Source organism: Pseudomonas fluorescens Q2-87, from assembly GCF_000281895.1.
GTDB lineage: Bacteria > Pseudomonadota > Gammaproteobacteria > Pseudomonadales > Pseudomonadaceae > Aquipseudomonas > Aquipseudomonas fluorescens_S.
Genome location: NZ_CM001558.1, coordinates 4,168,788 through 4,398,760 on the forward strand (window position 1 = coordinate 4,168,788; position 229,973 = coordinate 4,398,760).

Genomic DNA, 229,973 nt, shown 5'->3' on the forward strand with positions numbered 1-229,973 from the left:
GTTGGATGCAGGCTGTTTGATAGACCGCGGCGCCTGGCTTTAGGGCTGCTGCGCAGCCCAGCGGGAGCAAGCTCCCTCGCCACGGAGGGCTCGGCCTTATGTTTCAGAGGGTGGCGGCCTGCTCGTCCATTTTCTTGCGCAGGCTCAAGGGGCGCATGTCGGTCCAGACTTCTTCTATATAGGCCAGGCATTCCTGCTTGAAGCCGCTTTTGCCGACGGTACGCCAGCCTTCGGGGATCGCTTTGTAGTCCGGCCAGATCGAATACTGCTCTTCGTGGTTGACCACGACCTGGAAGAGGATGTCCTCACGGTCGAATACTGAAGTCATGGGTATCTCTCCATCTTTGCTCGAGGTTCGCTGCGGCGCATGCGCAGCAAGGCTATGAAAGGAACGTATGACGCCGGCGGAAAATTAGGCCTCGGCTACGGCGGCCTCCAAGGCTCGTCCGAAAATCTCGGCGACCCGGTCGATTTCGGCCTTTGTGATGATCAACGGCGGCAGGAAACGCACCACACTGCCCTGCCGGCCGCCCAATTCCAGGATCAGCCCCCGCTTGAGGCACTCACGCTGCAGCCGAGGCGCCAGCCATGGATGCACCGGAGGATGGCCCTGGACATCGGGCTGGCCTGCCGGGTCCACCAGTTCAACGCCGAGCATCAGCCCGCGCCCGCGAATATCGCCCAACTGCGGGAAGTCGCGCTGCAAAATATGCAGGTGCTCGCTCAGGCGTTCGCCCATGGCGGCTGCGTGGGCCGGCAGGTCGTGCTCCACCAGGTAACACATCACGGCGGAACCGGCGGCCATGGCCATTTGATTGCCGCGGAAGGTCCCGGCATGGGCACCCGGCAGCCAGGTGTCGAGCCAATCGCGATACACCACCACCGCCAGCGGCAGGCTGCCGCCGATGGCCTTCGATAGCACCACCACGTCCGGAATGATTCCGGCATGCTCGAACGCGAACATTTTGCCGGTACGGCCGAAGCCGCTCTGGATTTCGTCAACGATCAGCGCCACGCCAGCCTTCGCGGTGATGCGGCGCAAGCCACGCACCCAGTCAAGGTCGGCGGGTATGACCCCGCCCTCGCCTTGCACCACCTCGACGATCACCGCCGCCGGCAGCTGCACGCCGGCCTCGGGGTCGTTCAGCAGGTTTTCCAGGTAATGCAGGTTGGCTTTCACGCCTGCGGCGCCGCCCAGCCCGAACGGGCAGCGATAGTCGTAGGGATATGGCATGAATTGCACGCCATTGCTGAGCAAGGCCCCCAAGGGTTTTTTCGGCCCCAGGCTGCCCATCAGGCTCAACGCGCCCTGGCTCATGCCGTGATAACCGCCCTGGAACGACAACACGGTGCTGCGTCCGGTGGCGGTGCGCACCAGCTTGAGCGCAGCTTCTACCGCATCAGTGCCGGTGGGGCCGCAGAACTGAATCCTGGCCTCGGCGGCCAGTTGCGCCGGCAGCAGGCCGAACAGATCCTGGACGAAGCGATCCTTGACCGGCGTGGTCAGGTCCAGGGTGTGCAACGGCAGCTCATCGGCCAGCACCTGCTGGATCGCCTCGATCACCACCGGGTGGTTGTGCCCCAGCGCCAACGTACCGGCCCCGGCCAGGCAGTCAATGAAAGTCCGCCCTTCGACATCTTCGACATACAACCCCCGCGCGCGCTTGAGGGCCAGGGGAATGCGCCGTGGATAGCTGCGGGCGTTGGATTCCTGGAGATTCTGGCGGGCCAGCAATGGCGACTCACTGAACTGGTAGAGCGTCTCGGCCGGCGCGACGCTGCCCCGTGCCGGCTGTGCTTCGATAAGGCTATTGGCGACTGACATTTTGCGACCCCGAAATCCACTGTAAGTAGCGACCCAAATGCACACCAGGCAGGTGCGCATCCAGTCGGGCGCACGTGCAGGCTTTCCTATTGTGGAAACGCATCAGCGAGGCAAGGATTTACTCTCGGGCTGTGCAATGTGGCGAGGGAGCTTGCTCCCGCTGGGCTGCGCAGCAGCCCCAAAGCCAGCGAAGGCGACGGATCGGGTAGCCCGGGGCGGCGGATTTGGGCCCGCTCCGCGGTCCAGCGGGAGCAAGCTCCCTCGCCACTTATTCAGGGGTTGCCTGGACTGGCATGGTCAATTCGACTCGCAGCCCGTCGGGACGGCTGTCGAAATGCAGGCCGCAGCCACAACGCTGGACGATGGCCTGGACGATCGCCAGCCCGAGCCCGCAGCCGGTGCTCTGACCGTTGCGCCAGAAGCGCTGGGTCAGGTGCTGGATATCGTCGGCGGCGATGCCGGGGCCGTGATCGCGGACTTGGAAACGCACGCGCTGGCCGATCATTTCCAGGCTCAGTTCCACCTCGGTATCGTCCGGGGTGTGGCGCAGGGCGTTATCCAGCAGGTTGCGCAAGGCCGCGATGGAAAGCACCGCCGGCATCTGCACCGGTGCATCGGACAGCCCGGGCGCTATGTGCAAGTTGATTCGCCGGGAGTCGCTGCTGGCCGCATCATGGATCGCCAGCCGCGCGACCTGCTCGGCGTTGCACTGCACACCATCGTCGAAGGACAGGCTGCCCTCGACCCTCGCCAGCAGCAATAACTGTTCAAGCGTGCGATGCAAGCGGTCGGCGCCCTCCTCGGCCCGGGCCAGGGATTGGTCACGGGCCGCGCCTTCGGTCATGCGCGCCACTTGCAAATGGGTCTTGATGGCCGTCAGCGGGCTGCGCAATTCGTGGGCAGCATCGCCGGTCAGCCGGCGCTCGCGCTCGATGGTCTTGCCGATGCGCTGGAACAACTGGTTCTGGGTTTCCAGCAACGGCCGCAACTCGCTGGGCAGCGGATGGATCTGCAAGGGTTCCAGGGAGTCGGCATTGCGCCGCATCAGGGCATCGCGCATGCGATTGAGCGGCGCCAGGCCCTGGCCGATGCCCAGCCACAACAGGCACAAGCAACCGAGCAACGCCACGCCTACCGGCACCGAGGCCGCCAGCAACACCGACAGGTTCAGGGCTTCGCGTTCGATCTGGCGGTCAGCGGTGGTGATGCGCAAATCGCCCCGAGCCAGGGTGAAGCTGCGCCACGGCGCGCCATCGATCATTTGGTCATGGAAGCCGACCTTCTCGGCTTCCAGGGTTTGCTCCGGGGTGGAGTGGCTGCGGGCGAGGATCTCGCCGCGCAAGGAGCTGACCTGGCAGGCCATGCCCCCTGGAATACTCAATTGCTCGGCGCTTAGATGCGTGCCTTCGCCCTTGGTGGGCAATGGCATCTGTTCCAGTAGGCCGGCGACCATTCGCGCCGACGCCACCAGGCGCTGGTCGAGCGAGAACATCATCTGGTTGCGCAGGTCGCTGAGCATCCACGCCGCGGCCAGGGCCCAGATCAGGGCGAAGGCAGCGCCGAGGGTCAGGCTCAGGCGCAGTCGCAGGCTCATCACTTGGAAGTTTCTCCACCTTCAGCCGGCCCCAGGCGATAACCGAGCCCACGCACGGTCTCGACAATGCCATTGCCCAGCTTGCGCCGCAGGTGGTGGATATGAACATTGAGGGCGTTGCTTTCCAGTTCGTCGTTGAAGCCGTAGACGCTGTCCTTGAGTTGCTCGGTGGACAGCACCCGGCCGCGACTGTGCAACAAGGCCTGCAACAACGACTGCTCGCGCCGGGACAGATCCACCGGCTGGCCGTCCAAGGTAGTTTCGCGGCTGCTGGGGTCGTAGGTCAGGCGACCGTGCTCAATCAGATTGACACTGCGCCCCGCCACGCGCCGCAGCAAGGTGTGCAGGCGCGCCGCGAGCTCGCGCAGATCGAAGGGCTTGAGCAAATAGTCATCGGCGCCGGCCTGCAAGCCGTCGACCCGGTCGGTCACCGAATCCCGGGCGGTGAGGATCAGCACCGGAATCTCCAGGCCTTGCTGGCGCAGTTGCCTGAGCAGCTTGAGGCCGTCCTCGTCGGGCAGCCCCAGGTCCAGCACCATGACGTCGAACTCGGCCACGCCGACCATCGCCCGCGCCGCCGATGCCGTGGCGACGTGCTCGACGGTCAGGCCCTGGGCGGTGAGCCCGGCAACGATCCCGCTGGCAATCAACTCATCGTCTTCGCAGACCAGTACGTGCATGGTAAGCCCTGTGGAAAAAGGTACATTAGGCCGCTGGCCGATTAAGCCGACATTATGCGACGAGTCCGGCGAACATGGGCGATCATTGCAGCCTGACGGTCGCCGCCGGGTTAATCGACGGTTAATCGCCAGCCGCCATTGTGCCTCCCACTTGCTCTGTTCTAAGGCTTTACCCATGCGTCGATTGTTTTTGCTGTGGCTGCTGCTGATTTCGAGCCTGGCCCAGGCCGCCAACCCCTTCGAGACCAAACCCGACTTCCTGCCGGTGGAAAAGGCGTTCGTGTTCACCTCCGAACGCCTGGACTCCGGTGAAACCCAGCTGTTCTGGCAGATCGCCGATGGCTACTACCTGTATCAGCAGCGGCTCAAGTTCGATGGCCTGGCCGAGGCACAGAAGCCGGCGCTGCCCGAGGGGGAAGCCCATAGCGACGAGTTTTTCGGCGACCAGCAGGTCTATCGCCAGGCCCTGGAATTGAAGATTCCGGCCGGCGCCACGGGCAAGATCAAGGTCGGCTTCCAGGGCTGCGCCGATGCGGGCCTGTGCTATCCACCCCAGACCCAAGTGGTGGATCTGGGTGGCGGTGCAGCCGCGACAGCCCCTGGCGAGGCACCAGACCAGGCCCTGGCCAGCGGCCTGCAACAACGGGCCCTGGGCTGGAGCCTGCTGGTGTTCTTCGGCCTCGGGCTGCTGCTGGCGTTCACGCCGTGTTCCCTGCCAATGCTACCGATCCTCGCCGGGTTGGTCGTGGGCAGCGGCGCCGGGCCAAGGCGTGGCCTGGCCTTGGCCGGCAGCTACGTGATCAGCATGGCATTGGTGTACGCCGCCATGGGCGTGCTCGCCGCGCTGCTGGGCGCCAATCTCCAGGCGCTGTTGCAGCAACCCTGGCTGCTGGGCACCTTCGCGGCGATATTCGTTTTGCTGGCGCTGCCGATGTTCGGTTTCTTCGAATTGCAATTGCCGGCCGCCCTGCGCGATCGCCTGGAAAAAGCCGGGAGCCAGCGGCGCGGCGGCAGCCTGGTGGGCGCCGGTGTGCTCGGCGCGCTGTCCGGCCTGCTGGTAGGCCCCTGCATGACCGCCCCGCTGGCCGGCGCGCTGCTGTACATCGCCCAGAGCGGCAATGCGCTGCACGGTGGCCTGATCCTGTTCACCATGGGTATCGGCATGGGCCTGCCATTGTTGCTGCTGGTGACGGTGGGCAACCGCTTCCTGCCCAAGCCGGGCGCATGGATGAACCTGGTCAAGGGCGTGTTCGGCTTCCTGTTCCTGGGTACCGCGTTGCTGCTGGTTCGGCCAGTCATCGATGGTTCGCTATGGATCGGCCTGTGGGGTGCGTTGCTGCTGATCGCCGCCTACAGCGCCTGGCGCCAGACCGAAGGGTTCGGACGCATCGCCTATGTCTGCGGCAGTGCCTCGCTGTTGTTCGGCCTGTGGGGCAGCTTGCTGGTGATTGGCGCAGCGGGCGGCGGCGACGACTTCTTCCAGCCTTTGAAGGTCTACGCCGGCAGCGAAGGCCGCACGACCGCAAGCGCCCACGATGCTTTCATCACCGTCAGCGAACCTGCCGTCCTGCAACGGGAGCTGGACGCCGCCAAGGCCCAGGGTCAATGGGTACTGTTGGACTACTACGCCGACTGGTGCGTGTCCTGCAAAATCATGGAAAAACAAGTATTCGGCCGCGCCGAGGTGCTGGACGCCCTGAAGGATGTGCGCCTGTTGCGCCTGGACGTGACCGCCGATAATGCCGCCAGCCGCGAACTGCTGAGCCGTTACCAAGTGCCAGGGCCGCCGAGCCTGCTGTGGATCGGTGCCGACGGTAAAGAACGTCGCAGCCAGCGGATTACCGGGGAAGTCGACGCCAAGGCATTCCTGGAGCGCTGGACCGTCACCCGGGACGCGCGCTGATGCTGACGTTGACCCTGGGCACCTTTGCCATCGCCCTCAATCATTTGTTGCTGATCAGCGCCCTGGCACTGGCGACATTCGTAGGCTGGCGGGTGGCCAAGCGCGGTGGCGAGAACCCCGAGTCGGTGCTGTTCGTACTGTTCCTGCTGGGGCTGTTGGCTTCGCGGATCGGCTTCGTCATCGCCTACTGGCAGCATTACCAGGACGCCCCGTGGCAGATCATTGACCTGCGCGACGGAGGTTTCCTGGCCTGGCCGGGCATCCTCGCGCTGGTGATTGGCGCTTTGTCGTGGGCCCGACGTCGCCCGCCCCTGCGCCGTCCGCTGGGCTTCGGTGTCGGCAGCGGTTTGCTGTTCTGGCTGGTAGCGACCCTGTCGCTGACGATTTACGAGCAAGGCACCCGGTTGCCGGACATCAACCTGCGCACCGCCGACGGCGAGACCGTGAAACTCACCGATTATCAGGGCGGCCCCCTGGTGATCAACCTCTGGGCCACCTGGTGCCCGCCCTGCCGCCGTGAAATGCCGGTGCTGGAAGAAGCCCAGCAGCAGCGTCCGGACCTGACCTTCTTGTTCGTCAACCAGGCCGAAAGCATGCAAAGCGTCAGCACCTACCTCGCCACCCAGGGTTTGAGCCTGACCAACGTGTTGTTCGATGGCAGCGGTCGCCTCGGCCAGGCCGTCGGTTCAATGGCCTTGCCTACGACGCTGTTCTACAGCGCCGACGGCCGTCTGCTGGGCAGCCACTTGGGTGAGTTGTCCGAAGCGAGCCTGGCCCGCGCCCTGGAAAACTTCGAAACGCCGGGCTCGACCACGGCGCCCCACCCCGCCATAAGGAAATCGCCATGCCCCGCCTCCGCCACCTGCTGACCCTGGCCGTTGCCGCCGCCCTGTCGCAGGCGCCCTTGCTACAGGCCGAAGAGTTGCCCGCGGCCATCAAGAAGCTCGAAGCCAAGGGTGCGAAAATCGTCGGCACGTTCGACGCCCCGGACGGGTTGCGCGGGTATGCCGCGCAATACCAGAACCGTGGCATGACGCTGTACCTGACACCGGACGGACAACATGTCCTGCTGGGCAACCTGTACGACGCCGATGGCAAGGACCTCAGCGCAGAACCACTGCAAAAGATGGTCTATGCGCCCATGGCCAAGGCGATCTGGGCCAAGATGGAAGGCAGCAACTGGATCCCCGACGGCAGCAAGGACGCACCACGCACGGTGTATCTGTTCAGCGATCCGAACTGCCCGTACTGCAACATGTTCTGGGAGCAGGCACGGCCATGGGTCAAGGCCGGCAAGGTGCAACTGCGCCATATCATGGTCGGCATCATCCGCGAAGACAGCCCGGGTAAATCAGCCGCGCTGTTGGCGGCCAAGGACCCGGAGAAAGCCCTGGAATCCCATGAAAAAGCCGGCAAGGGCAGCGCACTCAAACCCCTGAAGGACATCCCCCCGGCCATCCAGGCAAAACTGGACGCCAACCAGCAATTGATGGACGAACTGGAACTGTCCGCCACCCCGGCGATTTTCTATATGGACGACAACGGCGAACTGCAGCAGCAACAAGGCGCGCCCTCGCCGGACAAACTGGTGAAGATCCTCGGGCCGAAGTGATATCGACTCCGAAGACCCCATCGCGAGCAGGCTCGCTCCCACAGTTTTAACTGTGTTTGCCAATTCTGCGTCGTTGCAATCCCCTGTGGGAGCGGGCTTGCTCGCGAAAGCGGTGGGTCAGCGGCGCAGGAATTCGAGCAATGCAGCGGTCACGAATTCCGGGTTCTCCAGGTTGGAGATATGCCCTGCTTCCGGGATCAGGACAGAGCGACAACCGATCAGCTCGGCCATTTCCTTGGCCTCCGACGGTGGGCGCGGTTTGTCCTGGTCACCGCACATCACCAAGGTGTTTTTGGCATCGAGTCCGGGCAGGCGCGAGAGGATATCGTCCCGTCCGAAAATGATCCGCCCCAGCGGCACGATGCTGTCGCGCAAGCGATCAGCCGGCAGCGCAGCCAACGCAGCGCGAAATTGCTGGTAGAGCGGCGACTGCGGATCGATACCCGGCCGGAAAAAGATCGGCACGACGATGTCCAGCAAGGGTTCGGGAATGCTGCCGCTGGCTTCGATCTTGTCGAACAGCGAGAAGTAATACTGGCGAGTCTGCTCCGGCTCCACACCCGCGTAGGTGTCCATCAGCACCAGCGACTCGAGCCGCTTCGGCGCCGCCAACGCCAGCCGCGTGCCCCACATTCCGCCCACCGAGAGCCCCACCAGGTGGAAGCAATCAATATTCAGGGTATCCATCAACAGCAATGCCTGGCGAGCCAGGTCGTTCAGCGAAGCCATGCCCTCGGGCATTGGCCCGGATTGACCGTGGCCCCAAAGATCCGGGGCGATCACCCGGTACTGCCGGGACAACGCGTCGATCTGCGGCGCCCACATCGTGTGGTCCCACAAATAACTGCTGCCTAGCAGCACCACCGGGCCATGGCCTTGGTCAAGGTAATGAAGGGGTTGTCCGTCAATGGTTGCAAAGGGCATCGATGACCTCCTTGTTTGAGTATGAAAAAGCCTTGGGGAGACTGAGCTGTGCCGGGCGAGGCGTCAACCCTGGGCTTTACGGTGCCAGGACTGACGTATCGCCGCGGGACTACAGCCCCTCCAGCTCCGCCATCAAGTCATTCAGCCGATCCACTTTCTCCACGGTCATTTCGCTGGCCGCCAACCCTTCGATGTAGTCGGCCAGTTCCTGCACCGTGCTGCACTCGAACATGGCCCGTAGCGGCACGTTGCGTTGCAGGGCCTTTTGCACCCGCGAGGCGATTTGCGTGGCCAGCAACGAATGGCCGCCCAGTTCAAAGAAGTTGTCTCGCACGCCGACTTTTTCAACCTTCAGCACCGAAGACCAGATGTCCACCAGGGTCTGCTCCAATTCATTGGCAGGTGCCAGGTAATCCTGACTCTGCAACTGCCCGATTTCCAGGTCCGGCAAGGCCTTGCGGTCGAGTTTGCCGTTGGCATTGAGGGGCAGGCGATCGAGCCATAGCCAGTGCAGCGGCACCATGTATTCCGGCAGCTCGCTGCGCAGGCGTTGTTTGATGCGCTCCAGGCGTTCGTTCGGGCTCAGCGCCGAATCGGCGGCCACGAGATAACCCACCAGATGCTTGCCATTGGCGCCCTCTTGCACGCCCACCGCGCCATCACGCACCTCGGGCTGTTCATGCAGCCGCGCTTCGATTTCCCCCAACTCGATGCGGTAGCCGCGAATCTTCACCTGATGGTCGATGCGCCCGACATATTCCAGCACGCCATCGCGGCGCCGCCGGGCTAGATCGCCGGTGCGGTAGAGCCGCTCTCCAGGCGCGCCGAACGGATTCGGCACAAACACCGGGGCAGTGCGCAGGGGATCGCTGACATAACCGCGGCCAACCCCGATGCCGGCCACGCACAACTCACCGACGGCCCCCAGCGGCACCAGCTCCAGCGCGCCGTCGAGCAAGTACAGGCGGTTGTTATCGGTGGGCGTGCCGATCGGCAGGTAAGTGCCACGGGTCGACGCCTGATCGACGCGGAAGAACGCCACGTCATCGGAGCATTCCGCCGGTCCGTAGGCATTTACCAGGCCGATTTCCGGGTAACGCAGCAACCATTGATGGGCCAGTTCCGGCGGCATCGCTTCGCCGGTGGGTAGCATCCAGCGCAAGCCGTCGAGGCCAATGCGTTCCTGGGCGAGCATGCCCTGGATCAGCGACGGCACGCTCTCCAGCACCGTGATGCCCTGGTGTTGCACATGTTCCAGCAGCCCTTGCGGGTCGTGGGCGATGGCGTTGGGCACGATGTCCACCCGGCCACCGAACAATGGCGCGGCGAGGAACTGCCAGACTGAAATATCGAAACTCTGGGACGCGGTCTGCGCGATCACGTCAGCTTCGCCCAGCGCCAGGTAGGGCACCTTGCTCAGTTGGTTATTGAGCATGCCGCGCTGTTCCACCATCACGCCTTTGGGCAAACCGGTGGAACCGGAGGTGTAGATCACATAGGCCAGGTTGTCCGGCCGACTGTAGACCCCTGGGTTTTCCAGCGAAACATCGCTGGCCTGGACGTCTTCCCATACCAGCAGCCTCGGCCGCCCGGAACAGGCGAACGCCTCCAGCAAGGCCAGTGCCTGGGCGTGACAGGCCCGGGTGCAGACCAGCAGCGGTGTGCGACTCAGCTCAATGATGCGGCTCAGGCGCTGGCTCGGCAGGCCCGGGTCCAGCGGCAGGTAACCTGCACCGGCCTTGAAGCTGCCAATGATCATGCCCAGCAGCTGCGCATCCCGCTCGGCCAGCAGCGCGACCGGTTGGTCAGGCCCGACCCCGGAGGCGATCAAGGCGTGGCCGAGGCGGTTGCTGCGTGCATTCAGCTCGGCGTAGCTGTACCGCGTGCCGAGGCAACTGACGGCGATGCATTGCGGATGGGCCGCGACCCGGGCCTCGAACAGCTCGGCGTAGCTCTGCTCCAGCGGATAGGCGTGCTCGCTCTGGTTGCAGCCGTCGATCAGGAACGCCTGCTCCTCGGTGGCAATCAATGGCAACTCGGCCATATCACCGTGGAAACCTTCCATCAGGGCCAGCAGCAAGCGCTTGAACTCGCCCAGCAACCCCTCGACAGTGGACTCGTCGAAGTAGCGCTGGTCATAGGAAAGGTGCAACCCCAGGTCATCTCCCGGATAGCAGACTGCCGTCAGCGGGAAGTTGGTGTGGGTGCGGCCCGAGTCGGAAGTGGCGTTGAGGCTTTGGGCGCGGTCCAGCACCGAGACTTCCACCGGCGCGTTCTCGAACACAAACAAGCTGTCGAACAGTGGCTGGCCCTTGGGCAGCTCGCTGACCTCCTGGATGCTCACCAGCGGCAGGTATTCGTACTCGCGCAGTTGCATGTTGCTGTCCAGCAAGCCACTGAGCCACTGACGGACACTGCAGCGCTGATCGTCCTCGGGCACCTGCACCCGCAACGCGACGCTGTTGATGAACAGCCCGACCGTGCGCTGCATTTGCGGCAGTTGCACCGGACGCCCGGCGACCGTGACGCCGAACAGCACGTCCCGGTCGCCACTGACCCGCCGCAGCACCAAGGCCCACGCTGCCTGGGCGAAGGTATTCACGGTCAGTTGGTGGGCCTGGGCCAGCTCCCGCAGCCGCGCACCGTCACGCTCGTCGAGGCGGGTGTAGCAGTCGCCGACAATCATCCCGCCGCTGTCACCGGCATGTTCGCGCAGGAACGGCCGGTCGCCAGGGATCGGCGTGGTCCGCTCGAAACCTTGCAGGTTGCGCTTCCACCACTGCCGGGCTTCGGCCAGGCTCTGGCGTTGCAGCCAGCCGATGTAGTCGCGATAGCGCGGTGGCACGGCCAGGTGCGCCTCGCGATGTTCGCCGAGGGCGGTGTAGATCTCGAAGAAATCGTCCATCAACAGCGAACGGCACCAGGCGTCGATCAGGACGTGGTGGTTGCTCATCATGAACCAGTAGCGCGCTGCGCCGACCCGGATCAGCCGCAGGTGGAACGGTGCCTGGTTCAACAGATCGAAACCGGCCTCGCGCTCGTCTTTGAGCATCGCCTGGAGCTTGGCTTCCTGGGCGTCTTCGGGCACGTCAGACCAATCGAGGTATTGCACCGGTGTGCTGCCGGGCTTGTGGATGATTTGCAGCATGTCTTCGCCGACGTTCCAGCAGAACGAGGCACGCAAGGCCTCATGGCGAGCAATGACCGCCTGCCAGGCCTGGGCGAAACGCTGCGGGTCCAGTTCGCTGTTGATGCGGTAGCGATCCTGCATGTAATACAGGCCGGTGCCCGGTTCCAGCAGGGTATGCAACAGCATGCCTTCCTGCATCGGCGTCAGCGGATAGACATCCTCGATCTGTGCGGCCGGCACCGGCAGGCTGTCGAGCTGGCCCTGGGTGAGTTTGGCCAAGGGAAAATCCGACGGCGTCAGGCCGCCCGCCTCGTCCGTCAGGCAATGCTCGATCAAGCGTTGCAGCTCATCGAGGTAGGTATCGGCCAGGGCGGCAATGGTTTGTCTGTCGTGGCGTTCGCGGCTGAATGTCCAACGCAGCACCAGCTCGCCGCCGCTGACCTGGCTGTCGATGCTCAGCTCGTTGGGCAGCGGCGCGTCAGGGTCATGGATGGCCCCCAGTGGTGCGTCCAGCGGCCGGAACAGCGCGTCCTGGCCGAGGGTCTGATCGAGTTGGCCAAGGTAGTTGAAGGTGATCGCTGCGTGCGGCAGGTCGGCCATTGCCTCGCGAGTCGCCTTGTCAGCCAGATAGCGCAGCACGCCATGGCCCAGGCCCTTGTGAGGTACTGCGCGCAATTGCTCCTTGATGGCCTTGATGGACGCGGCGAAATCTCCGTCCGACGGGCTCAGGCGCACCGGATAAACACTGGTGAACCAGCCCACGGTGCGGGTCAGGTCGATGTCGTTGAACAACGCTTCGCGACCGTGGCCTTCGAGCTGGACCAGGACCGACGCATGGCCGCTTGAACGGCACAGTACCCGGACCAGGGCCGTGAGCAACAGGTCGTTGACCTGGGTGCGGTAGGCACTCGGCGCCTGTTGCAGCAGTTGGCGGGTGCGCTCGGCGTCAAGGCGCACATTGACCGTATCTGCGTGGCGCTCCAGGTTCGCGCCATCAGGATCCGCGCACGGCAACGTCACTTGCGGACCGCTCAACTGCGCTTGCCACCAACCCAGTTCTTCGCGCAGGGATTCGCTGCCGACATAGACCTGCAAGCGTGCGGCCCAATCACGGAACGGGCTGGTCTTGGCCGGCAACCGGGTCGTTTGCCCCTCCGCCAGCTGGCGGTAGACGGTTTGCAGATCGTCCATCAACACTCGCCACGACACACCGTCCACGACCAGGTGATGAATGACGATCAACAGCCGTTGCCGGCCATCGGGCAACTGCGCCAGGACCGCGCGCAACAAAGGTCCGGTTGTCAGGTCCAGACTGCGCTGCGTCCCGGCAAACAAGCTTTCACACTCTTCTTCGGCTTGCACCGACACGTGCCGCAACAGCGACGCATCGGATAGCGGCCGGTGCTCCGCGTGCCAGTGCCCGGCAGATTCGTCGAAGCCCAGGCGCAAGGCATCGTGCTGTTCGAAGACACTGCGCAACGCCTGCTCCACAAGCTGCGGCTCCAGGCGTGTAGCCGGCTCCAGCAGCAACGCCTGGTTCCAATGCTGACGGTTGGCAATCGCACTGTCGAAAAACCAATGCTGGATCGGCGTCAGCCCGGACTTCCCCATCAACAGGCCTTGCTCGGCAATCACCTGCTCACTGTGGGTGGCGATGGCGGCCAGCGCCTGCACGGTCTGGTGCTGGAACAAGTCCCGAGGGGTGAAATGAATGCCTTGCTGCCGAGCGCGGCTGACCACTTGGATGGACAGGATCGAATCACCGCCCAGCTCGAAGAAGTTGTCCTCAAGTCCCACCTCGCCCACGTTCAGCACGTCGCACCAGATCGCCGCCAGGGTTTGCTCCAGAGCATTGCTTGGCGCCACGTAGCGCTGGCGGTTGAGCTCCGGGTCCGGCATCGGCAAAGCCCGACGATCGAGCTTGCCGTTCGCAGTCAGTGACATGCTCGCCAACAGGATCAGGTGCGTGGGCACCATGTAGTCCGGCAGTTGGACCTTGAGATGGTGTTTCAACGCGTCGCGCAGGGCCGCCTGCTGTGCGGCGTCCTGTTCGGCGACATCGGTCACCAGGTAACCGGCCAGCTGCTTGCCTCCCGGCATGTCGAGGGCCAGCACCACCGCCTCGCGCACCGCGGGATGTTCCAGCAGGCGGGTTTCGATTTCCCCCAGTTCGATGCGGAACCCACGGATTTTCACTTGATGGTCGATCCGTCCCAGGTACTCCACCAAACCATCGGCTCGCTGGCGCACCAGGTCGCCGGTGCGATAGAGCCGCCCGCCGTCGGCAGCAAACGGATCGGCGACAAACCGCTCGGCGGTCATGCCCGGCCGTTGGTGATAACCCTGGGCCAGACCGGCGCCGCCAACGTACAGCTCACCCGTCGCACCTTGCGGCACCAGGGCCAGGTCGGCGTCGAGAATGTAGGCCACCCGGGCGCCGATCACGCTGCCGATCGGCACACTCGCCGCGCCCTCCTCCAGATGCTCCGGCGCCAGGCTCGCCAGCGGCATGACCACGGTTTCGGTCGGGCCATAGGCGTTGAAGAACAGGCTCGGCTTGAACGCGCCACGGATGCGTTGCAGGTGCTCGCCGGTCAGGGCTTCGCCACCGGTGATGCACATGCGCACCGGCAGGGTCTGCCCCCGGGTCGCCAGCCATTGCGCCAATTGGCTGCCGTAGCTGGGGGTGAAGCCGAGGATGTTGATGCGGTGCTGGCGAATCAGCCCGCAGATTTCCTCGGCGTCCCACTGTCCCTGGGCCCGCAGCACCACGTGGGCACCGCTGAGCAACGGCACCAGCAGGCGCTCGGTGGCGGCGTCGAAGTTGATGGAGTAGAAATGCAGTTCGCAATCGTCCGCACGCATGCCGAAGCGCTTGATCACCGCTTGGCAGTGCATGGCGATTTCGCCATGGGACACCACCACGCCCTTGGGCTTGCCGGTGGAGCCGGAGGTGTAGATCAGATAGGCCTGGTGTTGCGGCAGGTTGATCAGCGGCGGCGCGTGTTCGGGGTATTGCACCAGAGCCGTCGAATCCTCTTCGAGGCACCCATGGCCGACGCCGTTCGGTAAGGAGCCCAAGGCTGTGAGCATCGCCCGATCACTGAGCAGCAAGGCGACGCCGCTGTCCTCGATCATGTAGTGCAGGCGGTCCAGCGGATATTCCGGGTCCAGCGGCACGTAGGCGCCACCGGCCTTGAGGATAGCCAGCAGGCCGATGACCATTTCCAGCGAGCGCTCCAGGGCCAGGCCGACCCGCACCTGCGGCCCGACACCGCGCTCGCGCAGCCTCCAGGCCAGGCGATTGGCGCGGCGGTCGAGTTCGCTGTAAGTCAGGGTCTGCCCGGCGAAGGTCAAGGCCGGCGCGTCGGGATGCATGCGGGCCTGTTCGTCGAACAGCTCATGGAGGCATTGATCCAGGCGATGCTCACCGGGCTCAACGCCCAGGCTGTCGAGCATCCGCTGCTGCTCATCGGTTCCCATCAACGGCAGCTCGCTCAAGCGTCGCGCCGGATCGACCAGCAGCGCTTCCAACAGATTGCGCCAATGCGCGGCCATGCGCGCGATACGCGGCTCATCGAATAGATCGGTGCTGTAGGTCAGGCAGCAACCCAGGCGCTGGTCCAGGTCGGTGACCTCAAGGTTCAGGTCGAACTTGGTGGCCCGGGCATCGTTGACCAAGTACTCGACGCTCATGCCCGCCAGCGTGCGGCTTTGCTGGAATTCCCAGCGCTGCACGTTGCACATCACTTGGAACAGCGGGTTGTAGGCAGCGCTGCGCGGCGGTTGCAGGGCTTCCACCAGATGATCGAACGGCAGGTCCTGATGGGATTGGCCTTCGATGACCGTGTGGCGAACCTGCTCGAACAGTTCACTGACTGACATGTGCCCATCGAGCTGGCAACGCAGCACCTGGGTATTGAGGAAGGCGCCGATCAGCCCTTCGCTTTCCGGGCGGATGCGGTTGGCCACTGGCGCGCCGATGCGCAGGTCACCCTGGCCGCTGTAGCGATAGAGCAGCACGGCCAGGGCGGCGGTCATGGTCATGAACAGGGTCAAGCCGTGCTCGGCGTTGAAGGCACGAACCCGGGCGGCCAAGTCGTCGCTGAGGTCGAAGCGGAACAGCTCGCCGCGATGGCTTTGCACCGGCGGACGCGGACGGTCGCCCGGCAGTTCCAACAGCGGATATTCATGGCCCAGCTGTGCGGTCCAGTAATCCAATTGCCGTTGGCGCTCGCCAGACTCCAGCCATTGACGCTGCCAGACGCTGTAATCCAGGTATTGCACCGGCAACGGTTCCAGAGGCGATTCGCGGTCGTCGATAAAGGCTTCGTACAGCGCGCTCAGTTCTCGAGCGAAAATGTCCATCGCCCAGCCTTCGGTGACGATGTGGTGCAGGGTCAGCACCAGGTAATGTTCCTGCTCGCTGGTCTTGACCAGGCAGGCCCGCAGCAGCGGCCCGGTTTCCAAGTCGAAGGGCTTGTGGGCCTCGCTGTCCGCCAGCTGCTGCACCCGCTGCTCGCGGGCATCGGCAGTCAATGCCGAGAAGTCCTTCCAGTCCATGCGCAGGCCCGTTTCGGCGTGTACCTGCTGCCAGGCCACGCCATCAATGCTCGGGAAGGTGGTGCGCAGGGTTTCGTGACGCAGGATCAACGCCTGCAAAGCCGCCTCGAAACGCCCGACATCCAGCACCCCGCGCAAGCGCGCCATGCCCCCAACGTTGTAGGCCGGGCTGTCCGGTTCCATCTGCCAGAGGAACCACATACGCTGTTGGGAATACGACAGCGGCACCGGTTGGCTGCGATCGACTTTATCGATGGGCGGCTGGCGGTTGATCTGGCCGCTGGCCTGGATCAACCGCACTTGTTCGGCAAAGGCGCCCAACTCGCTGGCATCGAACAGCACCCGCAACGGCAGCTCGACGTTACAGGCCTGGCGAGTGCGGGAAATGATCTGGGTCGCCAGCAGCGAATGGCCACCCAGGGCAAAAAAATCGTCACGCAGGCCGATGCGCACCAGCCCCAACACGTCGCGCCAGATGGCCGCGATCTGTTGCTCAAGGGCGCTGGCCGGCTCGACGTGCTCGCGCACCAGCCATTGCGGCTCGGGCAAGGCCGCGCGGTCGAGCTTGCCGCTTGGGCCCAAGGGCATGACGTCCAGGCGCAGCATTTGCGCGGGCACCATGTAATCCGGCAGCTCGGCGGCCAGGGCGGTTTTGAGGCGGGCGTTCAGCGTGTCCTGATCGTCAGCCACGTCCGGGGCGGTGTAGTAGCCGATCAACTGTGGACCGGCCGCGGTGTCGCGCACCAACACCGCCACTTGGGCGACGCCAGCCTGGGCCAGCAGGCGCGCTTCGATTTCCTGGGGTTCGACCCGGAAGCCACGCAGCTTGACCTGTTGGTCGAGACGACCGAGGTATTGGAGCACGCCGTCGGCGCTCCAACGCGCCCGGTCGCCGGTGCGGTACAACCGCGCACCGGTCGGCCCGAGCGGGTCTGCAACAAAACGCTCGGCGCTCAGGCCCGGACGCCCGAGGTAACCCCGGGCCAGGCCCAAGCCGCCGATGCACAATTCGCCCGACACGCCGGTCGGGACAGGGTTGAGGTCGCTGTCGAGCACACGGCACAGCACGTTGCCCAGGGGACGGCCGATTGGCGAGCGCTCGCCGTCGGCCTCGGTGCAATGCCAATGGGTGACGTTGATCGCGGTTTCGGTCGGGCCATAGCGGTTGTGCAGTTGCGCCGCTGGCAGTTGCGCCAGCACGCGGTTGCGCAACTCGGCCGGCAACGCCTCGCCGCCGGAAAACACTCGGCGCAGGCTGATGCAGCGGGCGCTCAGGGGCTCGTCGATAAACAGGCTGAGCAGCGGCGGCACAAAGTGCAGCGTGGTCACGCCAAACTGTTCGACCAACTGGGCGATGCGGTGCGGATCACGGTGCTCGCCCGGGCCGGCGAGCAGCAACTGGCTACCGGTGATCAGCGGCCAGAAGCACTCCCATACCGATACGTCGAAACTGATGGGCGCCTTTTGCATCAGCACATCGGTTTCATCCAGCCGGTAGGTGGCCTGCATCCATTGCAGGCGTTCGGCCAAGGCGGCGTGGGTGTTGCCGACGCCCTTGGGCTGGCCGGTGGAACCGGAGGTGTAGATCACGTAGGCCAGGTGCTCGCCATGCAGGTGCAAGCCCGGCGGGTTGCTCGGCCATTGCTCCAGATGCAGGGCGTCCATGGCGATGACGCTGACGCCCGCGCAGGCCGGCAAGCGTTCGAGCAGCCCGGTTTGGGTCAGCAACAGATCGACGCCGCTGTCCTGAAGCATGTACGCCAGGCGTTCGGCCGGATAGTCCGCATCCAGCGGTACGTAGGCGCCGCCAGCCTTGATGATTGCCAGCACGCCAATAAGCAGCTGCGGCGAGCGCTCGGCGGCAATCGCCACGCACACGTCGGGGCCGACGCCCTTATCCCGCAGATAATGGGCCAGGCGATTGGCCTGGGTGTGCAGCTCGGCGAAGTCCATGCGCCCACCGTCCCACAGCAGCGCGGTACGTTGCGGCGTGCATCGGGCTTGTTCATTCAACAAATCCGGCAGCCATTGTGCGGCCGGGTCGCAGGGCGCCGCGCTCCACTGCTGCTGGGCGGTGTATTCATCGGCAGTCAACAGTGGCACATCACCGACGGCGAGTTGCGGGTCGGCACAAACGGCCCGCAGCAGGTTGCAGTAATGCTCCGCCAGCCGGGCGATGGTCGCCGCTTCGAACAGCTCGTCGGCGTAATCGAACGACAGCGTCAGGCGACCGTTGCGATCTTCCTCGCTGTGCAGTTGCAGGTCGAACTTGGCTTCGCGGCTGTGCCACGGCAGCTCATTGGCCAACAGGCCCGGCAGGCGCCGCAAGGCACTCAGGTCACGTTGCTGGTGATTGAACATCACTTGGAACAGGCCGTGCTCCCGAGCCTGCGGGAAGGCTTCGAGCAATTGTTCGAACGGCAAGTCCTGGTGGGCCTGGGCGCCGAGCGTGGCTTCGCGGGCCTGGGCCAGCAGCGCGGCGAAGGGTTGGCGTGTTTCGACCAACCCGCGCAGCACTTGGGTGTTGATAAAGAAGCCGATCAGGCCCTGGGTTTCCAGGCGCGGACGGTTGGCGTTGGGTACGCCGATGCGCAGGTCGGACTGCCCGGTGTAGCGCTGCAACAAGGCCTGGAAGGCCGCCAGCAACAGCATGAAGGGCGTGGCGTCATGGGCCTGGGCTACGCGACGCAGGGCATCACTCAGGACTTTGTCCAGCCGCAAACTATGCCGCGCCGCGCTGCGACAATGTTGAGCACTGCGCGGATGGTCCGTGTTGAGGGCCAAGATGGGTTGCTCGTCGCCCAATTGCTGTTTCCAGTAGGCCAGCTGGCGTTCAGCCTCCCCTTGCTCCAGCCATTGGCGTTGCCAGTTGCCGTAGTCGGCGTACTGCAACGGCAGCGGCGCCAGTTCGGCGACTTGCCCCTGGCTGGCGGCGGCGTACAGCCGCGAGAATTCTTCGATCAGGACCTTCATCGACCAACCGTCGGCGATGATGTGGTGAATCGTCACCAGCAGTTGATGCTCGTCCTCTTCGAGGCGCAGCAAGGTGACCCGCAGCAGCGGGCCCTTTTCCAGGTCGAACGGCGTAGCCGCTTCCTCGTCTCGAACCTGCCGCGCCCGGGCCTGGCGTTGATCGGCAGGCAAGTCGCCGAGGTCGAGTATTTGCAGGTCGAACTCACCGGCCGGATCGACCCGTTGCAGCGCCACGCCATCACGCTCCAAAAACCGCGTGCGCAGGGATTCGTGGCGCTCGATCAACTGCTGGAAGCTGGTGCGCAGTGCGCTCTCGTCCAACTCGCCGCGCAAGTGCAGGGCGCCCGGAATGTTGTAGGCGTGGCTCGCCGGATCGAGCTGCCAGGTGATCCACAAACGGTTCTGGGCTAACGACTGCGGCAGTGCTTGATTGCGCGGCAAGGCTTCGATCAACGTTGGGCCGCCGTCCAGTGGCTGGCTCGCCACCGCTGCGGTGAAAGCGGCCAGGGTCGGGGCTTCGAACAGCAGGCGCAGATTGATCGCCTGGCCCAATTGGTCGCGCAGACGGGCGACCACCTGGGTGGCGGCGATGGAGTTGCCGCCCAGCAGGAAAAAATGATCGTCGGCCTGGACCTGCGCCACCGGCAAGTGCTCGCACCAGACTTGGCCGATCAGGGTTTGCAGGGCCGATGCCGGGCTCGTTGCAGGGCTGTCTGCATCCGCAGCCGATGGGAACAGTGCATAACTGTCGAGGCTGCCTTCGGCCCAGCGGGAGCGGCAGGCCGTGCGCTGCAACTTACCGCTGGAGGTCTTGGGCAACGCACCGGGATTGAGCAGCACCACCACGCTCGGCGCTTGCTGGCAGGCTTCGGCCACGGCTTGGCGGATGGCGTTGATCAAGGCGTCGGGCGGCAGGATTTTCTGCACGCTGCGGCTGATTTCCGCTGCGATGCCGATACCTTCCGCACCGTTCTCATCGACCGCGAACGCCGCGACCCGGCCCTTGCGCACCACCTCCACTTCACGCTCGATGGCTTGCTCGATGTCCTGGGGATACAGGTTCTGCCCGCGCACGATCAGCAAGTCTTTCAAGCGACCGGTGATAAACAGCTCGCCGTCGCGCAGGAAACCCAAGTCGCCAGTGCGCAGCCAGGTACGGCCTTCGTGCTGGACAAAGGTCTTGGCGCTGGCCTCGGGATTGCGCCAGTAGCCATGGGCGATGCTCGGGCCGGTGGCCCAGACCTCACCGACCTGATTGTCCGCCAACGGTTGCAATGTGCCGGGTTCGACGATCAATACCCCATGCCCGGGCTGGCTGACACCGCAGCTCATCACCGCACCGCCCTGCCCCGGTTCGACGCGGTTTTGCGCCAACGCCGCGTCATCCACCCGCAACGCAGCAATGCCTTGTCGGCGCGGCGTGCCGGCGACAAACAGCGTCGCCTCGGCCAGGCCATAGGAGGCCATGAAATTGTCCGGGGTGAAGCCGCACGGGGCGAATTTCTCGGCGAAACCTTCCAGGGTGTCGAGGCGGATCGGCTCGGAACCCGAATAAGCCACGCGCCAACCGCTCAGGTCGAGCGCCGCGAGGGCCGAATCGCTGACCCGCTCGCTGCACAACCGATAAGCGAAATCCGGACCGCCGCTGATGGTCCCACCGTACTCGCTGATCGCTTCCAGCCAGCGCAATGGGCGGGCCAAAAAATACGCGGGGGACATCAACACGCAGGGAACGCCGCTGAACACCGGCTGCAACAGGCCGCCGATCAGGCCCATGTCGTGGTAGAGCGGCAGCCAACTGACGATGACGTCGTCGGGGTTCAGGTCGATGCCGAAGCCGTGGCGAATCAATGATTCGTTGGCCACCAGATTGCCGTGGCTGACCTGTACGCCCTTGGGCAAAGCAGTGGAGCCGGAGGTGTATTGCAGGAAAGCGATGTCGTCGTCCCGCAGCGTCGGCATGACCCATTGCGTGGCGATAGCCGGGTCGAGCACATCGACGCACATCACCGGCGGTGCCGATTCGATGGCTTGCAACGGGTCGCGCAATGGGCTGCTGGTAAGCAACAGGCGCGGTTCGGCGTCGGCGATGATCGATAACAGGCGTTCCTGGTGATGCCGACGGGCGGACTCCGGTGGATAAGCCGGCACGGCAATCACCCCGGCGTACAGGCAGCCAAAAAACGCCGCGACGTAATCCGGGCCACTGGGGAACAGCAACACGACGCGATCCCCAAGGGCTGCGTCAACCTGCAAGGCGGCGGCGATGGTCCGTGCGCGCAAATCCAGGTCGCGATAACTCAGCACCGCACTCTGCTCCGGGGTGTCGGCAAGGAAGCGCAAGGCCACCCGGTCCGGCGTCAACGCGGCGCGGCGTTGGAGGGCATGGGCCAAGGTGCTGGGGAGTTCGAACGCGTCGGTCATGGGGTTTCCTGCCTGAATTCGGCTTACAAGTGGTCACCCATGGAAACGGATAACGCCGTCAGATAATTAGTCGGCGTCCCGGCGCACCGGACCGCTCAGCCGCTATCCGCCGCGACAAAGGGTCGCGGGACTGACGCTGGACTTTCCCGCATCAATAATTCTCCTTCTCAATTGACAATCATTATCATTCAGCCTAATTTGGCGCTCGATGTGCAGGACGGGGCCGGCATCCGGCCGTCCTGCTAACTTTTTGCAGCAAGGTGAATTCCATGACGGAACAAGTATCCACAAGCAGGTGCGACTCACCGTTACTCCAGGCGTTCGTCGACAACCGATTGATCCTGGTTAAGATCGCCGCGCGCATCACCGGCTGTCGGTCCCGGGCCGAAGACGTGGTGCAGGACGCGTTTTTCCGACTGCAATCGGCGCCGCAGATCACCTCTTCGTTCAAGGCCCAGCTCAGTTATCTGTTCCAGATCGTGCGCAACCTGGCGATCGATCACTACCGCAAGCAAGCGCTGGAGCAGAAATATTCGGGACCGGAAGAGGAAGGGCTAAACGTGGTCATCCAGGGGGCTTCGCCGGAAACTTCCCACATCAATTTTTCCACACTGGAACACATCGCTGACGCACTGACCCAACTGCCCAGCCGCACGCGTTATGCCTTCGAGATGTACCGTTTGCACGGTGTGCCGCAGAAAGACATCGCCAAGGAATTGGGCGTTTCGCCGACCCTGGTGAACTTCATGATTCGCGACGCCCTGGTGCATTGCCGCAAGGTGTCAGGGGTTCGGGGGGATACGTTCGCCCGGCGGTGATTATGGGTGGTCTTGCCGGCCCCATCGCGAGCAAGTTCGCCCACAGGGGATATGTGGTGTACCACTTACATCCAATCACATCGAAACAGTGTGGGAGCGAGCTTGCTCGCGATATCGGTGGGTCAGTTTGCATTGGTGCTGGATGTTAGTGCTCATTCGCGAGCAAGCCCGCTCCCACAGGGTTTCATTCGCGGCGCAATTCACACCAACGCACACCGATCAAAAAACCGCTCGCGTCCCAGGATCATCAGCGCGGCGCGCTTGTGGGGGAAATCGAATTCCTTCTCACAGTGGAAGCACTGGTTGTGCAAATGCCCGATCATCCGCGCATTGTCGGCCCGGGGCTCGGCCACGACGCGCTGGGTGCGTGGGTCGTCCAGAAACAGGTAGTGCACCAGTGCCGATAGCCAGCTCGCGACCTTGTGCGGTCCGCGGTGCTGCTCTTCGCCCACCAGCATGTGGATGCCGCGATCATAGTTTCCAGCCTGATAGAACGGCGCGATGCGATCTTCCTTCGCCCAATAGGCTTCGAAATAGGCAAACGGCTGGTCATCGAAGCAACCGATCAAGGTCAAGACCCGCGGATCGTCCTGCAGCTTGTCCAGGTATTCGCGATGCTGTTCCAGGCTGCCCTCCTCCTGCCAAAAACTCGCCACCCGTGGATTGTTCTGCCAGCGGTTGAAACGCATCAGGTCCTGCTCGATCTCCACGGTCCGCAAGGACACCCAGGCCCCGAGTCGCGCATCGAAACGCCGGTACACTTCGCCACGTGGTTTCACGGGCCGGCGTGGATGGCGCCGGCCATCGGTGATGGTCATCTGTTGTGGATAACTGCCATTGAACGATTCCCCCAGCCAAGGCTGCGGCAATTGCCAGAACATCGCGCGCTCGCACACGTATTCACCCTTACGCGACGTGCCCGTCAGCAAGCCGCTGAGCAAGGCTTCGCCGGGGCGCTCATCGAGATGCCAGGCCAGGCGTTGGCAGTCCGGATTGCGGGCAAACAGCCAATAGCAGGCCGCCCATAGCGCCGGCCCCATCGGTCGATCATTGATTTCCTGCAAATGCACGTGCAGCTCGGGGCCACGCTCCAGGCGCAGCCGGATCAGCGGCGCGCCTTCAAGCATCAGGCTCAGGTGGCGTTCGGTTTCATCGGCGCCGAGGCGGCGACCGCCGGGCATGGGCAGCGCCGCCGGATGATTGAGAGAGGACATGAAAGGAGCTCGCGTATTCGTCGGTAGTCAACGTGGGACGTGAGCCGGGAGGGGAAATTTAGGCCAGCTTCAATGGGAGTGCGTCGTCACCAGATCGATCTGGTAAGGCTTGAAGATTCTCAGCAACTGGCCATTGTCCCGTAGCGTTTGCAGCAATTGCCCGAACGCATCGCTGGAAATGGGCGCCTGCGGCCGGATCAGCGCGTAATGGTGGTAAAGCTGGTCGATGCGTTGGGACACCAGCAACTGCGGGCCGACTTCGGGATTGCGCAGCACGTAGTCGTTGAGATACGAACGGGTCACCAGGGCAATATCTGCTCGCCCCCGCAGCACCATCAACAGATTGCTGTCGTGGGAATAGGTCAACGTGGCGTTGTATTGGCCAGCGAGGAACTTGGGGTCGGCGTTGAATTCGGCAAAGGCGTAGTGGTAACCGCTGAACAGCGCCAGGCGCTTGCCCCTCAGGTCCGCGAAGTAGTTTTGCTGGCGATCCGGTTCGCGCTGGGCGACGAAGACCTCCGCATCTTCCAGTCCCATGTCCACTGAGGTATGCGGCACATCCTGCCAGCCCCACTCCGGGTTCTCGAAGATCGCCATGTCCACCCGCCCTTGCTTGAAATCGTTGAAGCGGCGTGGAATCGAAGTGGGGACCAATACGAACTGGTAGTCGGTCTGCGACTGATTCAGGGCTTCCACCAGTTGCGGCAATAACCCGGTATCGGCGCCATTTTCGGGGCGAACGGTATAGGGCGGAAAGTGTGCGGCGCCGATCCGCACCAGTTGCGCCGCCTCGACTGGCAGCGTCAACAAGATGGCAAGAGCAGCCAGCAGCACACGCGAGGTGATCCCCATCGGCAAAAACGTCAAGATAACCACTCCCCAAAGTACCCATCGATACAGTCAAGCTAGGCGGTTTCAGCCGCTTAGCCAGCTTTACGGCCAGATTAAAAGCGCCGCGTGATTATTATTTTTCTTCAAGCACCAGGATCAGGGCCTGTTCGGCCAGCTCGTCGAGGCTCAGGCTGCCTTCGACGCGAAACCACGTGGTGGTCCAGGACAACGCGCCGGTGAGAAAACGCCGGGTGATGAATACGTCCCCTCGAATATACCCGGCCTCCTTGGCCTGGCCCAATACTTCAAGCCACAAGTCTTCATAAATATCGCGCAGGGCCAGCACTTGCCGTTGCCCTTGCTCGGATAATGAGCGCCACTCATAGACCAGCACCGCCATCGCCTCGCCGCTTCCGCCCATGATCGACTGCAATTCGCACCGAATCAGCGCCAGCACCCGCTCACGAACACTGCCCGCCTCGGCCAGGGCAGCGCGCATCAATGCGGTGTTGTAGCGGATGGTTTCTTCCATCACCGCCCGCAGGATCTCGTCCTTGCTCTTGAAATGGTGAAAAATGCTGCCCGACTGAATGCCCACCGCGCTCGCCAGGTCGCGTACCGTGGTGCGTTCGAAGCCTTTGTTGCGAAACAGGTGGGCGGCGGTCTGGAGCAATTTGCCCCGCGCACTGTCCGGGTCGGTCAGTTGCCCGTTATCGACCAGTTCACGCATGACACCCAGGGCTTTTTGCTCGTCCACCCAATCTCTCCTACAGTCGATGATCAACGCGCGGACACTCCCACCCCACCAAGGTGGCGCGGGCAATTTAAGCCCAGCGGGACAACCTAGCAAGCGCTCGGTAACGGAACCTGCGCCCATTTACAGACCAAGCGCTTGCTTGGTAGGCTCGATTCACCTGTGCAGGAGGGAGTCCCATGCCAGAAACGATCCGTATCGGTTGCGCCAGCGCCTTCTGGGGCGATACCTGTACCGCTGCGGCGCAGTTGGTCGAGCAAGGGGCGCTGGATTACCTGGTGTTCGATTACCTGGCCGAAGTGACGATGTCGATCATGGCCGCCAAGCGCATGAAGGATCCGCTGGCCGGTTATGCCACAGACTTTATCGAAGTCCTTTCACCGTTGTTGCAGCATTTGCATGAGCGCAGGATTCGCGTCATCGCCAACGCCGGCGGGGTCAATCCCCAGGCCTGCGCCGCCGCCCTGCAAGCGGCGTGTGACCAGGCCGGCGTGCCGCTGAAGATCGCCGTGCTGTTGGGCGATGACCTGCAACCGCAACGGGCGCGGCTCGCCGACCAGGATATCCGCGAGATGTCCGACGGCGCCTCTCTGCCGCCGACGTGCTTATCCATCAACGCTTACCTCGGCGCACCCGGCATTGTCGAGGCGCTGGGACAGGGAGCCGACGTAGTGATCACCGGTCGGGTGGTGGACAGCGCCGTGGTCAGCGCCGCCCTGGTGCATGAATTCGGTTGGGCCTGGCACGATTACGACAAGCTGGCCCAGGCCGCGCTGGCCGGGCATCTGATCGAATGCGGCGCCCAATGCACCGGCGGCAATTTCACCGATTGGCAGGACGTGCCGGATTACGAGCGCATCGGGTTTCCCATCGTCGAAGTCAGCGCCGACGGTCAGTTCATCGTCACCAAGGCCGAAGGCACCGGCGGCCTGGTCACGCCGCTGACGGTCGGCGAGCAATTGCTTTACGAAATCGGCGACCCGCAAGGCTACCTGCTGCCGGACGTGATCTGTGATTTCAGCCAGGTCAGGTTGATCCAGCAAGGCAAGCACGCCGTGCGCGTGCAGGGTGCCAAAGGCCTACCGCCAACCGATCAATACAAGGTTTGCGCCACCTGGCCGGACGGTTTTCGCTGCACGGCCACGTGCCTGATTGCCGGCATCGATGCAGTGGCCAAGGCCGAAAGGGTCAGCCAGGCGATCATTGCCAAGACGTCTGAATTGTTTCTGCAGCGCGGCTGGGCGCCCTATAGCGAAGTGAACGTCGAGCTGCTGGGCAGCGAAGCCACCTATGGCCAGCATGGCCAGCGCCGAGACAGCCGGGAGGTGGTGATCAAGTTGGCGGTACGGCACCCGGACAAGCAAGCGCTGGACTTGTTTGCCAGGGAGATTGCCCAGGCCGCCACCGGCATGGCGCCGGGGCTGACGGGCATGGTCGGTGGCCGGCCGACGGTGTCGCCATTGATCCGCCTGTTCTCGTTTCTGATCGACAAAGCCGCCTGCCAGCTCGAAATCGAGTTCGCCGGCCAGCGTCTCCCCTGTCCCCTGCCCGTCCTCGAACCGCTGGAAACCAGCGATTTGCCGGTGACCCCGGACCTGCCCAAACCCCAGGGCCGCGCCGACGCCAGCGTGCCGCTGATCAAGCTGGCGGTGGCGCGCTCGGGGGACAAAGGCAACCACAGCAACATCGGCGTGATCGCCCGCGAGCCTGAATACCTGCCGTGGATCGCCGAGGCGCTGACGCCGGAAGTCATCGTCGACTGGATGAGCCACGTGATCGATCCGCTGCTGGGCCGTGTCGAGCGCTGGTATTTGCCGGGCACCCACAGTTTGAATTACCTCTTGGAGAACGCCCTCGGTGGCGGCGGTGTCGCCAGCCTGCGCATCGACCCGCAAGGCAAGGCGTTCGCCCAGCAGTTGCTGGAGATCCAGATACCGGTGCCGCAACACATTGCCGATCAAGTCAACTGAGGGAGCTTGCTCCCTGGCCAAGGGTTCGACTCAAGCACGAGGGAAATTCATGCCAGTCATCGAATCGCAGCTTGACCCGCACAGCGCCGAGTTCGCCCGCAATCACGCGGCGATGCTGACCGGCGTGAAGCAACTGCGCCAACTCGAACAGGCCGTGCTGGAGAAAGCCGCCCAGGCCCAGGCCAAGTTCGACCAGCGCGGCCAACTGCTGCCGCGCCAGCGCCTGAACCTGCTGTTGGACCCAGGCGCGCCGTTTCTCGAACTGGCGAGCCTGGCCGGCTACAAGCTCCATGATGATAAAGACGGCAGCCAGGCCGGCGGCGGGCTGATTGCGGGGATCGGCTACGTCTGCGCGGTGCGCGTGCTGGTGGTGGTCAACAACAGCGCAATCAAGGGCGGGACCATTTCTCCCAGCGGTCTGCACAAGACCCTGCGCCTGCAACAGATCGCCATGGAAAACAGACTGCCGGTCATCACGCTCGCCGAAAGCGGCGGTGCCAATCTCAATTATGCCACGCAGATTTTCGTCGAAGGCGCGCGCAGCTTTGCCAACCAGGCGCGGATGTCGGCCATGGGCTTGCCCCAGATCACCGTGGTGCATGGTTCGGCCACGGCGGGCGGCGCGTATCAGCCGGGGCTTTCGGACTATGTCGTGGTGGTGCGCGACAAGGCGCGGCTGTTCCTGGCCGGGCCGCCGCTGCTCAAGGCCGCCACCGGCGAGGTCGCCACCGAGGAAGAACTGGGCGGTGCACAGATGCATGCGCAGGTAGCGGGCACCGCCGAATACCTGGCCGAAAACGATGCCGATGGCGTGCGCCTGGCCCGGGAAATACTCAGCGCGCTGCCTTGGAACGCGCAGTTGCCAGCACAGCCCGAGCGGAGTTGGGTGGAGCCGCTGTACCCGGCCGAACAACTGCTGGGATTGATTCCCGACGACCCGAAAAAGCCCTACGACGTGCGGGAAATCGTCGCCCGCATCGCCGACGCCTCGAATTTCCTCGAGTTCAAAAGCGAGTTCGACACCCAGACGATTTGCGGCCACTTGCACATTCGCGGCCATGCCTGCGGCCTGATCGGCAACAACGGACCGATCACGCCCAAGGGTGCAAGCAAAGCCGCGCAGTTTATCCAGCTGTGCGACCAGAGCCGCACACCGTTGCTGTTCCTGCACAACACCACCGGATTCATGGTCGGCACCGAGTCGGAGCGACAAGGGGTGATCAAGCACGGCGCCAAGATGATCCAGGCCGTGGCCAATGCCCGGGTGCCCAAATTGACCGTGGTAGTAGGCGGTTCCTATGGCGCCGGCAATTACGCCATGTGCGGCCGTGGGCTGGACCCACGCTTTATCTTCGCCTGGCCCAACAGCCACACCGCGGTGATGGGCGGCGCCCAAGCCGGAAAGGTCCTGCGCATTGTCACCGAGGCCACGCAACTCAAGAACGGCACGCCTCCCGATCCGAAGATGCTCGATCTGCTCGAACAATCCACCGCTCAGACACTCGACAGCCAATCCACCGCCCTCTATGGCAGCGCCAATCTATGGGACGACGGGCTCATCGACCCCCGGGACACCCGCACGCTGCTCGGCTACCTGCTGGACATCTGCCACGAAGCCGAGCTCCGGCCGCTGCAAGCCAACAGCTTCGGCGTGGCCCGTTTCTGACCGCATGAAGGAATGCTGAGCGCCGCCCCAGGAGAACAATAAAAATGATTTTCACCCAGGAACATGAAGCATTGCGGCGTACCGTTTGCCAGTTCGTCGAGCACGACATCAACCCCTACGTCGACGAGTGGGAAAAGGCTGGGCACTTTCCCATCCACGAGGTGTTCCGCAAGGCCGGCGAACTCGGCCTGCTGGGCATTTCCAAGCCGCAAGCGTTCGGCGGCATGGGCCTGGACTACAGCTATTCGATCGTCGCCGCCGAGGCGTTCGGCACCATCCATTGCGGCGGCGTACCGATGTCCATCGGCGTTCAGACCGACATGTGCACACCGGCCTTGGCGCGGTTCGGCTCCGATGAACTGCGCGAAGCATTCCTGCGCCCGGCCATCCGCGGCGAACAGGTGGGGTGCATCGGTGTCTCGGAGGTCGGTGCCGGCTCCGACGTCGCCGGGCTCAAGACCACCGCACGCAAGGATGGCGACGACTACATCATCAACGGCAGCAAAATGTGGATCACCAACGCCCCGAGCGCCGACTTCATTTGCCTGCTGGCCAACACCTCCGACGACAAGCCTCACGTCAACAAATCGCTGATCATCGTGCCGATGCGCAGCCCCGGCGTCAGCCTCGGCCCGCACCTGGACAAACTCGGCATGCGCAGTTCGGAAACGGCCCAGGTGTTTTTCGATGATGTTCGCGTGCCGCAACGCAACCGCATCGGTCAGGAAGGCGCCGGATTCATGATGCAGATGCTGCAATTCCAGGAGGAACGACTGTTCGGCGCGGCGAATATGATCAGGGGCCTGGAGCATTGCATCGACAGCACCATCGAGTATTGCAAGGAGCGCAAGACCTTCGGCACGGCCCTGATCGATAACCAAGTCATCCACTTTCGCCTGGCGGAACTGGCCAGCGAGATCGAGAGCCTGCGGGCGCTGGTCTATCAGGCCACCGAGCAATACATCGGCGGCCAGGACGTTACGCGGCTGGCGTCGATGGCCAAGCTCAAGGCCGGGCGGCTGGCCCGGGAAGTCACCGACAGTTGCCTGCAATATTGGGGCGGCATGGGTTTCATGTGGGATAACCCGGTGGCCCGGGCCTATCGTGACGTACGCCTGGTGTCCATCGGCGCCGGAGCGGACGAGATCATGCTGGGCATCATCTGCAAGTTCATGGGCACTTTGCCGGGGAAGAACAAGTGAATGGCTGGCCACCGATGTTGTGAGGTTCAGAGAAGCTTCGCGAGCAAGCCCGCTCCCACAGGAGTGCTGTGTTTTATGTGGATCTGCTGTTCGCTGAAGATCAACTGTGGGAGCGGGCTTGCTCGCGAAGGCGCCCGCCCAGATACCGCAAAAAAACCAGGAATGAAGCCATGCCCGCCTTCAGCAAAATCCTCATTGCCAACCGCGGCGAAATCGCCTGCCGGATCCAGCGCACCGCCCAGTCACAGGGCTACCGCACGGTCGCGGTGTACAGCGAGGCCGACGCCGACGCGCTGCATGTGCGCATGGCCGACGAAGCGCTGCTGATCGGCCCGGCCCCGGTGCAACAGTCCTACCTCAACCCGTCGGCCATTCTCGCCGCGGCCCGGCGCAGCGGTGCCGATGCGATCCATCCCGGCTACGGTTTTCTCTCGGAAAATGCCGGCTTCGCCCGGGCCTGCGAAGAGGCCGGTATCGTCTTTATCGGCCCCAGCGCCGACGCCATCGAGCTGATGGGCAGCAAACGACGTTCGAAAATCGCCCTGCTCGCCGCCGGCGTCCCGTGTATCGCCGGCTATCAAGGCGCCGCCCAGGACGACGACACGCTGTGCCGGGAAGCCGGGCGCATCGGCTTCCCGCTGATGATCAAGGCCAGTGCCGGTGGCGGCGGGCGAGGCATGCGCCTGGTCGAGCGCGCCGAGGACCTGCCGGAACAATTGCACAGCGCGCGCTCCGAAGCCCTGCATGGCTTCGGCAATGACGAGTTGATCCTTGAACAGGCCCTGATCGACCCGCGACACGTGGAAGTGCAGATTTTTGGCGACCAGCACGGTCATCTGATTCACCTGGGGGAACGGGACTGTTCGATCCAGCGGCGCCATCAGAAAATCATCGAAGAAGCGCCCTGCCCGGTCATGACCGCCGAGCTGCGCCAGGCCATGGGCGAAGCGGCGCTCAAGGCGGGGCGCGCAGTCAATTATGTCGGTGCCGGGACCGTGGAGTTTTTGCTCGCGGCGCACGGCCGTTTTTATTTCCTGGAGATGAATACCCGCCTGCAAGTCGAACATCCGGTCACCGAGTTGATCACCGGCCTGGACTTGGTGGCTTGGCAACTGGACGTCGCCGCAGGCTTGCCGCTGCCTCTGACCCAGGACCAGGTACAACTGCGCGGCCATGCGATGGAAGTACGGCTTTATGCAGAGGACCCGGCGGCGAATTTCGTGCCTCAGACCGGCCGTCTGATCGGCTGGACGCCGCCCTCCAGGGAGGGCCTGCGCATCGATCATGGCCTGTTGGAAGGCCAGCTCATCACCCCATTCTACGACCCGATGCTCGGCAAACTCATCGCTCACGGGGCCTCTCGGGAGGAAGCTCGACGCAGGTTGTTGCGGGCGGTGCAAGACTGCCTGCTGCTCGGCGTGCAGAGCAATTTGCGATTGCTCGCCGGCTTGCTGGCCCATCCGCAGTTCATCGATGGCGACTTCGGCACCGGTTTCATCGGGCAGCATTTCGCCGGGCTCCCCGAGGGGCAAGAGCCAGAGCCCTCAACCGAACAGCTCGCGATTGCCACGGCGGTGTTTTATCAAGCCTCCCAGGCGCGGCATGCACCCGATCTGGCTGGATGGAGCAACAATGCCGGCACGGCGCGCCACTACCGGATTGGCGCGGGAGAGCGCGACTGGACGCTAACCCTCGCCGCTGCAACAGATGGAACGTTGAGCATCCACGTTGCCGAGCATTTGATCGAGCTGAAGCTGCTTGAGGTCGATCGATGTGGCGCCACGCTGATGATCAATGGCATTCGCCAACACCATGCCTGGCGCCTCGAGGGCACTGAGCTGTGGCTGTCCACTCGCCCCGGCGGCCTGCACTTTCAGGACCGGACCCTCGCTGCCGTCGTGCCCAGGGCCAGCCTGCAAGACGGTACGCTGAAGGCGCCCATGGACGGCGCCATTGTCGAGGTGCTGGTCAGCGAAGGCTGCGCGGTACGCCAGGGCCAACTGTTGGTGGTGCTCGAAGCGATGAAAATGGAGCATCCGCTCAAGGCGAGCGTCGACGGCATAATCAGACAATTGCGGGTCAAACCGGGCGAACAAGTGAAGAGCCGCCAGGTTTTGTTGGTCGTGGAAACGGGTGACTAGGCGGATGCGCCGGGTTTGACTACGCTCAAACCTATCGACACGCCGATACCGGGAACCTTGCAATGCCTCACTGGCTGGTGATTGATCTGGAGGCCACCACCGATGAAGGTGGCTGGCCGGTAACCGAAATGGAAATTATTGAAATCGGCGCCACGTTGGTGAATCGTGACGGTCGCGAAGTGGACCACTTCCAGCGCTTCGTGCGGCCCTTGAGACGGCCGCTGCTCACACCTTTCTGCCGCGAGCTGACCCACATCACCCAAGCCAGCATCGACAGCGCCGCGCCTTTGACCGAGGTCTGGCCGGCGTTCGAGCGTTGGCTGGCGCCCTACCACGCGAACCTGGAGGGCTGGGTGAGCTGGGGCGACTACGATCGCAAGCAATTGCTCCAGGAATGGCAGCATCAACAGTTGCACAGCGTTCTCGTCCAGCTCCCGCACATGAACCTCAAGCAGCGCTTCGCCAAAGCGCGCCGACTGGAACGGCCAACGGGGCTCAACGGCGCGTTGCAACTGGCTGGCCTGCAATTCAACGGTCAACAACACCGCGCGCTGGAAGATGCGCGCAATACGGCACGGTTGTTACCCCTGGTGCTGCCCGGTTGAGCGCCGGGCACGCGTCGGTGCGGCAGATGACGAACGCTGAAGGCTTGTGCATACTGGCCGGCCTTTTTCAGCCCCTTTTTCGAGGAATCGCCCATGTTTAAAGTCAACGAGTACTTCGACGGCACCGTCAAGTCGATCGCTTTCGGCACTGCCGAAGGCCCCGCGACCATCGGCGTCATGGCTCCGGGCGAATACGAATTCGGCACGGCCCAGCGTGAAATCATGCACGTCGTCTCCGGTGCCCTGACCGTAAAACTGCCCGACAGCACCGACTGGGAAACCTTTGCTGCCGGCAGCCAGTTCAATGTACCGGCCAACAGCAAGTTCCAGCTCAAAGTGGCCGTCGACACTGCCTATCTGTGTGAATATCGCGGCTGAGTCTGCACCTCGATAAAAAAAATGCCCGTGTCCAACGACACGGGCATTTTTTTATCAAGCACAGTGCTTATTCGAGCACTTCGACCGCCATGCCGACTTCCAGCCGACCGTTGCTGTCGTTGACCAGGTTCTGGCCGAACATCGCCCCGTCCGGTGTCGAACGGTAGTGCTGCAACGTGGCGAAGGGTTCGCGATTCGGATCGCGTTCGCCGGTTTGAGGATCGACCGTGGTCATGATGCAGCGCGAGCATGGCTTGACCAGCCGGAACTCCACCTCGCCGATGCGAATGCGCTTCCAGCCGTCTTCGGCGAACGCCTCGCTGCCCTCGATTACCAGGTTGGGCCGAAAGCGCAGCATTTCCAGCGGGCGACCGACCCGATTCGACAGGTCGTGCAAAGAAGCCTGGCCAATCAGCAGCAAAGGGAAGCCGTCCGCGAAAGCGACCTTGTCGTCGTCCTTGCCATACCCGACTGCGGTGGTGCGCGCCAATTCCACCGGCACATGCACCAGCCGAGTCGGATTGCCGATGAATTCGCTGACCCAGGCCGCCGCCTCATCACCGGCATCCGGCACACGCAAGGTGTCGCGCCAAATGATCACGCCGCGCAGTTGCTCCTCGAGGCTGGGAGGCAGCGGCACGTCAAGGGTGCCGTGGCCCGGCGCGCTGAGCGTCAACCCGCCCGCCTCGTTCCACAAGGCTGAGAGCTGGCTCATTTTCGCCACGGCGCGCTGGGTCAGGAAACGACCGGTGCCTTCATCCACCAGCATCCAGCGCCGGTCACCGTCCAGCCCCAGCTTGTCCAGGCCAATCCCTTGCAGGGACTGGCCCTTGCCGGACTTCAACGGATACCGATACAGCGCGCTCAACCGCAACATGGTCAACTTCCCTGGAGGCGAAAAAACGCCACCTTATACGAGCCCGCCATCGAAGCAAACCAACATCGGTTTCAGTCGAGCATCAGCCGTTGGCGAACCACGTCGACCAGCTTGTCCGGCTGGAATTTGGAGAGGAAGTTGTCGCAACCGACCTTCTTGACCATCGAATCGTTGAAGCTGCCGGACAGAGAGGTGTGCAGCACCACGTAGAGCCCGCGCAGACGCGGATCGTTGCGGATTTCGGTGGTCAGGCGGTAGCCGTCCATTTCCGGCATTTCCGCGTCGGTGAAGATCATCAGCAATTTGTCAGTCATGACCTCGCCGGTATCGGCCCAGGCCTTGAGCATGTTCAGGGCTTTCAGGCCATCGCTGGCGATGTGCATTTTCACGCCCAACTGACCCAAGGTGTCGCGCAGTTGCGAGAGCGCGACGTTGGAATCGTCCACCAGCAGCACTTCGCGACCGCGGGCGCGCTCCAGCACCGGGTCTTCGAGTTTGTCCCGCGAGACCTTGGCGTTGTACGGCACAATTTCGGCAAGGACTTTCTCCACGTCGATGATTTCCACCAACTGATCGTCCACTTTGCTGATCGCCGTCAGGTAATGCTCGCGGCCAGCGCTGGTCGGCGGTGGCAGGATGGCTTCCCAGTTCATGTTGACGATACGGTCGACGCCGCCCACCAGGAACGCCTGGACCGAGCGGTTGTATTCAGTGACGATGATGGTGCTGTTGGGGCCCGGCACCAGCGGACGCATGCCGATGGCCTGGGACAAGTCAATCACCGGCAACGTCTGGCCCCGCAAATTGACCACGCCGCAGACGAACGGGTGGCGCTGGGGCATCAGCGTCAACTTGGGCAGTTGCAACACTTCCTGGACCTTGAACACGTTGATGGCAAACAATTGCCGACCCGCCAGGCGGAACATGAGAATTTCCAGGCGATTCTCACCCACCAATTGGGTTCGTTGATCTACTGTGTCGAGAATGCCGGCCATCGATGACTCCTGGGCTTGTTCGGATGAATCCAATAAACGAGATATCGGCCACGTCAGCCGAATCTTGACCCGCATAAAATAAGCACGGGAAGCATTGATGTCACATTAACATCATGCTTTACTGGCTTCCTGCTTTCACCCGCTGTTTTCTTCGCTGCGCGACTCCGGTTTGCGCACAAAGTTCCGCTGCCTAAGGGATTCCCCTAGGCACAATCAGGTCCAACCTGATATTCCCGCTATGCAATAGCCATTAATGTGACGCCATTCTCATTGCTGAACGGAGTCAGGCTTTTGTGCGCGACCACGGGACATCGGACCTACTGTCTTTCGGCCGATCTTGCCAGTGCATTAATCAGCGAGTTCGCCTTCGCTGAATCGCACGCACGTGCCGCCGTGTATCCGCCTGTTGCAGACCTTGAGACCCGGCCGTTCTCCGTACGCGGTTTTCTTTCGCCTGACATGATGTTGTGGAGATAAGCATGCCGAACGACCGTAGGAACTGGAACCAGCGCCTGCCCGAATTGCTGATCGAGGCCGAAACGCTTCTGGCCAAATCGGAGGAATGCCTGAGTCATTTGCAATTGATCAATAATGACAAGGATGCCATCGACTGCATGCTCAGCACCTTGTTGAAACTGGCAAACAAAACCAACACCCTGGCGCTGGAAGCCGTTTCGGAATTCTCGTTGCATATCCATGGCCTGCTTACTCATGCGCAGAACCACATGGAGCTGCACGACCAGGCCCTGGATGCGCTGAAGGATTGCTTCACGCTGATGGCCTGGCAACTGGAACTGGTCGATCAAACCACTGGCCAACTCGGCCTGGACAGCAGCGAACAGGTGTCTTTGATCGAAGCGTTTGCCTTCCAGATCGGCCAGAGCCCCAGCCAAGTACTGGCAGCGTCACGTCCGCTGGGACTGGTAGCGTACCCCCAGAAACAGGCCTGATGCCGATGTTGCAAAACCCGGCGCGTCGAGCCTGCCCTGCTTGTCTTCACCCTGGCATACCGAGCGCGACCAACGATATATGAAGTGATACTATCTCCCGCGTCACTCGCTTCGAGACAGCGCCAAAGCGCCGCCAACCGAAGCCGCGTTCGACCTTAAACGTTTACCCGACCCGGCCTGTCAGATGCGCTGACGGGCCTGCCCGCAGCGAACATTCATTGGCTCCATCCGCTATGCACGCCAGCCTCAAGTCTTTCCTCACCTGGCCTCCCTCCCGAGAAAATGCCCGTCGTTTCACATTGCTGTTGTGCATCTGCTCGGCAGTCGGCTGCCTGCTGAGTTACTTGTTCGCCCATACGGTGCCATTGAGCCTGCTGGTCGTGAATGTCGCAGCCATGACCTGTGTCTGGATCCACCACCGTTTGTCGCGCAAGTCCATCAAGTTCCAGCCCCAGGAACTGGCCGACCGGCTGCTGGAAGTCCAGGAAAACGAGCGCCATCGCCTCAGCCGGGAATTGCACGACGACATTGGCCAATTGCTGACGGCGGCGAAACTGCAAAGCGAATGGCTCAAGCGCCGGATGCCCGAGGAGTTGCAGGGCCAATGCACGATTCTTTGCCAGACCCTGGATGAAACCCTCGACAAGGTCCGCGACGTCTCGGCAATCCTCAACCCCAGGCAACTGGCCAGCTTGGGCCTTGAAGCCAGCCTGCGGGCGCACCTGCTAAAAACCCTGGCCAACGCCCCGGTGAACTGGAGCCTCGATTGCCAGCAGCGCATGACGGGCATTCCTGAGCAAATATCGATGGCGGTCTTCCGAATTACCCAGGAAGCGGTCACCAACATTTTGCGCCATGCCCAGGCGACAAACCTGCTGGTGTGCCTGCAACGCCAACCCGATGGCCTGACCCTGCTGATCAGCGACGATGGCCAGGGGTTCGTACCGGCCAGCCATCCTGCCCGCGAAGGTCAACGCGGCATGGCCGGCATGTCCGAGCGCGTCGAACAGCTGGGCGGCACCCTCAAGGTCGTCAGCGAAACCGGCAAGGGCACCCACATCGAAGCACGCTTCCCCTGGGCCCCTCGTTCCCTGGAACGAGCCAGCAAGAATAAGGTTCTCCATTGATTTGTAATTTGCTTCTGGTCGACGACCATTCCCTGATCAGGGCCGGCGTCCGCGCCCTCGTCATGGATATCCCCGGCTATGCCGTCATCGGCGAAGCCAATGACGGCACGCAATTGGTGGAGATAGTGGAACGGCTCGCACCCGATATCGTGCTGCTGGACATTTCCATGAAGGACACCAGCGGCCTGGATGCCTTGCAGCAACTCAAGCGCGTGCGTCCCCACAGCAAAGTATTGATCCTGTCCATGCACACGGATCCCGCGTTGATCATGCAGGCGCTGGAGTACGGAGCCCATGGCTACCTGCTCAAGGACACCACCCCCAACGAGCTGAAACACGCCCTGGAAGCGCTGCGCAACAACGAACGCTACCTGAGCCCCGCCATCGCCCACACTGTGATCAACCAAGCCCTGACCCGCGTTCAGAAACATCAGCCCGATCCTTCCCAGACCCATAATCTGACGGCGCGCCAACTGGAGATCCTGCGGCTGATCGTGCGCGGCAAGTCCACCCGGGAAATCGCCAACGGCCTGAGCCTGAGCATCAAGACCGTGGAAACCCACCGGGCACAAATCATGAAGCGCTTGCAGATCCATGATGTGGCCGGCCTCGTGCTGTTCGCCGTGCGCGAACAGATCATCAGCCTGGACGATTGAGCGCCGCCGAGCTCCCCAACAGAGGCGAACCGGCTGGCAGGTGCACACGCAAAGCCTTCGGGCGTACCGTGAAACGCAAGGTGTCGACCTGCAACGGCTCGCCATCCAGATTGATGTCCAGGCCTTGCGCGACCTTGATTTCTATCCAGGGCAAGCGGGCCCGGACAAACATATTGTCGATGCCCAGCCCGCCCGCCAGCAGATCCTTCAACGTACTGACCACTTCCTGGGGCGCCGGCAAAATGCTGACGTCGAGCAGCCCATCATCGGCTACCGCTTCCGGGCACAGTACATGGCCGCCCCCCGCTTGCTGGCCATTGCCAATGCCCAGCGCCAGCAAATCGCCCTGCCAGTGAAAACCCGGGCCCTGCAGTTCGCCATAGGCGGCGCTCAGCTCGCTGAACCGTGACAAACCGGTGAACAGGTAGGCGGCGCCTCCCAAGACTTTTTTCAGGTCTTCCGACGTGTTCGCGGTCACTTGGCTGCCGAAGCCACCCGTGGCCATGTTCAGGAAGATCCGACCGCCAACTTCGCCCACGTCGATGGGCTGCGGCGCGACGTCCAGTAAATCCAGGGCCTGTTCCGGTTCCAGCGGGACGCCGGCCGCCCGGGCAAAATCATTGGCAGTGCCCAGCGGCAGCAGGACGAGGCTGGCGCCACCGGACTGCTGGACAATCGCTTCGGCGATATCACGCAAGGTCCCGTCGCCGCCGCCGGCGATCAGATGCGTATGACCGGCATCGAGGGCCTCGTTAACGCATCGCTGGGCGTCACCGGCTTCCCAGGTCAACCGTACCGCCAGGTCCCAACCCTGCTTGCGCTTGAGCATTACCGCTGCGCGAACCTCTTCGTTGAGCGCTTGCTTGCCATGCAAAATCAACAGCGCCTTGCCTTTGCTCATGCGTTTTCTCCGTCATTGGAAGGTTCAGGAAATGGGACCGCTCGATGCGCCGAAAAAGCCCGAAGCATTCGATCTAAATAAAAAATAGTCACGCCGGCCACCGAAGAAACCTACGGAACCGCTCATTCGATCGGGATTTCTGCATTCGAAGAGTTTTCTTACAAGATCTGGCGAATCAGCTCAATTGACCCTCCGTCGGTATTGAGACACCTTGGCATTCTGTTTTGCCGGACCGGTAAAAATCTAACCAGCACAAGGAAGTACTCACCCATGGATGGATACATCGCGCCCCGCTGGGGCCGGATCAGTGGTTCGAACAATCATGGCCAAGGGGATGAACCGTCCCATGCGTAACCATGAATACAAGCTCTCTCCCCCGCAAATCCCGTCCTTGGGAAACAAGCGGGCCGATACTCGAAACGAATGCAGTTGCAGTAGTCCCATTGGAGGAATCGATTTGGAACCGCGCGTCGTTGAACTGGAAACCCACCTTAAATACATCCGTAAAGACATGGATGAAATTCGTACCGACGTGAAGATAATCCGTCACAGGCTGGCCTATTCGGCCGGCGCGGCGGCGATGGTACTCGGCCTGCTGGGGTGGGTTGCGAACAACCGTTTCGATCAGTTGGTGATGCTGCTCACGCGATAAGCGTGGCGAGGGAACAGGCCCGGGCATCCAGCTCGGGCCATGAACATCTGCCAACGTGCTAGCCCAGGAGCTCGCTCAAGGGAATGAAGCCTACTTCATCGCCCTCCATCAGCGTCCGCTCTTCGAGTACTTCGACCAAGCCGTCGGCCCAGGCCGCGCTGCGCAGCACACCGGAGCTTTGATTGCAGTAGATGATCGCTCGACCGTTTTCCATACGGCCTCGCAGGTATTCCCGCCGACTGCCCGCCTTCGGCCAGGCGAAACCGGCCGGCACCTTGAACGTGAGCGGCGCCACCGACTGAACGCCCTGACGTCTCAGCAGGTAAGGCCTTGCCAGCAGCGCGAAGGTCACCAGGGTCGAAGCCGGGTTTCCAGGCAGGCCTATCACCGGCACGCCTCGGTAATGCCCGAACGTCAGCGGCTTGCCAGGCTTGATAGCGAGTTTCCACAGCGCCAGCTCACCGTCCTCGCGCAGGGCTATGCCGAGAAAGTCCGCCTCTCCCACCGATACCCCGCCAGTGGACAGGATCAGGTCGACCTCCGACAGTTGCGCCAGGCGTGCGCGGGTAGCCGGCAAATCGTCAGGCAGGATGCCCGCATCAACCACCTCGCAGCCCATGCCTTGCAGCCAGCCACACAGCACCACGCGGTTGCTGTTGTAGATCTGGCCGGGGCCCAGTGCCTGCCCGGGCTCGACCAGCTCATCACCGGTGGACAGGACCGCGACACGGACCTTGCGCACCACCTCCACCGATGCACAACCCAGGGATGCCGCCAGCCCCAGCTCGATCGGCCCCAGGCGCGTACCGGCAGCGAGAACTTGCTCACCCACGGTCGTTTCCTGTCCTTGCGGACGAATGTTTTGCCCACTGCGCATCGGCTCGGTAAACCTTACCCGCTCGTCGCTATCGACCACGGCGTTTTCCTGCATCTCGACACAGTCGGCGCCGTCTGGAACCGGGGCCCCAGTGAAGATCCGCGCACAGGTACCGAGGGCCAGCGGCTCCGGGGCCTGTCCGGCGAAAATCCGCTGACTGACCGCCAACGGCTCGCCCTTCCAGTCTGCCAGTCGCAAGGCATAACCGTCCATGGCACTGTTGGGCCAGGGGGGCAGGTCCAGGGTCGATACCAGATCCTCGGCAAGCACCCGCCCCTGTGCCAAGGCCAACGGCAAGCGCTCGCGCTGCAGGATCGGCGTGGCGTTCGCCATCTCCAGCAATCGCTCCAACGCAACCTCGACGGCCATCAAGGCGCCCGCCTTGCCCGGTTTACCCACGGGATTCACAAGGTGCAGCCTGTTTCAAATGAGCCACGAAATTACAGGGACGGTGGCGCACGTCCAACTGCTCGGCCAGGATCCCGTCCCACCCGGTACGCACCGCGTTGGTCGACCCTGGCAGGCAGCACACCAGCGTGCCATTGGCCAGGCCCGCCAGCGCCCGGGACTGCACGGTGGAAGTACCGATGTCTGCCACCGAAATCTGCCGGAACAGTTCGCCAAAGCCATCCACCTGCTTGTCCAGCAGGCACGTGACGGCTTCCGGCGTGCTGTCACGCCCGGTGAAACCGGTGCCACCGGTGATCAGCACCACTTGCACGACGTCCTCGGCAATCCAGGTCGCGACTTGCGCCCGGATCTTGTACAAATCATCCTTGAGCAGGACCCGCTCTGCCAGGTTGTGGCCGGCCGCCGTGAGCCGATCGACGAAGACCTGCCCCGAGGTGTCGGTTTCCAGCGTACGGGTATCACTGACTGTCAGCACCGCGATATTGAGCGGCACGAAAGGTACATCAGCCTTGGCTTTCATAGGCTCTTCCAGTTGTAGGGAAAACAGCCTGGTGTTATATCACAGCGCTTCATTTTTTCGCCCCTGCGGAGACACGCCATGAGCCCGAACACACCCCTGTCGCCCTGCTCCATCCTGCTCCTGGCGGGCGGGCGCGGGCAACGCATGGGCGGCCAGGACAAAGGCCTGGTGGAGTGGCAAGGCGAACCGCTGATCGCGCATTTGCATCGCAAGACCCGGGCCATGAGCGATGACTTGATTATTTCCTGCAACCGTAACCGGGAACGCTACGCGTTGTACGCCGATCAGTTGGTGCATGACGATGAGGGAGATTTTCCCGGGCCATTGGCAGGCATTCGGGCGGGCCTGAAGACTGCCCGGCATCCGTATCTGCTGGTGCTGCCGTGCGATGTACCGCAAATCGACGCAAGCCTGCTCGACAGCATGCGCATAACGGCCAGCCAACACCCGTATACACCGCTGATGGTGCGACAAGGCGAGCATTGGGAGCCTCTGCTGTGCGTCATTCCTGTAACCCTGGCCGCGACCTTCGAACAGGCTTGGAACGAAGGCGAACGCAGCCCCGGCCGTATCATGCGCACCCTTCGTGCCGTTGCGCTGCAATGCCCTGCCGACGATCCGCGGCTGGCAAATCTGAATACGCCGCAATTGCTGGCGCAGCATAAAGGCGTGTCAGATTGACACTAGCCAGGAACTTGCGCGCGTTGTATACGTCTGAAGGTCAGTAACTTGAAGAATCCATTTCGGAGAAACACCATGACTCAACGGACCCTCGCCACTTTCATGCTCGCTCTGGGCCTCGCCACTCTCGCCGGGTGCGCATCGCCTACAGTGATTACCTTGAATGACGGTCGCGAAATCCAGGCCGTCGACACCCCCAAGTACGACGAAGAAAGCGGCTTCTACGAATTCGAACAGCTGGATGGCAAGCAGACCCGCGTGAACAAGGATCAGGTTCGTACTGTTAAGGATTTGTAATTTGTAACGCTGCTGCCCCGATGTAGCTAAAAAAAACGGTGCTTCCTGAAGAGGAAAGCACCGTTTTTTTTGGCTTCGTTTTGGGCAACTACCACTGCAACACAATACTGCTCTCGAACACGCGCTCTTCACCCGAAACCGGATCGACAAAACGCAACCCCTGAGCCAGCAGTTTCAATGGGTTGGCATAGTCATCCTCAACGTCCCGAAGCACATCAGGATAAAACGGATCATTGCAGATCCCAGCCCCAAGGGCGCTCATGTGAACCCGCAACTGATGCTTCTTGCCCGTGACGGGGTACAAGCCATAACGCCACAGCCCACCGTTGCGTTCCAGCACTTCGATGGCCGTTTCGGTATTGGGCTCGCCCGGCCCTTCCTGCATTCGGAAGAACGGTTCACCATCGATCATCCGGCTTCTATGCACCCGGGGGAAGGTCAACCCAGGCAACGCTCGGGCAATGGCCTGGTAGCGCTTTTCGATCTGCCGTGTCGGGAACAGCGATTGATACGCCGAACGGGTGTGGGGGTTGGCCGAAAACAACACCAGCCCGGCGGTATGCCGGTCGATACGATGCAAAGGCACCAGATGAGGATTGTCCAGCCGACGGATCAGGCGTCGCAGCAAGGTTTGCTCGACATATTCGCCCGCCGGCGTGACCGGCAGGAAATGTGGTTTGTCCGCCACCACCAGATGCTCGTCCGCGTACAGGATCGACTCCACCACCGGGATTGGCTTCTCGTCGGGCACTTCACGGAAATAATGAATGCGCAGGCCTTCACGGTAAGGCAAGTCGGCGCGAATGGCCCTGCCCTCTCCGTCCAAAACCCGGCCCCGGGCGATCCGGTCCAGCCATTGCTCGCGGCTGATGGCGCTGAAATGTTCGCACAGGCACTCCAGCACCGTCGGCCATGAGCCGGGCGGCAAATACAAAGTGCTGGCCTGATGGTGAGCGGCGGAAAACGATGAACCTGACATTGAAGACTCTTGACGTTTTTTGCAGGACGGCATTATCCGCCAGTCACGCAAGCCCGCCCAGCGCTATTGCTTCATGCCGGGAGTGAAGCAGGCTTTGCCGCCGCCTCGGTGAATTCCTTCAGCCAGCGCAGCACGTCCACCGCCTCCCAGCGACCCGGATCGTACAACGCGTACAACAAGCCCTGGTAACCCACCACGTCCAGCTGCTTGTGATAGCCGGCACGCTGGAACAGTGCCTCGATCTCGGCGAAACAGGTATTGAAATGCAGTTTATTGAAGGGCGTCTTGCCTTCGGTAACCAATCCATCCAGGCGCAATTCCAGGACCGCCTCGTGCACAACGTCCGCGGACATCCTGTTTACGCTGCTTTTTAGTTGTTCGACATTGACCAAGGGGGCACACTCCGGATAGCTGTATAGGCATACAGTAACCGAAACACCCGGTTATCGCCAATCGTCGTATCAGGAACCGACGGACGCACGCTCAACGCAGGAAATTGGCGATCTGTTCGGTCTCGAAGGGCCACTCCAGCTCGGCCCCGGTATCCAGCCTGCGCAGCACCGGGATACGCAACGCATAATCGTCCACCCAGGCTTCGTTTTCTGAAATGTCCACCAGTTCCACCAGTAAGTGTTCTTCAACAACGAAAGGCATCAGCATGGCTTCGGCGACTTCGCAGAGATGACAACCCAGGGTGCCGAACAACTGGCATTCAGGAAGCATGGCAGGTAGACCCAAAAAAGAGAGACGGTCATTCTAGGCCTGCCCCTGGAAACCGTCGAGTTGCGAGCCCGCGTCAAGGTGTTTCGGTAAAACGCTGATGCAAATCACCGGACGCCAACGCCTTTGCGGCGACCCTTGTCGCAATTTCCCCTCTACGCTGTGCGTTGCAGCCTTGAAATGGAGTTCCCCTTGTTTGCCAACCTGCTGATCATCCTCGCCTCGTCCCTGGTGGTCATCGCCCTGTTCAGGCGGCTACGCCTTCCCCCGGTGCTGGGCTACCTCTGCGTCGGGCTGGCGGTCGGACCGACCGCGCTGGACTGGATCAACGACAGTGAAGAACTGCCGGACCTGGCCGAACTCGGGGTGGTGTTCCTGCTGTTCTCGCTGGGGCTGGAATTTTCCCTGTCGAAGATGCTGGAGCTGCGCCGAGTGGTGTTCGGCCTCGGCAGCCTGCAGGTGTTGTGCTCCGCAGCGCTCCTGGCCGCGCTGCTGGCATTGGCCGGTGCCCCGGTAGTCGTCGCACTGTTGCTCGGCGCGGGACTGGCCTTGTCTTCCACCGCCATTGTCAGCAAGGAACTGACCAGCCTCGGAGAAATTTTCAGCAGCCATGGCCAGAACGCCATTGGCGTCCTGCTATTCCAGGATGTTGTCGCAGTGCTGCTGCTGACCCTCGTGCCGGTGTTCGCCGGCAGCAGCGAACACCCGTGGTATTGGGCACTGCCTGTGACCCTGGGCAAGACCCTGGTCATGTTCGGTGGCCTGCTGCTGGCCAGCCGCTGGGTATTGCCCCGACTGTTTCACGAGGTGGCCGCGTCCCGGTCCGCGGAACTGTTCGTACTGCTGGCCCTGGTGATTGTACTGCTGACGGCGTGGCTGACCCACCTGCTGGGATTGTCACCGGCATTGGGGGCTTTCCTGGCGGGCATGCTGCTTGGGGAAAGTCATTACCGACACCAGATCGAGGCCGATATACGCCCATTCCGCGACATCCTGCTCGGGCTGTTTTTCGTCAGTATCGGCATGCTCATCGACCTGCAACTGTTCATCGCCGATGGCCTGCTGATCCTCGGGCTTTGCCTCGGCCTGATGCTGATCAAGGGCTGCGTGGTCGCCGCCCTGGTCAAATGGCGCGGCAGCGATGGTGAAACGGCCTGGCGCAGCGGTCTGGCCCTGGCCCAAGGTGGCGAATTCTGTTTTGCGTTGATGGCATCAATGCAGCAGAACCGCCTCATGCCCGCCGAGATCAGCGGCCTGCTGCTGGCGGCAACGTTCTGCTCGATGCTGTTGACCCCACTGTTACTGCGCGCCGCGCCGCGCATTGCCGCCCGCCTGCATCGCAAGCCCAACGAAGAGGCGCAACTGGATCAGATCAGTGCACTCAATGCCGGCTTGTCGGGGCATGTGGTGATCTGCGGCTACGGGCGCGTCGGCCAGTCAATCGGCCGGTTCCTGCGCCGGGAAAACCAGGCGTTCGTCGCCCTGGACGACGACCCGGTCATTATTCAGGAGGCCACCGTCGGGGAAAAATGCGTGCATTACGGGGATTCGCGACGAGGCGACCTGCTCGCTGCCGTTGGCTTGAGCCGCGCCAGGCTGTTGGTGATCGCGGTGGACAAAACTGACATCGCCATCACCGTACTCAAGGCGGCCAGAGGGGTCAGCACGCAGGTGCCGATCCTGGTGCGCACCCGTGATGACAGCCAACTGGCCGAGTTGCAGGCTGCCGGAGCCACCGAAGTGGTTCCGGAGCTGCTGGAGTCGAGCCTGATGCTGGCTTCCCATGCCCTGATCATGCTCGGGCTGCCCGAACAGCAGGTCCAACATCACGTGGACCAGGTCCGTCACGATCGCTATCGCCTGCTGCACGGCTTTTATCCTGGCAACCAGGACAAGGAGCCTTGATGCGACGGTCAGTCCTGGCTGACCGCGCCGATCTTGTGGATCGACAGGTCGGCACCGTAATACTCCTCTTCCTGGGTCAGGCGCAGGCCCAGCAAGGCCTTGATCACGCCATAGACCGCGAATCCGCCAGCCAGGGCAACGACGACACCCAGCGCCGTGCCGATCAACTGGCTGGCCAGGCTGACCCCACCCAGGCCACCCAACGCATCCTGGCCAAAGATGCCACAGGCGATCCCGCCCCAGACGCCACACAGGCCATGCAGGGGCCAGACGCCGAGCACATCGTCGATCTTCCACTTGCCCTGGGCCGCGGTGAAGCACCAGACAAACAAGGCCCCGGCAATCGCACCGGTCGCCAGCGCGCCCACCGGATGCATCAAGTCGGAACCGGCACAGACCGCGACCAAACCGGCCAATGGGCCGTTGTGCAGGAAGCCCGGGTCATTGCGCCCGACAACCAACGCCGCCACGGTGCCGCCCACCATGGCCATCAAGGAATTGACCGCCACCAGGCCACTCACCCCTGGCAATGTCTGGGCACTCATCACGTTGAAACCGAACCAACCGACAATCAGGATCCACGAACCCAGGGCCAGGAACGGAATGCTCGAGGGCGCGAACGCCACCAGGCGACCGTCCCGGTAGCGACCGTTACGCGGCCCGAGCAACAGCACGGCGGCCAGCGCCAGCCAGCCGCCCATGGCGTGTACCACCACGGAACCGGCAAAATCATGGAAACTGGCACCGAACCGGGCCTGCAACCAGGCCTGCACACCAAAATTGCCGTTCCACACCACGCCTTCGAAGAAGGGATAGACAAACGCCACGATCAGCACCGTGGCGCACAACTGTGGCGCGAAACGCGCACGCTCGGCGATACCGCCAGAAATGATGGCCGGGATCGCGGCGGCAAAGGTCAGCAGGAAGAAAAACTTCACTAGGCTATAGCCATGATCGGTACTAAGGGCCGCCGCCGGTTGCAGGAAGGTCACGCCATAGGACACCCAATAGCCTATAAAGAAATACGCCAAGGTCGAGACAGCGAAATCGCTGAGAATTTTAGACAGTGCGTTGACTTGGTTCTTCAACCGGACCGTTCCCACTTCAAGGAAGGCAAAACCGGCATGCATGGCCAGAACCATGACCGCACCGAGCAGGATGAACAGCGTGTTGGAGCTGTGGACGAGACTGTCCACGGCACTTTGCATATTTTCCATGAGGTTGGCAGACCTGAAAAAGTTGAAAAAAGCACCAAACCGGTTCGCTCGCCCTTGAGGCGCACCAAGTTGAAACGGCTCGTTTGACCCGGCGCAGGTCCATGAACCGCTTTGGTGCAACGAAAAGGGAAAACGCTAGCCCCGCTTCGAGGTGCTTCGCGGGTTTTGATTATTTGGGTTAAGGTTTTGCCGGCTTGCGCCCAGCTTCAGCGCACCGGCACGCGCTCACGCACCAGTACATGGCAGAATCCTGAGCAAAAGTTGTACCAGCCACTTTCACTGAACCTTCCGGCAAGGCTCATACTCGAACGCTTCAGACGTCACTTACGGAGATTCACCGATGGCCAGAACCCAGGCAAAGACTGCTCAAGAAACCCTGATGGAAGATTTCCAGACGCTGGTCAGCGACACGGAAAGGCTGCTGGACCATACCGCGACACTGGCAGGCGATCAGGCCGACGTGCTGCGCAGCCAGATCCACGAAACCCTGCTGCGCGCCCGCGAAACGCTGAAACTGACCGAGGATTCGGTGCGCGAGCGTGGCCAGGCGGCGGTAGTCGCCACAGAGGAGTACGTACAGGCCAACCCTTGGCAATCCGTCGGTATTGCCGCTGGCGTGGGCTTTCTTATCGGTCTGCTGGCGACACGGCGCTGATGATGGGCATCGACGAATCCGGCTCGCCCGAATCGGGCACGCAACCTACAGCGCGACGCCTGGGCGCGGCGTTTCTTGGCTTGCTGCACAGTCATGTCGAGTTGTTCGGCATGGAGCTGCAGGAACAGAAGGCCCGCACCGTCAGCCTGCTGCTGTTCGCCGGCCTTGCGCTGGTGTTCGGTTTGCTGCTGCTGGTCGGGCTCTCGGCACTGGTCCTGATCCTGGTGTGGGACACCTATCGCCTGGCGGGCATCATCGGTTTGTGCCTGTTCTATCTGTTGGCGGCGCTGTTCTGCGGGCTGCGGCTCAAGGCAGCGATCTACGACGAGTCCTCGCCTTTCCATGCCACCCTTGAAGAACTCGCCAATGACCGGGAGCGCCTGCTGCCATGAGCCTGCCAGATATTCCTCAAGCACGGACACGACAGGAAATGCGCAAGGCGCTGGTACGCCTGCGCATGGAGATGCACCGCCAGGAAATTCGCCAGGAAACGCGCCAGTTGTTGCATCCCCTGCAACGGGTGCGCGGCCTGACGCAAAGCTGGCATGAGGGTTTCGGCATCAAGCATGCGCCACTCTGGGGCGTGGCGGCGGTGTCCCTGCTGGGCTTCATCACCGGTAAACGGACCCGCCATGGCGGTGGTGGCGGCGTAACAGGCCTGATCCGCCTGGCAACGACCTTGCTGCCATTGATCAAGCTGGCCAAGACGCTGCGCAAACCCTGAAACCCTGTGGCCAGGCACCTTGCTCCCTGGCCACAAGGTTTGCGTATCCCGTTCTTGTGCAGGGCCATAGCCCTTGCACGGCAACCCACTAACCGGGAAGCTAGGGCACTCGACCTTATCAGACGGAGCACCCGGCCTTGGATTGGCACACCCTGCTGACTCGCGAACGCCTCGGAAAACCGCTGCACAGCCCGCAAGAGCTGGGCCGTAGCCCCTTCCACAAGGACCACGACCGCATCATTTTCTCCGGCGCCTTCCGCCGCCTCGGACGCAAGACGCAGGTGCATCCGGTTTCCAGCAACGATCACATCCACACACGCCTGACCCATTCCCTGGAAGTCAGTTGCGTCGGGCGGTCGCTGGGCATGCGCGTCGGGGAGACTATCCGCAACGCCCTGCCGGACTGGTGCGAACCCAGCGACCTGGGCATGGTGGTGCAATCGGCCTGCCTGGCCCACGACATCGGCAACCCGCCGTTTGGGCATTCCGGGGAAGACGCCATCCGCTACTGGTTCCAGCAGGCCGCCGGACGCGGTTGGCTCGATGCCATGAGCGAAGTCGAGCGCAACGACTTCCTGAACTTCGAAGGCAACGCCCAAGGCTTCCGAGTGCTCACACAGCTTGAATACCATCAATTCGACGGCGGAACACGGCTGACTTACGCCACCCTCGGCACCTACCTGAAGTACCCTTGGACTGCCCGTCACGCTGACTCCCTGGGCTACAAGAAGCACAAGTTCGGTTGCTACCAGAGTGAACTGCCGCTGCTGGAGCAGATCGCCCATAAGCTTGGCCTCCCGCAGATCGAGGACCAACGCTGGGCACGCCATCCGTTGGTGTACCTGATGGAGGCCGCCGACGACATCTGCTATGCGCTGATCGACCTGGAAGACGGCGTAGAGATGGAATTGCTCGAATACTCGCAGGTCGAGTCGCTGCTCCTGGACCTGGTGGGCGACGATCTCCCGGACACCTACCGTCAACTGGGGCCGCTGGACTCACGGCGGCGCAAACTGGCGATACTGCGGGGCAAGGCCATCGAACACCTCACCAATGCCGCTGCCCGGGCGTTCGTCGAACAGCAGGAAGCATTGCTGGCCGGCACGCTGCCAGGTGACCTGGTGGAACACATGCATGGCCCGGCCAAGCGCTGCGTATTGAACGCCAAGGACATGGCCCGCAAGAAGATTTTCCAGGACAAGCGCAAGACCCTGCACGAAATCGGCGCATACACGACGCTGGAAATCCTCCTCAACGGATTTTGCGGAGCCGCGCTCGAACAGCATGGCGGCCGTACGCCGTCCTTCAAGAATCGCCGCATCCTCGACCTCTTGGGCAACAACGCGCCCGACCCCAATGGCCCGCTGCATGGTGCCTTCCTGCGAATGATCGATTTCATCGCCGGGATGACGGACAGCTACGCCAGCGAAATGGCCCAGGAGATGACGGGCCGTACGCGCCAATAAAGATATGGCCGCGCAAGCGAGCTTGTACGCGATGAGCATGGCACTTCTATATCCAGATCAACTGGCCCGCCGCTATCGCGAGCAAGCTCACTGCCACAGGGGAGTGGTGATGGCGGTGGTTCTCGCAGCCATCGGGCCAGGGATTGGGTGGATAAAAAATCTGCGCCTGCGGGCAAACATTGAATAAAGCCTTCTCCCGTCTGTTTGAATAAACAACGCGCTCAAGGAAATATCCTTTCACATAGTTCCAACATTCCTTCTTTTAATTGTCATCCACCTACTAAAAAACCGATAACTTCGTAATATCTTGCCTCTTTTCTTGTAGGAAACTTCTGAAATTGAAGTTGCGCACCTGTCTCTTCGTACGGCCTCGGCTGTAACTGGGCTAAGGTGCGCCCTTTATTAAGCTCGCAGGATATTTATTCATGAACTCCGTTTTCATTGTCGACGATCATCCGGTCATCCGCCTCGCCGTCCGCATGCTGCTGGAGCATGAAGGCTATAAGGTCGTCGGGGAAACTGATAACGGCGTCGACGCGATGCAAATGGTGCGCGAATGCATGCCGGACCTGGTCATTCTTGACATCAGCATCCCCAAACTCGACGGGCTGGAAATTCTCTCGCGCTTCAACGCCATGACCATGCCGCTCAAGACGCTGGTGCTGACTGCGCAGTCGCCCACGCTCTTCGGTATCCGATGCATGCAGTCCGGTGCTTCTGGTTACGTTTGCAAACAGGAAGACCTCAGTGAACTGGTCAGCGCAATCAAGGCCGTGCTGTCCGGCTATAACTATTTTCCCAGCCAGGCATTGAACCCGGTGCGCCAGGATGACCCTCGCAGCCTGGAGTTGGACCTGTTCAAAAGCGTCAATGACCGGGAATTGATGGTGCTGCAATTATTTGCCCAAGGGCGCACTAACAAGGAAATAGCCAAGGGCATGTTCCTGAGTAACAAGACCGTCAGTACCTATAAGAAACGGCTGATGCAAAAACTCAAGGTGAAGTCATTGGTGGATCTGATTGAAATGGCGAAGCGCAACGCGCTGGTGTGAGAAACAGCATGCTCAAGTGCATAATTCAATGTCTGCTAATGCTGGGTGCGGGGTTGTATGCCGCAGTCCTCGCGGCGGCATCGAGTGCGCCGCAACCGTACACATTGCTCGGTCGTTCGCCTGCGGCTCATCTCGGCGTCCAACTGAATGAGGTTCAACGCGCCTGGCTCAAGGATCGCCACGAACTGGTCCTGGGCACCTCCGCACCGGATTACCCGCCGTTCGACCTGTCCACCAGCGGACGCGACTACGAGGGGCTGACCGCCGATTATGCCCACATCATCGCCCAGGCGACCCGCCTGCCCATGAGGGTCCTGCGCTTCGATTCCCGTGAGGCGGCCATCGCTGCGCTCCAGAACGGACAAATCGACATGCTGGGCACCGCCAACGGGTTTGAAGCCGGTCATTCCGGCATCGCCCTATCGGCGCCGTACGCAGTGGACCAGCCGGTCCTTGTCACCCGAACGAATGAAAGCCGATCCTTGACGGAGGATCTCAAGGGCTTGCGCTTGAGCATGGTCTATCACTACCTGCCGCTGCGCGACATTGAAAAGCTGTACCCCGAGGCGCAGATCACCACCTACCCTTCCAACCAGAACGCCATGAACGCCGTCGCCTTCGGCCAGGCCGATGTATTCCTCGGCGATACCCTTTCTACCCACTACATGATCAGCAAGGGCTACCTGGGCAATATCCGCATGGCGAGCTTCGGCAAGCATGAAACCCACGGGTTCGGTTTCGCGGTGCGACGCAACGATCCCGGTTTGCTGGAGATCATCAACGCCACGCTGGAGCAGGTTTCCGTCGCCGAGCAGGCAGCCATCTCCAAGCGCTGGAGCGCCGGCAGCGACCTCTACCTCGACGCCCCGAAAATCCAACTGACCGACCGGGAGCAACGCTGGCTGGCAGCGCACCCTGTGGTTCGGGTAGTGGTGAACGAAACGTCCGCCCCCTTCACTTTCTTCGACCAGGACGGCGATTTGCGCGGGATCAGCGCCGACTTGCTGGAGCTGATCCGACTGCGTACCGGCCTGCGCCTGGACATCCAGCGCCGCCAGAATGACAGCGATATGATTGCCTCGGTCCTCAATGGCCAGGCCGACATGATCGCGGCGCTTTTGCCCAGCAATGAACGGCAAATGCAGTTGAAATTCAGCCGCCCCTACGTCGACAGTTCATTTGTACTGCTGACCCGAAAGCAATCCGATACACCCGCCACGATCGAGCAGTTCGCAAACGCAAGCCTGGCGATCGCCCAGGGCAATCCCGTCATCGAATGGCTACGCCGCCAGCATCCGGGCATCAGGATAATCGAGACGGACGGCCCGTTGCGTGCCGTGGAAATGCTCGCCCAGGGTCAGGTCGACGGCGCAGTGAACTCGCTGGTCATGGCCAATTATTTCCTGTCCTCCCCGGCGCTGCGGGATACGTTGCAAATCAGCAGCACGGTCGGCACCCAACAGGCCATGTTCGCCCTGGCCACCGCCAAACACGCGTCGGAGTTGAGCGCCATTCTCGACAAGGCCCTGACCAGCATCGATCCCGATGAGCTGGGTGTGATCAACAACCGCTGGCGCGGGTACGTCTCGCCCTTCGAACACACTTGGCGCACTTATAATCGTCTGTTTTTCCAGATTGTCGCGGGTGTCGGTCTGTTACTGGCGCTTTCCCTGGCCTGGAATGCCTATATGCAGCGACAGATCAGGCAACGCCAACGGGCAGAGCTGGCGCTCAACGACCAGCTCGAATTCATGCATTCGCTGCTCAATGGCACGCCTTATCCCATTTATGTGAGAGATCGCGACGGCGTCCTGCAAAGCTGCAACGACAGTTACCTGGAAGCATTCGACGCAAACCGTGAAGACGTCATCGGCAGGAGCGTGATGCCCGGTTCCATGAGCAATGCCTTCGAGGCGCAGGAGTACCAGGCGGACTACCAGCGCGTGATGGCCGAAGGCACCGCGCTGATCATGGATCGCCCCCTGCACATCGGGGACCGGAAACTGACGATCTACCACTGGATCCTCCCCTACCGCAACGCTGCCGCACAGGTGCAAGGCATCATCGGCGGGTGGATCGACATCAGCGAGCGACGGCAACTGTTCGAGGAACTGCGAGCGTCGAAGAAGCGTGCCGATGACGCGAATCGGGCCAAAAGCACATTCCTGGCAACCATGAGCCACGAGATCCGCACCCCAATGAACGCAGTGATTGGCATGCTCGAACTGGCCCTGAAGCAGGCCGACAAGGGCCTGGTGGACCGTCCGGCCATAGAAGTCGCATACGAATCGGCCTCCGGCATGCTCGAGCTGATAGGCGACATCCTGGACATCGCCCGTATCGAATCAGGCCATCTGAGCCTGGCGCCCGAGCGGGTCAACCTCAGGGCGCTGCTGCAATCGGTCATACGGGTCTTCGAGGGTGTGGCCCGGCAGAAAAACCTGGAGCTGGCGCTGCAATTCGACGCGGCCCAGGATTGCCCGGACGTGCTGATCGACCCCTTGCGATTCAAGCAGGTGCTGTCGAACCTGATCAGCAACGCTTTGAAATTCACCGAACAGGGCCGGGTGCTGGTCAAGGCGAGGCTGACCGGGGCCGCCCAGGCCGACTGCGTGCACCTGCGCCTGGAAGTCAGCGACAGCGGTATCGGCATCAGCCCGGCTGACCTGCGGCGCCTGTTCGAGCCGTTTGCTCAGGTCGACAACACCGGGCGGATGGCTCGCAAAGGCGCAGGGCTTGGGCTGGTGATCAGTCGCAACCTGTGCCAGATGATGGGCGGCAGTCTGTGCATGAACAGCCAACCCGGCGTCGGGACCCAGGCCCACGTCAGCCTGCAATTGAGCGCGTTGCCGCCGGCACCCGCGTGCGTGCCGGTCGAGCCGGTGCTCGAAACGGCGGTAGACGTCCTCAACGTACTGGTCGTGGATGATCACCCCGCCAACCGCCTGCTGATGTCGCAGCAACTGGAATACCTCGGGCATCGCTACCAGGTTGCCCATGATGGCGCGCACGGGCTCGAGGTCTGGCATGCAGGGGACTTCGACCTGGTCATCGCCGATTGCAACATGCCGATCATGAGCGGTTATGAGCTGGCCAGATCGATCCGTCGCAGTGAATCCGAACAACAACGGCCGCCCTGCACCGTGCTGGGTTTCACCGCCAATGCACAGCCCGAGGAAAAGCAACGCTGCCAGGATGCGGGGATGGACGACTGCCTGTTCAAACCGATCAGCTTGAGCGCGCTGAGCCAATGGATCAAGACGGTCAAAACGGTGTCCCGCCCCAGTGTCTTCAGCGTGCAAAGCCTGCAAGCGCTGACCGGCGGCGACCCGTCATCCGCCCGGCGCCTGCTGGCCGAATTGCTCAACAGCAGCCGCTCGGACCGCCAGGAGTTGCTTGATGTCGCCCGCGACGGGAACCGGCAGGCCCTGACCGAAACAGCGCATAAGATAAAAGGCGTCGCCCGGATCGTGCAGGCGAACACCTTGATCCAACGGTGCGAGGCACTCGAACAGGTCTGCCAGCAAGCACATGCGCCTGGCCTTATCAGTCACATCGAAGCCCTCGACCAAGCCATGGCCGAGCTGGAGCGAGCTTTGCAACGAGCCTTGCAAAGAGACATCGCCAAGGCGCAATGACCCAGCGTTTACTATGCTATCCCCTTAGCAGTGCGTACCTGGGGTGTTCTCAAACGGTTTCCCCTGCGCGCGAAAAGCCCGTCGAGAACGCCCCTGACCCATGGAGAGACTGCAATGCCCAACGCACCGCGACCGCAACCGCGCCGGTTTCCCCTGCATGTGCATATCAGCGTGATGTTTACCCTGCTCCTGTTGCTGACTGGAGTGGTGCTGGGCATTTTCAATTATCAACAAACGACGCAAATCATCCTGTCCAGCAGTGAAAAACTGTTCAATCGCATTGAACAGGAGGTGCGCCTGGACTTGTATGACACCTACGAGCCGATTCGCCACCTGCTGGACCTGCTGGCTGAATACCCGGCGACGCGCGAGTCGCGGATGGAACAACGCCTGGCCCTGCTAGGACCATTCAGCCAGGCGCTGCGGGACAACCCGAACCTGGCGTCGTTGTACCTGGGCGACAGCAATGGCAACTTCCTGATGGTCCGGCCGTTGCGCACCGCCGACTTGAAAGCCGCCCTGAAGGCTCCGGACCAAGCGGCTTATCAGGTCTGGACCGTGGAGCGAGCAAACGACGGAGGCCCGCTACACTCCCAGTCGCTGTTCTATGACGAGAACCTCGCGCTCGTAGGACGCGCCGACATCGCCGACGAAAGCTACGATCCCCGCAGCCGCGGCTGGTTTCGCAGCGCCCTGGACAGCGCCGGCCAGATCACGACCGAGCCCTACGTGTTCTTCTCTACCCGCAACATCGGCACCACCCTCGCCCGGCGCAGTGGCGGGCAGGCGGTCATCGGGGCCGACCTGACCCTGGCGGCCCTGTCCCAGACCCTGGCCAAGCACAAGGTGACTGCAGGTACCGAAATCGTCTTGCTCGACCCCGAAGGCAACGCCGTGGGTTATCCCGACAGCGGCCGGCTGGTCACCGATGCCCGGTCGTCGCGCCTGATCAAGGCCCGCGACCTCAGCCCGGCCATCGACGCCGCCCTGGACGAAAGCCTTGACACTTCACGCCTGGAGGCGGCCGGGCGTCACTGGATCGTTTCACGCAGCCACATGCAGGAAGGTGGGCCGCAGGGCCTGGAATTGGCGTTGCTGGTGCCTGAAGACGAGTTGCTGGACGATGCCTATCGCCTGCGCTGGCAAGGTGCACTCATCACCCTCGCCACGTTGCTGCTATGCCTGCCCCTCGGCTGGCTGACGTCGAGAATCCTGGTCAAGCCGTTACGCGAACTGGTGCAGGAAGCCGACGCCATTCGCAGCTTCGATTTCAATTATCCGGTGTCCCGCCGCTCGCCCGTGCTGGAGGTCGATCAGTTGAGCGTGTCGATGGCCCGCATGAAAGAAACCCTGGCCAGCTTCTTTGAAATCACTGCCAGCCTGCGCGCAGAAACCCGCTTCGCCCCGTTGCTGGAACGGGTGCTGTTCGAGACCGTGAAAATCGGCCAGGCCCAGGCCGGGCTGATCTACCTGCGCGAGAACGACGATAATCGGGTCAAGCCATGTGGCTTGATCATCAATGGGACCCCTCGGGATCTGGCGGTCTTCAAACTGCAAGACCATGAGCTACAGGCGCAAGACACCCCGCAATGGCTCAAGCAATTGGCCGTTTCAGACAACGTGGTGACATCCCTGGGCTTCGAACAGGCGGCCGATCTCCAAGGCGTCCTGCAGGCGCTGGACTCTCCTCGGGTTCACCTGATCGGTATTCGCCTACGCAATCGCCACCAGGAAACCATTGGCGCATTGGTCTTGCTGATCAGCGACAGCGGCACCGAAGCCGACCTTGAAAAGTTACAGCCGGACCGCATCGCCTTCCTGCAGGCCGTATCCGGCGCCGCCACCGTCAGCATCGAAAGCCAGCGCCTGCAAGCCAGGCAAAAACAGTTGTTGGATGCATTCATCCAGTTGCTGGCCGGCGCAATCGATGCCAAGAGCCCCTACACAGGGGGCCATTGCCAGAGGGTGCCGGTCCTGACATTGATGCTTGCCCAAGCTGCCGCCGCCAGCCAGGCGCCGGCATTCGACGCCTACCGACCGACGGAGGATGAATGGGAGGCCCTGCACATCGCCGCCTGGCTGCATGATTGCGGCAAGGTCACCACCCCGGAATACGTCGTGGACAAAGCCACCAAGCTCGAGACCCTGAACGACAGGATCCACGAAATTCGTACACGCTTCGAAGTGCTCAAGCGCGACGCCTGGGTCGATTATTGGCAGGCCGTGGCAACGGGTGGCGAGTTGTCCTCGCTGGCGCAGCAACGCGACGCGACATTGACCGCTCTCGATGATGATTTCGCCTTTGTCGCCCGTTGCAACCTGGGCTCCGAAGCCATGGCCGACGCCGATCTGCAACGCCTGCAAAGCATCGCCCGACGCTCGTGGACCCGTACCCTCGATGATCGCCTGGGGGTTTCCTGGGAAGAGAACCGGCGCCAGGCACGTACCCCCAAGCCCCCCTTACCGGTAACCGAGCCATTGTTGGCGGACAAGCCTGAGCACCTGTTCGAGCGGCACCCGGCCGAACTGATCCCGGCGGACAATCCGTGGGGCTTCCAGCTCGACGTACCGCAGTGGAAATACAACCGCGGCGAGCTCTACAACCTGAGTATCACGCGGGGCACGCTGACGCGTGAGGAGCGCTACGTCACCAATCATCACATGGTGCAGACGATCCTGATGCTTAGCCAACTGCCCTTTCCGACCCACTTGGGCAATGTGGCGGAAATCGCCGGCGGCCATCACGAAAAAATGGACGGCAGCGGCTATCCCAAGCGGCTCAAACGCGAGCAGATGAGCTTGCCCGCCCGGATGATGGCCATTGCCGACATTTTCGAAGCACTGACAGCGGCCGACCGCCCGTACAAGAAAGCCAAGAAACTCAGCGAGGCCCTGGGCATCATGGCCACCATGTGCCGTGACGCCCACATCGACCCAGAGTTGTTCGGGCTGTTCATCGGCGAAAAAATCTACCTGGGCTACGCCGAGCAGTTTCTCGACCCGCGGCAGATCGACGAAGTCGACCCGGACAGCCTGCTGGTCAAAGCGGGGTTGAAGGCATGATCAGCATTCGGTCAGGCGCAGGAATATCGCGGCCAACGTTTCAATACCGGCCTGGTCATGTTCGCTGAAGCGCGCCAGCTTCGGGCTGTCCAGGTCGAGGACGCCGATCAGTCGTCCGTCCTTGACCAGCGGCACCACCAGCTCGCTGTTCGAGGCACTGTCGCAGGCGATGTGTCCGGCGAAGGCATGGACATCCTCGACACGCTGGGTCTGGCGGGTCGCTGCCGCCGTGCCGCACACGCCACGGCCGAACGCAATCCGCACGCAGGCGATCTGGCCCTGGAACGGCCCCAGGATCAGCTCATCATTGCGATTGAGGTAGAAACCAGCCCAGTTCAGGTCATCCAGCTGGCTGAACAGGAAGGCCGAGAACTGCGCCGCGTTGGCGATGAAGTCACGCTCGTCCGCCAGCAAGGACTCCAACTGTGCCGATAACAAACCGTAGCCGTCGAGGCCAGTGCCGGTGCCTTTCAAATCGATCATGCTTTGTGCTCCAGCAATTTCAGGCCGACCCAATAGCGGGCAAACTGATAAGCGCAACGTCCGTTGCGGTTGCCACGCCCCGTGGCCCAGCGCACTGCCTGCACATCCAGCGCTTCGTCGCGCTGCCAGGCCAGCCCCGCCTTGGCCGCCAACTCGCCGATCCAGTGTTCCACCACGTTGAGGAAATGCTCCTGGGTAAACGGGTAGAACGACAGCCACAGGCCGAACCGATCGGACAAGGCGATCTTGTCCTCCACGGCTTCGCTGGGGTGGAGTTCGCCGTCGACCCGCTTCCAGTTCTCGTTGTCGCTTTCCTTTTCCGGCACCAGGTGACGGCGGTTGGAAGTGGCATACAACAGCACGTTGTCCGGGGCCTGTTCGAGGGAACCGTCCAACACACTTTTAAGCACGCGGTAGTCGCCGTCTCCGGACTCGAACGACAAGTCATCGCAGAACACCACGAAACGCTGGGGCAGTTTCGCAATCTGCTCGACCACCCGCGGCAGGTCGGCGAGGTGATCGCGCTCGATCTCGATCAGGCGCAGGCCATGCTGGGCATGCTCAGCCAACAGGGCACGCACCAGGGACGACTTGCCGGTGCCACGCGAGCCCCAGAGCAGCGCATGGTTGGCCGGCATGCCGTCGAGGAACTGACGGGTATTGCGGCCCAGCTGCTCGACCTGGCGATCCACGCCGATCAGGTCCGACAAGCGCATGTCGAGGCTGACCTGCAAGGGCAACAGGTAGCCGCTGCGCCCGTCACGCTGCCAGCGGGCGGCCAGGGTCTGGGTCCAATCGATGTCAAGCCGGGGCGCCGGCAGCAAAGGCTCGATCCGGGCCAGCACGGCATCGGCGCGCTCAAGAAAAGCATTCAATCGGGAGTCCACGACTTCTCCTCGGGCAGGTTCACAGTAATGATGGCGTTCACACAACGAAACGCCATATCCAATCGTGGGTCTACCCCACACAATACACACCGGTTATCCCGGTATTCAGAGACGATCAGCTATGCTTGACCGGCGAAGGGAAACGTAAGTGGTTCATCATTCCATGGACATCAGATTCACCCAGCGGCTGTCGTACAAGCAAGCACGCCTGACCGTCCTGGTGGGCTTCGTGCTGGGCACGTTGCTGAGCCTGATGCAGATCGGCATCGATTATGCCAGCGAAGACGCTTCGATCAACCGGGAAATCCTGTCGTTGCTGGAAATCAGCCACAACCCGGCCTCGCGCATCGCCTATAACATCGATGCCGAACTGGCCCAGGAATTGTCCATGGGCCTGTTGCGCTCTCCGGCGATCATCGGCGCCGAGCTGATCGACAACAACAATACCGTGCTGGCCAGCGTCAAGCGGCCCGAATTGCAGAGCAACTACCGTTTCATCAGCGATTCCCTGTTCGGCGCCCAGCGTCAGTTCGAAGACCGACTCTACCTGGACCATTTGCCTGGCGAATCCCTGGGCATACTGCGCCTGGACGTCGATACCTACGCGTTCGGCACCCGTTTCCTGCGCCGGGCCGAGATCACGCTGCTCAACGGGTTCGCCCGCAGCCTGATCCTGACCGGCCTGCTGCTGGCGCTGTTCTACGTGATGCTGACCAAGCCCCTGGTCCGGGTCATTCGCGAGCTGAGCAGCCGCGACCCCAGCAGCACCGAACAGAATCGCCTGGAATGCCCCGCCGGCCACCAGCGGGATGAAATCGGCGTATTGGTGTCGGTCGCCAACCAGCAGTTCGAAAATATTTCCACCGAAATCCAGCAACGGCGCACGGCTGAAAATCGCCTCACCGAATACCTGGCGCAACTGGAAAATATCGTCTCGGCGCGCACCGCCGAACTCAAGGCGATCAATGCCCGCCTCAGCCAGTCCAACGAGGAGCTGGAAGTAGCGCGGCGCACGGCCCTGGACATGGCCGAAGCCCGCTCGGCCTTCCTGGCCAACATGAGCCATGAGATCCGCACGCCGCTCAATGGCTTGCTGGGGATGATCGCCCTCTCCCTGGATGGCCCGCTGACGGCAGAACAACAGCAACAGCTGTCGATTGCCCATGACTCGGGCAAGGTCCTGGTCGAATTGCTCAACGACATCCTCGACCTGTCGAAATTCGACGCCGGCCAACTGGAGCTCGAACGCATCCCCTTCGACCTCGGCTCCCTGGTCGAAGATACCGCCAACCTGCTTTCCCAGAACGCCGCACCCAGTGTCGAACTGGCCTGCCTGATCGATCCGCAATTCCCCGCGCAAGTCCTCGGCGACCCGACCCGGGTACGGCAGATCGTCAGCAACCTGTTATCCAACGCATTGAAATTCACCCGCTTCGGCCGGGTCGACGTGAAAGTGAGTGCCTATGAAGGTGGCGTGCGAATCGAGGTCTGCGACACGGGCATCGGCATCCCCCTGGAGGCCCAGGCGCGGATTCTGCAACCGTTCACCCAGGCCGGCGCCGGCATTACCCGCCAGTTCGGAGGCACCGGGCTGGGCCTGGCGTTGACCTACAACCTCTGCGAAGCCATGCAGGGTCGCTTGACGATCAGTTCCGAGGCCGGTTTCGGCAGTCAGTTCTGCGCTGAACTGCCGCTGCCCTGCCATACCCCGGCAGCACCCGTCGATCGGCTGCACGGCAATGTCGTCGCGATCACCGCCAGCAGCAGCGGGCTGGCCGAGCTGCTGGGCATGCTGTTGCCGGGATGGGGCCTGGATTATGTGCAGCGCTCCATCGACGATGGGTTGCTGGGACTCAAGCCTGACATCGTGATCACCGACTGCCCGGAATGCCTGTTCAATCTGCGACCGACCATTGATGCGCCGATCCTGCTGGTGACCGCCTATGGCAGCTTCATGCCCGGCGAAGAAGCCGCAGCCCTCGCACCGCTGATACAACAGGCCCGACCGCTGGCACGCCAAGCGCTGTATCAGATTCTGCGGCGCGCCATGCAAAGCGAGGCGACCACCATCAACGACGCACGGATCGAAAGCCTGGCACCCTCCAGGCGCGGCCAGGTATTGCTGGTGGAAGACAATCCGGTCAACCAACTGGTCGCCAAGGGCATGCTGGTGAAGCTTGGGTGCGAAGTCACCGTCGCGGCCCACGGCGCTGAAGCCCTGGATCAGCTTGAACGGCGAGCATTCGACCTGGTGCTGATGGACTGCAACATGCCGGTAATGGACGGCTACGAAGCCAGCCGTCAGATCCGTCGCAGCGGACGCTGGTCGGATCTGCCGATTGTTGCGCTGACGGCCAACGCCATGCCTGAGGAACGGGAACGCTGCCGCGCAGCCGGCATGAACGACTACTTGTCCAAGCCGTTCCGCCGTGAAGAACTGGCGGCGGTCCTGGACCAGTGGGTGCCGACTACGTCAGCGCTTTGATCTGCCCCAGCAGATGATCCAGACCGTCGCGCAATGCTCCCAGACGGTCCAGGTCGACGCCGCTGTCGCACAGCAGGCGTGCCTTGAGCGGGCCCACTTGCTCACGCAAGGCTCGCCCTGCGTCCGACAGGCTCAAGTGCACTTCCCGCTCGTCCCGCGGCGAACGCTGGCGCTGGACAAGGTCCAGTTGTTCAAGGCGCTTGAGCAGCGGCGTCAGCGTGCCGGAGTCCAACAGCAACCGCTCGCCCAGGGCCTTGACCGTCGGCTGTTGCGGGGCGGTCTCCTGCCATTCCCACAGCACCAGCATCGCCAGGTATTGCGGATAGGTCAGGCCAAGCTGATCAAGCATCGGCTTGTAGCCACGGATCACTGCGCGCGAAGCGGCATACAGTTTGAAGCACAACTGGCTGTCGAGCTTCAACGAATCGGCCGACAGATCATTCATTTGAGCAGCGCTTCGATCTCACCGGTCAGGTCCTGGGGCTTGGTGGTCGGGGCAAAACGCTTGACCACCTGACCGTCCTTGCCAATCAGGAATTTGGTGAAGTTCCACTTGATGCCCTTGGACCCTAGCACGCCAGGTGCTCGTTGCTTGAGCTGGACGAACAGCGGATGGGCGTTGGCACCGTTGACCTCGATTTTCTTGAACAGCGGGAAACTCACGCCGAAGTTCAGCTCGCAGAACTCAGTGATCGCCCCCTCGTTGCCCGGTTCCTGCTTGCCGAACTGGTTGCATGGAAAGCCCAGCACCACCAACCCCTGGTCCTTGTAGGTCTGCCATAACGCCTCAAGCCCCTTGTATTGCGGGGTAAAGCCGCACTGGCTGGCGGTGTTGACGACCAGCACCGCCTTGCCGGCGAAATCGGCGAGGGTCTTTTGCTCACCCTTGATGGTGGTGCACGGGATATCCAGCAGGTTTTCGCTCATGGCAAGGCTCCGAATGGGTTGGACAGGCGGTGAAGATAGCGAGCGATTCAATTGCGTGCAATTTAATTAGCCAAACCGTCAGTTTGTCACCGATGAGCTGCCGCCGAGCACAAAACCGTGGCGAGGGGATTTATCCCCGATGGGCTGCGCAGCAGCCCCAGAAAACTATAGCTTCGGTGTCCCAGGCTGATCGTATTCAACCCTTAGAGGTTGCTGCGCAACCTGCGGGGATAAATCCCCTCGCCACAAAGCTCAGTCGCGAGGCACCAGATCCAGGCACACCGAGTTGATGCAGTAGCGCAAACCCGTTGGCGGCGGGCCGTCAGGGAAGACATGGCCCAAGTGGGCGTCGCACTTGGCGCAGACCACTTCGGTGCGGATCATGCCGTGACTGACGTCCCGCACTTCCACCACCGCACTGCCTTCGATCGGTGCATAGAAACTCGGCCAGCCACAGCCGGAGTCAAATTTGGTCTGCGAGTCGAACAGCGGCTCGTTGCAGCAGATGCAGTGGTATACACCGTCGGTCTTGGTGTCGTTATATTTGCCGGAAAACGGCCGCTCGGTGCCCTTGAGCCGGCAGACGTTGTACTGTTCCGGATCAAGCATGGCGCGCCATTCTTCAAGGGTTTTTTCCAACTTTTCCATCGTCCTACCTCGGCAATTGAAAAAGCCCGATCCGACGCTTTTAAGCAGATCGGGCGGCACGTATGATTGCGCCTCGTCAGGCGCCAGTCTGGCAGTCACGTCATGCGCATTCAAACGGATTGTCACGCATGTACCGCGTCGGGCCTGGGCACAGACGCAGGATCCCCAGTACGGTAGTTCATACGCCGCCTGGATCGTTCATTTTCGGGAACACATCGCCATGCAGGTCAGCAAATCGAACAAGCTCGCCAACGTCTGCTACGACATTCGCGGCCCGGTGCTCAAGCACGCCAAACGCCTGGAAGAGGAAGGCCATCGCATCCTCAAGCTGAACATCGGCAACCCGGCGCCCTTTGGTTTCGAAGCGCCCGACGAAATCCTCCAGGACGTCATCCGCAACCTGCCGACCGCACAGGGCTACAGCGACTCCAAGGGCCTGTTCAGCGCCCGCAAGGCTGTCATGCAGTACTACCAGCAGAAGCAAGTCGAAGGCATCGGCATCGAGGACATCTACCTGGGCAACGGTGTATCCGAGCTGATCGTAATGTCGATGCAAGCGTTGCTCAACAATGGCGACGAAGTGCTGGTGCCGGCGCCAGACTACCCGCTCTGGACCGCCGCCGTCAGCCTGTCCGGCGGCAACCCGGTGCATTACCTGTGCGACGAGCAGGCCAATTGGTTCCCTGACCTGGCGGATATCAAGGCCAAGATCACGCCCAATACCAAGGCATTGGTGATCATCAACCCGAACAACCCTACCGGCGCCGTGTACTCCAGGGAAGTGCTGCTGGGCATGCTGGAACTGGCCCGCCAGCACAACCTGGTGGTGTTTTCCGACGAGATCTACGACAAGATCCTCTACGACGACGCGGTGCACATCTGCACCGCCTCCTTGGCGCCGGACCTGCTGTGCCTGACCTTCAACGGCTTGTCCAAGTCCTATCGGGTCGCCGGTTTCCGTTCCGGCTGGATCGCCATCTCCGGGCCCAAGCACCACGCCCAGAGCTACATTGAAGGCATCGACATGCTGGCCAACATGCGCCTGTGTGCCAACGTGCCGAGCCAGCATGCGATCCAGACGGCGCTGGGCGGTTACCAGAGCATCAACGACCTGGTCCTGCCCCAGGGACGGCTGCTGGAGCAGCGCAATCGTACCTGGGAACTGCTCAACGACATTCCAGGCGTCAGCTGCGTCAAGCCGATGGGCGCGCTGTATGCCTTCCCACGGATCGACCCGAAGGTCTGCCCGATCCACAACGATGAAAAGTTCGTGCTCGACCTGCTGCTGTCCGAAAAGCTGCTGGTGGTCCAGGGCACCGCGTTCAACTGGCCATGGCCGGATCACTTCCGCGTCGTGACCCTGCCGCGGGTCGATGACCTGGACCAGGCGATCGGCCGTATCGGCAATTTCCTCAAGTCCTACCGCCAATAAGCCAGACAGCGTGCGAGGAGTCCTCGCCTCGCACGCTGTCTGATTCAGCAACATATCCGTTCCGGCCAGCTCCGACAGGCCTTCTACACTTGGGCCTGAGCGGACGATGAGCATCCAGGCTCAACGTTCATGGGACAGGGGCACCAAATTCCTTTTTCCACATGCACTTTCAGAAAAGTCTTTCAATCATTTGGGACGCCTGTAGGACACAGTTTGAAATAGTCGCTGAGTTGAATAGCCTGCGGCAGCACCTTATATACCCCGCATAACGCTACATCTTTAGCATGAGGAGATTTCCACAACCATGATGCGCATCCTGCTGTTCTTGGCCACTAACCTGGCGGTCGTGCTGATTGCCAGCATCACCCTGAGCCTCTTCGGCTTCAACGGGTTCATGGCGGCCAATGGGGTTGATCTCAACCTCAATCAGCTGCTGATCTTCTGTGCGGTGTTCGGTTTCGCCGGTTCCCTGTTCTCGCTGTTCATCTCCAAGTGGATGGCGAAGATGAGCACCGGCACCCAGATCATCAGCCAGCCGCGCACTCGCCATGAACAATGGCTGCTGCAAACCGTCGAGCAGCTGTCCCGCGAAGCCGGTATCAAGATGCCGGAGGTCGGGATTTTCCCGGCCTACGAGGCCAACGCCTTCGCCACCGGCTGGAACAAGAACGACGCGCTGGTCGCCGTCAGCCAGGGCTTGCTCGAGCGGTTCTCGCCGGATGAAGTCAAGGCTGTGCTGGCCCACGAGATCGGCCACGTCGCCAACGGCGACATGGTGACCCTGGCGCTGATCCAGGGCGTGGTGAACACCTTCGTGATGTTCTTTGCGCGGATCATCGGCAACTTCGTCGACAAGGTGATCTTCAAGAACGAAGAAGGCCAGGGTATCGCCTATTACGTGGCGACCATTTTCGCCGAACTGGTACTGGGCATCCTCGCCAGCGCCATCGTCATGTGGTTCTCGCGCAAACGCGAATTCCGCGCCGACGATGCCGGTGCACGCCTCGCAGGCACCAGCGCCATGATCGGCGCCCTGCAACGCCTGCGGGCCGAGCAAGGTTTGCCAGTCCATATGCCCGACACCTTGAATGCCTTTGGTATCAACGGTGGCATCAAGCAGGGCCTGGCACGCATGTTCATGAGCCACCCGCCGCTGGAAGAGCGCATTGACGCATTGCGACGTCGCGGCTGATCCAAGCCTTATAAAAAAAGCCCGCAGCGATGCGGGCTTTTTTATCCGGGTCTCATGAGGCCAGCATGGGGCAGCACTTCAACCCTTGGAGATCCGATACACCCGTTCATCCAGCCGCGTCACTCCAGCCTGCAAGAACTTCCAGCTTTCACCCAGCACATCCTGCTCCTGCAAGACCTTTAGTTGCCAGACATCACCCAGCAACCGCCGCACTTCGTCATCCGCTACGGAGAATGGTGGTCCGGGCATTTGTGCCTGATCGTAATCCAAGGTAATCAATAGCCCCATGCATTGCGGCATGATCTTCTGCAAATGGGCCGCATAGCGTTCCCGCATCGGCACCGGCAAGGCGATCAGCGCCGCGCGGTCGTACAACGCTGTGCAACCAGCCAGGTCCTCCTGATCCAGGGCAAAAAAATCACCGCAGCGAATTTCGATTTCAGCGGCACGAAAAACTTTGAATGCGCCCTCCTCGCTCACGCTCGGTTCAAGCTGATGCTCAATAAAGAAATCAGTGACAGCCTTTTCCGACAACTCCACGCCCAGCACCGGATATCCCTGCTGAGCAAGCCACAACAGATCCAGGCTTTTGCCACACAACGGCACCAGCACCCGCGTGCCTTGGGCCAACCTCAGTTGCGGCCAGAAGCGCTGAAGATAGGGGTTCACGTCCGGCAAATGGAAACCGATCTGATTCGATGACCAACGCTTGTGCCAAAACTCGGATTCCATGTTTTGCTCCTGATAATTCGATCAAAACGGGCTAAAACTTATATTAGATTTAGATGATTGACCTGGCGGAAGATGACAACATCTTAACGCTCAGGAGTCCGTCCATGCTGCCCAGCCTGTTTATCTCCCATGGTTCACCCATGCTTGCCCTGGAACCGGGTGACAGTGGTCCGGCGCTGGCCCGCCTGGCCGGGCAATTGCCCAAGCCCAAGGCCATTGTCATTGTGTCCGCTCACTGGGAAAGCGATGAACTGTTGGTCAGCGCCAACCCCCAGCCGCGTACATGGCATGACTTCGGCGGTTTTCCACAAGCCTTGCACGAGGTGCAGTACCCCGCGCCGGGTAATCCGGACCTGGCAACGCGGGTCGCTGACCTGCTCACTGCTGCGCAGTTGCCTGCACGCCTCGATGCGCAACGCCCCTTCGACCATGGCGTCTGGGTGCCATTGTCGTTGATGTATCCCGAAGCCGACGTCCCTGTGGTACAAGTCTCGCTGCCCAGCCGCCAGGGGCCTGCATTGCAGACCCAGGTCGGCCAAGCCCTTGCCAGCCTGCGCCAGGAAGACATCCTGCTGATCGGTTCCGGCAGCATCACCCACAACCTGCGCGACCTGGACTGGAACGCCGGCCCTGAAAGCATCGAGCCCTGGGCGAAATCCTTTCGCGACTGGATCGTAGAAAAGCTGGCGGCCAACGACGAAGCCGCGCTGCATGACTATCGTCGCCTGGCGCCTAATGCCGTGCGCAGCCACCCCAGCGACGAGCACCTGTTGCCGCTGTATTTTGCCCGGGGCGCGGGTGGGGAATTCAGCGTTGCTCACCAAGGGTTCACAATGGGCACGTTGGGGATGGACATTTATCGGTTTGCCTGAGAGATAGACCGAGTCGCTCCATTCGCGAGCAAACCCGCTCCCACAGGGGGATTGCGGTGAACGCAGCACTTGTGGGCACCGTGGTCCCGTGTGGGAGCGGGCTTGCTCGCGAATGGGACAACACCGCTCACCTGACGGAACACCAAACAACAGGCAAAAAAATCCCCGAACCAGTCGGGGATTTTTTTGTTCGATCAATCAGCCCGCAAGCCGATCAATCTTCGCGATAGCGACGCAGCTTGAGCTGCTTGCCAGCCACGCGAGTGTCCTTCAGCTTGGTCAGCAACTTCTCCAGACCATCTTCCGGCAGCTCTACCAGGCTGAAGCTGTCACGCACCTGAATGCGACCGATCGCTTCACGCGCCAGGCCGCCTTCGTTGAGGATGGCACCCAGCAGGTTTTTGGCAGCGATGCCGTCACGGGCACCCAGAGCGGTACGGCAGCGAGCACGACCTTCAGCCAGCGGGACCGGCGCACGACGCTCACGGTCGCCACGGTCGGGACGGTCACCGGTACGCTCGGGACGATCGCCACGCGGTGCGTTGTTCGGCACCAGTGGACGTTCCTTCTCGATCGCAACCAGGGTCAGCGCCTGGCCATTGGTGGCCTTGCGCAGCAGCGCGGCAGCCAGGGCACGCGGGGTGCAACCGATGTCGGCGGTCAGGCGATCGAGCAGATCACCGTGGGTCGACTCGGCATCAGCCACCAGCGGCGACAGGCTGTTGGTCAGTTTCTTGATGCGAGCATCGAGGACAGCCTGGGCGTCCGGCAGGCGAACTTCAGCCACCTTCTGGCCCGTCACGCGCTCGATCACTTGCAGCATGCGACGCTCACGCGGGGTGACCAGCAGCAGTGCGCGACCTTCGCGACCGGCACGGCCAGTACGGCCGATACGGTGAACGTAGGATTCCGGATCGTACGGCATGTCCACGTTGAACACGTGGGTGATGCGCGGAACGTCCAGGCCACGGGCCGCGACGTCGGTCGCCACCACGATGTCCAGACGGCCATCCTTGAGGGAGTCGATCACGCGCTCACGCTGGTTCTGGGCAATGTCACCGTTCAGCGCAGCGGCTTTGTAGCCTTTGGCTTCCAGGGCGCTGGCCAGGTCCAGGGTCGCTTGCTTGGTGCGCACGAACATGATCAGCGCGTCGAAATCCTCGACTTCCAGCAGGCTCAGCACGGCCGAGGTCTTCTGGTCGGCGTGAACCAGCAGGTGAGCCTGCTCGATCGCGGTGACGGTCTGGGTCTTGGTCTGGATCTTCACGTGTTGCGGATCGCGCAGGTGGCGTTCGGCAATGGCGCGGATCGATTGCGGCAGGGTCGCCGAGAACAATACGGTCTGACGGGTCGCTGGCAGGGCCTTGAAGATGACTTCCAGGTCATCCATGAAACCCAGCTTGAGCATTTCGTCGGCTTCGTCGAGAACCAGGTGGTTCACGGTAGCCAGGACTTTCTCGTCGCGACGCAGGTGGTCACACAGGCGACCCGGAGTGGCGACAACAATCTGTGCGCCGTTACGGATGGCTTTCAGTTGTGGGCCCATCGGGGCACCGCCGTAGACGGCCACAACGGTAACGCCCGGCATTTGCTTGGCGTAGGTTTCAAAAGCGGTTGCTACTTGCAGCGCCAACTCTCGGGTTGGCGCCAGGATCAGGGCTTGCGGCTCGCGCTTGGCAGGATCGATGCAATGCAGGATCGGCAGGGCGAACGCAGCGGTTTTACCCGTACCGGTTTGCGCCTGGCCAATCATGTCGTGGCCGGCCATGATGATCGGGATCGATTGCTGCTGAATAGCCGAAGGTTCTTCGTAGCCGGTCGCAGCGACAGCGGCAAGAATATTCGGATTGAGATTAAAAGCGGCGAAGCCGCCGGTTTCCTGGGTCATGGGTCTGCCTCTAAGTGCATCCGCAAAGACCCATGCTCCAAAGCTGCGCATGCCGTGTTGAGACTCAAGAGTCGCCCTGGCTGCTTTGTCGGCGGGGATTTGCGAAAACGAATGAATGAAAAAAGAACGTCCTGGAAGCATCCGTTGTGCGGACATGCAACCGAAGCTGACTTCGGGGAATTGCGCTACCTTGACGCGGCCCGGCTAAAGGCCGGCGCGCACTATACCGGAATTCGCCCAAAAAGGGAGCTTTTTTTATCGCCAGACCTCGTTATGGGGCTCGTTGTCCTGGGCCTTGGGACAGTTGGCTAAAACGGTTCACCTTGCGGCGGCTTCCCCTGTGGTCATCAGGTTTCTTGGCTTCCCTGATCAAGTCGCCGGGCGAATGGCCTTGATCAATGACTGCAACGAATAGCCCAGTCGTGGCGCCAACGCCTCGGCCCTGGCGACCAGCCCTTGCAGATCAAGCATCTGATCCAGATCCGCCGGCACGATCAGGATCACGTTGCCCTCCTTCACCGGCAGTTCCCAATAGTGCCGGTGGTACAAGCCACGCAGCAACGCGGCCCCCAACGGTTTGCCATCATCGGTGGCCCATTGGTTGATCACCAGCCAGCCGCCTGGATTTAGGCGTTTCTGACAGTTTTCCAGGAAGCCCCAGGCCAGGTGCCCGACGCCCGGGCCGACATCGGTATATAGGTCAACGAAGATCAAATCCGCGGATTCGGCGGTTTCGAGCAGTTCCAGCGCATCGCCGACGCGGATATACAGCCTCGGGTCGTCATCCAGCCCCAGGTATTCAATGGCCAGGCGCGGCACGTCTGGACGCAGCTCGATGGCTTCGACATCTTCCAGCGGCAGGAACTTCAGGCAGGCCTGAGTCAGCGTCCCCGCGCCCAAGCCAAGGAACAAGGCACTCTCAGGCTGTTCATGACACAACGCACCGATGAGCATGGCGCGGGTGTAATCGTATTCGAGCCAGCTCGGATCCGCCGTGAACACGCAGCTTTGCTCGATGGCATCGCCGAACTCGAGAAACCGGTAATCGGCCACTTCGAAGACTCGGATCATGCCGAACTCGTCGTGCACCTCGGCGAGCAGACGCTCGTCGCGCTCCTCTGTCATTTCGTCTCCTGATAACTGCCGGACGGGTTGCGGCACCGCGCTGGACCCGCACGCCAACCGGGCAAAGGTGCGATTGTCCGCGAAGCGACGCAAACAGGTCACGCACTAATTGCTGATAACATGGCCCTCCGAGCGTAAATCACCTAGAGATCATGATGAGCCAACCCTGGAGCCCTGACAGCTGGCGTGCCCTGCCGATCCAGCAACAACCCCGCTACCCTGATGCCGCGCACCTGCTGCAGGTGGAGCAGACCCTGGCCAGTTATCCGCCGTTGGTGTTCGCCGGTGAGGCCCGGGAGTTGCGCCGTCAGTTCGCCGAGGTAACCCAGGGCCGGGCCTTCCTGCTTCAGGGCGGCGATTGTGCCGAAAGCTTTGCCGAGTTCTCGGCGGCGAAGATTCGCGACACCTTCAAGGTCTTGCTGCAAATGGCGATCGTCATGACCTTTGCCGCCGGCTGCCCGGTGGTCAAGGTCGGGCGCATGGCCGGACAGTTCGCCAAGCCGCGCTCGGCCAACGACGAAACCATCGACGGTGTGACATTGCCGGCCTACCGGGGCGACATCGTCAACGGTATCGGTTTCGACGAAAAAAGCCGCGTACCGGACCCTGAGCGGTTGTTGCAGTCCTACCACCAGTCCACCGCCACGCTGAACCTGTTGCGCGCTTTCGCCCAAGGCGGGTTCGCCGATCTGCACCAGGTGCACAAGTGGAACCTGGATTTCATCGCCAATTCAGCCCTGGCGGAAAAATACAGCCACCTGGCCGACCGCATCGATGAAACCCTGGCCTTCATGCGTGCCTGCGGCATGGACAGCTCGCCGCAATTGCGCGAAACCAGTTTTTTTACCGCCCACGAAGCGCTGCTGCTCAATTACGAAGAAGCCTTTGTGCGCCGTGACAGCCTGACCAACGATTATTACGACTGCTCGGCCCACATGCTGTGGATTGGCGACCGCACCCGTCAACTGGACGGCGCCCATGTCGAATTCCTGCGCGGGGTGAACAACCCGATCGGGGTCAAGGTCGGCCCGAGCATGGACCCTGACGACCTGATCCGCCTGATCGATGTGCTCAACCCGGACAACGACCCGGGCCGACTGAACCTCATCGCGCGGATGGGCGCCAACAAGGTCGGCGACCATCTGCCGCCGCTGTTGCGGGCCGTGCAGCGTGAAGGCCGGCAGGTGCTGTGGAGCTCCGACCCGATGCACGGCAATACGATCAAGGCCAGCAGCGGCTACAAGACCCGGGACTTCGCGCAGATCCTTGGCGAAGTGAAGCAGTTCTTCCAGGTCCACGAAGCCGAAGGCACCTATGCCGGCGGGATTCACATCGAAATGACAGGGCAGAACGTCACCGAGTGCATCGGCGGTGCCCGGCCGATCACCGAGGACGGGCTGTCGGACCGCTACCACACCCACTGCGACCCGCGGATGAATGCCGATCAGTCGCTGGAGTTGGCGTTCCTGATTGCCGAGACGTTGAAGCAGGTTCGACGGTAAATCGTTCAGTTTGCAGCGACTGAACCACCGCCTTCGCGAGCAAGCCCGCTCCCACAGTTGATCGGCGATGAATATGATTTGTGTGTTCGACCCGGTCTACTGTGGGAGCGGGCTTGCTCGCGAAGAGGCCCGCTCAGTCACCACCGATCTGGGCCAACGCCAACGCCAACCGAACCCCACCCACCCGCTGGCAATTGAGCTGAACCCGCTCCAGCCCCAGCCAATCGGCCATGCGCCGCAGATTGATCGCCAAGGCCTGCACCCCCTCCTCGTCCAGCCCCGGCTCTTCCTCGTGCACCGCATGCACCGCCAACCGACCCAAGGCCCGCTCCGCCCGCAGGTCCACCCGTGCCGCGATGCGTTCATTGTGCAGGAACGGCAACACGTAATAGCCGTAAACCCGCTTGTGAGCGGGGGTGTAGATCTCCAGCCGATAGCGGAAATCAAACAGCCGCTCGGTGCGGCTGCGCTCCCAGACCAGCGAGTCGAAGGGTGACAACAAGGCACTGGCCGCCACTTTGCGGGGGATTTTCGCAGCGGGTCGACACCAGGCGGGTTGCTTCCAGCCCTGCACCTCGCAGCGCAGCAGTTCACCGGCCTCCTCCAACTCGGCCAGCCGCCCACGGCTGTCGGCAGGATCCAGGCGAAAGTAATCGCGCAAATCTTTCTCGGTGCCCACGCCCAGGGCCTCAGCGGCGTGCAGCAACAAGGCGCGCTGAGCCTGGGCTTCGTCCGGCTGCGATTGTTGCAGGACCGAGGCCGGAAACACCCGCTCCGGCAAATCGTAAAGCCGCTCGAACCCGCGTCGTCCCGCCACCGTGACCTCGCCTGCGGCAAACAGCCATTCCAACGCATGTTTTTCAGCGCTCCAGTCCCACCAGGGCCCGGCCTTTTCTCGACGCGTGGAAAGGCTGCCCGCACCGATGGCGCCCTGCTCCCGGACCGAATCCAGCACGCGGCGAATGATGTCCTGGCGTTCACGACCGAAACGCGCCAATTGTTGGTAGATACCTTCGCCACGGGACGCACGGGCCATGCGCCAGCGCATCAGCGGGTACATCGACATCGGCAGCAGCGACGCTTCATGGCCCCAATATTCGAACAGCGTGCGGCGGCGTCCCCGGCTCCAGGCCGCTTGATCGAGCAAATCGGGGTTGTATTGACCTAGACGAGAGAACAGCGGGAGATAGTGCGAGCGCACCAATGCATTGACGGAATCGATCTGCAGGACGCCGAGGCGTTCGATCAGGCGATTGAGACGAGAGGGTTGGATCGAAGCCGACGCTGACCGCCCATCGAATCCTTGGGCGGACAACGCCAGACGCCGGGCCTGTTTGAGGGTAAAGGACAGAGTCGCGGGCATGGAGATCTCCTTGTCTGCTCGCAACCTACCTCACCGATAAGGGGTTTGTGTAGGGAAGGATGGCTCATTTGTGCATTGGGTCATCCCAAAATGGCCGAACCACTTCCTGTTCCACGTCGGCACGACTGACGCCGATGTCCTTGAGCGCCTCGTCGCTCATACCGGCAAGTAATTCGCGTTCATGGTGCAATTCGTACCAGCGACTAAACTTGTGCAACAGGGCGCTGACCGAGAAGCCGTGGGAGAGTTTTTCTATCAGTAGATAACCTTTCTGACCTTTCATCGTGATGTCCTCCGTTGGGGATGGCTCAAGTCTCGCGCTAACGCTAAGATCAATCCAACGAATGTTTCTTATGCAATACATCTCGGAGATTGATCAATTGTCGAGTTACCCGAGCATCGATACCGAAGTGCTGCGCACCTTTGTCGCCATCGCGGACCAGGGCGGCTTCACCCGTGCCGGTGAATTGGTCAATCGCACGCAATCGGCCGTCAGCATGCAGATGAAGCGGCTGGAAGAAGATGTATTGCAGCGGCGCTTGTTCGAGCGTGACGGACGCCAAGTCAAGCTCACCGCCGAAGGCCAGGTGTTGCTGGGTTACGCCCGACGGATCCTCAAGCTGCACAGCGAGGTGTTCAACACCCTGCGCGAGCCGCACATGGTTGGCACGGTGCGCATCGGTACGCCGGACGACTATGTGATGCGGTTCCTGCCGGGGATCCTGCAGCGCTTCGCCCAGTTCTATCCGTTGATCGAAATCGAAGTGCACTGCGAATCGTCCAAGCAGTTATTACTGCGCCAGGACCTGGACCTGTCCATTGTCACCCGCAAACCGGGGGACGAAATCGGCCAGTTGCTGCGCAAGGAACGTTTTGTCTGGGCCGAAGCGGCCTGCTTCAACGTTCATGAACAAACGCCGCTACCGCTGGCGATGTTCAACAGTGACTGTTTCTGTCGGCAATGGGCCTGCAACGCGCTGGATGCCATGGGCCGCGATTATCGAGTGGCCTACAACAGTTCGAGCCTGTCGGCACTCATGGCGGTAGTGGGCGCGGGCCTGGCGATCACCGCGCAACTTGAAAGCCTGCTGACCCCGGACATGCGTGTACTGGGCGAGGCCGAGGACCTGCCGGAACTGCCCGAGGCCAGCATCATGCTGATCCGCAACTTGCACAATCCGTCGCCGATCACCGAGTGCCTGGCCGAGCACATCGTCGAAGGCTTCAAACTTTAAGGGCGAGCAGCACCGCGCAGAGCACCAGGAACCCGCAGAACAGCCCGCGCAACAGACGCTCCGGCAAGGCGTGGGCGACCTTCACTCCCCAACTGATACTCAGCAGACCACCAACGGCCAGCGGCAGGCCGATGCTCCAGTCCACCTCATGGTGATAAGCGTAAGTGGCAAGGGTCACGCCGGTACTGGGCAAGGCCAGCGCCAGGGACAACCCTTGGGCAACCACCTGGGTGGTGCCGAACAGGCTGGTCAGGATTGGCGTCGCGACGACAGCTCCGCCGACACCGAACAGGCCCCCCATGGTGCCCGAGGCTGCCCCCAGCACACCGAGCCACGGCCAGCCATGACGCATCTCTGCCGAAGCCGGCGCGGTGGCGGCGAACATTCGGATGAAATTATAGGCAGTCAGGGCGATCAGGAACGCCACGAAACCGATGCGCATGTTTTGCGCATCAATGCCTACGGCCCAGATCGAGCCCAGCCAGGCAAAGCAAAACCCCATCGACGCGAGCGGCAGCACATGGCGCAACTCGATGCGATTGCGCTGGTGATATCGCCACAGCGCGAGCATCACGTTGGGGACCACCATCACCAGGGCCGTGCCTTGGGCCTGTTGCTGGTCAAGGCCGAACCAGACGCCCAGCACCGGAATGGCAATCAGCCCGCCACCAATCCCGAACAATCCCCCCAAGGTGCCCAAAGCGGCACCGAACAATATAAAAATCGCAAACTCGAACACAGACCACTCCCCCTTTATCAGGGTGCTTATCCTACGCAGTCAGCACCGGCGGGGAAACGGAGCATCGGGTCAGATCGTGCGAATTATCTAGCGCATTAAACATTCGTCCGCTAGATTTGTACCAATCATCGATTGAAGGTTCTGCCATGAGTACCCAGCGCAACACCCCCGAAGCTTGCGAAGCCCTGTTGCTCGACAACCAGGTCTGTTTTGCCTTGCACTCAACATCATTGCTGATGACCAAGGTCTACAAACCGCTGCTCCAGGCCCTGGGCCTGACATATCCGCAATACCTGGCGATGATGGTGTTGTGGGAAAAGGACGGCTTGACGGTTGGAGAAATCAGCACGCGCCTGCTCACCGACCCCGGCTCGCTGACGCCGTTACTCAAGCGCCTGGAGGCCGAAGGCCTGTTGAGCCGCACCCGCAGCCGTGAAGACGAGCGCGTGGTGATTGTCGAATTGACCGAACAAGGCCGCGCCCTGCAAGAAAAGGCCCTGGACATTCCTCAATGCATCCTCGCCGCCAGCGGCCAGACCCTGGAGCAGTTGAAGAAGCTGCAACTTGACCTGCAAGCGCTGCGTGGGCATTTGCAGGACAGCCTCTGACTGGCCCGTGTTCTAGCGCACTTGTTCGCGAACACAGCGGTACATCCAATATCCCCGCCAACTGCCCCTCCGTTATCGCGAGCAAGCTCGCTCCCGCAGGGTTGCTGGATGACGCGACCCTGCAAATACCCGTCAGCCAATGTAGGAGCGAGCTTGCTCGCGATAGCGGCTGCCCTTGCCTGCCTATCCTCGGTACAAACTTCGTTAGCATCATGAAACCCCTCTAGCCAGGGGCCTACACGCCTCTTCAGCTTATATATCAGCAATTTCTCGAAAATTTAGCTTGCGCGCAAAACATTAGCGCTATACATTCGCCTCACACCTACTTAGCGCGCAAACATTTAGCGCGAAACACCCACCCTGAAGCGAGGCTCTCATCATGCAAACTCTCAACACCGCAATCTCAACCTCCACCGGCGACCGTGATGGTCGTGCCATCTCCAGCGACAACATCCTCGACGTCAAGCTGACCACCCCAACTGTTTGACCAACCCGCACCTGACCCCGAACAAGGAGATATACATGAACACGCTCAGCAAAGCTTTGACCGGTACTCTTCTCGCCCTCAGCGTCGGCAGCGCTTTCGCCGACGACCTCGTGGAGCACAACACCCAGGCGTTTCTCGATGCCCTGAATGCCGGCACCGGCAAGCCTCTGGAACAGCTGTCGCCCAAGGATGCCCGCGCCGTACTGGTCGGGGCCCAGGCCGGGGTAAAACTGTCCTTGCCCAAGGCGGATGTCAGCGAGAAAACCATCCAGGTCGATGGCCAGCCGATCAACTTGACCATCGTGCGTCCGGCCGGGGTCAAGGGCGAATTGCCCGTGTTCATGTTCTTCCACGGCGGTGGCTGGGTGTTGGGGGACTTCCCGACCCACGAACGGCTGGTTCGGGATCTGGTGGCAGGCTCGGGGGCTGTCGCGGTATTCGTCAACTACACGCCTTCACCCGAGGCGCACTACCCGGTGGCGATCAACCAGGCTTACGCCGCAACGAAGTGGGTCGCCGAACATGGCAAACAGATCAACGTCGACGGCAAGCGCCTGGCCGTTGCGGGCAACAGCGTCGGCGGCAACATGGCGGCGGTCGTGGCACTGATGGCCAAGGACAAAGGTACGCCGGCGATCCGCTTCCAGGCGCTGTTGTGGCCGGTGACTGATGCGAGCTTCGAGACCGCGTCCTACAACCAGTTCGCCGAAGGGCACTTCCTCAGCAAGAACATGATGAAGTGGTTCTGGGACAACTACACCACCGACGCCGGACAGCGCAACGAGATCTATGCGTCTCCGCTGCGGGCCACCACTGCGCAGCTCAAGGGCCTGCCGCCCGCGCTGGTACAGACCGCCGAGGCCGATGTGCTGCGTGATGAAGGCGAAGCCTACGCCCGCAAACTCGACGCAGCCGGTGTGCCTGTCACAGCCGTGCGCTACAACGGCATGATCCATGACTATGGTCTGCTCAATGTGGTGAGCCAGGTGCCAGCGGTGCGTTCGGCCATGTTGCAGGCGTCCGAAGAGCTCAAGCAACATTTGAAATGATGGTGTCAGGCACAGCCTTTGCGGTGAGAAAGCTGCTGGGCAAGCCCTGAAATAAAAAAGCCCGACTCAAAGGTCGGGCTTTTTTCATACACAAGACTTCGCTTATTTAGCGCGGCCTTTGTAGGAGCCGCCTTCGCGGGTATCGATCTCGATCATGTCGCCGATTTCGATGAAGTCAGCTACCGACAGCTCGGTACCGTTCTTCAGTTTGGCAGGCTTCATCACCTTGCCGGAAGTGTCGCCGCGAGCCGAACCTTCGGTGTAGTCAACCTGACGCACGATGGTGGTCGGCAGTTCTACGGAAACCAGGCGCTCCTCGAAGAACACCGCTTCGCAGACGTCGGTCATGCCTTCTTCGATGAACGGCAGAACGGCCTCGATGTCTTCGGCGTTCAGCTCGTACATGGTGTAGTCAGTGGTGTCCATGAACGTGTAGGTGTCGCCGCTGATGAAGGACAGGGTCACTTCCTTGCGGTCGAGGATCACGTCATCCAGTTTGTCGTCGGCGCTGTAGACGATCTCGGTCTTGTAACCGGTCAGCAGGTTCTTCAGCTTGGTCTTCATGATCGCGCTGTTACGACCCGACTTGGTGAACTCAGCTTTCTGAACCAGCCAAGGATCGTTTTCGAGACGGATCACGGTCCCGGGTTTCAGTTCTTTACCAGTTTTCATTGCGAATATCCGAATTTGGATGGGATTTACAAAAATCTAGGCCGCGTATCATATCCAATTTACATAAAACTTCACCAGCGCCGCGGCAAGATCGGGTCGCGAGGCCTGTTCCAGACACCACGCCTGGGCATGTTCGGCCAGTTCCCGGTGCTGTTCGCGGGCGGCTTTCCAGTGCTCGGTCATGTCCTGGCCGGCATTCCAGGCGCGCCAGAGACCGTTGATCGCCTTTTGCGTCGCCTCCGGCAGTCCGTGGGTATACAGCCTGAGGAACGCCTCGAGTTTTTCCAGGTGGACGTCTTCCTCCTGCTGGTAGATGTGCCAGAGCAGTGGTCGGCCAGCCCACTGGGCGCGGACGAAGGAGTCTTCGCCACGCACGGCATTGAAATCGCAGCACCACAGAAGCTGATCGTATTGATCCTGCCGGACGAATGGCAGCACCTGAACGGTCAGGCGGCCACGTCGATGCACCGCTCCCGCTTTCAGGCCATCCACACCAAGCCAACGCCCAACATCGCCCAGCACCCGCCCTTCGGGAACCAGCACATGAAAGGCCTGGACATCGGCGGCCATGGCGTCGAACCAGCTGGCAAGCCCGGCGTTCTCGTAGGCAAAAAGCGAGATCAGGCAAGTATCCGGCGCCCGAACGACGCCCAATCCTTGCAGGAACATGCGTTGCGCCTCGGCATCCTGCTGGAATCGCTGACGACGTTCCAGCAGCCCCGCCTCGCGCAACAGGCCCCCTGTCCCCGGCTGGAAGCCTGGAAAAAAGAAATACTTCTGCACGTGTTTGTATTTGACCGACGGTAAGCCGTGGCAACCGATGACCCAGTCCTCAGCACTCAGATAGTCGAGGTTCATCCACAATGGCGCGGGTTGCCGTTCAGTCATCGCGTCCATGTAGGCACTCGGCAACTGGCAGGCGAATGCGGCGATCACCACATCGGCGGCCTCGGTGGACGGCCAGACTTGGGGCCAGTGACGCACGTTTACGCCCTGCTGCCACTGCTCGGAAAGGGTGATGTCGATTTCCGGGCACAGCCGTTCGAAGGCTCGCAAGTCGTCGACCCATAGCCGCACGGCGCATCCATGCTCGGCCACCAACTGACGCGCCAGGCGCCAGGTAACGCCAATGTCGCCAAAGTTATCGACGACGGTGCAAAAAATATCCCAGCGCACGGTCATTTCCGACTCCTTGTGGCAAAGGCCTGATTGTCCCGAATAACATGATCATGCAGAAGAGCCGACGGCGATTATTCTTCATGCGACAATCATCGCCATCCCATGACTCTGCCAGGAAGCAGCCATGCCTGATCACCCGCCAGCCCCGCGCCTCTCAGCCTTGCAACTGACATTCAGCATTGCCCTGGGCCTGTGGCTGGGGTTCCTCGCCATCGTCCTCACCGGCTGGCTGCTATCGAGATGGTTCCTCGCTGACCAACTGGCTCCGGTGGCTGCGGCCGTCCATCAGCTGGCACAACCGTCGGCGGTGCAACCGGCACCGGAGCCGCCGGCGCCAATGTTCGAGCAGTACCAGCAGAACCTGCAAAGGAACGAGCAGCGCCAGGCGCTGGAACAGGTGCGCAGTAATCCGCGCAACCTGTCCAACCCCAAGTGCCAGTTCTGGCTGCAACAGGACCAGAACGCGCCCAGCGACAAGAGCCGGGCCAATGTCCTGCAATTCTGCGAATAAACCATGAACAAACAGACCGTCCACCAATTGATTCTCGACAAGCTCAAGATTGATCTCGACATTGCCGAGCGCGCGGCGCAAACCGCGTACGAAACCGCGACCCACGAAGAAAACATCGCCGAGAACAAGTACGACACCCTTGGCCTGGAGGCGTCATACCTCGCCGCCGGGCAAGCCAGGCGCGTGGAAGAGATCCGTCAGGCGCTCGCCCTGTGCCAAGCCCTGCCGCTCAGGCCCTACGACGCGCAGCGCGGCATTACGGTCGGCACGCTGATAGGCCTGGAAGATGAGGATAGCCGCCAGCAATGGCTGTTCCTGGCTCCGGATGCGGCGGGGTTGAAAGTTTCGCTGGTAGGGCAACCGATCACGGTCATCACCCCTCGCTCGCCGCTGGGCCGGGGCCTGCTGGGCAAGTTCGAAGGGGATGAGGTGGAGATCGTGGTGGCGGGCGCCCGGCAACAGTTCGCTGTCACCGAGGCGATCTAGCAGGCTGGGACTTAGTGCACCGGAAGTTCGACACCGTCGAACAACTCTTCGAGTTCCTGCTTGTTGTGGCACTGGATGGCCTTGGCCATGACTTCGCGGGTCAGGTGCGGCGCGAATTTCTCGATGAAATCGCACATGAAACCACGCAGGAAGGTGCCGCGGCGGAAGCCGATCTTGGTCACGCTGGATTCGAACAGTTCGCTGGCATCCAGCACCACCAGGTCATTGTCGAGCTTGGTATCGACCGCCATTTTCGCCACGATGCCTACCCCCAGGCCGAGACGCACGTAAGTCTTGATCACGTCTGCGTCGGCGGCGGTGAACACCACTTTCGGGGTCAGGCCACGGTGGCTGAAGGCCTCGTCGAGCTTCGATCGGCCGGTGAAACCGAAGACGTAGGTCACGATCGGGTATTCGGCCAGGGCTTCGAGGGTCAGCTTCGGCAGCTTGGTCAACGGATGGCCCTGGGGCACGACGACGCAGCGGTTCCAGCGATAGCACGGCATCATCACCAGGTCCCCGAACAACTCCAGGGCCTCGGTGGCGATGGCGAAATCCACGGTACCGTCAGCGGCCATCTCGGCGATCTGCATCGGCGAGCCCTGGTGCATGTGCAGCGCCACGTCCGGGTATTGCTTGATGAAATTGCTGATCACCGGAGGCAGCGCATACCGTGCCTGGGTGTGGGTGGTGGCGATCGACAGGGTGCCCTTTTTCTCGTTGGAGAACTCCTGGGCGATCTGCTTGATGCTTTCGACTTTGCGCAGGATCTCGCCAGCCGTGGTGATGATCCGCTCCCCGGCCGGAGTCACGCGAGTCAGGTGCTTGCCGCTGCGGGCGAAGACTTCCACGCCCAGTTCGTCTTCCAATAGACGGATCTGCTTGCTGATGCCGGGTTGCGACGTATAAAGGCTTTGGGCAGTAGCGGAAACGTTGAGGTCGTGGTGCGCCACTTCCCAGATGTAGCGCAGTTGTTGAAGCTTCATATGTATCCCTCAAAGCAGTTGGACGCCACGGGCATCAGCGACGGTATATAACTATATGGAAGGTTATGACAATAAATCTAGAACTTTTTATAAAAAGCCATCATTTAGCCTCACGCCTCTCCCTGGCGTCGACGTTGCATCAGCGGCACCAGATAGACTGGCACACGGGATAACTGCAATACCCGTGCAGCGGTCCGACCCAAGGGGGTCTCGCCGCTTGCCCCTTGGCAATGACTGCCTACGATCAGCAAATCGACGGAGAGTTTCGCCGCCTGCTCCAGAATGACCTGGGAAGGATCACCCTGGTAAACCCTGACCGATTTGATCAGCTTCAAGTCCTGCTGCCCCTCTCCCAGCTCCTCACGAAAGCTGTCGAGCACTCGCTGCTCGATATTGGCCATTACCGTATTCAGACCCTGGCGATGAAATTCGTTCAGCGCCTGCTCGTCGAGATAACTCTGCAACACCGATTCGGCGAACAGCCCCATCGGTTCTACCGCATGCACCACATACAACTCGGCTTCAAACGTCCGTGCCAACGCCAAGGCATGCTGCATCACATAAGGGGCGTAAAGTCCCAGGTCTGTGGCGTACAGCATCGAACGAATCATGTGACCTCCTCGCGTGCCAAGATGGCGGAGATTGATTCAGCTTAGCAGTGCCTTGGAGAGTGCGGCGTGCGGTGTAACGTCCCGAACCACGGGCACTAAGGCTTGACTTCGTTACTGATGCCATGGGGCACATGACCGGTGGCGACCACCTCGCGAGCCAGTTCGCAATGACCGGTCTGGTCGTCGAAAAAAACGTCGGCGGCGAACGCTTCAAGGAAGGCTGATTTGGTCAGGCCGCCGAGAAACAAAGACTCGTCCAGACGGATATCCCATTCACGCAGCGTCCGGATCACCCGCTCATGGGCCGGAGCCGAACGGGCCGTGACCAGCGCCGTGCGAATGGGGCAGGCGTCCTCGGGAAACTCGCGCTGCAACGCATTGAGCGCCGCAAGGAAGCCCTTGAATGGCCCGCCTCGCAGCGGTTCGCGAGCCGCCTGACGCTCGCTGGCCTGGAACGCTTCCAGGCCGCCGGCCTGATAGACACGCTCCGATTCATCGGAAAACAGCACCGCATCGCCATCGAAGGCAATGCGCAGTTCCTCGCTGGCGGCGCGGCTGGCCCCACCCGACAAGATAGTCGCCGCGGCAAACCCCGCGTCCAAGGCACTGCGCACGTCTTCAGCATGGGTGGACAAAAACAGGTCGCAGCCGAACGCCTTGAGGTAGGGATAAGGACTGCGACCGCCGACGAACGCTGCCCGCGAGATCGCCAGGCCGTAATGGTGAATCGAGTTGAAAACGCGAAGGCCGGTGTCGGCGCTGTTGCGCGAAACCAGGATCACCTCGACCCGGGCACGCCCCAGGTGCTCGTTGAGGTTCAACAGTTTTTGCACCAGGGCGAACGCATCCCCGGGCGCCAGGACTTCGTCTTCGTGCTCGATCTGGTACTGCCGATAGGCTTCGACACCACTCGACAGATACACCTTGTGGCTTTCACTCAGGTCGAACAAAGCCCGCGACGAAATCGCCAGCACCAGTTTGTCGTCGATGTTATTTGCCATGTCGCTCCCCCTTCGTCGGCTCAGCGGTTACGCCGATCCATGAACGCCAGCGTCTGATACAAGGCTTCGATCTTAGGCAGTTCGCACCCCGCCGCTTTCGCTGCCGCCAACGGCCGACCGTAAATTGCCTCCAGTTCCAATGGGCGTCGGTGGGCGTAGTCGTGATGCATGCTCGGCCAGTAGTCGGGCATCTTCTCGGTCATGCTGAACAGGTACTCGGCGTAGCCCGGCGCGATGTGATGGCCGCAGGCTTGCGCACCGCATACCACCTCGCCCATCAGCGCCTGGATCAAGCCGCGACTGTCGACATCAGCCATCAACGGCGTGGTACTGGCGCCCAGCAGGACTGACAGACCGTTGTACGGCACGTTCCACACCAGTTTCTGCCAGCGGGCCTGTTGCAGGTCAGGCATCGCCTGGGAATCGATACCGGCGGTACGAAACAATGTCGTCGCCTCTTCGACAATCGCCATGCGTTCCGCCTGGTCGCTACCAGGTCCACTGTGATAACCGATATTGACCGCGCCGAGAGCCTGGTGGGCGACGACCCCAGGGCCGACGCGGTGCACGCAGACCAGGCACAGGCCGCCGAGCAGATGCAGCGAATCGGGGAGCAAAGGTCGCAGATCGTCTTCGACATCGAGGCCATTTTGCAGCAGCAGGACTCTCGCCCCCTCGGCACCGGCCTGGATGATGGCCGGGGCCAGGTCGGCGTTGCTGGTGGTCTTGGCACCGACCAGCAACCAGTCACAGGGCGGCATATCGGCCGCCGAGCGATATGCCTGGACCGGGTTGAGGGTCAGCGCGCCGTGCACCGCGCTGTCGACCTGCAAGCCGTGTTCGGCCACCGCACCGAACTCGCTGCGCAGCAAAAAGTGCACGTCATAACCGGCACGTGCCAGCATCACCCCATAGAATCCGCCGATCGCACCGGTGCCGATCATTCCGATCCGCGGTTTAGCGCCTGCCTGCATCTTTGCAACTCCTCTGGTAAACGGCCCTGCACACTATCAGCGTGAGCGGCATGGCATGCAATCTCCATTACATCCGCTAACGAATCTGTTGCAGGCCCGCCTCGAAGGCTTCTTACCCAGCCAATAGGGCATTAAACCCGACCTTGCCCATTGTCGAGCGGCCTCGTAACGCGATAAGGTTCGGCTCCCCGGCGCGCTTAATATCCGCTGTGCACCGCCGCGCGGGGATCGCTGGCGGCCGGCACCCGTGACCTGACGAGTAACACGATGGCTGATTTACCGATCAATGACCTTAACGTCGCCTCCAACGAGACCCTCATCACGCCTGACCAACTCAAGCGTGATATCCCCCTGAGCGACGCTGCCCTGCGCACCGTGACCAAAGGCCGGGAAGTCATCCGCAACATTCTCGACGGCACCGATCATCGCCTGTTCGTGGTCATCGGGCCCTGCTCGATCCATGACATCAAGGCCGCCCACGAATACGCCGAGCGCCTGAAAGTCCTGGCTGCGGAAGTGTCCGACACCTTGTACCTGGTGATGCGGGTGTATTTCGAGAAGCCTCGGACCACAGTCGGCTGGAAAGGCCTGATCAACGACCCGTACCTGGATGACTCCTTCAAGATCCAGGATGGCCTGCACATCGGTCGGCAGTTGCTGCTGGACCTGGCGGAAATGGGGCTGCCCACCGCCACCGAAGCCCTGGACCCGATCTCCCCGCAATACTTGCAGGACCTGATCAGTTGGTCGGCCATCGGTGCGCGCACCACCGAATCCCAGACCCACCGCGAGATGGCTTCCGGCCTGTCCTCGGCCGTAGGCTTCAAGAACGGCACCGATGGCGGCCTTACCGTGGCGATCAACGCCCTGCAATCGGTTTCCAGCCCCCACCGCTTCCTGGGGATCAACCAGGAAGGCGGCGTGTCGATCGTGACCACCAAGGGCAACGCCTACGGCCACGTGGTACTGCGCGGTGGCAACGGCAAGCCGAACTACGATTCGGTCAGCGTCGCGCTGTGTGAACAGGCACTGAACAAAGCGAAGATCAAGCCGAACATCATGGTCGACTGCAGCCACGCCAACTCCAACAAGGACCCAGCGCTGCAGCCGCTGGTGATGGAAAACGTCGCCAACCAGATCCTGGAAGGCAACCAGTCGATCATCGGCCTGATGGTCGAAAGCCACTTGAACTGGGGCTGCCAGGCGATCCCGAAAGACCTCGCCGATTTGCAGTACGGCGTTTCCATCACCGATGCCTGCATCGACTGGAGCGCTACCGAGAACACCCTGCGCAGCATGCACGCCAAGCTCAAGGATGTACTGCCGAAGCGCCAGCGCAGCTGATCGACCCGCTTTAGCTCATAAAAAGCACCGCATAAAAAAACGCCGGACTCTTCAGCCCGGCGTTTTTTTATGGGGATTCGTTTTTTCAGAGCTTCGCCGCATGCCTCTGGTGACGCTCCATGTAGCGCTCCACGTAGGAACAGGACGGGATCACCGTGTAGCCCATTTCCTCGGCGTATTGCAGCGCCCGTTCTGTCAGCGCCGCCGCAATGCCCCTGCCGCGCAAGGCGTTGGGCACGAAGGTGCGATAGATATCCAGGGTCTGCTTGCCCAGGTCCATATAGGTCAGATACGCACGATGACCGTCCACATTGGTCTCGAACTGATGACCAGCCTGGTCATGGTGGATGGACAACGCCTCGCTCATCACTACTCCTCGCGGGTCTGAATGCTGACCCCTACCTTACCGATGTTTTTCCGGCGAAGGAACAACTACGCCACCCCGTGCCTTCCTGGTCACCGAGCGCCAAAACCGAACCGCTCAAACCCGAGCACGTCGTGAATAGTAGGCACCAATGACGCAAATGCTCAAGGCACGCCTGTCATCGAAGGGGTAAACCTCGTCGGGTTTATCGATTGAGCGCCATCGTCGCGCTGTAATCGGTCACGGTGCAATAGCTGAACATCGCCAGTTGTTGAGTCTTGAGACGAGCGTGCGCAGTTAAAGTCACCGCCCAATACCAATAAAGATGCTTGGGCGCCTGCGCAAAAAATGAACAAAAGTATAGGTTAATCAATAAGCAACGACGTTAGCGCAAGCCGAAAGAGTTCAACCGCTAACGGAACTTTTTTTCAGCCGCGCGCTCCAGTCAGGGGCTTGACGCTGTGTTTTTTTTCAACGACCCAACAGAAAAGTTGCTCGAAAAAGAATCACCGCCTACAATTTTTTTGCTTCTTGCGCTACGTCAGTTTACTTACTACAAGTAATGGGTAGTATGTACGCCGGCTAACTCCCCAGTCTGGGGAGCAGTCCACAATAGAAAGTCCTTGAAGGGGAACACGATGAACAACGTTCTGAAATTCTCTGCTCTGGCCCTGGCCGCAGTTCTGGCTACCGGTTGCAGCAGCGCATCCAAAGAAACCGAAGCACGTCTGACTGCTACCGAAGACGCAGCAGCTCGCTCCCAGGCTCGTGCAGACGAAGCCTACCGTAAAGCTGATGAAGCTCTGGCTGCTGCTCAAAAAGCACAACAGACTGCTGACGAAGCTAACGAGCGTGCTCTGCGCATGCTGGAAAAAGCTAGCCGCAAGTAATAGTCCCTCGGGATTGTTATCGAGCCGACCCATCGTTGGGTCGGCTTTTTATTGCCCGGTGTTTTCCAGGCAATAAAAAACCCGCCGGCATTGTGAAACGCCGGCGGGTTGCTTCAGGTTCTCTTATTGCTGCAGGTCGATCGGTGCACTCGACACCATCGGTGCCGACGTATTCGGCACGGCGACTTCTACCGGCAGGCCATCTTCGGCAGCCACGACGTCCCGCACCACATCCCAGTTCATGCGCTGATTGCTGGTGATGTCCTCACGCTTGAGCATCGCATTGATCACAGCGGTGTGCTTGTCCACCACCGACGGGTTGCCCTTGTCGTCCAGCGGCGTATGAGCTTCCAGATACACCTTGCCGCCGCTCACGCCCAGCTTGTACGGGTCGTTGATAATCCGCACCGACGTCCCCACCGGCACCATGCCGGCCATTTCCAGGACGTTGTTGTTGAACATCCGGAAGCAACCGTGGCTGGTACGCATGCCGATGCCGAACTTCTTGTTCGAACCATGGATCAGATAGCCCGGCGTACCCAGGGTGAACTTGAACGGCCCCAGCGGGTTATCGGGACCGGCCGGCACCACATTTGGCAGCGGGTCACCGTCGGCAGCATGTTCGGCCTTGATCGAGGCTGGTGGGGTCCAGGTCGGGTTTGGCGTCTTGGCGATGATGCTGGTATGGGCGATTGGCGAACCCCAGCCCTCACGACCAATCCCCAGCGGGAAGGTGTAGACCACGTTCCGGCCTTTGGGGAAGTAGTAGAGGCGGTATTCGGCAAGGTTGATCACGATGCCCTCCCGCGGACCTGGCGGCAGGATGAAGCGGGTCGGCAGCACGATTTCAGTACCTGCGCCCGGCAACCAGGGATCGACCCCCGGGTTGGCGGCGACCATCTCGCTGTAACCCAGGTCATAGGTGGTGCCCAGGTCAGCGAAGGTGTCTTCGTATTTGGCCTTGATCACCTGCACCTGGCCGACAATGTCTTCACCCGGCGGTGGCAAAGGCAGCTCCAATGCGGCAACGGGCCCCGCCATACACAGGGCGGCAAGTGACAGGCAGCGGGCGACGGCAGGCAAGCGCGGCAACATCCGGGAAATCCTTCGCAGATCGAACAAGGGTATGAAAACGGCGATTGTACACTGCCGCCCATTAATTCGGGGAGGTTGGCAATGAGCGTCCGATATGCAGCATTACTTCTGGCGCCCACAAGATTGGCTCCCACCACAGAAGTCGTCCTTCGGAGTTGGGCAATTACAACTCGAACCGCAGCTCAGGCCAGATCGGCGACGTGCCACGCTTCTGGGATTCCAGGATCGCCCGGCACAATGAGCACAGGCGATGGTCCTGGAAAATCTTGCGATCAACCCCTGACCAGCGCGGCTGTGCCGGGAGCAGGCTGCCACAGAGGGTCCGATCGGCCGAGCCGCCAAGCTCCAGTTGGCGTGTCACCAGATGCACCCGCACTTCCTGGCAGGCGAATAGGTCCAACTGCTCGTCAGGCTCGATCAGTTGGTAGGCAAACAAAGACCAGGCGGGACGCGGCATCGGGGGCTCCAAATCGGGGGCGCCACATTAGCCGAAAGCCCGCCTGTAGAAAAGCGTCAAAGCAGCGGTTTCAGCGTCGGCCAGACATTTTCCAGCAACTTGCCCTGGGCGGCGACGGACGGGTGCAATCCGTCGCCCTGCATCATCCCCTCTACGCCACCGATATCCTTGAGAAAAAACGGTACCAACGGCACTTTCTTCTCCTCGGCCAGGGTGCTGTAGACCCGGGCAAAGGCATCGGTGTAGCGCCGTCCGTAATTGGGCGGCAGTTGCATGCCCAGCAGCAGCACCTTCGCACCGCTGGCGCGGGAGCTGTCGATCATCGCTGCAAGGTTTTGTTGCAATTGCGTTGGCGGCTGTCCGCGCAAGCCATCGTTGCCGCCAAGCTCGAGGATCACCAGGTCCGGCTTATGGGCCGCAAGCAGCGCTGGCAGCCGCGCCTGGCCTCCTGCGCTGGTATCGCCACTGATGGAGGCATTGACCACTTTATCGTCAAAACCCTCGGCCTTGAGCCGTTGTTCGAGCAAAGACACCCAGCCTTGCCGGGTATCCAGGCCGAAAGCCGCGCTGATACTATCGCCAACGATCAGGACTGTACCCGCCGCTGCGCTCTGGGCCATGCACATCAAGGCCAGGCCAGCACTCAAAAACCACACACGCATCGGATTCTCCATGGGCTCAAGCATTCTCACCGCGACGGACCTTAGCAAAGTGGTTACCAGCGCGGAAGGTGAACTGACCATCCTGCACGAACTCAGCCTGGAACTGAGCAAAGGCGAAAGCCTGGCCATCGTCGGCGCGTCCGGCTCAGGGAAATCCACCTTGCTGGGCCTGTTGGCCGGCCTCGACCTGCCCAGCAGCGGTGAAGTGACCCTCGCCGGGCAGGCCCTCAGCCCCCTGGACGAAGACCAGCGGGCCCGAATCCGTGCCGAACATGTCGGTTTTGTCTTCCAGTCGTTCCAGTTGCTCGACAGCCTCAACGCGTTGGAAAACGTCATGCTGCCGCTGGAGCTGGACGGTCGCAAGGATGCCCGCGAACGCGCCACGCAACTGCTCCAGCGCGTCGGCCTGGGCCAGCGCCTGGCCCACTCGCCCCGCCAGCTCTCGGGCGGCGAACAGCAACGCGTGGCCATCGCCCGCGCCTTTGCCGCCGAACCCGACGTGCTGTTTGCCGACGAACCCACCGGCAACCTCGACAGCCACACTGGCGAACGCATCAGCGACCTTCTGTTCGAGTTGAACAAGGAACGCGGCACGACCCTGGTGCTGGTCACCCATGATGAACGCCTGGCCCATCGCTGCCGGCGCCTGATCCGCCTTGAAGCCGGCCAGATGGTCGCCCCCCTGGAGCCTTGATGGCACGCTTGCCGCTGTTGCGCCTGTTCAGTCTCGCTGTCCGCCAATTGCTGCGCGATGCCCGCGCCGGCGAATTGCGGGTATTGTTTTTTGCCTTGCTGGTGGCCGTGGCGGCGAGTACCGCCATCGGTTATTTCGGCGCCCGTCTCAATGGCGCCATGATGATGCGCGCCACCGAATTCCTCGGCGCCGACCTGCTGCTCGAAGGCAGCGCGCCCGCCCGTCCGGAGCAGATCCGCAGCGGCACCGAATTGGGCCTGGAGCATGCCCGGGTAGTGGAGTTCTCCAGCGTCGTCGCCACCGATAACGGTATCCAGCTGTCCAGCGTCAAGGCTGCCGATGATCCCTACCCACTGCGCGGCGAACTGAAAAGCGCCTCGGCCCCGTTCGCTCCGGAAGAACCCGGCGGACGTCCGAACCCTGGCGAGGCCTGGGTCGAAGCCCGGCTGTTGACGGCACTGGACCTGAAGATCGGAGACAGCATCGATGTCGGCAACAAGACTTTGCGCCTGGCCCGGGTACTGACCTATGAGCCCGATCGCGCCGGCAACTTCTACAGCCTCACCCCACGGGTGCTGATCAATCTCAAGGACCTGGACGCCACCGGCGTGGTGCAACCCGGCAGCCGCGTCAGTTATCGCGATCTGTGGCGCGGCCCGGCGCCGGCGCTGCAAACCTATCGCGACCTGATCAAGCCGGGCCTCGAGGCCCATCAGCGCTTGCAGGACGCCCGCGACGGCAACCGGCAGATCGGTGGCGCCCTGGGCAAGGCCGAACGCTACCTGAACATGGCCAGCCTGGTAGCGGTGTTGCTGTCCGGCGTCGCCGTTGCACTTTCGGCCAACCGCTTTGCCACCCGACGCTTCGACGCCAGCGCCCTGCTGCGCTGCCTGGGTCTGTCGCGACGGGAAACCATGGTGTTGTTCAGCCTGCAACTGGCGACTCTGGGCCTGCTGGCCAGCATCAGTGGTGCGCTGCTGGGCTGGGTCGCGCAGTTAGGCCTTTTCGCCTTGCTGCACGACCTGTTGCCCACCACCGTACCGGCGGGGGGCCTGTTGCCGGCATTCGCCGGAGTCGGTACCGGGCTGGTGGCGCTGGCGGGGTTCGCCCTGCCACCGCTGGCCGCGCTGGGCCGGGTGCCACCGCTGCGCGTGCTGCGCCGGGACATGCTGCCGATCCCGTCCAGCACGTGGATGGTCTACGGTGCCGCGCTGGCGGCCCTCGGCCTGATCATGTGGCGACTGAGCCTGGACCTGGTCCTCACCTTCGCGCTGCTGGGGGGCGGTGTCATCGCCGCACTGGTGCTCGGCGGCCTCTTGCTGCTGTTGCTCCAGAGCCTGCGCCGGCTGCTGGCCCGTTCTGCCCTGCCCTGGCGGCTGGGCCTCGGGCAACTGCTGCGCCACCCCCTTGCGGCGACCGGCCAGGCCCTGGCGTTCGGCCTGATCCTGCTGTCCATGGCGTTGATCGCGCTGTTGCGCGGCGAGTTACTGGACACCTGGCAGAACCAGTTGCCCAAAAATGCCCCGAACTATTTCGCCCTGAACATCCTGCCCAACGACAAGCAGGCCTTCACTGACAAGCTGCTGGCGCTGTCGGCACAATCGGCACCGCTGTACCCCGTAGTGCCAGGGCGGCTCATCAGCATCAACGGCGAACCCGCCACGGAATTTGTCACCAAGGACTCAGCGGGTGACCGGGCCCTCCAACGCGACCTGAGCCTGACCTGGGCGGCCGATCTGCCGGCGGGCAACGTCGTCACCGCCGGGACTTGGTGGCAGCAACAACCGGCGGATGATATTCCCGGGGTTTCGGTGGAAGGCAAAGTGGCTGAAAACCTCAAGATCAAACTTGGCGACCGTCTGATGTTCAGCGTTGGCGGCGTCAACCGGGAAGCGAAGGTCACCAGCCTGCGGGAGATCAACTGGGATAACTTCCAACCCAACTTCTTCATGATTTTCCAGCCGGGCACGCTGAAGGACCTGCCGGCTACCTACCTCACCAGCTTCTACCTGGCGGCGGGCCACGACCAGCAGATTGTCGACCTGTCCCGGGCCTTCCCGGCAGTGACGATCCTGCAGGTCGAAGCCCTGCTTGAACAACTGCGCAGCATCCTCGCCCAGGTGACCCTGGCCGTTGAATATGTGTTGCTGTTTGTATTGGCGGCAGGAATGGCGGTGCTGTTTTCCGGCCTGCAGGCAACCCTCGACGAGCGGATTCGCCAAGGTGCGCTGCTGCGGGCACTCGGCGCCGGGCGAGCATTGCTGGTGAAGGCGCGGCGTATCGAGTTTGGCCTGCTGGGGGCAGTCAGCGGCTTGCTCGCAGCCCTGGGTTCGGAACTGGTCAGCCTGGTGCTCTACCGCTATGCCTTCGACCTGCCTTGGCATCCGCATCCGTGGCTATTGGCATTACCGTTGGTGGGCGCGCTGCTGATCGGCGCGGCCGGAGTGTTTGGCACTCGTCGAGCGCTCAATGCCAGCCCGCTGACAGTATTGCGCGAGGGTTGATAGACTCCCGGCTTCGCTATCACAAGAAGTTGCCATGAGCCGTTATCGCCCACCCCGCACCGCCGGCACCGCGCTGATCACCCCTGAGGGTGAGGCGCGGATGCGTGCTGAATTCCATGAGCTGTGGCATGTGCGCCGTCCTCAAGTGACCCAGGCGGTCAGCGAGGCAGCGGCCCAGGGCGACCGGTCGGAAAATGCCGAGTACACCTACGGCAAGAAAATGCTGCGGGAAATCGACAGCCGCGTGCGCTTCCTCACCAAGCGCCTCGAGGCGCTCAAGGTGGTCAGCGAAAAACCCAGCGATCCGAACAAGGTTTACTTCGGCGCCTGGGTCACTGTCGAAGACGAAGATGGCAAGGAGTCACGCTACCGCATTGTCGGCCCGGACGAACTGGATTTGAAGCAGAACCTGATCAGTATCGATTCACCATTGGCACGGGCGCTGATCGGCAAGGCCTTGGACGCGGAAGTCAGCGTCCAGACGCCTACCGGAGAAAAGCGGGTCTACATCGTGGATATCACTTACCCGTAATCGGCAGCTTCAGCGGCGAGTAATCAAACCCTGGCGTGCGACACGGGTCAGTTGCCGAATCATCTCGGGAGCGTCCGCCGCACTGGGAGACTGGATAACAGCCAAGTCAAAACTGTCATTGGCAAAACGGGCCAGGGACTCGCCGTCGTCTACGAACTGGATCAGGAAAGCAGCGGGCCCGTGGTTGCGTCGCGGCCAGCCGTCGAGATATCGCAAGAGCGTGGGCTGGTGGGTGCCGCCCAGGAGAATTTTCGGGTTGCGTTGCACAAGGTCCGCCGTGATCGGCGCAAGACGTACGAGGGGGTTGGGTGCATTCATAGTGTCGTGTCTCTGCCTCAAAAGTCTGCATGGCAGGTGAGAGGCAACACCGAACCAGCGCTTTAGCGGTATTTCGAAGCCCTGTTGTTCCGGCTTCTATCGGCAACTGAGATGAGTCACCTGGCGCCCCGCAAGTAGCTGTTTAAATCGGCGCATGGGCGGCATCCTAGAGAAGCTGACCGGCCGGTGTCAAGAATCGCCACACACGAAAAAGGCCCGTACCAGACGGGCCTTCAGCTGAAAATCTGCGATCAGTTGGCGATGGCGCGATCGACCGACAGCTTGCCAGCCCCTTCGATCAGCACGGCAATGCTGCCTGCCAGCAGTGCCAGGGCAAATTCATAACCGTTGTTGGCCATGAACAGGCCGTTGCCGATGTGCACGGAGAAGATCGCCACCAGTGACAGGAAGGCCAGGCCCAGCGCCGCCGGACGGGCCAGCAGGCCGATGATCAGTGCCACCCCGGCGAAGAACTCGGTACCGCCCGCCAGTGTTGCCATCACGTATCCTGGCGTCAGCCCGATGCTTTCCATCCACTGTGCCGTCCCCGCCAGGCCGTAGCCACCGAACAGGCCGAAGAGTTTCTGCGAGCCGTGGGCAGCGAAAATGATCCCGACGACGATGCGCAGGACAGTCAGGCCATAGCCAGCACGGGTAAACAATACTTTGTTGATCAAGGCGCTCATGCAAGGTCATCCAAGTGTGTGGTTGTTGCGGCCATACTAATCGAAATTTTTTGTGCTGACAGCGCAATTATTGCGACATACCAATCAACTTAATCGATCACTTACGCAGCGCAACCTTTTGCTCCGTGGGCTCCAGCGACTCACGCTCTCGATCAAATGCCAGATAATACTTATTCACACTATTAACGTAGCTGACCGCGCCCATTCCCACCTGCTCCATGGCAATGCGTTCAACCTGGAAGAACCACTGGTTAGGGTTCAAGCCGCGTCGCCGGGCTTCGGCACGCATGCCTTGGACGCGCTCGGGCCCCATGTTGTAGGCCGCCAGGACGAACGCCATGCGTTCGCGCTCGTTGAGCTTGGGGCTGGCGAAGAATTTGCGACGGATCATGGCCAGGTACTTGGCGCCGGCCTGCACGTTGGCATCCAGGTTCTGGATGTTATCCACCCCGACCCGCTGGGCCGCCGAAGGGGTGATCTGCATCAGGCCGGTGGGGCCTGAGCCACTGCGGGCGCCGGGTTGCAGGGCCGATTCCTTGAAGGCCAGGGCCGCCAGGTTAAGCCAGTCCATGCCTTGGGCATCGGCATGCTTTTGCAGCACCGGACGCAGTTTCTCCAGGCGCTGGCGATCGGCTCGGGCCAAGGGATAATGGACCTGATACAAGCGGCGGTAGATGCGCAGGAACGCTGCGTCCTGGTTGGACGGTGCCTTGTAGGTCGCCAGGAAGCGGTCGATGCTTGCCCGCAGCATGCCTGCGTCGCGACGCACGAACCAAGATTCGTCGCCTGGTTCGCCGATCGGCACCTGACGGTCCAGGCGCAGCTTGGAAAGGATCTTGCCCCAGCGCTCGGCAATCGGTTGTTCGACGATCGTCAGGTGGAAGATCCCGCCCTGGACCATCTCCAGTACGTCCTCCACCGCCAGGGTGGGATCGACCCACTCGACCTTCACCGGTGGCAATTTGAGCAGCGCCAATTTCTGATTGATCTGGCTCACCGCGTCTCCCGCCGCGCTGCCGTTGGGCAGCGCCAGGGTCTTGCCGGAAAGCTGCTCCAGGCGGGTGTAGCGTTTTTCCCCCTTGATGCCCACCAGCAACAACGGCACGTTGGTACGGATCGGATCGCTGGCACTGACCGCCTGCCCGGCCTGGGGCTGGAGCAACTCACCGGGCGCGACGAGGTCGCCCTCCCCGCGCTGCAAGGCACCGAGCAACTGGTCCTTGGCCATGGGAATGATCTTGAGCGTAATTTGCTGGCCGTCTTGGGCATGGCCATTGAGGTATTGCTCGAAGGCACGCAGCCGGTGGTATTCGACGCCAATGGGCTCACCCTGGACTTCACCGGAGCTGTTGCGGCTCTGATTGACCAGCACTTTCAATACCCGGCTGCTGCGGATCTGCGCCAGGTCGCGCGTAGCGCCGGGCGCAACGGTCTGCAGCGGTCCGGGCAGGCGTGCTTCGGCCAGCATTGGCAGCAGCAGCGAACAACACAGCAGTAGCAACACCTGGGGACGTGTCATCCACTCTCCGGAAGGAATACTGCCGACCGCCTCGTTGAAAATTGAGACTGAGTCGACAGAAACAGAGCGCTTTAGGCGCTGAAAAAGTGCGGAAGACTGGCACAGTGATGGCTTTTATACCAATCCAATGTGTCTCGCGGCCTTAACAGACAGCCTCAACTCGTTGTAGTTCTTGGCTTTTCTTATAAATCTACAGCTCTGATATGCTTTCCAGCCTTTGGGCCGAGGTAGCACCATGCAACTCATCGATATCGGCGTCAACCTGACCAATCCCAGTTTTGCCGATAAACACCAGGCGGTGCTTGAGCGCGCCCATGAAGCCGGGGTCTGTCAACTGGTCCTGACGGGCACCAGCATCGAGGGCAGCGAGCAGGCCCTGGCGCTGTGCGAACGCCTCGACGACAGCACCGAGCGGCTTTTTTCCACTGCCGGTATCCATCCCCACAGCGCCAGTGAATGGACAGCTGACAGCGCCAGGCACCTCAAGGACTTGCTCAGGCAAAGCCGAGTCCGCGCGGTGGGGGAATGCGGACTGGATTTCAACCGGGACTTCTCTCCCAGGCCGCAACAGGAGAAAGTCCTGGAGCAACATCTGTCCCTGGCGGTGGAATTGCAGCTGCCGGTTTTCCTCCATGAACGAGACGCCGACCAGCGCCTGTTGGAAATCCTCCGGGAGTTTCGCGACCAATTGCCAGCGGCGGTGGTGCACTGTTTTACCGGCGAAAAAAAGGCGCTTTTCAACTATCTCGACCTGGACTTGCACATCGGCATCACGGGCTGGATCTGCGACGAGCGCCGGGGCACGCATCTGCACCCATTGGTGCGCGAAATTCCCCGTGGCCGGCTGATGCTCGAAAGCGACGCTCCATACCTGCTACCCCGCACACTGCGGCCCAAACCCAAGAATGGTCGCAACGAGCCGGCCTATCTGCCGGAGGTTTTGCGCGAGGTGGCCTTGCACCGGGGCGAAACCCAGGAAGACCTGGCGGCTCACAGCACCGCCTGCGCCCGGGCATTTTTCGGCTTGCCCACTCTTTCCGAATAAACACATGCTCCGGTGGAAGCGGGCTTTCTCGCTCCCACAGGGGTACTACTGCGTCTGTTGACCCGCATCAACATTCAGGTCCTCAGGTAGCGGCACAATACTGGCACCTTGCCAATGCTGTTTCCGCTATCAGAGAAGACCTTCCATGGGTGCCTGGCTTAGCAATATCTCGCTGAAGTACAAATTCTGGGCGGTCAATGCGGTCGCCTTTGTTACCACGTTATTGCTGGTGCTGTATGCCGTGCACCTGGAGCAACAAGCGCGCAACCACGCGGCCCAGGCGAACGCCCAGGCCCAGGCACACTTGCTCGCAGCCTGGCCTGTCGGGCAGGCGCTACCCAAGTCTGGCTATCTCTTGCCACTCCAACACGATCAAGTCCCCGTGTTCAACGGACAGCCGCTGCCTTCGCTGGCACAGGCCCAGGGCTGGGTCGAACTCAATGCCAGCCTGCTGTTCGGCGATGATCCGCTGCTGGGCGCCGAAGTGATCCGTCGAGGCGACGGCCAACAGCTTGCGGTGCTGGCCCAAGGCGCCAGCCTGAGCCAGGTGTTTGCCGAGCGCTTCAGCCGATACGCCGTGGCCGTGTTCGTTTTGATGCTGGCAATGCTGGGGGCCTCGCAATTGCTCATCCGCTTTTTGCTCAGCCAACTCAACACGCTGAAAGACGTCATGCTGCATGTGGAAAAAACCGGTGACTTGTCTGCCCGCGTGCCCCTGGCCTGCAAGGACGAAGTGGGGCAGATGGCGGCGGCGTTCAACGCCATGCAAGCTGGCTACCAACGTGTGGTCGATACCGTCGCCAGCACGGCCCGGCAACTGGACAGTGGCGCGGCGCGCCTGGCGTCGAGCATGAATGACGTGCGTCACGGCATGCTCGGCCAACAGAGCGAAACCGATCAGGCGGCCACGGCGATCAACGAAATGTCCGCCACGGTTCATCACATCGCCCAGCATGCCGGTGCCACCCGCGACCTGTCGAAAACTGCTGACACCCTGGCCGGCAATGGCCGCGAGGTGGTCAGTCGCGTGCAACAGTCGATCACGGGGCTGTCCTGCGGCGTGCAGCAGACCGCCGAAATGATCCAGCGCCTGGCCGAAGACAGCCAGAAGATCAACGGCGTGGTCAATGTAATCCACAGCATCGCTGAACAAACCAATCTGCTGGCCCTTAACGCCGCCATCGAAGCGGCGCGGGCTGGGGAAATGGGCCGGGGCTTTGCCGTGGTCGCCGACGAGGTGCGCAACCTGGCCAAGCGGGTGCAGTCGTCCACGGATGAAATCACCACCATGATCGCGGCGCTGCAAGCCGGAACCCGGGATGCGGTGGATTTCATGCAGGAAAGCTCATTCAAGGCCGACGATTGCGTGCAACAAGCCCATGAGGCCGGCGAGGCACTGGAGCAAATTACCAGTGCGGTGGCGCAGATGCGTGAAAGCAATACACAGATCGCTGTCGCCGCCGAGCAGCAAAGCCATGTCGCCGAGGAGATGAACCGGGCGGTGGTGAGTATTCGCGACGTGACCGAAAACACCGTGCGCCAAACGGTGGACTCGGCCACCACCAGCCATGAATTGGCCACGTTGGCCGGTGAGTTGAGCAAGGCGATCGGGCAGCTGAAGCTTTAGGACCTTGGCCTGCTCACGTTCACTGTGGAGAGGGAAAAATGGCTATGACCCCCTATCGCGTCAATAGCCAACCGCGATTCGCCGCCCTGCCCGGGCAGGCCTATTCTTGGGTTATTCGGTTTCATGAACTCAAGGAACAGCATCATGGGCAAACGTCACCCCAACCTTGCGGCCTGGCAATGGCGCGCCTACCCTGACAATCATCGCCACCCCACCAACCTGGTGTTGCACCTGATTGCCGTGCCGCTGTTCATCATCGCGTTTCTGCTGATTGTGTCCGGGGTGTTCAGCCTGAGCCTGGCCGATGTCGCCATCGGCATCATCGGCCTGGTCGCGGCACTTGGCTTGCAGCGCCACGGACATAGCCTCGAGGCCCAGGCCAGCGAACCATTCAGTGACCGCAAAGACGCGGTGTCACGGCTGATGGTGGAACAGTTCCTGACCTTTCCCCGATTCTTGCTCAGCGGTCGCTGGTGGCGCGCCTGGCGGGATCGCCACCGTCACTGATCAGTGGGATACAAGCTTTAGCCGAAGATCGTGACTGTCTGCCGACTCATGGCAATCAAGCGGTCATCGGCACTCCAGAACTTCGCGGCAACGTGGCCGTAGCCGTCCTGGGCGTGCTCGATTTCGGCCAGGTATTTGCACCAGTCCAGAGTGGTGAGCTCCAGCAATGGCTGGACAAACTCGATGGTCCAGGTGAGCGTACTGCCCGGGGCCATTTGCGTGAGGTGCGGCAGCAACGCCGGTGGCCAGGCGTCCACCAACGCGAGGATATGGCTTTCGTTCAACGGCTCCTCTTTCACGTCGCCGCGCAAGCGCACCCAGCCGCCCATGCTGCGGGACTTGTTGCCGGTGAACGGCAGGCCACCGACGCTCCAGCGCATCGCCAGATGGCGCATGAACTCCGGCGTGCCCCCTTTGATGTAGGGCAGCTCCTGGCATTGCTCCACGCTTTTGAATTCCGGTGCGGGGTCGGCCTGCACCGCCACCACCGAGCCACGCGATGCGCCAAAGCTGCCTTGCACCACGGTCACTACCTGGCCGTTCTGCACCGCGCGCCCTAGTACCTGGCTCACCGCCTTGCCTTCTCGCAACACGTCGACTTCGAAACTGACCGGCACATCGGGCGCCACCGGGCCGACAAACGTGATCGCCAGCGAACGCACCGGGCGATCCGCCGGTACCCGGGCCCGCATCGCTTCATATTGCAGCGCCGCCACCAAGCCACCAAAACTGGCGCGGCCCTGGCCCCATTCGGGCGCGATAACCACGGCATCTGGCTGCCGACGCACGGCATCGATCAAATCGGAAAAGCGCATGGCGACCTCGAAGGCAACAGAAAAAAGGATGAAGGAATCTTAACCAGCCCCGGCCAGCGGCACAGCGCTCATTCCGGCCAAAGAGGCTGACAGATAAGCCGCAGTTTTAAATCCACCCCTAATCGACTGTGGGAGCGGGCTTGCTCGCGAATACGGTGGGTCAGTCAGAACTGTATGAACTGATCTATCCCATTCGCGAGCAAGCCCGCTCCCACATGAATCTGTGCAGGATTCAGGATCTGAAGCAACTCGCAATCAGCTTGTCGAGGACCTTATCGGATTTGTCCTCGGCTTTTTCCATGGTGCGCTGCCAGATTGGCACACACGATTGCAGATCAGTTTCTTCCTCGGCCTTGGCGAGCCATTGCCAGCAATCGTGCCAGTCACCCAGCGCGGCCTGGGCAGACTTGAGCCGTGGCAAGGCAGCTTCGGGCAGGCGGTCGAGTTCGGGATAGGCTTCGATGGCGTAGCGCACGCGCTTGATCAACAAGCGCAACCGGTGACGGTCGTGGGCCGGATCATGCAGGGCTTCGCCGAGTTGTTTCCATTGTTTGCCCAGGCGCTTCTCGATGCGCTTGCGCAACCCCTTGAGCAATCCTTCGCGCTGGGCGGCGCGGATGAAGCGTGGGAACGCGTCCAGGATCATCAACAACTGCGCCAGTTGCGCACTGGCGGCCACGCGGGGATAAGCGTCGGCCATCTGCACTCGACGGCGTTGTGCTGCGTCGTTCTTGCCATGCTGCTCAAGGTAGGCCGCGAGCACCTCCCGATCGCGCAGAGGCGTGGTCAGGGCGCCGACCGCCGCAGCGGCGGCTTCCAGTTGCTCGACGCCGGGCAGTCCGCGCAACGGACGAAGCAGGCTGCGCAAACGGCGAACCGTGGTGCGCAGGTCATGCAACGCTTCGCTGTCGGTGTGGGCATTCAAACGGGCCTGACAGGCGAGCAGGCGAACTTCCAGGCCCAATATCCGGGCCACCAGCCGATCGATCATGGGACGCACTCCGTGTGCAGCTCCAAGCTGCGAGGTTCAAGCTGCAAGTGGAAGCAGCTTATGCCGCCTTCTTGAAGCTCGAAGCTCGAAGCTTGCGGCTGTCGTTAACGTCCGGCGCGGGATTCGCGAATGTAGAAACGCGCCTTCTCGGCTTTCTTGGAGCAGCCTTCGAAGGCTTCGAATTGCTGCTGGGTCTTGGCACCAGTCAGCAGCGACAGGGCCTTGGAATAACTGACAGTGCCGGCAAAACCCTCGGCCTTGGCCAGGTCAAGTTCATGCCAGGCGGCGTCGAGCTGGGTACCGCAGCTGTCACGGTAAGCGGTTTTGCCTGCGCAACCGGCCAGGGCCAGAACCATCAGGGACGCCACTAGGGGCAGGCAGATCCGGGCTTTCATCGATTACACCTCAAGTCAGGTAAACAGTCGTGCTGGTAAGACGGTCGCGCCGGTAAAAAGTGCCTGGCCCGCCCGTCTATATTCATGTGTGGCCGAGAATACGCAAATGCCGCGCCGGCGTGTCAAAAAACGACGCCTGCGCCACAACGATTGAGCCAAGTCGTCGATCAGTGCATTGTTGAAGTCTGTTCGACAAGAGGCCAGGTCATGACAAAACGTGTCGCATTGGTATTGGGCTCCGGTGGGGCCCGGGGCTATGCCCATATCGGGGTGATCGAAGAAATCGAACGGCGTGGCTACGACATCGCCTGCATCGCCGGTTGTTCCATGGGCGCTGTCGTGGGCGGGATCTATGCCGCAGGCAAGCTCAAGGATTATCGCAACTGGATCGAAAGCCTGGATTACCTGGATGTGCTGAGACTGGTGGACGTCAGCTTTCGCCTGGGGGCGATCCGTGGCGAAAAAGTCTTCGGGCAGATCCGCAAGATCGTCGGCGAACTGAACATTGAAGACCTGCGCATTCCCTACACCGCCGTCGCGACCGACCTGACCAACCAGCAGGAAATCTGGTTCCAGGAAGGTTGCCTGCACCAGGCGATGCGCGCCTCGGCGGCGATTCCCAGCCTGTTCACCCCGGTGATGCAAGGTAACCGCATGCTGGTGGATGGCGGCCTGCTGAATCCGTTGCCGATCGTGCCGGTGGTGTCGAGCCATTGCGACCTGATCATCGCCGTCAACCTCAACGCCACCAACCAGAAACAGTACCGATTGCCGGTCATCCAGCGCCCCGCCGCGTTCAGGCGGCGCTTCGATACCCTGGTCAGTTCCCTGGGGTCGCGCCTGCCGTTTCGCCGCAAGCAAGCCGAGCAATTGCTGCTGCTGGAACAGGAAGCGTTAAAGGCCGAAGCTGCCGATATCAATCCTTGGCTGGAGTCCGCCGAACCCGAAGGCCAGCAACCGGCCGCCGCACCAGAGACCGAAGGCGCGCCGAAATCCGCCACCGGCTCGTTCATCATCGACAACGTCGGGCCTGCGTCGTTGCTGGATCTGATCAACCAGAGCTTCGAGGTGATGCAGACATCGCTGGCCCAGTACAAGATCGCCGGTTATCCGCCGGATGTGCTGATCAACGTGCCGAAACGGGTGTGCCGGTTTTTCGAGTTCTACAAGGCGCCTGAATTGATCGCCTTGGGGCGAGAGATTGCCAGTGATACGTTGGATCGGTATGAGAGTGAGCAGAATTAAGCATGATTGCTGACCCCATGCGGAGAGGGAGCACGGCTAGAAACCTATTCGTGACTAGATTCCTCATTCACCCAACAACCGATACCCCACCCCCGCCTCAGTCACAATGAACCGGGGCCGGGTCGGGTCGTCGGCGAGTTTCTGGCGCAGGTGCCCGACCACGATCCGCAGGTAGTGGCTGTCTTCGACGTGAGTCGGCCCCCAGATATCCTTGAGCAGTTGCTGCTGGGTGATGACCCGCCCAGGGTGTCGCGCCAGTTGCGCCAGGACCGCGTATTCCTTGCGGGTCAGGGCCACTTCGGCGCCGTCCAGCAGCACCCGTCGATACGCCAGGTCCACCGTCAGCGGGCCGAACTTCAGCGCCGCTTCCTGCGGCTCGCCTGGCGGGGCCTGGCGCAACAGGGCGCGGATTCGGGCGAGGAACTCCTGGATGCCGAACGGTTTGGTCACGTAATCATTCGCACCGTTGTCCAGCGCCTCGACCTTCTGTGCTTCGCTGGCCCGCACCGAGAGCACCAGCACTGGCGCCGTCGACCACTGGCGAAACTCGCGCAATACTTGCTGGCCGTCCATGTCCGGCAACCCCAGGTCGAGCACCAGCAGGTCCGGCTTGTTCAATGCCGCCTGCGCGAGTCCTTCCGTGCCGGTGCCGGCCTCGAGCACTTTATAGCCTTGGGAAACCAGGCTGATGCGCAGGAATTTACGGATCTGCGGTTCGTCATCGATAACCAAAAGGGTTGCGGTCTGGCTCATGGGGTCCGTTCAATGCGGTCAGGTGAAAAGGCAAGCCGGTGGGAAAAGAGTAACCCAGCGCCGCTCAAGCTTCATCGTCCATCCCCGGCTGTGCTTGCAACGGCAGGTGCAAAGTGATGCAGGTGCCACGCCCGTCGAGGCCATCGGTCACGCTGATGCGCCCGCCATGGGCACCGACCATGCCCTGACAGATCGCCAGGCCCAGCCCCGTACCCTGCCCGCCCCGATCACCTCGCGCCGCGGTGTAGAACATGTCGAAGATCTTTTCCCGCTCTTCCTGCGGGATGCCCGGCCCTTCATCGGCGACGGCAAAAAATACTTCGGCGTCCGTCGTCCCCGCGCTCAGCAACAGTCGTCCGTGGGCCGGCGAGAACCGCGCAGCATTCTCCAAAACATTCACCAAGGCTTGTTCGATCAGCGCGGCATGGACATACAGCAGGGGTAATTCGACGGGCACCTCGACGCCGACCGCCAGCGGCGCCAGCACCGCACGCAGGCGGTTCAGCGCGCTGCCGACGATATCTGCCGGCGACACCCAGTCCCGCGCCAGCTTCAGGGCACCGTGGCCAAGGCGGGTCATGTCCAGCAGGTTCTGGATGTAGCGGTCCAGGCGCTCGGCTTCATCGCGGGTGCCCTCGAGCAGCTCGCGACGATCCGCCAGCGGGATCGCCTCCCCCAGCGCCAGCAGGCTGTCGATGCTGCCGCGCATGGCAGTCAGCGGCGTGCGCAGGTCGTGGGACACCGAAGCCAGCAAGGCGCTGCGCAACTGCTCGGTCTCGCCATGCAGGCGCGCCGCTTCCAGATCCTGGGCCAGTTGCGCCCGCGCCAATGCCTGGGCCAACGGCTGACTGAGGGCCGCCAGCAGACGACGACGCTGACCGCTCAGGGGCTTGCCTTCTTTCGGACACACGCCCAATAACGCCAACGGCCCGCCCTCCGCTGACAGTGGCCACCACCACCAACGCCCGGATGGCAGTGTCCCAGTGCCGGCGCCAGCCGGTTGGTCGTGTTGCCAGGACCAGTCGGCTGCCGCGCGCTCGGGTTCGGTGAACGTCAGCGGTTCTCCGCTCTCGATCTTCCAACTGCCTTGGTTGTCGCGGTTGAGCAGGCACAATTGCAAGTCTTGCCAGCCGTTGAGGTGCTGGGCGGCAGCACTGATGACGGCCTGGCGGTCGGTGGCAGCGGTGAGTTTGCGCGACAGGTCGAGCAACTCGCCGGTTTCCTGCTGGGTGTCGCGCAGGGCCTGCAGCTGACGACGCTGGCGGGCCGCCAAGTTGCCGGTCAGGGCCGCCATCAGCAGGAAAAACACCAGTGTCAGCACGTCTTCTTCGCGCTGGATGGTCAGGGAGAAATTCGGCGGGATGAAAAGAAAATCATAGGCCAGGAACGACAGCGCCGCGCAGGCGAGCGCCGGGCCGAGGCTGCTGCGCACGGCCACCAGCAACACCGCCATCAGGAACACCAGGGAAATATTGGGCAATGCCAACACTCCCGAAATCCCCCAGGCCAAGGCGCTGGCCGCCACGGTCGCCAGCAGCGCCAGTACATAATCGAACCCGGTCTGGACGACGCTTGAGCGCACGCGGGCGGGACGGGGTTGCTCGTCGCTGTCCAGCACGTTGATTTCCAGGCCGCGGGCATCACGCAACAGGCGCGAAGCGAGGCCGCCGCCAAACAGCCGCCTGCGCAGGCGCGGCCTGGATTGTCCCACCAACACCAGCGTGGCACGACGCTCGCAGGCATGCTGGATCAAGGTCTTGGCCACCTCGCCGGCTCGCAGCAGCACCACTTCCCCGCCCAGGCGCTCGGCCAATTGCTGGGCATTTTGCAGGCGCTGGCGTGAAGGCTCGTCGCGAACGCTGCCATTGTCCACATGCACCAGGCTCCACGGCAGATGTCGACGCTGGGCAACGCGGCTGGCATGGCGCACCAGGCGTTCAGCCTGGACGTCACCGTCTACGCCCACCAGCAAACGTCCGCGCACCGCCGGTGCGGCCTGGCCCATCTGCCGATAGCCTTGGGCCAAGTCGTTATCGACCTGGGCGGCGGCCGTCTGCATGGCCAATTCGCGCAATGCAGTCAGGTTGGTCTGGGTGAAGAACGCATCGATGGCCGCCCGGGCCTGTTCCGGTACGTAGACCTTGCCGTCGCGCAGGCGCTCCAGGAGCTCGCGCGGTGGCAGGTCGATCAGCAGCAATTCATCGGCTTCCTGCAGGACCCAGTCCGGCAACGTCTCGCGGACCTGCACACCGGTGATGCCGCGCACCTGGTCGTTGAGGCTTTCCAGATGCTGGACGTTGACGGTGGTGTAGACATCGATGCCAGCGCCGAGCAGTTCCTGGATGTCTTGCCAGCGCTTGGCATGGCGGCTGCCGGGCGCGTTGCTGTGGGCCAGTTCATCCACCAGGACCAGGGCTGGCCGGGCCGCCAGCAAACCGTCGAGGTCCATTTCCTCGAGCATGACGCCGCGATATTCCGAGCGCACCAATGGCTGTTGCACCAGGCCGCCAAGCAGCGCTTCGGTTTCGGTTCGGCCATGGGTTTCCACCACACCGGCAATCACCTTTACCCCTTGGCGCAACCGCGTGTGGGCTGCTTGCAGCATGGCGTAGGTCTTGCCGACACCCGGGGCCGCGCCAAGGAAAACCTTGAGTCGGCCTCGGTCGTTGCGGGGCAGATTGGCTAACAGTGCATCGGCGCGGCCGGCGTCGCTCATGCTGGTGGCTCTCGTTTCAGATGTTGATGTAGCGGATGTTCAGCCGCTTTCGCGAGCAAGCCCGCTCCCACCGGATCTACGTAGTACGCTATTTCTACGTCCGCCAAGATTCAATGTGGGAGCGGGCTTGCTCGCGAAGGCGGCTTCACTGGTCTACAGCTTTTCCAACGCCAGGTTCAGCGCCAGCACATTCACTACCGGCGGGCCCACCAAGGGTTGCTCGATGTTGTCGTCGAGCAATCGCTGCAAGGTCGAAACCGGCAGATTGCGCGTCGCGGCGACACGGGCCAGTTGATAGGCAATCGCGGCCGGTGGCAAGTGCGGATCCAGCCCGCTCGCGGAGGTGGTCAGCAGCGCCAGTGGTACCGGCCCCTGCCCGGGCACTTGCAGTTTTTCGGCCTCATCTAGCACCCTTGCGGCCAAGGCCGGGTTGCTCGGGGATAAATTGCTGGCACCGCTGGCGACCGTGGCAAAGGCACCGGCCGATGGCCGTGGATGGAACCAGGCGTCACCGGTGAAATCCTGGGCAATCAGCATCGAGCCACGGACCTTGCCGGTTGCATCCTGTATGAGGCTGCCATTGGCCTGGACGGGAAAGGCGACCTGCGCCACGCCGGTGACCAGCAGTGGGTAGGCGACGCCGGTGATCAGGGTCATCAGAAGCAACAGGCTCAGGGCCGGGCGAACGAGTGTGGACATCCAAATATCCTCAATATGAAAACACATGTGTGGCGAGGGGATTTATCCCCGCTGGGCTGCGCAGCAGCCCCAAAAACAGTCGCCATCGTTTTGCCTGACACACTGAGGTATCAGGCTTGGGGGCCGCTACGCAGCCCAACGGGGATAAATCCCCTCGCCACAATGTCAGTGGTCATCCCATTACTGGCTCAAACCAGACCCATCGCCGTCAGCAACATATCGATCGCCTTGATCCCCACGAACGGCACGACAATCCCGCCCAGGCCATAAATCAACAGGTTGCGCCGCAACAGCGCCGCCGCGCTCGCCGCCTGCACCCGCACGCCACGCAAGGCCAGGGGAATCAGCACGACGATGATCAATGCGTTGAACACGATGGCCGACAGGATCGCGCTCTGCGGGCTGCTCAGGTGCATGACGTTCAACACGCCGAGCTGTGGATAAATCGAAGCGAACAGCGCCGGCAGAATCGCGAAATACTTGGCGATGTCATTGGCGATGGAAAACGTGGTCAGCGCGCCACGGGTCACCAGCAGTTCCTTACCGATCTGCACCACGTCCAGCAACTTGGTCGGGTCGCTGTCGAGGTCGACCATGTTCGCGGCCTCCCGCGCCGCCTGGGTGCCGTCGTTCATCGCCATGCCGACGTCGGCCTGGGCCAGGGCCGGCGCATCGTTGGCACCGTCGCCGCACATCGCCACCAGCCGACCGTCGTTCTGCTCATGGCGGATTCTCGCGAGTTTTTTCTCTGGCGTAGCCTCGGCCAGCACGTCATCAACCCCGGCTTCAGCGGCAATCGCGGCGGCGGTCAATGGGTTGTCACCGGTAACCATCACCGTGCGGATTCCCAGCTTGCGCAGTTCGGCAAAACGCTCACGGATACCCGGCTTGACCACATCCTTGAGATGGATCGCGCCCAGCAGCCGGCCATCCATGCACACCAGCAGCGGCGTGCCACCGCTCTGGGCGATCTTGTCGACCTCCCGGGCCAGGGCCGACGGCAGCTCATTGCGCGGTAGACCGATGAAATCCAACAACGAATCCACAGCGCCTTTGCGGTAGATGCGTCCTTGATAATCGACGCCGGACAACCGCGTCTCGGCGCTGAATGGCACAACCGTCAACGCTTCGAGGCCGGGCTCGGATTGCGGATTCAAGCCCCGCAGGTATTCGACGATGGACTTGCCCTCGGCCGTATCGTCGCCCAGCGAGGCGAACAGCGCACCTTCGGCCAGCGTCTGGGCGCTCACGCCGGGGGCGGCATGGACTGCCGCGCAACGGCGGTTGCCGAAGGTGATGGTGCCGGTCTTGTCCAGCATCAGCACATGCACGTCCCCCGCTGCCTCCACCGCACGGCCGGACTTGGCGATCACGTTCAGGCGCACCAGACGATCCATCCCGGCGATGCCGATGGCCGAGAGCAACCCGCCGATGGTGGTCGGGATCAACGTCACCAACAGCGCCACCAGGAACACCAGGGGCAGGCTGCCATTGGCGAAGTGAGCGAACGGCTGGAGCGTCACCACCACCAGCAGGAAAATCAGCGTCAGGCCGATCAGCAGAATATCGAGCGCCACTTCGTTGGGTGTCTTCTGGCGCTTGGCGCCTTCGACCAGGGCGATCATGCGGTCCAGGGTGGATTCGCCAGGGTTGCTGGTAATCCGTACCAGCAACCAGTCGGACACCAGCCGCGTGTTGCCGGTGACGGCCGAGCGATCACCACCGGACTCACGAATGACCGGCGCCGATTCACCCGTGATGGCAGCCTCGTTGACGGCGGCAATGCCTTCGATCACTTCACCGTCGCCGGGAATCATCTCCCCCGCTGCGACGCGCACCACATCGCCTTTGCGCAAGCGGGTGGCGGGGATCACCTCAAAACCGCTGGCGGTTTGGCGACGTGCGCTCAGGCCCTCACTGCCGGCCTTGAGACTGTCGGCCCGGGCCTTGCCGCGACCTTCGGCCAACGCTTCGGCAAAATTGGCGAACAGCACGGTGAACCAGAGCCACAGGGCAATTTGCGCTGCCACAAACGTCGGCACTGCGCTGTCGGGAATGAAACAGAGGACGGTGGTCAGGATCGCAGTCAGTTCCACCACCAGCATTACCGGGGCGCGTTGCAGCTGGCGCGGGTCGAGCTTGACGAAGGCTTGCACCAGCGCGGGCCGCCACAGGGCCAACAGGCTGGCTTTCGGTTGTTCCGGTGCCTTGGCGGCAACGGTTTTGCTCATCGGCATATTCATCATCAGTTCCTCAGAAGCCCATGCTCAAGTGTTCGGCAATCGGCCCCAGCGCCAGGGTCGGCAGGAAGGTCAGTCCACCCACCAGCAGGATGGTCACGGTCAACAAGGTCACGAACAGCGGGCCGTGGGTGGGGAAGCTGTTCTGGCCGATCGGCGCGGTTTTCTTCAGCGCCAGACTGCCAGCCAACGCCAGCACCGGCAGGATGTAGCCGAAACGGCCGATCAACATGCCCAGGCCCAGCATCAGGTTGTGGAAAGACGTGTTGGCGCTGAACCCTCCGAATGCCGAACCGTTGTTTGCTCCCGCCGAGGTGTAGGCGTACAGCAACTGGCTGAAACCATGGGCCCCCGGATTACTCACCGCCGCGGCCGGCCCGGGCAAACTCGCGGCGATGGCGCCCAGCACCAGCACGCTCACGGGCATGACCAGCAGGGTAACCACCAGCAACTGCACCTCCCTGGCACCCAGCTTCTTGCCCAGGTATTCCGGGGTACGACCGATCATCAATCCAGCCAGAAACACCGCGATCAGCACGTTCAGCAACATGCCGTAGAGCCCGGCCCCAACGCCGCCGAAGATCACTTCGCCGACCATCATGTTCACCAGCGCCACCATGCCGCTCAACGGATTCAGGCTGTCATGCATGGCGTTGACCGAGCCGTTGGACGCCGCTGTGGTGGTCACCGACCACAACACCGTAGCGGTGGTGCCGAAGCGCGCTTCCTTGCCTTCGAGGGGCGCGGTCTGTTCCACGGCAGGGCTGTTCAGGGCTGGGTTGGGCTGGTACTCGGCCCACAGCGACGTGGCGCCGCCGATCAAGAACAGCACCAGCATGCAAGCGATGATCGCCCGGCTCTGACGCAGGTCCTTGACGTAATGGCCAAAGGTAAACACCAGCGCGGCGGGAATCAGGATGATCGAAGCAACCTCGAACAGATTGCTCAGGGCCGTCGGGTTCTCGAAGGGGTGTGCCGAGTTGACGCCGAAAAAACCGCCGCCGTTGGTGCCCAATTGCTTGATGGCGATCTGGCTCGCGGCCGGCCCCAATGGAATCACCTGGTCGACGCCCTGCATCGTCACCCCGTGCACATAATGCGCAAAAGTCTGCGGCACGCCCTGCCACACCAGGAACAGCGCCAACAACAGGCACAGCGGCAACAGCCCATAAAGGGTGGCGCGGGTCATGTCGACCCAGAAGTTGCCCAGCGTCGCGGTGGACTTGCGCCCGATCCCGCGGCAGAGCGCCACCAGCACGGCCAGCCCGGTGGCGGCGCTGACGAAGTTCTGCACGGTCAGGCCGATCATCTGGCTCAGGTAGCTCAGGGATGCCTCGCCGCTGTAGGACTGCCAGTTGGTGTTGGTCACGAAACTCACGGCCGTGTTGAAGGCCTGGGTCCATTCCATGCCCGGCAATTGCTCGGTGTTGAGGGGCAGATATCCCTGGAACAACAAGACCGCGAACAGTACGAAAAAACCGGCCAGGTTGAAGGCGAGCAAGGCCAGGGTGTATTTCTGCCAGCTCTGCTCAAGGTCGGGATCGACGCCGGCCAGGCGATAGCAACCGCGCTCCACCGGGCCGAGGATCGGGGACAGCCAAGTGCGCTGGCCCTCCATCACCCGATAGTAAAAACGCCCCAGAAACGGTGCCGGGATCAGCACCAGGGCAAAAAGGCGAGGACCAGCCCATAGTCATAACCGTGCATAGCCGCTCCTAGTTCCGATCCGCGCGCAACAGCGCAACCAGCAGATAAATGAACAGCGCCACTGCCAGCAGCAGCGACACCCCGTCCAGAACACTCATGGGATTTCTCCGTGGTACGGCGTCGTGCCGTGTGTGAGGTAATTGTCGGCAAGGGGGCTGTAAAGGAACGAGATCGAAGGGAGGCTTGGGGGGTAAAGAATCTGTAAAAAATGGGGCAAGGCATCGTTATGCCAGTGCCTGGACTGCCGTCTTCGCGAGCAAGCCCGCTCCCACATGGATAGGTTGTGTACGTGAAATCAGTGGATCACCACAGATCTACTGTGGGAGCGGGCTTGCTCGCGAAGACGGCATCACAGACTCTGATGCCCTTAACTGGCGCACAACAGGAGCCCAACGAGCAAGGAACATCCCCGATACGACACCATTTGACCCGTTACGACTGCCCCCGCCACCCTGGCACGCCCACTGCACTGCCCTTCCCCAGCGCTTTTGCTAACGATCGAGGGGAGCCACGATGAACACACAACTCAAACCCACGCTAGGCACCTTGCACTTGTGGGGCATTGCCGTCGGGCTGGTGATTTCGGGCGAGTATTTCGGTTGGAGTTATGGCTGGGGCGTGGCCGGGACGCTGGGTTTTCTGGTGACATCCTTCATGGTCGCGGCCATGTACACCTGTTTCATCTTCAGCTTCACCGAGCTGACCACCGCGATTCCCCACGCCGGCGGGCCGTTTGCCTATAGCCGTCGAGCCTTCGGTGAAAAAGGTGGCTTGATTGCAGGCCTGGCGACGCTGATCGAGTTCGTCTTCGCTCCGCCCGCCATTGCCCTGGCCATCGGTGCCTACCTGAATGTGCAATTTCCCGCCCTGGACCCGAAACACGCGGCGGTCGGCGCCTATATCGTCTTCATGGGCCTGAACATCCTCGGGGTCAAATTGGCTGCGACGTTCGAGCTGATTGTTTGCGTACTGGCCGTGGCCGAACTGTTGGTGTTCATGGGCGTCGTCGCCCCGGCGTTCAGCTTCAGCCATTTTGCCTTGAACGGCTGGGCCGGTTCCGACGTATTCGGCGCACCGGCCATTGCCGGCATGTTCGCCGCGATTCCCTTCGCCATCTGGTTCTTCCTCGCTATTGAAGGCGCAGCGATGGCGGCCGAAGAAGCCAAGGACCCGAAACGTACGATTCCCAAGGCCTACATCAGTGGCATCCTGACCTTGGTGGTGCTGGCGATGGGCGTGATGTTCTTCGCTGGGGGCGTGGGCGATTGGCGGACCCTGTCGAATATCAACGATCCGTTGCCCCAAGCCATGAAAAGCGTGGTCGGCGAAAGCTCCGGGTGGTTGCACATGCTGGTATGGATCGGCCTGTTCGGCCTGGTGGCGAGTTTCCATGGCATCATCCTTGGCTATTCGCGCCAGTTCTTCGCCCTGGCCCGCGCCGGCTACCTGCCTGTCTCCCTGGCCAAACTGTCACGCTTCCAGACCCCGCACCGGGCCATCGTCGCCGGTGGCGTGATCGGCATCGCCGCGATCTACAGCGACGGCCTGATCAACCTCGGCGGCATGACCCTGACCGCCGCGATGATCACCATGGCCGTGTTCGGCGCCATCGTCATGTACATCATGAGCATGCTCAGCCTGTTCAAGTTGCGTAAAACCGAACCCAACCTGGAACGTACTTTTCGCGCACCGGGTTATCCGATCGTGCCGGGGATCGCCCTGGTTCTGGCGGTGGTGTGCCTGGTGGCGATGGCCTGGTTCAATGCGCTGATCGGGCTAATCTTCCTCGGCTTCATGGCGGCGGGCTTCCTGTACTTCCTGCTCACCGCACAACTGCGTGCCGATGCGCCGGCTGATGCGATGCTGACCGGGCTCTGAGGTGAAAGCGGCAGAACGGGCGTAGTATTGAACCACTGCGAGCGACTTTCGCTCATAAGCGATAGGTGCGATGGAACAGCGAAATGCTCGTTCGTCCATCGCCCCCTCAAGGAGAGCCCTATGCCCTGGTATGCCTGGTTGATTCTGATTGTTGCAATCGGCTCGATCGTTGGCGGTCTGATGATGCTGCGCGACACCGCCAACAAGGTTGAATTGACGGATGAACAGCGCAAGCGTGTGGCCGAGCGCAATGCCGAGATGGATGCGAAGGAGGCCAAGGATCGTTAAGCTGCACACCGCTTCCGTGGCGAGGGAGCTTGCTCCCGCTGGGGCGCGAAGCGGCCCTAAACCTGCTGGCGCGGAGTGTCAGGCTAAGCGGGTTTGGGCTGTTGGGGCTGCTACGCAGCCCAGCGGGAGCAAGCTCCCTCGCCACAAAAAGCCAGCGCTTGCTACCTCACTGCTCCCAATCCGCCTTGGCAATGTGCAAGCCATGCAAGCCCTTGTATGCCGCCCGCTCAGGCTGGCTCCAGCCTGCCAGCAATGAATCCTCGAGCCTGTAGATCTCCACTCCCAGGGGACGACAGACGCTAAGCGGATCTTGCGCATCCGGCCCCCACATCGCCAGCGACAGGTCACCACCAGGACAGGTGGACAACGCGCACAGCAGATCGATCTCGGCAAAAAACTCCAGGTAGTCGCCCTTCTGCGCCGGACAGGCCTTCATGAAATACATGTCGTCATGATTGAGCCCCGTGCACTGGAAAATATTCAACACGTCGTGCACATCGAACTCCGTCAGGCCGTGGGGCAGCACCGCACGGGTCAGGTTCGAATGGCAGTGATGGTGAAAGTCCTCGCCAGTCAGCATTTTGTTCACATAGGGGTCGCAGCGCGTACCCAGCAAGTCGTGCAGCCGTCCACCGTGCTCATCGATGCCATAACCGGCCAGGCTGTCATCGGTGATGGTCACCAGTGGCCGCAGGAATGGCAGGTTCGACCACAACCGATCATGAGTGCTGACATGTGCGCCTTGGAGCTGGCGAGTACGCGCCGCCCAGAGGCGTTCACGGGGATCGTGGGCGTTCCAGACGTTGAAATCGCCCACCTGCGGGCCCACAGGGGTAGTGACGCGAAACACATGACCGGCCGGTACGTGCCAGGCTCGGCCGGTGCGGATCGGGACTTCGAATTGCTCGATCAGCGTGCGCTTGTCCTGCTGGGTGCGGATGCGGTCGTAAAAGGGCTTGTCCACCTGCAGGGCTGAGCCTTTGCTGACCTGGTAGGCGGCTGGGTAGTCTTTGTACATGGCGAGAATCCTTGATCAGGTGTGATTGGCAAGAGTCAGTAGTTGCAAAAGCAGTTGCTCGGAATCGTCGAGATAAAGGCTCAGTGACGTTTCATGCCGGGTTCAATCACGCCGATGTTTTACAGAGCTTGCTGGCCTTCACTCTGCCGAAGTCAAACCCACCGGAAAGCGCGGACCGGTCATTGCGACCGGCCTCTTTTCCCATCAGCGCTTTCCGTGCGACGTAATCAGGAGCAGTGCCTGTCAGAGCTTACCGAAATTGACACAGCAATAACCTTTATCATCTTTTTCCTGCGCCTCCCTGAATGGATAGGGTACCCATTCGCACCGGGTGATCAGCCCCGGACTGTTTAGTCCTTTTAGAAACGGCAACAACTTGCCGTTACTCAAGTCGCCGCCATATCCAATTTCGGACACATAGAGAACGTGGATCGGTTGCTTATCGCGCAGATAGGCAAAGTATGTCATATGATCAACGACAACGTTCTCTGCTGACTGCGTGGGAATATTGCATGACGTCCCCAACTTTGTAATTGACTCCAAATGAGGTTGTACACCAAAAACCGGAATTGACAATGGTTGCCCAGGCAAGCTTGACTGGGTAAAAGCTGCATTACCAACGAGGCCTGGCGTAACGAATACCGACAATGTCACCAGCGATGCCGTCGCAAGGATCAATAGAAGTGAATAAGCGGCCAATACCGATGCGTTGTTCAGCTTCGCTGCGCGCCGGGTATGCATCAATAAGGCCGCGATGATGATGGAAACAGGCACGAATTGAACGCCTGCGTAGAAATTCTGGATATTGTAGAAGAATGCGTTAATCACATTTGCCCCGGTCAACAATAGCGCCAACACCACCGGGACAGTGATTCGTCGGCGAAGCACTTGCAACAAAAACACCAGAATGCTTAGAATGTGAGTCGCGACTATAAATGCGTATAGGGCGTATTCAATGGTCAAGTTAAGATATGGCAACGCTCCAAAGCTGTCCGTCATCGGAGGCAGCCAACCGGATTGGTAAGTAGCATTAAAGTTCAGGTGCGGCAACATCCGCTCAGGAAAGCTTATTAAATTGTTATAGGCGGCGCTGATGAACTCAAAGGGGGCACTGAACAACATTCCCGGCAATAGGGTGTTGGTCGCTAACAGCTGTTGAATTTGGGGAGCGTCTTGGCAGGCCCCCAGTGCGCTGAAATACAGGAAGACTTGAACGCACAAGGCCAATACGAATAGCAGCAGGCCATAGCGAACCACTTTATGGTAGGTAGCTGTCGCCGACCAGACGGCCGCCAGCGCGAACGGCATGTAAAACAGGCTTTTGGGATGAGCATAGAAGAACAAAGACAGCAAAAATGCTAACCCTACCCCGATTGCCGCTTGTGCTCGTGGAGACTTTCCTTCCTTCAAAAACAGAGCAGACAGGCAGAGCACCAGAATCGCCAGTATCAGAAGATGCTCCGGACGCGACATAACCCACAAAAAAGGCAGGACACCCAGCGACGCCACTGCGACTAATCCGGCAAAACGCTGGAGCCCTGCTCCCGAGTCGTGCGCTTGGCGCAAACACCAATAAGCCAGCAAACCGAACCAGATCAGCGCTAAAACAATACCACTGACCCTCAGGCCAAGCGGCCCCAGATGACCATATACGGCCGACAGTGACATCGCAGCCGGATAAAATATCCAAACGACCGCTCGCCCGGCGGTGGCCGTGCATTGTGGATATAACGTAACCGCATTGCCTTCCTCAAGAAAAAGCCGCGCAATTCTGAATTTTGTCACCACCTCATCAGAATAGATTGGGAGAAATATCCCACTCAGCAATACTGCAAAAAACAATATCAGGTGCAGGATCTGGATTTTTCTTATTACCGCTTCTCTCATCAATCAAACATCCGGTCGAATCAAGATGGACTGTCCATCTTGTCAATAGAGGCTCACTCGCCAGCGCCGATGATAGCCGAATCCCGACACCGAACCTATCATGCGTCCGTCGCGCCCACTGTTCGGCGTGATATCCATTTAGGGTAACGCTTCGAACACCAACCTAGCCCCCGCCTATTGAAGAAGCATCAAGCTCCCGGTGCCGTGACACCTTCTCTTCCATGGCTTAAAATCCTTCACTTTTTAACGAAGATCCGCTGAGGTTTCACAATGCCTGCTTGAAGTCGAGCGACGCTGGTGACTGGTAAAGCCTGATGCTCACCCCATCGGCTGCGACATGCCGTGCACGACCAAGCGGAAGCAACGAATCTACAAGCCCGTAACATCCATACAGGACGCATCGGCAGCCTGTGTCATCGTTTAATCCAATGGTCAGGATGAAGCTCAAGGTGATCGATAGAACCGTTTCAGTTAGCTTGGTTGTACCCGTTTTTAGGAGCATGAATACGCTCCCGGAGTTTTACGCACGTGCACAAGCAGCCCTCGGGCTGATTTGCGACGACTGGGAGATTATCCTGGTGGACGATGCGAGCCCGGATCAGACGTGGTTTGCCGCACTGGCGCTTCACGAACAGGACCCGCGGGTCAAAGCCATTCGCTTCGCAAGGAACAAAGGGCAACAACATGCCACCCTGTGCGGCATCAGCTACGCCTGCAAACGCTATGTCGTGACGATTGACGACGATCTGCAGTGTTTTCCTGAGGACTTGTCGCTTTTCATCGACCAGCTCCAGGCGGGCAAGCATGTCGTAATCGGCAAGATACCGATGGCCGAGAAACAACACAGTACCTGGCGCAACCTGGCCTCTTGGCTTAATCAGAAACTAGTCAGCAAGGTGTTGGGCAAACCGACTGATTTCGGTCTTTCTAGCTACAGGGCGATGAGCCAGCAAGTGGCGAAACAGCTGGCCAGGTATCAAGGATCACATCCTCACATTGCCGCGATGCTGTTCAATTCGGTGCCCATCAGCATGATGGCGAATGTGACCATACGTCACGCACCGCGCGCCGACGGCGGTCCAAGCACCTACACCTTGGGCAAGATGTTCAAAACGCTATCGTTCCTCATTATCAACTACTCGCTCCTGCCATTGCGCTATGTGGTGATTTGGGGATTCATGGTCAGTGCGTCGAGTATTCTCTTCGCAGTGTTCGTGCTGCTGCGCACCCTCCTGACTGACCATATTGTGCCCGGCTGGGCGTCACTTGCTATCCTCGTGTCCTTTCTTGCCGGCAACATACTTTTGGCTTTGGGCGTACAGGGTGAGTACCTAGGGAGGCTGGTAGAAAACGCAACTCACCTTAGCCAGTTCCCAATTATCGAAGAGCATGTGGATTAATAATGACCTCCACCTACCGAGTCATGGATTATTTTCCGCCCGAAGATACTTTAAATAGCGGTTTCTTTACGCACCTCGACGAAATTGAAGCACAAGCACCCGGCGCCTTGGTGTACTGTCAGAACATTCACTACCTGCATAAAGCGCTGGCCATCGTGAACGTGGCCTGTATTCTGTGCCCCGAAAATCTGATGGATGAAGTACGGGCGACGGAAAAAACAATTGTATTCTGCGTCGACCCTCGAACCGCCTTTTTCCGTCTCTACAATAGTTTCAACCAAGAGGCGGGATGCGCAACTTTGCCTCCCCCCATCATCGGAGACAACTGCAAACTACACCCCAGCGCCGTTATCTCGCCATTGGCTAAACTGGGCAACAACGTCGAAGTTTCAGCGAATGTTGTCATTGAAGGCCCTGTCGAGATCGGAGACAACGTTTTCATCGGTTCGAATGCCGTAGTGGGCGCCGAGGGCCTCATCACCCTGCGCAACGGCGACGGCACGCTGACGATGGTCAAGCATCAGGGCGGCGTACGCATCGGATCAGGCTGTCAAGTGCTCGCTGGCGCGGTGATTGCGCGCTCTTTATTCCAGCAACCGACCACTATCCACGATAATTGCCAGATTGGCATCATGACGAATATTGGTCACGGCGCGGTGATTGGCAAAAATTGCGTTGTATCCGGCAACACCGTGGTCGCCGGGCGCTCTCGCTTGGGAGCAGGCGTATGGGTCGGTGCCTCCTGCTCCATCGCCCAGGGTCTGGTGATCGGGGACGCTGTACAAATAAGAATGGGCTCGGTAGTCATCAGCGATATCGCACCACATAGCGTTGTGTCCGGAAACTTCGCGATCAATCATAGGGCGAACATGACGGCCCACCTGGGGAAATTGAAATGATGCACTCCACCGAGCTTTCACTGGGTTTCAAGGGCGAAAGGACTTATATACAGGGAGCCGACATCCTCTGTGCCACGATGCAATCCATTATGGATCGTGCGCCGGACGCAAGGATCGAAAAGCTCGACTTCAAAATTGGCAGAATGACCAGCCATCTCCTCAGTTGTCACTGGTGGCCAAGGTCCGCTCCTCAAACGCCAGGGGGTAACGACATTGCCAGCTTCACTTTTCACCTAGATGGCGTTGAACATGAAGGCAGATTGATTCAAGCCGAAGGACTTGCCGAAACTCGACGCGCCTATGACGAGTCGCTGGTCAACAGCAACAGCCATTACTCTCCCGCCAAGCATTCGATTAGCCTGACGAACATGCCAGCAAACTTTTCTTCGATAGAAGTGCTGATATCACTGAACAAGGCGTTGCATCTCAAAGAACTGTGCCTACCCAGTGCTCACCAATGGGTTTTCTGCCGCTGGGAAAGCCCCGAGTGGCCGCTGAGCCATGAGTTGGGCGGAGTAGAGCTGACGATCGAACAAACCCTGGGCACCCGACTGACCCGTACTCGCATTGAACTCGGTTCGGAACAGATCGGCACCATTTACTTCAGCGCCCTGAACGTCGATTGACGGCCGCGCGGGAAAAGGTCGTGAACTGCATGCAGGACAGCCCCGCTACTGCCTGGATTGTGGCAAAATTCTCGGCCTTGAGCTTCGCGCCCGCCGCGAAATCGCCTTCCAACCGTCGCATCATTTAATCCGAGTAGAAAAATTTCTGACCGGGATAACAGCAACACCAGAACGAGGAAACACCGACCGTGCCAACTACAAAAGAAACGATCATTGAGCTCATCAAGAAAGCTAATGTTGTGGCGGACGCTTCGTCATTACGTGACAACCTGAAGTTGATCGACCAGGGAATCGACTCGATGGATATTTTCGCCATCATGATTGCTATCCAGGACCATTACCAGATTCAGATACCCGACGACGACATTGAACGCCTTCAAACAGTGAACGACTTGGTCGGTTATATAGACTCTAAACAGTCATAAGCAATATTTTGTCACTCAAGGTGAAACATGGTGCAAACGACCATCCCGCACGCCCCCCCCACTGCACAGGCAATTTCCTCTGTGTTTAGCGAAGTATTCGCCTTCCTCGAGCATTGAGCAGCCCGCATGCCCGCAACGCTTTTAAGACTGATTTTTGCCATTTTAATTTTTGTCTTCCTGGCAAAAACACTAGATATCCAGCTAGCGTCATTAATTGATGGCATTAAAGCATGGCAATATCTTGCGTTGGCTGCGGGCATTCCCTTGACGCTAAGCTCGTTTTTCTCCATCAGTCGCTGGCAAGTATTTTTACGACTCAACTCAATTGATGAAGCGTTACCCAGTCTATGGAAGGTGAGCTTGGTCTCTCAGTTTCAAGGCTTGGTTTTTCCATCGTCACAAGGCGGAGACGCTTTTCGTATGCTCCATATCGAGCGACGTCACCCGGATAAGCGAGGAACGGCCGGCAGTACCGTCATTATAGATAGGATGATGGGCCTATTGGTGCTGTGTGCTCTTACCCTTTGCGCTCTGCCTTTTCTACCGAAATCAGACAATTACACTTCGCTCAACATTACCGTTCTCGTTATCAGTTGCATCGCAGTCGGCGCGCAACTTTCATTCAGCAGTAGAAAAATCCATACACTCTATAGCCATCTCATTTTTCAGAACTCGCTGCTGTCTCGCCTATTAGGATATATAGAAAAACTTCACGCCAGCACGGTCAGCTTTCCTTATCAACGGGCGCTTAAAAGTTCCTTGCTCTATATTTTCTGCCATCAAATATCGCTAATATTGGTGGTATATCTGGTATTTCGAGCGTATGGCTACGACATCCCCTTCGTTCAACATTTAGCACTATATCCTGTCATTGCTATCCTGACCATGGTTCCATTAACCATTGGCGGGCTCGGCGTGCGAGAAGGTTTTTTTGTATATTTTTATGGTTTGTTGGACGTACCGGCCAACGTAGCTGTAGGTGCCTCCCTGGCAAATTACACGTTGATGGTACTAATCCCCGCCACTTGTGGCGCAATTATTTATTTGTGGGATACCCTTCGAGACAGCCGCCTGAAGCGCATTAACTAACAGAGAGCTTAGGCAATGAACTTAGATCGCACCCCGTTCCCCAAGTCGGCCTTCGAAGTCCTTGCTCCGCCTGAGGCACGGCATTGGTGGTTTCGGGCCCGTAACCGAGTAATTATGTGGGTATTGAGATCTCGTATCGGCGACATTCGCAATTTTTTGGAAATTGGTTGCGGTATTGGTTTTGTGCTGGATGGCACCCACCAAGATTACCCCGACGACGAATCGGATCCTGGAATTCGTCATGAAGATAGAGCATAGCTTGTTGAAGGCAGGTATCACGCTCCCCTTCGGGAGTTCGCTCCTGTTGTTAGCTAGAAAACAATAATCCGGAGACATGCAGTGAGCGACCTTAAAATTCCCTTCAATCGCCCTTATATGACGGGTAAAGAGCTTTATTATATCGCCGAAGCAAAATTCCTCAATAAACTCTCCGGTGACGGCCCCTTCACCCGACGTTGCCACCAGTGGCTGGAACAGTATAGCCACAGTGAAAAAGCGTTATTGACACACTCATGTACTGCGGCCTTGGAAATGTCAGCTCTACTGCTGGATATTCAACCCGGGGACGAAGTCATCATGCCGTCTTACACATTCGTCTCCACCGCTAACGCATTTGTATTGCGCGGCGGGATACCAGTGTTTGTGGATATCAGAGAAGATACCTTGAATTTAGACGAAAGGTTAATTGAAGCCGCAATTACACCTCGCACCAAGGCAATCGTTCCGGTTCACTACGCAGGCGTTGCCTGCGAAATGGACACGATAATGGAGATCGCCCGCCGACACGGCCTCTACGTCGTAGAGGATGCTGCACAGGGTGTCATGGCGTCTTATAAAGGAAGAGCTTTAGGTAGTATTGGTGATTTAGGTGCGTATAGCTTCCATGAAACCAAGAATGTGATCTCCGGCGAAGGTGGCGCTCTATTGGTTAACGACCCGGCAATGTCGTTACGCGCCGAAATCATCCGCGAGAAAGGTACGGACCGAAGCCGCTTCTTCAGGGGCGAAGTCGACAAATACACATGGCAGGAAGTTGGATCATCTTATCTCCCAGGAGAATTGACCGCCGCGTTTCTTTGGGCACAGCTGGAAGAGGCACAGTCAATCACACAGAATCGCCTGAATAGCTGGAGCCGCTATCACCAGGCGCTCAAGGAGCTTGAATTGAAAGGCGCGGTGCGCCGTCCGATCATCCCGGAAAACTGTACGCATAATGCCCATATGTACTATGTATTACTTGCTCCCGGCATTGACCGCCAGCGCACGCTAGATAAACTCAAGCTCGACCATATTTATTCGGTGTTCCACTACGTACCGCTGCACTCCTCTCCAGCTGGGCTACGTTACGGTCGTACCCATGGCACGATGACAAATACAGATACCTTGTCGGAACGCTTGATCCGCCTGCCACTCTGGATGGGGCTGAGTGAAGACCAACTCACCCATATCGTCGACTCGCTACAGCGCGCCGTTTCCTGAAAAGAGGATGCGTGGCGATTTCGAATATGTTGGTGCAACGCTAGAACTATCGGATGGAATGCAAAAAGGCCGGCCATCGAAGCCGGCCTTTTTCGCTAGCTACTTAGCCCTTATCTCACTTCCAGTTTGTCACGATTCCGATCCACTATAGCCTTGCCAATTCCCTTGACCTCCAATAGCTCTTCAACCGACGAAAATGCCCCATTGCTCTCACGATAAGCCACAATCGCCTTGGCCTTGGCCTCTCCAACTCCCAACAACTCACGTTGCAAGGTCGTGGCATCTGCACCATTAAGATCAATTTTAACGCGTTGAGATGCTCCCACGTCAACGGCTTGCTGCGAGGCTACGGTTTCCAGTTTCGCGGCAGGTGCGGCGACAGCACCTATTGAGGCGCTGGTCAGAAGGGCAAAAACCAAGGAGTAGAAATAACGTGTACGCATCAGTGAAGCTCCATGACATCGTTAAGAAGAAACAGCTTTTTTCCCAAGCTGCCTCTCAAACTTAGGCGATGATGCACCGCTGTCAAAAATGTGTACGTTACCGGTTGTGTAACAATCAGGGCTCAAGACGCCGCTGCTGATAGATCCAGTCGACAATCTCTCCATCCGGGGCGTAACCACTGACAGTTTCCCGAAGCAGTTGGCGGACCCTGGCATAGTCATCCCGCTCAATCGCGACCAGCAATTCAGCCAGCTTGCTCTTGAGGACGTCCCAAGGCAGGTAGTCTTCGTTGGCACTCATGATCATTGGGTGCTGGGTCGCGACGACGTCGTGACCAATTAGCAACTCTTCGAAAAGCTTCTCGCCCGGGCGCAGGCCGGTGAACTGGATTGCAATGTCGCCGTGGGGGTTCTTTTCTGATCGAACGCTCAGGCCGGACAGATGAATCATTTTTTCCGCCAGCTCGACAATCTTCACGGGATCCCCCATGTCCAGCACAAACACATCTCCGCCCAACCCCATGGAGCCTGCCTGGATAACCAACTGTGCGGCCTCGGGAATGGTCATGAAATAGCGGGTGATCTTGGGGTGGGTAACCGTCAACGGCCCGCCGGATTTAATCTGTTTGTGGAACAAGGGTATAACCGAACCGGACGAGCCCAATACATTGCCGAACCGGACCATGGTGAAACGCGTTTTGTTAACCCGCGAGACGTTGCCCTTGTCGCCAAACAACACGGGGGCCAACTCACGGCTGAGGGCTTGCAATGTCAGCTCCGCAAGCCGTTTGGTGCTGCCCATTACATTGGTCGGGCGCACCGCTTTATCCGTGGAGATCAGGACGAAATTCGACACCCCCGCCTGTAACGAAGCCTGTGCTGTGTTCAATGTGCCGATTACGTTGTTCAGGATGCCTTCGGCGATGTTGTGCTCGACCATCGGGACGTGTTTATAAGCGGCGGCGTGATAAACCGTATCGACACTCCAGGTCTTCATCACGTCGAGCAGTTTGTCCTGGTCTCGTACCGATCCCAGAATAGGCAATAGCCGAACCGACAACGATTCCCGAATGACTCGAGGTTCAAGTTCGGACAGGATGCTATAGAGATTGAATTCGCTGTGCTCATACAGCAGCAAGGTAGTCGGCTTCAATGCCAGGATTTGGCGACAAAGCTCGGAACCAATCGAACCACCGGCCCCAGTGACCAAGACAGATTGTCCAGCGATACAATGTTCAAGCAGGTCAGCTTGTGCGGGTACCGAATCGCGCCCGAGAAGGTCCGCGATGTCTACTTCCTGAATATCATCGACCTTGACCCGACCACTGGCCAGGTCCATGAAGCCCGGAACGCTGCGCACATGCAGCGGGAAACCTTCAAGCAGCGCCAATATCTCCCGACGACGCCCACGTGAGGAGGAAGGCACCGCCAGCAGGATTTCTTCTGCGCCGGTTGTATCAATCATCTTTTGAATATTTCTGGGTGCGTAGACCTGCAACCCGGCGATCACGCGGTCTGCGATATTACTGTCATCATCGATAAATGCGACCGGTCGCATCACCCGCCCCATGCGTAGCGCGGCCACTAATTGATTACCAGCGGCTCCGGCCCCGTAGATAGCAACCTTGGGCAGACCATCGTCTCGATTGGCGAATGGAACATGTTGAGCTGCGGTGAACCAGTCCCCCAGGAAATACTGCCGCATCATCAGGCGTAAACCGCCAATCATGATCAGGCTCAACCACCAATAATTGAAAATAATGGAGCGTGGCACTACGGTTTTATGATTGCTATACCAATACACCACAAGGGCCAGCAGCAAGGCCGAAAGGCTGACCGCCTTGCAAATCGTGATCAGCGCATCGTTACCGAAATAACGCATGACAGCGCGATACATGCCAAATCGGATGAAGATCGGGATGGCAACCAACGGGGCAGAGCCGAAAAGCCATAAATGCGTAGCAATCGGGCTGGCCAATGCCTCAACACCCAGACGAACGACGAACGCCAGCCAGAGGGCGATCCAGACGAGAATAATGTCCGTTGCCAGTTGTAGCGCCCGCTTGTGGCGTCGTGGCAACCCTAGCAGGGCGACTCTTAATTTATCCATAAATCCTTTACGCATCTTGACCTGCCTCTGGTGCAACTCCGTTTTTATTGAACCGGGCGACGTCACGCATGACTGATAAAACGCTCATCAAAAAGAGTGCCTGTGTCAGCTTCGAGGGTTAGACCTTCTCTGGCCATCCCAGCGTGAACTGAATGACATGGCACCGGCGGCACGTTAATACCTGCCGCGCCGCGCCAGGCTCCTGAAATTTCACGCATCAGCAGCAATGCCTGAGAACGCAGTGGTATTGCGCAATCAGTTGAATCCGCGTAATGCTTGATTAATCAAACTGCCTGGACGAATGCTCAGCGCTGTCTCCTCTTCTCTGCCTTTTTGATTGGATTGTAGCAATAAGCTATTGCGCATCAGCAGGGCCCGTCATGAAATGGAGCATGCCCGCAATGACGTTCCCAGGCCAACAGGAAATTAATGAAAGTTTTTTACCCCTGGCAACACGATATCCACAGCCCATCCGAAAGCTGGATCTCGGCCCAGACGCCCAGTTTTGCGGACTGCCGTTGTCCCCTAAACTTAAACGGCAAGCCTATCCTCCTGGCAACCACCAACGTGCTCCATTAACGATCCCTGTGTTGCGGAATCAAGCGTTGTTGCTGGAATATCCAATCGACGATTTCACCTTCGGGCGCGTAACCGCTTACGGTTTCGCGTAGCAGCATTCGGACCCGTGAGTAATCATCCATGGTAACGGCGGCCATCAGATCATCCAGTTTGGCCTTGAGTTGTTCCCATGGCAGATGGTCTTCGTTGGCGCTCATGATCATCGGGTGCTGTGTCGCGACCACGTTGTCACCTATCAGCAATTCTTCATAAAGCTTTTCACCAGGCCGCAAACCGGTGAATTCAATCGCAATATCACCGTGCACGTTCTTCTCGGAGCATACATTCAAGCCAGACAAGTGAACCATTCTTTCGGCAAGCTCGGCGATTTTTACAGGCTCCCCCATGTCTAGCACAAACACATCTCCGCCTCGCCCCATCGATCCCGCCTGGATCACCAACTGGGCCGCCTCTGGAATTGTCATGAAATAACGGGTGATATTGGGATGCGTAACGGTGATGGGACCGCCGGATTTAATCTGCTGGCGGAAACGCGGAATAACCGAGCCGGAGGACCCCAGCACATTGCCGAAGCGCACCATGACGAAACGAGTCTTATTGACCCGGGCAACATTACCGCTGTCAGCGAAGAGCACCGGCGCAAGTTCTTGACTCAGCGCCTGCAAGACCATTTCTGCCAGGCGCTTGGTGCTGCCCATGATATTAGTAGGGCGCACGGCCTTGTCCGTGGAAATGAGCACGAAGTTCTCGACCTGGGCCTTCAACGCCGCTTGCGCGGTATTCAACGTACCGATGACGTTGTTAAGCATACCTTCAGCAATATTGTGCTCCACCAACGGCACATGCTTATAGGCTGCGGCGTGATACACCGTCTCGACGTTCCAGGAAGTCATGACGTCAAACATTTTAGCCGCATTACGCACTGAGCCCAGAATTGGCAACAAATTCACCGGGATCGATTGTCGGGCGATGACCTCCTCCAGTTCGCTCAAAATACTGTAGAGGTTGAACTCACTGTGATCGAACAACAGTAAAGTCGCCGGTTGCAGGGCGAGAATCTGTCGACAGAGTTCAGAACCGATCGACCCGCCCGCTCCCGTGACCAGAACGACCTTTGCGCTGATACAACGGGACAGAAGCTCGGGTTGCGCAGGCACCGCATCGCGCCCCAACAAGTCGGCAATATCGACCTCTTGGATGTCGTCAACTTTCACACGGCCACTGGCCAGATCCATAAAACCCGGCACGCTGCGTACGTGCAGTGGATATCCTTCCAAATACTCGAGGATTTCACGGCGTCGCGCACGACTCGCCGACGGAACGGCCAAGAGCACTTCCTGAGCGCCGGTGAGCTCAATCATCTTCTGGATATGCTTGGGTTTGAACACCTGCAAACCAGAGATCATGCGATTCGCGATACTGGTGTCGTCATCGATGAAAGCTACCGGCTGCATATCTCGACCAATACGCAAAGCCGCCACAAGCTGATTACCGGCAGCCCCGGCTCCGTAGATCGCCACTTTGGTAAGACCGGCCCCCCGGTTGACGAAGGGCACTTGGCCGGAGGGAATGAACCAATCGCCCATGAAATACTGACGCATAAGCAATCTCAAGCCGCCAATCATCACCAGGCTGAGCCACCAATAATTGAAGATAACCGAACGCGGCACAGGCGCCATATAAGAGGCGCCCCAGTACACCACGAGCGCCAAAACCAACGCGCTCAGGCTGACGGCCTTGACGATCGCGATCAAGGCATCGTTACCCAAGTAACGCATGACGGCACGGTACATACCAAAACGCACGAACAATGGGATAGCAATTAAAGAAGCACTGACAAGGAGCCACGGATGACTGCTAAACGGATTGATCATCTCGTCGAAGCCAAGGCGCACTGCGAACGCCAACCACAGGGCGGTCCAGACCAGCAGCACATCGGTCATGACCTGAAGCAGGCGTTTCTGCCGACGTGGCAGGCCCAGCAATGCAATGCGAAGTCTATCCATGAATATTTCCAGCACCTTGTTGTTCGTACCCATTCTTGTTATGTCCAGCTGCTCGATGACAGCCGTCCATGACCCGTTTCACATCTTTACCTGGGACATTCAGGCGTCCTCCAACTGGCCGGCCTTGAACTTGAAAGCCAATAACACCAGCGGCACGTAGGCCAGCAAAACACCCATCAGCCCATCCAGCTTCAGGACCACGACGCACCACGCGAGGGGAAACAACCACAGCACGTTGATCGCCGCCACTGCCAACGTGACAGGGCGATGGCGCCCATAATGACGCGAGGCAAACTGATAGGCATGGCTACGATGGGCCTCGTAGACTTTATCACCCCGCAAAAACCGCCGGATCAGGGTGACGGTCGCATCGACAATGAACACTCCCAGCAGAATCAGCCACGCCCAGAAGAAGGCCGGGGAAACCCAGGCGGCTTGCAGAGACATGATCCCAAGTGCGATGCCCAGGAAGCCACTGCCCGCGTCTCCCATGAAGATTTTCGCGGGCGGAAAATTCCAGAAAAAAAAGCCCAGCACGGCAGCGGCCAAGACCAGCGGAGGCCAGATCAGGCCGGTGAAACCCGACAGTACGTAGAGAGCACTCGCCCCCAGGCAGGCCAGCACAGCCTCTATACTGGCGATACCGTCAATACCGTCCATGAAGTTATACAGGTTGAGAATCCAGACAAGATAAAAAGCAGCCAGAGCATGACCTATCCAGGATAGATCAACGCTGACACCAAACAGGTCCAGGGGCGCTAAGCCTTGAAGCCATATCAACGCCCAGACAGCTGCACTGAAATGCCCAAGCAATCGCCACCGTGCGGCAATATGTCCATGGTCATCCATGAAACCCACGATGGCGACCAATGCACCTGCCCCACCCAACGCAACCATGTAGTGAAGCTGTACCAAACCCAGCTGGCCGAGCAAAGGCAAGGTCATCAGGAACGCCACGACGATGGCGACGCCCCCGCCCCGGGGCGTCGGGATACTGTGAGAGCTGCGTGCATTCGGAATATCGATGATGCTACGCGCCAAGGCATACCGGCGCAGCCCGGCAGTCATGAGTAGCGACGCCATCGTGACAGAGGCAAATATCCAGAAATACGTCATTTATCTTGATTCGTCCTGAAATGCCGTGCGGTCTTGGCCAGTGCATCATCGACACTCACGGGAGGGTTCCAATTCAAAAGTGTACGGGTCTTCTCGATACTGACCTGCAGCGAACCACAAAGGCGCTGGGACAATGCTTTCCTGCCCAGCATGCTGGCGCCGCGCTCGAGTATCCAACTAGGGACCGGAATCAACCGCGCTGGTTTACCCAGCGCGTGGGCCATCCGGCTTAGCAACATCGTGGTCGACAGATCTTCTCCATCGTTGACCAGGAAGGTCTGGTTCGCCGCCGCTGGATGGTCGATACACGTTACGATGAGATCGACCAGATTATCGATGCTCACTAGGCTTCGCCGGTTATCGATGGCGCCGAATGGCAAAGGCACGCCTTTGTCCAACCAACGCATCATATTCAAGAAATTAGCCTTCACGCCGGGCCCATAAACCAGGACAGGCCGGATGACGACCACTTCCATCCCTGTCGCCAGCGCAACTTCCCGCAGCCCCTGCTCAGCCTCCTGCTTGGACACGCCATACGGGTCCGTTGGAGCAGGCATATCGTCCGCAGTATAAGGTTGGCCGGTCGAGGTACCTTCCCCGTTCACTTTGATGGAGCTGATAAAGATAAATCGACGGACGCCGGCTTCAGCTGCTTGCCTTGCAAAATTCAGCGTTCCTTCAACGTTCACCTGCCGAAAAGCAGCCAGCGGATCAGCTTCTGTATCATTCATTACGTGCACGCGAGCGGCGCAATGAATGATCGCATCCACATTCGCCAAGTGCGTGTGCCATTGGGTTTGTGCAGAGAACGAGTCAATTCGCACAGTATTGATAGGCGCCGATAAATTCCGATCACCGCGAACCACCGCGAATACCGATTTTCCTGAGTCTGCCTGCAACCGCACGGATACCGCTCCACCTACAAATCCGCTCGCGCCGGTCACGAGAATACTTTTCTGCATCAGTGATTGACCTTTCGTAGCGTGGCTTTTCTGAAGATATCTTCCAAACGCGTCAGCAGCCGTTGCTTGGAGTAGTGCTGAAGATAATACTCACGGCCGCTCTCTCCCATGACCTTACGTAAGGGAGGAGTGATAGCCGCCAATGCCTGAGTGATACGTGCCAAGCCATCCGCGTCGCCGGATGCACATGTAAACCCTGCACCGGACTCATCAATTACACGTGCTGCTTCCCCATTGATCATTCCCAGCAGAGGCTTCCCGGAGGCTAGGTAAGCCTGGACTTTGCCGGGAATGGTTTTTTCAAACACATCATTGGTCTTCAGTGACACCAACAGTGCATCGGCGTTGGCAAACAAGGCAGGCATGGCATCCAATGGATGCCTGCCCAAGAGCAGAACGTTGTCCAAGCCTCGCTTACTCACCTGTTGGCTCAGCCATTGACTCATCCGGCCATCACCGACGATGGCCCAACGCACAGCGACTTTCCCACGCAGTTGCTCAGCAGCGTCCAGCACCGCAGGGAAATCCTGGGCCTCCCCCAGATTCCCAGCAAATACCACCGTAAAAACCGACTCGTCACGTGCAAGTATCGAGGTCAAGTGATTCGGAGCTGCAGAGAAGTCGTCTTCAGCCCAACTGGGAAAGTAAATCAAGCGTCGCGGGTCCATGGGACGTGTACAGTAGCCTCGGACGTTATCAAAAAAACCATTGGACTGTAGCAAAAGGTAGTCAGCACGGTTATAGATCCAAGACACCATTCGACCAACCATGGACAACAACGCCGGTTGTTTCAAAACGCCGACGGCCTTTAAAGTGTCCGGCCACAAATCCAATACCCAGATAAACACGGGGGCTTTCTTTAAACGGCCGATCACCAACGCAGGGATCGCCGCCATGATCGGGGAAACTGCGTAGACGAATACGGCATCGAAACTGCGTCCTCGCAACGCATACGCACCTAGGGTCGAAGCACTGGAAAAAAACTCAGGTAGTTGAAAATCAACTGTATGCTGCGTTTGCCGCGCGGGAGCATAGGCACCCGCACAACGCGGGCACCCTGATATTCGGTGAACTGTGCAGGTGCCGCCTTGTAGGCTTCAAACACCACCCCTTCCGGATAATTGGGCACTCCGGTAAGCACTGTTACCGCGTGCCCTTTTTCGGTGAAGTCACGTACCAAGTCGTTGATGCGCATGTTCTCTGGCCAGAAATACTGCGTCACCACCAAAATATTCAGCTTGCTCTCTGGCATTTTCACAACTCGACTCAATACCGCTTCCAAACAACACGGTTTACGTAGTCAGTATAACTGTGCAGGATCCTAGCAACTTTTTCAGAAACGTTAGGCATGCTGTAGTCCGCCACCAAGCGAAGGCTGCGCTCACTACCTGATTTTTGTGTCTGAAGGATACTCAGCCCTTGCAGCACTCGCTCGACTTCCAGCCCGACCATCATTACAGCCGCTTCTTCCATACCCTCTGGTCGCTCATGAGCTTCACGCAAGTTCAAGGCGGGAAAATTGAGAATCGAAGACTCTTCATTGATGGTGCCGCTGTCAGAGAGAGCCGCACGTGACTCCAGTTGCAGCTTGTTGTAATCCATGAATCCCAAGGGCTTGAGCAATCGGACATTTTCATGAAACACGATGCCCATCGCATCAACACGCTTTTGGGTGCGCGGATGGGTAGAGACGATAACAGGCTGGCCGAACGTACTGGCCACGGTATTGAGCACCTCGACCAATTTGAGAAAGTTCTTATCCGAGTCGACGTTTTCTTCACGGTGAGCACTGACAACAAAGAACTTACCCGCCTCCAACCCAAGTCGCTCCAAGACGTTTGAAGCCTCGATGCTATCGCGATAATGGTTGAGCACTTCAAACATGGGACTGCCCGTCTTGATCACACGATCTGCAGGCAAACCTTCGCTTAGCAAATAATCCCGGGCGATAGTGCTATAGGTCAGGTTGATGTCCGCTGTGTGGTCAACGATACGTCGGTTGATCTCCTCAGGGACGCGCATATCAAAGCAACGGTTTCCGGCTTCCATATGGAATGTCGGAATCTTGCGCCGTTTGGCGGGGATAACGGCCATGCAACTGTTTGTATCGCCCAGTACCAGCACGGCTTCAGGCTCGATGGTAGCCAGCACCCGGTCCACCGCGATGATTACATTGCCGATGGTTTCCGCGCCGGTGGTCCCGGCAGCATTCAAGAAGTGATCAGGCTTTCGGATGCCTAAGTCTTGAAAGAAAATCTCGTTCAGCTCGTAGTCGTAATTCTGCCCAGTATGGACAAGGATATGCTCACAATACTGGTCAAGCGCGGCCATGACCCGTGATAAACGGATGATTTCCGGGCGAGTTCCGACGACAGTCACGACTTTCAGTTTTTTCATTTTCTCAGGCCATTTTTGAATAAATTAAATGTGCTTAACATATCAGCCACCACGCCACCGCGCATTAAGTCAACGACAGCCACTCAAGCTCTTTACAGGAGATGAAATATTCGGAGATTTCATTTCGCACGCCTACTGACACGCAATCTCTGAACATCTGATGTTAAGCCTCTGTGCCAACTGGCAGTGCGTAAGTATCCGGCGCAGAACGATCGAAAATTTCGTTAGCCCAAAGCAACACGATCATTTCATCGGTGCCAATATTCGTGATGTCGTGCGTCCACCCTGGCACGGTTTCAACTATTTCCGAACGCTCGCCTGTTGTGGTCAGCTCATAGAACTCACCCGACACTATATGGCGGAATCGAAAGCAAGCAGTACCTTTGATAACAAGAAACTTTTCAGTTTTCGAGTGGTGATAGTGTCCGCCGCGAGTAATGCCCGGGTGTGCGGTGAAATAAGAAAACTGGCCAGAATCCTTAGTCTTTAACATCTCAACAAAAGCACCTCGAGGATCAACGTGCCTTGGAACTTCGTAAGTAAATTGATCTGGGGACAGATAGCTGAGGTACGTAGAATACAACGCCCGACACAACCCTGCTCCAACACGCTCGGATATCATCGTATAGCGACTGTCGCGAAAAGATTCCAGCTGCTCAGCAAGCGCGCCTACAGTGGTATCGTACTGAGGCACAACTTCTACAAAAGGGGTTCCTTCCCTTCTCCCCTCTAGAACATCCATAAAGCATTGTACGACATCATCAACATACGTAAGCTTTAGAGCCGCACTGGGATCATTTATTGAGATCGGCAATCCGTGTGCAATGTTATGGCAAAATGTAGCTACGGCTGAATTGTAGTTAGGTCGCGCCCATTTTCCGAAGACATTCGGCAAACGAAATATATGTACCGGCGATCCGGTATCATTTTGTAAATCGCGTAATAACTGCTCAGCCCCAAGCTTACTGCTTCCATAGGGATTATCCAAGGGCGCTTGAATAGACGATGTATAGACCACAGGTACCGGCCGACCACGCTTTCGGATCGCATCACAAAGGACACCAGTAAGATCAGTGTTACCCTTTTGGAAATCCAAAGGATCTTGAGGGCGATTGATCCCCGCCAAATGGAAAATAAAATCCACTTGATCAATTAAACTTGGGAGGCTCGCGATAGAATCATTACGCGTAAATGATAATACCTCAACATCGGATTTTACACTAAAATGCGATATGAGATTGCGACCAATAAAGCCGTTAGCACCTGTGATCAAAATTTTCATTAATTACTCCTCGGGCACCGCGTGCTCACCACGCTGAATCGCACGCATGAAGTCCAACTTGAGCAACAGTTCGCGCATACCTTCTACATCGAGACGCTCAGTGTTATGAGAATTATAATCTTCGGTACGAGAAATTTTTGTTTCACCTTGCTCTACAAACTTAGCATAGTTCAGATCGCGTAAGTCAGGAGGCACACGAAAATAATCGCCACGGTCCTCAGCACATGCCATTTCTTCGCGACTTAGTAAAGCTTCAAAGAGTTTCTCGCCGTGCCGTGTACCAATTACCTGAATAGGGTGATCTGGCACATCAAGCATACTAGTCAATGCTTGCGCTAAGACTTCCACCGTAGCTGCCGGAGCTTTCTGAACGAACATGTCGCCATTCGAGCCATGCTCAAACGCATACAATACCAGATCAACGGCATCCGCGAGAGTCATCATGAATCGAGTCATGTTAGGATCAGTCAGACTCAGAGGGGTACCTGATCTAATTTGATCAATAAATAAAGGAATCACCGACCCTCTTGAGGCCATTACGTTCCCATATCGCGTACCACAAATCACAGTGTTGTTATCATTACGCGACTTGGCAACCATTACCTTTTCCATCATCGCTTTGGAGATCCCCATTGCGTTGATTGGATAAACGGCTTTATCCGTGCTGAGGCAAACGACGCGCTTAACATTATTTTGTATTGCTGCTTCAAGCACGTTATCGGTGCCCAGTACGTTCGTCTTAACGGCTTCCATAGGATGGAATTCGCAGGAAGGTACTTGTTTCAAGGCAGCCGCATGAAATATGTAGTCCACCCCGCGTGTAGCGTTAAGGACGCTTTGAAAATCCCTAACATCACCAATGTAAAACTTCAATTTACTATTGGCATATTTTTTGCGCATATCATCTTGCTTTTTCTCATCTCGGCTGAATACGCGTATTTCTTTGATATCGGTATCCAGGAACCGCTTGAGCACTGCGTTTCCGAAGGAACCTGTTCCCCCGGTAATTAAAAGCGTAGAATCCTTGAATGAAATAGCCATAAAAACCCCTTATAGTAATGAAATAATGATACTTCTCGCGTTTTCTACGCTCAAGTTTTTTTCATAATAATGTCGGCCGTTCCTGCCCAGCTCAGCGCAGAGCGCTGAATCCTCAATCAGCAGGTCCAGCTTCGCCTTCAGCGCCGCCGCGTCACCAGCCACTACAGCATAGCCACCGCGAACGTCGTTTTCCAAAATATCGCCAAAATCCGTAACCGAATCCAGCGACGCCAGAATCGGCAATGAAACTTTAAAGTAATCAAGCGATTTCGATGGGAAACTGGGCACTGTTAACTTCCTAGACAGCGATATGAGACCGACATCGCACGACTGCACAACGTGCTCATATTCTTCCCGCGGAATATAATCAATAAAGATAATATTCTGCAGCCCACGCACCGCAACCGCTTTTTGCAGGCTTTCTTTTTCAGTGCCTTTACCAATAAAAACGAAGGTCACTTCATCTTTTGAATACATCGCGGCCAAGTCAAGTATATTTTCCAATTCTTGCACGATTGACATCGCACCACCGTATATCGCAATGAACCCTTGAGGTGGCAAATTATACTTTTTTCTCACCTCAACTTTATCGACTGGTTCAATTTTCTTGATCTTCGCCCAGATCGGCAAAAGTTTAACTTTTTCTTTTGAGACGGAAGGAAAATTATCGAAAAGAAATCGAGCATTACCTTCAGTCATACAACCGATTCGATCAAAACTGGCATACATCAATTCCTCCAGATATCGAAAAAAACCGAAGAACAGCTTGTTCCTGATCGCACCGAGATCCTTTAAATAGAAAGGAAAAAAATCCCACAACACGAGGAAACTTTTAGAATTATATCGCTTCTTAAAGAAGTGGGACATTCCTAGAATTGTGACGCAAGGCGTATTCGCTATGAGCAAATCACAAAATTTAATCTCTTTGGCAATTTTGTATCTTGCAAGAAAGGGAAATATGAATATTTTCAACGCCGTCCCTATGACTCCGGAGTTATAAAATATCGACGGAAGCTTGATTCGTATTACTTTAATCCCATCTATAACTTTCGTAACCGATTCTGGCTCGTTTTTTAGCCAAGAGAAAACGACGACCGTAACGTCGCTTCCTTGTTCGTTCATAGAATAGGCCAACTCATTAGTGAGCCAAGCGTCTTTTTTGTCGTCAGCATACTTGGTGGTAAGCAGTACAATATCTTTACGCAAGCTCATCATTTGGACCACAGCTCGTCAAGTTGATTGAGTAGGTTATCTGTTCGCTCCTGCCCCGTCGAATTGTGCATATCATAAAACAGCTGACTCTGGTAGGGGATATAAACGATGGAAAGCGGACTCGAGAGAAATCGATAAAACGGCAAATACCCGACTAATGCAATTACAAAAACCGTAACCAGCCGGCTTGTATAGTTTAAGCGCAACAATGTATTCAATGCCGCACCGATTAAAAACACCGCAAAAAATACTGGTATCTAGTAGACAGTGTTGGAAATCCAAATATTATCAGAGGGATAAGCAAGCCCACAAATGCCAGACGATAGAGGATGGGAGGTGCTGATTGTTTGGTATCGTTTTGAGCGCCACCGTTACCCCATGCTAGATAGATGCTTGAAAAAATCACAACAGACACAAGGACATAGGCTGCACGGTAGGCAAAAGAAGCATTAAACACATCCCTATCCAGATAAATCATGTACTTGGGGTCCACATAAATTATAAGCACTTCTACGGCAGCACGAATAACATCCAACGAAGATAAATACAGCGCAACCGAGACCAGAAAGACGATTAGAAACGTCGTTCGACTCAAGGGAAACCAATAAATTAACAGTAACAACAACACTCCACCCAATACCGAGTAGTGTATAGAGGTAGCGATGGCGAACAGCGTAAATGCAAGAATCCGCCTTCCCGATAAAAATTTATGTGCTCCAAGTAAGAAGATACTAACCGCCAACCCCTGCCTAAGTAAGGAAAACGCGGGAATCAAATAAAAGTCCGGGACAGAGTACATTACAGCCAATACCAGCAGACAATGCTTGGGAAAAAAACTCCTCACTACGATGGATATGAATACAATCTCAGCAATAGAAACCAAAGCGGAAAAATGCTCAAACGCCAGATCAAGGAACGATGAAACATGAACCAGCCATTCATATCCAAATTCAAAATCCAGATAAAACTCTTCACCACTTCGTATTGCATTGTAATGTGATTCGTAGATTGGCCAGTCGTAGCCTGTCTGAAATTTCAGTCCAACAAACAAGGAGAGAAGCGCCACTTGAAATGTATATATCGCCACGGACGGTGAAGTTGCCTTTTTTAATGACAACAGGGCCAACACCCAAATCAGCGCATATATGACATTATATTGCATCATGACGCGGCCGCCCCAACAGACCTTGTTTTATTTCTGCTGACAAAAAACCATAACAGCACTAGAAATAGCGAAATCATGCCCTGCAGAACATAGCCGTAAGCCATACTTTCAAGCCCATAGAGCCTGTAGAAAAAAATACATAATGCCAGATATAAGAATGCCGTAATCATCTCATAAATCAGATAGGCTCTAACGCGCTGTTTGGCGAGCATTACATAAAGAAATATCCAGCCCAGGCATTTCAGCCCGTCCCCTATGACATATGCCTTCAGCACTTCTGAGGAGACTACGAAAGCCTCACCATAAATCAGCCAGACAATAAAATTTGCCAGCTGGCCAACCACGAGGACCAAGACAACGCCAAAAACCAACGCTACTACCGCCATCCGCCAAACAAAGCTGTCCAGAATTCGTCCTTCCATTGCACTATACTTTGGCAATAAAAGAGTAGAAAACAGTACACTACAGATACCCATATAAATATCTGACAGACGTGTTGCTGCGTACCAAAGACCAGACTCAGCCATTGTGCCATTCGTAGCAATATAGTTTCTTAGGAATATCTGCCCTCCATACACAACCACGGCGGACCCCAACGCCATGAAGGAATATGAAACTAATACTTTTAGTATCTCACCATCAATTTTTTTAAAAACACCTCGCATTCGCGGCAGATAAAAACGTTTAGGCAAAAACAGCATGCAGACACCCGCAACAACGGGCGCTAATACCACAGAATAAACCGCCCCTTTTTTCCCAAAAAAGAATGAAATGACGCAAACTGAAAGCGCCGTTATAAAAGCAGTGGCCATAGAGTACCAAAAATACTCATTGTATTTTTGCATCCCATTAAAATAGGATACAAACAAATTATTCAGCCCTAAAAAAAAACCTCCCAACGGCAGAAGCAACAGCACTACCACCCAATCTCCTTGTAAGAAATAACTTGAAATTTCTCTACTTGAAAGAAGAAAAACGACAAAACAAATCAAACTTAAAAAAGCCAACAAAAACGCAGAAGTCCGCACTATACTCTCTTTAGTGTGTTTATCTTCTGCGATCAACTTTACTACACCAGTTGTAGTTACTGATGAAACACCGGCACTTAATATTTGAAGAAAGGATTGGACCTGCCCAACTACAGCCATTCCACTGGGCCCCACGTAAAACGCAACTACCTTTAGCGAGGCGACAGAAAACATCAATTTAAATACAGCCTGAACGGCAATATTTATGATCGGCCGAAGCATTCCCTTTCTTGTTGCCGTACTGCCAACCATAGCGTAACACCTAACACGAGCGGCGCAAAAAACTATAACGACATCGATTTCGAAACCGGAAGTAACTATTTATGTCGTTAGAATCGATCAGACCTACAGCCTGGGGATTCCATGTCCAAAAATGCCACTTTATAAATCAAGGACCAGCATACTTATGACTTAACACTAACGCTGTCAAAATCGAGGTCTGCTGCCGGAACAAACTCACCAGTTTCGATTCAGCCAAGAGATACGAATCGCTGGCATATGCACTACCAACCTGCCTGAAACCTGTCGATCCAGACCTGACGCCATGATATGGATTATTCTTCAACACGAGCTTGAAATACCTGCCTCAACAGCGCGGCCCCAACCCCCAAAACAAGGCCGAGGATCATTCCTTTCAATAAAATAGCCAGCTTATTTGGCTTAATTGGGGTTTGTGGTACCTCCACGTTACCATCCTGCCTATATACCGACACCTGATCAGGTTCGACTTTAAGCATTCGATAGAAATTGTAACGCATCTGCAGCGTGCGCAGATCTGGAATGAATGCATCGTCAGAAACTCTTGCCTCCAACGCGGATACCTCCGCCGCCAAAGCTAAACTTCCTCGCTGATAATCCATCTTACTGCCTGTATCGACAGTGATATCAACCGCAGCAGAGGAATTTATCACAGGCGTTTTCAAACCAATTATTTCAGCAACTTTTAGAGCTTCACGAAGCTGCTGGATACGGTCCTCACGAACCCGTTGAGCATTCTCTCGCAAGCTAGTAATCCGCTGTTCCAGATTCCTTGCCCGAACCGCTGCCTCAGTTGTAACGTTTTTGATCAGCTCTGCCTTGGAGGCCTCACTGGCCCGTTGCACGTAAGCTCTGACCCACTCGGTTGCCTCTGCCGCGTCATCACTCTGGACAACGACCGAGAATCTTTCGGGAGTATCCTTACCCGGTCCTCCTACTATCAGCACACGAGAAAAATTCTCATATAAACGGTCAAGCGGCCCCTTACGCTGAGACTCTTCAAGTGAAGGCAAATAGATGTCACGGAAAAAGGTTTGGCGAAGGGTTTCACTCTGAAGATTGCGAGCAAACAGATCGTACACTTGCTTTATTGAATAGGGTTCCAGCTCAGTGCTCGTGCCACGGCCGTAATTTAACTCAGCAATGCCATTTTGAGTTGGTGGGCTAATATAAAATCTAGCCTCATAGATTGGTTTGGTAAGATAGGCAACCGCCCCAGCCCCAACCGTCACTGCGAACGTAACACCTATAACAAGCCACTTTTGAACCCAAAGATTGCGTAGCAGCGCAATTAAATCAATTTCCTGAGCGTCATTTGCATCAACACGATTATTACGCATACGGTTTCTCAAATGCGGCGGCGGAAAATTTGCCCTTCAATGTGCTGCTTGCACTAAAGGTTAACGCTGAGGAGGTCTCGAAAAAAATTTCGGTAGACCCTGAGAATTCTGACATTGAAAAACACACCCAAATATAAACAATTGCTAACGGCGATCCCTTCACCAGGGTGACAAATCATGTAGCTTTATTTTAACCACAAACGTATCTTCGCGAACCAAGCGAGTGACGGACTGATAACCATCCCCGCCAGAAGCGCAAGGAGTATCAAGGCCGAAACAGGAAGCTGAGGGGCTGACCAACCGGCGAACGCCAAGGATACAGGTTGTGTATTTTCAATTACAAATAGAATAATCGTCAAAGCTACGAGCAGCGCGGCTACGAACAAAGCCACCCGTTTAAAACCCCTCATAGCCCCCCCCTCTGCGGCCTTTTCGTCAGAACTCATCCCCCTCCTCCTCATTCACCCGATCTCTAAGCTCTTTACCCGGCTTGAAATGAGGAACGAACTTCCCGTCCAGGCTGACGGACTGACCGGTCTTTGGGTTTCGACCTACCCGCGGAGCGCGGTAGTGCAGGGAAAAGCTGCCGAAACCACGAATCTCGATACGATCTCCGGTAGCCAGGCACTGGGACATCTGTTCAAGCATGGTCTTGATGGCCAGCTCCACATCCTTGGATGAGAGCAGCCCTTGATGGGTGACAATTCGTTCGATCAACTCCGACTTCGTCATATTTTTCCCTTCTTTTTCAAGCAGCTAGGAAAATCGCTTGAAAAGGTTTTAGCATGACCGGAGGGATTTGAACAGCCCAAGTATTGACATTCTTCCTGACTCCCTTGTCACCTCTTTCCGAGCTGGCAGGGAGACTTTCCTAAAGCTACCGACAGATGACGAGCATCGTACGCGTCAGATAGCCAGCCGGATTAAAACCAAAAGGGTACCGATCTTCATCCTTCGCATCGTCGGATCGGGTAATTACCTTGTAACCCGCCCCCTTGCACTCTCTTGCCGCTCTCTTGTGGCACTTCTCCCAGCCGGAACCCAACCCCGAGCAGTCGACCTCGATACCACTGACACCACGCACTGCGTGGGTCTTGGCGCTTGTAGAGCAACCTGCCAGCACTAAGACACTCAACACCAGAAAGAGCTTGTTCATTCAGTTCCTTTAGACGAGGGTCCGGATCAATCACTTATACAAGTCGGAGCCCCACCTTGAGTAAATTTTTATCTGCTTCATAAAAGAGACAGCCTGGTTAAAGGGTTGGTTTCGCAACGTCTCGAATGAACACCGTCATGGGTAGCAGCTTACGGAGCGCAGAGCACCTTGAAAAATCGCAGGCACAAAAAGGGCGACCGAAGTCGCCCTTTTTAATGATCAAGCAGAACTCAGTTCTGTTTGGCCATTGCTTGACGCAGCAGTGCAGCCATGGTGGTGTCAGCTGCTTCGCCTTCCGGAGCTGCTTTCAGGCTCTGGATGGCTTCTTTCTCTTCAGCATCGTCTTTCGACTTGATGGAGAGCTGGATTACGCGGCTCTTGCGGTCAACGCTGATGATCTTGGCTTCTACTTCTTCGCCTTCTTTCAGAACGTTGCGCGCGTCTTCAACGCGGTCACGGCTGATTTCGGAGGCTTTCAGAGTCGCTTCGATATCGTCGGCCAGGGTGATGATGGCGCCTTTAGCGTCAACTTCTTTCACGATGCCCTTAACGATTGCGCCTTTGTCGTTCTCTTGAACGTACTCGGAGAACGGATCGCTTTCCAGCTGCTTGATACCCAGGGAGATGCGCTCGCGCTCTGGGTCAACCGACAGGATAACGGTGTCCAGCTCGTCGCCCTTCTTGAAACGGCGTACGGCTTCTTCGCCCACTTCGTTCCAGGAGATGTCGGACAGGTGAACCAGGCCGTCGATGCCGCCGTCCAGACCAATGAAGATACCGAAATCGGTGATCGACTTGATGGTGCCGGAGATTTTATCGCCCTTGTTGAACTGGCCAGAGAAGTCTTCCCATGGGTTGGACTTGCACTGCTTGATGCCGAGGGAGATACGACGACGCTCTTCGTCGATGTCCAGAACCATGACTTCCACTTCGTCGCCGACTTGTACGACTTTCGAAGGGTGGATGTTCTTGTTGGTCCAGTCCATTTCGGAAACGTGTACCAGGCCTTCAACGCCTTCTTCCAGCTCAGCGAAGCAGCCGTAGTCGGTCAGGTTGGTAACACGAGCGGTGACGCGGGTGCCTTCTGGGTAACGGGCTTTGATAGCGACCCATGGATCTTCACCCAGTTGCTTGAGGCCCAGGGAAACACGATTGCGCTCGCGATCGTACTTCAGAACCTTGACATCGATCTCGTCGCCAACGTTGACGATTTCCGAAGGATGCTTGATACGCTTCCAGGCCATGTCGGTGATGTGCAGCAGGCCATCGACGCCACCCAGATCGACGAATGCGCCGTAATCGGTGAGGTTCTTGACGATACCCTTGACCTGCTGGCCTTCCTGCAGCGATTCCAGCAGAGCTTCACGCTCGGCGGAGTTCTCGGCTTCCAGGACACTGCGACGGGAAACGACAACGTTGTTGCGCTTCTGGTCCAGCTTGATGACCTTGAATTCCAGCTCTTTGCCTTCCAGGTGCGTGGTATCGCGCACTGGACGGACGTCAACCAGGGAACCTGGCAGGAACGCACGGATGCCGTTAACGTCGACAGTGAAGCCGCCTTTAACCTTACCGTTGATAACGCCCTTGACCACTTCCTCAGCTGCGAAGGCCGCTTCCAGAACGATCCAGCATTCAGCACGCTTGGCTTTCTCACGGGACAGCTTGGTTTCACCAAAGCCATCTTCAACCGAGTCCAGCGCCACGTGAACTTCGTCACCGACGTTGATGTTCAGTTCGCCAGCGTCGTTGTAGAACTGCTCAAGCGGGATAAGCGCTTCAGACTTCAGACCAGCGTGGACGGTTACCCAGCGAGCTTGGTAATCGATATCAACGATAACGCCGGTGATGATGGAGCCTGCCTGAAGGTTCAGGGTTTTCAAGCTTTCTTCAAAGAGTTCCGCAAAGCTTTCGCTCATTTTAATTCCTGTTGATTAGGGCGAAGTAAACGCCCATCTCCACACCCCAGACGGTGTGGGTTAGTTTCATATATAAGAAGCGCCGCAGGACTATGACTGGTCCCCTGCGGAGCTTCCTGATCACCCGGCGATATCGCGAAGCGCGATCTCGCTCATGATGCGTTGCAACACCTGGTCAATGGACAACTCCGTGGAATCCAGCTGAATCGCATCGGCCGCCGGCTTAAGCGGGGCTACTGCGCGCTGGGTATCACGCTCGTCGCGTGCACGGATCTCATCTAGCAGACTCGACAGACTAACATCCTCGCCTTTGCCCTTCAACTGCAAATATCGGCGGCGAGCCCGCTCCTCGGCGCTGGCGGTCAGGAAAATCTTCAGCGGCGCATCGGGAAAGACCACGGTGCCCATGTCCCGACCGTCGGCCACGAGCCCTGGCGGCTCCTGGAAGGCGCGCTGGCGCTGCAGCAACGCCTCGCGCACCGCCGGCAGCGCAGCGACTTGGGAAGCGCCGGCGCCCACGCTTTCGGTACGGATGACATCGCTGACTTCGTCGCCCTCCAGAATGATGCGCTGGAGCTGACCGTCGGTCGCCGCGATGAACTGCACGTCCAGATGTGCGGCCAGCGCCTTGAGCAATTCTTCGTTGGTCAGGTCGACCCCATGATTGGCGGCGGCGAACGCCAGCAAACGGTACAAGGCACCTGAATCGAGCAGGTTCCAGCCCAGTTGCCTGGCCAGGATCCCGGCGACAGTGCCCTTGCCCGAGCCGCTTGGGCCATCGATGGTGATGACCGGTGCCTTGATGTTCACGACTGTGCCTCTTGTGCTACTCGAATACCGACCTGCGCGCACAGCGCCAGGAAGTTCGGGAACGACGTGGCGACGTTGGCGCAATCATGGATGCGAATCGGCGCGCTGGCGCGCAACGACGCAACACTGAAGGCCATGGCGATACGGTGATCACCGTGGCCATGGACTTCGCCGCCGCCAATCTGGCCGCCATCGATGATAATACCGTCCGGTGTCGGCTGGCATTTGACACCCAGTGCCAGCAGGCCGTCGGCCATCACCTGGATGCGATCGGACTCCTTGACCCGCAGCTCTTCAGCGCCGGTCAACACGGTGCGCCCTTCGGCACAGGCAGCCGCCACGAACAGCACCGGGAATTCATCGATGGCCAGTGGAACCAGGGCCTCTGGAATCTCGATACCCTTGAGTTTAGCTGCTCGTACACGCAAGTCAGCCACTGGCTCGCCGCCCACTTCACGCTGGTTTTCCAGGGTGATGTCAGCGCCCATCAGGCGCAGGATGTCGATCACCCCGGTACGGGTCGGGTTGATGCCGACGTGCTCGAGTACCAGGTCGGAGCCTTCGGCAATCGACGCCGCCACGAGGAAAAACGCCGACGACGAGATGTCGCCCGGGACTTCGATGTGGGTGGCTGTCAGTTTGCTGCCGGACTCCACCGAGGCCGTGGCGCCATCGACCGTGACCGGGTAGCCAAAGCCACGCAGCATGCGCTCGGTGTGATCGCGGGTCGGGGCCGGCTCGGTAACGGTGGTCTTGCCTTCGGCATAGAGGCCGGCCAGCAACAGGCAGGACTTCACCTGGGCGCTGGCCATCGGCATGGTGTAGGTCAGGCCCTTGAGCTTGTTGCCGCCGCGAATGACCATTGGCGGACGACCCTCGGCCGCCGTCTCGATGACCGCACCCATTTCCCGCAGCGGATTGGCCACGCGGTTCATCGGGCGCTTGGACAGCGAGGCGTCACCGGTCAGCGTGCTATCAAAGTCTTGCGCGGCCAGCAGGCCGGACAACAGGCGCATCGAAGTGCCGGAGTTGCCCAGGTAGATTGGCCCCGGAGCCGGCTTGAGGCCATGCAGGCCAACACCATGGATGGTCACGCGACCGTGATGCGGGCCTTCGATGACCACGCCCATGTCGCGAAACGCTTGCAGCGTCGCCAGGGCGTCTTCGCCCTCGAGGAAACCTTCCACCTCGGTCACGCCTTCGGCGAGGGAGCCGAGCATGATCGAACGATGGGAAATCGATTTATCGCCCGGTACACGAATACGCCCACTCAGGGAGCCACCAGGTTGTGCCAGGAAAATCAGATCGTTGGAGTTCATAGCGTCCACATAGGCCCGACGGGCCAGGATTTTACTGAAATGCTCGCGGGCCACCCTGGCGCGCGTGAAAACGCCCAGCAATTGGTGCCCGTCCCCTGCATCGACCGCGTCGCGCAAGGCGTCGAGGTCGCTGCGAAATGTATCGAGTGTGCGCAGGACAGCTTCACGGTTGGCGAGGAAGATGTCGTGCCACATGACCGGGTCACTACCGGCGATTCTCGTGAAATCGCGGAAACCGCCGGCAGCGTAACGGAAGATCTCGAGATTTTCATTGCGTTTGGCTAATGAATCCACCAGGCCGAACGCCAACAGGTGCGGCAAATGGCTAGTGGCAGCCAGCACTTCGTCGTGACGCTCGACTTGCATGTGCTCGACATCGGCGCCCAGCTCACGCCACAAACGGTCCACCACCGCCAACGCCGCCGGATCGGTCTGCTCCAGCGGTGTCAGGATCACTTTGTGCCGACGAAACAGCTCGGCATTGGAAGCCTCCACCCCGCTCTGCTCGGAGCCGGCGATCGGATGGCCAGGCACGAAGCGCACCGGCATGCCGCCGAAGGCCTCGGTGGCCGCGCGCACGACGTTGCCCTTGGCGCTGCCGACGTCGGTGAGAATGGCTTGCCCCAGATCCATGGTCGCCAGGCGCGCCAGCAGTTTTTCCATGGCCAGGATCGGCACCGCCAGCTGGATCACATCCGCGCCCTGACAGGCGATCGCCAGGTCGTCCTCACAGCGATCCACCACACCCAACTCCACCGCCAGCTTGCGCGATTGCGGATCCAGATCGACACCAACCACTTCACGGCACAGGCCACTTTCACGCAGGCCCTTGGCAAACGAACCGCCGATCAACCCCAGCCCGACCACCACCAGGCGACCGATCATAGGGGCAACAGGTTGCAGTGAAGTGACATCAACCACGAGCCAGGACCTTGCTCAAAGCTTCAAGGAAACGGCTGTTTTCCCCAGGTAAGCCAATGGTGATGCGCAAGTGGTTCGGCATGCCGTAGTTGGCCACCGGACGCACGATCACGCCTTCACGCAGCAAGCCCTGGAACACCGGCGCAGCAACACGCCCGATGTCGACACAAATGAAATTGCCCTTGGATGGAATCCAGCTCAACCCCAACTCACGGAACCCGGCTTCCAGTTGCTGCATGCCAGCCCCGTTCAGGCGACGACTTTCAGCCAGGTAAGCCTCATCCTGCAAGGCGGCGCAGGCGGCGGCGAGGGCAAAGCTGTTGACGTTGAATGGCTGGCGCACGCGATTCAGCACATCGGCCACCACGGCGGTGGACAGGCCGTAGCCAACCCGCAGCGACGCCAGGCCATAAGCCTTGGAGAACGTGCGCGAAACCAGCAGGTTCGGATAAGCCGCGAGGAAATCCAGGCCATCGGGCAAGTCACTGCCTTCGGCGTATTCGATATAGGCCTCGTCCAGCACCACCAGCACGTGCTCGGGCACGTCCTGCAGGAAATCGTCCAAGGCCTGGGCGTCGAACCAAGTGCCGGTCGGGTTGTTCGGGTTGGCGATGAAGACCACCCGGGTGTTGGCGTCGATGGCGGCCAGCATGGCCGGCAGATCGTGCCCCCATTCCTTGGCCGGAACCACATGGGCGTCTGCGCCGACAGCCTGGGTGGCGATCGGGTAGACCGCAAACGCGTGCTCGCTGAACACGGCGTTGAGGCCCGGCGCCAGATAGGCACGCGCCACGAGTTCGAGAATATCGTTGGAGCCATTGCCCAGCGTCACCTGGCTCAGCTCGACGCCGCAGCGCTCGGCCAGCAGGCTTTTGAGCGCAAACCCATTGCCATCGGGGTAACGGGTCAGGTCAGCCAGTTCGTCGCGGATCGCCGCCAGCGCCTTGGGACTGGCGCCTAGCGGATTTTCGTTACTGGCCAACTTGACGATGCTGGCCGGGTCCAGATCCAGCTCGCGAGCCAGTTCGTCCACAGGTTTGCCCGGAACGTAAGGCGAAAGTTGTTGCACGCCTGGCTGAGCCAGGGCGAGGAAGTTGCCACTCATTTGCTATCCGCCCTTAAAGAACTGCCTTGGGGTAGGAACCCAGCACCTTGAGTGCCACTGCTTCCTGACTGATTTTCTCAAGCACACCTTTTACCAGCGGATCGCGGTGGTGGCCGACAAAATCGATGAAGAACACGTAGGTCCATTTACCGCTGCGCGACGGACGAGTCTCGATCCGGGTCAGGTCGATACCGTTGTCGTGGAATGGCACCAGCAGTTCATGGAGCGCGCCGGGCTTGTTGCTCATGGAGACGATGATCGAAGTCTTGTCGTCGCCGGTCGGCGGTACTTCCTGGCTGCCGATCATCAGGAAGCGCGTGGAGTTATCCGGACGATCCTCGATTTTCTCGGCCAGGCGCGTCAGGCCATAGAGGCCGGCCGCCATATCGCCAGCAATCGCCGCCGAGTTCCACTCACCCTTGACCCGCTTGGCCGCTTCGGCGTTGCTCGATACCGCCACGCGCTCGACGTTCGGGTAATGGGCGTCCAGCCATTTGCGGCACTGGGCCAGGGACTGGGCGTGGGAATAGATCCGGCTGATGCTGTCAGTCTTGGTGCTCTCGCCCACCAGCAGGTGATGGTGGATGCGCAGCTCGACTTCGCCGCAGATCACCATGTCGTGTTCGAGGAAGCTGTCCAGCGTGTGATTGACCGCGCCTTCGGTGGAGTTTTCCACCGGCACCACGCCGAAATTCACCGCACCGGCAGCCACTTCACGGAAGACTTCGTCGATGGCCGCCATCGGCTTGCTGATCACGGCATGGCCGAAGTGCTTCATGGCGGCGGCCTGGGTGAAGGTACCTTCCGGGCCCAGGTAGGCGACTTTCAGCGGCTGTTCGAGGGCCAGGCAAGAAGACATGATCTCGCGGAACAACCGCGCCATCTCTTCGTTGCCCAACGGCCCCTTGTTGCGCTCCATGACGCGCTTGAGCACCTGGGCCTCACGCTCGGGGCGATAAAAGACCGGCATTTCGCCCTCGGCCAGGGAAGCCATCTTCACCCGGGCGACTTCCTGGGCGCAGCGCGCGCGCTCGCTGATCAGCTCCAGGACTTTCTCGTCCAGGGCATCGATGCGCAGGCGCAGCGCCTTGAGTTCTTGCTCGGACATCAGCCGTGTTCCTTCTCGAACTCTGCCATGTAGGAAATCAACGCATTGACCGCATTGATATCGACGGCGTTATAGATGGAGGCGCGCATGCCGCCGACCGAACGGTGGCCCTTGAGGTTCAGCAGGCCGCGCTCGTCGGCACCCGCCAGGAACGGCTTGTCGAGACGATCATCGGCCAGGCGGAACGGCACGTTCATCCACGAACGATCGGTCTTGTTGATCGGGTTGCTGTACAAGCCACTGGCGTCGATGAAGTCATACAGCGTGCGCTGCTTCACTTCGTTGAGCTTGCCGATGGCTTCGACACCGCCCTGCTCTTTCAGCCACTCGAACACCAGGCCGGACAGGTACCAGGCCAGGGTCGGCGGGGTGTTGTACATCGAGCCGTTGTCGGCCGCGACCTTGTAGTTGAGCATGGTCGGGCACAGGGAACGGGCATGCCCCAGCAGGTCTTCACGAATGATGTTGACCAGGATGCCGCTCGGGCCGATGTTCTTCTGGGCGCCGGCGTAGATCATGCCGAAACGGGAGATATCCACCGGGCGCGAGAGAATGTCCGAGGACATGTCGGCCACCAATGGCACGTCACCGGTTTCCGGGATCCAGTTGAATTCCAGGCCACCGATGGTTTCGTTCGGTGCGTAATGAACGTAGGCCGCGTCCTTGGACAGGTTCCACTCGTTCTGGCCGGGAATGGCGAAATAGTCGTAAGGCTTGGCAGTGGAGGCAACATTGACGTGGCCGTAGCGCGACGCCTCTTCGATGGCTTTCTGCGACCAGATGCCGGTATCGATGTAGTCGGCCTTGCCGTTTTCCGGCAACAGGTTCAGCGGAATCTGGGCGAATTGCTGGCTCGCGCCGCCTTGCAGGAACAGCACCTTGTAGTTGGACGGGATGTTCAGCAGATCACGCAGGTCCTGCTCGGCCTTGGTGGCGATGGACACGAACTCATCGCTGCGATGGCTCATTTCCATGACGGACAGGCCCTTGCCGTGCCAGTCGAGGAGTTCGCCCTGGGCGCGCTTCAGGACCGCTTCAGGAAGCGCCGCCGGGCCGGCACAGAAGTTATAGGCTCTCTTGCTCACATCCAATCTCGCTCTGATCTGGTGGTCACTAAATCTTTTGGTCTACATCTTCACCCCTGTGGGAGCGGGCTTGGTCGCGAATACGGTGTACCAGTCAACATTCAATAGGCTGACACACCGCATTCGCGAGCAAGCCCGCTCCCACAAGGGAAAGATGCGCAGTGTCGCAAATTTTCAAAAGGGACAAACAACAAGGGGGCGAATCTTCATCCGCCCCCTGCGTGTCCGCTTAGTCCTGCGGTTCTTCTTCGTCTGCGGCAGCGTCGAGCGGTTGGTCGCCGGCCGCTTCGTCGATATCGGCCCCGAGGGTGCCATCGAACGCCACGCCGTCCTCGCCTTCCAACGCCTCGCCTTCGACTTCCGACGGCTCCTGGACCCGCTCGAGCCCGACCAGCGTTTCGTCGCTGGCCAGCTTGATCAGCGTCACGCCCTGGGTGTTACGGCCCAGGCTCGACACTTCATCGACCCGCGTGCGGACCAGCGTGCCCTGGTCGGAGATCAGCATGATCTCCTCGCCATCGAGCACCTGGACCGCACCGACCAGACGGCCGTTACGTTCGTTGCTGACCATGGCGATTACGCCTTGGCCGCCACGCTTGTACTCAGGGAACTCACCGATGGCCGTGCGCTTGCCATAACCGCGCGCCGAAGCGGTGAGGATCTGGCTGCCTTCTTCAGGGATCAGCATGGAAATCAGCTTCTGGCCTTCTGGCAGGCGCATGCCGCGCACACCGCGGGCGGTACGGCCCATGGCGCGAACATCGGACTCCTTGAAGCGCGTCACCTTGCCGCCGTCGGAGAACAGCATGACTTCACGCTCGCCGTCGGTGATGGCAGCGGAAATCAGCACGTCGCCTTCGTCCAGCTCCAGGGCGATCAGGCCAACGCTGCGCTGACGGCTGAAGGATTCCAGCGGGGTCTTCTTCACGGTGCCTTTGGCGGTGGCCATGAAGATGAAGTGGCCTTCGGTGTATTCCTCTACCGGCAGCATGGTGGTGATGTATTCATCACTGTCCAGTGGCAGCAGGTTGACCAGCGGACGACCGCGAGCGGCACGGGACGCTTCAGGGATCTCGTAGGTCTTGAGCCAGTACACCTTGCCCTTGCTGGAGAACAGCAACAGCGTGGTGTGGCTGTTGGCGACCAGCAGGTGAGCGATGTAGTCCTCATCCTTGACGCCAGTCGCCGACTTGCCTTTGCCACCGCGACGCTGGGCCTGGTAGGCGGCCAGCGGCTGGGTCTTGGCGTAGCCGCCGTGGGAAATGGTCACCACGCGCTCTTCTTCCGGGATCATGTCACCCAGGGTCAGGTCGAGACGCGCATCGAGAATCTCGGTGCGGCGCACATCGCCGTACTCGGCGCGGATCACTTCCAGCTCTTCGCGGATCACTTCCATCAGGCGCGTAGCGCTGTTGAGGATGCGGATCAGCTCGCCGATCTGGTTGAGGATCTCCTGGTACTCGGCCAGCAGTTTCTCGTGTTCCAGGCCGGTCAGGCGGTGCAGGCGCAGTTCCAGGATGGCCTGGGCCTGTTCCGGGGACAGGAAATACTTGCCCTCGCGCAGACCGTATTGCGGGTCGAGGTTTTCCGGACGGCACGAATCGGCGCCGGCACGTTCCACCATCGCCACGACCGCCGAGGACTCCCAAGGGGTGCTGACCAGCGCTTCCTTGGCTTCCGACGGGGTTGGCGAGGCCTTGATCAGGGCGATGACCGGGTCGATGTTCGACAGCGCAACGGCCTGGCCTTCGAGAATGTGTCCACGCTCGCGTGCCTTGCGCAGTTCGAACACGGTACGGCGGGTGACCACTTCGCGGCGGTGACGCACGAAGGCTTCCAGCAGGTCCTTGAGGTTCAGGATCCGCGGGCGACCGTCGATCAGCGCAACGATGTTGATACCGAACACGGCTTGCAGCTGGGTCTGGGCGTAGAGGTTGTTGAGGATCACCTCAGGCACTTCGCCACGACGCAGCTCGATCACGACGCGCATGCCGTCCTTGTCGGACTCGTCACGCAGCTCGGTGATGCCTTCGAGTTTCTTCTCTTTTACCAGCTCGGCGATCTTCTCGATCAGGCGGGCCTTATTCAGCTGGTAAGGGAGTTCGGTAATGACGATCTGCTGGCGGCCGCCGACCTTGTCGATGTCTTCGATGGTCGAGCGGGCGCGCATGTAAATGCGGCCACGGCCGGTGCGGTAGGCTTCGATGATGCCGGCGCGACCGTTGATGATCGCGGCGGTCGGGAAGTCCGGACCGGGGATGTATTGCATCAGCTCATCGACCGTCAGCTCTGGATTGTCGATGAGGGCCAGGCAACCGTCGATGACTTCACCGAGGTTGTGCGGCGGGATGTTGGTCGCCATGCCCACGGCGATACCGCTGGAGCCGTTGACCAGCAGGTTCGGGATACGGGTCGGCATGACCGCCGGGATCATTTCGGTGCCGTCGTAGTTCGGCACCCAGTCCACGGTTTCCTTGTGCAGGTCGGCCAGCAGCTCGTGGGCCAGCTTGGTCATGCGCACTTCGGTGTATCGCATGGCCGCGGCGTTGTCGCCGTCTACCGAACCGAAGTTTCCCTGGCCATCTACCAGCAGGTAGCGCAGGGAAAATGGCTGGGCCATCCGCACGATGGTGTCGTACACGGCGGTGTCGCCGTGGGGGTGATACTTACCGATCACGTCGCCGACGACACGGGCGGATTTCTTGTACGGCTTGTTGAAGTCGTTGCCCAACTCGCTCATCGCGAACAGCACGCGGCGGTGCACGGGCTTCAAGCCATCGCGCGCATCCGGCAGCGCCCGCCCGACGATCACGCTCATTGCGTAGTCGAGGTAGGACTGTTTCAGCTCGTCTTCGATATTGACCGGGAGGATTTCTTTGGCCAGTTCGCCCATGAGAAGCCTGATTCCTTTTTCTGGTGAAACCTCGCCACATCCAGATGGGATGAACGAAGCTCGCCGCTGCAGAACAAGTGCCATGCAGCGACTTACGACAAATCAACGAGTTATGCCATGGATCTGCGCAGTAAAGGCCACCTCGCGAGGCAGCCTTGGAAACCGCCGGATGTTATCACAAGAGCCGCCACGCACCTATCCCCCAGATGCGCATGGAGCATAGTTAGTTGACCGATGACAGGCTGATATGGGATCAGAGGGGCTTAGAGGCGTTGCGGATGAAGAAAAGAGGTCAAATGTGAGGTGTTTAGTGCCTTCTATGACCTCTTCGCGAGCAAGCCCGCTCCCACATGGGATTTGTGTCGTACATTAATAACGGCAACGACTCGATCTAACTGTGGGAGCGGGCTTGCTCGCGAAGGCAATGTATCAGGCCACAAAATGGTTAATGCAACCGCTTGCGGCACATCAATTGCGCGATCTTGGCGGTGTCGGGCCGCTCGATGATGCCCTTTTCCGTCACGATGACGTCGATCAGGTCCGCTGGGGTGACATCAAACCCGGGATCGAATACATCCACAGCCGCATCGAGTCGCTTGCCGCCGACATCCAGCAACGCCTCACCGCCCTGCTCTTCTATCGGAAAGTCGTCACCGTTGGCCAGGCTCAGGTCGATGGCTGAGCTCGGCGCCACCACCATGAAGCGAACGCCATGGTGCATGGCGCAGACCGCCAACTGATAGGTGCCGATCTTGTTCGCCACATCACCGTTGGCGGCGATGCGTTCGGCACCAACAACCACCCAGGTCACGCCCTTGGTCTTCATGATGTGCGCCGCTGCGGAATCGGCGTTGAGGGTCACCGGAATACCTTCCTTGGCCAGCTCCCACGCGGTCAGCCGCGAGCCTTGCAGCCATGGACGGGTTTCGTCGGCATAGACTCGCTCGACCATGCCTTCGATATAGGCACCACGAATGACGCCCAGGGCCGTACCGAAGCCACCGGTGGCCAGGGCGCCGGTATTGCAATGAGTGAGGATCGCCTGGGCATTGCCTTGATGCTTGCGGATCAGATCGACGCCCAACTGCGCCATGGTCAGGTTGGCTTCGCGGTCACTTTCATGGATCGCCAAGGCTTCGGCCTCAAGAACTGCCAGCGGCTCGGCATGGCCTTTCAGGCGCCCCAGCCGGTCGCGCATGCGTTCCAGCGCCCAGGCCAGGTCCACCACCGCCGGCCCGGCGTCGCCCAGCAAGGCAAAATCGGCCTCCAATGCCCCATGCCAGTCACCGCCTTCGGCCTCCCGGTCGCGGGCGGCCAGCACGATGCCGTACGCCGCACTGATACCGATGGCCGGCGCGCCACGCACCGCACCCGAGCGAATGGCCTCGGCCACGGCGGCCACGTGGGTGCAAGCGATCCAGTTCTCTTCGAACGGCAAATCACGCTGATCCAGCAAGTACAGGGCGCCATCACGCCAATCGATGGCCTTCACCTTCTCCGCAGCCAACAGTCGATCGCGCATCCTTCACCCCGTACTCATGAACAAAAGCCGCCGATTATAGCGATCCCTCTGCGAAGACGCTCGGGTATACTTCGCCCTCCTTTATACCCCATGGAACCGTTCCACGATGCCCAAGCCTGCCGTTGCGCTCGACTTATTATTGCTGCCGACCTGGTTGGTGCCTGTCGAACCCGCCGGTGTCGTGCTCAAGGATCATGGCCTGGGCATCCGCGAAGGTTGCATCGTGTTCATCGGGCCACGGGCAGAAGCCCTGAAGTGTGACGCCGCCCAGGTTCGTGAGTTGCCCGGCATGCTGCTCAGCCCCGGCCTGGTGAACGCCCACGGCCATGCGGCAATGACCTTGTTTCGTGGTTTGGCCGATGACCTGCCCCTGATGACTTGGCTGGAACAGCACATTTGGCCGGCCGAGGCCAAATGGGTCGATGAAGATTTTGTGCGCGATGGAACCGAGCTGGCGATTGCCGAACAGATCAAGGGCGGTATCACCTGCTTCTCGGATATGTATTTCTATCCCAAGATCGCCAGCGAATGCGTCCATGACAGCGGCATCCGCGCGCAAATCGCGATTCCCATCCTCGATTTCCCGATTCCTGGCGCCGCCAGCGCCGACGAAGCCATTCGTCAGGGCATCGAGTTGTTTGGCGACCTCAAGCATCATCCACGGATCAAAGTCGCATTCGGCCCGCATGCGCCCTACACCGTGGGCGACGAGAACCTGGAGAAAATTCGCGTGATCGCCGAGGAACTGGACGCGGCCATCCACATGCACGTTCACGAAACCGCCTTCGAAGTGCAGCAGGCTGTGGATAACAGCGGGGAACGCCCGCTGGCGCGCCTGGGGCGACTTGGCCTGTTGGGGCCGCGCTTTCAGGCTGTGCACATGACCCAGATCAGCGATGAAGACCAGGCCTTGCTGGTAGAAAGCAATTGCAGCGTGATCCATTGCCCGGAATCGAACCTGAAGCTGGCCAGTGGTTTCTGTCCGGTCGAGCGCCTGTGGCAAGCGGGGGTCAACGTAGCGCTCGGCACCGACGGCGCCGCGAGCAACAACGACCTGGACCTGTTGGGCGAAACCCGCACCGCCGCCCTGTTGGCCAAGGCCGTTGCCGGTTCGGCCACGGCGCTGGATGCCCATCGCGCACTGCGCATGGCCACGCTCAACGGCGCCCGGGCGCTGGGCATCGACGCGACGGTCGGTTCGCTGGAAGTCGGCAAGGCCGCCGACCTGGTGGCCTTCGACCTGTCGGGCCTGGCCCAGCAGCCAATCTATGACCCGGTGTCGCAATTGATCTACGCCACGGGCCGCGACTGTGTCAAACACCTGTGGGTGGCCGGCAAGCCATTGCTGGAGGACGGCCGGCTCACCCGCCAGGACGAATCGCAATTGATCGCCACCGCCCAAGCCTGGGGTCGTCGCATCAGCGGCCACAACGAATAACCACGCCCCTTGAGCTGCGGCTCGGGGCACCTGAATTTTTCAAGCTTTTCGAGGATCTGCACATGAGCAACGTCGACCACGCCGAAATCGCCAAATTCGAAGCCCTGGCCCATCGCTGGTGGGACCGTGAAAGCGAATTCAAACCGCTGCACGACATCAACCCGCTGCGGGTCAACTGGATTGACGAACGGGTCAACCTCGCGGGCAAGAAGGTCCTCGACGTAGGCTGTGGCGGTGGCATCCTCAGCGAAGCCATGGCCCAGCGCGGCGCAACGGTGATGGGCATCGACATGGGTGAAGCGCCGTTGGCGGTCGCGCAACTGCATCAGCTGGAATCCGGTGTCAGCGTGGAATACCGCCAGATCACCGCCGAAGCCCTGGCCGAAGAAATGCCCGCCCAATTCGACGTTGTCACCTGCCTGGAAATGCTCGAACACGTGCCGGACCCATCCTCGGTCATCCGCGCGTGCTTTCGCATGGTCAAGCCCGGCGGCCAGGTGTTTTTCTCCACCATCAACCGCAACCCGAAGGCGTACCTGTTCGCGATCATCGGCGCTGAATACATCATGAAGCTGTTGCCGCGCGGCACCCACGACTTCAAGAAATTCATCCGGCCTTCCGAGCTGGGCGCCTGGAGCCGCATGGCCGGGCTGACCGTCAAGGACATCATCGGCCTGACCTACAATCCGCTGACCAAGCACTACAAACTGGCGGCCGACGTTGACGTCAACTACATGATCCAGACCTTGCGCGAGGAGTAAGTCGATGCGTCTCAAAGCGGTTCTCTTCGACATGGACGGCACGCTGCTCGACACCGCGCCGGACTTTATCGCCATCTGCCAGGCCATGCGCGCCGACCGTGGCTTGCCACCGATGAATACCCAGCACATTCGCGACGAGATTTCCGGCGGCGCCCGGGCAATGGTTGCAGTGACTTTTTCCATGGACCCGGAATCACCGGGTTTCGAGCAATTGCGCCAGGAATTTCTCGATCGCTATCTCAAGGGGTGCGCGGTCCATAGCCATCTGTTCGACGGCATGGCCGAGGTGCTGGCTGATATTGAAGCGGCCAACCTGATCTGGGGCGTGGTCACCAATAAACCGGTGCGTTTCGCCGAGCCGATCATGCAGCAGCTGGGCCTGGCCGAGCGCTCGAAGGTGCTGATCTGCCCCGACCATGTGAAAAACAGCAAGCCTGACCCGGAACCGCTGACCCTGGCGTGCAAGATGCTCGACCTGGACCCGGCCAGCGTGCTGTTCGTGGGCGACGACTTGCGCGACATCGAGTCTGGCCGCAGCGCCGGCACCCGGACCTGCGCGGTGACCTACGGCTATATCCACCCGGACGACAACCCCCGGCACTGGGGCGCGGACGTGGTGATCGATCACCCGTCGGCACTGCGCGAAGTGCTGGATAACGCGTTGTGCAGTTGCTGAGCTGAGCCGTTGTGGCGAGGGGATTTATCCCCGCTGGGCTGCAGAGCAGCCTCTGTTTTTCATACCATCGGCATCCAGGTTTTCTGAACTGGCGATGGGGGGCGCTTCGCGCCCCAGCGGGGATAAATCCCCTCGCCACAACACCGCACCACCACGCATCGTTATGTTTCGTGAGGTTTTATATGTTTGACTACTCCGCCCGTCCCGACCTGCTCAATGGCCGGGTGATCCTGGTCACCGGTGCCGGTCGCGGGATCGGTGCCGCCGCGGCAAAGACCTATGCCGCCCATGGCGCCACCGTGCTGTTGTTGGGCAAGACCGAAGCCAATCTGACCCAGGTCTATGACGAAATCGAAGCGGCCGGCCATCCGCAGCCGGCGGTGATTCCATTCAACCTGGAAACCGCCCTGCCTCATCAATACGATGAGCTCGCGGCCATGATCGAAAGCGAATTCGGTCATCTGGACGGCCTGCTGCACAACGCCTCGATCATCGGCCCGCGTACACCATTGGAGCAGCTGTCTGGCGAGAATTTCATGCGCGTGATGCACGTCAACGTCAACGCCATGTTCATGCTCACCAGCACTTTGCTGCCCCTGCTCAAGTTGTCCAAGGACGCCTCCGTGGTGTTTACCTCCAGCAGCGTCGGACGCAAGGGCCGGGCGTACTGGGGCGCCTATGGCGTGTCCAAGTTCGCCACCGAAGGGCTGATGCAGACCCTGGCCGACGAAGTCGACACCGTCGCCCCCGTGCGCGCCAACAGCATCAACCCCGGCGCCACCCGCACCAGCATGCGTGCCCAGGCCTACCCGGGTGAGAACCCGCTCAACAACCCGACACCCGAAGAGATCATGCCGGTCTACCTGTACCTCATGGGCCCGGACAGCACTGGCGTCAATGGCCAGGCACTCAACGCACAATAAGCGCCTTGCCCTGCGTCGCGACACTTTCCCGTCGCGACGCAAGCTCTCCTGCCCTCCAGCCAGGCGAACCGCCAAGCACGTGTCGCCCCTTGGCGCTGCGCCTCTTATCTAACCAGCTGATTTTTCAGGATTTTTTGCTGAGTTGAACCGAATGGCACGACTTTCGCTCTAAATTCCTCAAACACGCCATGTCTGGCGGGTAACGGACGCTGAGACGAGACTTATGCCTGCCAGGGAAAGCGGACTAGACTCAAATCAGTGTCCTACGGGACTGAGGGACCAGTACGACGCGCAGCCCAAAGCCGCCACACCCAGCCCGCCAGGACAGATCCAGCTTAGGGGCTCACGCCATATGAAAACGCCCACCCAGAACAACGCGATTGACTTCGACAGCGCCAAATTGCAGCGCCTGGGCTTCGGTCAACCTTCGCCATTGGTAGCCCGCCCCGTCAGTCTTTCGCAACTGCGTCAGCAACTGGGTCAACAACTGCAGACCAGCCTGGAACCTCAACGCATCCTGGGCCTGTTTTTCCGGGAAGTTCAACGATTGGTGCCCCTGGATACGCTGGCCTATCAGCACAAACCCAGCGATCTGCGCCTGGAATTCGGTCAGCGCGGGCATCACACCCTCAGCTACAACCTCACCCATGAGGGCGAGCATTTGGGTGAGTTGGTGTTTCGTCGCAATCAACGCTTCAGCGAGTCGGAGCAGAGCGACCTCGAATCCGTGATGTCGACGCTGCTGTATCCGCTGCGCAATGCCCTGCTTTACCGCGCCGCCACGCAAAACGCCCTGCGCGATCCGCTGACCAATACCGGCAACCGCATCGCCATGGACCAGACCCTGATGCGTGAAATCGACATGGCCCGATGTCATTCGCAACCCTTGTCACTGTTGATGCTCGATATCGACCATTTCAAGCGCATCAATGACAGCCATGGACACGGCGTGGGCGACGATGTCCTCAAGGCCGTGGCTGAGTCGATCAAGAGTCAGCTGCGTAACGTGGATATGGTGTTCAGGTTTGGTGGAGAGGAGTTTTTGATCCTGCTGGCCAACACCAGCCGGGACGCTGCGGCCATGGTCGGTGAACGACTGCGTTTTGCCGCCCAGGCTCAGGATTATTTCGCAGCAGGCACCCGGATCGAACTGACGGTCAGCCTGGGTTGCGCGACCCTGCTACCGGGCGAATCCGCCGAGAGTTTGCTGCGCCGGGCCGACGGCGCTCTGTACGTGGCCAAGCGCGAAGGACGCAACCGGCTGGCAATGGCGGGCTGAACAACAGCCTGTGCTTGCTCCCACAGGGATCAGGGTGTGGCTGAATCCGGCGGTCACCCAAAACAACTGTGGGAGCGAGCTTGCTCGCGATGAAGATCCGACAGCCAACCTCCCCGTTGACTGTCCAGACCTCTTCGCAAGCAGACTCACTCCCACATTGGGTCGCTTATCCGCAACAGTGTAAATCAGCTCCCAGCCAGGGCCAGGCGCTCACGGGTGGATGAAGGCTTGCCCACCGACTCCGACTGTTCCAGCTGCATGCAGCGTTCCAGGAACAGGTACATGTAGTCGTAGCTCTTGCACACGGCCTGGCGCAGCTCTGTTTGCAGGGCCTTGGTCGGGTTCATTCCCGCCAGCGTACAGATGATTTCCAGGGCTTCCCAGGGATGGGCATCGTCGTACTGGGCGTGCATCTTCAGCCACTTCATGGCCCGCTTGCGATCTTCCTCGGCGAAAGCCGCCGCATAGACGCCGCTGGAACATACCACCGCCGACCACTCCCCGGTCGCACCCTCGATGGCATAGTTGGTTGCGGCGATGGCCACGATCAACGAGTCCGAAGAGCTGGTATGCCAGCACCAATGGCTCAATGCATGGAGCTCAGGCGGTACTTGCTGGGCCTGGAGGTCTTCCAGACTGATGCCATGGGCGGCGCTCCAGTTCACCCAGTAGTCGGCATGGTTGAGTTCGACACGGATGTTGCGCATCAGCCAGCGACGCGCCATGTCCTCGCCAGGATGGCGGGCAAAGCGGGTCTTGGTGAGGTTCTGTGCCATGTATAAGGCGAACTGTTCGACGACCGGCCAACCACCGATGAGGTAGTGGCGCATGGTCTTGGCGCTGAGCTTGTTATCGCGCATGCGTTGATACAGTTCGTGTTCGACAACCCGGCGCTTGCTCTCGCTGCAATCGTTAATGAGCTGCTGTGCCCATTTCGGATAGCTTGTAGCGTCCATGAGCGGGCCTGTTCGGTTGAATGTTTCGATCACTGTCGGGCTCCTTTTGATTGTGATTTTACGGATCAACAAGAGGTTCAGCGGAACGTGCCGGGGGCCTTGAATAACAACGGCTGGGGCCGGGCCGGCCGACATTGCAACGTGTCGCAGGTAAACAACTGCGGTCGTTCGATCACATACCCTTGGGCATAGTCCACCCCGATCTCCAGTAAAGCCTGTTCGATCTGGGCTGTCTCGACAAACTCGGCAATCGTGCGCTTACCCATGACGTGGCCGATGTGATTGATCACTTCAACCATTGCACGGTTAATCGGGTCGTCCAGCATATCCTTTACGAAACTCCCGTCGATCTTCAGGAAGTCTACAGGTAAATGTTTCAGGTAAGCGAATGAAGACATTCCGGCGCAAAAGTCATCCAGCGAAAAATAACAACCCAAGCTCTTGAGTTCATTAATAAAACGGATCGCACTGCCTAAATTCGAAATAGCGCTGGTTTCGGTAATTTCAAAACAAATCATTTCTGGGGGGATCGAATAGGCAGCGAACTGTTTACGCAGGAAGTCGAGAAATGCCTGATCTCCTATAGTCGTGCCTGACAGATTAATCGCACACATCGCCATCGGTCCTTGCCGTGAATCATTCAGGCACTGGCGGATGATCTTGAAGACGTTTTCCACCACCCAACGGTCCAGGGAGGTCATCAAGCCATAGCGCTCAGCGGCAGGAATGAAGCTGTCCGGCAGGATCATCCGCCCGGCTTCGTCATGCAGGCGCAGGAGGATTTCAATATGCCCGCCGCCATGATCGCCAGGCCCCAACGCGGCGATTTCCTGGGCGTAGAGACAAAAGCGGTTCTCTTCCAGGGCCATGTGCAAGCGCTGGACCCACGCCATCTCGCCAAAGCGCAGGGACAACTCCGAGTCGTCGGCGTGGTAGACCTGGACTCGGTTGCGACCCTTCTCCTTGGCCATGTAGCAGGCCATGTCGGCGGCGCGCAGGGATGCCTCAAGGGTCGTCGGCGTCTGGGCGATGTGCACCAGGCCAATGCTCACGGTGGTCACGAACGGCCGGCCTTTCCAGACAAAATGCAGGTTCTGCACGGTCTGGCGCAGCCCTTCGGCGATCTTTTCCGCCGCCTCGGGCGAACAGTTCTCCAGCAAGATGCCGAACTCATCGCCGCCCAGCCGGGCGAGGGTGTCGTTTTCCCGCAGTCCCGATTGCAGCAGGGCGCAGATATGCCGCAGCAGCTCGTCACCCGCCGCATGGCCGCAGGTGTCATTGACCAGCTTGAACTGGTCCAGGTCGAGAAACATCAAGGCATGGCGCCCGACCTGGCGGGTCAGGTTGTGCAGCGCCTGCTCAAGGCGATATTCGAACTCCCGGCGGTTGGCCAGGCCGGTCAGGGCGTCATGCGTGGCCTGCCACGACAGGTTGGCGATGTATTGGCGTTCCTGGGTCATGTCATGCAGCACCAGCACCGCGCCACTGACCTTGCCGGCGTGACGGATCGGCGCGCCCACCAGAGTGACCGATACGGTACTGCCGTCCAGACGCTGGATCAGCTTGGAATGCTCACTGGCGCCGCTGAGCCGACCGCTGAGGATGTGCTCGATCAGGGTCAGGCCTTCGGTCTGGGCATTGTCGTCGAGCAGATTGAACAGCGCAGCCAAAGGCAGCCCCGTCGCATGTTCGGCTTTCCAGTGGGTCATCGCTTCGGCGGCGGGGTTCATGTAGGCAATGGCGCCTTCAACGTCGGTGGTGATCACCCCGTCACCGATGGATTGAAGGGTGATCTGCGCCCGCTCCTTCTCCAGTTGCAGCGCATTGGCGAACACTTGCCGCTGGGCCAACAGCTTATGGGTGCGTAACAGTGCCAGGACGATCAGGCCCAGGGCGGTGGCGAAGTTGGTGACCAGTAACAGCCGCAGGATGAAACGCGAACCCTCGCCCAACGCATCGCTGAACGCCTTGGCCGCCGGGGTGACGGAATCATTGATCGCAAAGATCCGCGCCTTCCAGCCGCGGATATCAGTCTCCGAAGCCTCGCCGGCGATAACGCTGCGGTGCATTTGCCGGGCGACGTTATCCAGCTCGATCAGATAACCGTCGCCCACGGTCCACAGGTCGATGGCCTCCTCCAGGTAACTGAAATGGCGAAAATTCAGATACAACCAGATCAGGCTGGACACATCGTCCGGGTGGTTACCGCCCTTGAGGATACCGGCCTTTGCCGCCTCCAGATCTGGCGGCTCCCTGTCAAGCGCCACCCGCAGCTCATGCCCGCCCTCGGGTACGGCGATGGCTTGCTCATATTTGCGGAAAATCACCTCGTCGCGGCTGTCCGCATAGAGGTTGAGGTAGTAGATGGCGTCTTTCTGGCCCTTGGACCAGAGGCTTTCCCCCGCCACGTAGCCGCGAACGGCGGACAACACGTAAAGGCTGACGCCTCCCAGAAGGGCTTGAAACAAGACGACGGCAATAAAAGGCCAGACGATGCCCAACAACCGAGGGGTTCCGAGAGTCCGCGCTTGATTCATGAGGTCCCTTGCATAGGCGTCGGCGACCAGCATCCAGATCGCACATTCCATTAAGACTAGGAGGCGCAGCAGCTCCTAGCAAGAGCCCGCACATCATTTGACGTTTCCGTGCCCCCCGCACCCGCAGACCCACAGGCAAAAGAACGCTAGCGAGAGCCAAGGACAGTTACAACTTCGCTGGGCGCCATACATATCTACCGCACCTGATTTTCCCTGGATTGATTGGATACGGACCCTTCTCCAGCCGGCATTTTTTCAAATGAGCTGGAGAACCGTTTGTTAATCATCAGGAATTATTTATGCACCCTTTAGCCTCTTTCGACATGTCAATGACTCCTTCGCAAAATCGATGGCCATCCCATGCCCAGGCGCATCAGGGGCTGCTGGAGGAGTACGACGCACTATTGGCATTGATTCGAGACAATGAAACGCCCTCGGTCACGTTTATCAATAGGCTGATAACGCCCAAGACTCACTCTCCCATGGCCATGGAAAACGAAATCGGCCAGCAGGCGCTGCGGGCGCTGATCGAAGACAAGGACTACCAAATACTGTGCGACACGCTGAATGCGTCATACAAGGAGCTGACCGTCACGCTGAAGGACGGCCAGGCCAGTTGCTTTGCACGCAAGAAAAACGACACAACCGTTGTCCGGCTTGAACTTGGCGAAAAGCCAGGCTGGAAAGCGCTACTGGCCGACATTGAGAAATCAGCACGAAGACTGGGCGGGAAGATTCGCTTCGACAGCCAGTTTTCACTCGCCAGAATGACCCGATTCTACGGCCTCGCTGCCTGGGATCCGCAAAATGCTCAACAACGCGAAGCCACGATCGATGCACTGGAAGAGAAACGCGCTCGCCATTCACTAGGGCTCTGGCAAGGCGTCAACCTCGACGAACCGAACCAGGATCCGATACCCGCGCAGGCGAAGATCGATAATCTGATCATCGAAACAGTGCGCCGATTCCTTCCCTTGCCGCAGACCTCCCCGCTGGTCTATCTCGGCACCCGCGATATCACTAGCCTGGCCACAGAAAAAATCCGCGCAAAACCGTCGATGTACCTGGAAGAAATCCTGGTATCGACAAGAGCCCAGGCGTTGGCTACCAAGCTGGTGCAGGCCTTGGGCTGGTTCGGTAGCAAGGCCGGCGAGGAAACCGCTCCGGGAATACGTACCAAACTGCTGATCAAAGCCCTTCGCCTGTGGATCGCCTCGACACCAACCGAAAACCCGACGGGCGTTGCCGGCTACCTCTGGCAAAAATCATCCCATTGGGGAAAGAGCTACAAGGAGATCCAGGCGGAATTCGAGGCGCATCTGCTCGCATCAAGACGCGCCACGTCGGTGAATGAATCCATCCTGACAGCGGGTCTTTTCCTACCGCTGTTCCCCCTGGAAATGCAGGTTAGCGATATCCCCACGGAACTGCCCTACCGGAGTTCCATTGTCTGGGTGAATTTTATCCATGGGGTCTATCTCGCCAATGCGATTGACCCATTGTTGCTGCTCCGACTGAACTTTCAGCAGTTGGTCGAGCTCCCCATCAGCCAGGCCATCGGAGCGACAGTCGAGGAACTGAAGCTGATCACCCTGACCCGATTGAAACCGATGCTGGAGTGGGCCCTGACAAACGGTCTGATTCCCTACAGGGCAGATTCAAACTACACGGCGCAGGACCTGCAGGAAGCTGCGGAGAAGCTCGACTCCGAGGTCGAAAGCGTAAATCGCGCTATTCGCTCGCTCGACAGTCCGCCTCCCGAACGCCTGAACATTGCCAGGCTCAAGATGGTCAGGCTTTTTGGTGAAAGCTTATTCCTGTCGGATGGCAGGAAGCTGGTCAAAGAGGCAAACGTTCTTTACACCGCGCCACAGTTCCGGCTGATGGCGCCGATCGGCAGGCCGGCATCTGACGCCTATTCATTTGTGGACGTCTATGCCTCCGGACAGCTCCATGAAAAGAAATGGTTTATCACCGGGCCGGATGGAAAATACTCAACAGGCGACTGGTTGAAAATCGACGGCGATGGAACCGTGCAGACCAACTTGCCCTGGCCGAATCCACTGGCCATTCCTTCCGACCTTGGAACGCTGCCAGACATCGAGCAGATATTTGCCACGCACTTCAAGATCTATCTCAATTTGGTCAAAAACGCCTACAGAACGCTGATCATCCATCAACTTGCCTCGCTCCCCCTGGCCGACCGTCACAGGCTGGAATATGGATCGGTCCAGATCTACAGCTTGAGGCAAGCGACCACCGGAATCGAAGCGGCGAATGAATCGGAAGACAAGAAACATCCTCTTCGGGCGCGTAATGGCTTCGTCCTGGCAGCGACCCGGGACGGCAAGACGTCCTACTACGAAGTTTTGCCTCGCGCCGGGGTTATCCGCCGCCGAACAGATGTCACCGCGCAACACCTGGGTGGAGAGTTAAAGGCTGAGAAATGGCGAGTCAGCCGTGGTTCTCCTGTAAGCGTAGACGTGGTACGCCCCAAAACCCTTCCTTTCGATTGGGACGCCCATGCAAAAGGCACCGTCCCCAATGCGAATGCCCAATGCCAGGCCATTCTGGATCAGCTTGGCGACACGCTGGAACCGGCGAAAAGGGCTGATGAGCGCGCTTTGCCGCACACATTGGAATCGAAAGTCAGTCAACGAATCACCCAACACATCGCTCAGCGCCTGCTGTTCGTGGATGAAAAGGAACTGCACGACAGTTGCTATGGGGTAACCGAATTCGATCATGAGAAAGCCAAGCGCCAGAAAGCCACCGAACTGACAAAAATGCTTGTACCTTTCTGGAGCAGTATCGAAGACCTCAGTTCGGGGGACAGCGACCGCCTGGCCAGTGGTGCGTTTGGTCTATTCATTGATTTCGCGTCGTTTGTCCTTCCCATCGGGAAATTCGCCTCGGGCTCACTGAAGCTGGTCAGGACGGTGGGCAAATGGAGTTTGAGCGAAACACTTCCCGCCTTTGCGAAGCTCACGGGCGCCTTGCTTAACGAAACGCTGAACCCCCTCGATGGAATTCCATCCCTGCTCCAGGCAGGCAGCCAAAGCGCATACCGACTCGGCAAACAAGGTTATTTCAACCTGAAGATACTGGGCGGGAGAGCCGGACAGTATGATTTTGTAAAGGGCATGTCCCAGGTCCCGGATCCGGGAAGATGGCGCCCCTTGTCAACAGATGACCAACTTGGTGCGGTACGAGGCATTGAAGACGTCCCGATACGCAACGTCAGCCCTTCTGGCAAGGCCGACTACCGCTTGGTTGACCCGGTATCAGCCAAGCCTTATGGCCCACGCCTGGCTGACGACTTATCCGAATTGTCGCTGGGGCGCTCCCACTACAACACGCTGGGCCGGACCGACACTCACGTCATTGTCGAGGTCCCGGAAAAAAGCCGTGTTCGGGAGCTGCTCGAAGTCGATGGCAGCCATACCCTGTATCTGGATGATGTTCCCTATCGAATGGTGGACGACACCTTGCGTCGCGCCAGCCAGCTGGATGCCAGTGAAACACTCAGAAAGCTCCCGTGTCGTGTCCGTCGGGCCCCCGACGAAATCTGCAAAACCAGATATGTCCTGCAAGACAAGCCTGCCGAGCGTCCGCCGACGGGAGAGTTCAGCACGCAATTGAGCTGGGCGCCGTGGTTTGGCGATACGACGCTCTATCCATCCATACCGAAGACGCCCAATGACCGTGCCCTGCTGGCGTTTGAGGGAAAAATCTATGAGCTCAAGGGCGCCAAGCTCAACACCTACAAGGGACGACCGGAATGGATCGGTCTGAACAGTAGAACCCCGATCCCCAGGCAAACCATTAGCGCGACGATAGAGTTCCAGACAGGTCTGTATGGAGGGATCAGGGTCACCGGTACGGCAGAAGGCATAGATGACATACATGTGACGGGGGCTCTGATCATTCGCTCCATCGACCAGAAATTCAACTACGTATTCACCCGACTGAATTTCGACGATTACTACATGACGAGACTGCTATCCACCGACAGCATCGAGGCACCGTTGGTCCTGAAAAAACTGGGCGCGCAAGACCTGCTGCCAGGCACCCCCGGCGAGGAACTCCAAAGGGTCTACATTGGCTCGTTGAACGCGAACAACGCTGCAAGGATCTACGGAAGAGAGCAGGTCGAATTGGCGCTGGACAAGATCGATGAGATTTCGATTCCGATCGGAGCCCCCGCCCATCCGCCTTCCAATATGAAGTGGGTGAAAGTCGATACGTACCCGGCCGAGGCTGTGCTGTTCGACCGTCGGACAAGAATGATCGTGGCTGATCTACCTAACGGAGCGGCCGTCTGGAAGCCTTCCAGGCAGGCACCCGAAGCCTTACAAAAATCAACGGCGGATATCTTCAATGCACTGTTTACTGACGCCTCCATCGCCGTGTCCCCGGCGCGGGCAACCCGGCCTGTCACGATCGACGACGCCATGCGGGAGTTGCAAAAAATCCTTCCAACCCAGAATCCGAAAAACATAGCCTTTGCCAGCGTTACCACCGCTTCGGGAAAAAACGAAGTCTATGTCAGTGTTTCCGGTATTGAGGACTACACCCGGCACCTGCCGCTGTTCAAGTCCAGCAGCGGCTTGAGCGAAATAGACGTGGATGACATCACTTATTTCAACGTCGATGGGCTCAGGCCTCCCATCGATCCCGCCGCCCTTAGCCTCAGCCCCGACGGAAAGCTGTTGGCGATCCCTCATCTAATGGACGCTGCGGGCAGTTCGAGTTCGGGCAGGCTGAGTCGAGTAACCTCCGGCGACAGTGAAAGCAAACTGATCGGTTATATCAGCGAAAAATATCCCAGTCCCGAAGATATCAAATCGATCACGGTTGCTACCACGCTGCCTCCTTGCGAATCCTGCTCGATTGTCATAAAGGAGTTCGGTCATGAACGCGGCGCCGATGCCCTCAACGTCATCTGGGGGCAACGCCGCAAGCGACCGGCCGCCGAGATGAATTCTTCAACGGATACCGACTGAACCGACGCCGATCAATGCTGCTGCAAATGCCCATAGAGCTTGGCGTACAGTCCACCCTCGGCAATCAGTTGTTGATGGTCGCCATCCTCGGCAATTTGCCCGCCATCGAACACCAGCACCCGGTCGGCCTGTTTCACGGCCGACAAGCGGTGCGCGATGATCAGGGTGGTTCGGTTGTTCAAGAACCGCGCCAGAGCCTGGTGCAGATTGTATTCGGTGGCAGCGTCCAGCGCGGAGGTAGCCTCGTCGAGTATCACCACCTTGGGCTCGGCCAACACCATGCGAGCGATCGCCAGGCGTTGCCGCTGGCCTCCCGATAGGCGCACGCCGGACCGCCCGACGATGCTGTCCAGGCCGTTGGGCAAGTCCCGGATCGTACCGTGCAGCTGCGCGATTTCGAGCGCCCGCCAACAGGCTTCGTCACTGCGCTCACGGCCCATGGTCAGGTTGGCCCGTACCGTGTCGTTGAACAGCGCAGGATGTTGCAGGACCACCGCGACATTCTCCCGCACGGTTTCAAGGCCGATCTCTTGTTGAGTCGAACCGCCAAAGCGGATGGTCCCGGCCCGCGGTGTGTACAACCCCAGAAGCAGTTGCACCAGGGTGCTTTTTCCACCGCCACTGGCTCCGACAATCGCGACTTTCTCACCCGGGGCAATCGACAGGTTCATCTCGTTCAGGACCAACTCGTCGCCGTAGCCGAAACTCAACCCCTGAACCTCGATACCCAAGGTGTCACGCCCCAGGAAAGGATCGATACCGCCGGCGTATTGCGGTTCGTCGGCGCGGGCCAGCAGTTCGTTGATCCGCGACAGCGCTCCGTCGGCGGCATAGAAGGCATATTGCAGGTTGAGCAGTTGCTCCACCGGCCCGATCATGAACCAGAGGTAGCTGAACACCGCCAGCATCTGGCCAATGGACAAGTCGGAGAACACCACCGTGAGCATGGCCGCGGCGCGAAAAATATCGATGCCAAACTGAAACAGCAAACCACTGGCGCGGTTCGAGGCGTCGGTTTTCCACTGGGAGTTGACTGCGTAATCGCGCACTTCCTTGGCCCGCATGCCCAGACGGCCGAGAAAATATCCCTGACGGTTACCCGCGCGCACTTCCTGGATGGCGTCCAGGGTTTCAGTCAGGGCCTGGGTGAAACGCGACGTGCTGTCGTTCTCCAATTTCTTCAGGTGCTTGACCCGCTTGCCCAACTGCACCGTGGCGTAGATCACCAAGGGGTTGAACAACAGGATCAGCAGCGCCAGCTCCCAATGCATCCACACCAGGATGCCGGCGGTGCCCACCAGGGTCAGCATCGCCACCAGAAAACGGCTGAGGGTTTCGCCGATGAATTTGTCCAGGGTGTCCAGGTCGGTGACCAGGTGGGCCGCCACGGTGCCGCTGCCCAGGCTTTCGTATTCGCCAAGGGAAATGCGCTTGAGGCGTTCGATCAGGCGGATGCGAATGCGATAGACGATGTCCTTGGCCAGCCTGGCGAACAAGCGCGCCTGCAGCACGTTGAACAGCAACGCTCCACAGCGCAGGGCCAGGGTCACCATCAGCATGAGCCCGATGTAGCCGGCAGCGAGTTGCCAGCCCGTCGGCAGCGCATGGTTCATGACCTTCAAGGCTGCATCACCGTGACCCAGCAGGACTTCATCGACCAGCAACGGCAACAGCAGCGGGATCGGCACACTGCACAGCGTCGCCAGCACGGCCACGGCGTTGGCGATCCACAGGGCTTTCTTATGCTTGAAGGCCAGGCGACGGATTTGCGCCCAACTCAACCGGTCGCTGCGCAGCGGAGGCGATAGATCATCGGGCCGGTCAGGCACAGGCGGCGCGCTCCAGCCAGCGCCCCAGCAATGGCGATAACTGGCTCAAGGGCTGGTAACCATTGGTCAGCAGCGCCAGTTGGCCGGCGCGTTCGGCCAGCAGTGTGGGAAACCCGGCAATACCCAGGTCCTGCACCCAGGTGAAATCCGCAGCGGTGGCCGCATGCTGGTCGGCGCGGTCGAATGCCGCGGCGAACTCGATACGTGGCAATCCAGCCTGCTCGGCCAATTCCACCAGAACGCTGGCGTGGGTGACATCCCGGCCCTGCACATAAAATGCCTGCTGGATCAGCTTCACCAGCTTCCAGGCCAAGTCCGGCGCAAGGTTGCGGGCAGTCACCACGGCACGGCAGGCCGGTTCGGTGTCATAGACGAAACCGTCCGGCAACGCCCCCTCGAACTTGAAAGGCTGGCCGGTGGCCTCGGTGACGGCCTGCCAGTGCTCAAGGATATAGCGCCGGGTGGTCGGCTCCAGGGCCGAACCATTGCCGGTGCGCAGGCCGCCCACTACCAGGTGCAGCTCCACACCCGCAGCCTGCGCCTGCTCGACCAATGCTTCGGCCACCGGCGCAAAGCCCCAGCACCAGGAACACATCGGGTCCATCACGTAGAGCAGGCGTGGCGTCATGGGTTCAAGCCTCGGAAGGTGACTGCTTGTAGTTGTAGCCGATCGGGTGCGGCATGTTGCGGGCCTTGGCCAGTTCGATCTGCTTTTGCCGGTCGATCGCGCTGCGACGGGTTTTCTCGCTCAGCTTATCCCAGCAATGCGGACAACTGATTCCCGGCACATAGTGCTCCGAGGCGCGGTCTTCGACACTGACCGGTGTACGACAGGCATGGCACTGATCGTAGTCCCCTTCGCTGAGGTCGTGGCGAACCGTTACCCGGTTATCGAACACGAAGCAGTCGCCGCGCCATTTGGTTTCTTCCTGGGGCACCTCCTCCAGGTATTTGAGGATGCCGCCCTTGAGGTGATAGACCTCGTCGAAACCCTGGCCAAGCATGTAGCTGGAGGCTTTTTCACAGCGAATGCCACCGGTGCAGAACATCGCGACTTTCTTGTGGCGCGTCGGGTCGAAGTTCGCCTTGATGTACTCGGGAAATTCGCGAAAGCTGGTGGTCTTGGGGTCGATGGCGCCTTCAAAGGTGCCGATGGACACTTCGTAGTCATTGCGGGTGTCGATCAACAGCACTTCCGGATCGCTGATCAGGGCGTTCCAGTCCTGCGGCTCGACATAGGTGCCGACCTGCTTGTTCGGGTCCACGCCTTCAACGCCCAGGGTGACGATTTCTTTCTTGAGCTTGACCTTGGTGCGATAGAACGGCTGCTCGTCGCAGTACGACTCTTTATGGTCGATGTCGATCATGCGCGGATCGTTCTTGAGCCAGGCCAGCAGGCCATCGATACCTTCACGGGTGCCGGAAACCGTACCGTTGATGCCTTCCTGGGCCAGCAGCAGCGTGCCTTTGACGCCGTTATCGACCATGGCCTTGAGCAACGGCTCACGCAGCTCGACGTAATCTTCAAGGGTGACGAACTTATACAGTGCCGCCACGACAATAGGTTGTGTCATGGGTGTTTCTCCAGGTGGCTACCCTCGTAAAGGGTGAACCGGATGCGAAAAAAAACGCGCCGGATGAGCGGCGCGTTGCGGATTCTAGCAAAAAAGCAGCTTCAAGCTCCAAGCTCCAAGCTCCAAGCTTCGAGCTGCAAGCCACGGCAGCTTGTAGCTTATAGCTTGAAACTTGTAGCTCTTTACCCCTTGCTACCCCCGGCGCAGGTCGGCGAAGCCGGGGCTGTGTCGACCTGTGCCCATTCTCCGGGGGTGTAGGTATGCAGCGCCAACGCATGGAATTCACCCATCAGCTCGCCCAGCGTGCCGTAGACCTTCTGGTGGCGCTTGACGCGATTGAGCCCTTCGAATTGCTGGCTGACCACCACCGCCTTGAAGTGGGTCTGCAGACCACGGCTGTGCATGTGGCTTTCATCCAGCACTTGCAGGTACTCGGGCTGCAGGAGCCCGAGCGTCGATTCGATGCGTTGTTGCATGCTCATACCCGGCTCCGCTTACGGCTTTTTCTTGGCTGGGGCAGGCGCGGCGCCTTTCGGCTCGAGCTCGGCCGTCATGTCAGACAGCAGCTTGTTGACCACCGGCACTGCGGACTCCAGCTTGGCCTGGGTCAGTTGGGCCGATTGCTGGGTCAGCTGCGGCATTTTTTCCAAGACTTTCTTGCCCAATGGCGACTGGTAGAAGGACACCAGGTCCTTGAGCTCCGACTCGCTGAAGTTGCTGGTGTAGAGCTTGACCATGTCCGGCTTGAGCTTGTTCCAGCCGATGGCCTGGTCCAGTGCGGCATTGGCCTTGGCCTGGTAGCTTTCCAGGGTGGCTTTTTTCGACTCGGGGGCCTTGGTCTGTTCAAAGCGCTGGGCGAACATCTGCTGCACTTGCATGTACACCGGAGTGCCCAGTTTGTCAGCGTGTGCCAGGGTCAGAAACGCTTCGGCGCTGGCGTTGTGGCTGGCGGTATCGGCAAGAACAGGGCCGCTGGCACACACCAGAGCAACTGCGGTACAGATGGCACGAAGACGGGTCATCGAGTTTCCTTTACTAACAGGCGAGGTAAAACCCCAAGGGCGACCATTCTGCGCCTAATAAACGCCGGGCCTCAACCCCGAAGCTTGCCGGACCCGATTGACGGGGCGGACCGGACGCCCCTAGATTGAGGGAACCGGTGCCGCCCGCCAGGGCCTAAACTGCGCATTCAGCCCAATAGGAGTTTGACCCGATGAGCCGTATCGAAACCGACAGCCTTGGCCAGGTTGAAGTCCCGGAAGAGGCCTACTGGGGCGCCCAGACACAGCGTTCCATGATCAATTTTGCCATCGGTAACGAACGCATGCCGCTGTCGGTGCTGCATGCCCTGGCGCTGATCAAGAAGGCCGCCGCGCGGGTCAATGACCGCAACGGCGACTTGCCCGCCGACATCGCTCGCCTGATCGAGCAAGCCGCCGACGAAGTGCTGGACGGCCAGCATGACGACCAGTTCCCGCTGGTGGTCTGGCAGACGGGCAGCGGCACCCAGAGCAACATGAACGTCAACGAAGTCATCGCCGGGCGAGCCAACGAGCTGGCCGGCAACCCGCGCGGCGGCAAGAGCCCGGTGCACCCCAACGATCACGTCAATCGCTCCCAGAGCTCCAACGACTGCTTCCCAACCGCCATGCACATCGCCGCCGTCCAGGCCGTCCAGCAGCAATTGCTGCCGGCCATCGGCGAGTTGTCCGGCGGGTTGGCGGAACTGGCGGCGCGCCACATGAAGCTGGTCAAGACCGGCCGCACCCACATGATGGATGCCACGCCCATCACGTTTGGCCAGGAACTGTCGGCCTTCATAGCCCAGCTCGATTATGCCGAACGTGCCATCCGCGCCGCACTGCCAGCGGTCTGCGAACTGGCCCAAGGCGGTACGGCGGTGGGCACCGGCCTCAATTCGCCCCATGGTTTTGGTGAAGCCATTGCCGCTGAATTGGCGGCGCTTTCCGGGCTGCCGTTCGTGACCGCGCCGAACAAGTTCGCCGCGCTGGCCGGCCATGAACCCCTGACCGCCCTGTCCGGCGCGCTGAAAACCCTGGCCGTGACCCTGATGAAGATCGCCAACGACCTGCGCCTGCTGGGTTCCGGGCCACGGGCCGGGTTCGCCGAGGTGAAGTTGCCGGCCAACGAACCGGGCAGTTCCATCATGCCCGGCAAGGTCAACCCGACCCAGTGCGAAGCCTTGTCGATGCTGGCCTGCCAAGTCCTGGGCAACGACGTGACCATCGGTTTCGCCGCCAGCCAGGGCCATTTGCAACTGAACGTGTTCAAACCGGTGATCATCCACAACCTGCTGCAATCGATCCGCCTGCTGGCCGATGGCTGCAGCAACTTCCAACAGCATTGCATCGCGGGGCTCGAACCGGATGCCGAGCAAATGGCCGCGCACTTGGAACGCGGGCTGATGCTGGTGACCGCGCTGAACCCGCACATCGGCTACGACAAGTCCGCCGAGATCGCCAAGAAAGCCTATGGCGAAGGGCTGACGTTGCGCGAGGCCGCGTTGCAACTGGGGTATCTCACTGATGAAGAGTTCGATGCCTGGGTAAGGCCGGAGAATATGCTGGAGGCCGGTAGCCAGGGCTGAGTTCTGTTCTGGCAGTTGGTACGTCTTCGCGAGCAAGCCCGCTCCCACAGTGGATGTGTCGGGCACAATATTTGTGCTCAGCGCAATCACTGTGGGAGCGGGCTTGCTCGCGAAGAACGGTAACGCAGTCTATTGCCCAACAGCCAAACGCTCGCGCCGGGCCCTCAGCCCGGCGATCAACGACGGCCCCAGCGCCACCAACGCCGACCCCAATACCACCAGCACCGCCCCGCCATATCCCAGCAGATTGATCTGTTCGGCATGGACATAATCGGGCCACCACCAGGCCGCCATCGCCACCGCGGCGAACGTCACCAGCGGCGTGATCGCCAGGGTCGCGCTGACCCGGGAAGCCTCCCAATGGGCCAAGGCCTCGGCAAATGCGCCATAGGCGATCAGCGTATTGAGACAGCAGGCGAGCAACAGCCAACCTTGCAGCGGGCTCAGTTGCAACGCTTCCAGCGGATGCACCCAAGGTGTGAGCAACAGCGCGCAGAACAGGTAGATCACCATCATCACCTGCAACGAATTCCACACCGTCAACAATTGCTTCTGGCCCAGGGCATAGAACGTCCAGACGGTCGAGGCGAGCAATACCATCAGCACCCCGGCGGTGTAGTCGCTCAAGGACGTCAGCAATTCAATGAGGCGCTGATTGAAAAACAGTGCAAATCCGATCAACAACACCAGCAGGCCAATGCCCTGCCCGACGCTGAAACGTTCCTTGAACACAAACAGACTGGCGACCAGCAACATGATCGGCCCCATCTGCACTACCAGTTGCGCGGTGCCGGGGCTCAAGCGGTTCAAGCCCATCAGGTAGAGCACATAGTTGCCCACCAGCCCGAGCACCGCCATCGCCACCAGCCAGCCGCCACGACGGCCAAGCACTTGGCGAGTAGGCAAGCGCCGGGTAGCGCCAAGGTAGATGAACAGCAAGCCACCGGACACGAGCAAGCGAAACCAGGTCACGGTGACCGGGTCCATCACCTGCAGCACTTGCTTGAGCTTGATCGGCAGGATTCCCCACAGCAAAGCGGTCAGCAAGGCGAGGAACAGACCATAGACCCAGCGACCGGACGATACGTGCATGCAACCCTCGAAACCAAGACATGAGCGCTCATTCTAGGCCCTGATCCATCCGCGACACAGGGACAGTTGGGCATGCGACGTTGCCAGGATTGTATGGGTCGTAGCCGTCGATCGGCTCGCCAGGCGCAAATCAACCACACCACATATGCTCAAGTTAAAACCGCCAAGCAGCCCTATGGAGACCCGAAATGCCTGGTACGCGCGCGCAGGACACAGACGCACCCAAGACAATTTTTCGCAGTGATCGGATTTGCCGGATAAATGGCGAATTTTATTTCAGTACGCGCGAAGGCACGCAGGAAGGACCGTACGACAGTCGTGAGACTGCCGAACGGGAAGTCGCGGCTTATATTCAACGGATGATGCAACTGAACAAAGTGGCCAGCTGACTCAAAAGGCCGTGTGGCAAAGGAGCTTGCTCCTTTGCCACACAAAGCCCTGCACGCCTGCGGTTATCGAACCGCCTCGAACAACCCCGTCGCTCCCATCCCGCCACCCACGCACATCGTCACGATGCCGTAGCGCAGGTTGCGCCGTTGCAGCTCGCGCACCAGATGGCCCACTTGCCGTGAGCCGGTCATGCCGAAGGGATGGCCGATGGAGATCGAGCCCCCGTTGACGTTGTATTTCTCGTTATCGATTTCCAACCGGTTGCGGCTGTACAGGCACTGGGACGCGAAAGCCTCGTTGAGTTCCCACAAGTCGATGTCGGCGATCTGCAAGCCCTTGGCCTTGAGCAGCTTCGGCACCGAAAATACCGGACCGATGCCCATCTCGTCCGGTTCGCAACCGGCCACGGTAAAACCGCGAAAAAACGCCTTGGGCTTGAGCCCCAGGGCCAAGGCTTTCTCCAGACTCATCACCAAGGTCATCGACGCCCCGTCGGACAACTGCGACGAGTTGCCTGCTGTCACCGAACCGTCTTCGGCGAACACGGGCTTGAGTCCGGCCAGGCTTTCGTAAGTGGTGTCGGGGCGATTGCAGTCGTCGCGGTCAACCAGGCCATCGAGGATCTGCACCGCACCGGTGTTCTTGTCCTCGACCCGGTACTTGACCGCCATCGGGATGATTTCATCGTCGAACAACCCGGCCGCCTGAGCCTGGGCGGTTCGTTGCTGGCTCTGCAAGGCGTAGCGGTCCTGTTCTTCACGGCTGACCTGATAACGACGGGCAACGATCTCGGCCGTCTGGCCCATGGGAAAGTAGATCCCGGGCACCTGCTCCTTGAGCAGTGGGTTGATCAGGTTATCGGTGTTGACGCTTTTCATCGTCAGGCTGATGGATTCCACCCCACCGGCGACGATGATGTCGCTGCAACCGGAGGCGATCTGGTTGGCGGCGATGGCAATGGCTTGCAGGCCCGAGGAACAGAAACGGTTGAGGGTCATGCCGGCGGTACCGGTCCCCAGTTGCGAGAGCACCGCCACGTTGCGGCCGATGTTGTAGCCCTGGGCGCCCTCGTTGGACCCGGCGCCGACGATGCAATCCTCGACGCTGGCCGGGTTGATGTCGTTGCGTGCCAACAGAGCGTTGACGCAGTGCGCCGCCATGTCGTCCGGGCGGGTCATGTTGAACTTGCCGCGAAAAGATTTCGCCAGGCCGGTCCGTACGCTGTCGACGATCACCACTTCACGCATGGCTGCACCTCATTGTTATGGTCGGTTAGTGGGCCCAGCATAGGTCCACCGTATAACCGACCGCGACAATCATTCACCCCGCGTATGCGCCCTCATTGGCTACTTCCTGCTTTTTTTCGCCTGGCGAGCCTGTTTCCCCGAGCGCTCGAACGCGTCCTCCAGCGCCTGGTTTAGCGTGCGCAACACTTTGACCCGCGCCCAGCGCTTGTCGTTGGCTTCCACCAATGTCCAAGGGGAAATCTCGGTGCTGGTGCGATCGACCATGTCGCACACGGCCGCCCGGTAAGCGTTCCACTTGTCCCGGTTGCGCCAGTCGTCCTCGGTGATCTTGAAGCGTTTGAAGGGGATTTCCTCACGCTCCTGGAAGCGCTCCAGCTGGGTTTCCTTGTCAATGGCCAGCCAGAACTTGACCACCACCACGCCGGCATCGGCGATCTGTTCTTCGAAATCGTTGATCTCGCCATAGGCCCGTAGCCAGTCGGCCCGGCTGCAGAACCCTTCGACCCGTTCCACCAGCACCCGGCCATACCAGGAACGGTCGAACATGGTGAACTTGCCCCGCGCCGGGATGTGCCGCCAGAACCGCCACATGTACGGGTGGGCGCGCTCTTCCTCCGTGGGCGCGGCGATCGGCACGATGCTGTATTGGCGCGGATCGAGGGCCGCCGCCACCCGACGAATCGCCCCGCCCTTGCCGGCCGCATCGTTACCTTCGAACACGGCCACCAGGGCATGGCGGCGCATGCGTTTGTCGCGCAGCAAGCCGGCGAACCGTGCCTGCTCGGTAATCAATTGCTCCTCGTAATCGTCCTTGTCCAGGCGCAGGGTCATGTCCAGGCTGTCGAGCAGGGTGACTTGATCCTCCAGGGCCGGCAGCGGCATCACGCTGGCCTTTTCCGGCTTCGCCTTAGGTCGGTCGAGGGCTTGGCGCAAGCCTTCGAGCAGGACCCGCCCGACCGTGAGGCTGCGATAATAGGTGTCCACGCCTTCGACGACGTGCCATGGCGCGTATTCGCGACTGGTGCGGCGCAGGACCCGTTCGCCGTATTTGACGAACTTGTCGTAGGTCTGGGACTGCTGCCAGTCCAGCGGGCTGATGCGCCAGCTGTGCAGCGGATCATCCTTGAGCCCCTTGAGCCGAGCCTTCATCTGTTTCTTGGACAGGTGGAACCAGAACTTGAAGATCAGTGCGCCTTCGTCACAGAGCATCTTTTCCAGGCGTTCGGCGGCGTTGATCGCCTGGTCCAGCCGGGGATCCTTGAACTCGCCATGGACGCGTCCTTGCAGCATCTGGCTGTACCAGTTGCCGAAGAAAATCCCCATGCGCCCCTTGGCTGGCAGCATCCGCCAATAACGCCAGGCCGGCGGCCGCGCCAGTTCTTCGTCGGTCTGCTGGTCGAATGTACGCACTTCGATCAGCCGCGGGTCCATCCACTCGTTGAGCAGCTTCACCGTCTCGCCCTTGCCCGCGCCCTCGATGCCGTTGATCAGTACGATGACCGGAAACCGGCCTTGTTGCTGCAATTCGAATTGAGCTTCGAGCAGCGCTTCACGCAAGGCCGGCACTTCGGCCTCAAAGGTTTCTTTATCGATGACGTGACCGATTTCAGCGGATTCGAACATGAACAGCTCCTTCCGGGGATGGGGCAAGACTAGCGGATTGGATGCGGTGGGGTGCAGCAGATTCCACCCAGATGCGCGGTCTGTTGCGATGGGTCAAGCAAGCCGGTAGCGATCGGCTAGAATGGCCTCCCCGTTTTCACCGAGCCCGCCATGACGCCCATCCAGCACCACGCCCAACTCGACTGGGACGACCAGGGGCGCCCGCGCTCGCGGGTGTTCGACGACGTGTATTTTTCCGACCAGTCGGGCCTGGATGAAACCCGCTACGTGTTCCTTGAGCAGAACAACCTGGCCGAGCGCTTTGCCGCGTTGCCCCAGGACGGAAGACTGGTGATCGGCGAAACCGGGTTCGGCACCGGCCTGAACTTCCTCTGCGCCTGGCAGTTGTTCGAACAATGCGCGCCGACCGGGGCGCGGTTGCATTTTGTCAGCGTCGAGAAGTTTCCCTTGAGCCCGCAGGACTTGCGCCGGGCCTTGGCTTTGTGGCCGCAGCTGGCACGCCAGGCTGATCAGTTGCTCGCGCAATATGTCGCGATCCACCAGGGTTTCCAGCGCCTGACGCTGGCGGATGGACGGGTGACGCTGACCTTGCTGATCGGCGATGCCCTCGAACAGTTGCCGCAACTGGATGGGCAAATCGACGCCTGGTTCCTGGACGGTTTCGCGCCGGCGAGAAACCCAGACATGTGGACCGCCGAGCTGTTCGCCGAACTGGCCCGGCTGGCGGCCCCCGGCGCCACGCTCAGCACCTTCACCAGTACCGGTTGGGTACGACGGTTGTTGAACGCGGCGGGCTTCAAGATGAAGCGCACGCCGGGCATTGGCCATAAATGGGAAATCCTGCGTGGGGTGTTTCTCGGTTGGCCGGAGCAGGCACCGCTGCCCACCCCGGCGAAGCCCTGGTACGCCCGCCCCGCTCCGCTCACAGGCGAGCGTCGGGCCCTGGTGATCGGCGGCGGCCTCGCCGGTTGCGCCAGCGCTGCCAGCCTCGCGGCCCGTGGCTGGCAGGTAACCCTGCTGGAGCGTCACGCCGGGCTGGCCGAAGAGGCTTCCGGCAACCCGCAAGGCGTGCTGTACCTCAAGCTGTCGGCCCATGGCACGGCGTTGTCACAGATGATCCTCAGCGGCTTCGGCTACACGCGGCGCGTGCTGGAGCAACTGCAACGCGGCGTGGACTGGGATGGGTGTGGGGTTTTGCAGCTGGCTTTCAACAGCAAGGAAGCCGAGCGCCAGGCGCAACTGGCCGAAGCGTTCCCACAGGATTTGCTCCACAGCCTGGATCAGGCGCAGGCCCAAGCGCGGTCTGGCATCGGCCTGGCTTGTGGCGGCTTGTTCTACCCCGAAGGCGGCTGGGTGCATCCGCCGGCGCTGTGCCGCTGGCAGGCCGCAGGCGCGACAATCGACGTGCAGCCTCACCATGAAGTGCTGGAGTTGCGCCGCGTGGAAGACCAGTGGCAGGCCTGGGACGGCGAACACTGCCTGGCCAGCGCCCCCGTGGTAATCCTCGCCAGCGCCGCCGAGATCAAGCGTTTCGAACCGGCCGCCGAGCTGCCCCTCAAGCGCATTCGCGGGCAAATCACCCGGTTGCCGCAAACCGCCCGCAGCCAGGACTTGGCCACAGTGGTCTGCGCCGAAGGCTACGTGGCCCCGCCGCGCTTGGGCGAACACACCCTGGGCGCCAGCTTCGACTTCAAGAGCGACGACCTGACCCCCACCGCCGCCGAGCACGCCGGCAACCTGCTGATGCTCGAAGAAATTTCCCTGGACCTGGCGGACCGCCTCAACGCCAGCGCCCTGGAGGCCGAACACCTTGAAGGGCGCGCGGCGTTCCGTTGCACCAGCCCGGATTACCTGCCGATTGTCGGCCCGTTAGCGCACAGCCCGGCCTTCACCGAAGCGTATTCGGCCCTGGCCAAGGACGCCCGCCAGGTGCCGGATATCCCCTGCCCTTGGCTCGATGGCCTGTATATCAACAGCGGCCACGGTTCCCGAGGCCTGATCACCGCGCCGCTGTCGGGCGAACTGATCGCCGCGTGGCTGGACAACGAACCCCTGCCGCTGCCACGAAGCGTGGCCGAGGCCTGCCATCCGAACCGGTTTGCACTGCGGGCGCTGGTTCGAGGCAAGGCCAAGGACTAACGCCTACCGAATGACCTGTGGGAGCGGGCTTGCTCGCGAAGGCGGTGTGTCAGTTACTCAAACGTCACAGGTACGCCGCCTTCGCGAGCAAGCTCGCTCCCACAAGGGTTGCGGGACATTCACCAGACCCCGCCCGTCGGCTTATAACGCATCGATATAAAACTCACAGCTATCCCCTCGGTCAGTTTCAGAGTACCCGCCATTTCGGCGCGCGTTGCTTGACCCCTCCCCAACGGAAAAACCGGTAAGGACTTATGTGCGGATTAGCTGGAGAGTTACGTTTCGATCAACAACCTGCGGACCTTGCGGCCGTAGAGCGAATCACCCATCACCTGGCCCCTCGCGGCCCCGACGCATGGGGTTTCCATAGCCAGGGGCCGATTGCCCTTGGCCACCGTCGTCTGAAAATCATGGACCTGTCCGACGGCTCGGCCCAGCCCATGATCGACAATCAACTGGGCTTGTCCCTGGCCTTCAACGGCGCGATCTACAACTACCCGGAACTGCGAGCCGAGCTCGAAGCCTTGGGCTACGCCTTTTATTCCGGTGGCGACACCGAAGTGCTGCTCAAGGGCTACCACGCCTGGGGCGAAGCGCTGCTGCCCAAACTCAATGGCATGTTCGCCTTTGCGATCTGGGAGCGCGATGCCAAGCGGCTGTTCATTGCCCGCGACCGCCTCGGCGTCAAGCCGCTGTACCTGTCGCGCACCGGCCAACGCCTGCGTTTCGCCTCCGCGCTGCCGGCGTTGCTCAAGGGCGGTGACATCAACCCGATGCTCGATCCGGTGGCGCTCAACCATTACTTGAATTTCCATGCGGTGGTCCCGGCACCCCGTACCCTGCTGGCCGGTGTGGAAAAACTGCCGCCCGCCACTTGGATGCGCATCGAAGCCGACGGCACCACCGAGCAGAAAACCTGGTGGACCCTGCCCTACGGCCCCCGGGACGATGAGAAGAACCTGAAGCTGGAAGACTGGATCGACCGTGTGCTCGACAGTACCCGCGAAGCGGTTGCCATCCGCCAGCGCGCCGCCGTGGATGTCGGCGTGCTGCTGTCCGGCGGCGTGGATTCGAGCATGCTCGTTGGCCTGCTGCGGGAAGTCGGCGTGCAAGACTTGTCGACGTTCTCCATCGGCTTCCAGGATGCCGGCGGCGAGCGTGGCGACGAGTTTCAGTATTCGGACCTGATCGCCAAGCATTACGGCACCCGTCACCACCAATTGCGCATCGATGAGAAAGAGATCATCGAACAACTGCCTGCAGCGTTCCGCGCCATGAGCGAACCGATGGTCAGCCATGACTGCATCGCGTTCTACCTGCTGTCGCGAGAAGTCGCCAAGCATTGCAAAGTGGTGCAGAGCGGCCAGGGCGCCGACGAATTGTTCGCCGGTTACCACTGGTACCCGCAGGTGGACGGCGCCAGCGATCCGTACGCGGCCTATCGCGCCGCGTTCTTCGACCGCAGCTACGAGGAATACGCCGCCACTGTGCAGCCCAAATGGCTGACCGACCACGATGCGGCCGGCGATTTCGTCAAGGAACATTTCGCCCAGCCGGGCGCCGACGCGGCGGTGGACAAGGCCCTGCGCCTGGACAGCACCGTGATGCTGGTGGACGACCCGGTCAAGCGAGTCGACAACATGACTATGGCTTGGGGCCTGGAGGCGCGGACGCCGTTCCTGGACTACCGGCTGGTGGAACTTTCGGCCCGGGTGCCGGCACAATTCAAGCTGCCCGACGGCGGCAAGCAGGTGCTCAAGGAAGCCGCCCGGCGGGTGATCCCCAGCGAAGTGATCGACCGCAAGAAAGGTTATTTCCCGGTGCCCGGCCTCAAGCACCTGGATGGCGACACGCTGGCCTGGGTCCGCGAATTGCTGCTGGATCCGAGCCAGGACCGTGGCTTGTTCAACCCCACCATGCTCGACCGCCTGCTGACCGATCCCAACGGCCAGCTCACCCCGTTGCGCGGCTCGAGGCTGTGGCAATTGGCGGCGCTGAACCTATGGCTCAGCGAGCAAGGAATCTGATTGATGAAACCCCACCCGACCGTTCACAACCAACGCCTGCTGCGCGGCCAGGCGCCTTCCTACGAGCGCTTGCAAGCACGCCTGGCCGAAGACGGCAGCGAATTGAACGCTGCCCCGATTGCCGTGCATTGCGGCTGGGGCCGCCTGCTGATCGGCCACACGTTTGCCGACCCAGCGAGCCTGGCCCAAGAACTCCTTAACGAGCAACCCGGCGAGCGTGACATAGCCTTGTACGTCGCCGCGCCGCAGCAGGTGCTGGGGCTGGAACCGGCGCAACTGTTCCTCGATCCGTCCGACACCTTGCGCCTGTGGTTCAGCGATTATCGCCAGGCCACGCGAGTCTTCCGTGGCTTCCGTATTCGCCGGGCCCAGAGCGAGGCCGACTGGCAAGCCATCAACCAGCTTTATCAAGCCCGGGGCATGCTGCCCATCGACCCACAGCGACTGACCCCGCGACACCAGGGCGGGCCGGTCTATTGGCTGGCCGAGGACGACGACACCGGTGCGGTGATCGGCAGCGTCATGGGCCTGAACCACCAGAAGGCCTTCAACGACCCGGAAAACGGCAGCAGCCTGTGGTGCCTGGCCGTAGACCCGCATTGCTCGCGGCCCGGGGTCGGGGAAGTATTGGTGCGTCACCTGATCGAGCACTTCATGAGCCGTGGCTTGAGCTACCTGGACCTGTCGGTGCTGCACGACAATCGCCTGGCGAAAAACCTCTACGCCAAACTCGGCTTCCGCAACCTTTCGACCTTTGCCATCAAACGCAAGAATGGCATCAACCAGCCGTTGTTCCTCGGGCCGGGCCCCGAAGCGCAGTTCAATCCTTATGCGCGGATCATTGTCGAAGAGGCGCACCGTCGCGGCATCGACGTGCAGGTGGATGACGCCGAGGCCGGGTTGTTCACCCTGGTCCACGGCAGTCGCCGGGTCCGTTGCCGCGAATCCCTGAGCGACCTGACCAGCGCCATTAGCATGACCCTGTGCCAGAACAAAAGCCTGACCCACAAAGTGCTGAAGAATGCCGGTTTGAACCTGCCGGCCCAACAGTTGGCGGGTAATGCCGATGACAATCTGGCCTTTCTCGACGAACACGAGCGAATCGTGGTCAAGCCGTTGGACGGTGAGCAGGGCCAGGGCGTGGCGGTGGATCTGAGTACGATCGAGCAGGTGCAGAGCGCTATCGAAGCGGCTCGGCAATTCGACAGCCGTGTGTTGCTGGAAAGCTTCCACGAAGGGCTGGACTTACGGATCCTGGTCATCGGTTTTGAAGTGGTGGCCGCGGCGATCCGGCGGCCGGCCGAGGTGATCGGCGATGGCCAGCACACCATCGGTGCATTGATCGAAGCCCAGAGCCGTCGACGGCAAGCGGCCACGGGAGGTGAAAGCAAGATCCCGATGGACGCCGAGACCCTGCGCACCCTGAGCGCGGCGGGTTACGACTATGACAGCGTGCTGTCCGCCGGGGAGCATCTGTTCGTACGGCGCACGGCGAACCTGCACACCGGTGGGGTACTGGAGGACGTCACCGGCATCCTTCATCCAACCCTCGCCGAGGCGGCGGTGCGCGCCGCGCGGGCATTGGACATCCCAGTGGTCGGCCTCGACCTGCTGGTACCGGCGGCCGATCGACCCGAGTACGTGTTCATCGAAGCCAACGAACGCGCCGGCCTGGCCAACCACGAACCACAACCCACCGCCGAACGTTTTGTGGATTTGTTGTTTCCCCATAGCCAAGCGGTGGCCTGAGCTTTTTCTACCGTGGCGAGGGAGCTTGCTCCCGCTGGGCTGCGAGGCAGCGCCTCCATGGGTGTCCAGGTTTTCTGGATAGACCCGGACACTATGATGGCAACCGCTTCGCGGTCGAGCGGGAGCAAGCTCCCTCGCCACAGGTTTCCCCCTACTTAATATTCCGAGGAATTTCCATGATCAGCAAAATTCCCGAACCGGATCTCGAATACCTGCAAAAAGTCTTGCTGGAGATGCTCGCCATTCCCAGCCCCACCGGCTTCACCGACACCATCGTGCGCTATGTCGCCGAACGGCTTGAGGAGCTGGGCATTCCTTTTGAAATGACTCGCCGTGGCACGATCCGCGCCACCCTCAAGGGCCGCAAGAGCAGCCCCGACCGCGCCGTGTCGGCGCACCTGGACACCATCGGGGCCTCGGTGCGCGCCATCAAGGACAACGGTCGCCTGACCCTGGCCCCGGTGGGCTGCTGGTCCAGCCGGTTTGCCGAAGGCAGTCGGGTCAGCCTGTTTACCGACACTGGCGTGATTCGTGGCAGCGTGCTGCCCTTGATGGCGTCCGGGCACGCCTTCAACACCGCCGTGGATGAAATGCCCATCAGTTGGGACCACATCGAGCTGCGCCTGGATGCCTACTGCACCACCCGTGCCGACTGCGAAACCCTGGGCGTGGGCATCGGCGACTATGTCGCCTTCGATCCCCTGCCGGAGTTCACCGAAAGCGGCCACATCAGTGCCCGCCACCTGGACGACAAGGCCGGTGTCGCCGCGCTGCTGGCGGCGCTCAAGGCGATTGTCGACAGCGGCGAAGAGCTGCTGATCGACTGCCACCCCCTGTTCACCATCACCGAGGAAACCGGCAGCGGCGCGGCGGCGGCACTGCCCTGGGACGTCAGTGAGTTCGTCGGTATCGACATCGCCCCGGTCGCGCCAGGGCAGCACTCCAGCGAGCATGCGGTCAGTGTGGCCATGCAGGATTCCGGAGGGCCTTACGACTATCACCTGTCACGGCACTTGCTGAAACTGGCCAAGGAGAACGAGCTACCGGCGCGCCGCGACCTGTTTCGCTATTACTTCAGCGATGCCCATTCGGCCATCACTGCCGGCCATGACATCCGCACCGCCCTGCTCGCCTTCGGCTGCGACGCCACCCATGGCTACGAACGCACCCACATCGACAGCCTGGCCGCCCTCAGCCGCCTGCTCGGCGCCTACATCCTCAGCCCGCCGGTGTTCGCCAGCGACGCGCAACCGGCCCAGGGCTCGCTGGACCGCTTCAGCCACCAGATCGAGCATGATGCGCAGATGGAAAGTGATACCCGGGTGCCGTCCGTGGACAGCTTGATTGGGCAGCGGTCAGAGAACTGATCCAGCTAACGACATGGTTCGCGGGTGTATCGAAATCCTACTGTGGGAGCGGGCTTGCTCGCGAAGACGGCGGCACAGGCAGCATTGGCGCAAACTGACCCACCACTTTCGCGAGCAAGCCCGCTCCCACAAGGATATGCAGTGACCGAAAAACCACAGGCTAGCCGCAAAAGCCCATTGGCCGTAGCATCGCCCTATTGTCTAGCCGAGGTACCCCATGCTCATCCCCTACGACCAACTCGAAGTCGACACGCTCACTCGCCTGATCGAGGATTTCGTCACCCGCGACGGCACCGACAACGGTGACGACACGCCCCTGGAGACTCGGGTGCTACGGGTCAGGCAGGCCTTGACCAAAGGCCAGGCGATGATCGTCTTCGACCCCGACAGCGAACAGTGCCAACTGATGCTCAAGCACGACGTGCCCAAGCACCTATTCGACTGAACAGGCCCTGCGAGCGGCGTGGGCCTTTTTCTTCTGGATCTTTTCGTAGATTTCCGAGCGATGGACATCGACGTGCCGGGGCGCTTCCACGCCAAAACGCACGGTGCCGCCGTTGATCGACAGCACTCGGACCGAAATATCGTCGCCAATGGAAATCAACTCACCCACGGCGCGGCTTAATACGAGCATGGTTCTTGTCCTTAAGAATGTCTGGACCTAGACCATGCCCGGCCCGCTTCATGTTCTCAAGGCACCCGCGAGAATTCAGTAAAGCCCTACAAGCAAAGCTCTCGCGACTGAAGGAAACGTCCTGCAAAACTCTGTCAGACCGCGCCTCGCTTCACGGAGCAGAGAACCGCGGGCCGAACAGAATCACGCTTGCCCCCAGCACACAGAGCGCCACGCCCACCCAGTCGGAACCCAGCGGTCGCACCCGCTCCACCACCGCCAGCCAGCCGATCGAGGCGATGATATAGATGCCGCCATAGGCAGCGTATGCGCGGCCGGCGTAGGTCGCTTCGATGCGGGTCAGCAACAGGGCGAACAAAGTGAGACTGAGCAGCGCCGGCGCGATCCACCAGGCGCTCTTGCCCTGGCGCAGCCACATCCAGAAGGCATAGCAGCCGGCGATCTCAAATAACGCCGCAAGTAGGAACCACAGGTAATTGAGCATGCAGGTGTCCATCAGAAGGCGAATGGCGCCATCCTGAGGACACCGGGCCCGGCGGTCAACCTGGGGTGTGACGGGCCTTGGCGCGCATCTTGTCTGCCATGACGGTCATTTCGTCGTACAGCAACTGGGGATTTTTCTGCTTCATCGCCCATGCCATTCGGCCCTGTTCATGGGGCAGGATCATGAATTGGCCTTGGGCGACCTGCTCGAAGATGTAATCCGCGATATCGGCAGCGCTGATCGGTGAGCTTTCCAGCAATTTACCCACCTGGGCTTTCATCGCCGGGGTCGGGCCACGGAACGAGTCCAACAAGTTGGTCTGGAAGAAGGACGGGCAGACAACGTGTACGCCAATTTCCTGCTGGGCCAGCTCGACCAGCAAACTCTCCGACAATGCCACCACGCCGGCCTTGGCCACGTTGTAGTTGCTCATGGCCGGCCCCTGCATCAAGGCCGCCATGGAGGCGATATTGATGATCTTGCCGCGGCTTTTCTCCAGCAGCGGCAGGAACGCCTTGCATCCCTTGACCACGCCCATCAGGTTGATTGCGATCTGCCAGTCCCAATCCTCCAGGGAGAGCTCGCTGAAAAATCCACCCGAGGCCACGCCGGCGTTATTGACGATGATGTCGATGCCACCGAACTTTTCTTCACAAGCCTGGGCGAACGCCGTCAATTGGCTGTAGTCGCGCACATCGCAGCGCTGGATGAAACCGTCACCGCCGGCGCTGCGGACTTGCTTCAGGGTTTCCTGAAGGCCTGGTTCACTGACATCCGACAAGGCCAGGCGCCAACCTTCACGGGCCCAGCGCAGCGCGATTTCGCGACCCAGGCCAGAGCCGGCACCAGTGATCATCATGCGATTTTGCATAGCAAACAGCCTTGTCGTTCCGGGAGAGATAGGCCGAGTGTAGCGAAGGACCCTGCCCGACCCACGCTCCATCAGATTGGTGAATGGCCGCGGCAAACCGTAATAGGTCTTGAAGACTCTATTGGGGCCCCGTGGCAAGGAAGCTGGCTCCCTTGGCACGGGGTTGGCTTCCATCAAGTTCAAGCATCAAAAAACATTGAATTTTTTACAGGACGTTACGGTCGGACTTATTAAGCCGCCCGGATTCATTGCATGCGCGCTGGCAGTTGAAAGTTGCAATCACTCCAGAACCGACCAAATAAGGAAATCTACAATGGGCACGATTCTTATCATTATCCTGATCCTCCTGCTGATCGGTGGCCTGCCGGTCTTCCCGCACTCCAGAAGTTGGGGTTACGGCCCGTCCGGCATCATTGGTGTCGTATTGGTGGTGCTGTTGGTCCTGCTATTGCTTGGCAAGATATGACGCACTAAGCAGCATAAAAAAAGAGGCCTTGAAGGCCTCTTTTTTTATGCGCGTCGGTGTTCAGTCCGGTTTACCGTCAACGACACCCGCGGTGTTATCCAGCAAGCTCTTCGTCGCGGTTTGCAGGAACGATTCAAGTTGCTGCTTCATCTTCGCAGTGTCCGGTGCATCCGGGATGATTTCAGCGTGGGGATTGGCGCCCAATTCATAGCGGTACATCTTCGGCGGCATTTCCTTTTCCTTGGGCAGGACCAGGATCTGATCGTCGCGGATGATCGCCGTGGTCTGTTCGCTGCCCGAAGGCTTGATCACGCCAAAACCGGTATCGCCTTGCGGCAGGTTCAACAAGTCACGGCCCCAGCACTGGTTGCGCACTTGCCCGCCGAGGCGGCCCATGATGGTCGGCACGATATCGACCTGAGTGCCCACGGTGTGGTTACGCTGGCCGAATTTTTCCTGGATGCCCGGGCCGATCATCAGCATCGGCACGTTGAAACGCCCCAGGTCCATTTCGGTGATCTGCCGTTCGTTGCCAAAGCCATGGTCGCCGACCACGATGAACAGGGTTTCCTTGAAGTAAGGCTCCTTGCGGGCCTTCTCGAAGAACTGGCCCAGCGCCCAATCGGCATAACGCATGGCGGTCAGGTGTTCGTTCAGGCTGCCACGGTCGGTGACCCGTTCCACCGGCAACGGCGTCGGCAGGGCGTATGGCGTGTGGTTGGAGAGCGTTTGCAGCAAGGCATAGAACGGCTTGCCATTTTCCCGCGCCTTGAGTTCCACCAGGCCCCGGTCGAACATGTCCTGGTCGGACACGCCCCAGGTTGGATCGGAAAACACCGGATTCACGAAGTCGTTACGCCCGATGAAGGTGGTCATGCCCTGGCTGCTGAAGAAGCCCGATTGGTTGTCCCAGGCAAAGTCGCCGTTGTAGACATACACGTCGTCGTAGTCACGGGCGCTGAGCAACTGCGGCAGGCCCGACAGCTTGTGGCTGCCTTCCGGCGTCTGCATCAGGTATTCGAAACCCGGCAGGTTCGGGAAGCAGGCCATGGTGGCGAACATGCCTTGGTGGGTATGGGTGCCGTTGGAGAAGAAGCGGTCGAACAGCAGGCCTTCCTTGGACAGTTTGTCCAGGTAAGGCGTGATGTTGCCCGGCGCGCCCAGGGCGCCCACCGAGTGACCGGCCATGCTTTCCATCAGGATCACGACCACGTTCTTGATCGGCAGGGTCTTGTCCGCCAGCGGCGTATAGTCACGGCGTACGGCGGCGGTGCCGGCATCCACCAGCTTGTCGTCGGGCATCACCAGCATGTCGCGCACGGTCTGCTGTGCCTGCGACTGGTCAAGGGTGGCTTTCCAGATATTGTCGCGGTCTTCGGACATCCGGCTCTTGGCTGCGGCTACCAATGACAGCGTACCGTTGAGGCCCAACTGGTTGGCGAAGTTCGAATCGGTGGTGTAGACATCCCCCCAACGCAGGGGCGGCCCTTGGCGCAGGGTGCCACGGGCGGCAATCACAGCGACCAGCAAACAGACGACAAACACCGCGACACGCCCGTACCACGGGGCGATCTGCCGGGTGCCGATGCTGCCACCGCTGAAAGGCCCACGTGGACGGGTCGCACGGTCGGCGCCCTTGAATGCCAGGCTCAGGATAATGGTGCCGCCGGCCCAGGCCAGCAGGTAGCGCACCACCGGAAAACCGTACCAGAGCATGCTCATCACGGTTTTCGGGTCTTCCTTCACATACTGGAAGACCAGGCCGTTGAGGCGCTGGTGGAATTCACGGTAGAAGTCCATCTCCATCAGGCCCAGGAACAGCGCGATGCTGGAGGTGACGGTCAGCCAGAAACGGAAGAACCCGCGTGCGGCCATGGCCCGTGCGCTGAACAATGCCAGCAGCAGCGGAACGCTGAGGTACACCACCAGGCGCAGGTCGAAACGCAGGCCATTGACGAACGCCTCCACGAAAGTAGCGGCCGGGGTATCGAGGATCATCTCGCGGTTATAGACCAGCAGCGCAACGCGCAGCAGGCTGAACATGACCATCATCACCAAGGCACAGAGCAACGTGTAGGCCAGGTGCGATTTGACGGTCGGTTGCAGCAGGCGTTGCGTGGTGCGCTGCTGACTCAGGGCGTCCGGGATTGCCATGTCGTTTAAGGACCTATTGGAGTTGAAGTGACAAAAAGAACAACGGCGCGCCCTCTGTTGGCCAATGCATGGCCCCGGGGCTTGCGCGAGTGCGCAAATGTTGCACGAACAGCTACTTCATTGCCATTAAATAACCGACGGCGATAAGGCGCGGGGATTGTCCGCAAGATTTTGTGAAAATTTCGTTCAATGAATATTCAGAAACACAAAAAGCCCCGATCACCGTTGATCCGAGCTTTCGTGGCGAGGGAGCTTGCTCCCGCTCGACTGCGAAGCAGTCGTAAAACCCCTGCAAACAAACCTTATAACTGGCGGAGTGCATTGGGCTGCTGCGCAGCCCAGCGGGAGCAAGCTCCCTCGCCACCGGGGTTATCGGTGTCAGTGGAACTGGCGCCCAAGGCCCGCCGGCACGCCTTCGATGGTGGTGTCTTCCCAAGGGCCATTGGGGCTGACGGAGCGGCTCCAGCCGTTGTTCCAGCGGTAATAGGTGCGCTGGCGATAGAAGGTATTGGTCTGGTTATCCAGCACGTACACCCCAAGCTTGGCGTCCCAATGACTGTTGCCGCCCGGTGGCGGAGCGAAACTGGCGGAGGTGCGCGGCACCGGCTTGGCCGGCTTGTTCGGAGTGACGGGCTTGCCTGGCGGGGTGGACGGGCCAGGCTTGGTGGTCGGCGTCGAAGGCGGGATAGGTGGCAGCGGCGTCGAAGGCTCCGGCGGACGCTGGACCGCACAAGCGCTCAGGCCCAAGACGAGCGTGAGCAGGGTGATACGAGCGATGGCGGTCATGGTGCGAATTCCTGTTATTGGTCCGGGCTATCGATGGTCAGTTGTTGCTGCGCGGTGGTGCTGCTCGCCAAGGGCTGGCTGCGGCCGATCCACTCACCGGCGGTCGGTTGACCGGCCCGGGAAATGCGCGCCACCAGTTGGACTTCAGGGAAGTTCGACAGTTTCAGCTGCGGCATCATCGCGTCTGCGTCGCCCAGTTCTACGGTCGCGGGCAGATCGCCAACGGTCAGGCGCTTGGCGGCCAACGGCGCAGGCGGACCGGAAACCGCACGGGCGAAGATGAACACGCTGTCACCCGGCTGCACCTTGGCCTTGAGGGCCGGCGCCAGGTCGACGCGGACCTTGAGCAATGCCGCAGCCTTGGTCGCTGGGGCCTGGGCGACCTTGCCACCGCTGGCCTGGAGCTTCTCGGTGGCACGGGCGATACCCCCCTGCAACGCTTCGCGGGATTTGTCGCCTTCGGGCAGTTCAGCGAGCAGACGCCCCCAATAATCGACCGCCTCCTGGTAGCGCTCGCCTTCGAACGCGGCGATGCCCAACAGGCCAAGACTGGTGACTTCCTTGGGATCGAGCTTCAGCGCTTCGTCGGTCAGGGCCTGGACCTTGTCCGACCATTTCTTGCCATCGGCGAAATATTGCGCCTGGGCCCATTGGCCCAGCAGCTCCGGTTGTTTACCCGCCACCGCCACGGTGCGCTCGAAGATCTTTGCCGCATCCGCGGGACGATCCTGGGCCATGTAGGTGCGCCCGAGGAAATACAAGCCCTCGGCGTTCTCCGGCTGCGCCGCCACCGCACGTTCCAGGCGCAGGGTCATTTCTTCCATCGATTGTGGCGCCTGGGCGAATTCGCGGGTCAGCTCGACCTTGTCGCTGGCGCCAAAATGCAGATACAGCCCCAGGCCCAACAAGGGCACTAATACTGCGGCGAGCAGTGGCAAGGGTTTGCCCATGCGCGACTCCCGTGGCGCATCGGCGCCCTCGGTGTCGGCGAGCAGTTCACGGGCAGCCTCGGCGCGACCGGTGTCCAGTTGCGCCGCATTGAGCACACCCTCCTCTCGCTCGGCCTGTAGCTCGGCGACCCGCTCTTGATACAGCGCCACGTTGAGCGCGGTACGGTCCTCTTCGAGTTGGGCGCGACGACCGCGCAGTACAGGGATCAACAGGAAACTCAGGGCAATAAGCAGCAGTAGACCTGCGGCGAGCCAGAAATCAATCATGCTTGGTCTTATCCAACAGTTGGTCGAGGCGCTGGCGCTCTTCGACGGAAAGCGTGTCCGGAGCGGCACTGCGCTGGACCCGGCGGCGGCGCACGATCACGGCAATGACGACGAAACCGCCGAGCAACAGCCCGGCAGGGCCGAACCAGAGCAGCGCGGTCTTGGAGGACAGGGCCGGGTTGTAACGCACGAACTCACCGTAGCGATCCACCATGAAATCGATGATCTGCTGGTTGTCCTTGCCCTCGCCGAGCATGCGGAAGATTTCCTTGCGCAGGTCAGCGGCAATCGGGGCGTTGGAGTCGGCGATGTCCTGGTTCTGGCATTTGGGGCAGCGCAGTTCCTTGGTCAGCTCACGAAACCGATCACGCTCGCCCTCGTTGGCGAATTCATAGGTGTCGATGGCGGCGTGAGCCACACCGACCAGGCTCAACCCGAGGATGGCGGCGGCTAACCAACGCTTCATGGCTTGGCCTCGTCCACCAGTGCCTGATATTTGGCGGCCAGTTTCTCGCGCCAGGCCTGCTCATCGATCACGCCGACATACTTGTCGCGGATCACACCCTTGGCATCGATGAAAAAGGTTTCCGGCGCCCCGTAGACGCCCAGGTTCAGGCCCAGGGAGCCCTCTTCGTCGCGGATGTCCAATTGATAGGGGTTATGGAATTCGGTGAGCCACTTCAAGGCATCGGCATTGACGTCCTTATAGTTCACGCCGTAGATCACCACGCCGTTCTGGGCCAGCTTATTCAGCACCGGATGCTCGACCCGGCAGGAAATGCACCAGGTGCCCCATACGTTGACCAGCGCCGGCTTGCCCAGCAGGTCGGCGCGGGTCAGGGTCTTGTCGCCCTGCACCGACGGCAGGGAAAACTCGGGGAACGGCTTGCCGATCATCGCCGAGGGCAACTCGCTCGGGTTCAGGTAAAGCCCCCGATACAAAACACCGCCATCAACAGAAACAGTGCCAGCGGCACCAGCATCAACCAACGTTTCATGCAGCGGCTCCCGTCATGCCCAGGGTCTCACGCACCCGGGCCTTCACTTTGACTCGATAACGACGATCCAGCGCCGCCAACACCCCGCCCAGGCCGGTGAGCAAGCCACCGAACCAGATCCAGCGCACGAACGGCTTGACGTGAACCCGCACCGCCCACGCGCCATCACCGAGGGATTCCCCCAGGGCCACGTAGAGGTCGCGGGTGAAACCGGCATCGATCCCGGCTTCGGTCATTACCGAGTTTTGCACGGTGTAGAGGCGTTTCTCCGGGTGCAGCACAGTGATCTCCTGGCCGTCGCGAATGACCCGAACGGTGCCTTTGTCGGAGGTGAAGTTCGGGCCCTCGAAATGCTTGGCGCCCTCGAACATGAACTGATAGCCCCCCAAGTCCATGGACTCGCCCGGTGCCAGGCGCAGGTCGCGTTCGGCGCTGTTCTGGCTGGACAGGACCACGCCCAGGGCGCAGACGGCGATGCCCAGGTGGGCGACCTGCATGCCCCAGTAGCTACGGGTCAGGGTCGGCAGGCCCTTGATCAGACCTTTGTGACGGGTCTTGTCGAAGATGTCCCGTACCCCGGCCAGCAACACCCAGGCCGCCAGCACGAATGTCGCCAGCACCGCCCAGTTGAAATCGCCATAGGCGATGCCGGCCACCACGGCCAGTGCGGCAGTACCCAGCAATACCGGGGTCAACATGCCCAACAGCCATTTGACTGGCGTGTCTTTCCAGCGCACCAGCACGCCGATCGCCATCACCACCATCAGGATCGCCATCAGCGGAATGAACAGCGCATTGAAGTACGGCGGGCCGACCGACAGCTTGGCGCCGGACAACGCATCGAGCACCAGCGGGTACAGCGTGCCCAGCAGGATCATCGACGCGGCCACCACCAGCACCAGGTTGTTGCCCAGCAGCAGGGTTTCCCGCGACCAGAGGTTGAAGCCGACTTGGCTTTTCACCACCGGCGCACGCAGGGCGAACAAGGTCAGCGAACCGCCAACGACGAATAGCAGGAACATCAGAATGAAGACGCCGCGCTCGGGATCCGAGGCGAAGGCATGCACCGACGTGAGCACGCCGGAGCGGACGAGGAAGGTCCCCAGCAAGCTCAGGGAGAACGCCGCGATGGCCAGCAGCACAGTCCAGCTCTTGAACACGCCACGTTTTTCCGTGACCGCCAATGAGTGGATCAGCGCTGTACCGACGAGCCAAGGCATGAAGGAGGCATTCTCCACCGGGTCCCAGAACCACCAGCCGCCCCAGCCGAGTTCGTAATAGGCCCACCACGAACCGAGGGTGATGCCGATGCCGAGGAAGGCCCAGGCGACGATGGTCCAAGGGCGGGACCAGCGAGCCCAGGCAGCGTCGAGACGGCCACCGAGCAACGCGGCGATGGCGAAGGCGAAGGCCACCGAGAAGCCCACATAGCCCATATAAAGCATCGGCGGGTGGACGATCAGGCCGATGTCCTGCAGCAACGGATTGAGGTCGCGGCCGTCCATCGGCACCTGGGGCAGGATGCGCTCGAATGGGTTGGAGGTGACGATCAGGAACAGCAGGAAACCGGTGCTGATCATGCCCATCACCGCCAGCACCCGGGCCAGCATCACTTGGGGCAATTGTCGGGAAAACACCGAGACCGCAAAGGTCCAGCCGGCGAGGATCAACGCCCAGAGCAGCAGCGAGCCTTCATGGGCACCCCACACTGCGCTGAACTTGTAGTACCAGGGCAAGGCGCTGTTGGAGTTGCTGGCGACGTAGGCCACGGAAAAATCGTCGGTCATGAACGCGTAGGTCAGGCAACCGAAAGCAAACACCATGAACGCGAACTGGCCCCACGCTGCTGGCTGGGCCAGGCTCATCCACAAACGGTCGCCGCGCCAGGCACCGAGCAACGGCACCACGGCTTGTACCAGGGAAAAGCACAAGGCCAGGATCATCGCCAGATGGCCAAGTTCTGGAATAAAAATACCGGTGGTCATCGATCAACCCTCCTTCGCGGGAGCGGGCGCCGACTGGCCGCTGTCTTTCAATGCCTTGGTCACTTCCGGCGGCATGTATTTTTCATCGTGCTTGGCCAGCACTTCATCGGCCACCACCACGCCGTCGGCGTTGAGCTTGCCGAGGGCGACGATGCCCTGTCCTTCGCGAAACAGGTCCGGGAGGATGCCGCGATAGGTGATGGTCACGGTCTTGCTGAAATCGGTGACGTTGAATTTCACGTCCAGCGAATCCCCGGAGCGCACCAGGGAGCCCTTCTCCACCATGCCGCCCGCGCGGATACGCGTGTCCTTGGGGGCTTCGCCATTGGCGATCTGGGTCGGGGTGTAGAACAGGTTGATGTTCTGCTGCAGGGCGCTCAAGGCCAAGCCGACCGCGGCACCGACACCCACCAGGATCGCCAGGATGATGACAAGACGTTTTTTGCGCAGCGGATTCACTGACCGTTCTCCCGGCGCAGACGACGCGCCTCTTGTTGCAGATACCGCTTGCGGGCCAGGATCGGCACCGCCACGTTGAGGGCCACGACCGCCAGGCAGATGCCGTAGGCTGACCAGACATACAGGCCATGATGGCCCATGGCGAGGAAATCGCCGAATGAAGCGAAACTCATCGAGCGGCCTCCAGGCTGTTCTGTACTTCGGCCTTCACCCAACTGGCGCGGGATTCACGCTTGAGCACTTCCAGGCGCATGCGCAGCAGCAGCACCGCGCCGAAGAAACAATAGAAACCCAGCACCGTGAGCAACAGCGGCAGCCACATTTCGACGGGCATCGCCGGTTTTTCCGTGAGGGTGAAGGTCGCGCCCTGGTGCAGGGTGTTCCACCACTCCACCGAATACTTGATGATCGGGATGTTGATCACCCCGACAATCGCCAGCACCGCACACGCCTTGGCGGCGCTGTCACGATTGCTGATGGCGTTGCCCAACGCAATAAGACCGAAGTACAGGAACAGCAGGATAAGCATCGACGTCAGTCGGGCATCCCAGACCCACCATGAACCCCAGGTCGGCTTGCCCCAGATCGCGCCAGTGACCAGCGCCACCGCCGTCATCCAGGCGCCAATGGGCGCGGCGCATTGCAGGGCGACGTCGGCCAGTTTCATTTTCCACACCAGCCCGACCACGCCGCACACCGCCAGCATCACGTAGATAGACTGGGCCAGCATCGCGGTGGGAACGTGGATATAAATGATGCGAAAGCTGTTGCCTTGCTGGTAATCCGGCGGCGCGAACGCCAGGCCCCAGACCACGCCGGAGCCAATCAGCAGCAGAGCAGCGACGCTCAACCAAGGCAACAACTTGCCGCTGATGCCGTAGAACCACTTGGGTGAGCCGAGCTTATGAAACCAGGTCCAGTTCATTGCTGTTTCCAATCACGGTTGCGGCTCGCCATCACGAACCGCCGGGGTGGCCTTTACTTCAAGGGAAGCGGTCAATTTTTGACCAGACCTCGTTATTATTCGCCGACGCTGATCTTCAGGCCAGCGGCTATTGCAAAGGGTGTCAGGGTTATCGCCAGGGCGGTCAGGCTCCCGAGCCACAGCAGATAACCGGTCGCCGGCATGCCCTGCAACGCCGCCTGCAAGGCACCGCTGCCCAGGATCAATACCGGGATATACAGCGGCAGGATCAGCAAGGCCAGCAACAGACCGCCACGCTTCAATCCCACCGTCAATGCCGCGCCCACCGCACCGAGCAAGCTCAGTACCGGTGTGCCCAGCAGCAGCGACACCAGCAGCACTGGCATGCAGGCGGCAGGCAAGCCCAGCATCATCGCCAGCAACGGCGAAAGCAGTACCAGCGCCAGGCCGGAAAAAACCCAGTGTGCCAGTACCTTGGCTAAAACCAGAAGGGCCAGGGGGTGCGACGAAAGGACCCACTGCTCCAGGGAACCGTCTTCGAAATCACTGCGGAAAAGCCCGTCCAGCGAGAGCAGGACCGACAAAAGCGCTGCCACCCAGACCAGTCCTGGAGACAAGGTTTGCAACAATTGAGTCTCCGGGCCGACCGCCAATGGGAACAGTGCGATGACGATCGCAAAGAACACCAAGGGGTTGGCCAGTTCCGCCGGACGACGGAACAGCAGGCGCGCCTCGCGGGCCAGTAACAAGCCAAACACACTCATAAGGCCCAGGTTCCCAGATCGATGCTGCGATAGCCGGATGGTATCCGCGACAAGGTGTGGTGAGTGGTCAAGAGCACCATGCCGCCCTTTTCGCAGTGCCGCGCCAAGTGCTCCTCCAACTGCGCCACGCCCTGTTTATCCAGCGCGGTGAAAGGCTCGTCGAGGATCCACAGTGGCGGGCTGTCCAGGTACAGACGGGCCAGGGCCACGCGACGCTGCTGACCGGCGGAAAGGGTGTGGCACGGCACGTCTTCGAAACCGCGCAACCCCACCGTCGCCAACGCCTGCCAGATGGCGTCGCGACTGGCCGGTTGATGCAGGGCGCAGAGCCAGCTGAGGTTTTCCTCGGGCGTCAGCAGGTCCTTGATCCCAGCGGCGTGGCCGATCCAGAGCAGGTTGCGCGCCAATTCGCTGCGCTGGTCCTGCAAGGGCTGGCCATTGAGCAATACCTGGCCGGCGGTCGGTTGCATCAACCCGGCCAACAGGCGCAACAGGCTGGTCTTGCCGCTGCCGTTGGGGCCACTGACTTGCACCATATCGCCTTGGGAGAGTCTCAATTCGAGATTTTCGAAAAGCAGCCGCAAGTCTCGCTCACAGGCGAGGCCGACGGTTTGCAAAAGAGGACTGGTCAAGGGATCGAGGGCCTTATACGGTTCAAGTCGGCGGTGCAGCAGCCGTTAAAGAGATGCAGCATAGATGCATTGACGGCCTGTTCCACAGAGCTGCGTCAAACAATTGCATGGTTTTCGCCACTGCCTGAAAGACGGGCGGCATTATACATGTCATGCCCTACTCTATTGAGGGCTATTTTCCCAGGGTAAGACTGCAGATGACAGGCGACATGAACATCCTGCCGCTGCCTCAGGCCACGGCAACGACGCGTATGCCGGCGGTCAGTGGCGAGCTGCTCAAGCTGCTGACGCCGGCCGAAGGCCTGATCGGCTCCGGCCAGACCGCCCAGGCCGAAGTGCTGTCGCTCAAGCAGGCCGACCAGACTTTCCAGCTGCTGCTCAAGGTCACCCTGGAGAGCGGCCGCCAGACCACGGTGCAAGCCACCAGCACCCAACCGCTGCCGCAGGGCACCAGCCTGGCCGTGACCCAACCGTCCGCCAGCAACCTGGCGATCGCGGTGCAGCAGGCCGTCGCTTCCAGTGTCGCCACCCTGACCCGCATCGACACAGCGCAATTGCCGGTCGGCACCTTGTTGCAAGGCAAGGTGCTCACCAGCCAGCCATTGCCTCAATTACCCGGGCAACCGGCGGTGTATCGGTCATTGGTGAGCCTGCTCAATACCGCCCAGGCCGGCGCGACCCTGGACATCGACAGCCCCCAGCCATTGCGCATCGGCACGCTGTTGAGCGCCCAGGTGCAGGATGCCCAGACGCTCAAGTTCGTGCCCTTGAGCAACCGCCAGGAACAATTGGCAGTGAGCCAGCAACTGGTCAACCAAGTGAGCCGCCAGGGCTCGCTGGACAGCCTGATCACCGTATTGCAGAACCTGCCTACCACCGACGACACCGGCACCGAACTGCGCGCTGCGGTCACACGACTGCTGGCCGGCCTGCCGGATATCCAGCAATTGAGCACGCCCAAGGGACTGGCCCAAGCCATGATCGCCAGCGGCGCGTTTCTGGAAAGCAAATTACTGGCTGGACAGCCGCCAAGCCTGGCACCGGACATGAAAGGCGACCTGCTGAAATTGATCGCGCAGTTGACCCCGGCCCCGCCTGCTTCCACCAACCTCACTGCAATCATCGCCGCCAATACAATGGCCCAGGTGTTGCCCAGTTTCGTGCGCAGCGCCTTGGGAATGCTCGGCCAGGTCAGCGCCAAGCCGCAACCCACCAGCTTCCCCCTGCCCTCGCGTCAATTGAAGGAGCAGGACGAGGAAGGCGATTTGCAGCATCTGCTGCGCCTGGCCGCCGCCGCCGTATCGCGCTTGCAAAGTCATCAACTGTCGAGCCTGGAGCAGACCGGCCTGACTGACGACGGTCGGCTGATGAGCACTTGGCAATTGGAAATCCCGATGCGCAACCTGCAGGACATCGTGCCTTTGCAGGTCAAGTTCCAGCGCGAGGAAACGCCGCCCAGAGAGCAGCAGCCAAACGAGCGCCGGGAAGAACGCGAAACGAAACAGCAACTCTGGCGCGTCGAGCTGGCGTTCGACATGGAACCGCTTGGGCCGTTGCAGGTTCAGGTCCAGCTACTGAGCGGCAGCCTGTCGAGCCAGTTATGGGCACAACGGCCATATACCGCGAGCCTGATCGAAAGCAACCTGACCGCACTGCGCGAGCGCCTCGTGACGTGCGGCCTGAACGTTGGCGACCTGGATTGCCACCTCGGCACTCCGCCGCAAGGCCCCAAGACTCGCCTGGAACAACGCTGGGTGGATGAAACCGCATGACGACCCATACCGAACCCCGCCAGGCCATCGCCCTCAAGTACGACGGCCACCATGCCCCGACGCTCACCGCCAAGGGCGACGAAGCCCTGGCCGAGGAAATCCTGCGGATCGCCCGGGACAGCGAAGTACCGATTTATGAAAATGCCGAGTTGGTGAAATTGCTGGCTCGCATGGAACTGGGCGATAGCATCCCGGAAGAGCTGTACCGCACAATCGCCGAGATCATCGCGTTTGCCTGGAACCTGAAGGGCAAATTCCCCCAGGGTCATGACCCAAATGCGCCGAGCGTTGAGAAAGACGTGACCGAGCGTGGGGATGATTACTGACTACGGCAACGCCGCTCCTGTGGCTAGGGAGCTTGCTCCCGTTCGGTTGCGCAGCAGCCGCAGAAAGAGGGGCCGCTTGGCGACCCAGCGGGAACGAGCCCCCCCTCTTCACGCACTTAGCCGCCCTTGTGCAACTTGCTCATCAATTCCGCTTCGGCCTGGGTCAAGCCACAGGCCTGGGTCAGTTCGTCGACACTGGCGCCCATGCCCACCAGGCGGGCTGCCTGGGCGAAGGACAGGCTGGAGGGGTCGCGCTGTTCCAGTTGGGCGAGTTTGTCGGGCAACGGCGCGACCACGGCACGCAGCTCATGGAGTGCTTCGCCCATGCGCACGGTGCCGTTCTGGTAATCGTCGACGCGCTTGGCCAGGTCCTTGATGCGCTGATCGCGCAGCGCATCGCCCTGGGCCTGCTGAGCGGCTATTTGACGCTGGCCGCGTATGTACGCCAAAAACATCGCCAGCGTGCCTGCCCAGAAAAGGAACAGGACAATGACTGCAACCTCAAGAATCAAATCAGATACTCTCCAGTTCCGACCACTCTTCTTCGCTCATCATTTTTTCAAGCTCGACCAGGATCAGCAACTCGTTGTTCTTGTTGCAAACGCCCTGGATGAACTTGGCCGATTCCTCGTTACCGACGTTAGGCGCGGTTTCGATTTCCGACTGACGCAAGTAAACCACTTCGGCGACGCTGTCGACGAGGATACCGACCACTTGCTTGTCCGCCTCGATGATCACGATACGGGTGTTGTCGTTGACCTCGGTAGAGCTCAGGCCGAAACGCTGGCGAGTATCGATCACCGTTACCACGTTGCCACGCAGGTTGATGATGCCCAGCACATAGCTTGGTGCACCTGGAACCGGGGCGATCTCGGTATAGCGCAGCACTTCCTGTACGCGCATCACATTGATGCCGTAGGTTTCGTTATCGAGCTTGAAGGTTACCCATTGCAAAATCGGATCTTCGGAACCCTTGAGAGACGACGCCTTATCATTCATACCCTGACCCCTCGAAAAACCGCCTGTGGCGGCGTGTGTTCTGTCCGGCGACTGTGCGCCACCGGTTGTCTTATTTCGGTTTCTGGACCGGCTTGGTGCCGCCCAGGTGTTTTGCCCCGCCGCTGGCGATCAACTCGGCCAACTCGGAAACGTCCAGCAAGGCGCACATGTGTTCGATCACCGTACCGGCCAACCATGGCCGCTGCCCTCGATGGCTGCGCCACTTGATCTCGTTCGGGTCCAGGCGCAGCGAGCGGCTGACCTGATGCACCGCTAGCCCCCACTCGTAACCCTGTACCGAAATCACGTATTGCAGGCCCTGGCGAAAATCATCGCGATAACGGTCCGGCATCACCCATCGCGCGGTATCCAGCACCTTCAGGTTGCCGGCCTGGCTCGGCAGGATTCCGAGGAACCATTCCGGCTGGCCGAACAACGGCGTCAGTTCTTGCCCGGCCAGGGAATAAATCGATCCCAGGCATACCAGCGGCACCGCCAGGGTCAACCCGGCCACATCGAACAACAGGCACTCGAACGGCTCGGCGGCCCAGGCCGGACGGTCATCGCCCGGCACCGGCGGCGGCGGAGTGCTCGGCGGCAGGTGGATTTCCACCACCGGCGTCACCAGCCCCTGCAGTAACGGTGCAACGGTCGAGACCGGCGCCAGGATCGGCGCTGGCGCGTCCATTACCGCCACTGGCGGCTTGACGAACGCTGCCTCGACCGCCGCGGTCAACACAGTCACCTGCGCGTCACGGGCCTGCTCTTCGAGCACGGCGGCTTGAAATTCATCCAACTCACCCGGGGCCTGAACGGTTTCGGGCAATGCCTCGATCACGCTCGGCTCAGGTGGCAATTCTTCGGTCGCTTCCTGCAACAGCCCGTCCAGATAGGACTGCAGGGCCATTTGCGGACGCGAGGTCGTCTTTATCGGCCGGTTCATGGGAACAGTGCGCCACTTGAAAAGGTTATCGGCATGAATGCGCCAGGACTTGAGCGCTCGCAAGCGAACGCGATGCCTGTGGAGAGCCTGGTCACCTTAAGCCACCTGCTGGGGAACGAGTTGTTGGGCCAGCAGGTGCTTGAGCAGCGCGCGGTAGGCCAGCACACCACGGCTCTTGCCATCAAATTGTGAAGGGGTCACGCCGGCACGACTGGCATCGCGCAGGCGGGTATCGACCGGTATGTAGCCCTGCCAGATGTCGTCCGGGTACATGTCCCGCAATACGCGCAGGGTCCCCAGGGACGCCTGGGTGCGGCGGTCGAACAGGGTCGGCACGATATTGAAGGCCAGGGTTTGCTTGCGCGAACGGTTGACCATCGCCAGGGTATTGACCATGCGCTCCAGGCCTTTCACCGCCAAGTGTTCGGTCTGCACCGGAATCACCAATTGCTGGCTGGCTGCCAGGGCGTTGACCATGAGCAGCCCCAGCAGCGGCGGGCTGTCGATAATCGCGTAATCGAAATCCTGCCACAGTTGTGCCAGAGTCTTGGCGATCACCAGGCCGAGGCCGCTCTGTCCTGGCGACTGACGCTCCAGGGTGGCCAGGGCGGTGCTCGACGGCAGCAGGGAAATCCGCTCGTCGCTGGTGGACAGCAGCAATTGCCCCGGCAAGCCTTCGGGCACGGTGCCCTTATGCAGGAACAGGTCGTAATTGCTGTGTTCCAGGGTATCGGGATCGTAGCCAAAGTAACTGGTCATGGAGCCGTGGGGGTCCAGATCGACGATGACCACGCGCTTGCCCGCCTCGGCCAGCAATCCGGCTAAAGCGATGGAAGATGTGGTTTTGCCCACACCACCTTTTTGATTGGCGACTGCCCAGACTCTCATTCGGATCGTTCCTCCCGGCCGAAACAGGCTCGACCGAGAAATAGCTCGGTTATAAAGCGGGTGACGGAGAATTGACGGCACTCTGTCTTCCCGGCGACTTGACCGGGGCCGGTGCAGTTTGTGTGCCAGCACGCTTCAATGCCGCATCGGGTTTTGCATTGGCCGTACCGGTACCCGTCAGGCTGCGGCGGACGTCGAGGTTGCGCGACACCACCAGCACCACTCGCCGGTTGCGCGCGCGCCCCTCGACAGTAGCGTTGTTGGCCACCGGCTGGAACTCGCCATAGCCTACCGAGGCCAGGCGACCGGGGTTCACGCCCTGCATGGCGAGCATGCGGACGATGCTCGCCGAACGGGCCGAAGACAGCTCCCAGTTGGTCGGATACTGCGCGGTACGGATCGGCTGGTCGTCGGTAAAGCCTTCGACATGGATCGGGTTGTCGAATGGCTTCAGGATCGCCGCCACTTTGTCGACGATGTTGAAGGCCAGGTCGCTGGGCATGGCATCACCACTGCCGAACAACAGGCTGGAATTGAGTTCGATCTCGACCCACAGTTCGTTGCCGCGTACCGTCATCTGGTTGGAGCTGATCAGGTCACCGAACGCGGCGCTGATGTCATCGGCAATGCTTTTCAACGGATCGCTGCCGCCGGCGATACCGGTATCGACCTGATCGGTGTCCTTGACCAGCGGCTTGGCCGGGGTCGTGCTCTTGGGCCGCTCATCGCCGATGGGAATGGGCTTGAGGGCACGATCGGAGTCGGTGAAGACGCCGATCAGCGCCTCGGAAATAACCTTGTACTTGCCTTCGTTGACCGACGAGATCGAATACATGACCACGAAAAAGGCAAACAGCAGTGTGATGAAGTCGGCGTAGGAAACCAGCCAACGTTCATGATTGACGTGTTCTTCAGTGTGCCTGCGACGTGCCATGTGTCATCTCCCCCATCAGTCCATGAAGCCCTGGAGCTTCAACTCAATGGAACGCGGGTTCTCGCCTTCGGCGATCGACAGGATCCCCTCCAGCAGCATTTCGCGATAGCGCGACTGGCGCAACGCGATGGACTTGAGCTTGGCGGCAATCGGCAGCAGCACCAGGTTGGCACTCGCCACACCATAGATCGTGGCCACGAACGCAACCGCGATGCCGCTGCCCAGTTGCGACGGATCGGCCAGGTTGCCCATGACATGGATCAAGCCCATCACCGCACCGATGATGCCGATGGTCGGCGCGTAGCCGCCCATGCTTTCGAATACCTTGGCCGCTTCGATGTCACGGCTCTCCTGGGTGTAGAAATCCACCTCCAGGATGCTGCGGATGGCTTCCGGCTCGGCGCCGTCCACCAGCAATTGCAGGCCTTTGCGCGAGTAATTGTCGGGTTCGGCATCGGCCACCCCTTCCAGGCCCAGCAAGCCTTCCTTGCGAGCGGTCAGGCTCCAGTTCACGACCCGATCGATACCGCCGGCCAGGTCGACCCGCGGCGGGAACAGGATCCAGATCAGCACCTGCATGGCGCGCTTGAACGCGCTCATCGGCGACTGCAGCAATGCAGCGCCGACGGTGCCACCGAGCACGATCAAGGCGGCCGGGCCGTTAGCCAACGCCCCCAGGTGACCGCCTTCCAGGTAGTTGCCGCCAATGATGGCGACGAACGCCATGATGATGCCAATCAGGCTGAGCACATCCATTACAGGCACGCCTCGACCAGGTGCCTGCCGATATCGTCCAACCCGTACACCGCGTCGGCAAGATCCGCTTTCACGATCGCCATCGGCATGCCGTAGATCACGCAGCTGGCTTCATCCTGGGCCCAGATCGCGCTGCCGCCCTGCTTGAGCAGGCGCGCGCCTTCGCGACCGTCGGCGCCCATGCCGGTGAGCACCACCGCCAGAACCTTGTCGCCGTAGGACTTGGCGGCGGAACCGAAAGTGATGTCCACACAAGGCTTGTAGTTCAGGCGCTCGTCACCCGGCAGGATTTTCACCGCGCCGCGGCCGTCGACCATCATCTGCTTGCCACCAGGGGCCAACAACGCCAGGCCCGGTCGCAGGATGTCGCCATCCTCGGCTTCCTTGACGCTGATGTTGCACAGCTTGTCCAGCCGCTCCGCGAACGCCTTGGTAAACGCCGCCGGCATGTGCTGGATCAGCACGATGGGGGCCGGGAAATTGGCCGGCAATTGGGTCAGGACCCGTTGCAGCGCCACCGGGCCACCCGTGGACGTACCGATGGCGACCAGCTTGTAGGCCTTGCGCTTGGGTGCCGGTGACGACGTGCTGGCGGGTGCCGGCGCCGGGCGAGCAGGCGCGGGGGCCGGAGCGCTGCGCACCGGTGCCGGATTGAAGCTGCTCGAGGAAACCGGGGTCGATACAGGGCTTGGCGCTGCAACAGGTGCAGGCGTCGGTGCGCTGTAGGCGGAGACACGCCGGTTGCTGCGGGAAATGCTATGGACCTTTTCGCACAACAATTGCCGGACCTTGTCCGGATTGCGGGAAATGTCCTCAAAATTCTTCGGCAGGAAATCCACCGCCCCGGCGTCCAGCGCATCGAGGGTCACCCGGGCGCCTTCATGGGTCAGGGAGGAGAACATCAATACGGGGGTCGGGCAGCGCTGCATGATATGTCGCACTGCCGTGATGCCATCCATCATCGGCATCTCGTAGTCCATGGTGATCACGTCTGGCTTGAGGGCCAGCGCCTGATCGATCGCCTCTTTGCCGTTGGTCGCCGTACCGACGACCTGAATCGTTGTGTCAGCCGAAAGAATTTCCGAGACGCGGCGGCGGAAGAACCCCGAATCATCCACCACCAGGACTTTAACTACCATAAACACTCCGTTAGACGAGGCGCGGCTCTGGGCCACGCCTGTCTTGAATCAAATACGCCGTGCGGCGTAGCGCTTGAGCATGCTTGGCACATCGAGAATCAACGCGATGCGGCCGTCGCCGGTGATGGTGGCGCCGGACATGCCCGGGGTGCCTTGGAGCATCTTGCCCAACGGCTTGATGACCACTTCTTCCTGGCCCACCAACTGGTCGACGACAAAGCCGATCCGCTGGGTGCCCACCGAAAGGATCACCACATGGCCTTCGCCCTGTTCCACGTGAGCCGCAGAGCTGACCAGCCAGCGCTTGAGGTAGAACAACGGCAGTGCCTTGTCCCGCACGATCACCACTTCCTGGCCGTCCACCACGTTGGTGCGCGACAGGTCGAGGTGGAAAATCTCGTTGACGTTGACTAGCGGGAAGGCGAACGCCTGGTTGCCCAGCATCACCATCAGGGTTGGCATGATCGCCAGGGTCAGCGGGACCTTGATGACGATCTTCGAGCCCTTGCCCTTGGTCGAGTAGATGTTGATGGTGCCATTGAGCTGGGCGATCTTGGTTTTCACCACGTCCATGCCCACGCCACGTCCGGAGACGTCGGAAATTTCGGTCTTGGTCGAGAAGCCTGGTGCGAAGATCAGGTTAAAGCAATCCGACTCGCTGAGCCGGTCCGCCGCGTCCTTGTCCATCAGGCCTTTCTTCACGGCGATACCGCGCAGGACATCAGCGTCCATGCCCTTGCCGTCATCGGAGATGGACAACAGGATGTGGTCGCCTTCCTGTTCAGCCGACAGGATGACCTTGCCGCTGCGGGGCTTGCCCATCGCTTCGCGGTCAGCCGGCTCTTCGATACCGTGGTCGACCGAGTTGCGCACCAAGTGGACCAATGGGTCGGCCAGGGCCTCGACAAGGTTCTTGTCCAGGTCGGTCTCTTCGCCCACCAGTTCCAGATTGATTTCTTTCTTGAGCTGGCGAGCCAGGTCACGAACCAGGCGCGGGAAGCGCCCGAAGACTTTCTTGATCGGCTGCATCCGCGTCTTCATGACGGCGGTCTGCAGGTCGGCCGTGACCACGTCGAGGTTCGACACGGCCTTGGACATGGCTTCGTCCTGGCTGTTGAGGCCCAGGCGAACCAGGCGGTTACGCACCAGCACCAGTTCGCCGACCATGTTCATGATCTCGTCCAGGCGCGCAGTGTCGACCCGCACAGTGGTCTCGGCTTCGCTGGCGGGTTTTTCCGCCGGCGCAGCCGCAGGGGCACGGGCCGGCGCCGGGGCAGCTGCAGCGGCAGGCTTGGGGGCCTCGGCTTTCGGCTCCGGTGCCTTGGCGGCGGGTTTAGGCGCTGCCTTGGCCGCGGGTGCGACGGTGGCGGCGGGCGCAACAGAAGCCGTACCGACTTCGCTGAACTTGCCTTTGCCGTGCAGCTCGTCGAGCAGCGACTCGAATTCGTGGTCGCTGATCAGGTCGCTGCCGGCCGCAGCAGCGGCAGGCTTGGCCGGAGTCGGCGCGGAAGCGATGGCCGAATCCAGCGCGTCAACGGCAAAGGTGCCCTTGCCGTGCAACTGATCGAGCAGCGCTTCGAATTCATCATCGGTGATGTCGGAGTTGTCGCCGGCCGCTTTCGGCGCGGCTGGGGTCGCCGGGGCTGCCGCAGGAACGACGGCATCGACCGCGAACTGGCCCTTGCCATGCAACTGATCGAGCAGTGACTCGAACTCAGCGTCGGTGATTTCATCGCTGCCAGCAGCAGAGGCCGCCGGCGCAGCAGGGGCGACAGGAGCGGCTGGTGCCTCGGCCTCGGCCTTGACGGCGTTCAGCGAGTCCAGCAGTTGTTCGAATTCATTATCGGTGATGTCACCCGATGCTTCGGCGACCGGTTCTTCAACGATCGTCTCGACCACCGGTGCGGCGTCAGCCGATTGCGGCTCGGCCAGGCGCGACAGCGCGGCAAGCAACTCAGGGGTGGCCGGGGTAATCGGCGAGCGCTCACGCACTTCGCTGAACATGCTGTTGACCGCATCCAGCGCTTCAAGCACCACGTCCATCAATTCCGAATCGACGCGTCGCTCACCCTTGCGCAGGATGTCGAACACGTTTTCGGCAATGTGGCAGCACTCCACCAGCTCATTGAGCTGGAGGAAGCCGGCGCCTCCTTTTACAGTGTGGAAACCGCGAAAAATTGCATTGAGCAGATCTGCATCATCCGGTCGGCTTTCCAGCTCGACCAGTTGCTCAGACAGTTGCTCTAGAATCTCGCCGGCCTCAACCAGGAAATCCTGAAGGATCTCTTCATCGGCGCCGAAGCTCATTAGTGGCTGCTCCTAAAACAGGGCTAAAACTCAGAATCCAAGGCTGGACAGCAAATCGTCCACATCGTCCTGACCGGACATAACGTCTTCTCTTTTATCGGCATGAATCTGCGGACCTTCACCCTGAGAGAGATGTTTTTGTGGATCTTTTTCAGCAAGTATCGCTTCACGGTCGTGTTCGATGCCTGCAAAGCGGTCGACCTGGCTGGCCATCAACACCAGTTTGAGCAGATTGCTTTCCACTTCGGTGACCAGTTGGGTCACACGCTTGATTACCTGGCCTGTCAGGTCCTGATAGTCCTGGGCCAGCAGAATGTCATTGAGGTTGCTCGCCACCGCACGGTTCTCGGTGCTGCTGCGCGTCAGGAAACCGTCGACTCGACGGGCCAGTTCGCGAAACTCCTCGGCACCCACTTCGCGGCGCATGAAGCGGCCCCAGTCGGTGCTCAGGGCCTGGGCTTCTTCGCTCAGTCCATTGACCAACGGGGTAGCGCTTTCCACCAGGTCCATGGTGCGGTTGGCCGCGGCCTCGGTGAGCTTGACCACATAACCCAGGCGCTCGGTGGCGTCAGTGATCTGCGAGACTTCCTCGGCCTGCGGCATGTGCGGGTCGATCTGGAAATTGACGATCGCACTGTGCAGTTCACGGGTGAGCTTGCCGACTTCCTGGTACAGACCACGATCGCGGGTCTGGTTGAGCTCATGAATCATTTGAACCGCATCACCGAAGCGGCCCTTTTCAAGGCTGTCGACCAGTTCGCGGGCATGTTTTTTCAGGGTCGATTCGAAATCGCCCATTGAAGATTCGTTATCCATAGCTCCCCCGTGGCGCCGTTAACCGATGCGTTCAAAGATTTTTTCGATCTTCTCTTTCAACGCCTGGGCCGTGAAGGGTTTGACCACGTAGCCGTTCACACCGGCCTGGGCCGCTTCGATGATCTGCTCGCGCTTGGCTTCGGCGGTGACCATCAGCACCGGGAGGTGCTTGAGTTTTTCATCGGCGCGCACGTGGCGCAGCAAGTCGATACCGGTCATGCCGGGCATGTTCCAGTCAGTCACCAGAAAGTCGATGCTCCCGCTGTTGAGGACCGGGATGGCAGTAGTGCCATCGTCGGCCTCGACCGTGTTGGTGAACCCAAGGTCACGCAACAGGTTCTTAATGATCCGCCGCATCGTTGAGAAGTCATCAACGATGAGGATTTTCATGTTCTTGTCCAATTCGACCTCCAAGCAGTCTTAAACGCGTCCAGCACCTGAACGCGCCATTTCAATCAATCCGGCACAACACTCGACAACGGTACGGAGCACAACGAATGACGACTGGTACGGCGCACGCCATACCTGTCTTGCCATGTCTCCACACTGCCTGTCAGCGCGCTCGCCACTCCCCCAAACGCCCCCGCAAACGGGCCGCGCACTGGCTGTGTAACTGGCTGACCCGCGATTCGCTGACCCCCAGGACTTCACCGATTTCCTTGAGGTTCAGCTCTTCGTCGTAGTACAGCGCCAAGACCAGTCGCTCACGCTCCGGCAAATTGGCAATCGCATCCGCCAGCGCGCTCTGGAAACGCTCATCTTCCAGGTCACGCGACGGCTCCATGTGAGCACTCGCGCCGTCCTCGTGCAGTCCTTCGTGTTCGCCGTCCTGCAACAGGTCGTCGAAACTGAACAGGCGACTGCCCAAGGTATCGTTCAAAATCCCGTAATAATCATCGAGACTTAACTGGAGTTCGGCCGCAACCTCGTGATCTTTAGCGTCACGCCCGGTTTTAGCTTCAATTGCACGAATGGCATCACTGACCATGCGGGTATTGCGATGCACCGAACGCGGTGCCCAATCACCCTTGCGGACTTCATCGAGCATTGCGCCGCGAATGCGGATACCGGCATAGGTCTCGAAACTGGCACCCTTGCTCGCGTCATATTTGTTCGACACTTCAAGCAAACCGATCATGCCCGCCTGGATCAAGTCCTCGACCTGGACACTGGCCGGCAACCGGGCCAGCAAGTGATAGGCGATGCGCTTGACCAGGGGCGCGTAACGCTCGATCAGTTCGTATTGGGCGTCCCGTGCCGATTTCTTGTAGAGATGGTTGTAACCGCTGGCTGTCATAACACGGGCCCTGCTGTTTGTTGCACGAGACGCTCGACGAAAAATTCCAGATGCCCGCGTGGGTTGGCCGGCAGTGGCCAGGTATCGACCTTCTGGGCGATTGCCTTGAACGCCAGCGCGCATTTGGAACGTGGAAAGGCTTCATAGACGGCACGTTGCTTCTGGACAGCCTTACGTACGCTTTCGTCGTAAGGCACGGCGCCGACGTATTGTAGGGCGACGTCCAGGAAGCGATCCGTGACCTTTGTCAACTTGGCGAACAGGTTGCGTCCTTCCTGAGGGCTCTGGGCCATGTTGGCCAGGACACGGAAGCGGTTCATGCCGTAGTCGCGGTTCAATAACTTGATCAGGGCATAGGCGTCGGTGATGGACGTCGGCTCGTCGCAGACCACCAGCAATACCTCCTGGGCGGCGCGGACGAAACTGACGACCGAGTCGCCGATGCCGGCTGCGGTGTCGATCACCAGCACATCGAGGTTGTCCCCGATGTCGCTGAAGGCCTGGATCAGGCCCGCGTGCTGGGCCGGGGTCAGGTGAACCATGCTCTGGGTGCCGGAGGCTGCCGGCACGATGCGAATCCCGCCGGGCCCTTGCAAGAGCACATCGCGAAGTTCGCAACGGCCTTCGATGACGTCCGCCAGGGTGCGCTTGGGTGTGAGCCCCAGCAGCACGTCGACGTTCGCCAGGCCCAGGTCGGCGTCCAGCAGCATGACCCGTCGGCCAAGCTCTGCCAGAGCCAGGGACAAGTTCACTGACACGTTAGTCTTCCCGACGCCACCTTTGCCGCCGGTCACCGCGATCACCTGTACGGGATGCATGCTGCCCATGTTCGTTCTTTACCTTGTCTTACTTAGACGGAGGCCACATTACTGGCTGCGCGTTCACATACGGAACAATGCATGGCAGACCATCGATGTAGGTACAAAAAATATTCATGATTACCTCAGCCGACCTGCTTGGTCGGGCTGTGGTAGATATCAGCGAACATGTCAGCCATGGCTTCTTCGCTGGGTTCTTCCTGCATTTGCACACTCACGGCACGGCTGACCAGTTGATGACGGCGCGGCAGATGCAAATCATCCGGGATCCGCGGCCCGTCGGTCAGGTAAGCCACCGGCAGTTCATGGCCGATCGCCAGGCTCAACACCTCGCCCAGGCTTGCCGTTTCATCCAGCTTAGTCAGGATGCAGCCGGCCAGCCCGCAGCGCTTGTAGCTGTGGTATGCGGCGGTTAGAACCTGTTTCTGGCTGGTGGTTGCCAACACGAGATAATTTTTCGACTTGATACCACGCCCGGCCAGGCTTTCAAGCTGCATGCGCAGGGCCGGATCGCTGGCTTGCAGGCCGGCGGTATCGATCAGCACGACGCGCTTGCGCAGCAATGGCTCCAGCGCCTGGGCCAGGGATTGGCCCGGATCCACATGGGTCACCGACACATTGAGGATCCGGCCCAGGGTCTTGAGTTGCTCCTGGGCACCGATGCGGAAACTGTCCATGCTCACCAGGGCGATGCTCTGGGCGCCGTACTTGAGAACATAACGGGCGGCGAGCTTGGCCAAGGTGGTGGTCTTGCCCATGCCGGCAGGACCGACCATGGCAATCACACCGCCCTCTTCCAGCGGCTCGACTTCCGGTGTGGCAATCATGCGTGCCAGGTGCGCCAGCAACATGCGCCAGGCCTGGCGAGGCTCTTCGATGCCGTTGATCAGCGCCAGCAGGTCCCGGGACAACGGGCCGGACAGGCCGATGCGTTGCAGGCGACGCCACAGGTTGGCCTGGGCCGGACGGCTGCCTTGCAGCTGGTTCCAGGCCAGGGAGCCCAATTGAACTTCCATCAGTTCACGCAGGCTGTTGAGTTCGAAGCGCATCGAGTCCAGGGCACGCGGGTCGACACCACGGGCTGGCGCGGCCTGGGCCGGTGCAGCGCGACGCGGTTCGGCCGGGGCCGGTTCGATGAGTGGTTCAGCTGCGGTCAGCGGCAGGCCGGCGGTGAGCGGCTGGCCAGCGAACAATTGACGATTGGTGCCGGCAGCCTCGCCTTCACTGCTGCGCAGGCTCAATTCGGCCTGGGCGCTGGCGATGCGCGACTGGGTCTTGCGCAGCTCGTCCTCGAGTTCCATGTTCGGAACCCGCGGGGCCAGCGCCGACAATTTGTAATCCAGAGCCGCCGTCAGCTCGACACCGCCAGCGATCCGGCGATTGCCGATGATGGCTGCTTCAGCGCCCAGCTCGTCACGAACCAGCTTCATGGCCTGACGCATATCGGCGGCGAAAAAACGCTTCACTTGCATAAACCACTACCTCAGCCGTTGGGCCCTACTGTCGCAACGATGGTCACTTGCTTGTTGTCCGGTATTTCCTGGTACGCCAGCACGTGCAGCCCCGGGACCGCGAGGCGCCCGAATCGCGAGAGCATCGCGCGAATCGGACCGGCCACCAGCAGGATCACCGGTTGGCCTTGCATCTCTTGCCGTTGGGCTGCGTCGATCAGCGAACGCTGCAGCTTCTCGGCCATGCTTGGCTCCAGCAGGACACCCTCTTCCGAGCCTTGTCCTGCCTTCTGAAGACTATTGAGCAATATCTGTTCCAACCTTGGTTCCAGAGTGATCACAGGCAGCTCGGACTCAGTGCCTACAATGCTTTGGACGATTGCGCGGGAGACGCCGACGCGCACCGCCGCCACCATAGCGGCGGTATCTTGACTCTTGGAAGCGTTGTTGGCGATGGCTTCGGCGATGCTGCGGATGTCGCGCACCGGCACTTGCTCGGCCAGCAGCGCCTGAAGAATCTTGAGCAGTTGCGACAGCGAAAGCACACCCGGCACCAATTCTTCGGCCAGTTTCGGCGAGCCCTTGGCCAGTACTTGCAGCAATTGCTGGACTTCTTCGTGGCCAATCAGCTCGCTGGAGTGCTTGTAGAGGATCTGGTTCAAATGGGTTGCCACCACGGTACTGGCGTCCACTACGGTATAGCCGAGGGACTGGGCCTGGGCCCGCTGGCTGATTTCGATCCACACCGCTTCCAGGCCGAAAGCCGGATCCTTGGCGGTGATGCCGTTGAGCGTGCCGTAGACCTGCCCCGGGTTGATCGCCAGCTCGCGGTCCGGGTAGATCTCGGCCTCGGCCAGGATCACCCCCATCAGCGTCAGGCGATAGGCGCTCGGCGCCAGGTCGAGGTTGTCGCGGATATGGACCGTGGGCATCAGGAACCCCAGATCCTGGGACAGCTTCTTGCGCACGCCCTTGATCCGCGCCAGCAACTGGCCGCCCTGGTTGCGGTCGACCAAAGGAATCAGGCGGTAGCCGACTTCCAGGCCAATCATGTCGATCGGCGTCACGTCGTCCCAGCCCAGTTCCTTGGTTTCCATGGCGCGAGCCGGCGAAGGCAACAATTCCTGCTGACGCTTGACCTCTTGCAGGGCCTGGAGCTTCTGCATGTTCTGCTTCTTCCAGAACAGGTAGGCGCCGCCCGCCGCAACGGCGGCCATGGTCAGGAAGGAAACGTGTGGCATGCCCGGCACCAGGCCCATCACCGCCATCAGGCCGGCCGCAACGGCCAGGGCCTTGGGCGAGGCGAACATCTGCCGACCGATCTGCTTGCCCATGTCTTCGGAGCCCGAAGCACGGGTCACCATGATCGCCGCCGCTGTGGATAACAACAGTGATGGCAATTGCGCCACCAAACCGTCACCAATGGTCAGCAAGGCGTAAACCTTGCCAGCATCACCGAACGACATGTTGTGCTGGAAGATACCGACCGCCATGCCACCGATCAGGTTGATGAACAGAATCAGCAGGCCGGCGATGGCGTCACCGCGCACGAACTTACTGGCACCGTCCATGGAACCGTAGAACTCGGCTTCCTGGGCCACTTCCAGGCGTCGCAGCTTGGCCTGGTTCTGATCGATCAGGCCGGCGTTGAGGTCGGCGTCGATCGCCATCTGCTTGCCGGGCATCGCATCGAGGGTGAACCGTGCGCTCACCTCGGAGATCCGCCCGGCGCCCTTGGTCACCACAACGAAGTTGATGATCATCAAAATGGCGAAAAACACGATACCGACCACGTAGTTGCCGCCGATCACCACCTCACCGAAGGCCTGGATGACCTTACCGGCGGCGGCGTGACCGTCCTGGCCGTGGAGCATGACCACACGGGTGGACGCCACGTTCAGCGCCAGGCGCAACAGCGTGGCCACCAGCAGGATGGTCGGGAATACGGCAAAGTCCAGCGGCCGCAAAGCGTAGACGCACACCAGCAGGACGACAATGGACAAGGCGATGTTGAACGTGAAGAACACGTCCAGCAGGAACGGCGGCACCGGCAGCATCATCATGGCAAGCATGACCAGCAGCAACAACGGCACGCCCAGGTTACCCCGACTGAGGTCTACGACGTTGCTGCGCGCGGCGCTGAGTAACTGAGAGCGATCCACCAATAATCCCCGTTCCTGTGAAGCAAACTTTTGACGCCCGGAGGGGGCGCAGACGGGGTATTGCAAGAAGCCTTCCAACTTTGGCCGGAGGCTGAGATAGAGGTCTCAACACCAGGCAAGCCCGCTCCCACAGGGTTTAGCGTTCGCTTCAGGAATCGCGCCGCAGATCCGGCGGAATCGGCAAATCCTTGAGCGGTTCGGGACGCTTGCCCTTGCCGGCGCGGTGCTGGCGGATCTGGTAGACGTAGGCCAATACCTGGGCCACGGCCAGGTACAGGCCACCGGGAATTTCCTGGTCCAGTTCCGTGGAGTAGTAGATCGACCGCGCCAGGGCTGGGGATTCGAGCAGCATCACTTCGTTGGCCACGGCAATTTCGCGGATCTTCAGCGCCAGGAAATCGCTGCCCTTGGCGAGCAATACCGGCGCGTTGCCTTTTTCGGGGTCGTATTTGAGCGCTACGGCATAGTGGGTCGGGTTGGTGATGACCACATCGGCGTCCGGGATAGCCGCCATCATCCGGCGCTGGGAGACCTCGCGCTGCAACTGGCGGATCCGTTGCTTGACCTCTGGCTTGCCCTCCTGGTCCTTGTACTCGTCGCGAATCTCCTGCTTGGTCATCATCAGCTTCTGCTTGCTCTGATAAAGCTGGATCGGCACGTCGATGGCGGCGATCAATATCAAGCCACAGGCCATCCACAGGGTGCTCCAACCCACCAACTGGACGCTGTGGATGATGGCCTGTTCCAGCGGCTCGTGAGCAATACGCAGCAAGTCGTCAATATCGGACTGCAAAACCGTCAACGCCACGAACAGAACCAGGAAAAACTTGCCAAGAGCCTTGAGCAGCTCCATCAAAGCCGTGGTGGAGAACATGCGCTTGATGCCGGCAGCCGGGTTCATCCGACTGAACTTGGGGGCCATGCTTCCGGCGGCGAACAGCCAGCCACCCAGGGAAATCGGACCGACAACAGCAGCCAGCAACAATAAAAGCAACACCGGCTGCACCGCCAGGATCGCGATCTTGCCTGAATGCAGCAGGTATTGCGCCATGGCCCCCGGGGTGAGCAGCACTTCGCGAGGCAGGGAAAAGTTCAGACGCATGATTTCCAGCAGATCCATGGCCAACCCACCGCCATAGATCAACAGACCGCCCGCCCCGGCGAGCATCACCGCCAGGGTATTGAGCTCCTTGGAACGAGCGATCTCGCCCTTCTCACGGGATTCGCGCTTGCGCTTATCCGTGGGGTCTTCTGTCTTGTCCTGGCCACTCTCGCTCTCAGCCATGGTTCAGCGCGCCTGTGCCATGTCGCGTAGCAGCTGCAAGGCCTCGGTGGCCAAGGGCTGATATTGATTGAGGATGTCGCCCATGCTGATCCAGAAAATCACCATGCCCAACACCAGCGTCAGCGGAAAACCGATGGAGAAGATGTTCAACTGCGGAGCCGCCCTGGTCATCACGCCAAAGGCAATGTTGACCACCAGCAACGCCGTGATCGCAGGCAATACCAGCACCATCGCTGCGCCCAAGACCCAGCCGAGCTTGCCGGCGATCTCCCAGAAATGGTTGACCAGCAAGGCACTGCCCACCGGCATGGTGGTGAAGCTCTCGGTGAGGACTTCGAACACCACCAGATGCCCGTTCATGGCGAGAAACAGCAAGGTCACCAGCATTGTCAGGAACTGGCCGATCACCGCGGTATTGACGCCGTTGGTGGGGTCGACCATGGACGCGAAGGCCATGCCCATCTGGACCGAGATGATTTGTCCGGCGACCACGAACGCCTGGAAAAACAGCTGCAGCGAAAAGCCCATCAAGGCACCGATGAGAATTTGCTCGGCCACCAGCATCAATGCACTCAGATCCAGGGCATGGATCTGTGGCATCGGTGGCAGCCCAGGCGCGATAACCACGGTGATTGCCAGGGCGAAATACAGGCGTACGCGCCTCGGTACCAGGGTGGTGCCGAAGACCGGCATGCTCATCAGCACGGCGGTGACGCGAAACAGCGGCAGCACGAACGCCGCCACCCAGGAACTGATCTGGGTGTCCGTCAACGCGAGCATCGACATCGGGTCAGCCGATCAACTGCGGAATACTGCCGTACAACTGCAGGATGTATTCCATGAAAGTTTGCACCAGCCAAGGCCCGGCGACGATCAACGTCACCAGCATGACCAACAGGCGTGGCAGGAAGCTCAGGGTCTGTTCATTGATCTGGGTCGCGGCCTGGAACATTGCCACCAGCAACCCCACCAGCAGGCTGGGGATCACCAGGATGGCGACCATCATGGTGGTCAGCCAGAGCGCTTCGCGAAACAGGTCAACCGCTACTTCAGGCGTCATATCTTGCTACCCGCACAAAAGGCTTAAACACCGCCGAAACTGCCCGCCAGGGTGCCAATGATCAACGCCCAGCCGTCCACCAGCACAAACAGCATGATCTTGAACGGTAAGGAAATGATCAACGGCGATAGCATCATCATCCCCATGGCCATCAACACACTGGCAACCACCAGGTCGATGATCAGGAACGGAATGAAGATCATGAAGCCGATCTGGAACGCGGTTTTCAGCTCGGAGGTCACGAACGCCGGCACCAGGATGGTCAGTGGCGCCTGGTCGGGACTGGCGATGTCGGTACGCTTGGACAGGCGCATGAACAGTTCCAGGTCGCTGCTGCGGGTCTGGGCCAGCATGAAATCCTTGATCGGGACCTCAGCCTTGGCTACCGCATCCTGGGCACTGAGCTTTTCCGCCAGATACGGTTGCAGCGCATCCTGGTTCACCCGGTCGAACACCGGGGCCATGATGAACATGGTCAGGAACAGCGCCATGCCGGTGAGGATCTGGTTCGACGGCGTCTGTTGCAAGCCGAGGGCCTGGCGCAGGATCGAAAAGACGATGATGATCCGGGTGAAGCTGGTCATCAGCATGACGAACGCCGGGATGAAACTCAGCGCGGTCATGATCAGCAGGATCTGCAGGCTGACCGAGTATTCCTGAGCACCCTGGGCGTTGGTGCCCAGGGTAATCGCCGGGATCGACAGCGGATCGGCGGCGAACACCAACGGCGCGGCCAGCATCAGGGCCAGCGCCAACAGAATGCGCAACGGCATTACTTTTTATCCTTCTGGTCTTTCCCCAGCAACTCCATGAGGCGCTGGGCAAATTCGGGGCTGGCCTGCTCGGTGGAGGGCACCTGCACCGGCTCCTTGAGCACGTGCAATGCGGTAATCGTGCCCGGGCTCAGGCCCAGCAGAATCTGCTCGTTACCCACTTGCACCAACACCAGCCGATCCCGGGGACCGAGCGCGCGGGAACCGACGATGTCGATGACCTGCCCCTTGCCGGCCGGCCCGGCCTGTTGCACACGCCGCAGCATCCAGGCGAGGAAGAAAATCAACCCCAGCACCAGCAGCAAACCGAGCACCAACTGCGCCAGTTGCCCGGCCACGCCGCTGCCCGTCGCCGGCGCAGCGGCCACACTGGCCACCGGTTCGGCCGCCAGCACACTGAACGGCAGCATCAATGCGGCTGCGAAGAAAGCTTTCACTCAGCGCAACTTCTTGATGCGTTCGCTCGGGCTGATCACGTCCGTCAGGCGAATGCCGAACTTCTCGTTGACCACCACCACTTCGCCATGGGCGATCAGCGTGCCGTTGACCAGCACATCCAGCGGCTCGCCCGCCAGGCGGTCCAGCTCGATCACCGAGCCCTGGTTGAGCTGCAGCAGGTTGCGGATGTTGATGTCGGTACTGCCCACTTCCATTGAAATGGACACCGGGATGTCGAGGATCACATCCAGGTTCGGACCGTCCAGCGTCACCGGCTCATGGCTCTTGGGCACGCTGCCAAACTCTTCCATCGGCAGGCGGTTGGACCCGTGGGCGCCGGTGTCGGCTGCCAGCAAGGCATCGATGTCGGACTGCCCGGCGTCGCCGGTTTCTTCCAGGGCCGCAGCCCACTCGTCGGCCAGCGCCTGGTCATCCTGGGTATTCATATCGTCAGCCATCATTTGTCCTCGGCGGGCAAAAATCAGTTAAAAACGTAAATTCTTCAAACTTAGGAGTACGACACCGCTCAGCGGCGTTCGATCGGCTCGATCACCTGCAACGCCAGGTTGCCTTTGTGAGAGCCCATCTTGACCTTGAAGGCCGGTACGCCATTGGCGCGCATGATCATGTCTTCGGGCATCTCGACGGGGATGATGTCCCCCGGCTGCATGTGCAGGATGTCCCGCAGGCGCAATTGACGACGAGCGACCGTCGCACCGATCGGCACGTCGACGTCCAGCACGTCCTGGCGCAGCGCGTTGATCCAGCGCTCGTCCTGGTCGTCGAGGTCCGACTGGAAACCGGCGTCGAGCATTTCACGTACTGGCTCGATCATCGAGTACGGCATGGTCACATGCAGGTCGCCGCCACCGCCATCGAGTTCGATGTGGAAGGTCGAGACCACAATGGCTTCGCTCGGCCCGACGATGTTGGCCATGGCCGGGTTCACTTCCGAGTTGATGTACTCGAAGTTCACTTCCATGATCGCCTGCCAGGCTTCTTTCAGGTCGACGAAAGCCTGCTCCAGCACCATGCGCACTACCCGCAACTCGGTTGGGGTGAATTCACGGCCTTCGATCTTGGCGTGGCGACCATCACCACCAAAGAAGTTGTCCACCAGCTTGAACACCAGCTTGGCGTCAAGGATGAACAGTGCCGTGCCGCGCAACGGTTTGATCTTCACCAGGTTGAGGCTGGTGGGTACGTACAGCGAGTGCACGTATTCACCGAACTTCATCACCTGCACGCCACCAACGGCCACGTCGGCGGAGCGGCGCAGCATGTTGAACATGCTGATGCGGGTGTAGCGGGCGAAACGCTCGTTGATCATTTCCAGGGTCGGCATGCGTCCGCGAACGATGCGATCCTGGCTGGTCAGGTCGTAGCTTTTGACGCTGCCCGGTTCAGCAGCGTTTTCGGTTTGCACCAGGCCGTCGTCGACACCGTGCAACAGCGCGTCGATTTCGTCCTGGGACAACAGGTCCTGCACGGCCATGTCGTGTTCCTACTGCAATACGAAGTTAGTGAAGAGCAACTGTTCGATCACCACTTTGCCCAGCTCTTTCTGAGCCACTTCCTGCACGCTGGCCGTGGCTTTCTGACGCAGCATTTCCTGGCCGACGGGCGTGGCGAGGGTGTCGAAGTTCTGCCCGGAAAACAGCATCACCAGGTTATTGCGGATCAGCGGCATGTGCACTCGCAAGGCCTCCAGGTCGGCCTGGTTACGGCCCACCAAAGTAATGCTGACCTGCATGTAGCGTTGGCGACCGTTCTGCGTGTAGTTGGCCACGAAGGCAGGCGCCATGGGCTCGAAAACCGCCGGCTGCTTGCCCACCGGCGCGGCTTCGGCCGCCGCCGCAGGCTTGCCTTGAGCGCTGTGCATGAAATACCAGGTTGCCCCCACGGACACACCGATGGCCAGGAGCAAGCCCACTACGATCACGATGATCAGCTTGAGCTTGCCTTTGGTTGCAGGGTCTTTTACAGCTGCCGCTTCACTCTTCGCCATGCCAATAATCCGTCACTAATCGGGGTTTTCATTGTTGCTTGGCTAGGCTGGAGCAAGTGTTATGCCAGAAGTGTCAGGAAACGAGGATTAGGGGCCGGCCTGATCTTCAGGGCGCCATAAACCAAATGTGGGAGCGGGCTTGCCCGCGAATGCTGGGTATCAATCAACATCGCATTGACTGAAAAACCGCTTTCGCGAGCAAGCCCGCTCCCACAGAGGACTTCTTTGGATCAAGCGTAATAATCGACCGCGCTGCTGCCGATCACGCTGGTGGTAGCGGCCGCCACTTCAGCGACACTGGCCGGCAGGCCCTCATCCACCGAGTCCACTCGGCCGCCGGAAGATGTGGTGCGACCGGCCTGGGCCTGCTGCTGCGCCTGCTGGCCCGGGTTCTGCGAGCCGCTGGACTGGTCGGACACGCTGACATCGACCTGGCCCATGCCCTGTTGGGCAAAACCGTCGCGAAGGCGATGCAACTGGCCTTCCAGGGCCTCGCGAACGCCGGGATGGGCGCTCATGAAGGAAATCTGGGTCTGCTGGTCTGGAACCATATTCACGCGGATGTCCAAGCGTCCGAGTTCGGCCGGCTGCAGTTGAATATCGGCCGCCTTGAGATTGGCGCTCGACAGGTACATCACGCGGTTGACCACCTCTTCGGTCCAGCCGCCCTGGTTCATGGCGATGGGCTGGTTGACTGGCACCGCATTGGCGGTCTTCGGCGTGGCGGCCTGGGTCAGCGCCGCCAGACGGTTGGCGAAATCGTCAACGCGGGTATCGCTGGAAGCGGCTGTGAGATCCTTGAGCCCCTCGCTGATCAAGCCGCCAAATGCCTTGTCACCGCCCTGGCTGCCTGGCTCGGTACTGTTCTGATCGGCTTGCACAGTGAGCATGCTCGCCATGCCTGCGGCGAAGGTCTGCGCTGACGTCGGCTCACCATCGAGCGACGCTGGGGCCGGTGCCTTGGGCTGCGCCTGGCTGGCGGCGGAAACATGGCCGCCCTGCTCCATCGCCAGGCGCAACGCCGGCATGGCGTCGAGCGGGTCGACCGTGGGATCGAAGGCAGGATCGGCCACCGGGGTCGTTATCGGGGCTGCCTGGACCGGCGTAGCGAGCGGAGCCGCCACCGCTGCCGTGACCTGGACTTCAGTGGTGACCGCCACAGGCGCAGGTTCCGGCGCAGCGATAACGACCGGCACGAGCATGTCCGGCAGCAGGGCTGGATCGAGTGTTGGATCGACAGGCGTTTGCTGCGCGATGGGCGTTTCAGTCGAGTCGGCGCTATCGTCACTGGCGGACTTGTCGTCGTCGCTGACCGGTTTGTCCGCAGGCAAGGGATTGCCGCTATCGGCAACCGCCGGTTCCCGGGTGGCAGCGGTTTCATTGTCGTCAGTCTTTTTGACGGTGGTGTCCGGCCCCTTGTCGCGCATCGGTTTTACCGCTGGATCGGCGGCCGCTGACGATTTGGCAGGTGCCTGCGTGGCGAAGACCTGAGCGAAGCTGGAGGCTTTATCGCCGAGGTCCGGGGCCGCTGCCGGTGAATTGACGGCGGCCTGGGGCTTGGCCTGGGCAGTGGCCTGAAGCAGTGTATTAGGGGTGACGGGCATAACAAGGTCTCCGCTGCACTGGAATCATAGGTACAGTCGGAAGAAGAGAATGCAAGGGGCGGGCCAACGCAGCCTCAGCCGTAAAATCTCAGCAATGGAAACCTTCGCGCTCTTCCCGGCAAAGTGTCCGGACATGCGCAAATTCGCTTTCGATTTCATTGACCAGCTTTTCGATGCCGCCCAACGATGGCTGCTTGGCTCGCTGCTCAAGCTCGCCGCACAGCTCGGCCAAACGCAGCGCGCCCATGTTGCTGCTGCTGCCTTTGAAGCTATGGGCAGTGGCGCTCAGCTTTTCTGCGTCCCGGGCCTCATGCAGCACGCGCAGGCGAGCTTCGGAATCGTTGAGGAAGGTGTCCAATAATTCCGGATACCCTTCTTCCATGACTTCCTTCAACGTGCTGAGCACGTCGCGGTCCAGATGAACTTCACTCACTTGTTCGCTCCCTGATCAAGAATGGCCCTGATTATGCCAGAGCCTCCCAGAAAAACTCCACGCGCACACTTCGACCATCGTCTGACCAACTGGCCTGCTGGCTCAGCTGGCGTACCAGGCTCACGCCCCGCCCTGATAACCGGTCACTGTCCTGAGGCTGTGCCAACACGCGTGCAACATCGAAACCTTCACCGCTGTCCTCAACTTCAATGAGCAGTCGCCCGCCTTCGCTGTTCGGCGTGACGTGCAAGTGTACCCGCACGTAACCGTCGCTCAATTCGTCCAGGCGCAAATTGCGCTCCCGGTAATAGCGGGCAAATCCCGACGCATCGCGCTTAAGGCTCGAATCCAGTCCCAGCACACCGTGATCCAGCGCGTTGGAATAGAGCTCCGACATAACGCTGTAAAGGGCGCCACTCTGAGCCCTGAGCCCATGAACCTCAAGCAGCAACTGCAGCAGGTACGGCATGGGGTTGAACCGCTTGAGCGTCTGCGCCCGAAACTCGAAGCTCACCGACCAGTCCAGCGGACTCGACTGGCCACTGTCGGAATAGACCGGCGGCGGCGGATTGAGTTGCGTCGGGGCGACCAATCGCACCTCGACCATGCTGAAATCGTCCCGGGCCTCACCGCGAAAATCCCGCAGGGCCTGCTGGATGTCTTCAAACAACAAGTCGGGTTCACGGTTGGCTGCAAATACCTGTTGCAACCGCTCCACGCCAAACAGTTGCTCGCTGTCGTCGGTGGTATCGATTACGCCGTCGGACAACAGAAATACCCGGTCACCCAGCAGCATGGGGTGGACTTCGGTGCGGTCGTCGAACAATTGCGGGGTGAGCACGCCCAACGGCAGGTGCCGGGCCGGCAATGGCGTACGGACGCCGCTGAGGCTGTCATGCAAATAGCCATCGGGCATGCCGCCGTTCCAGACTTCCACCGTGCAGCGCTGAAAACTCAGGCACAACAGCGTCGCACAGCAGAACATGTCCACCGGCAGGATGCGCTTGAGCTTGGCATTCATCTCCCGCAGGATCTGCGCCAAGCCATACCCCTTGGCCGTCATGCCATAGAACACTTCCGCCAGCGGCATCGCGCCGACCGCCGCCGGCAAACCATGGCCGGTGAAATCGCCCAGCAATACGTGCATGTCGCCGGCCGGGTTGAACGCAGCCAGCAGCAGGTCGCCGTTGAACAAGGCATAAGGCGATTGCATGTAGCGGATGTTTGGCGCGCTCAAGCAGCCGGAGTGGGCAATCTTGTCGAACACTGCCTTGGCGACCCGTTGCTCGTTGAGCAGATGTTCATGGTGCCGGGCAATCTGGTCACGCTGTTCGACCACCGTGGCCTGCAACCGACGCAAGCGGTCCATGGCCTTGATCTTGGCGGCCAGGATGACCTGGTTGTAAGGCTTGGCCAGGAAATCGTCACCGCCGGCTTCCAGGCAACGGGCCAGGGCTTCGCTCTCGGTCAGTGAGGTGAGGAAAATGATCGGGACCAACTGGTCCCCGGCCAACTGCTTGATCTTCTGCGCCGCTTCGAAGCCATCCATCACCGGCATCATCGCGTCCATCAATACCAGGTGCGGGCGCTGCTGCAGGTAGACCTCGACCGCCTCGGCGCCATCGGCTGCGGTGAGCACGTGATGCCCCTGACGGCGGACGATGGTCGACAGCAGCAACCGGTCAGCGGCACTGTCTTCGGCGATCAGGACCGTCAGCGGCTCCGATGACGATTGCATGGCGATCAACTGATATCGAAGAGCTTGTCGAAATTGGAGATCGCAAGGATTTTCTTGACATCGCTATTGCCGTTGACAACCCGAACATCGGAGCTGTCGCCCCCTGCATGATCGCGCAGCAGCAAGAGCATGCCCAAGGCAGAGCTGTCGAGGTAGGCTGTTTCTTTGAGATCGACGATATAGGCGTCGGGGGTCGTATCGAGCTTTTCGTAAGACTCGCGAAATTCCTGATGCGTCCCGAAATCGAATCGCCCCTTGATCGAAATCGTCAGCTTCTTCCCATCGTCGGACACTTCGGTGATGACTGACATAGCTGGCTTCCTTGTCATGAACATACGTGTACAAGGTGTAGCATCTGGTAAAGGTCTGAGCAAGGTTTAGGATCATTCATCCGACAAACTCCTGGCTTGATGGTCAATAGGGATCCTGGCGTGGCAGGCGCTGGGACAATTCGTCCAACAGCTTTTGCTCGCGCTTGTCCTCCAGTTGTCGCGCTTCATCGATGTAGCGCTGCACCAGTTTGCGCAGCCCTTCGACCCGGGCAAAAGCCTCTTGCCAGCTCTGGCGGGCCTTTTCCAGGTTGTTCTGGTGCCAGACCAGGCTCTGGCGCTGCTGGTCGATGGCTGTGCCCAGTTGCGCAAGAAAACCCTGGTAACCCAAGAGCCACTGGCCGGAGACCCCATGACTGCCTCGGGCAATCCACTGCTCCTGATATTCGAGCCGGAAATTCTCCAGGTCGGCCAGCTTGCTTTCGGCCACCGCCACTTGCCCTTGGAAATAGGCCAAGCGCTGGACGGCGGTTTTCTCAGCCTTTTCCGCCATGTCCACCACTGGCGCCAGGCGCGCCGCGCGACTCGTGGCCATGGCCGGTTAAGTGCCTGCGACCGGAGCGAAAATACTTTGCAGATGCGCTTCGCTGGCACCCATGCCGATGTTGTCGTTCAGGCTCTGGCGCAGGTAGACCGCCATTGCCGGGTACAGATTGATCGCCGTGTCGGTCTCGCGATCCCCGCCGGGCACATAGGCGCCGACACTGATCAGGTCGCGGCTTTGCTGGTAGCGTGACCAATACTGCTTGAATTGCTGGGCACGCTTCATGTGCTCGGCACTGATGACCGACGGCATGACCCGACTGATGGAAGCCTCGATGTCGATGGCCGGATAATGCCCTTCTTCGGCCAGGCGCCGGGACAAAACGATGTGACCGTCAAGCACGCCCCGGGCCGAGTCGGCGATGGGGTCTTGCTGGTCGTCGCCTTCGGACAGCACGGTATAGAACGCGGTGATCGAGCCGCCACCCTTCTCCGCATTACCGGCACGCTCCACCAGCTTGGGCAGCTTGGCGAACACCGACGGCGGATAGCCCTTGGTGGCCGGCGGTTCTCCGATGGCCAGGGCAATTTCCCGCTGGGCCTGGGCGAAGCGGGTGAGCGAATCCATCAGCAACAGGACGTTCTTGCCCTTGTCGCGAAAATACTCGGCAATGCGTGTGCAATACATGGCCGCTCGCAGACGCATCAACGGCGCATCATCCGCCGGGGACGCGACGACGACCGAACGCTTGAGGCCTTCCTCGCCGAGGATGTGCTCGATGAATTCCTTCACCTCGCGACCCCGCTCGCCGATCAGCCCCACCACGATGATGTCGGCCTCCGTAAAGCGGGTCATCATGCCCAGCAGCACACTCTTGCCCACCCCTGTACCGGCGAACAGGCCCAGGCGCTGGCCGCGACCGACCGTCAATAAACCATTGATGCAGCGAATACCCACGTCCAGCGGCACGCTGATCGGGTCACGCTTGAGGGGGTTGATGGTTGGGCCGTCCATCGGCACCCAATCCTCGGCCTTCATGCCGCCCTTGCCATCCAGGGCACGCCCGGCGCCGTCCAGCACCCGCCCCAACATGCTCATGCCCATGGGCAACCGGCCGGTATCGGCCAGCGGAACCACGCGGGCGCCAGGAGCGATGCCAGCGACACTGCCCACCGGCATCAGGAATACTTTACTGCCGGAAAAACCCATGACTTCAGCTTCGACCTGCACCGGGTGATAGCTGTCGTCGTTGATGACCATGCAGCGGCTGCCCATGGCGGCCCGCAGGCCCTCGGCTTCCAGGGTCAAGCCGACCATGCGCAGCAGGCGGCCTTCCAGGATCGGTTGGCCAGCCAATTCGGTGGCCTCGGCATAACTGCCCAGGCGTTTGCCGAAACTGGTTCGCTCAAGGCGCATCGCGACCATCCACTTCAGGGGCAATCAGCTCGGCACCGTCCGGCTCGACAATGAGGGCGGCCTCGGGCTCATCCGGCAATTGGAGATTGAGGTCGGCAGGGGCCGGATGCAGGGCCTGTTCATGCAGTTGGTCAAACAGCTTGGCCATGATCTGGCCGATGCGGGTTTCTACCGTTGCATCGATGCGGCTGTGCTCGGTTTCGACCCGGCAACCACCCGGCAGCAGGGTTTCATCCTCGACAATGCGCCAGGTTTCCTCATGGCGTTCGCGCAGCGCCTTGACCAGCTCGAAGTCTTGCGGGTTGATGTACAAGCGCACGTTGCCCACGCCCAACGGCAATAGCTTGAGGGCTTCGCGCATGACGTGTTCGATCTGGCTCGAATCGATGGCCAGCTCGCGCTGGATAACCTGTTTGGCGATGTGCTGTACCAGCCCGACCAAAGACTTCTCGATCTGGGTGTCCTGCTCGGCGATGGGCTCGAACAGGTTCAACATCAGCGATTCCAGGGCTCGCAGCTTGGCGGTGAGCGCCACGTCGGCTTCCTGGCGGACCTTGAGCGTGGTGCTGTGGAAGCCTTCCTTTTCACCGACGGCGAAACCTTCGTTATAGGCCTCCTGGCGGATACTCTCGACTTCCTCGAGGGTCAGTGGCTGGACTTCTTCCAGCGGCACTTCTTCCATTTCCGGCAGTTCTTCTACCGGTGCAGGCTCAGGCTCAGGTACGTGGGGGTCGAAGCTGGGCAACGACCAGACGTCGAAACCACCGACGTCCCGGCCGCGAATCAGGTCGCTGGGCGCATCATCACTCTTGGCAGACATAACGACCTTAAATCATCTCTTCGCCGCCCTTGCCACCGAGAACGATCTCTCCGGCTTCGGCCATGCGGCGGGCGATGGTGAGGATTTCCTTCTGTGCGGTTTCCACGTCGCTGACACGCACCGGGCCTTTGGCCTCGAGGTCGTCGCGCAACAGTTCGGCCGCTCGTTTGGACATGTTCTTGAAGATCTTTTCCTTGACGCCTTCGTCCGAACCTTTGAGGGCCAGGACCAGCACGTCGGAGGACACTTCGCGCAACAGTGCCTGGATACCGCGGTCGTCGACATCGGACAGGTTGTTGAACACGAACATGAGGTCTTCGATCTGACCGGACAGGTCTTCGTCGACTTCGCGGATCGAGTCCATCAACTGACCTTCGATCGAGCTGTCGAGGAAGTTCATGATGTCCGCTGCGCGCTTGATGCCACCCAGGGTGGTGCGCGAAGCATTGGAGTTGCCCGAGAATTGCTTCTCGAGAATCTGGTTCAATTCTTTCAGGGCCGCCGGCTGCACGGTATTGAGCGACGAAACCCGCAGGATGATGTCCAGGCGCACTTTATGGTCGAAGTTGCCCAGCACCTCACCAGCCTGGTCCGGGTCGAGGTAAGCCACCACGATTGCCTGGATCTGCGGGTGTTCGTAACGGATCACGTCGGCAACAGCGCGCGGCTCCATCCACTTGAGGCTGTCCAGGCCGCTGGTATTGCCGCCCAGCAGGATGCGGTCGATGAGGCCGTTGGCCTTGTCCTCGCCCAGGGCCTGGGTCAGCATCTTGCGCACATAGTCATCGGAACCGACGCCAAGGCTGGTTTGATCGCCGACGATGTCGACGAACTCGCTCATCACCTGCTCGACCTGCTCACGGTGCACATTACCCATTTGCGCCATGGCCACGCCCACACGCTGGACCTCCTTGGGCCCCATGTGGCGCAGCACCTGGGCAGCATCGGTCGAACCCAGGGACAGCAGCAGAATCGCGGCTTTGTCGACCCGGGACAATTTGGCAACAGCGGCTCGATTATCACTCATCTGCGTTAATCCACTCTTTCACGACCTGGGCCACACGACCCGGATCTTCTGCCACCAGACTCTTGATGGCGTTCAACTGAGCGTCATAGCCTTCGCTCGGGCTTGGCAGCAGAATGCTCTGCGGTCCGCCCAGGCTGACGCGATCATTGGCCAATTCGCCATCCAGGCCGCCCATGCCACCGAGCTCGACATCACCCAAGCCAGCCAACTGCTTGTTCTTGCCACCACCGGTGATGTTGTTGAGCACCGGACGCAGCACGCCAAACACCAGGATCAGGATAAACAGCACACCCAATACTTGCTTGACCACATCCCAGAACCAGGGTTGCGAATAAAACGGAATATCGGCGACCACCTCGCCGCGCTCCAGGGAGAACGGCACGTTGATCACGCTGACGCTGTCGCCACGGCTGGCGTCGAAACCAACGGCGTCCTGCACCAGGCGGGTAAAACGCGCCAATTCGTCGGCGCTCCATGGCGCACGGCTGGTTTCGCCGTTGGCCGGGTTGATCTTGACCTGATCATCCACCACCACCGCGACCGACAGGCGATTCAAGCGACCCTGTTGTTGCTTGGTGTGGCTGATGGAACGGTCGAGCTCGAAGTTCTTGGTCGATTGTTGACGCTTGTCGGCCGGGTACGGCGCCAACATCGGTTGGCCAGTGGCCGGGTCCATGATCTGCTGGCCATTGGCGTCGATCAGCGGCTGGCCTGGCTGCACCATGCCGGCGGCCGCGGTAGCCCCACCGGTGGTTTGCGGCGCGCTGGCCGGCGATGGCGGCTGGTTGCTCAGGGCACCGGGCACGCCTTGCGGGCCGTTGCTGGCGGTACGTTGCTCGTTGACCGACTGCTCGCTGCGCAACGCCGGCTGATCCGGGTTGAACTGCTCGGACGTCGATTCGACCGCACTGAAATCCACATCGGCCGAGACTTCGGCTTTATAGCGATCGTTGCCCAGGACCGGTTGCAGGATGTTGTGCACCCGCTGGGTGAGCATGCCTTCCATGCGACGGCTGTAATCGAATTGCTTGCCGGCCATGGTCAGTTCGGAATTTTCCGCCTGGTCGGACAGCAGGTTGCCTTTCTGGTCAACCACGGTAATCTGGGATTTGCTCAGCTCAGGTACGCTGGTTGCCACCAAGTTGATGATGGCAAGCACCTGGCCCGGCTCCAGGGAGCGACCCGAATACAGTTCCACCAGGACCGACGCACTTGGCTTGCGCTCATCGCGCACAAACACCGAGCTTTTCGGAATCGCCAGGTGCACGCGGGCACCCTTGACGTTGTTCAGGCTGGAAATGGTCCGCGCCAACTCACCTTCCAGGCCGCGACGATAACGAGTCGCTTCCATGAATTGGCTGGTGCCCAGGCCCTGGTCCTTGTCGAGGATCTCGAAACCGATGTTGCCATCGGTAGGCGTCACGCCGGCGCCGGCGAGCTTGAGGCGCGCGCGGGCAACGTCGTCGGCCTTGACCAACAAGGCGCCAGAATTGGGTTCGACGGTATAGGGAATATCGGCAGAAGCCAGGGTTTCCATGACTTGCTTGGCGTCCATGCCCGCCAGGCTGCCGTACAGCGGACGGTAGTCCGGCTGTTGCGACCACAGCACCACGGCAAAACCAATCGCCACGCTGGCAGCCAGGCCGACCAACAGGCCAACCTGACGCAACATGGTCATCTCGGAGAGGTTTTCCAGGAAAGACAGACCGAACAACGGCGGTTTGCCGTCGGGCGGAGTGGCCTTGGCCGGAACGTTATCAACGACTGCTTCTGCCATGACTCAATAATTTCCTTAAACCGGCATCTGCATGATGTCTTGGTAGGCTTGAACCAGCTTGTTACGTACCTGGGTCAAGGCCTGAAACGAGACACTGGCTTTCTGCGAGGAGATCATTACGTCCGTCAGGTCGACGCCACTTTTGCCAATTTCGAAAGCACTGGCCAACTGGTTCGACGCCTGCTGGGTATCGTTCACTTTATTGACGGCCTGACCGAGCATGTCGGAAAAGCTGCTGCCACCCACCTGGGGGACCGCGACCGATTTCGGCTGGGCCATGGCGTCCATTTGCATGGATCGCATGTCCAACATCAATCGATTAAATTCAATACCTTGGCTCATGGTCTATTCTCTCTGGCGGCCCGCATTTTTTTGACACTTGCTCAGCGGGTACACAGGTAGTAGCAACAAGGGTGCCAGCTCCGTGGCGACAGGAAACAAATGCATGTGGGAGCGGCTTGCTCGCGAAGGCGGTGGTTCAGTCAATGCAACGGTGACTGGCAAATCGCTTTCGCGAGCAATCCGCGCCCACAAGGAATATTCGGCGCACATCATTCAGCTGGCGAACAGATAGGCCTCGACGTCCATGCCCGCGTCGCGCATTTGCGCCAATTTATAGCGCAGCGTGCGGGGGCTGATGCCGAGACGTTCAGCCGCCTCCTTGCGACGACCGCGCTCGGCGCGCAGGGTGTCGATGATCATCTGGAATTCCCGGCGACGCAGGTCCTCGCCCAGGGCCCCGGCGGCTTCGCCCTCCTCCATCGCAGGCACAAAGGTCGACACTGGCGTCAACGCCAATGCAGGCAACGGCGCACAGGCCACCGGCCCGGCCAGGCAGAAATCATCCGGCTGAATCAAACCGCCCTGCTGCAGAATCAGCGCCCGCTGGATAGCGTTGTCCAACTCTCGTACATTGCCCGGCCATGGATAGGCGATCAGGCAAGCCTGGGCCTGCGCCGAAAACCTGGCGGCCGCATGCTTCATTTTATTGACGTGCTTGTTCAGCAGGCGCTCGGCCAGCGGCAGGATATCGGCGGTGCGCTCGCGCAACGGACGCCAGGCCAACGGGAATACCGACAGGCGATAATAAAGGTCTTCGCGAAAACGTCCTGCCGCCACTTCAGCGGCCAGGTCGCGGTTGGTGGTCGCCACCACGCGAATGTCCAGGCTGATGGGCTTGCGCGCACCGACCCGCTCCACTTCCCGCTCCTGCAGGACCCGCAGCAACTTGGCTTGCAGGCCCATCGGCATTTCGGAAATTTCGTCGAGCAGAATCGTGCCACCGTCGGCCTGTTCGAACTTGCCGGCCTGGGCGGCAATGGCGCCGGTGAACGAACCCTTTTCGTGACCGAACAGCGTCGCCTCGAGCATGTTGTCGGGAATGGCTGCACAGTTGATCGCGATAAACGGCTCACTGGCACGCCGGGACTGTTGGTGAATGTAGCGCGCCAACACTTCCTTGCCGGTGCCGGACTCGCCGGAAATCAAAACCGTGGAATCGCTGCGCGCCACTCGCGCGGCCAACTCCAATAATTGCGCGCTGGCCGGCTCGACAGCCACCGGGCCTTCGCACTCGTCAGCGAGGCTACCCAGAGCATGGCGAGCCACCAGATCCAGCAGCGCCTTGGGTTCGAACGGCTTGACCAGGTAATCCGCCGCTCCCTGGCGCATGGCGTCCACCGCCCGCTCGACAGCGCCGTGGGCAGTCATCAGCAATACCGGCAATTGAGGTTGACGGGCACGCAACAGGCCGAGCAACTGGTGACCGTCCATGCCCGGCATGTTGACGTCGCTGACCACCAGGCTGAACGCTTCCTGACCCACAGCCAACAATGCCTCTTCGGCCGAACCGACAGCGGCGTAGTCATGCCCGGCGAGCACCAGCGTGTCGGCCAGCGCTTCGCGCAGGGCCCGGTCATCCTCAACCAGCAGTACCTTGATTGCCATGACCGTCACTCCACCCCTGGCACATTGGAAAACAACGGCAAAAGCACCATCGCACAGGTGCCGCGCCCCAGCCGTGAACGCAGCTGCAATTCTCCCTGATGAGCCCGGGCCACGGCCTTGACCACGGTCAGGCCCAGGCCGGTTCCGGTGGTCTTGGTGGTAAAGAATGGCTCGCCCAGGCGCTCCAGCACGACCGGCTCGATACCGCTGCCGCTGTCGCTGACACACAGGCGCAGGGTATTGCCGCGCGTGTATAAGTGCACCTTGAGGCGAACATCAGCGGCGCTGGCCTGGATCGCGTTTTCAATGAGATTCAATACCGCGCCCACCAAGGTGTCGCGGTTACACAAGACTTCACCGGCATGGCTGTCGCATTGCCAGCGGATCGGTAGATCCTGCACATGAGTCAACGCTGCGGCCTGTAGCGATTGCAGTAAGGCCTTGGGCGTGACGCGGTCCGTCAACGGCAGCTCACCACGGGCGAAAACCAGCATGTCGCGCACCTGGTGCTCCAGCTCGTGCAGGCGCTCTTTCAAGCGTCCGGCAAACCGTTGCTGGGTTTCCATGGGCAATTGCTGTTCGGTCAGATGACTGGCGTAGAGCAGCGCGGCGGAAAGCGGTGTACGAATCTGGTGAGCCAGCGACGCGACCATTCGCCCCAACGAAGACAGGCGTTCGTGGCGGGCCAATTGGTCTTGCAGGTGACGGGTTTCAGTCAAATCATTGAGCAGCACCAACTGACCAGGCTCGGCATCCAGCGAACGCGTCGAGATCGACAAGCGTCGGCCATCCTTCAGGGACACTTCGTGACCATCGTCTTCACGAGGAGCGAAACAGCGCGCAATGACATGTCGCCACAGCTCCCCCTCCAGCGGCAGGCCGAGCAGCTCGCACGCCGCCGGGTTGGCTTCACGCACGCGGCCGTGGGCGTCGATGACGATAACGCCACCGGGCAACAGATCGAGGAGATTTTGCAGACGATTGGCCAGACGTTCCTTTTCCGCCAGTTCCTGCATGCGCTGGGCACTGACCACCGCCAGCTCACCCTTGAGCTCGGTGACCCGGGCTTCCAGCAGGCTGTAGGAATCGGTCAACTGGCTGGACATCTGATTGAACAGCGAAAACGCTTGCTCAAGCCCAAGCCGGCTTGCCTGCTCGGCGGACGGCATGTGCCCCGGCTCGGGGACAGGAGACATCTGGGCGACTTGGGTCATCGGGCTCTCTCGCGTGGCTGACCGTCAGTTAAACGGAACGTTGCGAGAGCTATAGCAATAGCCGTGCCGAAAAAAAACCGCCTGAAAATCAGGCGGTTGTAAAACAGGCGTCAATCATCCGCCTGTTCATCTCCTTCGCGACGGCTCATGCCGTACTTGCGCATCTTCTCCACCAGGGTGGTACGACGGATGCGCAGGCGTTCC

At 60.2% G+C, this 229,973-nt stretch carries 200 protein-coding genes and 4 pseudogenes (1 of these 204 only partly in view); 68 read left to right on the forward strand and 136 right to left on the reverse strand.

Going from position 1 to position 229,973, the window contains the following annotated elements:
* Window positions 1-103: 103 nt before the first annotated feature.
* The 4 genes from PFLQ2_RS09460 to PFLQ2_RS09445 all read right to left on the reverse strand — a co-directional run bounded on the left by PFLQ2_RS09460 (window position 104) and on the right by PFLQ2_RS09445 (window position 4,099).
* Window positions 104-328, reverse strand: coding sequence for an MbtH family protein (locus PFLQ2_RS09460; protein ID WP_003183630.1), 225 nt, complete (start codon window positions 326-328; stop codon window positions 104-106).
* An 84-nt stretch (window positions 329-412) separates the two neighbouring features.
* Entirely contained in the window at window positions 413-1,825 is a 1,413-nt protein-coding gene (locus tag PFLQ2_RS09455) for an aspartate aminotransferase family protein (protein ID WP_003183632.1), read from the reverse strand.
* A gap of 268 nt (window positions 1,826-2,093) precedes the next feature.
* On the reverse strand, window positions 2,094-3,422 hold the full coding sequence (locus PFLQ2_RS09450; protein ID WP_033046171.1) for an ATP-binding protein: 1,329 nt from the start codon (window positions 3,420-3,422) through the stop codon (window positions 2,094-2,096).
* Window positions 3,419-4,099: a response regulator gene (locus tag PFLQ2_RS09445; RefSeq protein ID WP_003183636.1), complete on the reverse strand. Its 681-nt coding sequence runs from the start codon at window positions 4,097-4,099 to the stop codon at window positions 3,419-3,421. The genes PFLQ2_RS09450 and PFLQ2_RS09445 overlap by 4 nt, the downstream gene beginning before the upstream one ends.
* A gap of 175 nt (window positions 4,100-4,274) precedes the next feature.
* Here PFLQ2_RS09445 and dsbD point away from each other — a divergent pair, with 175 nt between their 5' ends.
* The 3 genes from dsbD to dsbG are packed head-to-tail and all read left to right on the forward strand — an operon-like array spanning window position 4,275 to window position 7,614.
* Window positions 4,275-6,002 (forward strand): protein-disulfide reductase DsbD, encoded by a 1,728-nt coding sequence (gene dsbD / locus PFLQ2_RS09440; RefSeq protein ID WP_003183637.1) that lies wholly within the window; start codon window positions 4,275-4,277, stop codon window positions 6,000-6,002.
* Window positions 6,002-6,871, forward strand: coding sequence for a TlpA disulfide reductase family protein (locus PFLQ2_RS09435; protein ID WP_003183640.1), 870 nt, complete (start codon window positions 6,002-6,004; stop codon window positions 6,869-6,871). The genes dsbD and PFLQ2_RS09435 overlap by 1 nt, the downstream gene beginning before the upstream one ends.
* The gene (dsbG, locus tag PFLQ2_RS09430) at window positions 6,847-7,614 is read left to right on the forward strand and encodes a thiol:disulfide interchange protein DsbG (RefSeq protein ID WP_003183641.1); all 768 of its coding nucleotides are present in this window, start codon (window positions 6,847-6,849) and stop codon (window positions 7,612-7,614) included. The genes PFLQ2_RS09435 and dsbG overlap by 25 nt, the downstream gene beginning before the upstream one ends.
* Before the next feature lie 117 nt (window positions 7,615-7,731).
* Here the strand turns inward: dsbG and PFLQ2_RS09425 are convergent, their stop codons facing one another.
* Window positions 7,732-8,538, reverse strand: a complete 807-nt coding sequence (locus PFLQ2_RS09425) for an alpha/beta fold hydrolase (RefSeq protein WP_003183643.1) — start codon at window positions 8,536-8,538, stop codon at window positions 7,732-7,734.
* 109 nt (window positions 8,539-8,647) lie between these two features.
* On the reverse strand, window positions 8,648-21,628 hold the full coding sequence (locus PFLQ2_RS09420; protein WP_003183646.1) for a non-ribosomal peptide synthetase: 12,981 nt from the start codon (window positions 21,626-21,628) through the stop codon (window positions 8,648-8,650).
* 269 nt (window positions 21,629-21,897) lie between these two features.
* Between PFLQ2_RS09420 and PFLQ2_RS09415 the strand changes: the two genes are divergently transcribed.
* Entirely contained in the window at window positions 21,898-22,446 is a 549-nt protein-coding gene (locus PFLQ2_RS09415) for an RNA polymerase factor sigma-70 (protein WP_003183648.1), read from the forward strand.
* 200 nt (window positions 22,447-22,646) lie between these two features.
* Here the strand turns inward: PFLQ2_RS09415 and PFLQ2_RS09410 are convergent, their stop codons facing one another.
* From PFLQ2_RS09410 to PFLQ2_RS09400, 3 genes are all read right to left on the reverse strand, one after another.
* Window positions 22,647-23,660 (reverse strand): GNAT family N-acetyltransferase, encoded by a 1,014-nt coding sequence (locus PFLQ2_RS09410; RefSeq protein WP_003183650.1) that lies wholly within the window; start codon window positions 23,658-23,660, stop codon window positions 22,647-22,649.
* A 69-nt stretch (window positions 23,661-23,729) separates the two neighbouring features.
* Complete coding sequence (locus PFLQ2_RS09405; RefSeq protein WP_033046173.1) at window positions 23,730-24,512, reverse strand: substrate-binding periplasmic protein; 783 nt, start codon at window positions 24,510-24,512, stop codon at window positions 23,730-23,732.
* A 112-nt stretch (window positions 24,513-24,624) separates the two neighbouring features.
* Window positions 24,625-25,248 (reverse strand): TetR/AcrR family transcriptional regulator, encoded by a 624-nt coding sequence (locus PFLQ2_RS09400; protein WP_003183653.1) that lies wholly within the window; start codon window positions 25,246-25,248, stop codon window positions 24,625-24,627.
* Between the two features lie 176 nt (window positions 25,249-25,424).
* Between PFLQ2_RS09400 and PFLQ2_RS09395 the strand changes: the two genes are divergently transcribed.
* The 6 genes from PFLQ2_RS09395 (at window position 25,425) to PFLQ2_RS09370 (ending at window position 33,207) form a co-directional block, all read left to right on the forward strand.
* Window positions 25,425-27,215, forward strand: a complete 1,791-nt coding sequence (locus PFLQ2_RS09395) for an acyclic terpene utilization AtuA family protein (protein ID WP_003183655.1) — start codon at window positions 25,425-25,427, stop codon at window positions 27,213-27,215.
* A gap of 49 nt (window positions 27,216-27,264) precedes the next feature.
* Entirely contained in the window at window positions 27,265-28,881 is a 1,617-nt protein-coding gene (gene atuC, locus PFLQ2_RS09390; RefSeq protein ID WP_003183658.1) for a geranyl-CoA carboxylase subunit beta, read from the forward strand.
* 44 nt (window positions 28,882-28,925) lie between these two features.
* Complete coding sequence (atuD, locus tag PFLQ2_RS09385) at window positions 28,926-30,083, forward strand: citronellyl-CoA dehydrogenase (protein ID WP_003183659.1); 1,158 nt, start codon at window positions 28,926-28,928, stop codon at window positions 30,081-30,083.
* Between the two features lie 170 nt (window positions 30,084-30,253).
* The gene (locus PFLQ2_RS09380; protein ID WP_003183661.1) at window positions 30,254-32,224 is read left to right on the forward strand and encodes an acetyl/propionyl/methylcrotonyl-CoA carboxylase subunit alpha; all 1,971 of its coding nucleotides are present in this window, start codon (window positions 30,254-30,256) and stop codon (window positions 32,222-32,224) included.
* 62 nt (window positions 32,225-32,286) lie between these two features.
* A complete protein-coding gene (locus PFLQ2_RS09375) occupies window positions 32,287-32,829 on the forward strand; it encodes an exonuclease domain-containing protein (protein WP_003183663.1) in 543 nt (180 codons plus the stop codon).
* Between the two features lie 93 nt (window positions 32,830-32,922).
* Window positions 32,923-33,207, forward strand: coding sequence for a pyrimidine/purine nucleoside phosphorylase (locus tag PFLQ2_RS09370; RefSeq protein WP_003183665.1), 285 nt, complete (start codon window positions 32,923-32,925; stop codon window positions 33,205-33,207).
* 67 nt (window positions 33,208-33,274) lie between these two features.
* On the opposite strand, the gene PFLQ2_RS09365 is transcribed toward PFLQ2_RS09370, so the two are convergent.
* Complete coding sequence (locus tag PFLQ2_RS09365) at window positions 33,275-34,084, reverse strand: MOSC domain-containing protein (protein ID WP_003183666.1); 810 nt, start codon at window positions 34,082-34,084, stop codon at window positions 33,275-33,277.
* 71 nt (window positions 34,085-34,155) lie between these two features.
* Complete coding sequence (locus tag PFLQ2_RS09360; protein ID WP_003183670.1) at window positions 34,156-35,079, reverse strand: chemotaxis protein CheV; 924 nt, start codon at window positions 35,077-35,079, stop codon at window positions 34,156-34,158.
* A gap of 479 nt (window positions 35,080-35,558) precedes the next feature.
* Here PFLQ2_RS09360 and PFLQ2_RS09355 point away from each other — a divergent pair, with 479 nt between their 5' ends.
* The 3 genes from PFLQ2_RS09355 (at window position 35,559) to PFLQ2_RS09345 (ending at window position 37,812) form a co-directional block, all read left to right on the forward strand.
* Complete coding sequence (locus PFLQ2_RS09355; RefSeq protein ID WP_003183673.1) at window positions 35,559-36,029, forward strand: hypothetical protein; 471 nt, start codon at window positions 35,559-35,561, stop codon at window positions 36,027-36,029.
* A 233-nt stretch (window positions 36,030-36,262) separates the two neighbouring features.
* Window positions 36,263-37,156 (forward strand): sensor histidine kinase, encoded by an 894-nt coding sequence (locus PFLQ2_RS09350; protein WP_003183675.1) that lies wholly within the window; start codon window positions 36,263-36,265, stop codon window positions 37,154-37,156.
* The gene (locus tag PFLQ2_RS09345; protein WP_003183677.1) at window positions 37,153-37,812 is read left to right on the forward strand and encodes a response regulator; all 660 of its coding nucleotides are present in this window, start codon (window positions 37,153-37,155) and stop codon (window positions 37,810-37,812) included. Before PFLQ2_RS09350 ends, PFLQ2_RS09345 begins: the two co-directional genes overlap by 4 nt.
* On the opposite strand, the gene yegS is transcribed toward PFLQ2_RS09345, so the two are convergent.
* The gene (gene yegS, locus PFLQ2_RS09340) at window positions 37,796-38,713 is read right to left on the reverse strand and encodes a lipid kinase YegS (protein WP_003183679.1); all 918 of its coding nucleotides are present in this window, start codon (window positions 38,711-38,713) and stop codon (window positions 37,796-37,798) included. The genes PFLQ2_RS09345 and yegS overlap by 17 nt on opposite strands.
* A gap of 346 nt (window positions 38,714-39,059) precedes the next feature.
* On the opposite strand from yegS, the gene PFLQ2_RS30685 reads away from it, so the two are divergent.
* Window positions 39,060-39,365 (forward strand): hypothetical protein, encoded by a 306-nt coding sequence (locus PFLQ2_RS30685; protein WP_225970840.1) that lies wholly within the window; start codon window positions 39,060-39,062, stop codon window positions 39,363-39,365.
* 58 nt (window positions 39,366-39,423) lie between these two features.
* On the opposite strand, the gene PFLQ2_RS09330 is transcribed toward PFLQ2_RS30685, so the two are convergent.
* Both PFLQ2_RS09330 and moaB read right to left on the reverse strand, forming a co-directional pair.
* Window positions 39,424-40,611, reverse strand: coding sequence for a molybdopterin molybdotransferase MoeA (locus PFLQ2_RS09330; protein ID WP_192814250.1), 1,188 nt, complete (start codon window positions 40,609-40,611; stop codon window positions 39,424-39,426).
* Window positions 40,612-40,633: 22 nt separating this feature from the next.
* Window positions 40,634-41,173, reverse strand: coding sequence for a molybdenum cofactor biosynthesis protein B (moaB, locus tag PFLQ2_RS09325; RefSeq protein WP_003183685.1), 540 nt, complete (start codon window positions 41,171-41,173; stop codon window positions 40,634-40,636).
* A 78-nt stretch (window positions 41,174-41,251) separates the two neighbouring features.
* Between moaB and mobA the strand changes: the two genes are divergently transcribed.
* Window positions 41,252-41,854, forward strand: a complete 603-nt coding sequence (mobA, locus tag PFLQ2_RS09320; protein WP_003183687.1) for a molybdenum cofactor guanylyltransferase MobA — start codon at window positions 41,252-41,254, stop codon at window positions 41,852-41,854.
* Between the two features lie 75 nt (window positions 41,855-41,929).
* Window positions 41,930-42,151 (forward strand): YgdI/YgdR family lipoprotein, encoded by a 222-nt coding sequence (locus PFLQ2_RS09315; RefSeq protein WP_003183689.1) that lies wholly within the window; start codon window positions 41,930-41,932, stop codon window positions 42,149-42,151.
* Window positions 42,152-42,239: 88 nt separating this feature from the next.
* Here PFLQ2_RS09315 and PFLQ2_RS09310 read toward each other — a convergent pair whose 3' ends face one another.
* From PFLQ2_RS09310 to PFLQ2_RS09300, 3 genes are all read right to left on the reverse strand, one after another.
* Window positions 42,240-43,130 carry a pseudouridine synthase gene (locus PFLQ2_RS09310; RefSeq protein ID WP_003183691.1) on the reverse strand — a complete coding sequence of 297 codons (891 nt, stop codon included), beginning with the start codon at window positions 43,128-43,130 and terminating at the stop codon, window positions 42,240-42,242.
* A 71-nt stretch (window positions 43,131-43,201) separates the two neighbouring features.
* Window positions 43,202-43,522, reverse strand: coding sequence for a hypothetical protein (locus PFLQ2_RS09305; RefSeq protein ID WP_033046175.1), 321 nt, complete (start codon window positions 43,520-43,522; stop codon window positions 43,202-43,204).
* A gap of 91 nt (window positions 43,523-43,613) precedes the next feature.
* Window positions 43,614-43,853: a glutaredoxin family protein gene (locus PFLQ2_RS09300; RefSeq protein WP_003183694.1), complete on the reverse strand. Its 240-nt coding sequence runs from the start codon at window positions 43,851-43,853 to the stop codon at window positions 43,614-43,616.
* 189 nt (window positions 43,854-44,042) lie between these two features.
* On the opposite strand from PFLQ2_RS09300, the gene PFLQ2_RS09295 reads away from it, so the two are divergent.
* Window positions 44,043-45,755, forward strand: a complete 1,713-nt coding sequence (locus PFLQ2_RS09295; protein WP_003183695.1) for a cation:proton antiporter — start codon at window positions 44,043-44,045, stop codon at window positions 45,753-45,755.
* 8 nt (window positions 45,756-45,763) lie between these two features.
* On the opposite strand, the gene PFLQ2_RS09290 is transcribed toward PFLQ2_RS09295, so the two are convergent.
* Window positions 45,764-46,972 (reverse strand): ammonium transporter, encoded by a 1,209-nt coding sequence (locus PFLQ2_RS09290; protein ID WP_003183698.1) that lies wholly within the window; start codon window positions 46,970-46,972, stop codon window positions 45,764-45,766.
* 340 nt (window positions 46,973-47,312) lie between these two features.
* On the opposite strand from PFLQ2_RS09290, the gene PFLQ2_RS09285 reads away from it, so the two are divergent.
* The 7 genes from PFLQ2_RS09285 (at window position 47,313) to PFLQ2_RS09255 (ending at window position 57,570) form a co-directional block, all read left to right on the forward strand.
* Complete coding sequence (locus PFLQ2_RS09285; protein WP_003183700.1) at window positions 47,313-47,627, forward strand: DUF883 family protein; 315 nt, start codon at window positions 47,313-47,315, stop codon at window positions 47,625-47,627.
* A gap of 2 nt (window positions 47,628-47,629) precedes the next feature.
* The gene (locus PFLQ2_RS09280) at window positions 47,630-48,019 is read left to right on the forward strand and encodes a phage holin family protein (protein ID WP_003183703.1); all 390 of its coding nucleotides are present in this window, start codon (window positions 47,630-47,632) and stop codon (window positions 48,017-48,019) included.
* Window positions 48,016-48,351, forward strand: coding sequence for a hypothetical protein (locus PFLQ2_RS09275; RefSeq protein ID WP_003183705.1), 336 nt, complete (start codon window positions 48,016-48,018; stop codon window positions 48,349-48,351). Before PFLQ2_RS09280 ends, PFLQ2_RS09275 begins: the two co-directional genes overlap by 4 nt.
* Window positions 48,352-48,488: 137 nt before the next feature.
* Complete coding sequence (locus tag PFLQ2_RS09270; RefSeq protein ID WP_003183707.1) at window positions 48,489-49,817, forward strand: deoxyguanosinetriphosphate triphosphohydrolase; 1,329 nt, start codon at window positions 48,489-48,491, stop codon at window positions 49,815-49,817.
* Window positions 49,818-50,242: 425 nt separating this feature from the next.
* On the forward strand, window positions 50,243-50,869 hold the full coding sequence (locus PFLQ2_RS09265; protein ID WP_003183709.1) for a response regulator transcription factor: 627 nt from the start codon (window positions 50,243-50,245) through the stop codon (window positions 50,867-50,869).
* An 8-nt stretch (window positions 50,870-50,877) separates the two neighbouring features.
* Window positions 50,878-54,507 carry a transporter substrate-binding domain-containing protein gene (locus PFLQ2_RS09260; RefSeq protein WP_003183711.1) on the forward strand — a complete coding sequence of 1,210 codons (3,630 nt, stop codon included), beginning with the start codon at window positions 50,878-50,880 and terminating at the stop codon, window positions 54,505-54,507.
* Between the two features lie 114 nt (window positions 54,508-54,621).
* Window positions 54,622-57,570, forward strand: a complete 2,949-nt coding sequence (locus PFLQ2_RS09255; RefSeq protein WP_003183712.1) for an HD domain-containing phosphohydrolase — start codon at window positions 54,622-54,624, stop codon at window positions 57,568-57,570.
* Here the strand turns inward: PFLQ2_RS09255 and PFLQ2_RS09250 are convergent, their stop codons facing one another.
* Both PFLQ2_RS09250 and PFLQ2_RS09245 read right to left on the reverse strand, forming a co-directional pair.
* A complete protein-coding gene (locus tag PFLQ2_RS09250) occupies window positions 57,571-58,053 on the reverse strand; it encodes a GAF domain-containing protein (RefSeq protein ID WP_003183714.1) in 483 nt (160 codons plus the stop codon). It lies immediately after the preceding gene.
* Entirely contained in the window at window positions 58,050-58,940 is an 891-nt protein-coding gene (locus tag PFLQ2_RS09245) for an ATP-binding protein (protein WP_003183717.1), read from the reverse strand. Before PFLQ2_RS09245 ends, PFLQ2_RS09250 begins: the two co-directional genes overlap by 4 nt.
* A gap of 163 nt (window positions 58,941-59,103) precedes the next feature.
* Between PFLQ2_RS09245 and PFLQ2_RS09240 the strand changes: the two genes are divergently transcribed.
* On the forward strand, window positions 59,104-61,425 hold the full coding sequence (locus PFLQ2_RS09240) for a hybrid sensor histidine kinase/response regulator (protein WP_003183719.1): 2,322 nt from the start codon (window positions 59,104-59,106) through the stop codon (window positions 61,423-61,425).
* Here PFLQ2_RS09240 and PFLQ2_RS09235 read toward each other — a convergent pair.
* The 3 genes from PFLQ2_RS09235 to msrB form a co-directional block, all read right to left on the reverse strand.
* On the reverse strand, window positions 61,409-61,870 hold the full coding sequence (locus tag PFLQ2_RS09235; protein ID WP_003183721.1) for a MarR family winged helix-turn-helix transcriptional regulator: 462 nt from the start codon (window positions 61,868-61,870) through the stop codon (window positions 61,409-61,411). The two genes, PFLQ2_RS09240 and PFLQ2_RS09235, sit on opposite strands and share 17 nt — an antisense overlap.
* Entirely contained in the window at window positions 61,867-62,352 is a 486-nt protein-coding gene (locus tag PFLQ2_RS09230; protein ID WP_003183724.1) for a glutathione peroxidase, read from the reverse strand. Before PFLQ2_RS09230 ends, PFLQ2_RS09235 begins: the two co-directional genes overlap by 4 nt.
* A gap of 252 nt (window positions 62,353-62,604) precedes the next feature.
* On the reverse strand, window positions 62,605-63,000 hold the full coding sequence (msrB, locus tag PFLQ2_RS09225) for a peptide-methionine (R)-S-oxide reductase MsrB (RefSeq protein ID WP_003183726.1): 396 nt from the start codon (window positions 62,998-63,000) through the stop codon (window positions 62,605-62,607).
* 220 nt (window positions 63,001-63,220) lie between these two features.
* Between msrB and PFLQ2_RS09220 the strand changes: the two genes are divergently transcribed.
* A complete protein-coding gene (locus PFLQ2_RS09220; protein ID WP_003183730.1) occupies window positions 63,221-64,432 on the forward strand; it encodes a pyridoxal phosphate-dependent aminotransferase in 1,212 nt (403 codons plus the stop codon).
* Window positions 64,433-64,736: 304 nt separating this feature from the next.
* Complete coding sequence (htpX, locus tag PFLQ2_RS09215) at window positions 64,737-65,624, forward strand: protease HtpX (RefSeq protein ID WP_003183732.1); 888 nt, start codon at window positions 64,737-64,739, stop codon at window positions 65,622-65,624.
* A gap of 78 nt (window positions 65,625-65,702) precedes the next feature.
* Here htpX and PFLQ2_RS09210 read toward each other — a convergent pair whose 3' ends face one another.
* Window positions 65,703-66,356, reverse strand: coding sequence for a thiopurine S-methyltransferase (locus tag PFLQ2_RS09210; RefSeq protein ID WP_003183735.1), 654 nt, complete (start codon window positions 66,354-66,356; stop codon window positions 65,703-65,705).
* A 104-nt stretch (window positions 66,357-66,460) separates the two neighbouring features.
* Here PFLQ2_RS09210 and PFLQ2_RS09205 point away from each other — a divergent pair, with 104 nt between their 5' ends.
* The gene (locus tag PFLQ2_RS09205; protein ID WP_003183737.1) at window positions 66,461-67,228 is read left to right on the forward strand and encodes a DODA-type extradiol aromatic ring-opening family dioxygenase; all 768 of its coding nucleotides are present in this window, start codon (window positions 66,461-66,463) and stop codon (window positions 67,226-67,228) included.
* A 214-nt stretch (window positions 67,229-67,442) separates the two neighbouring features.
* Here PFLQ2_RS09205 and PFLQ2_RS09200 read toward each other — a convergent pair whose 3' ends face one another.
* Both PFLQ2_RS09200 and PFLQ2_RS09195 read right to left on the reverse strand, forming a co-directional pair.
* On the reverse strand, window positions 67,443-69,116 hold the full coding sequence (locus tag PFLQ2_RS09200; protein WP_003183742.1) for a DEAD/DEAH box helicase: 1,674 nt from the start codon (window positions 69,114-69,116) through the stop codon (window positions 67,443-67,445).
* A 369-nt stretch (window positions 69,117-69,485) separates the two neighbouring features.
* Window positions 69,486-70,241: a spermidine synthase gene (locus PFLQ2_RS09195; protein ID WP_003183744.1), complete on the reverse strand. Its 756-nt coding sequence runs from the start codon at window positions 70,239-70,241 to the stop codon at window positions 69,486-69,488.
* A 155-nt stretch (window positions 70,242-70,396) separates the two neighbouring features.
* On the opposite strand from PFLQ2_RS09195, the gene PFLQ2_RS09190 reads away from it, so the two are divergent.
* Window positions 70,397-71,743, forward strand: coding sequence for a class II 3-deoxy-7-phosphoheptulonate synthase (locus PFLQ2_RS09190; RefSeq protein WP_003183746.1), 1,347 nt, complete (start codon window positions 70,397-70,399; stop codon window positions 71,741-71,743).
* Between the two features lie 133 nt (window positions 71,744-71,876).
* On the opposite strand, the gene PFLQ2_RS09185 is transcribed toward PFLQ2_RS09190, so the two are convergent.
* Entirely contained in the window at window positions 71,877-73,106 is a 1,230-nt protein-coding gene (locus PFLQ2_RS09185; protein WP_003183748.1) for a winged helix-turn-helix domain-containing protein, read from the reverse strand.
* Window positions 73,107-73,170: 64 nt separating this feature from the next.
* Window positions 73,171-73,389 carry a DUF1127 domain-containing protein gene (locus PFLQ2_RS09180; RefSeq protein ID WP_003183751.1) on the reverse strand — a complete coding sequence of 73 codons (219 nt, stop codon included), beginning with the start codon at window positions 73,387-73,389 and terminating at the stop codon, window positions 73,171-73,173.
* 97 nt (window positions 73,390-73,486) lie between these two features.
* Between PFLQ2_RS09180 and PFLQ2_RS09175 the strand changes: the two genes are divergently transcribed.
* A complete protein-coding gene (locus PFLQ2_RS09175; RefSeq protein WP_027912697.1) occupies window positions 73,487-74,341 on the forward strand; it encodes a LysR substrate-binding domain-containing protein in 855 nt (284 codons plus the stop codon).
* Here the strand turns inward: PFLQ2_RS09175 and PFLQ2_RS09170 are convergent.
* Window positions 74,331-75,080 (reverse strand): sulfite exporter TauE/SafE family protein, encoded by a 750-nt coding sequence (locus PFLQ2_RS09170; RefSeq protein ID WP_003183756.1) that lies wholly within the window; start codon window positions 75,078-75,080, stop codon window positions 74,331-74,333. The genes PFLQ2_RS09175 and PFLQ2_RS09170 overlap by 11 nt on opposite strands.
* Window positions 75,081-75,226: 146 nt before the next feature.
* On the opposite strand from PFLQ2_RS09170, the gene PFLQ2_RS09165 reads away from it, so the two are divergent.
* The 3 genes and pseudogenes from PFLQ2_RS09165 to PFLQ2_RS09160 all read left to right on the forward strand — a co-directional run bounded on the left by PFLQ2_RS09165 (window position 75,227) and on the right by PFLQ2_RS09160 (window position 77,224).
* Window positions 75,227-75,688, forward strand: a complete 462-nt coding sequence (locus PFLQ2_RS09165; protein WP_003183758.1) for a MarR family winged helix-turn-helix transcriptional regulator — start codon at window positions 75,227-75,229, stop codon at window positions 75,686-75,688.
* Between the two features lie 379 nt (window positions 75,689-76,067).
* Window positions 76,068-76,166, forward strand: a pseudogene (locus PFLQ2_RS28955) (organic hydroperoxide resistance protein); the annotation flags it as partial.
* 44 nt (window positions 76,167-76,210) lie between these two features.
* On the forward strand, window positions 76,211-77,224 hold the full coding sequence (locus tag PFLQ2_RS09160; RefSeq protein ID WP_003183760.1) for an alpha/beta hydrolase: 1,014 nt from the start codon (window positions 76,211-76,213) through the stop codon (window positions 77,222-77,224).
* 102 nt (window positions 77,225-77,326) lie between these two features.
* Here PFLQ2_RS09160 and PFLQ2_RS09155 read toward each other — a convergent pair whose 3' ends face one another.
* Complete coding sequence (locus tag PFLQ2_RS09155) at window positions 77,327-77,896, reverse strand: elongation factor P (RefSeq protein ID WP_003183761.1); 570 nt, start codon at window positions 77,894-77,896, stop codon at window positions 77,327-77,329.
* Between the two features lie 48 nt (window positions 77,897-77,944).
* Window positions 77,945-79,078, reverse strand: coding sequence for an elongation factor P maturation arginine rhamnosyltransferase EarP (earP, locus tag PFLQ2_RS09150; RefSeq protein ID WP_003183763.1), 1,134 nt, complete (start codon window positions 79,076-79,078; stop codon window positions 77,945-77,947).
* Between the two features lie 121 nt (window positions 79,079-79,199).
* Between earP and PFLQ2_RS09145 the strand changes: the two genes are divergently transcribed.
* Both PFLQ2_RS09145 and PFLQ2_RS09140 read left to right on the forward strand, forming a co-directional pair.
* A complete protein-coding gene (locus tag PFLQ2_RS09145) occupies window positions 79,200-79,586 on the forward strand; it encodes a hypothetical protein (protein WP_003183764.1) in 387 nt (128 codons plus the stop codon).
* A gap of 3 nt (window positions 79,587-79,589) precedes the next feature.
* Window positions 79,590-80,072: a GreA/GreB family elongation factor gene (locus PFLQ2_RS09140; protein WP_003183767.1), complete on the forward strand. Its 483-nt coding sequence runs from the start codon at window positions 79,590-79,592 to the stop codon at window positions 80,070-80,072.
* Between the two features lie 11 nt (window positions 80,073-80,083).
* Here PFLQ2_RS09140 and cysB read toward each other — a convergent pair whose 3' ends face one another.
* The 4 genes from cysB to PFLQ2_RS09120 all read right to left on the reverse strand — a co-directional run bounded on the left by cysB (window position 80,084) and on the right by PFLQ2_RS09120 (window position 83,644).
* Window positions 80,084-81,058 carry an HTH-type transcriptional regulator CysB gene (gene cysB, locus PFLQ2_RS09135; protein WP_003183769.1) on the reverse strand — a complete coding sequence of 325 codons (975 nt, stop codon included), beginning with the start codon at window positions 81,056-81,058 and terminating at the stop codon, window positions 80,084-80,086.
* 110 nt (window positions 81,059-81,168) lie between these two features.
* On the reverse strand, window positions 81,169-81,669 hold the full coding sequence (locus tag PFLQ2_RS09130; protein WP_003183771.1) for a universal stress protein: 501 nt from the start codon (window positions 81,667-81,669) through the stop codon (window positions 81,169-81,171).
* Between the two features lie 95 nt (window positions 81,670-81,764).
* Entirely contained in the window at window positions 81,765-82,670 is a 906-nt protein-coding gene (locus PFLQ2_RS09125; protein WP_003183773.1) for a 5'-nucleotidase, read from the reverse strand.
* A 20-nt stretch (window positions 82,671-82,690) separates the two neighbouring features.
* A complete protein-coding gene (locus PFLQ2_RS09120) occupies window positions 82,691-83,644 on the reverse strand; it encodes a putative 2-dehydropantoate 2-reductase (protein ID WP_003183775.1) in 954 nt (317 codons plus the stop codon).
* 267 nt (window positions 83,645-83,911) lie between these two features.
* Between PFLQ2_RS09120 and PFLQ2_RS09115 the strand changes: the two genes are divergently transcribed.
* On the forward strand, window positions 83,912-84,988 hold the full coding sequence (locus PFLQ2_RS09115; protein WP_003183777.1) for a 3-deoxy-7-phosphoheptulonate synthase: 1,077 nt from the start codon (window positions 83,912-83,914) through the stop codon (window positions 84,986-84,988).
* Window positions 84,989-85,073: 85 nt separating this feature from the next.
* Here the strand turns inward: PFLQ2_RS09115 and PFLQ2_RS09110 are convergent, their stop codons facing one another.
* Window positions 85,074-85,355, reverse strand: a complete 282-nt coding sequence (locus PFLQ2_RS09110; RefSeq protein ID WP_003183779.1) for a GNAT family N-acetyltransferase — start codon at window positions 85,353-85,355, stop codon at window positions 85,074-85,076.
* Between the two features lie 635 nt (window positions 85,356-85,990).
* Between PFLQ2_RS09110 and oprI the strand changes: the two genes are divergently transcribed.
* On the forward strand, window positions 85,991-86,242 hold the full coding sequence (oprI, locus tag PFLQ2_RS09105) for an outer membrane lipoprotei OprI (RefSeq protein WP_003183784.1): 252 nt from the start codon (window positions 85,991-85,993) through the stop codon (window positions 86,240-86,242).
* A 123-nt stretch (window positions 86,243-86,365) separates the two neighbouring features.
* Here the strand turns inward: oprI and PFLQ2_RS09100 are convergent, their stop codons facing one another.
* From PFLQ2_RS09100 to PFLQ2_RS09090, 3 genes are all read right to left on the reverse strand, one after another.
* Window positions 86,366-87,337, reverse strand: a complete 972-nt coding sequence (locus PFLQ2_RS09100) for a L,D-transpeptidase family protein (RefSeq protein WP_003183786.1) — start codon at window positions 87,335-87,337, stop codon at window positions 86,366-86,368.
* 163 nt (window positions 87,338-87,500) lie between these two features.
* On the reverse strand, window positions 87,501-87,794 hold the full coding sequence (locus PFLQ2_RS09095; RefSeq protein WP_003183788.1) for a hypothetical protein: 294 nt from the start codon (window positions 87,792-87,794) through the stop codon (window positions 87,501-87,503).
* Between the two features lie 56 nt (window positions 87,795-87,850).
* The gene (locus PFLQ2_RS09090; RefSeq protein ID WP_003183790.1) at window positions 87,851-88,456 is read right to left on the reverse strand and encodes an arylesterase; all 606 of its coding nucleotides are present in this window, start codon (window positions 88,454-88,456) and stop codon (window positions 87,851-87,853) included.
* A 10-nt stretch (window positions 88,457-88,466) separates the two neighbouring features.
* On the opposite strand from PFLQ2_RS09090, the gene PFLQ2_RS09085 reads away from it, so the two are divergent.
* From PFLQ2_RS09085 to greB, 3 genes are read left to right on the forward strand one after another with little or no spacing between them, the layout of a single operon-like run.
* Window positions 88,467-89,150, forward strand: a complete 684-nt coding sequence (locus PFLQ2_RS09085) for an ABC transporter ATP-binding protein (RefSeq protein WP_003183792.1) — start codon at window positions 88,467-88,469, stop codon at window positions 89,148-89,150.
* Window positions 89,150-91,654, forward strand: coding sequence for an ABC transporter permease (locus PFLQ2_RS09080; RefSeq protein ID WP_003183794.1), 2,505 nt, complete (start codon window positions 89,150-89,152; stop codon window positions 91,652-91,654). The genes PFLQ2_RS09085 and PFLQ2_RS09080 overlap by 1 nt, the downstream gene beginning before the upstream one ends.
* A gap of 34 nt (window positions 91,655-91,688) precedes the next feature.
* Window positions 91,689-92,186 carry a transcription elongation factor GreB gene (greB, locus tag PFLQ2_RS09075; RefSeq protein WP_003183796.1) on the forward strand — a complete coding sequence of 166 codons (498 nt, stop codon included), beginning with the start codon at window positions 91,689-91,691 and terminating at the stop codon, window positions 92,184-92,186.
* 9 nt (window positions 92,187-92,195) lie between these two features.
* Here greB and PFLQ2_RS09070 read toward each other — a convergent pair whose 3' ends face one another.
* The 3 genes from PFLQ2_RS09070 to PFLQ2_RS09060 form a co-directional block, all read right to left on the reverse strand.
* Window positions 92,196-92,504 carry a hypothetical protein gene (locus tag PFLQ2_RS09070; protein ID WP_033046179.1) on the reverse strand — a complete coding sequence of 103 codons (309 nt, stop codon included), beginning with the start codon at window positions 92,502-92,504 and terminating at the stop codon, window positions 92,196-92,198.
* A gap of 251 nt (window positions 92,505-92,755) precedes the next feature.
* Window positions 92,756-93,190 carry a DoxX family protein gene (locus PFLQ2_RS09065; protein WP_003183801.1) on the reverse strand — a complete coding sequence of 145 codons (435 nt, stop codon included), beginning with the start codon at window positions 93,188-93,190 and terminating at the stop codon, window positions 92,756-92,758.
* A 97-nt stretch (window positions 93,191-93,287) separates the two neighbouring features.
* On the reverse strand, window positions 93,288-94,709 hold the full coding sequence (locus tag PFLQ2_RS09060) for a transglycosylase SLT domain-containing protein (RefSeq protein ID WP_003183803.1): 1,422 nt from the start codon (window positions 94,707-94,709) through the stop codon (window positions 93,288-93,290).
* Between the two features lie 235 nt (window positions 94,710-94,944).
* Between PFLQ2_RS09060 and PFLQ2_RS09055 the strand changes: the two genes are divergently transcribed.
* The 3 genes from PFLQ2_RS09055 to PFLQ2_RS09045 all read left to right on the forward strand — a co-directional run bounded on the left by PFLQ2_RS09055 (window position 94,945) and on the right by PFLQ2_RS09045 (window position 97,888).
* Window positions 94,945-95,754: a TatD family hydrolase gene (locus PFLQ2_RS09055; protein ID WP_003183805.1), complete on the forward strand. Its 810-nt coding sequence runs from the start codon at window positions 94,945-94,947 to the stop codon at window positions 95,752-95,754.
* A 145-nt stretch (window positions 95,755-95,899) separates the two neighbouring features.
* Window positions 95,900-97,381: a methyl-accepting chemotaxis protein gene (locus tag PFLQ2_RS09050; RefSeq protein ID WP_003183806.1), complete on the forward strand. Its 1,482-nt coding sequence runs from the start codon at window positions 95,900-95,902 to the stop codon at window positions 97,379-97,381.
* A gap of 144 nt (window positions 97,382-97,525) precedes the next feature.
* Window positions 97,526-97,888 carry an Mpo1-like protein gene (locus tag PFLQ2_RS09045; RefSeq protein WP_003183809.1) on the forward strand — a complete coding sequence of 121 codons (363 nt, stop codon included), beginning with the start codon at window positions 97,526-97,528 and terminating at the stop codon, window positions 97,886-97,888.
* Between the two features lie 17 nt (window positions 97,889-97,905).
* On the opposite strand, the gene PFLQ2_RS09040 is transcribed toward PFLQ2_RS09045, so the two are convergent.
* The 3 genes from PFLQ2_RS09040 to PFLQ2_RS09030 all read right to left on the reverse strand — a co-directional run bounded on the left by PFLQ2_RS09040 (window position 97,906) and on the right by PFLQ2_RS09030 (window position 100,089).
* Window positions 97,906-98,703, reverse strand: coding sequence for an acyl-CoA thioesterase (locus PFLQ2_RS09040; RefSeq protein ID WP_003183811.1), 798 nt, complete (start codon window positions 98,701-98,703; stop codon window positions 97,906-97,908).
* Window positions 98,704-98,935: 232 nt separating this feature from the next.
* A complete protein-coding gene (locus PFLQ2_RS09035; RefSeq protein WP_003183813.1) occupies window positions 98,936-99,694 on the reverse strand; it encodes a CHAD domain-containing protein in 759 nt (252 codons plus the stop codon).
* A gap of 104 nt (window positions 99,695-99,798) precedes the next feature.
* Entirely contained in the window at window positions 99,799-100,089 is a 291-nt protein-coding gene (locus PFLQ2_RS09030; RefSeq protein ID WP_003183815.1) for a hypothetical protein, read from the reverse strand.
* Window positions 100,090-100,296: 207 nt separating this feature from the next.
* Here PFLQ2_RS09030 and PFLQ2_RS09025 point away from each other — a divergent pair, with 207 nt between their 5' ends.
* The gene (locus PFLQ2_RS09025; RefSeq protein WP_003183817.1) at window positions 100,297-101,334 is read left to right on the forward strand and encodes a patatin-like phospholipase family protein; all 1,038 of its coding nucleotides are present in this window, start codon (window positions 100,297-100,299) and stop codon (window positions 101,332-101,334) included.
* 63 nt (window positions 101,335-101,397) lie between these two features.
* Here the strand turns inward: PFLQ2_RS09025 and PFLQ2_RS09020 are convergent, their stop codons facing one another.
* The 6 genes and pseudogenes from PFLQ2_RS09020 to kdpF form a co-directional block, all read right to left on the reverse strand.
* Entirely contained in the window at window positions 101,398-102,087 is a 690-nt protein-coding gene (locus PFLQ2_RS09020) for a response regulator (protein ID WP_003183819.1), read from the reverse strand.
* Between the two features lie 64 nt (window positions 102,088-102,151).
* Window positions 102,152-104,803, reverse strand: coding sequence for a sensor histidine kinase (locus tag PFLQ2_RS09015; RefSeq protein WP_003183821.1), 2,652 nt, complete (start codon window positions 104,801-104,803; stop codon window positions 102,152-102,154).
* Window positions 104,804-104,956: 153 nt separating this feature from the next.
* A complete protein-coding gene (kdpC, locus tag PFLQ2_RS09010; protein ID WP_003183824.1) occupies window positions 104,957-105,502 on the reverse strand; it encodes a potassium-transporting ATPase subunit KdpC in 546 nt (181 codons plus the stop codon).
* 188 nt (window positions 105,503-105,690) lie between these two features.
* Window positions 105,691-107,745 carry a potassium-transporting ATPase subunit KdpB gene (kdpB, locus tag PFLQ2_RS09005; protein ID WP_003183826.1) on the reverse strand — a complete coding sequence of 685 codons (2,055 nt, stop codon included), beginning with the start codon at window positions 107,743-107,745 and terminating at the stop codon, window positions 105,691-105,693.
* A gap of 10 nt (window positions 107,746-107,755) precedes the next feature.
* Window positions 107,756-109,449: pseudogene (kdpA, locus tag PFLQ2_RS09000) on the reverse strand (potassium-transporting ATPase subunit KdpA).
* 8 nt (window positions 109,450-109,457) lie between these two features.
* A complete protein-coding gene (gene kdpF, locus PFLQ2_RS28000; protein ID WP_003218754.1) occupies window positions 109,458-109,547 on the reverse strand; it encodes a K(+)-transporting ATPase subunit F in 90 nt (29 codons plus the stop codon).
* Between the two features lie 415 nt (window positions 109,548-109,962).
* Here kdpF and eat point away from each other — a divergent pair, with 415 nt between their 5' ends.
* Together eat and PFLQ2_RS28960 are read left to right on the forward strand one after the other, a co-directional pair.
* On the forward strand, window positions 109,963-111,327 hold the full coding sequence (gene eat / locus PFLQ2_RS08995; protein WP_003183829.1) for an ethanolamine permease: 1,365 nt from the start codon (window positions 109,963-109,965) through the stop codon (window positions 111,325-111,327).
* Between the two features lie 120 nt (window positions 111,328-111,447).
* On the forward strand, window positions 111,448-111,615 hold the full coding sequence (locus tag PFLQ2_RS28960; RefSeq protein ID WP_003183831.1) for a DUF2897 family protein: 168 nt from the start codon (window positions 111,448-111,450) through the stop codon (window positions 111,613-111,615).
* A 166-nt stretch (window positions 111,616-111,781) separates the two neighbouring features.
* On the opposite strand, the gene PFLQ2_RS08990 is transcribed toward PFLQ2_RS28960, so the two are convergent.
* Window positions 111,782-112,633, reverse strand: coding sequence for an urea carboxylase-associated family protein (locus PFLQ2_RS08990; protein ID WP_003183834.1), 852 nt, complete (start codon window positions 112,631-112,633; stop codon window positions 111,782-111,784).
* Window positions 112,634-112,876: 243 nt separating this feature from the next.
* On the reverse strand, window positions 112,877-114,520 hold the full coding sequence (locus PFLQ2_RS08985) for a hypothetical protein (protein WP_033046181.1): 1,644 nt from the start codon (window positions 114,518-114,520) through the stop codon (window positions 112,877-112,879).
* Between the two features lie 437 nt (window positions 114,521-114,957).
* Here PFLQ2_RS08985 and PFLQ2_RS08980 point away from each other — a divergent pair, with 437 nt between their 5' ends.
* The 6 genes from PFLQ2_RS08980 (at window position 114,958) to rffA (ending at window position 120,438) form a co-directional block, all read left to right on the forward strand.
* The gene (locus tag PFLQ2_RS08980) at window positions 114,958-115,920 is read left to right on the forward strand and encodes a glycosyltransferase family 2 protein (protein WP_225970841.1); all 963 of its coding nucleotides are present in this window, start codon (window positions 114,958-114,960) and stop codon (window positions 115,918-115,920) included.
* A 2-nt stretch (window positions 115,921-115,922) separates the two neighbouring features.
* A complete protein-coding gene (locus PFLQ2_RS08975; protein WP_003183840.1) occupies window positions 115,923-116,819 on the forward strand; it encodes a DapH/DapD/GlmU-related protein in 897 nt (298 codons plus the stop codon).
* The gene (locus tag PFLQ2_RS30015; protein ID WP_003183842.1) at window positions 116,816-117,445 is read left to right on the forward strand and encodes a hypothetical protein; all 630 of its coding nucleotides are present in this window, start codon (window positions 116,816-116,818) and stop codon (window positions 117,443-117,445) included. Before PFLQ2_RS08975 ends, PFLQ2_RS30015 begins: the two co-directional genes overlap by 4 nt.
* A 188-nt stretch (window positions 117,446-117,633) precedes the next feature.
* Window positions 117,634-117,870 (forward strand): acyl carrier protein, encoded by a 237-nt coding sequence (locus PFLQ2_RS08970; RefSeq protein ID WP_003183844.1) that lies wholly within the window; start codon window positions 117,634-117,636, stop codon window positions 117,868-117,870.
* Window positions 117,871-117,996: 126 nt separating this feature from the next.
* Window positions 117,997-118,959: a lysylphosphatidylglycerol synthase transmembrane domain-containing protein gene (locus PFLQ2_RS08965; RefSeq protein ID WP_003183845.1), complete on the forward strand. Its 963-nt coding sequence runs from the start codon at window positions 117,997-117,999 to the stop codon at window positions 118,957-118,959.
* 339 nt (window positions 118,960-119,298) lie between these two features.
* Window positions 119,299-120,438, forward strand: a complete 1,140-nt coding sequence (gene rffA / locus PFLQ2_RS08960) for a dTDP-4-amino-4,6-dideoxygalactose transaminase (RefSeq protein WP_003183847.1) — start codon at window positions 119,299-119,301, stop codon at window positions 120,436-120,438.
* Between the two features lie 110 nt (window positions 120,439-120,548).
* Here the strand turns inward: rffA and PFLQ2_RS08955 are convergent, their stop codons facing one another.
* From PFLQ2_RS08955 to mtnA, 24 genes and pseudogenes are all read right to left on the reverse strand, one after another.
* Window positions 120,549-120,881 carry a ComEA family DNA-binding protein gene (locus tag PFLQ2_RS08955; RefSeq protein ID WP_003183849.1) on the reverse strand — a complete coding sequence of 111 codons (333 nt, stop codon included), beginning with the start codon at window positions 120,879-120,881 and terminating at the stop codon, window positions 120,549-120,551.
* Between the two features lie 115 nt (window positions 120,882-120,996).
* Window positions 120,997-122,991, reverse strand: coding sequence for a polysaccharide biosynthesis protein (locus PFLQ2_RS08950; protein ID WP_003183851.1), 1,995 nt, complete (start codon window positions 122,989-122,991; stop codon window positions 120,997-120,999).
* Between the two features lie 575 nt (window positions 122,992-123,566).
* Window positions 123,567-125,576, reverse strand: coding sequence for a polysaccharide biosynthesis protein (locus PFLQ2_RS08945; protein ID WP_033046583.1), 2,010 nt, complete (start codon window positions 125,574-125,576; stop codon window positions 123,567-123,569).
* A gap of 99 nt (window positions 125,577-125,675) precedes the next feature.
* Window positions 125,676-126,692, reverse strand: a complete 1,017-nt coding sequence (locus PFLQ2_RS08940) for an MraY family glycosyltransferase (RefSeq protein WP_003183856.1) — start codon at window positions 126,690-126,692, stop codon at window positions 125,676-125,678.
* Window positions 126,689-127,654, reverse strand: coding sequence for a UDP-glucose 4-epimerase family protein (locus PFLQ2_RS08935; protein ID WP_003183858.1), 966 nt, complete (start codon window positions 127,652-127,654; stop codon window positions 126,689-126,691). The genes PFLQ2_RS08940 and PFLQ2_RS08935 overlap by 4 nt, the downstream gene beginning before the upstream one ends.
* A pseudogene (locus tag PFLQ2_RS28010) lies at window positions 127,654-128,906 on the reverse strand (glycosyltransferase family 4 protein). Before PFLQ2_RS28010 ends, PFLQ2_RS08935 begins: the two are co-directional and overlap by 1 nt.
* A gap of 14 nt (window positions 128,907-128,920) precedes the next feature.
* The gene (wecB, locus tag PFLQ2_RS08930) at window positions 128,921-130,051 is read right to left on the reverse strand and encodes a non-hydrolyzing UDP-N-acetylglucosamine 2-epimerase (protein WP_003183863.1); all 1,131 of its coding nucleotides are present in this window, start codon (window positions 130,049-130,051) and stop codon (window positions 128,921-128,923) included.
* 163 nt (window positions 130,052-130,214) lie between these two features.
* A complete protein-coding gene (wbjC, locus tag PFLQ2_RS08925) occupies window positions 130,215-131,333 on the reverse strand; it encodes a UDP-2-acetamido-2,6-beta-L-arabino-hexul-4-ose reductase (protein ID WP_003183864.1) in 1,119 nt (372 codons plus the stop codon).
* A 3-nt stretch (window positions 131,334-131,336) separates the two neighbouring features.
* Window positions 131,337-132,374 (reverse strand): polysaccharide biosynthesis protein, encoded by a 1,038-nt coding sequence (locus tag PFLQ2_RS08920; protein WP_003183866.1) that lies wholly within the window; start codon window positions 132,372-132,374, stop codon window positions 131,337-131,339.
* Window positions 132,375-132,383: 9 nt separating this feature from the next.
* Window positions 132,384-133,589: a glycosyltransferase family 4 protein gene (locus PFLQ2_RS08915; protein WP_003183868.1), complete on the reverse strand. Its 1,206-nt coding sequence runs from the start codon at window positions 133,587-133,589 to the stop codon at window positions 132,384-132,386.
* Between the two features lie 226 nt (window positions 133,590-133,815).
* Window positions 133,816-134,751: an EpsG family protein gene (locus PFLQ2_RS08910; RefSeq protein ID WP_003183870.1), complete on the reverse strand. Its 936-nt coding sequence runs from the start codon at window positions 134,749-134,751 to the stop codon at window positions 133,816-133,818.
* The gene (locus tag PFLQ2_RS08905) at window positions 134,748-136,031 is read right to left on the reverse strand and encodes an oligosaccharide flippase family protein (protein WP_003183873.1); all 1,284 of its coding nucleotides are present in this window, start codon (window positions 136,029-136,031) and stop codon (window positions 134,748-134,750) included. The genes PFLQ2_RS08910 and PFLQ2_RS08905 overlap by 4 nt, the downstream gene beginning before the upstream one ends.
* A gap of 302 nt (window positions 136,032-136,333) precedes the next feature.
* Window positions 136,334-137,377 (reverse strand): LPS O-antigen chain length determinant protein WzzB, encoded by a 1,044-nt coding sequence (locus tag PFLQ2_RS08900; RefSeq protein WP_003183875.1) that lies wholly within the window; start codon window positions 137,375-137,377, stop codon window positions 136,334-136,336.
* A gap of 185 nt (window positions 137,378-137,562) precedes the next feature.
* On the reverse strand, window positions 137,563-137,823 hold the full coding sequence (locus tag PFLQ2_RS28015) for a lipopolysaccharide assembly protein LapA domain-containing protein (RefSeq protein WP_430451753.1): 261 nt from the start codon (window positions 137,821-137,823) through the stop codon (window positions 137,563-137,565).
* Window positions 137,813-138,109 carry an integration host factor subunit beta gene (gene ihfB / locus PFLQ2_RS08895; RefSeq protein ID WP_003183877.1) on the reverse strand — a complete coding sequence of 99 codons (297 nt, stop codon included), beginning with the start codon at window positions 138,107-138,109 and terminating at the stop codon, window positions 137,813-137,815. Before ihfB ends, PFLQ2_RS28015 begins: the two co-directional genes overlap by 11 nt.
* A gap of 145 nt (window positions 138,110-138,254) precedes the next feature.
* The gene (locus PFLQ2_RS28020; RefSeq protein ID WP_033046187.1) at window positions 138,255-138,533 is read right to left on the reverse strand and encodes a hypothetical protein; all 279 of its coding nucleotides are present in this window, start codon (window positions 138,531-138,533) and stop codon (window positions 138,255-138,257) included.
* A 230-nt stretch (window positions 138,534-138,763) separates the two neighbouring features.
* Complete coding sequence (gene rpsA / locus PFLQ2_RS08890) at window positions 138,764-140,449, reverse strand: 30S ribosomal protein S1 (RefSeq protein ID WP_003183879.1); 1,686 nt, start codon at window positions 140,447-140,449, stop codon at window positions 138,764-138,766.
* A gap of 120 nt (window positions 140,450-140,569) precedes the next feature.
* Window positions 140,570-141,259 (reverse strand): (d)CMP kinase, encoded by a 690-nt coding sequence (cmk, locus tag PFLQ2_RS08885; RefSeq protein WP_003183882.1) that lies wholly within the window; start codon window positions 141,257-141,259, stop codon window positions 140,570-140,572.
* Complete coding sequence (locus PFLQ2_RS08880; RefSeq protein ID WP_003183883.1) at window positions 141,256-143,463, reverse strand: bifunctional prephenate dehydrogenase/3-phosphoshikimate 1-carboxyvinyltransferase; 2,208 nt, start codon at window positions 143,461-143,463, stop codon at window positions 141,256-141,258. The genes cmk and PFLQ2_RS08880 overlap by 4 nt, the downstream gene beginning before the upstream one ends.
* A gap of 28 nt (window positions 143,464-143,491) precedes the next feature.
* Window positions 143,492-144,604, reverse strand: a complete 1,113-nt coding sequence (gene hisC, locus PFLQ2_RS08875) for a histidinol-phosphate transaminase (RefSeq protein ID WP_003183884.1) — start codon at window positions 144,602-144,604, stop codon at window positions 143,492-143,494.
* Between the two features lie 13 nt (window positions 144,605-144,617).
* On the reverse strand, window positions 144,618-145,712 hold the full coding sequence (pheA, locus tag PFLQ2_RS08870; protein WP_003183886.1) for a prephenate dehydratase: 1,095 nt from the start codon (window positions 145,710-145,712) through the stop codon (window positions 144,618-144,620).
* Window positions 145,712-146,797 carry a 3-phosphoserine/phosphohydroxythreonine transaminase gene (gene serC / locus PFLQ2_RS08865; RefSeq protein ID WP_003183887.1) on the reverse strand — a complete coding sequence of 362 codons (1,086 nt, stop codon included), beginning with the start codon at window positions 146,795-146,797 and terminating at the stop codon, window positions 145,712-145,714. The genes pheA and serC overlap by 1 nt, the downstream gene beginning before the upstream one ends.
* A 229-nt stretch (window positions 146,798-147,026) precedes the next feature.
* Window positions 147,027-149,690, reverse strand: coding sequence for a DNA gyrase subunit A (gene gyrA, locus PFLQ2_RS08860; protein WP_003183888.1), 2,664 nt, complete (start codon window positions 149,688-149,690; stop codon window positions 147,027-147,029).
* A 445-nt stretch (window positions 149,691-150,135) separates the two neighbouring features.
* Window positions 150,136-151,212, reverse strand: coding sequence for an S-methyl-5-thioribose-1-phosphate isomerase (gene mtnA / locus PFLQ2_RS08855; RefSeq protein ID WP_003183890.1), 1,077 nt, complete (start codon window positions 151,210-151,212; stop codon window positions 150,136-150,138).
* A 106-nt stretch (window positions 151,213-151,318) separates the two neighbouring features.
* Between mtnA and PFLQ2_RS08850 the strand changes: the two genes are divergently transcribed.
* The 5 genes from PFLQ2_RS08850 to PFLQ2_RS08830 all read left to right on the forward strand — a co-directional run bounded on the left by PFLQ2_RS08850 (window position 151,319) and on the right by PFLQ2_RS08830 (window position 156,289).
* Window positions 151,319-152,650: a TRZ/ATZ family hydrolase gene (locus PFLQ2_RS08850; protein WP_003183891.1), complete on the forward strand. Its 1,332-nt coding sequence runs from the start codon at window positions 151,319-151,321 to the stop codon at window positions 152,648-152,650.
* Between the two features lie 62 nt (window positions 152,651-152,712).
* Entirely contained in the window at window positions 152,713-153,411 is a 699-nt protein-coding gene (ubiG, locus tag PFLQ2_RS08845; protein WP_003183893.1) for a bifunctional 2-polyprenyl-6-hydroxyphenol methylase/3-demethylubiquinol 3-O-methyltransferase UbiG, read from the forward strand.
* 4 nt (window positions 153,412-153,415) lie between these two features.
* The gene (gene mupP / locus PFLQ2_RS08840) at window positions 153,416-154,087 is read left to right on the forward strand and encodes an N-acetylmuramic acid 6-phosphate phosphatase MupP (RefSeq protein WP_003183894.1); all 672 of its coding nucleotides are present in this window, start codon (window positions 153,416-153,418) and stop codon (window positions 154,085-154,087) included.
* A 182-nt stretch (window positions 154,088-154,269) separates the two neighbouring features.
* A complete protein-coding gene (locus tag PFLQ2_RS08835) occupies window positions 154,270-155,010 on the forward strand; it encodes a YciK family oxidoreductase (protein WP_003183895.1) in 741 nt (246 codons plus the stop codon).
* A gap of 352 nt (window positions 155,011-155,362) precedes the next feature.
* Window positions 155,363-156,289 carry a GGDEF domain-containing protein gene (locus tag PFLQ2_RS08830; protein WP_003183897.1) on the forward strand — a complete coding sequence of 309 codons (927 nt, stop codon included), beginning with the start codon at window positions 155,363-155,365 and terminating at the stop codon, window positions 156,287-156,289.
* A 185-nt stretch (window positions 156,290-156,474) separates the two neighbouring features.
* Here PFLQ2_RS08830 and PFLQ2_RS08825 read toward each other — a convergent pair whose 3' ends face one another.
* Complete coding sequence (locus PFLQ2_RS08825; RefSeq protein ID WP_003183899.1) at window positions 156,475-157,278, reverse strand: TenA family transcriptional regulator; 804 nt, start codon at window positions 157,276-157,278, stop codon at window positions 156,475-156,477.
* Window positions 157,279-157,322: 44 nt separating this feature from the next.
* Window positions 157,323-159,782: an EAL domain-containing protein gene (locus tag PFLQ2_RS08820; RefSeq protein WP_003183902.1), complete on the reverse strand. Its 2,460-nt coding sequence runs from the start codon at window positions 159,780-159,782 to the stop codon at window positions 157,323-157,325.
* 299 nt (window positions 159,783-160,081) lie between these two features.
* Here PFLQ2_RS08820 and PFLQ2_RS08815 point away from each other — a divergent pair, with 299 nt between their 5' ends.
* Window positions 160,082-164,788, forward strand: a complete 4,707-nt coding sequence (locus PFLQ2_RS08815; RefSeq protein WP_003183904.1) for a deaminase domain-containing protein — start codon at window positions 160,082-160,084, stop codon at window positions 164,786-164,788.
* Between the two features lie 11 nt (window positions 164,789-164,799).
* Here the strand turns inward: PFLQ2_RS08815 and PFLQ2_RS08810 are convergent, their stop codons facing one another.
* The 5 genes from PFLQ2_RS08810 to PFLQ2_RS08790 all read right to left on the reverse strand — a co-directional run bounded on the left by PFLQ2_RS08810 (window position 164,800) and on the right by PFLQ2_RS08790 (window position 169,213).
* Window positions 164,800-166,617, reverse strand: coding sequence for an ABC transporter ATP-binding protein (locus PFLQ2_RS08810; RefSeq protein ID WP_003183906.1), 1,818 nt, complete (start codon window positions 166,615-166,617; stop codon window positions 164,800-164,802).
* A complete protein-coding gene (locus PFLQ2_RS08805) occupies window positions 166,610-167,245 on the reverse strand; it encodes a DsbA family protein (protein ID WP_003183908.1) in 636 nt (211 codons plus the stop codon). The genes PFLQ2_RS08810 and PFLQ2_RS08805 overlap by 8 nt, the downstream gene beginning before the upstream one ends.
* Window positions 167,246-167,249: 4 nt before the next feature.
* The gene (locus PFLQ2_RS08800) at window positions 167,250-168,191 is read right to left on the reverse strand and encodes a rhodanese-related sulfurtransferase (RefSeq protein WP_003183910.1); all 942 of its coding nucleotides are present in this window, start codon (window positions 168,189-168,191) and stop codon (window positions 167,250-167,252) included.
* Between the two features lie 182 nt (window positions 168,192-168,373).
* Window positions 168,374-168,673, reverse strand: a complete 300-nt coding sequence (locus PFLQ2_RS08795) for a BolA family protein (RefSeq protein WP_003183912.1) — start codon at window positions 168,671-168,673, stop codon at window positions 168,374-168,376.
* A 12-nt stretch (window positions 168,674-168,685) separates the two neighbouring features.
* Entirely contained in the window at window positions 168,686-169,213 is a 528-nt protein-coding gene (locus PFLQ2_RS08790) for a DUF2059 domain-containing protein (RefSeq protein WP_003183914.1), read from the reverse strand.
* Window positions 169,214-169,404: 191 nt separating this feature from the next.
* Between PFLQ2_RS08790 and PFLQ2_RS08785 the strand changes: the two genes are divergently transcribed.
* The gene (locus PFLQ2_RS08785) at window positions 169,405-170,799 is read left to right on the forward strand and encodes a class II fumarate hydratase (RefSeq protein WP_003183916.1); all 1,395 of its coding nucleotides are present in this window, start codon (window positions 169,405-169,407) and stop codon (window positions 170,797-170,799) included.
* 129 nt (window positions 170,800-170,928) lie between these two features.
* Here PFLQ2_RS08785 and PFLQ2_RS08780 read toward each other — a convergent pair whose 3' ends face one another.
* On the reverse strand, window positions 170,929-171,891 hold the full coding sequence (locus tag PFLQ2_RS08780) for a DMT family transporter (RefSeq protein WP_003183917.1): 963 nt from the start codon (window positions 171,889-171,891) through the stop codon (window positions 170,929-170,931).
* A gap of 188 nt (window positions 171,892-172,079) precedes the next feature.
* Between PFLQ2_RS08780 and PFLQ2_RS08775 the strand changes: the two genes are divergently transcribed.
* Window positions 172,080-172,280 (forward strand): DUF6316 family protein, encoded by a 201-nt coding sequence (locus tag PFLQ2_RS08775; protein WP_003183919.1) that lies wholly within the window; start codon window positions 172,080-172,082, stop codon window positions 172,278-172,280.
* Between the two features lie 63 nt (window positions 172,281-172,343).
* Here PFLQ2_RS08775 and PFLQ2_RS08770 read toward each other — a convergent pair whose 3' ends face one another.
* Window positions 172,344-173,528 (reverse strand): thiolase family protein, encoded by a 1,185-nt coding sequence (locus PFLQ2_RS08770; RefSeq protein ID WP_003183921.1) that lies wholly within the window; start codon window positions 173,526-173,528, stop codon window positions 172,344-172,346.
* A gap of 99 nt (window positions 173,529-173,627) precedes the next feature.
* Entirely contained in the window at window positions 173,628-175,151 is a 1,524-nt protein-coding gene (pap, locus tag PFLQ2_RS08765; RefSeq protein ID WP_003183923.1) for a polyphosphate:AMP phosphotransferase, read from the reverse strand.
* Between the two features lie 150 nt (window positions 175,152-175,301).
* Here pap and mnmC point away from each other — a divergent pair, with 150 nt between their 5' ends.
* The 5 genes from mnmC (at window position 175,302) to PFLQ2_RS08740 (ending at window position 182,878) form a co-directional block, all read left to right on the forward strand.
* On the forward strand, window positions 175,302-177,290 hold the full coding sequence (gene mnmC / locus PFLQ2_RS08760; protein WP_003183925.1) for a bifunctional tRNA (5-methylaminomethyl-2-thiouridine)(34)-methyltransferase MnmD/FAD-dependent 5-carboxymethylaminomethyl-2-thiouridine(34) oxidoreductase MnmC: 1,989 nt from the start codon (window positions 175,302-175,304) through the stop codon (window positions 177,288-177,290).
* A 254-nt stretch (window positions 177,291-177,544) separates the two neighbouring features.
* Window positions 177,545-179,317: an N-acetylglutaminylglutamine amidotransferase gene (locus tag PFLQ2_RS08755; protein WP_003183927.1), complete on the forward strand. Its 1,773-nt coding sequence runs from the start codon at window positions 177,545-177,547 to the stop codon at window positions 179,315-179,317.
* Between the two features lie 3 nt (window positions 179,318-179,320).
* Window positions 179,321-181,066, forward strand: coding sequence for an N-acetylglutaminylglutamine synthetase (gene ngg, locus PFLQ2_RS08750; protein ID WP_003183929.1), 1,746 nt, complete (start codon window positions 179,321-179,323; stop codon window positions 181,064-181,066).
* 176 nt (window positions 181,067-181,242) lie between these two features.
* Window positions 181,243-182,433 (forward strand): osmoprotectant NAGGN system M42 family peptidase, encoded by a 1,191-nt coding sequence (locus PFLQ2_RS08745; protein ID WP_003183931.1) that lies wholly within the window; start codon window positions 181,243-181,245, stop codon window positions 182,431-182,433.
* Between the two features lie 217 nt (window positions 182,434-182,650).
* Window positions 182,651-182,878 (forward strand): YheU family protein, encoded by a 228-nt coding sequence (locus PFLQ2_RS08740; RefSeq protein ID WP_003183933.1) that lies wholly within the window; start codon window positions 182,651-182,653, stop codon window positions 182,876-182,878.
* Here the strand turns inward: PFLQ2_RS08740 and csrA are convergent.
* From csrA to PFLQ2_RS08725, 3 genes are all read right to left on the reverse strand, one after another.
* Complete coding sequence (gene csrA, locus PFLQ2_RS08735) at window positions 182,867-183,067, reverse strand: carbon storage regulator CsrA (protein ID WP_003183934.1); 201 nt, start codon at window positions 183,065-183,067, stop codon at window positions 182,867-182,869. The genes PFLQ2_RS08740 and csrA overlap by 12 nt on opposite strands.
* 151 nt (window positions 183,068-183,218) lie before the next feature.
* Window positions 183,219-183,551: a YnfA family protein gene (locus tag PFLQ2_RS08730; RefSeq protein WP_003183936.1), complete on the reverse strand. Its 333-nt coding sequence runs from the start codon at window positions 183,549-183,551 to the stop codon at window positions 183,219-183,221.
* 55 nt (window positions 183,552-183,606) lie between these two features.
* Window positions 183,607-184,422, reverse strand: coding sequence for an SDR family oxidoreductase (locus PFLQ2_RS08725; protein WP_003183937.1), 816 nt, complete (start codon window positions 184,420-184,422; stop codon window positions 183,607-183,609).
* 313 nt (window positions 184,423-184,735) lie between these two features.
* Here PFLQ2_RS08725 and PFLQ2_RS28970 point away from each other — a divergent pair, with 313 nt between their 5' ends.
* Window positions 184,736-184,888, forward strand: coding sequence for a DUF3309 family protein (locus tag PFLQ2_RS28970; protein ID WP_003183939.1), 153 nt, complete (start codon window positions 184,736-184,738; stop codon window positions 184,886-184,888).
* 60 nt (window positions 184,889-184,948) lie between these two features.
* Here PFLQ2_RS28970 and PFLQ2_RS08715 read toward each other — a convergent pair whose 3' ends face one another.
* The 11 genes and pseudogenes from PFLQ2_RS08715 to ccmA form a co-directional block, all read right to left on the reverse strand.
* Entirely contained in the window at window positions 184,949-187,042 is a 2,094-nt protein-coding gene (locus PFLQ2_RS08715; RefSeq protein WP_003183941.1) for an LTA synthase family protein, read from the reverse strand.
* 378 nt (window positions 187,043-187,420) lie between these two features.
* A complete protein-coding gene (locus PFLQ2_RS08710; RefSeq protein WP_003183942.1) occupies window positions 187,421-187,828 on the reverse strand; it encodes a hypothetical protein in 408 nt (135 codons plus the stop codon).
* A 14-nt stretch (window positions 187,829-187,842) separates the two neighbouring features.
* A complete protein-coding gene (ccmI, locus tag PFLQ2_RS08705; protein ID WP_003183944.1) occupies window positions 187,843-189,045 on the reverse strand; it encodes a c-type cytochrome biogenesis protein CcmI in 1,203 nt (400 codons plus the stop codon).
* On the reverse strand, window positions 189,038-189,511 hold the full coding sequence (locus PFLQ2_RS08700) for a cytochrome c-type biogenesis protein (RefSeq protein ID WP_003183946.1): 474 nt from the start codon (window positions 189,509-189,511) through the stop codon (window positions 189,038-189,040). The genes ccmI and PFLQ2_RS08700 overlap by 8 nt, the downstream gene beginning before the upstream one ends.
* Window positions 189,508-190,043 (reverse strand): annotated as a pseudogene (locus PFLQ2_RS08695) (DsbE family thiol:disulfide interchange protein). The gene PFLQ2_RS08700 and the pseudogene PFLQ2_RS08695 overlap by 4 nt, the downstream one beginning before the upstream one ends.
* Window positions 190,040-192,028, reverse strand: coding sequence for a heme lyase CcmF/NrfE family subunit (locus tag PFLQ2_RS08690; protein ID WP_003183950.1), 1,989 nt, complete (start codon window positions 192,026-192,028; stop codon window positions 190,040-190,042). The pseudogene PFLQ2_RS08695 and the gene PFLQ2_RS08690 overlap by 4 nt, the downstream one beginning before the upstream one ends.
* A gap of 3 nt (window positions 192,029-192,031) precedes the next feature.
* Entirely contained in the window at window positions 192,032-192,487 is a 456-nt protein-coding gene (ccmE, locus tag PFLQ2_RS08685; protein ID WP_003183952.1) for a cytochrome c maturation protein CcmE, read from the reverse strand.
* Window positions 192,484-192,660 (reverse strand): heme exporter protein CcmD, encoded by a 177-nt coding sequence (gene ccmD / locus PFLQ2_RS08680; RefSeq protein WP_003183954.1) that lies wholly within the window; start codon window positions 192,658-192,660, stop codon window positions 192,484-192,486. The genes ccmE and ccmD overlap by 4 nt, the downstream gene beginning before the upstream one ends.
* Window positions 192,657-193,412 carry a heme ABC transporter permease gene (locus PFLQ2_RS08675; protein WP_003183956.1) on the reverse strand — a complete coding sequence of 252 codons (756 nt, stop codon included), beginning with the start codon at window positions 193,410-193,412 and terminating at the stop codon, window positions 192,657-192,659. Before PFLQ2_RS08675 ends, ccmD begins: the two co-directional genes overlap by 4 nt.
* Before the next feature lie 95 nt (window positions 193,413-193,507).
* Entirely contained in the window at window positions 193,508-194,176 is a 669-nt protein-coding gene (ccmB, locus tag PFLQ2_RS08670; protein WP_003183957.1) for a heme exporter protein CcmB, read from the reverse strand.
* Entirely contained in the window at window positions 194,173-194,808 is a 636-nt protein-coding gene (gene ccmA / locus PFLQ2_RS08665) for a cytochrome c biogenesis heme-transporting ATPase CcmA (RefSeq protein ID WP_003183960.1), read from the reverse strand. Before ccmA ends, ccmB begins: the two co-directional genes overlap by 4 nt.
* 197 nt (window positions 194,809-195,005) lie before the next feature.
* Between ccmA and PFLQ2_RS08660 the strand changes: the two genes are divergently transcribed.
* Both PFLQ2_RS08660 and PFLQ2_RS08655 read left to right on the forward strand, forming a co-directional pair.
* Window positions 195,006-196,580, forward strand: coding sequence for a flagellar hook-length control protein FliK (locus PFLQ2_RS08660; RefSeq protein ID WP_003183961.1), 1,575 nt, complete (start codon window positions 195,006-195,008; stop codon window positions 196,578-196,580).
* Entirely contained in the window at window positions 196,577-196,906 is a 330-nt protein-coding gene (locus PFLQ2_RS08655) for an EscU/YscU/HrcU family type III secretion system export apparatus switch protein (RefSeq protein ID WP_003183963.1), read from the forward strand. Before PFLQ2_RS08660 ends, PFLQ2_RS08655 begins: the two co-directional genes overlap by 4 nt.
* Before the next feature lie 116 nt (window positions 196,907-197,022).
* On the opposite strand, the gene PFLQ2_RS08650 is transcribed toward PFLQ2_RS08655, so the two are convergent.
* From PFLQ2_RS08650 to PFLQ2_RS08480, 35 genes are all read right to left on the reverse strand, one after another.
* Window positions 197,023-197,418, reverse strand: a complete 396-nt coding sequence (locus PFLQ2_RS08650) for a DUF2802 domain-containing protein (protein WP_003183966.1) — start codon at window positions 197,416-197,418, stop codon at window positions 197,023-197,025.
* 1 nt (window position 197,419) lies between these two features.
* The gene (locus PFLQ2_RS08645) at window positions 197,420-197,905 is read right to left on the reverse strand and encodes a chemotaxis protein CheW (protein ID WP_003183968.1); all 486 of its coding nucleotides are present in this window, start codon (window positions 197,903-197,905) and stop codon (window positions 197,420-197,422) included.
* A 70-nt stretch (window positions 197,906-197,975) separates the two neighbouring features.
* Complete coding sequence (locus tag PFLQ2_RS08640; RefSeq protein ID WP_003183970.1) at window positions 197,976-198,848, reverse strand: CheW domain-containing protein; 873 nt, start codon at window positions 198,846-198,848, stop codon at window positions 197,976-197,978.
* A gap of 96 nt (window positions 198,849-198,944) precedes the next feature.
* A complete protein-coding gene (locus tag PFLQ2_RS08635; protein ID WP_003183972.1) occupies window positions 198,945-199,736 on the reverse strand; it encodes a ParA family protein in 792 nt (263 codons plus the stop codon).
* 49 nt (window positions 199,737-199,785) lie between these two features.
* The gene (gene motD / locus PFLQ2_RS08630) at window positions 199,786-200,670 is read right to left on the reverse strand and encodes a flagellar motor protein MotD (protein ID WP_003183975.1); all 885 of its coding nucleotides are present in this window, start codon (window positions 200,668-200,670) and stop codon (window positions 199,786-199,788) included.
* A gap of 15 nt (window positions 200,671-200,685) precedes the next feature.
* Window positions 200,686-201,426: a flagellar motor protein gene (locus tag PFLQ2_RS08625; RefSeq protein ID WP_003183977.1), complete on the reverse strand. Its 741-nt coding sequence runs from the start codon at window positions 201,424-201,426 to the stop codon at window positions 200,686-200,688.
* Window positions 201,426-202,565 (reverse strand): protein-glutamate methylesterase/protein-glutamine glutaminase, encoded by a 1,140-nt coding sequence (locus PFLQ2_RS08620; RefSeq protein ID WP_003183979.1) that lies wholly within the window; start codon window positions 202,563-202,565, stop codon window positions 201,426-201,428. Before PFLQ2_RS08620 ends, PFLQ2_RS08625 begins: the two co-directional genes overlap by 1 nt.
* A gap of 48 nt (window positions 202,566-202,613) precedes the next feature.
* Window positions 202,614-204,872 (reverse strand): chemotaxis protein CheA, encoded by a 2,259-nt coding sequence (locus tag PFLQ2_RS08615; RefSeq protein ID WP_003183981.1) that lies wholly within the window; start codon window positions 204,870-204,872, stop codon window positions 202,614-202,616.
* 30 nt (window positions 204,873-204,902) lie between these two features.
* Entirely contained in the window at window positions 204,903-205,688 is a 786-nt protein-coding gene (locus PFLQ2_RS08610) for a protein phosphatase CheZ (RefSeq protein ID WP_003183983.1), read from the reverse strand.
* Between the two features lie 18 nt (window positions 205,689-205,706).
* Window positions 205,707-206,078, reverse strand: a complete 372-nt coding sequence (locus tag PFLQ2_RS08605) for a chemotaxis response regulator CheY (RefSeq protein ID WP_003183998.1) — start codon at window positions 206,076-206,078, stop codon at window positions 205,707-205,709.
* Window positions 206,079-206,241: 163 nt separating this feature from the next.
* Window positions 206,242-206,985 carry an RNA polymerase sigma factor FliA gene (gene fliA, locus PFLQ2_RS08600; protein WP_003184000.1) on the reverse strand — a complete coding sequence of 248 codons (744 nt, stop codon included), beginning with the start codon at window positions 206,983-206,985 and terminating at the stop codon, window positions 206,242-206,244.
* Entirely contained in the window at window positions 206,982-207,812 is an 831-nt protein-coding gene (fleN, locus tag PFLQ2_RS08595) for a flagellar synthesis regulator FleN (RefSeq protein ID WP_003184001.1), read from the reverse strand. The genes fliA and fleN overlap by 4 nt, the downstream gene beginning before the upstream one ends.
* A 116-nt stretch (window positions 207,813-207,928) precedes the next feature.
* A complete protein-coding gene (gene flhF / locus PFLQ2_RS08590) occupies window positions 207,929-209,275 on the reverse strand; it encodes a flagellar biosynthesis protein FlhF (RefSeq protein WP_003184002.1) in 1,347 nt (448 codons plus the stop codon).
* Window positions 209,276-209,286: 11 nt separating this feature from the next.
* Window positions 209,287-211,416: a flagellar biosynthesis protein FlhA gene (gene flhA / locus PFLQ2_RS08585; RefSeq protein WP_033046586.1), complete on the reverse strand. Its 2,130-nt coding sequence runs from the start codon at window positions 211,414-211,416 to the stop codon at window positions 209,287-209,289.
* A 148-nt stretch (window positions 211,417-211,564) separates the two neighbouring features.
* Window positions 211,565-212,701 (reverse strand): flagellar biosynthesis protein FlhB, encoded by a 1,137-nt coding sequence (flhB, locus tag PFLQ2_RS08580; RefSeq protein WP_003184004.1) that lies wholly within the window; start codon window positions 212,699-212,701, stop codon window positions 211,565-211,567.
* 3 nt (window positions 212,702-212,704) lie between these two features.
* Window positions 212,705-213,487, reverse strand: a complete 783-nt coding sequence (gene fliR / locus PFLQ2_RS08575; RefSeq protein WP_003184006.1) for a flagellar biosynthetic protein FliR — start codon at window positions 213,485-213,487, stop codon at window positions 212,705-212,707.
* A 4-nt stretch (window positions 213,488-213,491) separates the two neighbouring features.
* On the reverse strand, window positions 213,492-213,761 hold the full coding sequence (gene fliQ / locus PFLQ2_RS08570) for a flagellar biosynthesis protein FliQ (protein ID WP_003184009.1): 270 nt from the start codon (window positions 213,759-213,761) through the stop codon (window positions 213,492-213,494).
* Window positions 213,762-213,784: 23 nt separating this feature from the next.
* A complete protein-coding gene (fliP, locus tag PFLQ2_RS08565) occupies window positions 213,785-214,534 on the reverse strand; it encodes a flagellar type III secretion system pore protein FliP (RefSeq protein ID WP_003184011.1) in 750 nt (249 codons plus the stop codon).
* On the reverse strand, window positions 214,534-214,944 hold the full coding sequence (fliO, locus tag PFLQ2_RS08560; protein WP_172680619.1) for a flagellar biosynthetic protein FliO: 411 nt from the start codon (window positions 214,942-214,944) through the stop codon (window positions 214,534-214,536). The genes fliP and fliO overlap by 1 nt, the downstream gene beginning before the upstream one ends.
* Before the next feature lie 27 nt (window positions 214,945-214,971).
* Entirely contained in the window at window positions 214,972-215,430 is a 459-nt protein-coding gene (gene fliN, locus PFLQ2_RS08555; protein ID WP_003184016.1) for a flagellar motor switch protein FliN, read from the reverse strand.
* A 68-nt stretch (window positions 215,431-215,498) separates the two neighbouring features.
* A complete protein-coding gene (gene fliM, locus PFLQ2_RS08550; protein ID WP_003184019.1) occupies window positions 215,499-216,467 on the reverse strand; it encodes a flagellar motor switch protein FliM in 969 nt (322 codons plus the stop codon).
* A 9-nt stretch (window positions 216,468-216,476) separates the two neighbouring features.
* A complete protein-coding gene (fliL, locus tag PFLQ2_RS08545; protein WP_003184020.1) occupies window positions 216,477-216,980 on the reverse strand; it encodes a flagellar basal body-associated protein FliL in 504 nt (167 codons plus the stop codon).
* A 230-nt stretch (window positions 216,981-217,210) separates the two neighbouring features.
* Window positions 217,211-218,584 (reverse strand): flagellar hook-length control protein FliK, encoded by a 1,374-nt coding sequence (locus tag PFLQ2_RS08540; protein WP_003184024.1) that lies wholly within the window; start codon window positions 218,582-218,584, stop codon window positions 217,211-217,213.
* Window positions 218,585-218,672: 88 nt separating this feature from the next.
* Window positions 218,673-219,017, reverse strand: a complete 345-nt coding sequence (locus PFLQ2_RS08535; RefSeq protein WP_003184026.1) for an Hpt domain-containing protein — start codon at window positions 219,015-219,017, stop codon at window positions 218,673-218,675.
* 31 nt (window positions 219,018-219,048) lie between these two features.
* Entirely contained in the window at window positions 219,049-220,755 is a 1,707-nt protein-coding gene (locus PFLQ2_RS08530) for an ATP-binding SpoIIE family protein phosphatase (protein ID WP_003184029.1), read from the reverse strand.
* Window positions 220,756-220,760: 5 nt separating this feature from the next.
* The gene (locus PFLQ2_RS08525) at window positions 220,761-221,066 is read right to left on the reverse strand and encodes an STAS domain-containing protein (protein WP_003184031.1); all 306 of its coding nucleotides are present in this window, start codon (window positions 221,064-221,066) and stop codon (window positions 220,761-220,763) included.
* Window positions 221,067-221,169: 103 nt separating this feature from the next.
* Window positions 221,170-221,619, reverse strand: coding sequence for a flagellar export protein FliJ (gene fliJ / locus PFLQ2_RS08520; RefSeq protein WP_003184033.1), 450 nt, complete (start codon window positions 221,617-221,619; stop codon window positions 221,170-221,172).
* 6 nt (window positions 221,620-221,625) lie between these two features.
* Window positions 221,626-222,984 (reverse strand): flagellar protein export ATPase FliI, encoded by a 1,359-nt coding sequence (gene fliI, locus PFLQ2_RS08515; protein ID WP_003184036.1) that lies wholly within the window; start codon window positions 222,982-222,984, stop codon window positions 221,626-221,628.
* Window positions 222,974-223,804 carry a flagellar assembly protein FliH gene (fliH, locus tag PFLQ2_RS08510; protein ID WP_003184038.1) on the reverse strand — a complete coding sequence of 277 codons (831 nt, stop codon included), beginning with the start codon at window positions 223,802-223,804 and terminating at the stop codon, window positions 222,974-222,976. The genes fliI and fliH overlap by 11 nt, the downstream gene beginning before the upstream one ends.
* 7 nt (window positions 223,805-223,811) lie before the next feature.
* Complete coding sequence (gene fliG, locus PFLQ2_RS08505; RefSeq protein WP_003184041.1) at window positions 223,812-224,831, reverse strand: flagellar motor switch protein FliG; 1,020 nt, start codon at window positions 224,829-224,831, stop codon at window positions 223,812-223,814.
* On the reverse strand, window positions 224,824-226,608 hold the full coding sequence (gene fliF / locus PFLQ2_RS08500; protein WP_003184043.1) for a flagellar basal-body MS-ring/collar protein FliF: 1,785 nt from the start codon (window positions 226,606-226,608) through the stop codon (window positions 224,824-224,826). Before fliF ends, fliG begins: the two co-directional genes overlap by 8 nt.
* A 15-nt stretch (window positions 226,609-226,623) precedes the next feature.
* Window positions 226,624-226,950, reverse strand: coding sequence for a flagellar hook-basal body complex protein FliE (gene fliE / locus PFLQ2_RS08495; protein ID WP_003184044.1), 327 nt, complete (start codon window positions 226,948-226,950; stop codon window positions 226,624-226,626).
* A 213-nt stretch (window positions 226,951-227,163) separates the two neighbouring features.
* On the reverse strand, window positions 227,164-228,555 hold the full coding sequence (locus PFLQ2_RS08490) for a sigma-54-dependent transcriptional regulator (protein ID WP_003184046.1): 1,392 nt from the start codon (window positions 228,553-228,555) through the stop codon (window positions 227,164-227,166).
* A gap of 5 nt (window positions 228,556-228,560) precedes the next feature.
* Window positions 228,561-229,769 (reverse strand): sensor histidine kinase, encoded by a 1,209-nt coding sequence (locus PFLQ2_RS08485; RefSeq protein WP_003184047.1) that lies wholly within the window; start codon window positions 229,767-229,769, stop codon window positions 228,561-228,563.
* A gap of 110 nt (window positions 229,770-229,879) precedes the next feature.
* Window positions 229,880-229,973, reverse strand: the 3' end of a protein-coding gene (locus tag PFLQ2_RS08480; protein WP_003184049.1) for a sigma-54 dependent transcriptional regulator. It continues 1,382 nt past the right edge of the window; 94 of the gene's 1,476 nt are visible here — the last part of the coding sequence; the start codon falls outside the window, past its right edge; the stop codon is at window positions 229,880-229,882.

What these genes read in the sequence shown, in the direction of transcription:
- PFLQ2_RS09460 (WP_003183630.1), bottom strand. Translation starts at nt 328, where the DNA reads ATGACTTCAGTATTCGACCGTGAGGACATCCTCTTCCAGGTCGTGGTC.
- PFLQ2_RS09455 (WP_003183632.1), bottom strand. Translation starts at nt 1,825, where the DNA reads ATGTCAGTCGCCAATAGCCTTATCGAAGCACAGCCGGCACGGGGCAGC.
- PFLQ2_RS09445 (WP_003183636.1), bottom strand. Translation starts at nt 4,099, where the DNA reads ATGCACGTACTGGTCTGCGAAGACGATGAGTTGATTGCCAGCGGGATC.
- dsbD (WP_003183637.1), top strand. Translation starts at nt 4,275, where the DNA reads ATGCGTCGATTGTTTTTGCTGTGGCTGCTGCTGATTTCGAGCCTGGCC.
- PFLQ2_RS09435 (WP_003183640.1), top strand. Translation starts at nt 6,002, where the DNA reads ATGCTGACGTTGACCCTGGGCACCTTTGCCATCGCCCTCAATCATTTG.
- dsbG (WP_003183641.1), top strand. Translation starts at nt 6,847, where the DNA reads ATGCCCCGCCTCCGCCACCTGCTGACCCTGGCCGTTGCCGCCGCCCTG.
- PFLQ2_RS09425 (WP_003183643.1), bottom strand. Translation starts at nt 8,538, where the DNA reads ATGCCCTTTGCAACCATTGACGGACAACCCCTTCATTACCTTGACCAA.
- PFLQ2_RS09420 (WP_003183646.1), bottom strand. Translation starts at nt 21,628, where the DNA reads ATGACCGACGCGTTCGAACTCCCCAGCACCTTGGCCCATGCCCTCCAA.
- PFLQ2_RS09415 (WP_003183648.1), top strand. Translation starts at nt 21,898, where the DNA reads ATGACGGAACAAGTATCCACAAGCAGGTGCGACTCACCGTTACTCCAG.
- PFLQ2_RS09410 (WP_003183650.1), bottom strand. Translation starts at nt 23,660, where the DNA reads ATGTCCTCTCTCAATCATCCGGCGGCGCTGCCCATGCCCGGCGGTCGC.
- PFLQ2_RS09405 (WP_033046173.1), bottom strand. Translation starts at nt 24,512, where the DNA reads ATGGGGATCACCTCGCGTGTGCTGCTGGCTGCTCTTGCCATCTTGTTG.
- PFLQ2_RS09395 (WP_003183655.1), top strand. Translation starts at nt 25,425, where the DNA reads ATGCCAGAAACGATCCGTATCGGTTGCGCCAGCGCCTTCTGGGGCGAT.
- atuC (WP_003183658.1), top strand. Translation starts at nt 27,265, where the DNA reads ATGCCAGTCATCGAATCGCAGCTTGACCCGCACAGCGCCGAGTTCGCC.
- atuD (WP_003183659.1), top strand. Translation starts at nt 28,926, where the DNA reads ATGATTTTCACCCAGGAACATGAAGCATTGCGGCGTACCGTTTGCCAG.
- PFLQ2_RS09380 (WP_003183661.1), top strand. Translation starts at nt 30,254, where the DNA reads ATGCCCGCCTTCAGCAAAATCCTCATTGCCAACCGCGGCGAAATCGCC.
- PFLQ2_RS09375 (WP_003183663.1), top strand. Translation starts at nt 32,287, where the DNA reads ATGCCTCACTGGCTGGTGATTGATCTGGAGGCCACCACCGATGAAGGT.
- PFLQ2_RS09370 (WP_003183665.1), top strand. Translation starts at nt 32,923, where the DNA reads ATGTTTAAAGTCAACGAGTACTTCGACGGCACCGTCAAGTCGATCGCT.
- PFLQ2_RS09365 (WP_003183666.1), bottom strand. Translation starts at nt 34,084, where the DNA reads ATGTTGCGGTTGAGCGCGCTGTATCGGTATCCGTTGAAGTCCGGCAAG.
- PFLQ2_RS09360 (WP_003183670.1), bottom strand. Translation starts at nt 35,079, where the DNA reads ATGGCCGGCATTCTCGACACAGTAGATCAACGAACCCAATTGGTGGGT.
- PFLQ2_RS09355 (WP_003183673.1), top strand. Translation starts at nt 35,559, where the DNA reads ATGCCGAACGACCGTAGGAACTGGAACCAGCGCCTGCCCGAATTGCTG.
- PFLQ2_RS09350 (WP_003183675.1), top strand. Translation starts at nt 36,263, where the DNA reads ATGCACGCCAGCCTCAAGTCTTTCCTCACCTGGCCTCCCTCCCGAGAA.
- yegS (WP_003183679.1), bottom strand. Translation starts at nt 38,713, where the DNA reads ATGAGCAAAGGCAAGGCGCTGTTGATTTTGCATGGCAAGCAAGCGCTC.
- PFLQ2_RS30685 (WP_225970840.1), top strand. Translation starts at nt 39,060, where the DNA reads ATGCGTAACCATGAATACAAGCTCTCTCCCCCGCAAATCCCGTCCTTG.
- PFLQ2_RS09330 (WP_192814250.1), bottom strand. Translation starts at nt 40,611, where the DNA reads ATGGCCGTCGAGGTTGCGTTGGAGCGATTGCTGGAGATGGCGAACGCC.
- moaB (WP_003183685.1), bottom strand. Translation starts at nt 41,173, where the DNA reads ATGAAAGCCAAGGCTGATGTACCTTTCGTGCCGCTCAATATCGCGGTG.
- mobA (WP_003183687.1), top strand. Translation starts at nt 41,252, where the DNA reads ATGAGCCCGAACACACCCCTGTCGCCCTGCTCCATCCTGCTCCTGGCG.
- PFLQ2_RS09315 (WP_003183689.1), top strand. Translation starts at nt 41,930, where the DNA reads ATGACTCAACGGACCCTCGCCACTTTCATGCTCGCTCTGGGCCTCGCC.
- PFLQ2_RS09310 (WP_003183691.1), bottom strand. Translation starts at nt 43,130, where the DNA reads ATGTCAGGTTCATCGTTTTCCGCCGCTCACCATCAGGCCAGCACTTTG.
- PFLQ2_RS09300 (WP_003183694.1), bottom strand. Translation starts at nt 43,853, where the DNA reads ATGCTTCCTGAATGCCAGTTGTTCGGCACCCTGGGTTGTCATCTCTGC.
- PFLQ2_RS09290 (WP_003183698.1), bottom strand. Translation starts at nt 46,972, where the DNA reads ATGGAAAATATGCAAAGTGCCGTGGACAGTCTCGTCCACAGCTCCAAC.
- PFLQ2_RS09285 (WP_003183700.1), top strand. Translation starts at nt 47,313, where the DNA reads ATGGCCAGAACCCAGGCAAAGACTGCTCAAGAAACCCTGATGGAAGAT.
- PFLQ2_RS09280 (WP_003183703.1), top strand. Translation starts at nt 47,630, where the DNA reads ATGGGCATCGACGAATCCGGCTCGCCCGAATCGGGCACGCAACCTACA.
- PFLQ2_RS09275 (WP_003183705.1), top strand. Translation starts at nt 48,016, where the DNA reads ATGAGCCTGCCAGATATTCCTCAAGCACGGACACGACAGGAAATGCGC.
- PFLQ2_RS09265 (WP_003183709.1), top strand. Translation starts at nt 50,243, where the DNA reads ATGAACTCCGTTTTCATTGTCGACGATCATCCGGTCATCCGCCTCGCC.
- PFLQ2_RS09260 (WP_003183711.1), top strand. Translation starts at nt 50,878, where the DNA reads ATGCTCAAGTGCATAATTCAATGTCTGCTAATGCTGGGTGCGGGGTTG.
- PFLQ2_RS09255 (WP_003183712.1), top strand. Translation starts at nt 54,622, where the DNA reads ATGCCCAACGCACCGCGACCGCAACCGCGCCGGTTTCCCCTGCATGTG.
- PFLQ2_RS09250 (WP_003183714.1), bottom strand. Translation starts at nt 58,053, where the DNA reads ATGATCGATTTGAAAGGCACCGGCACTGGCCTCGACGGCTACGGTTTG.
- PFLQ2_RS09240 (WP_003183719.1), top strand. Translation starts at nt 59,104, where the DNA reads ATGGACATCAGATTCACCCAGCGGCTGTCGTACAAGCAAGCACGCCTG.
- PFLQ2_RS09235 (WP_003183721.1), bottom strand. Translation starts at nt 61,870, where the DNA reads ATGAATGATCTGTCGGCCGATTCGTTGAAGCTCGACAGCCAGTTGTGC.
- PFLQ2_RS09230 (WP_003183724.1), bottom strand. Translation starts at nt 62,352, where the DNA reads ATGAGCGAAAACCTGCTGGATATCCCGTGCACCACCATCAAGGGTGAG.
- msrB (WP_003183726.1), bottom strand. Translation starts at nt 63,000, where the DNA reads ATGGAAAAGTTGGAAAAAACCCTTGAAGAATGGCGCGCCATGCTTGAT.
- PFLQ2_RS09220 (WP_003183730.1), top strand. Translation starts at nt 63,221, where the DNA reads ATGCAGGTCAGCAAATCGAACAAGCTCGCCAACGTCTGCTACGACATT.
- htpX (WP_003183732.1), top strand. Translation starts at nt 64,737, where the DNA reads ATGATGCGCATCCTGCTGTTCTTGGCCACTAACCTGGCGGTCGTGCTG.
- PFLQ2_RS09210 (WP_003183735.1), bottom strand. Translation starts at nt 66,356, where the DNA reads ATGGAATCCGAGTTTTGGCACAAGCGTTGGTCATCGAATCAGATCGGT.
- PFLQ2_RS09205 (WP_003183737.1), top strand. Translation starts at nt 66,461, where the DNA reads ATGCTGCCCAGCCTGTTTATCTCCCATGGTTCACCCATGCTTGCCCTG.
- PFLQ2_RS09200 (WP_003183742.1), bottom strand. Translation starts at nt 69,116, where the DNA reads ATGACCCAGGAAACCGGCGGCTTCGCCGCTTTTAATCTCAATCCGAAT.
- PFLQ2_RS09195 (WP_003183744.1), bottom strand. Translation starts at nt 70,241, where the DNA reads ATGACAGAGGAGCGCGACGAGCGTCTGCTCGCCGAGGTGCACGACGAG.
- PFLQ2_RS09190 (WP_003183746.1), top strand. Translation starts at nt 70,397, where the DNA reads ATGAGCCAACCCTGGAGCCCTGACAGCTGGCGTGCCCTGCCGATCCAG.
- PFLQ2_RS09185 (WP_003183748.1), bottom strand. Translation starts at nt 73,106, where the DNA reads ATGCCCGCGACTCTGTCCTTTACCCTCAAACAGGCCCGGCGTCTGGCG.
- PFLQ2_RS09180 (WP_003183751.1), bottom strand. Translation starts at nt 73,389, where the DNA reads ATGAAAGGTCAGAAAGGTTATCTACTGATAGAAAAACTCTCCCACGGC.
- PFLQ2_RS09165 (WP_003183758.1), top strand. Translation starts at nt 75,227, where the DNA reads ATGAGTACCCAGCGCAACACCCCCGAAGCTTGCGAAGCCCTGTTGCTC.
- PFLQ2_RS09160 (WP_003183760.1), top strand. Translation starts at nt 76,211, where the DNA reads ATGAACACGCTCAGCAAAGCTTTGACCGGTACTCTTCTCGCCCTCAGC.
- PFLQ2_RS09155 (WP_003183761.1), bottom strand. Translation starts at nt 77,896, where the DNA reads ATGAAAACTGGTAAAGAACTGAAACCCGGGACCGTGATCCGTCTCGAA.
- earP (WP_003183763.1), bottom strand. Translation starts at nt 79,078, where the DNA reads ATGACCGTGCGCTGGGATATTTTTTGCACCGTCGTCGATAACTTTGGC.
- PFLQ2_RS09145 (WP_003183764.1), top strand. Translation starts at nt 79,200, where the DNA reads ATGCCTGATCACCCGCCAGCCCCGCGCCTCTCAGCCTTGCAACTGACA.
- PFLQ2_RS09140 (WP_003183767.1), top strand. Translation starts at nt 79,590, where the DNA reads ATGAACAAACAGACCGTCCACCAATTGATTCTCGACAAGCTCAAGATT.
- cysB (WP_003183769.1), bottom strand. Translation starts at nt 81,058, where the DNA reads ATGAAGCTTCAACAACTGCGCTACATCTGGGAAGTGGCGCACCACGAC.
- PFLQ2_RS09130 (WP_003183771.1), bottom strand. Translation starts at nt 81,669, where the DNA reads ATGATTCGTTCGATGCTGTACGCCACAGACCTGGGACTTTACGCCCCT.
- PFLQ2_RS09125 (WP_003183773.1), bottom strand. Translation starts at nt 82,670, where the DNA reads ATGGCAAATAACATCGACGACAAACTGGTGCTGGCGATTTCGTCGCGG.
- PFLQ2_RS09120 (WP_003183775.1), bottom strand. Translation starts at nt 83,644, where the DNA reads ATGCAGGCAGGCGCTAAACCGCGGATCGGAATGATCGGCACCGGTGCG.
- PFLQ2_RS09115 (WP_003183777.1), top strand. Translation starts at nt 83,912, where the DNA reads ATGGCTGATTTACCGATCAATGACCTTAACGTCGCCTCCAACGAGACC.
- PFLQ2_RS09110 (WP_003183779.1), bottom strand. Translation starts at nt 85,355, where the DNA reads ATGAGCGAGGCGTTGTCCATCCACCATGACCAGGCTGGTCATCAGTTC.
- oprI (WP_003183784.1), top strand. Translation starts at nt 85,991, where the DNA reads ATGAACAACGTTCTGAAATTCTCTGCTCTGGCCCTGGCCGCAGTTCTG.
- PFLQ2_RS09100 (WP_003183786.1), bottom strand. Translation starts at nt 87,337, where the DNA reads ATGTTGCCGCGCTTGCCTGCCGTCGCCCGCTGCCTGTCACTTGCCGCC.
- PFLQ2_RS09095 (WP_003183788.1), bottom strand. Translation starts at nt 87,794, where the DNA reads ATGCCGCGTCCCGCCTGGTCTTTGTTTGCCTACCAACTGATCGAGCCT.
- PFLQ2_RS09090 (WP_003183790.1), bottom strand. Translation starts at nt 88,456, where the DNA reads ATGCGTGTGTGGTTTTTGAGTGCTGGCCTGGCCTTGATGTGCATGGCC.
- PFLQ2_RS09085 (WP_003183792.1), top strand. Translation starts at nt 88,467, where the DNA reads ATGGGCTCAAGCATTCTCACCGCGACGGACCTTAGCAAAGTGGTTACC.
- PFLQ2_RS09080 (WP_003183794.1), top strand. Translation starts at nt 89,150, where the DNA reads ATGGCACGCTTGCCGCTGTTGCGCCTGTTCAGTCTCGCTGTCCGCCAA.
- greB (WP_003183796.1), top strand. Translation starts at nt 91,689, where the DNA reads ATGAGCCGTTATCGCCCACCCCGCACCGCCGGCACCGCGCTGATCACC.
- PFLQ2_RS09070 (WP_033046179.1), bottom strand. Translation starts at nt 92,504, where the DNA reads ATGAATGCACCCAACCCCCTCGTACGTCTTGCGCCGATCACGGCGGAC.
- PFLQ2_RS09065 (WP_003183801.1), bottom strand. Translation starts at nt 93,190, where the DNA reads ATGAGCGCCTTGATCAACAAAGTATTGTTTACCCGTGCTGGCTATGGC.
- PFLQ2_RS09060 (WP_003183803.1), bottom strand. Translation starts at nt 94,709, where the DNA reads ATGACACGTCCCCAGGTGTTGCTACTGCTGTGTTGTTCGCTGCTGCTG.
- PFLQ2_RS09055 (WP_003183805.1), top strand. Translation starts at nt 94,945, where the DNA reads ATGCAACTCATCGATATCGGCGTCAACCTGACCAATCCCAGTTTTGCC.
- PFLQ2_RS09050 (WP_003183806.1), top strand. Translation starts at nt 95,900, where the DNA reads ATGGGTGCCTGGCTTAGCAATATCTCGCTGAAGTACAAATTCTGGGCG.
- PFLQ2_RS09045 (WP_003183809.1), top strand. Translation starts at nt 97,526, where the DNA reads ATGGGCAAACGTCACCCCAACCTTGCGGCCTGGCAATGGCGCGCCTAC.
- PFLQ2_RS09040 (WP_003183811.1), bottom strand. Translation starts at nt 98,703, where the DNA reads ATGCGCTTTTCCGATTTGATCGATGCCGTGCGTCGGCAGCCAGATGCC.
- PFLQ2_RS09035 (WP_003183813.1), bottom strand. Translation starts at nt 99,694, where the DNA reads ATGATCGATCGGCTGGTGGCCCGGATATTGGGCCTGGAAGTTCGCCTG.
- PFLQ2_RS09030 (WP_003183815.1), bottom strand. Translation starts at nt 100,089, where the DNA reads ATGAAAGCCCGGATCTGCCTGCCCCTAGTGGCGTCCCTGATGGTTCTG.
- PFLQ2_RS09025 (WP_003183817.1), top strand. Translation starts at nt 100,297, where the DNA reads ATGACAAAACGTGTCGCATTGGTATTGGGCTCCGGTGGGGCCCGGGGC.
- PFLQ2_RS09020 (WP_003183819.1), bottom strand. Translation starts at nt 102,087, where the DNA reads ATGAGCCAGACCGCAACCCTTTTGGTTATCGATGACGAACCGCAGATC.
- PFLQ2_RS09015 (WP_003183821.1), bottom strand. Translation starts at nt 104,803, where the DNA reads ATGAGCGACGCCGGCCGCGCCGATGCACTGTTAGCCAATCTGCCCCGC.
- kdpC (WP_003183824.1), bottom strand. Translation starts at nt 105,502, where the DNA reads ATGTCCACACTCGTTCGCCCGGCCCTGAGCCTGTTGCTTCTGATGACC.
- kdpB (WP_003183826.1), bottom strand. Translation starts at nt 107,745, where the DNA reads ATGAATATGCCGATGAGCAAAACCGTTGCCGCCAAGGCACCGGAACAA.
- kdpF (WP_003218754.1), bottom strand. Translation starts at nt 109,547, where the DNA reads ATGAGTGTTCTGGACGGGGTGTCGCTGCTGCTGGCAGTGGCGCTGTTC.
- eat (WP_003183829.1), top strand. Translation starts at nt 109,963, where the DNA reads ATGAACACACAACTCAAACCCACGCTAGGCACCTTGCACTTGTGGGGC.
- PFLQ2_RS28960 (WP_003183831.1), top strand. Translation starts at nt 111,448, where the DNA reads ATGCCCTGGTATGCCTGGTTGATTCTGATTGTTGCAATCGGCTCGATC.
- PFLQ2_RS08990 (WP_003183834.1), bottom strand. Translation starts at nt 112,633, where the DNA reads ATGTACAAAGACTACCCAGCCGCCTACCAGGTCAGCAAAGGCTCAGCC.
- PFLQ2_RS08985 (WP_033046181.1), bottom strand. Translation starts at nt 114,520, where the DNA reads ATGAGAGAAGCGGTAATAAGAAAAATCCAGATCCTGCACCTGATATTG.
- PFLQ2_RS08980 (WP_225970841.1), top strand. Translation starts at nt 114,958, where the DNA reads ATGAAGCTCAAGGTGATCGATAGAACCGTTTCAGTTAGCTTGGTTGTA.
- PFLQ2_RS08975 (WP_003183840.1), top strand. Translation starts at nt 115,923, where the DNA reads ATGACCTCCACCTACCGAGTCATGGATTATTTTCCGCCCGAAGATACT.
- PFLQ2_RS30015 (WP_003183842.1), top strand. Translation starts at nt 116,816, where the DNA reads ATGATGCACTCCACCGAGCTTTCACTGGGTTTCAAGGGCGAAAGGACT.
- PFLQ2_RS08965 (WP_003183845.1), top strand. Translation starts at nt 117,997, where the DNA reads ATGCCCGCAACGCTTTTAAGACTGATTTTTGCCATTTTAATTTTTGTC.
- PFLQ2_RS08955 (WP_003183849.1), bottom strand. Translation starts at nt 120,881, where the DNA reads ATGCGTACACGTTATTTCTACTCCTTGGTTTTTGCCCTTCTGACCAGC.
- PFLQ2_RS08950 (WP_003183851.1), bottom strand. Translation starts at nt 122,991, where the DNA reads ATGGATAAATTAAGAGTCGCCCTGCTAGGGTTGCCACGACGCCACAAG.
- PFLQ2_RS08945 (WP_033046583.1), bottom strand. Translation starts at nt 125,576, where the DNA reads ATGGATAGACTTCGCATTGCATTGCTGGGCCTGCCACGTCGGCAGAAA.
- PFLQ2_RS08940 (WP_003183856.1), bottom strand. Translation starts at nt 126,692, where the DNA reads ATGACGTATTTCTGGATATTTGCCTCTGTCACGATGGCGTCGCTACTC.
- PFLQ2_RS08935 (WP_003183858.1), bottom strand. Translation starts at nt 127,654, where the DNA reads ATGCAGAAAAGTATTCTCGTGACCGGCGCGAGCGGATTTGTAGGTGGA.
- wecB (WP_003183863.1), bottom strand. Translation starts at nt 130,051, where the DNA reads ATGAAAAAACTGAAAGTCGTGACTGTCGTCGGAACTCGCCCGGAAATC.
- wbjC (WP_003183864.1), bottom strand. Translation starts at nt 131,333, where the DNA reads ATGAAAATTTTGATCACAGGTGCTAACGGCTTTATTGGTCGCAATCTC.
- PFLQ2_RS08920 (WP_003183866.1), bottom strand. Translation starts at nt 132,374, where the DNA reads ATGGCTATTTCATTCAAGGATTCTACGCTTTTAATTACCGGGGGAACA.
- PFLQ2_RS08915 (WP_003183868.1), bottom strand. Translation starts at nt 133,589, where the DNA reads ATGATGAGCTTGCGTAAAGATATTGTACTGCTTACCACCAAGTATGCT.
- PFLQ2_RS08910 (WP_003183870.1), bottom strand. Translation starts at nt 134,751, where the DNA reads ATGATGCAATATAATGTCATATATGCGCTGATTTGGGTGTTGGCCCTG.
- PFLQ2_RS08905 (WP_003183873.1), bottom strand. Translation starts at nt 136,031, where the DNA reads ATGGTTGGCAGTACGGCAACAAGAAAGGGAATGCTTCGGCCGATCATA.
- PFLQ2_RS08900 (WP_003183875.1), bottom strand. Translation starts at nt 137,377, where the DNA reads ATGCGTAATAATCGTGTTGATGCAAATGACGCTCAGGAAATTGATTTA.
- PFLQ2_RS28015 (WP_430451753.1), bottom strand. Translation starts at nt 137,823, where the DNA reads ATGAGTTCTGACGAAAAGGCCGCAGAGGGGGGGGCTATGAGGGGTTTT.
- ihfB (WP_003183877.1), bottom strand. Translation starts at nt 138,109, where the DNA reads ATGACGAAGTCGGAGTTGATCGAACGAATTGTCACCCATCAAGGGCTG.
- PFLQ2_RS28020 (WP_033046187.1), bottom strand. Translation starts at nt 138,533, where the DNA reads ATGAACAAGCTCTTTCTGGTGTTGAGTGTCTTAGTGCTGGCAGGTTGC.
- rpsA (WP_003183879.1), bottom strand. Translation starts at nt 140,449, where the DNA reads ATGAGCGAAAGCTTTGCGGAACTCTTTGAAGAAAGCTTGAAAACCCTG.
- PFLQ2_RS08880 (WP_003183883.1), bottom strand. Translation starts at nt 143,463, where the DNA reads ATGATCGGTCGCCTGGTGGTGGTCGGGCTGGGGTTGATCGGCGGTTCG.
- hisC (WP_003183884.1), bottom strand. Translation starts at nt 144,604, where the DNA reads ATGAGTGGCAACTTCCTCGCCCTGGCTCAGCCAGGCGTGCAACAACTT.
- pheA (WP_003183886.1), bottom strand. Translation starts at nt 145,712, where the DNA reads ATGTCCGAGCAAGAACTCAAGGCGCTGCGCCTGCGCATCGATGCCCTG.
- gyrA (WP_003183888.1), bottom strand. Translation starts at nt 149,690, where the DNA reads ATGGGCGAACTGGCCAAAGAAATCCTCCCGGTCAATATCGAAGACGAG.
- mtnA (WP_003183890.1), bottom strand. Translation starts at nt 151,212, where the DNA reads ATGCGCGATCGACTGTTGGCTGCGGAGAAGGTGAAGGCCATCGATTGG.
- PFLQ2_RS08850 (WP_003183891.1), top strand. Translation starts at nt 151,319, where the DNA reads ATGCCCAAGCCTGCCGTTGCGCTCGACTTATTATTGCTGCCGACCTGG.
- ubiG (WP_003183893.1), top strand. Translation starts at nt 152,713, where the DNA reads ATGAGCAACGTCGACCACGCCGAAATCGCCAAATTCGAAGCCCTGGCC.
- mupP (WP_003183894.1), top strand. Translation starts at nt 153,416, where the DNA reads ATGCGTCTCAAAGCGGTTCTCTTCGACATGGACGGCACGCTGCTCGAC.
- PFLQ2_RS08835 (WP_003183895.1), top strand. Translation starts at nt 154,270, where the DNA reads ATGTTTGACTACTCCGCCCGTCCCGACCTGCTCAATGGCCGGGTGATC.
- PFLQ2_RS08830 (WP_003183897.1), top strand. Translation starts at nt 155,363, where the DNA reads ATGAAAACGCCCACCCAGAACAACGCGATTGACTTCGACAGCGCCAAA.
- PFLQ2_RS08820 (WP_003183902.1), bottom strand. Translation starts at nt 159,782, where the DNA reads ATGAATCAAGCGCGGACTCTCGGAACCCCTCGGTTGTTGGGCATCGTC.
- PFLQ2_RS08815 (WP_003183904.1), top strand. Translation starts at nt 160,082, where the DNA reads ATGCACCCTTTAGCCTCTTTCGACATGTCAATGACTCCTTCGCAAAAT.
- PFLQ2_RS08805 (WP_003183908.1), bottom strand. Translation starts at nt 167,245, where the DNA reads ATGACGCCACGCCTGCTCTACGTGATGGACCCGATGTGTTCCTGGTGC.
- PFLQ2_RS08800 (WP_003183910.1), bottom strand. Translation starts at nt 168,191, where the DNA reads ATGACACAACCTATTGTCGTGGCGGCACTGTATAAGTTCGTCACCCTT.
- PFLQ2_RS08795 (WP_003183912.1), bottom strand. Translation starts at nt 168,673, where the DNA reads ATGAGCATGCAACAACGCATCGAATCGACGCTCGGGCTCCTGCAGCCC.
- PFLQ2_RS08790 (WP_003183914.1), bottom strand. Translation starts at nt 169,213, where the DNA reads ATGACCCGTCTTCGTGCCATCTGTACCGCAGTTGCTCTGGTGTGTGCC.
- PFLQ2_RS08785 (WP_003183916.1), top strand. Translation starts at nt 169,405, where the DNA reads ATGAGCCGTATCGAAACCGACAGCCTTGGCCAGGTTGAAGTCCCGGAA.
- PFLQ2_RS08780 (WP_003183917.1), bottom strand. Translation starts at nt 171,891, where the DNA reads ATGCACGTATCGTCCGGTCGCTGGGTCTATGGTCTGTTCCTCGCCTTG.
- PFLQ2_RS08775 (WP_003183919.1), top strand. Translation starts at nt 172,080, where the DNA reads ATGCCTGGTACGCGCGCGCAGGACACAGACGCACCCAAGACAATTTTT.
- PFLQ2_RS08770 (WP_003183921.1), bottom strand. Translation starts at nt 173,528, where the DNA reads ATGCGTGAAGTGGTGATCGTCGACAGCGTACGGACCGGCCTGGCGAAA.
- pap (WP_003183923.1), bottom strand. Translation starts at nt 175,151, where the DNA reads ATGTTCGAATCCGCTGAAATCGGTCACGTCATCGATAAAGAAACCTTT.
- mnmC (WP_003183925.1), top strand. Translation starts at nt 175,302, where the DNA reads ATGACGCCCATCCAGCACCACGCCCAACTCGACTGGGACGACCAGGGG.
- PFLQ2_RS08755 (WP_003183927.1), top strand. Translation starts at nt 177,545, where the DNA reads ATGTGCGGATTAGCTGGAGAGTTACGTTTCGATCAACAACCTGCGGAC.
- ngg (WP_003183929.1), top strand. Translation starts at nt 179,321, where the DNA reads ATGAAACCCCACCCGACCGTTCACAACCAACGCCTGCTGCGCGGCCAG.
- PFLQ2_RS08745 (WP_003183931.1), top strand. Translation starts at nt 181,243, where the DNA reads ATGATCAGCAAAATTCCCGAACCGGATCTCGAATACCTGCAAAAAGTC.
- PFLQ2_RS08740 (WP_003183933.1), top strand. Translation starts at nt 182,651, where the DNA reads ATGCTCATCCCCTACGACCAACTCGAAGTCGACACGCTCACTCGCCTG.
- csrA (WP_003183934.1), bottom strand. Translation starts at nt 183,067, where the DNA reads ATGCTCGTATTAAGCCGCGCCGTGGGTGAGTTGATTTCCATTGGCGAC.
- PFLQ2_RS08730 (WP_003183936.1), bottom strand. Translation starts at nt 183,551, where the DNA reads ATGCTCAATTACCTGTGGTTCCTACTTGCGGCGTTATTTGAGATCGCC.
- PFLQ2_RS08725 (WP_003183937.1), bottom strand. Translation starts at nt 184,422, where the DNA reads ATGCAAAATCGCATGATGATCACTGGTGCCGGCTCTGGCCTGGGTCGC.
- PFLQ2_RS28970 (WP_003183939.1), top strand. Translation starts at nt 184,736, where the DNA reads ATGGGCACGATTCTTATCATTATCCTGATCCTCCTGCTGATCGGTGGC.
- PFLQ2_RS08715 (WP_003183941.1), bottom strand. Translation starts at nt 187,042, where the DNA reads ATGGCAATCCCGGACGCCCTGAGTCAGCAGCGCACCACGCAACGCCTG.
- PFLQ2_RS08710 (WP_003183942.1), bottom strand. Translation starts at nt 187,828, where the DNA reads ATGACCGCCATCGCTCGTATCACCCTGCTCACGCTCGTCTTGGGCCTG.
- ccmI (WP_003183944.1), bottom strand. Translation starts at nt 189,045, where the DNA reads ATGATTGATTTCTGGCTCGCCGCAGGTCTACTGCTGCTTATTGCCCTG.
- PFLQ2_RS08700 (WP_003183946.1), bottom strand. Translation starts at nt 189,511, where the DNA reads ATGAAGCGTTGGTTAGCCGCCGCCATCCTCGGGTTGAGCCTGGTCGGT.
- PFLQ2_RS08690 (WP_003183950.1), bottom strand. Translation starts at nt 192,028, where the DNA reads ATGACCACCGGTATTTTTATTCCAGAACTTGGCCATCTGGCGATGATC.
- ccmD (WP_003183954.1), bottom strand. Translation starts at nt 192,660, where the DNA reads ATGAGTTTCGCTTCATTCGGCGATTTCCTCGCCATGGGCCATCATGGC.
- PFLQ2_RS08675 (WP_003183956.1), bottom strand. Translation starts at nt 193,412, where the DNA reads ATGAACTGGACCTGGTTTCATAAGCTCGGCTCACCCAAGTGGTTCTAC.
- ccmB (WP_003183957.1), bottom strand. Translation starts at nt 194,176, where the DNA reads ATGAGTGTGTTTGGCTTGTTACTGGCCCGCGAGGCGCGCCTGCTGTTC.
- PFLQ2_RS08660 (WP_003183961.1), top strand. Translation starts at nt 195,006, where the DNA reads ATGACAGGCGACATGAACATCCTGCCGCTGCCTCAGGCCACGGCAACG.
- PFLQ2_RS08655 (WP_003183963.1), top strand. Translation starts at nt 196,577, where the DNA reads ATGACGACCCATACCGAACCCCGCCAGGCCATCGCCCTCAAGTACGAC.
- PFLQ2_RS08645 (WP_003183968.1), bottom strand. Translation starts at nt 197,905, where the DNA reads ATGAATGATAAGGCGTCGTCTCTCAAGGGTTCCGAAGATCCGATTTTG.
- PFLQ2_RS08640 (WP_003183970.1), bottom strand. Translation starts at nt 198,848, where the DNA reads ATGAACCGGCCGATAAAGACGACCTCGCGTCCGCAAATGGCCCTGCAG.
- PFLQ2_RS08635 (WP_003183972.1), bottom strand. Translation starts at nt 199,736, where the DNA reads ATGAGAGTCTGGGCAGTCGCCAATCAAAAAGGTGGTGTGGGCAAAACC.
- motD (WP_003183975.1), bottom strand. Translation starts at nt 200,670, where the DNA reads ATGGCACGTCGCAGGCACACTGAAGAACACGTCAATCATGAACGTTGG.
- PFLQ2_RS08625 (WP_003183977.1), bottom strand. Translation starts at nt 201,426, where the DNA reads ATGGATGTGCTCAGCCTGATTGGCATCATCATGGCGTTCGTCGCCATC.
- PFLQ2_RS08620 (WP_003183979.1), bottom strand. Translation starts at nt 202,565, where the DNA reads ATGGTAGTTAAAGTCCTGGTGGTGGATGATTCGGGGTTCTTCCGCCGC.
- PFLQ2_RS08615 (WP_003183981.1), bottom strand. Translation starts at nt 204,872, where the DNA reads ATGAGCTTCGGCGCCGATGAAGAGATCCTTCAGGATTTCCTGGTTGAG.
- PFLQ2_RS08610 (WP_003183983.1), bottom strand. Translation starts at nt 205,688, where the DNA reads ATGGATAACGAATCTTCAATGGGCGATTTCGAATCGACCCTGAAAAAA.
- PFLQ2_RS08605 (WP_003183998.1), bottom strand. Translation starts at nt 206,078, where the DNA reads ATGAAAATCCTCATCGTTGATGACTTCTCAACGATGCGGCGGATCATT.
- fliA (WP_003184000.1), bottom strand. Translation starts at nt 206,985, where the DNA reads ATGACAGCCAGCGGTTACAACCATCTCTACAAGAAATCGGCACGGGAC.
- fleN (WP_003184001.1), bottom strand. Translation starts at nt 207,812, where the DNA reads ATGGGCAGCATGCATCCCGTACAGGTGATCGCGGTGACCGGCGGCAAA.
- flhF (WP_003184002.1), bottom strand. Translation starts at nt 209,275, where the DNA reads ATGCAAGTGAAGCGTTTTTTCGCCGCCGATATGCGTCAGGCCATGAAG.
- flhB (WP_003184004.1), bottom strand. Translation starts at nt 212,701, where the DNA reads ATGGCTGAGAGCGAGAGTGGCCAGGACAAGACAGAAGACCCCACGGAT.
- fliR (WP_003184006.1), bottom strand. Translation starts at nt 213,487, where the DNA reads ATGTCGATGCTCGCGTTGACGGACACCCAGATCAGTTCCTGGGTGGCG.
- fliQ (WP_003184009.1), bottom strand. Translation starts at nt 213,761, where the DNA reads ATGACGCCTGAAGTAGCGGTTGACCTGTTTCGCGAAGCGCTCTGGCTG.
- fliP (WP_003184011.1), bottom strand. Translation starts at nt 214,534, where the DNA reads ATGCCGTTGCGCATTCTGTTGGCGCTGGCCCTGATGCTGGCCGCGCCG.
- fliO (WP_172680619.1), bottom strand. Translation starts at nt 214,944, where the DNA reads ATGCTGCCGTTCAGTGTGCTGGCGGCCGAACCGGTGGCCAGTGTGGCC.
- fliN (WP_003184016.1), bottom strand. Translation starts at nt 215,430, where the DNA reads ATGGCTGACGATATGAATACCCAGGATGACCAGGCGCTGGCCGACGAG.
- fliM (WP_003184019.1), bottom strand. Translation starts at nt 216,467, where the DNA reads ATGGCCGTGCAGGACCTGTTGTCCCAGGACGAAATCGACGCGCTGTTG.
- fliL (WP_003184020.1), bottom strand. Translation starts at nt 216,980, where the DNA reads ATGGCGAAGAGTGAAGCGGCAGCTGTAAAAGACCCTGCAACCAAAGGC.
- PFLQ2_RS08540 (WP_003184024.1), bottom strand. Translation starts at nt 218,584, where the DNA reads ATGCCCGTCACCCCTAATACACTGCTTCAGGCCACTGCCCAGGCCAAG.
- PFLQ2_RS08530 (WP_003184029.1), bottom strand. Translation starts at nt 220,755, where the DNA reads ATGCAATCGTCATCGGAGCCGCTGACGGTCCTGATCGCCGAAGACAGT.
- PFLQ2_RS08525 (WP_003184031.1), bottom strand. Translation starts at nt 221,066, where the DNA reads ATGTCAGTCATCACCGAAGTGTCCGACGATGGGAAGAAGCTGACGATT.
- fliJ (WP_003184033.1), bottom strand. Translation starts at nt 221,619, where the DNA reads ATGGCCACGAGTCGCGCGGCGCGCCTGGCGCCAGTGGTGGACATGGCG.
- fliI (WP_003184036.1), bottom strand. Translation starts at nt 222,984, where the DNA reads ATGCGCCTTGAGCGAACCAGTTTCGGCAAACGCCTGGGCAGTTATGCC.
- fliH (WP_003184038.1), bottom strand. Translation starts at nt 223,804, where the DNA reads ATGTCTGCCAAGAGTGATGATGCGCCCAGCGACCTGATTCGCGGCCGG.
- fliG (WP_003184041.1), bottom strand. Translation starts at nt 224,831, where the DNA reads ATGAGTGATAATCGAGCCGCTGTTGCCAAATTGTCCCGGGTCGACAAA.
- fliF (WP_003184043.1), bottom strand. Translation starts at nt 226,608, where the DNA reads ATGGCAGAAGCAGTCGTTGATAACGTTCCGGCCAAGGCCACTCCGCCC.
- fliE (WP_003184044.1), bottom strand. Translation starts at nt 226,950, where the DNA reads ATGAGCCAAGGTATTGAATTTAATCGATTGATGTTGGACATGCGATCC.
- PFLQ2_RS08490 (WP_003184046.1), bottom strand. Translation starts at nt 228,555, where the DNA reads ATGGCAATCAAGGTACTGCTGGTTGAGGATGACCGGGCCCTGCGCGAA.
- PFLQ2_RS08485 (WP_003184047.1), bottom strand. Translation starts at nt 229,769, where the DNA reads ATGACCCAAGTCGCCCAGATGTCTCCTGTCCCCGAGCCGGGGCACATG.